A 230,686-nucleotide genomic window follows, 5' to 3' on the forward strand; every position below is an offset into this window, starting at 1 on the left:
AGCACTATCAATCAGCGTCTTTCCTTGCCATATACCGCCATTAGCGAGCATTGCATAAATCGTTGCCAGTGCTTTAGCGGAAGCGACACCATTTGCCGCTGGAATGACAGCCTGTAGCGTCTGACGATTATAATAGTCAAGGGCATGCTTGCCAGTAGGTATCAGCGCCGCCTTATAGTTTTTTAGATTGAGCTGACTAGTATTGAAATATAAGCTATTAATACGCGCCGTATTTAATACAGGTTGTACGCTATCAGTATCAGAGCTATCTAGCTTTCCATCAAGACTGTCATCAAGGCTACTTTGCGTCTCAGCTGCACACTTGTCACTTAGCATTTTCTGCTGCCAGCAATGATAACTAGGTAAGCTTGCATAAGTACGTAAAGTCTCTTGAGAGTCTACTTTTAAGGTTGGTTTTTGACGTCTCGATTTTAATTGAGAGCTTGTATCCTCTGTTTCTTCAAAATCTTTGGCCAATTTTGCCACCTGATCCACTTTACTCTCTGGCACACCAAAATAGCAGCTGTCGGCAATACCCAGAGGCTCCGTTAGATACTGGCGCAGTGCTGCAGCGAATGATAAATTCGTGACCGCCTCTACTACGCCGCCCAATACCCAACCGTAGACCAATGCACTATAAGCGCTGTCATACTTAGTAGCATCTTCGGGAGAATTAATGGGCATCGCTGCAATATGGCGCTGCATCGTATCCCAATCGAGTACTGTCTCGCTATCGACATCAATACTTTGGATCGAAAACAAATCGGCTTGATGTGACATGACTTGTCGCAACGTAATTTGGTCTTTGCCGTTTGCAGCAAACTCTGGCCAGTAATGGGCAATAGGTTTGTCATATTCGATCAGTTTCTGCGAAACCAGCACATGAACCAATGTTGCCAATACCCCTTTACCGGTAGAAAAATTAATCGCCAACGTATCGGGCTGCCACGACATATCAGGACGCGCCATACCTGTACTGGCTTGCGCAATGCAATGACCTGCCTGATACACGGCCACAGCCCCGCCAGCAGGTGCATCATCAAGCTGTAAATCTGTCAGTAATTGCTGTAATTTGTTTTGAAAGTCAGTGTTTATGGGTGTATTAGAATTTTCTGTATTATGATCCATTATTATTACCTTGCTCAAGTGATATGAATTATTCTAGTTTTCAGATGATAGTAAGACGTAAGCTATATAAAATATTTGAACCAGTATAAATGAATTGTGAGCCAATAAAAAAGGCCACCTATTGGTCGCCTTTTTTATTATTTATTTCGATGATATTTTTAGAGTTTGTTAACATCTAAGCCAGCGTTAACATTCGATGCCATAAATATAGTTAACGCGGTACTAGCAAACGATTATGAACTTCTTGTTCAAGCTTGGTCAAACCATGACTGCGACCACGTTCCATCGCCGTATCCATCTTACGTCCACGCAACCATCCTGCCCTCAGCGCAATTGCAGCTCCCACTCTATTGCCCGACCCACAGTGCATAGCGACTTTTTTACCATGGTGCTGGCGTAATACATTATCAAACGCCAATATCTTAAGCTGCTTTAGCTCTTTAGCACCGCTGATAGGTAGCTGTTCATAGTGCATACCTGCTCGCTCAACTGCTGATGCCTCATCAAAGCTTAATTCGTCATCAGGCTGCAAGTTGATGACCAGCTCGACGCCCGCTTTCGCTAAAGCCGCAACTTTTTCGTCATCTAATGCACCGCACACGATAGTGTTTGCATCTGGACGAAAATAAGGCTCAAAGATATCGGCCAAATCAACGCCATTATCGGCACTGATATGAATGTTAGCGCCGCTATCATTAGCGGCAACCGTATTAGTCGCTATCGAGCTATCTGTTTGATCTACGTCTATCGCGTTTTCTTCTGAAGGCATGTTTTGTGAAGTCATAATAATAAATATGTACGTTAAATATGGCTGTTAAAATAGAAGCTTTATGATGTTTATGCTACTTGCTGTCGCTCTTTAGGGTTACAACACCCGCCAAATGCGGTTTATTGTTTTTAGAGCTATACAGTCCAAACTCACAAGTATCATCTACGTTTGTAAGCTGGGCTACTGGCTCAGCAATCAGCTCTACTTCAGCTGGCAAAAAGATAGGCAGCTTAAATGAGACGTCAATCGTATAAGCATCAGGCAAGTCACCCATTAGAGCAAGGCACTTAGCCTTTGACCACATACCGTGTGCGATCGCTTTAGGAAAACCAAACGCGCGTGCTGATAGTGGATGCAAATGAATCAAGTTAAAGTCGCCTGAGACAAAGGCATAACGACGACCGATATCTTCCGGCACTTCAAAAATGCTATGGACACCTTCTTCGTTTACTTCAGGCTTGACCATAACCGGACGCGGCGCGCTCTTCTTATCTTTACTGCTAGGTTTTTTGCTACGTGATAAATAAGTCGACGTACCTTCCCAGATGACTTCCTCTTCTGACTTTACAATAGTCACAAAGTCAAACTGCTGACCTTGGGCATGATCGCGCAAGTTATCAAAAGTGACCGACATTGCTACCGTTTCACGCTCTCCAATCGGGCGATACTGGGTGACGCTATTATCGACATGGACAAGACCTAACATGGCAAATGGGAATGGCTCTTTGACCATCATGTTCATTTGCAGCGTCTGTGACAATACCGAGAAATAAGTCGCTGGCACTTTGCCATCATCAGCAAAACCGCAAATTTTGCGATAGTCATCTAGGTTTTCTTGATCGATATGCAAGTCATCTACATAGTAAGTAGATTGTGGCAACTGGTCTCTACTGACCTTGCCACCATTACCGATAGGCAATAAGCTTTTGACAATATTGGCGTAAGTGGTGTGCGCTTTTGGCAACGCATCATAATGTTTGTCTGACATAAGTACATCCTAAGTGTGGCTTGAACAAGTTCTTTAACGTATATAAAGACAATCTGCAGTCATTGACTAAAGCCTACTATTAAATCATCTAATAAGCATTAAATTTAATCAACCTCATGAGTATCTTTAATAGCAAAAAATAGTTTAGCTATTGGTTCTTGTGTTTTTATCATAAAAAAGCCACCCTTGGGCAGCTTTATTACACTTTATCAGAGATTATTTCGTAAGCATATGTGATACAAACGAGAAATAATAGCTCATATGATACAACTACTGTCTCTATCTGTACCTTATTTCTCACATATACTTATCAATTAATCAACATTATGCACCAAGTAAGCTTTGACCACAGACGCGAACCGTGTTGCCATTTAGACCGCCAGACGCAGGTGACGCAAACCATGCGATAGTCTCAGCCACATCTACTGGCAGGCCGCCTTGGCTCATTGAGTTCATGCGGCGACCAGCTTCACGAATAGCAAATGGAATGGCTTCTGTCATTTGGGTTTCGATGAAGCCAGGAGCGACTGCATTGATCGTCATGCCTTTAGCATTGTCTTCTAATTGCTTGGCAGTTGCGTTAACCAAACCAATTACCCCAGCTTTAGAAGTGGCATAGTTGGTCTGACCCATGTTGCCCGCGATACCTGAAATTGACGACACACATACGATACGTGCGTTTTCTTTCAGTACGTCATTGTCCAACAAGTAGCGGTTCAATCTAGCGATACTGCCCAAGTTGATATCGATGACCATGTTCCACTTTTTCTCATCCATCTTAGCCAACGTCTTATCACGAGTCACGCCAGCATTATGGATAATTGAATCTAGGCCACCTCGTTTCTGGGCAGCGTCAGCGATTTCTGCACCAGCGTCTTCACTAGTGATATCTACTGTCAAAGCAGAGCCGCTGATTTCGCTAGCAACTTTTTGTAGGTCAGCTTGCTGCTGTGGTACATCTAGACAGATAACATGAGCCCCTTCACGAGCCAATACACGAGCAATAGCTTCGCCAATACCGCGACTTGCGCCAGTCACCAGCATAGTCTTACCACCCAAAGGCTGGTTCCAGTCAACATCAACTGAGCTGCCTTTACTGACACGTACTACTTGTCCTGATACATAAGCTGAACGAGCTGAGGTAAAAAAGCGTAAGGTTGAATCTAGGTTTTGCTCTGCGCCTTCTTCAACATAAATCAGCTGCGCTGTGATACCGCGCTTAAACTCTTTACCCACTGATTTCACAAAACCTTCAAGCGAGCGTTGAGCCATTGCAGATTCAATATCAGTGATGTTCTCTGGCGTACGGCCAACCACAACCACACGGCCTGATTTTTCTACGCGGCGTGCAACTGTATGGAAAAACTCGTAAAGCTCTTTTAGCTGTTCAGCATTGCTGATATTACTGGCATCAAAAAGCAGTACTTTGAATTGATCATCGCTACCCGTGTTGGCTTTTGCCTCAACGCCTGCATCAGCAAGTGCGTCTTTGATGTCATCACTGCTGTTTACATATACTTCGGCATGGACGTCTGACAGGATACGGGCAACAGATTCACTGACGCTCTTGTCATCACCAGTAGCACGGCCAACCAATACGCTACCACGCACCAAACGCTCACCGCTTTCAAAACGATCAAGCGTCGTTGGCATCGGCAAACCTAAGTTTTTTGCTACTTTTTTGCCAATAGAAGATTGAACAAAATCACCGTAACGGTCTGACATAATATAATCCTTATAATTAATGATTCGTATAATAATAAAAAATGCAATGAATCTATTATATAGAGACATTGACATCGTAATTATTTAAATTTAGTAAATCGCCTCAAAACTAGCCTAACTATACACTTCCCTTATAAACAAGTCCAAAAACAGATAATGTCTACAACAATCTGTAAACAAGTCAGTATACAAGCCAGTCGTTTTTAGCAGCGTTAAGCGCCACTATAACATGTTAAAATCTGACCTATAGGTTATGGCATACTTAATTATTGATAACAATATATTATCAAACGTACTGTTATGCAATGCTAATATTTCTTACTAGTCAGTCTATTAGAGCGATGCGTCATGGTCATGAATCTACTACCTACCTCATACAAGCGTCACATCGTTTGCTAAAGAGATACATTAAGTGAATAAAAAACGCCTTATGATAAACAGCTGTATTGCGTAATAAATGATAATATTTGCTTGTATAAAATAACTTAACTATTTTTTATTGTTACCTATCACTTTTTACTTCTACCCATACTTTTTAAGGATAATATTATGAGTAATAAAAACAATCATCCAGATAGCCCTGTTGTTGAAAGTACAGTTGTTAAAGCAACGGATACAAAATCAGATACAGCAAAAAAAGAAACCGCTGCAAAAAATACCTCGACTAAAGACAATAGCGCTAAAGATGCTGCTAGCAAAAAAGCGGTCGATGAAAAAGTGGAAACCACTGCTGCTAAAAAACCTGCTCCAGCTAAAAAAGCCAGCGAAACCAAACCAGCTTCGAATCTGAATCGTGTTGCTATTTTAGGTGGTAACCGTATTCCATTCGCACGCTCAAATGGATCATACGCTGATGTTAGCAACACAGACATGTTAACAGCTGCATTGGACGGCTTGGTTGAGCGCTATAACCTACAAGGCGAAACCGTAGGCGAAGTGGTATCTGGTGCAGTCATGAAACTTAGCCGCGACATCAACCTTACTCGTGAAGCGACATTGAATACTGCGCTAAACCCACATACGCCAACTTATGATATTTCACAAGCTTGCGGTACTGGCTTACAAGCGACCTTTGCTTCTGCTAACAAGATTGCACTTGGTCTGATCGATTCGGCAATCACTGGCGGTGTAGACACTACGTCTGACGCTCCTATTGCTGTCGGCGATGGCTTACGTAAAGTACTGATCAAACTTGGTGCAGCAAAAGACAACAAACAACGTCTAAAAGCACTAATGGGTCTAAACCCAAAAGACTTAATCGATTCACCGCAAAATGGTGAGCCGCGCACTGGTTTATCAATGGGCGATCATCAAGCGATTACCACGCTTGAGTGGAATATCAGCCGTGAAGCGCAGGATGAGCTTGCATTTAACAGCCATCAAAACCTAGCACGCGCTTATGACGAAGGTTTCTTTGACGACTTGATCACGCCATACAAAGGCCTAACTCGTGATAACAACTTGCGTCCAGATACTACATTAGAAAAACTGGGCAAATTAAAGCCAGTTTTTGGTAGAAAAAATGCCAATCCAACGATGACAGCTGCCAACTCTACGCCGCTTACTGATGGTGCTTCTTGTGTACTACTAGGTACTGATGAGTGGGCAAAAGAGCACGGTCTAAAACCACTTGCTTATATCGTCCATCAAGAAACCGCAGCGGTAGATTTCATTGGTAAATCTGGTACTACAGAAGGCTTACTAATGGCACCAGCTTATGCGGTACCACGTATGCTTGAGCGCGCTGGTCTGACTCTACAAGACTTTGACTTTTATGAGATTCATGAAGCCTTTGCTTCACAAGTACTATCAACCTTAGCTGCTTGGGAAGATGAGAAATTCTGTGAAGAGCGCTTAGGCTTAGATGCACCACTAGGTTCTATCGATCGTAGCAAATTAAACGTAAACGGTTCATCACTAGCGGCAGGTCATCCATTTGCAGCAACTGGTGGCCGTATTTTAGCTACTGCTGCTAAATTATTGGATCAAAAAGGTTCAGGTCGTGCACTTATTTCTATCTGCGCAGCAGGTGGCCAAGGCGTAACTTGTATCCTAGAAAAATAAGCTTGGTTACTTTTAAGTGGAAAAGATACGCTGACTTATTATTTTAATCAGTACATATCTATCAATAAAAAAATGCCCTTTAATTTATTTAAAGGGCATTTTTTATTGTCTGTACTTTGCTATGATAGAAACGACCTAGATAGTAGCCTCTTAAAAAAGCCGATACGCAAAACAAAGGTAATATTTATGGGTAAGACAAAAATTTTATTAAGAAAAATGAGGCAAGTCATTTTTGGCTCTGAAAAACTGGTGATGACAGAACCGCTTGCAACCGCTGATTTTCAATCTCTAACGACTGAGGAGGATTTAGATCGGTACCATCAGGAACAAGCTATTCTTACTGAACGCATCGAAAAAGACATTCTTGATGATGATTTACGTCGAAAAATGCACCAAGACTTAATCGATACATATGATGAAGAACTAGAAAATGAAATAGATGACTATGCACGTGACTTTCGTTTTAACGGACGTGAGATGAGCGAGCAAGAAAAACTGGATCGACGCACCTACTTTCAAGAGTTGGTACGACTACAGCGAGAACTGATAAAACTACAAGATTGGGTCGTTGATCGCGGTGAACGTATTGTCGTTATCTTTGAAGGGCGGGATTCTGCTGGTAAAGGTGGTGCCATTAAACGCATTACCCAACGATTAAACCCACGCGTGTGCAGGGTAGCTGCCCTGCCGGCTCCTACTGAGCGTGAGCAAACGCAGTGGTACTTCCAACGTTACGTGGCCCACTTGCCTGCAGCAGGCGAAATCGTATTGTTTGACCGTAGTTGGTACAACCGCGGAGGCGTTGAGCGTGTCATGGGGTTTTGTACTGACGCGCAATATGAGGAATTTTTTCAATCAGTACCAGAGTTTGAGCGTATGCTCGTACGCTCAGGCATTCGCTTAGTAAAATACTGGTTTTCTATCACTGATGATGAGCAACATGCACGATTTATGAGCCGAATATATGATCCGCTTAAGCAGTGGAAACTCTCACCAATGGACCTACAGTCGCGCCGACGCTGGGAAGATTACACCAAAGCAAAAGAAACCATGTTTGAGCGCACTCATATTCCTGAAGCACCCTGGTGGGTAGTTGAGGGCAATAATAAAAAACGTGCTAGGCTGAACTGCATTGCCCATTTGCTCGACCAAATCCCTTACAAAGAAGTGCCTCGTGACGAAATTGAGTTACCCAATCGCAAACGCGATGATGAGTACTACCGCGAACCTATTCCCGATGATATGTATGTGCCGCCTCGTTATTAAGCGACTAGCGCCTACTACTATAAAAATTTAAAGAAACTTGATCCAAAAAAGCAGCCTTACTAAATAATAAGGCTGCTTTTTTTATATTCATAAGTTAAAAATCATAGCCAAACTCATCAAAGATACAGGTGTGATTTCTAGATACTGCCTAGTTATCACCTAGTTATTAATAGATACTACATAGTATAAGTCGATTGCAAGCTATCGATTTTTCCCGCTAGTAGGCGCTCAACTTCATTCTTAATTCTTTGACCAGAGACATCACTACCAATTTGCACAGCAAACCCTGCTGGGCGACTGCCTTGACTCTTAGAGTTAATCCAAACCACCTTACCATTCATTGGTAGGCGTTCGCTGGAGTTGGGTAGCGTGATAGCGATAAACACCTCATCACCCAATTGCTGAGGTTTGTCAGACGGTACAAACAAAGCGCCATTACTGACAAATGACAAATAGCTGGCATATAACATTTCGATACTTTCATAATGACAGGTTAAAATCCCGCCACGTCCTGGCATTGCCATAGTCAGCTTCCTTCATCAACTGGGTTTAATATATTTATATAAATAATCGATAGTATATAGTTAAGAACAATTGCAAATTTTCGAACACTAACTAAGCGCTCAAGCATGGCTCTATAAGCTTGCCAACTCTTGCATTAGCTTATCATAGGCAAATTTTTCTTGCACATTTTGTTGCAGCGCAATTTTGGTCTGCTGCACGCTGTTGGCAAACGCCTCTAACCCGCTATCAGTAGGCTGATAAGTAGCCAATACTGTTGATAGATTGACATCCTTTTGCAGTTCAACCAAGCCTAGACAGACACGGCGTATATCAAGGAGCATCAGCTCAGACAGCTGTATAAATTCTTTAATATTGAGCTGACCTTGCCAATAATCACTTGCCGCCACACCACTACGTTTACCACTACATAGCGCCTGCCATGTGGTCAACCATAGGCTACGCTTGCTATACCATGGTGCTTGCGCTAAGGCGATAGCAGCTAACGGCGCACCATTGGCCAGTTGTATCAACTGCTCAATCGCAGCGGTACCGACGGCTTCGCGGTTAATCGTGTGACCTAGCGCCTGCGTCACATAATCGACAGCAACAGTTGGCTCAATTGTCTGTAGTGCCAACTGTTGCACACGACTCTTAATCGTTGGCAATAGCTGAGCAGGCGTATCACTAATCAAAAACAGATGCACCTGCGCTTGTGGTTCTTCCAATGTCTTAAGCAGCGCATTAGCAGCGGCCACCGTCATTTTTTCAGCGTGATCTAATACACAGATGCGCACCCCTTGCCCGCCTTGATAAATAAAAGGCTGCAAAGCACGAATATCATCTACTTTGATCTTAAGTGCGCTATTGCTAGTGGTCTTGGCAATTTTTTTATCTTTCGTGCTGCTGGATTTTTCTTGAAGCGCATCGCTTTCGGCACTGATAGGCATACTAACGAGTGGTAATACTTGCAAGCTCGGATGAGTTCCCGACTTGAGCCACTGACAGCTCTCACATACTTCGCAAGCACCTAGTGGGTGTGTACCACGCTCACGGCATAATAGCCAAGCGACCAATCGCCATACAAAGGCGCGTTTGCCCATACCTTGCATACCAGCAGCGAGCAATGCATGCGGCAAGGACTGCTGCTTAAGTACGCGCTCGGTCAACTGTAACCACAGTACTTTTTGCCATGGCAGTAGTGGCGCAAAGTACATACGGTCTGTGTTATCTAGTGCGTCCATATTTCCTGTCAAATTATTCATGGTTATGGCTCTGTCACATTGATTAGGTACTTTAGGTATAGCCATGATAACAATACTTTAGCGTTGTAGAAAACTTAGAGTCGCACGCAACTTTGCTCAGACTATTACTTAGTAGGGTTGTGAAAGTTATCTAAGCTCATCGCGTTTAGACGGTCTAAATCTTCTTGTGTATCGACACCCGCTGGTAACTGACAGGCAGCTTCTGCGATTGCGATATGCTGACCATTTTCTAAAACACGTAATTGCTCTAGACTTTCAAGTATCTCAAGTGGTGTTTGTGGCCAGTTTACGAACTGCTGTAATAGACTGACACGATAAGCGTATAAACCCAAATGGCGATAAGCATTTTTTGGAGTTTGCATCTGATTATTATCAGCTAATACAACATCACGATCACAAGGAATCGGTGCGCGGCTAAAATAGAGCGCACGCTGTAAGTTATTAGCAGATTGGCTGACCACTTTTACTACCGATGGCCGCTGGAACGTATCATAGTCATCGATAGGCTCACAGAGTGTGGCCATCACGCTATCCTCATCCGCTACCAAAAGCGCCTGTACTTGCTCCAAAAGCAATGGCGGTACAAGGGGCTCATCGCCTTGCATATTCACCACAATATCGTGCTCAGCCCAGCCTTTGATAGCTGCTACCTCTGCCAAGCGATCCGTCCCTGAAGCATGCTCACTACTGGTCATAATCACATCAAAACCTGCATCGGTGCAAACTTTTGCAATTTGCTCATCATCAGTCGCTATACACATGTCATCAGCAAAATTTGCTGTCTGCGCTTTTTCTGCTACCCAAAGTATCATCGGCTTACCATGAATATTTAGCAATGGCTTACCAGGTAGCCGTGTACTCTTAAAACGCGCAGGAATTACGATATGGGTTTTTGCGGGCGTGGTGGCGAACGACATGGCGTATTCCTATAAAAATCATACGGCGATTTAAAATATTAGCTGCTATTTATAATGGGGCTGACGTGTTCATATCATGGTTGATACGAATCCCTAGCGCCTTTAGCTGCGCATCTAGATTATGATAACTATTTTCTGATAATACAGCCGTCACTGGCAACACCCATAGTCTACTGACAAGTTCTACATACTCATCACTTAAGGCTTGTGTCGCTGTATAGTCTGCCAATAATGCGCTGATTTTTACCGCATCTTTACTGGTTACGATGATAGGATAATCACCATATTGTAAAAGCTCAGCCAAACTAAAATCATAATGGTCAGGGTAAGGATGCCCTATGACCTCAAAGCCAATGGACTCTAAGGTATCAAAAAACCGCTGCGGATAACCGATACCACTAACAGCATGAACATGACTATTATTAGTAGGCTTCACACTATTTAGTTGAGCTGCACTCGATGTAGGATTCCATAGGCGCTGTAACTCGGCTGGTTGCAAATGCATGGTCAAACGGTCAGTAGACTGTATCTTATTACCACTTTTAGAAGTCAGAGTTAAATCCGTATTTGGTTTTTCATGATAGATGACATTTGCACCCTTTAATCGTGACATCGGCTCACGCAAAAAACCCGTTGGTAATAGCTGCTTGTTACCAAACCCACGGGAAGCATCTACCACAATCCATTCAATATCACGCTGTAGTGCATAATGCTGCAAACCATCATCTGCAATAATCAATTGCAAATCAGGCTCTGCCTTTAACAGAGTAGCAATCGCTTGTTGGCGATTGGGACAGACTGCCATAGTAGCGCCTGTCATATGAGCAATCAAGCACGGCTCATCCCCTACTACATGGGGTAAACTGGTAGCACTAACCAATGCGGGCATTTGACTCGTATCACCGCCATATCCGCGACTGATTACCCCTACTTTTATGCCTTTTTTCTGTAAGTAGCTGACCAGAGCAATAATCAACGGCGTCTTACCACTACCGCCCACACTGATATTACCAATGACCATCACGGGAATAGGTGCTCGATAGCTTGATAGTAGGCCAGCCTTATAAGCTTGACGACGCAGCAAAGTGATGAAACCGTATAACCAACTGATAGGCAGCAACAACCACAACCAAACAGCTTGACGTTGCCATGCGCGGGTGACTGTCGTCTCAATACTCATTAATCAATGTCGCTTATCTTATTGGCTCATGGCTGCGTGAAAATTGGCTAAAAACTTCTAAATTGACTACTCGAAATCTCGAGCATACATTTGCGCATAGTGGCCTTGCAGTTTCATTAGCTCATTGTGCGTTCCTAACTCAACAATCTGGCCGCCATCCATCACAGCAATACGATCCGCTGATTCAATAGTCGTCAATCGATGGGCAATGACCAACGTGGTGCGGTCTTTCATCACATTATCGAGCGCTTGCTGAATGTAATATTCAGACTCATTATCAAGTGCGCTGGTGGCTTCATCTAAAATTAGAATCGGTGCATCCTTTAATAGTGCACGAGCAATAGATAATCGCTGACGCTGACCGCCTGATAGTTGCAATCCTTCAGCACCAATTTCGCTTTGATAGCCGTTTGGCATTTTCATAATAAAGTCATGAGCGAAGGCATCTTTTGCGGCTTGTTCAACCTCAGCTTGAGTCTTGTCAGCTAGGCCGCCATAAGCAATATTATTAAATACAGTGGTATTAAACAATACTACCTGTTGGTTCACCATTGCAATCTGGGCACGCAGACTCTCTAACTTAATGTCTTCGATTGGCATGCCATCTAGTGTGATTTGCCCTGAGGAAGTTTCTAGAGTACGTGTTAATAAATTGACCAGTGAGGACTTGCCCGCACCACTTCGCCCTACTAATGCAACTGTCTCGCCTGCTTTAATATTCAAGGTAAAGTCACGTAGAGCCACCGTCGAATCTGGATATACCAAGCTGATATTGTCTAACGACATTTGCCCTGATAGCGCTTTACTGATTGTTCCTGTGTCTTCTTCTTCTGGCTCATCAAGTAGTGCAAAAATCGACTCACCAGCAGCCAGACCTTTTTGCAGCTTCTGATTAATATCAGTCAGCGAACGTACTGGCTTACTCAATAAACCTGCAGCTGCAATGTAAGAGATGAACTCACCTGCTGAAATATCATCTATTACTGCAGGTCGCAACGCAAGCCAGACGACAACGGCCATCGCAATCGCCATCAACAGCTGTACGGCTGGCGTATTAATACTATTGGTAACAACTACCTTCATACCTTGGCGTAGGTTTTTCTTCGATGTTTTGTCAAAACGTGCTGACTCGTATGATTGACCACCGTAATTTTTGACCACTTGATAGCCGCCGATAACTTCATTGGTAATATGACTGACATTACCCATCGTCTCTTGGATACCTTTTGAGAGCTTAAGATAGCGCTTTGATGCAATGCGTACCAGCCATAGTATTGGTGGCAAGACCACAAATAAAATAAGCGTTAGACGCCAATTGCTATAGAACAAAAAACCTATCAATGCGACAACGGTCAAACCATCACGCAGCAAAGTCTTCATTGAGTCTGTACTGGCGGCCGTGACCTGTTCAACATCAAATATCAACTTCGATGAAATCGTACCGGCTGGATTGGCCAAATAAAATGAACTAGGCAAGCGCAGTAATTTGTTGAAAACTTCTATACGTAGCTCATAGACTAAGTTGCGTGAGACCAATGCAGAGTAATAGTTACCCAAAAAACTACCAACCCCGCGCACAAAGAATAGCAATATAATCAATAGCGGAAATAAGGTTTGTTTGCTTCGATCATTCTGATTGATAGCATCAGTAATATATTGCAGAAGCTTGGCAGTCCAAATCTCTGTCCCTGCATTAATCGCAAAACCTAACGCCGTCAATAGCAATGCCCACCAGTAAGGCTTCAAATACCTTAATAAGCGTAATAATGTCTTACTCTTAGGCGTAACGGGCGATACTGCCGATGCATTTTTAGCAGAAGATTTTTTAGAGTCAGGTAAATAAGCTTGGCTCATAAAAGCCTCAATTTGGGTATCATGGTATGAATGGGCTGTGTGTCACACAGTTTTATGATGATAAGACTATATATGTTATTGCGGCAGCGTTTGGCCAAGTGGCACCACTGTACTGATGTTTAAATTCAAAAATCCGAGCTTTCCAGCGATATCCATCACTCGTACCACAGACTGATGGGTCGCATTGGCATCCGCTGCAATGACAAATAGCATATCGCGATTGCTGCCCGCCTCTTGCTGCAACATACTGGTCAGTTCAGCCTCATTGCTACTAGCAAGTGTAATACCGTTGACCAAATAGCTACCATCCTCTTGCACAGCTACTTCGATACTGTTGTTTTGTTCTGTCAGTGCAACACCTTCCGCTTCCGGAAGAATAATATTTAAACGACTAAAGTGATTGAATGAGGTAGCAAGCAATAAAAAAACAATCAAAAACAGTAAACAATCAATCATCGGTGTCAGATTAATTTCAAGCGGTTCAACCGTTGGTTTTCTAAAACGCATATCAATCTCTTTAATTCAGCTACCATTTATAGGCCCAAGACTTCTATTCTTTAAAACCGTATTTACTACACTGCTGCTATGCTAGGCTTATCCGAATCCAACCCACCGAATGAACGTTCTTGCACAATACTATCTTCTATTGACGTACGGCTAGAAGATGTAGATGGCTGAGCACTAGCAAGCAAGTGATAATCATACAACTCTTGAATCATAAGCCCTGCTTGAGTCTCGAACTGAGCGTTAATATCAATGATACGGCGCTGAAAATAACGATAAGCAACCAACGCGGGGATAGCAACGATCATACCTGCAGCGGTAGTGATTAGTGCCTGTGATACACCAGCGGCTAGCATCGTCGGATCTTGCATTGCGCCATCGGTAATCGCTAAGAATGAAGAGATGATTCCTAGTACCGTACCTAATAGGCCAAGCAACGGCGCTATCGCACCGATAGTACCTAGCATATTGATGTTTTTTTCTAACTGATGAACTTGGACGCTGGCACGATTTTGCATGTGCATCGTCATCGACTCTAGCCCATACTGCCGATAAAGCAAACCCGTTGCCAAGATATCGCCAAGCGCCGTTTTTTCTTTTACATTCATCAATTGTGTGCGGCCAATATCGCCATTTTCACGTAAACGAGTTATTAGCTGTTCGCGCAACCTGCTAGGGGCGACTTTATTAAACTGTAGCGTATGGCTACGTTCAATGATGATAACCAAAGCCAATATAGAACAGACCACGATAGGTGTCATTAGCCAGCCACCTGCTTTTACCAACTCCCACATACTCACTCTCTTCCATATTTTTGCAAAAATAATTATTACAGAGGCGATTTAGCGTTTGGATAGATACAGCTAACTCGCAAACGTTATTAAGCCTGAGCTTCTATATGTTTAATCAACGCAGCTAATTGATCTTGATTGTGGAAAAATATCTCAACACTACCTTGACCATCTTTTTTATGTTTTAGTTTGACTTCAGCACCAAGCATGTCTGTCAATCTTTGGGTCAAACGCTCTACATCACGAGATTGTACTTGTTCAGCACGATTGATTTTGGGCGCTGGCTGCAAGATTGATTTGACCAACTTTTCAGCTTCTCGCACGGTCATACCGCCATCGATAATCTTTTGCGCGATGATAGGTTGCTGTTCAGAGGACAATGCTAAAAGTGTACGAGCATGACCCATATCTAGCGCGCTGTTGGCTAAATGATCTTTTACTGTATCATGCAGCTGATTTAAACGAAGTAGATTCGATACTGTCGTACGCGCCTTACCAACGACTTCAGCAATCATGGCATGACTCATACCAAACTCCGTATGAAATCGCTGCAATGCTGCCGCCTGCTCAATCACTGACAAGTCTTCGCGCTGAATGTTTTCAATCAATGCTAGGGCAATCGCTAACTCATCCGATAAAGCACGCTCAATCGCAGGGATAACTGCTTTTCCTGCCATTTTTGCTGCGCGCCAACGGCGTTCACCAGCGATAATTTCGTGAGTGACAAATGCTTCACTCTTATCTTCATTTGCCAATAGCGGGCGGATAACGATAGGCTGCATCACGCCATGCTGCTCGATAGAAGACGCTAATTCTGCAAGTGCTGTCTCACTCATATCACGACGAGGCTGGTACTTACCTGCTTGCAAACGTGTGACATCGATCTGGACAAGGCTAATCTGATCTTCGGTTGCACTCGTATCTGCACTATTGCCACGCGATTTGTTGAGCGACGCCTTGCTGGTAGCACGAGATGAACGTGGCGCACGAGCGCTATTCTCGCTAGCAGCATCGTTAGTAGTCTTCGCAGATAATTTTTTACTGGCTTTTGTCGGAGTGATATCAGGCGCTATATCTGTGGACACAGTATTTACAGGCGCATTAGTATCTGGCGCAGCATTTTCACGCGCCACCATGTCGTCTTGCAAGGCAGAGGCGGTAATTTGCTTTTCTTTTTTGATTGACCCTAATAAGGCATCTAAGCCCCGATTAGCAGCCAACCCTCTTTTCTTCGCCATGATTACCTATCCTCTAACGCTAAAATAAAAGCTAATTGATTACTGATGCGGCTTACTAAATACAATGTTAAGTGCTCTATGCTTATGCTATTCATTTACTGTCTTGATCAGTGACACTTTTTATCTAAAAATCCTTTGTGAGAGACTTTAGATAAAAACTAGCTGCTTTGCTTCATCACTTCAGCGGCAAGCTTTTGATATGCGCGTGCGCCTTTCGACCATCTCTCATACGCAATAACTGGTAAGCCGTGCGCAGGAGCTTCTGCTAAGCGAATATTCCTTGGAATATGAGTCTTGTACATGATATCGCCAAAATGCGCTTCTAGCTCAGTAGAGACATCACGAGCAAGCGTATTACGCGCATCAAATAGCGTTCTGACCACACCGCGAATATACAGCTTAGGGTTCAACTCTGTAAGACGTTCAATCGTTTGTGATAAGTCAGCCAATCCTTCTAGTGCATAGTACTCACACTGCATAGGGATAATCACACTATCTGTAGCCACCAACGCATTAATCGTCAGTAGATTCAAACTAGGCGCGCAATCGATAATCACATAATCGTATGGCTGTTTTTGTGTGGATACCTGATCGTTAACCAATTCAGCCATGGCGGTTTTGAACAGCTCATGACTATCTGTCTTACTCATCAACGTAATGTCCATGCCAGCCAAATCGCGATTGGCACCGATGACATCGAACCCTGCAGGACTAGTAACAATTGCTTCAGACAACGCGACACCATCTAGCAAAACGTCCGCTATGGTAAGATCCAACTCGTTTTTGTCAACACCTGTGCCACTGGTCGCATTACCTTGTGGGTCTAAGTCAATCAGCAGTACATGCTTGCGTTTAGCAGCCAAGCTGGCGGTCAAATTTACTGCCGTTGTGGTTTTACCCACACCGCCTTTTTGATTCGCAATTGCTATGATTTCCATACACTCACTCAATTTTATTAGGGTCTATTACTTTTGACTCGGTTGGTACGATTATTTTTGTTCAATCTTGTACAGCGACACTCGATCAATATTTAAAAATAAGCAATTTATGGTCTAAAATGCTCAGTTTGCGGTCGAGCATTTTAAATGCTTTTAAATATTATGTCATTTAGATACAGACGTAAACTATGTTTCACAAAAAACAGTGCCTGTTTCATGACTGCGAAGTGTTTATGCCTTAGCTATCTTTAGCAGACATTTCGATTAAATGACGGCTGTCGTGCAAACGTGGCACTGTCAGTTTAATGGTTTTGATATGCCAATCACTATCAAGTGCTTGCAGCTCTTCCTCACTCGGGACTTTGCCTTTCATAGCACATAAGAAGCCACCATCTGCTAATCTTGGCTGCGCTACTTCTACAAAATCTATCAAACTGGCGAACGCTCGCGATGTCACCACCGCATAACTTTCTTCATGCGCTTCAATACGCGATGCGATCGGCTGCATATTACTCAAACCGAGCTCGCTGCTGATTTGCTTAATAAAGCGGATTTTCTTCTGATTGCTATCAAGCGCCGTACACTGGCGCTCAGGCTGACAAATGGCAATGATAACTGCCGGCAACCCTGCTCCCGTGCCGATATCTAGCAACGATCCGGCGGGTAAATGCGTTATAATAGACAGACAATCTATCACATGCTTGATCAACGCTTCTTCTGGATCAGTAATGGCGGTCAGATTATACGCTTTATTCCATAGTAAAAGCTGGTCTAAGTACAATAATAACGTGCGCTGCTGCGTTTCACTTAACGGCAGACTCAGCTCATTTATCGCTTGCGCCAAGATATTAGCCAGCTTTGGCAATTGTGAACCAAGCTTTACGAAACCAGTCGGATCAATATTGATAGTACCCATACTAGCAGACGATGAAGAGTTTTTAGCGGAAGCTGACATACAACGAGTTATCCAGTTTTGACTTGTGAACCGTTTATTTTATCATGCAGTCTGCTCATTGAATAGTTGCAGATTGCGCCAATGTGGGACATCTTATACTATCTACGCTGATCATGAGGCGTTATTCTGCTTTGATTGCCTCCAATTCGCTGATTAAGTCATTCGTTTTTTATCAGTTTTACTCAATAATTTGTCTAAATATGATACAAAACTGCGCTTAATGACTTCGCTAATAGGTGACTATATCTTGTAAGATGTCATGATTGATTATAAAAAACTCAGAATACGCATGACTAGATAAAACCAATCACTTCTCATATTCCTTTAATACTTTTTAAGATGATTTTTCAAACGCCTATGACAGAACAACCCTATACCCCTATATCGCCAGTATCAAAAGACGCTAACAATATGGTAGTACCTGCTACCGATACAAAAAACATTAAGCAAACAGCACCTGATACCCCAAACCCTATCTTCACAGAAGTTCAGCAAAATTGTCGCATTTCCGCTGAGCAATTAAAACGCTATAGCGACCCTGATGAATTGCCTACAGACACTCGCACTGCGCCCGACTTAGATGTTGGTTTCGGCCAACAACGCGCGCTTAAAGCATTGCATACAGCGCTGGATATCAAAGCCAGTGGTTACCATGTGTTTGCCGCTGGTGAGAACGGTTTGGGCAAGCGTACTGTGATTAGTCGTCTTTTGACGCGTATTGCCGCCGACGCACCGACGCCAGATGATTGGGTATACGTGCATAATTTCACTGATCCACGCACACCATTGGCGCTGCGTCTACCAGCTGGTCAAGCCTCGCTATTACAGCAGCAAGTTAATAACTTATGGCAGCAAGCAAAAAAGCGTTTAAGCCAACGCTTTCGTAGCGATCAATACCAGAGCAAAATCGAAGCCATCAAAAACAGTACTCATCAAAAAGAAAGTCATGCCTATGACGCGCTTAATGCTGAAGGCAAGCAATATGACCTAGCATTGACGTTTCGCTCGTTTGATAATAAAGCCGTATTTGTTCATCCTAGTCAGCTGCCTACAGAAAGCAACAGCGATGATGACAAGCAAATAAAAACACCCAGCAATCGTAAAAATTTAGAAAAGCTCGATGATAGCGAAAAAGTTAACATTTTGGGCAATGAAAACACTGAAAATAAAGATTCTACATATGGCAATAATGAGTATGAAGCTGAGCTAAATAACTTCGTGCAAAAGAACCATATGCAAAAGCGGCTGAGTCAATTGACCATCGCTTTAGAGCAATTAGAAGACGAAGCCAACGATGAGATAGAGGCATTACATCGTAGTATTGCCCAACGTGCTTTACAGCCATTATTTACTCCTATTTATGAGCAGTTTTCGACTCATCCACTTGTCGTGGCATATCTCGAGGCTGTATTTGATGACATGGTCACTCACGTAGAGCGTATCGTCAATGGCGATGATGAAGAGTTTGTGACGGCAGTGTTGGCTACGACGCCCAGTCGTTATGCGGTCAATGTTATTGTCAGTCATACACCTGACAGTGGCGCACCTGTGGTCTTTGAGGATTTGCCAACCCATCTCAATTTATTGGGGCATGTCGAGCAAATCACCCAATTAGGCACAGTAACCACTGACGTGAGTATGATTCGTGCAGGTGCTCTACATCGCGCCAATGGCGGCTATTTACTGTTAGAAGCTAGCCACGTCCTTGAGCATCCTTATGCATGGCAGGGCTTGAAGCGCGCATTACAATCACGAAAAATAAAACTATCAAGTCTAGAGCAAATGCTGACGCTAACAGGTAGCTTGTCTCTGTCACCAGCGCCTATTGATTTAGATATCAAGGTTATCTTGTTAGGTGAAGCAGATTTATATTACGAGCTGCTAGAGCTTGAGCCTGAATTTGATGCGGTATTCAAAGTCCGAGCTGATTTTCATGACGATGTGCCTCGTACCATTGAGCATGAATTGGCATTGGTCGCAAAAATGGCTGATATCATCGACTATGCCGACCTTTATCCGTTTGATAGCAGTGCACAAGCCACGCTCCTTGAACACTTAAGCCTGCAAGCTGAAGAACAAGATCGCTTAAGCCTACACAGTGACTTGTTGATTAAACTACTGCATGAATCAAACCGTCACGCTCGCTTAAATAATGAGAACATGGTGACGGCAGATCACGTCACTCAAGCAATCGATGATATGGATGAGCGTTCAGGATATTTGCGCGATCTGTACTGGGATGAGCTGAAAAACGGCCAGCAGCTGATCCAAACGCAAGGCGATGCTATCGGACAAGTTAATGCATTGACTGTGGTCAGTTATGCCGATAGTGAGTTTGGCATGCCAGCACGGCTTACTGCGGTTATTCAGCCCAATATTGGCACAGGTGAAATTCTTGATATTGAGCGTGATGTAGACTTGGGTGGTAGTTTACACGCCAAGGGCATGCTAATTATGACCAGCTATTTGCGCGCGTTGTTTAGTCAACATCATGCACTGAACTTTAGTGCCTCACTGGCGTTCGAGCAGAGCTACGCGCAAATCGATGGCGATAGTGCCACCGTTAGCGAAGGCTGTGCATTGCTATCCGCGTTAGCAAACGTCCCTATCAATCAGTCTCTCGCGATTACTGGATCTATGAACCAGCTAGGCGAAGTACAGGCAGTTGGTGGCATCAATGCTAAAATCGCAGGTTTTTTCGACGCCTGCCGCGAGCAAGAGCTGACAGGCGATCAAGGCGTTGTCATTCCGATGGCTAATGTCAAACAGCTGATGTTACGTGACGACATTATTGATGCAGTAAATAGAGGCAAATTTCATATCTATGGCGTCTATACGCTAAGTGAGGCCCTGACGTTGATGACTGGCTTGCCCATCGACACCATGAATAAAAAAGGCCGTTATCGTAAAGATACTTTATTTGGCAAAGTATTAAGTCGTCTGATGCTATGGGATGAAAACCAAGAAAGCACGGACGACATCGATGATGAAAAGTCCAAAAAGAAAGCGAAGAAAAAGCGTAAAGAAAAACGTCAAAAGAAAGAAGATAAGAGAATGAAAGAAAAGCGAAAAGGTGAGAGAAGTGATAAGAAAGGTAGCGAGGAAAGTAACAAGCAAAGCGATGCTAAGCCTATTGATGACACCCTAAACGATAGCGAGACAACAGCTATCGATGAGAATAATAATTAAAATTTGAACGGTACTGCCGATACGCACGCACATTGCTGTTCGACTAGATTTATCGTTGTATCTACAGCTAGATCGAGCAGCTATCATCAAATAAACATACGCATGCATGAACGTCGCTAGACGCTACGCTGCTTTTCTGCGATGATTAACGGTTCCTGATCGAGCAATATCGTGCCAGAAACCGACTTGTAACTTCATAAAGGGTATCTCTTAATGACTGTACATCCTACTGATGCTGATAACATCCAAGCTCAGTCCAATCCTAGTGAGCAGGCAGGTGCGCTTGCAGCTGTAGACACTGGCACCTCAAAAGAGGCCAATGCTGCCAATATTAATGACAATCGACATGGTGCGGCAACGACTGCTCGGCAATGGCAGGTACTATCACAGCTGCAGCGCAATCGCTGGGTAGGCACAACACATATTTATGAGCAGCTGATGATGGCAGGCTTTGATATCAGCCTACGTACTGTCCAACGCGATTTGAATGCCCTTGCCAAACGCTTCCCTATCGAAAAAAACAATGCCAATCCTCAAGGATGGCGCTGGAAAGAAGACGCCCCATTACAAAGCTTGCCGCACATGAACTTATCACAAGCGGTTGCTTTTAATATGGTTGAGGCCAATCTGACCCAGTTACTGCCACCTGTTATCTTAGATGAATTATTTCCTTGGTTTGACTTAGCACGGCGACAGCTCAAAAACAGCAAAGTGACCCACTCTTGGATAGACAGAGTGCGTATCGAGCCTGCCACACAGCCGCTTATCGCACCAGATATAGATTTGGATAGTAAAGACAATATTTACCACGCGCTATTTTATCAGCTGCAGATTCATGCTTGTTATACTCGTAGCAACAAATCACAAGCCAGCGAATATACCCTAAATCCAATCGCAATTATCCAGCGCGGCGTGATTATTTATCTGCTGGCAACTCGTACTGACGATCCAGAAGTCACCATTCGCACCTTTGCCTTACATCGTTTTGATAGTGTTGAAATTCTCGAAACCGCTGCAAAAACGCCAGAGAACTTTCAACTTGATACCTATTTGGATGAAGGTAGCATGGGCTTTAGTCACCCACTGTTTGGCGAATTGGATGAGCGTGGCAAAAATACTGCTGTTGAGCTTAGATTTACTAGGCAGGCTGGTAAGAGTCTGACCGAAAGTAAGCTTAATGACGATCAAACCGTGACGCTAAATGAGGACAATACCCTTACTGTCAAAGCCACTGTTAACTTAACCTCACAGCTGGTCTGGTGGCTACGTGGATTTGGTAGTGGGTTATTAGATGCCAAGCCTGAGCTACTTTATCAAGCAGTATTAGATAAGTCTTCAACAGCAATCAGTGAGTGACATCACTGACCTGAGTTAGGCTAACATCCGCACGCCTTATGTAAGCAAGCACCAAATCTAGATAACGGTTAGAAACTAAGAATAAAAAAGGAAAGTTATGTCGACCACTGCCCCATCACCACTGCTGTCAGATAGTTTACGAGGACTGGGACTAGACGCAGGAACGTTGTTCTTTGCGCTCAATTATGAATTTACCAAAATTGAGCCAAAAGGCATGTTTAAGCGCTTCAAAAAAAATCAAAGCGCGATGGATATTGATCTGGCTTGTGTGTTGTACGATGACAATTGCGTCATCAGTGACATCGTTTGGTTTAAACAATTACGAGATAAAGCTGAGTCGGTCAAGCATCAAGGTGACAGCTTAAATGGTAAGGATCGCGGTGAACAAGCCATGTATCTTGCCCCGCTTGATCAAGAGCAGATCAGACTGGAGCTTGAGAAAATACCCACTCATATTACTCATATTGGTTTAATTGCCAACTCATACCATGGCCATTCGTTTTCTAGAGTCAAGAAAGGCGAAATTCATCTGAGTGACGATGAAGGAAACCGTTGTTTTGAAGTCAACCTTAAGCAGCTCCCACGCGACTGCACCACGCTATGGGTAGCGCATTTGCGTCGATCTGTTGACGACTGGCATTTAACATTGCAAAACTTACCACTCACTGCAGAAGATCTAGCAGATGCAGCACAAGAAGTAGCTCATGAGTTAGCACGTGCATTGCCTATTCCTCAGGGAATATAAGAGCAATTAGTAATCGCATATAAAAGAGGTCTTGTGCTATCCAAACACAAGACCTCTTTTTATGGTCAAAATATTAGCTATAATTAATTGCTAAAAACCTATCTGTTATAAATCATTTCACACTTCGCTATAAAACTTCACCGCAATGCGGACAGAAGTTCTTTTGGCGCGTCTCAACTTCTTTTTCACGCCGTTCAAGCTCTTGCTCTCGAAGTACCTGTAAAACAATATTTTGTGCCTGCTCTTTATCTAAGCCTAGCTCTCGACGAATTTTATCAATCATCATCTGATTCTGTACCAAATCAAAGTCGCTATCAATGAGCTGCTCACGAAAGTGCTGTTCCAGCTCTTCACGGCGCTGAGCCAATTCATTTGCTAATCCTGTCGCTAGAATACCAGCCGGCAGTGCGGCGAGACCCACACCCAATATCGTAATGACCGCACCCAATATTTTGCCAGCATTAGTAATTGGCGTGACATCTCCGTATCCTACTGTTGTCAGTGTCACCACAGCCCACCACATCGCTTTAGGTATGGACTCAAACTCATCTGGCTGTGCGTGATTCTCCACCAGATATATACCGCTAGAGGCGGTCACAATCATAATAATAAGAATAAAGATAACGGCTTGAAACGAACCTCGCTCCTTGCTAATCACAACTAGCAAGATACGCATTGAGGCAAAATAACGCGTCAATTTTAGGATTCGAAACAAACGTAAAATACGCAAGAAACGCAAATCAATATTGACAAAGAAATTCAAAAAGGCGGGCACGATGGCTACTAAGTCAATCAATGCGGATGGACTTCTGAGCCAATCCCATCGCTGTTTCCACGTTGTATTATCGGGCTTTGCTTCAGCCACACTCCACAGACGCAGTAAGTACTCAATAGAAAAGACAACGATAGAGAAATTTTCAAATAAGGTGAAGTAATCTTGATAAGGGTAATACCACTGATCGACAGACTCTGCTATCACAGCAGCTACGTTAGTCATAATCAAAAATATAAGAAAATAATCAACGTAACGGCTAAATAACGTGTCATGTTCTTCATTTTGTAAAATATCATAAACAAAATGACGCAAGCGCCGTATAGATTGGAATAACATGCCAGCCCTATGCGGTGAAATACCGATTTGATATTAGTAGAATAAAACAACAGTCAAACAATAAAGAACAAACTTTCATCACAGAACATAGGAGATATTTGCAGCAATCATCCGTGATTTTTATCAACAACGCTTCATTTAGTACTGACCTGCCCCTTATCAGCCATGACTATCGGCTATACAAAATTCAGGTAATAGATATAGACTGATACCAGCAGTATAAACACAATTAGTAGGATAGAGAACCTTAAGAACTGTTCGTCAGCACGAAGCTGCTGGCTAATATCTTGTGCAGGTATCAAAAATAAATGACATTCAGGACAACAAGAGTCTACCTGATTCAATATTTTCATAGTACGCGCATTCGTACAGCGTAGAGGGGAGTTACTGCAATAGCCAAGCATAATATATTGCACCTCTTGTTGAATCATAAATAAGAGATACCGACTCACGTCAATGACACTTACTTAAAAAGCAGCTTTTGTTGTGTTTAATTATAGACTGTAGACAATTGAATTACACGTAAATGTAATTTATTGCAGAAATATTGCTACTTTATGCTCAAAACCTTACCAATAATAATGATTTTCGTATTATAATAGAGATTAAATGTTACAGATTAAACTTTAATCATGACATTATGTATCAGTAGTTAGCTAATGCCATCCCTCATTAGAAAATTACTGATAATTTTTTATTACGTTAAGGAATGAAATGATGAAACTACAATCCCTAGTTTTAGCAACTGCTGCTGCACTGACAATGACAACTGCTTTTGCAGTCCCTGCTGGTACTTGGTCTGTTGCTGCTGGCGCACATTATGTTGATCCTAAAAATGACAACGGTACAGTATCTACTGGCTTAGGCAACTTTGAAGTTGATGTTGATGGTGATGTACGCCCAACTATCAGTGGTGAGTATTTCATCGCTAACAACGTTGGTGTTGAATTACTAGCTGCTATTCCGTTTCATCATGACATTACTCTAAAAGCTGGTGAAACTACTATTGATGCGAAAACACAGCATCTACCACCTACTCTATCTGTACAGTATCACTTCGATGGCTATGATCTGCCTATGAATGTGAAGCCTTTTGTTGGTGTTGGTGTGAACTACACCACTTTCTTTGAAGAAAAGGTTTATATTCCTCTCGCTGGTGACTATGATTTAGAACTTGATGATAGCGTTGGTGTAGCTGGCCATGTTGGTCTTGATATTCCTTTTGCTCCAACTGAATATTTCCGTATTGATGCCCGTTATATGGACATTAAAACAGATGCAAGCCTAAACGGTGATGATATTGGTGAAGTCGATATCAGCCCTTGGGTATATGGCGTAGCATTCGTTAAACAGTTCTAAATTAGTAAAATATAATGCGTAATAAGAGCCAGCTTGATAGCTGGCTTTTTTGTGCTTATTAATTATGGATATTACCGTTTGTCTACTCTAACTACTAGACAATTATTTATAAAAACAACTAATAACCTACAAGAACAAATAATCTTCATAAAAAAAGACCACCCTTAGGCAGTCTTTTTTAATGGCTAGCTAGCTTTAGATCAAGATACGACGTGGGTCTGCTAGTAGCGTTGCGATATAACGAGTAAATACAGCAGCGTCTGCGCCATTAATCACACGGTGGTCATAAGACAAAGACAGTGGCAACATCAAACGTGGCTCAAAGCTTTGTGTCTTAGCATCCCAACGTGGCTGCATACTTGCTTCAGAGACACCTAAGATACCAACTTGTGGCCAGTTAACTAACGGCGTAAAGGCGGTACCACCCAAGTTACCTTGGCTCGATATGGTAAAGCTTGCCCCTTGCAAATCTTTAGTACTGAGCTTCTTATCACGAGCTTTTACAGCAAGCTCGCCAATCTCAATCGCAATTTGCTTCAAACCTTTATCTTGTACATTTTTGATAACAGGTACGATAAGACCATCATCTGTTGCCACAGCAATACCCATATTGACACTTTTACGCAATATAACCTGAGTATTGTCATCGCTTAAATGACTATTAAAGCGTGGATGCTGTGTCAATGCATAAGCAGTTGCTTTAACCACAAAGGCCAAGATAGTAAAGCCAACACCTTCTGCTTTCATGCCACCTTTTAGCTCACCGCGTAGTTTTTCAGTCTCAGTGATATCAGACAGATCGAACTGCGTTACTTGCGGTAGCAAAGTATTGTAGTTGAGCTGTGGTATCGAGACTTTCTGCAAGCGGCTGAGGTCTTGTGTTTCTGTCTCACCCCAGATCTCAGCGTTACTCATGTCAGGCAATTTCGGTAGACCTGAGCTGACAGGATTGCCACTCACAGGTGCCGCTTTCTGCTTGGTTAGACTCTTCTTAACATGTGCAAACAAGTCTTCTTTTAGAATGCGATCGTTTAGAGCAGAACCATTCACTTGTGTGATATCAACACCTAACTGACGCGCTAGTTTGCGAACAGCAGGACCTGCATACACATCAACCAATTTTTCATTGACTTGTGCTTCAGTTAATTTACCCTCTGTTTTGCTAGCAGCTGTATCATTATTGGTCGGTTTGGCCGCTTGTTTTGGCTCACCAGTAGTTTTAGCAGCTGGTTTATCTTCTGTTTTGGCTGGTGCTGACTCTTGTGGCTTAGGAGCTTCAGATTCACTATCACTAGCATCATCTGTACCACTTGCTATGATAACGATAAAGTCCTGACCGTTAGCAACCATATCACCTGCTTCGACCAAGATTTTCTCAATCTTACCGGCAACTGGCGCTGGTACTTCAACCGAAGCTTTATCTGATTCGATTAGCAAAATCGACTGTTCAGCACTGACAGTATCACCAACGCTCACCATGATTTCAGAAACTTGTGCCTCGTCAACACCTAAGTCAGGTAGCGCATGAGTAGTTGCTTTACCAGCATTAGCGGCTGGCTTGGCAGCAGACTCTGATTGCTTTGATTCAGTTGCAGCAGGCTCAGGCTTTGATTCTGGTTTAACATCGTCTGTGCTGTTCGCTTCTTGCTTTTCAGCAGCATTGTCATCGTTACTTTCTGCGCTATCGTCAGCACTTTCAAGCTCAATTAGCACCATACCTTCGCTAACTTGATCGCCAATAGCAACACTAATCTTAGTCACTTTACCAGCAGCAGAGCTTGGTACTTCAACCGATGCTTTGTCAGATTCTAATAATACGATGTTGTCGTCTTTTGCGATGACATCACCAACTTCTACCATAATCTCGCTGACTTCGGCGCTATCCACACCTAAATCGGGGGCTTTAATGTCCATGATTTATTTCCTCGTCTTATGGTTATTATTATTTGACATCTTTATCATCAAGTACATTTGCATCTGCTTGATCTTCAGCACGACCTTCATTACTGATTTCATCATCGTCTTCAGCGATAAACTCAGGTACAGGATTTGGATTTACGTTACCTGGTGCTGGTGCATCTGGAGACTGGTCATAGTAAGACTGCTGCTGCCATGCAGGCGGATGATCCACATCGATACCTAAGCTTGAAATCGCGTCTTTAACCAAACGCATCTCAACTTCGCCTTCGTCCGCTAGGCGTTTAAGCGTTGCCACAACAATATGCGCAGCATCAACGTTGAAGAAACTACGTAGGTTTTCGCGCGTATCAGAACGGCCATAACCATCGGTACCCAGAGTCGTGTAAGGACGATTGTCTGGCAACCAAGCACGGATTTGCTCTGAGTAGTTACGCATATAATCTGTCGCTGCAACCACGATACCTTCGTGCGGTGCTAATTGTTCAGTAACCCAAGGCACTTTCTCTTCATCCATTGGATGTAGACGATTGTAGTCATCACAAACCATACCATCACGAGTCAGCTCGTTAAAGCTAGTTACACTCCAGACGTTAGACGTAATATTGAACTCGTCTCTTAGTATCTGTGATGCTTTTTGTACTTCGCGTAAGATAACACCAGAACCTAATAGCTGTACTTGTGTTGAACCATTGTCTTCAAGCAAGTACATACCACGTTTGATACCTTCCTCGGCACCTTCTGGCATAGCAGGTTGTTCGTAGTTTTCATTCATCAACGTCAAGTAATAATAGACGCGCTCGCCTTCACCATACATACGGCGTAGACCGTCATGCATGACCACAGCTAGCTCATAACCAAAGCAAGGATCGTAGCTGACGCAGTTTGGCACGACATTGAATAGAATCTGCGAATGACCATCTTGATGCTGTAAGCCTTCGCCATTAAGTGTTGTACGACCAGCGGTTGCGCCTAACAAGAAGCCTTGTGCTTGACAATCACCTGCCGCCCAAGCCAAATCACCCACACGTTGGAAACCAAACATTGAGTAATAGATATACATCGGAATCATCGGTAATGCGTTCACAGAATAACTGGTTGCCAATGCAATCCAAGTACTCATTGCGCCTGCTTCGTTGATACCTTCTTCTAACATGTGACCATCGATAGCTTCTTTATAGCCCATCAACGCTTCACTGTCTTCTGGCGTATATTTTTGACCAACAGCCGAGTAGATACCCAATTGACGGAACATACCTTCTAGACCAAACGTACGCGCTTCGTCAGGTACAATTGGTACAACGCGATCTTGGATGTCTTTGTTTTTTAGCATCGCAGATAGTAAGCGTACAAATACCATCGTCGTAGATTGCTCTTTACCATTGCTGCCTTTTAATACCCGATCAAACATTGATAATTCAGGGATATTCAGTGGGATATGACCACTACGACGGTTTGGCAGATGACCACCTAACGACTCACGACGACCTTTTAGATACTTCATCTCCGCCGAACCTTCTTCAGGACGGTAGAATGGTAGAGTCTCTAACTGCTCATCAGTAAATGGCAAATCAAAACGATCACGGAAATACATCAACGCTTCCTGATCAAGCTTCTTCACCTGATGCGATTTGTTGACTGCTTGCGTTTGGGCAGACAAGCCATAACCTTTAACGGTCTTAACCAAAATAACCGTCGGTTGGCCTTTAGTTTTCATAGCTTCGCTAAAGGCAGCATAAACTTTAACTGGATCATGGCCACCGCGGTTCAGACGTGAAATTTCTTCGTCAGTCAACGCATCTGCCATCTCTTCTAGCTCTGGGTATTTACCAAAGAATTCTTTGCGAGTAAATTCAGGCGTACGCGCTTCGTATAACTGATACTCACCATCCACCACTTCTTCCATACGTTGTTTAAGGACACCCGTATGATCTTTACCAAGTAATGAATCCCAATTACCACCCCAAATGACTTTGATGACTCGCCAGCCTGCGCCGCGGAATACTGACTCTAGCTCTTGAATGATTTTACCGTTACCACGGACTGGACCATCAAGACGCTGCAAGTTACAGTTAACTACCCATATTAGGTTGTCCAACTTCTCACGACCAGCAAGAGAAATAGCACCTAAGCTTTCTGGCTCATCCGTTTCACCATCACCTAAGAATGTCCAAATCTTACGACCTTCTTTTTCTAGTAAGCCACGGTTTTCCATATAACGATGTACATGGGCGTGATAGATAGACATGATTGGGCCAAGTCCCATTGATACGGTTGGGAACTGCCAGTAATCAGGCATGAGATATGGATGCGGATAGCTTGATAGACCTTTGCCGCCTACTTCACGACGGAAATTATCGAGCTGATCTTCGGTCAAACGACCTTCTAAATAAGAACGGGCATAGATACCTGGTGCTGAGTGACCTTGATAATAGATCATGTCACCACCGAAATGATCGCTAGCGGCGCGGAAGAAGTGGTTAAAACCCGTTTCATAAAGCGTTGCACTAGAGGCGAATGTCGCTAAGTGACCACCCAAATCGTCATCATTTTTGTTGGCACGCATGACCATGGCAAGTGCGTTGTAGCGAATTAGCGCACGTATCTTACGCTCCATGCCTAGATCGCCTGGGTACATTGGCTCATCTTCAACAGCGATACTATTGACATACGCAGTGTCTAGTCTGTTGAACGGGAGGCCTTCTTGAACTGCCATATTGTATAAGGCTTTTAGGAGAAACTGAGCACGGTCCTTGTCTGCGTGTTTAACCACAGACTCAAAGGCTGCCAGCCATTCCTGAGTTTCGGTGCTATCAGCATCCTTATAATAATTCATTCTTGTTAATCCTTTTATATCAGTCATACCTACCTAATGGCAGGGCTTCATTGAAAAATGCATGATGAGAGATTGGTTTACTTATGACATCCTTGCTACGTCCAAGCATTCCATTGTTTTGTGCGATGATATACAGCTTGATTATAAAAATAGTATTACTCATATCGGCAAATGCATCAAATCAACACACCTGCCAAACCGTCATAATGCTAGGAATATTCTATTCAAACGTTAATTACTATGACATTCCATTATAAGCGTTTACGGGCTAGTTGTTTATGGCTGTAGAGAAATGATGAAATCGCAAGTATTTTTTAAATAAATAATGATTAGTTATTAGGTAAATATTATTAACCATTATTCCATTGATACCAAGATTTTAGTAATAGGTAGATGAAATTTACTGTCCATAGCGGTAGATATCTGCTTTTCTAATTAATAAATACACTAATCGAAAATACACTTCTTGTTACTCATACCCCATAAATAGACATTCGTCTCATTTGTGTATATTAATTGTGATTTAAGTATTATTCTTATTATAAGATTATACGTATATTCTATCCTTGTTCTCGGAGCTATTATGAACCCGTCTATTATACCATCGACTCTAAAGTCAAGAGTAACGCGTTGGATAGCTCTACCATCCTTATTAATACTGCTACCTAATTATTTAGCTTTTGCAGCAGTCACTTGTGATGCTGGTTTTATACCTGATAATTTTGATAGCACGGATTATACTAATTTAGCTCCAGTTGTCTCGCCACCCAATCCTAAAAGCAATCAGGCTATAGTTGGTACAAGTAATGAGAGCTATCTAATTGCTTCCAATGTTTTAACTACTGACGGAACCTTGAGTTCTGGAGGAGTAAACATATACCAATCAACAGCTATTCCAGCCACTACCTCCACTGAAGCAGCTCAGGTATTTAGGTTTTATCAGGATTTTGCTAATAAAACAACAATTAGAACCGTTTCGTATACCTTTAAAAATAAATTTACAGACCAAGCTCAAGCTCTCAATAAGCTAAGCTTAAGCGTGTTTGATATAGATACGAATTATGCTGGGTTTACTACGTCAGGTTCAGTAAATACTGATTACTTTGAGTTTTTTGATCAGGTAACAATAACAGGCTTTACTAGCGCTAATTCAACAACACCTATCACTCCTACTATCCAATCTAAAGGCTCAGGTATATCAAATTCAGCACCTTATCGTCAAACTAACACGACTAGTAGCGTTAGTTGTGGTGGTTTAGATAACAACTGCAAAGTCTCAGTAGCGTTTAGCCAACCTGTTGTCAGAGTAGATATCACCTATGGCAATAATACAAGCTTAAATTATTATGATCAGAGCGATGATAATGGAGATGGAATAAGATTTAACGATCCTGGTGATCAGCTAATTGATATTAAATTTGATGGCTACTGCTATCAACCTCAGCCGCGTCTAACATATGCAAAAGCGCTTTCGACTTCTCGTAAAACAAATACAGATCAATTTACTGTTCAAATCAAAGACAATGCAGATAATTCGGTAATTACGAGTGGCATTGCTTCTGTTACTACAACGGGATCGAATAATACTGTCACGACTGGCACAGGTACTACAGGAACTTTCAAAGTTAATCCTACCAAAACCTATACATTGACAGAAGCAATATCGGGAACGACAAACCTAGCAGATTATACTGCCTTATATGCATGTAAAAAATCAGATGGTACATCTGTTAGCACTTTAGACCCAAAAAACCTCAAGCTGACTTATGGAGATAACTGGACGTGTACAATCACGAATGGTAGATCTAACTATGTATTTTCAGGTACAGTGTTTAACGATAATGGTAAAATCGTAAGCCCAAATAAAGACGATGTATCAGACAAATATCTAAATAATAGCCTTTACTTTAACGGTAAGTATGATTCACCAACTGAATCTGGTATCCCCTTTACTACAGGTCATACTATCACTTTGAATAAATGCGTAGGCGATACAAGCGGTAGCGCATTTACATCTCAAACAGTGAATATTAATACTGATGGCACATATAGTTTTAACTTAACGCCAGCACAGGTTGGTACTAATACAAAACTCTGTACTACTCAGAATGAGCCTAGCAACTACACATACACTGTAGATACCACGAGCAATTCACGACAAATAGATATTACCAATAGTAAATATAACTACCCTAACAATGATTTCGGTGATGTTGTTCAAGAAAATGCTGCATTGGTATTAATCAAAAGTCAATATGTCCATGACTGTAGTCTAAATAACCTTGCCACAATTGGTGTTAATTATGACGGTAGTGCTAGCAGCGCTTACAGTACAAAGCCAATATCTGACATTATCCCAGGACAATGTATCGCCTATAGAATTGAAGCTATAAATCGCGGTAATGTTTCCCTAACAGATATTATTATCAAAGATATACTACAGAGTAAAAATGACTCTAATAATTCGTTGGTTACCTCTACCCTAGTCAATCCAACACCTATTGGTGAAAATAGTGGCGCTCCATCATTTGCAACAAATTCAGTATCTATTGGTAAAAACGGTACAGTTACCACCAATACTTTTTCTTTAGATACTACCACCGCCACTCGTCGTCAAGCCATTCGTTTTAATACTAAATATGGTAATACCATTAGTAACTAAACACCTATTTATCAAATAGTTAAACATTCAATCAAGCCCTGTCTAACCAGACAGGGCTTTTACCGTTTGTATACTCCAAAATGCCAGTTGTCATTTTTGTGATGATTAATTGTATTAATTACGTGAAAATAGAAAAAAGGGAGAGAGGTGCCTTCTAAAAGCCCTACAGGCATTAGATTTCAGGCTACTCAATCGCAACCTACAAGCTTAGCTTTTTGCTAATAGTGATAGTCCAAGAAAGGATTGTATATGAAACGTTTCAAACTTTTACACAGCATTTTATTAGCCACCGTTGCTTCTACTTGTTTGTTAAATGTCGCCCATGCTGATGATGCTTTAAAAATGGAATTGACGGCTGACAAAGTAACCAAAAATGCAGATGGTAAAACTGTTTATTCGGCAGTAAGCACTGCACCAGCAGGCACTGTAATCCAATATAAAGCGAATTATACAAATACCATTAACAAAGACATTAACGACTTAATGGTGACACTACCTATCCCTGCAAACATGACATTCACTGGTGAGGCATACCCTGCAAGTGCACAGGCAAGCACTGATGGTAAGAACTATGCTGATATGCCTTTAATGAAAAAGGTAAATGGCAAAATGGTTAAAGTTCCGTATTCTGAATACCGTACCTTACGCTGGAATATCAAGTTATTACCAGCTAAAAAATCAGCTGCTGTGGCTTTAAACACTACTGTGAACTAATTTGGCAGATATTACATTATTTTTAACGTTTCAATTCTTAAATCGGCTTTTCACTATCAACCTTGGAGTACTACATGAAATCAAATACTTTTAACTATAGCCTGTTAGCTGTCGGTATTGCCGCAGTAATGGGTATCTCTGGTGGTGCTAATGCAGCTACTCCTAATACTACTGGTGGTGTTAGTGCAGGTGCTGCTGCCATCAATAACGTTGCAACCGCAAACTATAGTGTTGCTGGTATCGCTCAGCCAAACGTGTCGTCAAACATCGTGACTGTCAACGTTAGCGAAACGGCTAACTTTGCACTCACGTCGACTATTGATGATGGCAGCATTGGTGACGATATTGCTATTAACCAGACTGCTACGCCAGGTGGTACGACTACCTTTACTCATAACTTAACCAACACGGGTAACGTGACGGATACTTATACCATTAATACCACAGGTAATGACTCAGCACTAGTAACGGCTACTCCAGACTATGCTTTAGGTACTGCGCCTGTTACGTTTACTATTGTACAAGCAGATGGTACTCCTCTAACTTCTGCTCAAATAGCCGCTTTAAATGGTCAAGCACAGACAGGTACCATAGCTAATGGTGGTACTATTAAACTACAGCCAGGTACTAGAGCTAATCTAAGCTACGAAGCAGCTACGCCAGACGCTCGTAATGGTAATGACAAAGGTGTAGGTACATTAACAGCAACCAGTACTTTCTTTACTGCTAATCTTCCAGCAAATGCGACATTGGTGAATGAAAACCAAACAATCGTGAGATTGCCTACCTTCAAAATTGTAAAAACAGCGACGAGTACTGTCGATTTGACAGTAGCTAATCCGCAGATCAACTATAGTATCGTAGTGACTAACGCTACTACTGACTATAGTGCTGCTGCGACTGATATTGTCATCAGGGATGTCCTTCCTGCAGGTTTAAGTTTGCCTAATGGCGCAGCATCAGACGTGACCGTAACTGGTGCTGGTACCGCTACGATTTCCACTATCGGTACTCGACAAGCTATTAATGTTGCCGTAGCAAACTTAGCTGTTGGCGCAAGTCGCACGATTACTTTCACGGTTAACGTCGATAGAGATCAGTATACAGCTGCTAATAGTTCAGTAACTAACAACGCAGAAGTCTACGATAAGTTCGTCGGTCCGGTTAGCCCGTTAATTGCTGCTCCTGTACTTGGTACTGACTATGATATTTTTGATAGTACAGATGGCACTATAGGTGTTACTAGAATACCTGATGATGCGGGTGAAGGTAACGGCGCTGGTATAGATACTGCTGGTGTGACTAACTTTACCAGACGAGCGGTTATAGTGAGCAACCCAACGACTAGAGAAATTGCCCCTGCCTCAGGTACTGATGGTCAAGTCACACAGAAGACTACTATTATTAACAGCGGTCAGGATGCTGAAGGTACTAATACCAATCCATTGACTTTCACTATTGCTGATGGTGGCAATAATGCGGCTGTCAGACCGGTTACTGATCCTATCAGTGTTACTTATACACCGCCTAATGGTGGAGCTCCAGTTACTATAGCGCTACAACCTACCGTTGCTGGTGGTAATACGTACACTCTTAATAGCACTACACTACCAACCGCTCAATTTCCAAATGGTATTGCACCTGGTGGCACATTAGCAATCAACTATAATGTCTCTTCAGGTAATGTCACTACTCCTGCAACTGCTGCTGATGCGGCGGCTGTTGGTAGCACTGAAACGACTATCGTAACTTTGACCCCAGCTGGTGTTGGTGCGCCTGCTGCTACTTCAGTGACTGATACGACTAATGTCAGAGGCTTATCTTTAGTGAAGTCTCAATCACTAGATACTGCTTGTGAAGCTACCGTTGCTGCAAGTACCTTTGTTCAAACTGTGCTCAATGCGAAGCCTGATCAGTGTGTTATCTATCGTATTCAGGCGACTAACACTTCTTCAGCAGCATTAGGTTTTAATCTTACTGGTGTAACGATTTCGGATTTGCTGTCTAACTTTTCAGCTGGTGCGGATTTAGTAGCTAACTCACCTGCTACTTCTGCTACTACGTCATCTACTGCAGGCACAGCTAGTACTACCAGTACTGCGGTTCTTGGTACTAACTATACTATAGTTCCTCAGGGCGTTGGCACCTTGACCTTTAAGATCAAAATCAAAAACGCTCGTTAATTTATATTTAATATTTCAAAGTCTATAAGCTTCACAAGACGCTTATAGACTAATGCTTCAGCTTGACCTAATCGATTTTGATTAGCCAAGCTGGAGAGTTACTACCCTACCCCTTTATATTTTATTGGATAAGCGACATATGACTAAATCTTTAATGACACTGTCTAATCGTGCTACGTTGCATACAGCGAAGATCTCTGCGCTGTCATTTGCAATGTTGCTTATGCAATCAAATACCGCATCTGCTGCAACTGATACATTGGTACAGCTGATCAGCAATACTGCTCAAGCCAGCTACAACGTTGGCAGTGAGACCAGCACGACTATCAGTACTGACTCAAACCAAGTACAAGTAAAAGCCTCAAATTTACCTGAATATGGTATCAGTTTGACTCAGCATGCTTTACGTACAGTCATGCCTAATACACAGGTAAGTTGGGTCAACGTACTGAGTAACACCAGCTATAGTGATCAGACTGTTGAATTGACACTTGCTATATCACCAACTGTTTCTAATTTAAAGGTCTATCAAGATCTTAATAATAACGGAGAAGTCGATTCAGAAGATCGACAAATCATGCTCGATAACCTGAGCGCTCAGATCAAACTTGGTCAGAGTGAGAGTATTCAGCTTATCGTACAGGCTCTATCAGATGCCGAGGGTGAAGATGGCGATACCGCTGATGTAAAGATTGGCGCTATCATACTAGAAGATCCATCAATAGCAGCTGTCGAAGCAATTGACAGACTGGTTATTGTTGAACCTAAAATCAACTTTACCACGCCTCAATTTGACGGTACTAAAACTACCTCACAAATCGGCGACAACGTTTATATTGATGCCAGTTACGCGCAGTGTAATGTACAATCTGATAAGCCTGATCAAGTATGGATTACCGTTAAGTCTCCTGCAACAGGTGATACCTATTCTCTTAAAGGAATCGAAACTGGTAATAATACAGGCAAATATCGTCTAACTGCACCGACACAAAACAACGCCAATGCTATTAATGATAAGTTCATTCAGACATTAGCTAACGATACTTTAACTGCTGAGTTAACAGCGTGTATTGCTCCTTCTGTTGGTACAGATGCTGATCAGCTACCAAGTAATAGCGATTTTACTGTAGTTATCGAGGATCTGAGTTCTCAAGTAAGTATCATTGATAATAGTGCCAGTTTGGTTGTCACGAAAGAAAGTGATGTCAAAACTGCAGAGCTTGGTGATTATGTCAGCTATACCATCGATATTACCAATAACGGCAAATCGACTGCTTACGATGTACAACTAAAAGACGCTTTACCGCGTGGTTTTGACTACGTTGAGAACAGTGTAAGTGTTAGTCCAACGACTGATATTGATATCAACCAAGCGCAGACTACTGAGTTTAAAGCTGATGGTAAATATCAGGTATTGAACTTAGGAAACATGGCAGTTGGCGAAAGTAAAAAAATTACTTATCATGTGCTCATCGGTGCGTCATCGCTAGGCGGCGATGGTATTAACCGTGCTACCGCAGTTGCTAGAAATGACCAAGGTCAAAGCGTAGGCTCAAGAGAAGCGCAGTGGAAGATTGATGTTGAGCGCGGCGTGATGAATACTGATGGTATTATCGTCGGTAAGGTCTATCACGATATCAACCGCGACGGCATTCAGCAAAAAGAAGACGGCGAGCTTGGTGTCGCTGGTGTACGTATCTATATGGAGAACGGCAACTTCATCGTGACTGATCCTGAAGGTAAGTATAACTTCTATGGTATCAGTGCAAAAACACACGTACTAAAGGTCGATCGTACTACTATTCCTAGAGAAACTGAGCTGGTTACCCAAAGCAATCGCAATGCTGGTGATGCTGGTAGTCGTTTTGTTGATTTGAAATACGGCGAATTACATCGTGCGGATTTTGCAATCGTTGGTGGCATGGCAGATAGCACTGAGCGCTTAAACGCTGAATTAATTGCTCGTAGCAAATTAGTAGAAGCTAAAAATGACACGTTAGAGCAAGCGGTAAAAACCGAGCTGACTTTAGATCCTGACTATGATACCGATACTACCGATAATGTAGATGCTAGTGGTTGTAACATCAATGGTGACTTAGACCTTGGTAATAGCTGTGATTCGGCTATCGTTAATGACATGGTCAATCCAGTAGATAGCCGTGTTGATATGACGGTAACCACAGTTGCTCCGCCAGTAGAGAAAGAGCTCGAAGAATACTTGAAAGAAGTGGCGAGTAATGATGTTGCCTTCATTAACCTCAGCGAAGGTCAGCAACTTAGCACGTATAAACAAATGGTACAGGTTCAGGCACCGCTTGGGTCTGTATTTACACTATATGCCAACGGCAAAGCTGTATCAGAACAAAAAATAGGTAAAACTGCTGAGCAAGAAAAACAGAATGTAACGGCTTTTGATTACTATGCTGTTGATTTACAACGCGGCAAGAACACCTTACGCGGTGTTGCGACTGATATAAATGGTCAGGTCATCTCTGAGCAGACGATCAAAGTATTAACTCCTGATAGCCTACAAGCTATCGACTACCGTACTCAGGAAAATCTAGTACCAGCTGACGGTATTAGTGAATATCAGGTAGTCATTAGTCTAAAAGATCGTGATGGTCGTCCATATATTGGTACTACTTCTCTTACGCTTGATACTAATATCGGTCGTATCAATCTAAAGGATGACAGTCAAGATAAAGCAGGCACTCAAATCACTGTTTCTGGTGGTGAGCTACTAATACCAGTAACCGCACCTAGCGTACCAGGTAAGGGCGAGCTAGTAATTGACACGGGTAGCAGCAAACAAATCATTCCGTTACAGTTTACCGCTCAATTACGTCCACTACTCGCTGTTGGTATTGTAGAAGGTGCTATTTCGCTAAAAGACTTTGACGGTAGCAGCATTACCGATGCCCAAGGTGCATTTGAGCAAGAGCTAAATGACTTTACTGGTAATGATGATTACACAGCTTCTGGTCGTGCCGCGATGTTCCTCAAAGGAAAAGTACGCGGCGACTATTTGCTTACGCTTGCATACGATAGTGATAAAAAAGGCGAGCGTTTGTTCCGTGATATCGATCCAGGCGAATACTATCCTGTCTATGGCGATTCATCAGCTAAAGGCTTTGATGCGCAGTCTACTAGCAAGCTTTACGTGCGCCTTGATAAAGGTCGTTCGTTCGCTATGTATGGTGATTTAAAAACTCAGATTGATGATGACGAAGGTATCAAGCTTGGTCAATACAACCGTACATTAACTGGTCTAAAAGCTCAATTTGAAGATAGCAACACTCGTGTTAATGCCTTTTTAGCAGAAACCAGTACTAGCCAACGGGTAAATGAGACTCGCGGTTTGGGCATTTCAGGCCCATATCCATTGGCTGAGAACTTCGATGCGGTATTAGAAAACTCTGAAACGGTTGAAGTTATTACTCGTGACGCCAACAACCCTGGGCTTATTATCAATCGTGAGACGCTTACTCGCTTTGCTGATTATGAGATTGACCCCATCAGCCGTAGTTTATTCTTGACGGCACCGATTGCTAGTCAAGATATCGAAGGCAATCCTATCTATATCCGTGTCACTGTAGAAGTTGATGAAGGTGGTGAAGATTATTTGGTCGGTGGTATTGCAGCGAAGCAGCAACTAACGAATAAAGTCGCCATCGGTGGTAGCTATGTAAATAGCGATGACCCATTGAACAAAGAAGAGTTGGCTAGTGTCAATAGTGTTGTTAAATTCAATGATAAGCTAAAGCTGGTCGCTGAATATGCGATGAACAAAGCTGAGAACCCAAATTTTCAGTCAAGTAATCAGATCAACGCGACAGAACTGACTGATAGTGATGTTGAAGGTAACGCACTACGTATTGAGCTTGATTTTGATAATAAGAAAAATACGCTTGCCAAAGCTTATTATAATGATGCTGATGAAGGTTTTGTCACTGGTGCATCACCGCTTACTGCTGGACGTACTGAATCTGGTGTAGAGGTTACTCATACTCTAAATGATAAGAAAACTGCTCTTAAATTAGAAGGCATACGCACAGAAGAGCATACTACTGACGCTAGCCGCGAAGGCGTGCAAGCAAGCGTTGAGCATCGTTTAAGTGAAAACATCGTTGGTGAAATTGGGGTTCGTTATTACAAACAAGACGCAACTGCTGCCTCACGTAATACTCAAGCCGCGACAGACGTTGTAGATATTACAGACGACACTTTGTTTAATGATGACATCATCAATCAGTCAGCGTTAAGTAGTGTTAGTGACGCTGAAGAAGATATTGAAGGTACGACTGTTCGTGCTCGTATTACCTCTCGTCTACCTAAGTTGAATAATAGCTTGGTATTTGCAGAGTATGAGCAAGATATCGAAAACAGCTCACGTAATGCGACTTCTATCGGTGGTGAGACACCGCTCGGAAATCTAGGTCGACTATACGCACGTCATGATTTGATTAATAGCCTATCTGGTACTTATGGTCTTGATGATACAGATGAGCGTCAACGTACCACTGTTGGTTTTGACGCGACTTACATGAAAGATGGTAAGGTTTATAGCGAATACCGTATGCGTGATGCCATCAGTGCACGCGAAGCAGAAGCAGCTATTGGTCTAAAAAACAAGTGGTATGTTCAAGAAGGTTTAACTTTAAACACGTTATTTGAGCGTGTTGAATCTCTGGAAGGTGAAGAAAGTAACACTGCGACAGCGGCAGGTATCGGTGTTGAATATCTTGCCAAAGAGAATTATAAAGCATCAGGACGTTTTGAAAAACGTTGGGGTGAAACAAGTGATACGCTACTTGGTAGTGCTGGTATCGCCTATCGCTATACTGATGAGGTTACCTTCTTAGCCAAAGACATCTATTCACGCACTGACTATAGTGATGGCGATCGCACTATCAATCGTTTTCAGCTAGGTGCTGCGTATCGTGACTACGATAGCAATCAGTTAGATATGCTTGCAAAATTCGAATATCGTTTGGATGATAATAATACTGGCGATGATGCTTATCAAAAAGACACCATGATTTGGTCATGGAATGGTAATTACCATCCTACGCGTCCGTTGACGTTGTCTGGACGGTATGCTGGTAAGTATACAGAATACGAAGCAGATAGCTTAACCAGCGATAACACGGCTCATGCTGTTTATGGCCGCGGTCTTTATGATATCAGTGAGCGCTGGGATATTGGTTTACAAGCAGGTACTTACTGGAATGATCAGGCAAATGACTTAGCTTACATGCTTGGTGCAGAATTGGGTTATAGCCCAATGACCAACCTTTGGTTATCACTTGGTTATAACTTCATGGGCTTTGAAGATGAAGATATTGCTTATGATGACAGTACTCAGCAAGGTGCTTACTTTAGATTGCGCTTTAAGTTCGATGAAGATTTATTTAAACGTGAAGACCCACGTAAGAACCAACGTCTGAGCAGCAATTCTGCATTTTAATTATTTGATACTGTCGTAAGTACAATCTTATGACAGTATCATGATTGTCTTATGATGAATTATTTTGTCATTCAATAAACAATTAAGTCAGCCCTAGTAATGGTAAATAATACCAACGTTTATTACCTTAACATAAGGTTTACACCATGTTTGATTCAGCCATCAAAGCAGCACCTTTCAAGCGCTCAGTATGCGTTACACTATCAGCTTTATTTTCGTTAACCTTTATGCAGCCAGCTTTAGCTAAGAGTGAGACTGTCCAAGTGGCTAACTCAACTAGCATGGCTAAATACTGCCGTGATGATAGTCAGACTCAAGCACGCTCTTATAGATATCAAAGCGAACAACAGCGCCTATTAAATTGTATGGTCACGCAGTTAAAACCTTATCAACAAAAAGACAAGACAGCAGCTCAACAGTATTTCGCTTACAAAGCGCAAGCGTGGTTGAACTATGCTATTCATCAAGACAGTATGAATAGCCGCTCATCTGCTAGTCAAGTTGCGTTAGAAATGGCAGAGCCTATATTGCAAGCGCTAGATAATGACACGGTACAAGCCTTGAGTCTGCATCAAGATATTCCGTCTACCTCTGCCTTGATGCGTCCTGATCTATGGGCAACGTTAAGTGCGCTTAAAGACGGTGATGGCATAGCGTCAGCACCACGTGAGATGGCATTTAGTGAAGTGGCTTTAATTTGGGCTGCAACCAATCAATGTGCACGAGGCTGGCGCGAATCTGGTATGCATTTTCGCATGGCCGATCGCTGGCTTGAACAAGCCCGCGAAGCTTACGTCAATGCAAATGACTCACAGACCAATGTAGCGCTAGAGAAGTCAATAGTCAGTTATCATAAGCAGTACTCGCCTTTAGACGCGAGCGATGATACTTGCCATGGACAAGATCTGACATCGAACCGTTAGAATAATCGCTGTTTTATTAGAGATATTAATCTTTATTACTTCCAATCTTATGCTAAAAATCAGACGCGAAAAAGCCGACATATTTGTCGGCTTTTTTATGTTTAAAGTAAGCTCAATTAGCGGTTTTTACGTGGCAACTTTTCTGGTAGGTAACAACGTAAATACGCAATAAACGCTGTATTTGCTTCTTGGATATACTCTTCAGTAATACTCTGATGACGGCGATAAGACAACGTAAAGATAGCATTTACGATGCTATAAGCAATCAACAAGGTATCTTGGATATCATGGAAGTTTGGCATCTCATAACGCTCTGACAAGCGCTTATAAACCAGATCAACGATTTGATGATCCATATCTTCACCAAAGCTGTCGCCTTCAAAATCAGGTGTATTGGTGTCATAGATAAGCTTGGCTTTGGTCTCATCGTTATGGAATATCGTAATACAATGATCTATAAGCGCCGTTAAATACCCTTGCCATCTGTCATAGTTGCCAATATCGACCGTCTCTACCATCTCTAATATTTCAATCGCATTCAAAAAACGCAATGCTAAAAATATTGCTTCAATATTAGGGAAAAAATGGTAAGCAGACGCTCTTGGTATGCCCGCTTCTTCACACACAGCTGCTAACGTAATATCGTTAATAGCATGCGTTTCGCTCAATTTTTTGGCACCAGCCAATAGTTTTTGACGACGTGCACGGCCTTGCTGGCTAGTAAACTTAAACTTATTAGGTACAAGCTTTTTTGCCAATTCCGAATCTACCAACACATCTTCAATCTTTTCGTCTTTATTATCACTCATTGTGAATCTCTTAATGTTGCGCCCTATTTTATAAATATAATCTTCATTGAATAGTAATTATCCTCAGATAAAGGATGGTTGACTATTGGCTAAAATATAAAGCCTGTATGGTCACTACTATATTCAATGCAGAGGCATCATAAACGCTTGCACATTATCAAGCAAGGGACATGAATAGGTTAAAAAATAATACTACGATCAGCAATTTAATAGAGCTAACCGTCTAATTTTATAAAGTTAATCATTGAGTTTTATTTTCGCCCTTATAATACCATGATCAGTGACTCTATCGGCATAGTCCCACTTCAAATGATCATTAAAATAATCGACTCGTTCGACATAACCGAGCGAAAACTTACTATCAGGCAAAAACTCTTCTGAGACAAATAACTGGTCGATAACTTCTGGCATGCCTTGATATATATGGGTATAGGCAACATCTTTCATCCAGCCATATCGTGCCTGAATACGAGCAGCATCAAAAAGTGCAATATCACGCATACTTTTATCGTAATTAACCTCCCCAGTTTCTGTCATCAACTGAGTAGTCACACTACCTGTGACATCATTCATATCGCCCAATAGGATCAATGGTTCACGGGTATGTTGCAATCGCTCTATGATAGACATACGGATAGAGGCCGCTTCTGCCGCGCGCATACATAAACTACGAAGCTTGGCGCGAACTCGAATATTTGGATCATCCATGTCTTCTAATAGGTCACCATTTTCGTCGCGTAAGAAGAAAGCACGTTTGCTTTTTAGATGCGCTGTAATAATTGTAATGGGCTGCCCGTACGCGTCAACACGTAACACTAATGGAGGACGGTTGAAGCGTTGATAAGGACCGATATCAGGTACATCAATAATGGCTTTAGGTGCTATATTCTCTAGCAAACTGGTTTCTAACTGCTCAAATCTGCTGATAATACCGACAGCAGGTGTATTCTGTGCACCCATGCCTTTGGTATATACGCTGGCGCTATCATTACTTGCAAGTGGAATGACCGCCTGCTCAGGCTTAAATCCTAATGAAATAGCCAACGCTTCTAATGCGTCACTATCCCAAACCTCTTGTACTGCGATAATGTCAGCATGCGCTTTAGCCAATAAATCTGTAAGACCTCGCAGCTTATGTTCGTAGGCTTTATCGTTATAAGCTGGCGCATTTTCATAATAAGTTCGATTAGGGTTCGCAAAGTTCAGCAAGTTTGCCGTTGCGATATAAAACTGTTTATTGCCTTCAGTATTATTACTCATATATTCCCCATCGCTCTCATTATTATAGTACATAATATTCACGTATGTGTATACGTTGCAAATTTTATGCCTAAAAAAACTCCCAAAGTTAAACCTTGGAAGTTTTAAAATAGCATAAATATTGATAAGCAAGCTTACTAATAGAACTTAGCATACAATCGCTCTAGCTTATGTAAGGATGTAGCAACCCCTGATACTAGCTAATTAACAGGGGCACTGTTTGCCAAAGTATTTAACTGGCAGTTCTATTAGTTGTTTAATCTTTCTTATGATACGCGGTTCCATGCATCACGTGATGCTTGACGCGCTTCGTTCCATTCCATACGAGAGTCACCTTTTACTTCGTGCCATGAACGCTCTAAATCTGCTTCATGATCTTCAAAACGAGCATCTACTGGATAACGAGCACGGTTCGCATAACCAACTGCATATGCTGGATGCAAATCACGGTCGAAATCGTATTCTTCTCTATGGTAATCGGCGTTTGCATACTCTGCACGCCAGTACGCTTCTTCGTGAGTTGGGTCAATGGCTTCTGCTGCTGCATGACCTGCGCCGCCACCAACGATAGCACCAATAGCACCACCAATTAACGTACCCAATGGACCTGCCATAGTACCGATAGCTGCACCTGCTGCTGCACCGCCTACACCGCCGATACCTGTACCTACTGGATGCGAGCCTGGCTCACCAGTAATGATGTCTGCGTTTAAATCTTCTTTTGTCTCTTTTGACATATGTTTTACTTCACTGCGATCGATAGCATCATGGTTACTCATAGTATTGTCCTTAAATTATTTATTATTTATTGAATTATTTATTTGCTAATTATTAGCGGTCTTACTAAATCCAATTGAAGTATAGAAATTTATAGGTAAGGACAGATAGGCCGATTTTGTAAACTGTGTCCGTATTGCGATTATCTTGCGTTACAGCCTGTATCTTTATCACATTTGTGTACGGCAGCCTCATACTTTGAGTAATTATAAATGTAGGATCACAATAAATTTACTAAGTAAATCAATCTTATAACGGCATCAAAGACCTTCTGATAGCCTGTTGCCATTTAGCAAGATGTCGCTCACGAGTATCAGCCGACATACTTGGTTCAAACACGCGATCTACTTGCCATGAAGCTTTCATTGTCGATTCGTCATATAGCCCAGTTTTCAGACCTGCGAGTAGTGCTGCGCCCTTTGCCGTAATCTCTGTATCTCTAGGACGTAATACCGGAACACCTAACAAATCTGCCTGGAACTGCATGAGTAAATCATTATTTGCAGCGCCGCCATCTACCCTCAGCTCAGTCAAAGGATGAGGGCTGTCCTTTTGCATAGCGATAAGCACATCATAGGTTTGATAAGCCACAGCCTCCAATGCAGCGCGGGCAATATGTGCTTTAGTAGTACCGCGGCTCATACCAGTGATGCTAGCGCTAATATCAGAACGCCAGTAAGGCGCACCCAGTCCAGTAAAAGCAGGTAATAGAACGACATCTTCGCTACTGTCTACTTGACGGGCTAAGTCTTCGACGTCACTACTCTGCTGAATCATACCCAAATTATCACGCAGCCATTGTACGACAGCCCCCGCCATAAAGACACTGCCCTCCAGGGCATAAGTGACTTCCTTTTTGGGTGGTTGTAGCATACGTTTGCCTGACTGTACGATTTGGTCAAATGATAAATTGTCTGGACGAATTGGTGACGTTTTACGTTGCCACGCGATGGTGGTTAGTAGCTTATGCTCACTCAATTTTGGCTGCTGGCCAATATTCATTAGCATAAAGCAGCCTGTGCCATAAGTGTTTTTGGCCATGCCTGCATCAAGGCAACCTTGTCCAAAGAGCGCTGCTTGCTGATCACCCAATACTGCTTGAATAGGTATTTGCTTTGCAAACAGGCCTTTTTTGGTTTTGCCAAAATCACCGTCGGACGATAGTACTTTAGGCAATATATGCATAGGTATAGCAAATCGGTCACAGAGTGTCTCCGACCATGCCAGCTTATGGATATCGAATAGCAATGTGCGAGAAGCATTGGTCACATCGATGACATGCTCTCCGCCTGTGAGCTTGTAAATCAGCCAACTATCAATCGTGCCAACCGCTATCTCCCCTCTGCTGGCTCGTACACTCAGCTTCGGGTTGTTTTCGAGTAACCAAGCAATCTTACTGGCACTAAAATATGGGTCTAAACGCAGACCTGTAATACGCTGTACTTCATGTGCCATGTTGACACTATCAATGCTCTGATGCACAGGGTCATTCATACTATTGCTAGCACTTTCAGCAGCAAGCGTCTTACAGTAATTTGCGGTGCGCCTGTCTTGCCAAATGATGGCGGGAGCCAGTGGCTTACCAGTTTGCTTATCCCACATCACAATCGACTCACGCTGATTGGTAATTGCAATACTGGTAACATCGGTGGCAAGCAGTCCTGCCTGATTAATAACATCGTGTGCACAGCTAATCTGAGTTTGCCAAATCTGCTGTGCATCTTGTTCAACGAACCCAGCTCTGGGTGTTTGCAGCGTCGTTGGCTGTTGTACCATTTTGATAGGACGCGCATGATCATCGTACAATATCGCTCGACTCGATGTGGTCCCTTGATCCAACGCTAAAATATACCCTGCCATGACTCACCCTCTACTAATATTATTTATTCTGTTTGATAGCCATTTAGTGACTGTTCATTGACTGCTACTTATTGAGCATTTTCTATTTTGTTAATTACTGCCTAAATGCTTTTTTAATAAGATTAAAAACAAAATCTATTTAAAGATAAATCGCGCGAATTGAAAACGTCTTATTGGCTATGTTGTTACTTATAAACAGATATTTAAAAATTAAATCAATCCTCTATCATACCGCTACTGGTCACACAATAGAAAACGGCAAAATACTGAGCATTGACCCGTCACCATTGTGGCTCTACAGTGTACCTCTTATGACGAATGACTGCTTGTTAGCGCTTTTAATATAGCCGTATTTTTATATTAGAATATGAATGATTTATTTGAGCATCATTTTTTTGCTAGTTGGCAAATAGTCTATAATAGTTCAGCAACTTTATATCCTGAGCAATGAAATCTATCGGTGCTGTTCCTTATTTTATAATACCTTACATTCTAATTAATGGCTTATGTGACTTATGAAATTCATTTTATCAGCGCTACCGACTGCTATGATGACAGTTGCGGTCATGAGCGTGCCTGTCGTGACTTACGCGAGCACTGACGCTGACAGTATAGAAGTGTCAGATGATGTTACACCAGTGGCTGTGACACAAATCATAGATGCTGATAGTCCAACTGATAATGATAAACCAGCTGTAGCACCTTTTCATACAGTACCAAACCCTCAAAACGCTGAGTCGCAGGCACTGTCTACGCTTGTTGACCCTATTACACATAAAACAGTCGATAACAGCTACGCACTAGACGTCTCAAGCTTTTTGAGCTTAGAGCAAGCGCAAAAGCTGCTGGTACAAGTATCACCTAAAATCGCTGCCAACCAAGCAGCAATTGCCGCTAGCGAATACCAAACTGATGCGCTCAGAACTATCGATAATCCGCTCGTATTTGCTCGAGTATCTGCCAGTGCCTATCATTTAGATGAGGATATAGATTTATCTTCTCTCAGAAGTGGTATCGTCAACGAAGTAAACAATGGCGTAGATAACATAGTCCCTCCTACAGCAGACCTACCAGACTTTGGTGAGCTGGTCGGTGAGCGTATCCCCGACTCTTATAACCTCAAGCGATCAGGCTCTACGTCAGGCGCAGGTCTTGGTGTCGTTTGGCCTATTTACACTGCTGGACGTACAGACGCATTGACTGGCGCCTCGGATGCACGTACACAAGAAGCGATGGCTGATAGCGTACTGGATAAAAATGAGCTTTATAATACGTTAATTGAGCGTTATTTTAAGGCACAGCTAGCGATTATCGCCGCTTACTTACGAGAAGACGCTTACGATACATTGCAGCAGACCGACCATATGGCCGAACGTCTGTTTGAAGAAGGTTTTATCTCACGTGTCGATAGACTAGAAGCACAGTCTGCGCTTGCGGATGCCAAGAGTGAATCCGTCAATGCCAATAATGATGCGCGCCTAGCTATGATTGCGCTACAGCGTCTACTACGTACCGACTACCGTATCAAACCAACCACACCGTTGTTTGTCTCTAGTCGCCCTCTACCAGATGTGAGCTACTTTCAGGACTTGGCACTAAACAACCATCCTGGACTGCAAAAAGTTGCAGCCAAGCGGGCACAGGCTCAGCAGTTACATGCGCTATCAGATACGGGCTACAAACCTACGGTATTGCTATACGGTTATGGTCAGGTGGAGAAAGATCCAAGCTGGGTCGCTGGTATATCTGCCAGTTGGAAGCTATGGGGCGGACTCGATAAAGCCGCATCATTAGCATCCAGTAGTGCCAAAATACGTCAGGCCGATCTCTCTGAGATTGAAGTTAGTGACAATTTATTGCTACTGGTAGAAAAAAACTGGCACGATGTCAATAATGCACAATCACGCTATCAGGCACTGCAAAGTAATGTTGATTTGGCAGCAGAAGTATTACGACTACGACGCTTAGGATTACAAGAAGGTGTAAATACCACCGTTGACGTAGTGCAAGCACAAACGCAATCGCTGAAGGCACGTACCGAGCAAGCACAGGCTGCTAATGACTATGTACAGTCACTGGCTGCCCTTATGCAAAGCTGTGGTACGCCACTTGCTTTTAATGCTTATCTCAATGCCGCTGACATTCAATTGCCTACTTTATATACTGAGCAATGATGTGATATGAGAAACCATAAGTCGTGCTGATAAACGCTTTGTATTACCATAAAGCCGATATCGAAAATACTATTACCAACCCTATTACGAACAGCTGCTTTTATGAAAAAATTGACCTCTAAATCGATAAAAAACTGGCTACAGACGCTACTAGAAACGTGGCATATTGCCAATAATTCTAACGTTTGGGCGCATTGCGCAAGCGTAGGTTTCTTTGGTTTCTTATCAATTTTTCCAGTGATGGCTGTGTTTGTACTGCTTTATGGTCTTGCGTTTTCTCCTGCCGAGATGCAAGAGCAAATCTCGCTTCTGAGTCAGTTTATACCTGATACAGTATATGAAGTGCTCAACTCCCGTCTGAGCGAGTTGGTTTCTACAACTACGTCTGCTCTGACTTTCAGCCTGCTTATATCGTCCTTGCTCGCACTTTATGCGGGTTCTAAAGGTATTAAGTCTTTAATTATTCTTATTAATCTTGCGTTTCATATCACTCAAGAGCGTAGTTTTGTACAAAGCACGATCCGCGCAGTTGGTTTGACCTTTGCAGCAGTAGTCGTATTGATTATCGCGGTTTCCTCTATCGCGATTATTCCTTTGGGAGCCGCCTACTTCCCTTTCCCTCAGATAGCAAAGACAATTGCGCTTTGGAGCAGGTGGCCAGTATTGACGGGCATCATATTCTTAAGCTTTTTGGGCCTTTATCGTCTAGCCCCAAATCGTGATGCCGTCGCCCTCAAAAAATTAATGCCAGGCGCTGCGTTAGCAACAGTTTTATGGATTATATTGTCCATCTTATTTTCAATTTATGTGCAAAATTTTAATAACTATAGTGCTGAGTTTGGCGCGCTTTCAGCTGCTGTGGTCATTATGCTATGGCTCTATTATTCAGCATTTATCGTCGCTCTTGGTGCTATTTTTAATTCTGAAACTATAGACAATGCCAAGCCTTATGCGTTTCGAGTGTACTAGTAATAAACCCTTTATTTTCAACTTTGTTGCTTTAGGAATCTCATTGTCATGACAGAATTACGACGCGAATCAGACGACTCAAATAAATCAGCTGATACAACCGAATCAGTGACCTCTCAAGATACACAAAATTCAGTCGATCCTGTAGAAGACGTGTCTGATATTGAACCAGAGCAACCGACACCTGCTTATAATCGTGATGCGTCTAAAACTGACAAATCTGCGCATATAAAAAAAGCATTACTTGCACTATTCATACTGATTGTCCTTGGTACGATTGCGTACGGCTTATACAAAAGTAATGCGCATAGCGAGCCAGAAGTTATTACGCTACAAGGGCAAATGCAAATGCAGCAAACGTCTATCGCTGCAAAAGTACCAGGGCGTATTGCCCAGATTATGGTGACAGAGGGTGATACGGTAACGGCAGGTCAGCAACTGGTTGAGATGGATTCGCCTGAGATTAATGCCAAGATTAATCAAGCACGTGCTGGTAAGCAAATCGCGCAAAGCCAATTAGATAAAGCAGAAAATGGTGCGCGTCCCCAAGAAATCGCCCAAGCAAAAGCCGCTTGGCAAGCCAATAAAGCCGCGTCTGACTTGGCAGAAAACACCTATCAGCGTGTCAATCGCCTTTACGAAGAAGGACTGATGGCGCGACAAAAGCGCGATGAGGCGTATGCTCAATATCTTGCTACTCAAGACCAAACCGAAGCAGCTCGCTTGCAATATGATTTGGCGCTAGAAGGCGCACGTACTGAAGATAAGTCAGCGGCCACTGCACAAGTCGCACAGGTCGATGCAAAACTCGATGAAGCGCTAGTAGCAAAAGAGGAAGCGAACCTAAGAAGTCCTATCGCTGGTATCGTCGATAATGTCATCGTGAGTGCTGGAGAAGTCATCGGTCAAGGGGTTCCGCTTTTGACGTTGGTGGATACCAACGACCAATGGGTGGTACTTAACGTCACTGAGTCTTATTTAAATCAATTTGCTATTGGTCAAACATTTACGGGTACTATCCCAGCGCTGTCATCAGCGGATAAACCTTATACAAAACAGTTTACCGTCTATGCGACATCGACCTTATCAGACTTTGCCACGTGGCGTCCGACCAATAACGATGATGGTTTTGATGTGCGTACTTTTGAGGTAAAGGCACGACCATCTAAGCCCGATGCTCGTATCCGCTCAGGTATGAGTGTGGTTGTACGTATCAACCCTACTCCTGTCAATCAGAACCAAGAGTAAGCCATGCACTTGACTAAGTTAAGTGAGGCTTTTTTACGCAGTGCAGCCTACGAGCGCCGTTTTTTGGCAAAAAACCATTGGGACTTTAGCATGGTGGTATGGATACCACTGGCAACGGTGCTGCTAATATGGTGGATATTTTCACAGACTCAAATTACCGATTTGCCTATCGGAGTCATCGATCAAGACAATAGCGCTGTTGCCAATACTGCCGTCCGTTACTTAGAGGCCAGTCCTACTTTGACGGTCAGACAGCTGTATTACTCCCAAGCGGATGCAGAGGCTGCCATTTTACAGCGTGACATTTACGCTGTTGTCATTATTCCAGAGGACTTTTCTCGTAATATATTATCGAGCCAGCCTGCTCCATTGACTCTACAAGTCAATGCACAGTACGGTACGCACTCTGGTATTATTCAGGCAGGTGTCCAAGCGGTCGCTAGTACATTATCCGCAGGCGTAGAAATCAAGCGATTGGTCAAACAAGGCGTAGCGCCATCACAAGCGATGACGGCTTATGCGCCTATCAGTGTGCAGCGTATTAGCTTATTCAATGCTGCGACCAATTATCAGCAGTTTTTGGCATCAACCGTCATACCTGCCTTATTACATATATTGGCAATGGTCATTGGCGCAACCACGATTGGCCGCGAGTTACGTGATAAGAATATCGGTCGCTGGTATCGTTTTATTGATGCAGGCAAACCTAGTCTAATCTTATCTACACCTTCAAAAACGACATCTTCGCTATCAACCAAACAAGATAGCAGCAATAACAAAGCATCATCGTCAAGCGCAAAAGTGCCCAATTCGGTCAGCCTATCAGTTTTAGTATTTGGTCTATTGGGTAAATATTTTTGGCCAATACTGGCATATAGCTTGTGGTCGGCGTTGATATTGTGGCTGGCAACGTCCAATCAGAATATAAACATCATGTCTCTCGTTGCAGTCTATGCTGGGTTTTTGTGCCTGATGGTCCTGTCGTTTTGGTTAGGTGCTATATTTACTTTGAATTCTTTTTCATTACGTATGGGTCTATCGACTACTGGATTTATTTCAGCACCTTCTTACGCCTTTGCAGGTGTTACTTTTCCATATATTGCGATTAGTAATAGCGCGCAATATTGGTCAAATGCCCTGCCGCTAACGCATTACCTAAAGCTTCATATTGCACAGTTACAAATGCAAGCACCGATCGCCATTTCTCTACCTATTGTCTATGGCTTAATGCTTGCTGCCATACTAGCGCTAGTACTTGCAGCACTATTAACCAAACGCGCATTGGCGCATCCTGAACGTTGGGGAGCACGCTAATGTCTGCACAATCAAATAATACACACTCAAAAACTAAATCAACGGTCACTCCGGCTTCACAAAACTTTTGGACCAGCTTCATTCAAACTTTCAAAGACGTCTTTGGCGACAAAGGCGTACTTTTGATGCTGGTGATCGCCCCTATTATCTATGGATTTTTCTATCCTTGGCCTTACTCGTCTGAAGTAGTCAATCATGTGCCAGTAGGTATCATTGATCATGATAACAGTAACTTATCGCGTACTCTCGTGCGCTATGCGAGCGCTAGTCCATACCTAGATACTGAACGATTTATCAATGAGCAGGCTGCCAAAGAAGCCATATGGTCAGATCAAATTGCAGGCTATATGGTGATTCCAACTGGTCTTGAAGAACAAGTTCAGTCCGGAGAGCAAGCGCACGTCAGCGTACTGGGTAACGGCGGTTATTTTATTTTAAATAAAAACGTCCAATTGGGTTTCTCTCAAGCAGTAGGTACGGTATCCGCAGGCATCAAGGTAAAGAAAAGTATTGCGAAAGGCGCTTATGCATCTACCGCAGCGCAGAACACGCAAGCTGTACCGCTACGGATTATGCCACTATATAACCAAACTGAGGGCTATGGTGCTTATGTCGTACCTGCTGTCTCTGTTATTATTTTACAGCAGACACTTTTGATGGCGACTGCAATGCTGATTGGTACATGGTATGAGCAGCGCCGTCACAGTACGAGTGTACGTGGCTGGTTAGGACGTATTGGGGCTTTGAGCTCACTTAGTTTTATCGTTGGCTGCTTTTATTATGGTTGGGCGTTTGAGCTACATCATTATCCACGTGGACAAAACATGCTTGGTACGCTGCTATTTTTGGCACTATTTTGTCCGACAGTCGCAACGCTCGGCTGCGTGCTCGGATTATGGTTCCGGCAGCGTGAGCGCAGTATGCAGATCTTAATTTTTATCTCCTTACCGATATTCTTCTTAAGCGGCTACCCTTGGCCAGCAGACCAATTGCCTCAAGTATTACAAGTAATACGTTGGCTGGTACCGACTACGCCTGCAATCAATACCTCTGTACAGCTTAACCAAATGGGTGCCAGTGTTTCTCAAGTCGCTATAGGATTTTACGCGTTAGCTGGCTTATGGTTGCTCTATTTTGTTTTATTGCTATTTTTACGCAAGCGTATTCCACAGCGAAAAGCCTACTTATAAATTTTCAAATTAATGAAATCTATGAGCATAAAAAAAGCGCCTGCTAATAGTAGCAGGCGCTCTTTTTATTTATACGATATCAATAGCGGTGGTTTAAAACACTCGGTTCAAACCATTCAATGCTGCCACACGGTATGCTTCTGCCATCGTGGGATAGTTGAAAGTCGTATTTACAAAATACTCAAGTGTATTGTTGCTCTTACACTTCATCACTGCTTGACCGATATGAATAATCTCTGAAGCGTGGTTACCATAGCAATGGATGCCTAGAATCTCTAACGTATCACGATGGAACAATATCTTTAATACGCCCGAACGTTCACCAATGATTTGGGCACGTGCCAGATGCTTAAAGAACGCCTGACCCACTTCATATGGGACTTTTTCATCCGTGAGCTCTTGCTCTGTCTTACCGATACAAGAGATTTCAGGAATAGTATAAATACCAGTCGGTACACTAGATACTGGCTCGGCATCACTATCACCAACCATAAAGGCAGCGGCACAGCGACCTTGGTCGTAGGCAGCAGAGGCTAGTGATGGCCAACCGATTACGTCGCCCGCCGCATAGATATTGTCGACGTCCGTACAGTAAGTATCATCTACTTTTAACTGACCACGACCATTTGCTTTTAGCCCAATGGCTTCTAAGTTCAAGCCTTCGGTGTTACCTGAGCGACCATTTGACCAAAGAATGGCATCAGATTTGATGCGCTTGCCGCTCTTTAGGTGCAAGACTACATAATCATCATGAGTCTCAAGATGATCAATCTCTTCGTTACTACGGATAAGTACACCGAACTGTCTAAAGTCATGCGCGATGGCATCACTGATTTCGCTGTCTAAGTAATTAAGCAATTGATCTTGGTTATTGATTAGATCAACTTTGTAGCCAAGACCAGTAAAGATAGACGCGTACTCACAACCAATTACCCCTGCACCATAAATAATGATTTTTTTGACCACATAATCCATTTGCAAGATTTTGTCAGAGTCAAAAACGCGTGGATGGTTAAAGTCTAAAATCTCAGGACGGTAAGGACGACTACCGACAGTAATGATGGCTTTATTGAAAGTAATAGTTTCATAAACATTTTCATCGACTTCAATACGTAGCGTATGTGCGTCAATGAAACTTGCCCAACCTTGGATGACTTCAATACGGTTGCGCTCATAAAAACGTGTATGTGTACTGACTTGACGGCGAATAACTTGACGCGCTTTGGCGAGTACTTCATTTAGCGGTACTTGCTTATATTCCATCGCCTTGGTAAACATCGGATCGCGGCGGAAGTTAATCAAGTTAAATACAGATTGGCGCAATGCTTTACTTGGAATTGTACCGACGTGAGTAGAGTTACCGCCTACTTGATCACGTGGATCGACAACGACCACTCTTTTACCAGACTTAGTCAGCTTCATGGCAGCGGCTTCACCGGCAGGGCCCGCTCCTAAAACAACGGCATCGTACTCATATTCATGATCGTCACTTTTTAGACGGCGAGAGTCTTTGGTAAAGCCGGACTTAATATCGATTCGTGTGTCATCGAGTGGATTCACAAGGTCCGGATGATGCATGACATCATCAGTCACTTGCTCGTGAGTCTGCTCTATCTTTTCTTTTTTGTTCTTACCTTCGGTATGTTCAGGGCTTGGCACGTGTCCGCTAGATTTATTTGATACTTCGGTATGAATATCTTTGCCAGTATCGTTGGTCTCGTCGCTTGCACTTTTACTTACCATGATGTCCTCTTTATATTTATTTATCGAGTAAATGTTTGAGATATAAATGAATCAATATGTAGCTGAGTTTGTATCATGTAGATAAATGAATACTGCCCTACTGAGGCATGCTCACCATACGTTGTGACAATATGTTTTGCAATGTCCAGTGACCAGTAGCGCTCTGTTGCCCTTCATCAATCTGCGGGCGGGCGCTAATGATGTACTCTGTACCAAGGGTTGGTTTAAAGTCATCGATCCAGTCATAAGGAATTTGGAATACGCTACCGTCTTTAGACTTAGCAAGTAGGCACTGCATTGGCAATTCTGAAGCACAAGCAACACGGTTTGGCATGACGGTCAGTGTCTGTGCTTCTCCCAATACGATACTTGGAATATAGCGCGGCTCAGGTACTGGATCCTTTGCAAATGGTGATGTTTGACAAGCACTCAGTAAAGTCGCTGCACTGATTAAACCTGCCAGCAACAACGATGGCTTTATAGATTGATAGGCTGAAATCATAATATTCTCTATATGATAATTATCTAGGATGAAATGATGTATGTTTATTAGTGTTTTTTGCGCATTTATTAAAGCTGCCTGAACACTTATTGATACCGATTGAACAGATACTGTTTAAGCTGACATTCATTATCCAATACGGCGTTTGAGACCTGTCATCTGCAAAATACGTGTGGCAATCTCTTCAACAGACATCTCTGATACATCTAAGCTTGGGATACCGTGCGTGATATAAATACCCTGAATCGCGCGCTGCTCTTGCTGACATTGCTGATAGCTAGAATAACGGCTGCCTGCACGGCGCTCTTGACGGATTTTTACCAAGCGATCAGTATCGATGAGCAAACCAAACAGCTTGTCTTTGTGCTCACGTAAAGCTTTCGGCAACTGATTGTCGTACAAGTCATCTTCGGTTAAAGGATAGTTAGCCGCTCGAATACCGAATTGTAATGCTAAGTATAAAGAAGTCGGCGTCTTACCAGAGCGCGATACACCCACCAAAATAATATCGGCTGCATTATAGTGACGAGTACGCGCTCCATCGTCATTGTCTAAAGCAAAATGCACTGCATCGATCCGCTCTTTATAGGTTTCAGAGTCAACATCATCATGTGCATGCCCTGAATGACCATCTGGCTCCACACCAGTCTCTTCTGCAACACGGCCAATGAGCCCTTCATACATATCTAAGTTACAGCTATGCGCTGAATTAATTTTTTCGCGAATCTCAGGATTGACGATCGTATCGAAAACCAATGGCAACGACCCATCGCGCTGATACGCCATATTGATTTGTTCAACCGCATCTTCCGCACGCTCTAAGCTATCGACATATGGCAATACTCTTGTCTCAAAAGGAACCGAGGCAAACTGACTCAAAATAGCGCGTCCAAGTGTCTCAGCCGTAATCGCTGTGCCATCTGAGATAAAAAACGCCGTTCTAATGGCTTGTGAGCTGTCCAAGTTTAGCGCATGGCGATTTTGGATAGTGGACTTAACTTGTTCAGATGGATTGCTTGAGTACATATCGTTGACACCTCGGTTGAAAACTCAATAGTGACCTTCGTTTAGTTTTTGGTATAGATCTTAGTAATAATTCAGACTTAGCAAACGTTTAGCAGTTATTGAGTATTAATAGCGTGAATTTTACTCGGCTTTTTATAGTTACCTTTATAACTCGTATAACGAGCCTTTTTCAGCAGCTGTACCGCACATTTATCATGCAATGTGCATCAACTATCTATGCGCTACATTATACGCATATTAGCCTCTTAATAGAAATCAATGTTACAGGCGTACACTTAGCACCAACATTGTTTTTCATCTTGTCGTCATAGCTAATCCACCTCTCATTGAGGTATTTTTTTATGCTTCTTCTATTATGCTTTGTTTATACAGATACATAAGATTGAAACATAAATTATGGAAATACTCTAAATGTGGCTTATTTGAATGCATCTATTTTATGCAGTAATTGGCTTTTATAAGCACATAATATCGTTACTAACGATGATATTTTTCATCCGAGTAAATACTAAACCTGATGGGACTGGCCCTAATTTATGTAGCAAACCCCACAATTTGTATATTTTTAACAAGTTTTTTGGTGAAAACCCTCGAAATTGTCCTAATATGGCGGTATAATTCACCGTTATAATCTTTACTAAATAACCTTATTTTCTGGAGTTATCATGGCAGCGCAATCTACAGCACTTGTAATCAATCTTGATCAGCTAGGAAAAGACGACATCGAAATGGTTGGTGGTAAGAACGCTTCGCTTGGCGAAATGATCAGCCATCTTTCTGATTTAGGCGTTAGTGTTCCAGGCGGCTTTGCCACCACTTCAAATGCATTTAACCGCTTTTTGACTGAAACAGGCTTGCTTGACAAAATCAACAGCGAGCTAAAAACACTAGACGTAAACGATGTTAATAAGCTTGCGGCTACTGGTAAAAAGATTCGTACTTGGATTATTGAACAAGAACTGCCAAAAGATCTTGAGCAAGAAGTACGTCAATCATTTGAAACCATGAGTGGCGGCGAAGACATCGCTGTTGCTGTACGTTCTTCTGCCACTGCTGAAGATTTGCCAGATGCGTCATTTGCCGGTCAACAAGAAACCTTCTTGAACATTCGCGGTATTGATAACGTCCTAATTGCTATTAAAGAAGTATTTGCCTCTCTATATAACGACCGTGCAATCTCTTACCGTGTACACAAAGGTTTTGAGCACGAAGGTGTTGCACTATCTGCTGCCGTACAGCGTATGGTACGTTCAGAGACTGGTGCTGCTGGTGTTATGTTCACGCTAGATACCGAAAGTGGCTTTGATCAAGTGGTATTCATCACCTCAAGCTATGGCCTAGGTGAAATGGTTGTACAGGGTGCAGTTAACCCAGATGAGTTCTACATCTCTAAGAAATTGCTAGCCAATGGCAAACCGTCAGTTATTCGTCGTAACCTAGGTAGCAAGCATAAGAAAATGGTTTATGGTGATGAAGGCAGCACGGCTAAATCAGTTAAAACCGTTGATGTTGAAAAACAAGATCGCATGCAGTTCTCTTTATCTACTGAAGAGCTAACCTCACTTGCCAAGCAAGCGGTAACAATCGAACAGCATTATGGCCAAGCGATGGACATCGAATGGGCAAAAGACGGCGATACTAACGAGATCTTTATCGTTCAAGCACGTCCTGAGACTGTTAAGAGCCGTCAAGACAGCAACGTAATGGAGCGTTATGTCATCGACACGACTGGCGCAAAAGTATTGTGTGAAGGTCGTTCAATCGGTCAACGTATCGGTTCAGGTAAAGTGCGTATCGTTAGCAACCTAAACGAGATGGACAAAGTAGAAGAAGGCGACGTACTCGTATCAGACATGACTGATCCGGATTGGGAACCAGTTATGAAGCGCGCTTCTGCTATCATCACCAACCGTGGTGGTCGTACTTGTCACGCTGCTATTATCGCGCGTGAGCTAGGTGTGCCAGCTATCGTTGGTTGTGGTAACGCAACTGAGCTATTGGTTGATGGTCAAGACGTAACTGCTTCTTGTGCTGAAGGCGATACTGGCTTCATTTATGAAAGCCAGATTGATTTTGAAGTACAGACTAATTCTGTTGAATCTATGCCAGAGCTAGCATTCAAAGTAATGATGAACGTTGGTAACCCAGATCGCGCATTCTCATTTACCCAAATGCCAAACGAAGGTATTGGTCTTGCACGTCTAGAGTTCATCATCAACCGTATGATTGGTGTGCATCCAAAAGCCTTGCTAAACATGAACAGCTTGCCACGTGAAATTGCGCAAGCAATCCAAGAGCGTATCGCAGGCTATGCGTCACCTGTTGACTTCTATGTTGATAAATTGGTCGAAGGTATCTCAACGCTAGCTGTTGCCTTTATGGATCAGCCAGTGATCGTTCGTATGTCAGATTTCAAATCAAACGAATACGCTAACCTGCTTGGTGGTAAGTTATACGAGCCATCAGAAGAGAACCCAATGCTTGGTTTCCGCGGTGCTAGCCGTTATGTGTCTGATAACTTCCGTGACTGTTTTGAGCTTGAGTGTAAAGCACTAAAACGTGTACGTGATGACATGGGCTTGACCAACGTTGAGATCATGATTCCATTCGTACGTACTGTTGGTGAAGCCAAAGAAGTCATCGAATTACTTGAGAAAAATGGTTTAAAACGTGGCGAAAATGGTCTACGCGTCATCATGATGTGTGAGCTACCAACCAACGCCCTATTGGCAGAAGAATTCCTAGAGCATTTCGATGGTTTCTCAATCGGTTCTAACGATTTGACTCAGTTAACGCTTGGTCTTGACCGTGACTCAGGTATCGTCTCGCATCTATTTGATGAGCGTGATCCTGCTGTTAAGAAACTATTGTCTATGGCTATCGAAGCTTGCCGCAAAGCTGGTAAGTATGTCGGTATCTGTGGTCAAGGTCCATCAGACCATCCAGATCTAGCATTCTGGCTAATGGAACAAGGTATCAGCTCAGTGTCATTGAACCCTGACTCAGTACTAGATACTTGGTTCTTCTTAGCTGGTGAAGAAGCGAAGTAAACCGCTACGTTTAATCACGGCGGTCATTCACACAGTCATTAAAGATACCACTACTAGGGTCTATTTGATTTTTTCAAATAGACCCTAATATAATGTCCTAAGACATGACTAACTATGCAGGCAATTATGCAGATTTTCCTTGCTCGAAATAACGTACAAGCTGGCCCATATCAGTTGGAGCAGCTGAATATCATGCTGGCATCTGGTGAAGTATTGCTTGATGATCTGATGTGGCATGAAGGCTTAGCTCAGTGGCAGCGCGTAGGTGATCTTACCAATAACCAAACGGTTTATCGCCCGACCGGTGCTAACACGCCTGAAGTAAACGACTCTATCATCAATAACGTAACCGTCTTCCCTGAAGATACCAACAAAGCGAAAGATGATAAGTCAGTATCGTTAGATAGACTATATGGCAAGCCTGAACGTCCTAAAAACGTGAAAGCCGATATGACGACCAATCGTCATCAAACGCCACACAACAATGTCTCATTAAACAAGTCTACTCTCAAAAAGGCTATTGCAGACAATGATAAAGTCGTCGGCAACGTGGTACTTGCGCCAATCATGTCACGCGTATTGGCGACTGCATTAAATGGCCTACTTTATATATTGGCCATACTGCCGTTAGTAATGGCATTGACTAAGATGGATGTGGACTATACCAAGTTCCAAAACATTCAAGATATGGACGCCGCCTATCAATATTCAATGACGCTAATGGAAAGTCTTCCTAGTAGCACATTGATGATGTCACAGGTGATGGTCTTTGGGCTATTTGCCTTACAATTGGTATTTATTACCATGCGCGGTCAATCACTAGGCAAGCTGATCACTGGTATTCGTGTTGTGGATCAAACCACGCATCGTCTACCTTCATTTATTAAGCTTATCGGTACACGTACGTTATTGTTATTTATTATCTATAACTTACTATTTTCGTTTACCAGTTTTTTAGGCTTTGTGATTATTGCCATCCACTATTACATGGCATCTAAAAGCCCTGAAAACATTGGTTGGCATGACAAACTTGCCAAAACCTTAGTGGTAAAAGCAGACAGTAGCCAATTGGTAAAAAAATCAAAACCTGAATAACAGTATTTTGATTTGGTTATTGGTTTTATAGCTCGTTACACTCAAAAAAGCTGCATACTATCGCGGCTTTTTTATTTAGCAAAGCTTATTTAGCCTCTTTTTATATTTTATTGACAGTAGCTTAGTGATTAACCTTTGTGTTAGTTGCCGAGTACTGTTATAATACGGCGCTTTATAAACTAAGCTTATTCTTGATTGTTTTTTATAAAATATCACTAGAATTGGGCTTACCTTATAAATCTCCTTGCTATTAACATAGGGTTAATAGCTACTAATCCGTAAGGAGTCATAATGCGACATTACGAACTGGTGTTACTTGTACACCCAGACCAAAGCGACCAAGTGGTCGGCATGGTTGAGCGCTACATCAAGTTAGTTCAAGACAACAACGGTGTTATCCATCGTCTAGAAGATTGGGGCCGTCGTCAACTGGCTTATCCAATCAACAAGATTCACAAAGCTCATTACGTTCTTTTCAACATTGAAACTGACGGTGAAACTTTAGCTGAACTTGAAGAATTATTCCGTTATAACGACGCGATCATTCGTAGTCTAGTTATGCGCCGTGACGAAGCTGTCACTGAAGAGTCGCAGTTAGCCAAGAATGCCGATGAAAAACGCGCACGCAAAGCAACTACTCGTCGTCCAGACAATCGTGAAAACGATAATGACGACAACGACAACAGTGAAGACTAATTAAAGGAGAATACTCATGGCACGTTTCTATCGCCGTCGCAAATTCTGCCGTTTCACTGCTGAAGGCATCACTCACATCGACTATAAAGATGTTGAATTGCTAAAACAGTACATTAGTGATAATGGTAAAATCGTACCAAGCCGTATTACTGGTACATCTACTAAATATCAGCGTCAATTAGCGACTGCTATCAAGCAAGCTCGTTACTTATCGCTACTTCCATACACTGATAACCATCAAGGTTAACCGCTAACTAGGAATGACTCATGCAAATTATTTTGTTACAGCGTATCGTCAACCTTGGTAAACTCGGTGAAACTGTCGATGTAAAACCAGGTTACGGACGTAACTTTCTTATCCCTCAGGGCAAAGCGCTACCTGCTACTAAAGCTAACATCGAAAAGTTCGAAGCACGTCGTGCTGAACTTGAAGCTGAAGAAGCAAAAGAGATCGCTGTTGCTCAAGAGCGTGCTGATGCGTTGACTGACGTTAATGTTATCATGCGTGCTAAATCAGGTGACGAAGGCAAGCTATTCGGCTCTATCGGTACTCGCGATATCGCTGAAGCATTGACTAACTCAGGTCTAGAAGTAGACCGTGCTGAAATCAAGCTACCTGAAGGCACTCTACGTCAAGTTGGCGAATACAATGTTGATATTCAGCTACACCATGACGTTACTGCTAGCATCTTAGTTACTATTCTTTCTGAAGATGGTAACAACGAAGATTCAGCTGACGAAGAAGCTGCTGAAGAAGACTATTCTGAAGAGTAATCTTCTATGTAGTTAGACTCAGTCTGCAAAAAGCCAGCAACTTAGGTTGCTGGCTTTTTTACGTGCGTCATTTTTGACATTAGAGTTTATGTATTTAGACCATTTATATCGCTAACTTGCACTCCTTTATCTTGATAAATTAGGATTTTATATATTCCTAAACAGCTTAGGATTCTCAAAAAATCTATTGCTATGATAGCGGTGTTATCTATGCAATGTTGTAGTAACTAAATGCAACAACTACCTTAAAAACGCTATACCAAACAACAAGATACTGCCTATATAATCATCTTTATTACTATTAGCAGAATTGATAATCTACTGCTATTTAATGTACTAATAGGGTATTTAATTTACTAATAGGGCGCAAGAATATGAAAGACAATAATAACATTCATACCAATGACAAGCTTATCTGTACTCAAGGTAATGCATACTACTCCAAAGGTGAAGTATATACAGTTGGCAGAATAGTCAATGACAAATACTTTCAGCTGCTGACCAGTGGCAACGATGATCATTGGTATGCCACGTTGGATGATCAAGGCATTTACGTCAGCTTTGATACTGCAACTGCTACGAATAACAAAGCTTTTTTTGATAAGATTGCCTAATTGTTAATAAGGGCACTTCTTAGAATACCTATCTTAAAAATAATTATTATTCAGGTAGGTAAACATTGCTTAGACAAGAACTGGTCATTATAAATGGCCAGTTTTTTTTGGTTTGAAGTATTATCAATTGCTAGTTATACAAGTATTTCCACAAACGTCTTCGACGTTTTTTTACTAATTTCTCTCATTTCAAAATTAAGTATCTCTCAATTTTTTGTCAACAGCGCCAACTATTTAACGAATCTATTTCCTAGCGGCGTCTATTTGCTATAAAATATGCCCCTTTAAAATTTCGTATCGTTAGTGATGCAGATAGTTGGTTCGATATCGTTTAAATGTAGAAATGGTAAAAGCGTGTGAAAGTACTACACAGAGTAGACTTAGCACGCTATATACCGTGTTTAATCTAGATATAATTGACTATATTAGCATTGGTAATCAATTAAGATATAAACCATATTGAGACAGTGATGATTGTATTTTGGCTTGTGCTGACCATTCTTTTTATTATTTTCGCTACCGCAAAATTAAAGTGGCATCCCTTTTTAGTGTTGATTTTATCCGCTTTTTTGGTCGCGCTATTTTATCAAGTACCACTTAATACGGTCGCCAAGACGATCTCTGATGGTTTCGGTGGTATTTTAGGCTATATCGGTCTTGTGATTGTATTTGGTACGATTATTGGCTTAATCCTTGAAAAAACGGGTGCTGCTATTGTAATGGCAGAGTCCGTTATTAAAGTATTGGGGCCACGCTTCCCTACTTTGACCATGTCTATCGTCGGTGCAGTCGTTTCGATCCCTGTATTTTGTGACTCTGGCTATATTATCTTGAACTCTCTAAAAGAGTCTTTGGCTGAGCGCTTACATGTATCAAGTGTCGCGATGAGCATTGCCTTGGCCACTGGTCTATACGCTACCCACACCTTTGTCCCGCCTACGCCAGGCCCAATCGCAGCGGCAGGTAACTTAGGTCTAGAGTCAAATTTAGGTTTGGTTATTATGGTCGGTGTGGTCGTGACAGCAGTTGCGGTACTGGCTGGGTGGTGGTGGTCTAATCGCTTCCTTAACGCCACTCCTGACAATATCAATGCGGCAGATGCTCCTGCAGCCGCAATGCCTGAAGGAATGAAGACTCGTGATGACTACAGTCACTTGCCTTCAGCGACAATGGCTTTCTTGCCGATTATCGTTCCTATCATATTAATCTGCCTGTCTTCGGTTGCTAATTTCCCAAGCGCACCATTTGGCAGTAGCATGGTAGCGGAGATTTTGATATTCATTGGTAACCCGCTTACTGCACTACTTATCGGTTTGTTCTTATCGTTTTTCTTGATTAAATCAAGCCAAAAAACGCAAGAAATCAGCGACAGTATCTCGCAAGGTTTGGTAGTAGCAGCCCCTATTCTATTGATCACTGGAGCTGGTGGCGCGTTTGGTGCCATGCTAAAAGTGACGCCAATTGGTGACTACCTAGGTTCAACGCTATCTGCTTTGGGTTTAGGTATCTTCATGCCATTTATCGTCTCTGCAGCGCTAAAAACAGCACAAGGCTCAACCACAGTCGCATTGGTTACTACTTCTGCTATGGTTGCCCCACTATTGAGCCAGATTGGCCTAGACAGCGAGCTTGGACGCGTGTTCTGCGTGATGGCAATCGGTGCCGGTGCCATGACCATCTCACATGCCAATGACAGTTTCTTTTGGATTGTTAGCCAGTTTAGTCGCATGAGCGTCGCACAAGCGTACAAGGCTCATTCAATGGCCACTGGTATTCAAGGTGTGACTAGCATCGTATTTATCTGGTTGTTGACCCTAGTGTTTATCTAGTTCATAAAATTGGGTATTTCTACATACGTTTATTTGATGATTGCTAAGTAAACGTTTTAAAACATGACACTATCGCAATGATCGTGTCATTAAGATATTCAAAGAGAGCCGTATGAAAATTTTGATCGCCCCTGACTCGTTTAAAGAAAGTTTAGAAGCACTTGATGTTTGCCACGCCATTCAATCTGGCTTTAGTCAAGTGTTTCCAGATGCTGACTACAAGCTACTGCCAATGGCCGATGGCGGTGAAGGTACCTCAGCGGTATTGTCTTATGTATTGGGCGGGCGCTGGAAAAAAGTCAGAGTACATGACCCGTTGATGAGACCGATTACGGCAAAGTACCTATTATTGCCAGACGCGACCGCTGTTATCGAAGTGGCTCAAGCGTGCGGATTGCACCTACTGACAGCTGATGAGCGTAATCCTGTTATTGCGAGTAGCTATGGTGTTGGGGAGCTGATCGAAGATGCATTAGCAGAAGGTGCTAAGCGTATCGTTATCGGTCTAGGTGGTAGCGCAACCAATGATGCAGGCCTTGGCATGCTAATGGCGCTAGGCATAACATTTCATGATATTAATGATAGCCTACTCACTCATGGTGGTGGCGCACTTGCTAGCTTACATAAGCTCGATAATACTAGCCTGCATGCAAAGATATCAGACACAGTATTTGAAGTTGCTTGCGATGTGACTAATCCATTATGCGGTCTGCTAGGTGCAAGCGCAGTATTTGGCCCACAAAAAGGCGCGTGCCCAGAACAAGTCAATACTTTGGACAAGGCACTCAGTCACTTTGCGACCATATGTGGACAGCATGGCTATGAAGACTGTCAATACGTTGAAGGTGCTGGCGCGGCAGGCGGTCTTGGCTATGCGATGATGACGTTCTTCCAAGCTCAGCTAAAGTCAGGCTTCGATACGGTTGCCGAAGTGGCTCACCTGTCACAGCATATCGCAGAGGCTGATCTTGTCATCACTGGCGAAGGTAAACTTGATGCACAAACAGCCATGGGTAAAGTGGCAGGCGGTATCAGCCAAATCGCTAACGCCAGCCGTACACCTGTTATCGCTATCTGCGGCAGTGTCGATGGACTAAAACCTGCTCAGACCAGTCAGTTCGATGTGGTCATGCCGAGTATCCAAAAAGTAGACACGATTGATAACGTGTTGGGTTCTGCTTATAACAATATTGAGACTACTGCTGCTAATATTGCCGCAAGTATCAAACTTGGGCAGACTTTAAAATAGACGCAATCTTTCATAGTCGCAATCTATCAATGAACCTCCTCCACTAAACGCACAGCTATTGAACCTCTTATTAACCCTTTGTTAGCTGTGCCTTTATCACTTCCAAAATATCTATAGCCATTTTTTCACGTCATCGATGACCGTATGCATTCTATTAGAGAGTACCTGCTGTCGTCTGACTGCCAGATATAGCGTTTCGCTAACGGCAACTGGTAGATAATGACTGTTAATCAGCTCAGGCTTTGGATAGGCAGCCACGGCATGTGCTGGCAGAACAGTAAAGCCGATTCCCCTGCTGACTGGCTCTAAGATTAACCCTATCTGATTCGAAAAGCCTTTTTTCTCAAAATCATTGACGTGCTGAAACTCAGGATAATTAGCACTTAGCAGCAGACTTGCATGGTGCGCACCATCTGGATGATCGATAAATCCAAGCTCGATAAGCTGCTCCCAGCTAGGCTCTACTGTAGTCGCAGGGGTGACTAGTATCAATGCTTCTTGTGCCATAGGTTTGCAGCTAACTGTTTCATCGTCTGATATATCCGTCATAAAGCCGACATCAATCTCGTGATTAGCCAGCGCCCGCTCAATATCAGAGTTTGGAGCAAAACGGTAATCAATGACTAGTTTTGGGTACTGCTGCTGTAAAGACAAAAGCTGCGGATACAGTTTAAGTCCCACACTACCTGGTGACATCAAACGCACCAATCCTTCATAAGGCGGATCTTCACCGATGCGCTGTTCTAAATTTGATAATCGCTGCAATATCTCGCCTGCTTCTTTATAAAGCTGCTCACCTGCATTGGTCAATGAAAACTGCTTGCCTTGTCGAATCAACAAGTCTGTATCTAGTTGCTCCTCTAACTTACTTATGTGTTGGCTCACACCGGACTGCGTCATATATAGACGTTCAGCTGTGCGGGTGAAGTGCCCAACTTCGGCAAGCGTACAGAAAGTTCGTAGCCATGTAATATTTATCATTACGTTTCATACTTATTTATATAATATTTGATAATTTTACATAATGAAGGTGCATTTGTATACTGGCCTCACGTTAAACAAGAATACAGCAAACAGGAGCACAAGCTATGAACAATGTTTATCCAAGAAGCTTTTCGCACATCGGTCTGTCAGTCCCTGACTTAGATGCCGCCGTAAAATTTTATACTGAAGTGATGGGTTGGTACACCATCATGGAACCAACTGAGATTGTCGAAGATGACAGCCCGATTGGTGAGATGTGTACTGAAGTATTCGGTGCAGGTTGGGGCAGCTTCCGTATCGCTCACCTATCTACTGGTGACCGTATCGGTGTTGAGATTTTTGAATTCAAAAATCAAGAGAACCCTGAAAACAACTTTGAATATTGGAAAACAGGTATCTTTCACTTCTGCGTTCAAGATCCAAATGTTGAAGATCTGGCTGAGCGTATGGTTGCCGCAGGTGGTAAAAAGCGTATGGAAAAACCACGCTACTACTACCCTGGCGAAAAACCTTACCGCATGATTTATATGGAAGACCCGTTCGGCAACATCGTTGAGATTTATAGCCACAGCTACGAGCTTATCTATAGCGAAGGCGCATACTAGGTTCAGTATAAATACAGCTTAGTATAAATTTAACCTAGTATAGATTTAGCTTATATCTGACTGAAAAACCAATAGCGTACTCATCATCTGAGTGCGCTATTTTTTTCGTGAGCTTTCTATGTCAGTCACTTATTGTATAGAATATGAGCCATGCTACTATTTACAACGATTTATATAACTTTATAAATAGCAGCCTTTGCCAAATCAAACCACCCATTATCAAGGATGATAAATGACTCAATTAGGCACCACTCTAGACCTAGACGACCTTCTGATTATTAGAGAAGACAATAAAGACAGTGGCGTCGTCACGCTCACCTTAAACCAACCCAAGCAATTTAATGCATTATCCGTTGAAGTGCTGTCTGCTATGCAAGCAGAGCTAGACAGTATCGCTCAAGACAATACAATCAGAGTCGTGGTTATTCAAGCGACAGGCAAGGCGTTCTGTGCTGGTCATAATCTAAAACAAATGCGCGCACACACAGATGCAGCATTTCATCGTGCGCTATTCCAGCAATGTAGCAAAATGATGCTTACTATCAACTGTATGCCACAAGTCGTCATTGCAAAAGTACAAGGGATTGCTACCGCTGCAGGATGTCAGCTGGTCGCCGCTTGTGACTTGGCCGTTGCCGCTGATAATGCAAAATTTGCTACTTCTGGGATAAATGTGGGGCTTTTTTGCTCCACGCCTGCTGTCGCCGTCAGTCGCAATTTGCCCCGCAAGCAGGCATTTGAGATGCTGATTACAGGTGAATTTATCGATGCGCATACCGCTTTGCAATATGGATTGATCAATCGAGTTGCGCCAGCAGAGCAACTCGATCAAACACTACAATCACTGATAACAGCCATTACTGCTAAATCTCCTGTCGCAGTAAGAACTGGCAAAGATATGTTCTATAAGCAGTTGGGTATGAACATCGAAGATGCGTATGATTATGCCAGTGAAGTAATGACGGGCAATATGATGGCGGACGATGTGGGTGAAGGGATTGATGCTTTTATTGAGAAGCGCCAAGCAGTATGGAAAGGGTGTTAGTACCCATGACACTAATCATTGTATTGCTTAGCTGACGTTATACGGAGTGCGCTTGGTTTAGAAAGTTAGCATACCGATTTGCAGTAATTAAATTTGCTTATTACCAAGCACAAAAAAGGCCACGATATCGCTATCATGGCCTTTTTTATTTCTATTTAATACCGATACTACAAGTACTGCGAGCCGTCTATTACTCAGCAGCGATGGCGATCATCTCAACCAATAGCTCAGGACGTGCCAATGCTGACTCACCACAAGCGCGAGCCGGTGGCTGAATACCTTCAAACCACTGGTCATAGACTTCATTCATGGCAGCAAAGTCAGCCATGTCTTTGATCCAAACCGTGACTGATAGTAGCTTTGATTTGTCGCTACCCACTTCTTCTAATAGCGTTTGAATTTTTTCCAGACAAGTCAATGTTTGCGCTTTGATATCGTCTTCTGCGTTACCTACCTGACCACACAAATAGATAGTTTGGTTATGGATTACGGTTTTGCTCATACGTTGATTGCTGTGTAGCTTCTTAATCATGTCTATACCTTTCATTTATTAATTTAAGTCTGTGCTAACTATAGTCAATCCACTATAAAAGCGTTACAGCGTTAACCTCGCTTGAAGTATGACATATACATCTGCACTCGGTTGCCTTGTACCGCTCTTAAATTGGATCAACTATATATCAGATACGCGCTTAGTTAGAAAAACGCTGGGCACTAAATGGTGCAAGATTGACCAATGTAGGCTTATCGTGAATCATCTCTTCAACCAGACGACCTGTCATTGGCCCTAAAGTAAAGCCTTGATGACTGTGACCAAATGCGAACCATAGTTTGTCATGCTTGTCTGCAGGACCGATTACTGGCTTCATATCAGGCATACAAGGACGTGAGCCTGCCCACGCTTCACTCTCAACCGCATCTTCTAATGGCAAGATTTTTTTAGCAAGCTTCAATACAGTTTTTAACTGACCAAAGTTCTTTGGCGCATTCATCGTGGTCATCTCAGCACCAGTGGTGATACGGATACCCTGCTGCATTGGACCCATCACAAAGCCTTTGTCCATATCAAACATACTGTGATTGATGGTGTTCTTTTCTGTCACTTTGAAATGCTGATGATAGCCGCGCATTGGGAACAATGGCAAGTTATAGCCAAGTGGTCTGATCAAGTCGTTCGACCATGGACCCGCTGCAATGACCAACTTGTCACTATAATAAGTGTCATTATCAGTGATGATTTTCCAGCCTTCGCCATCTTTTACGATTTCTTTTACATCGCTCTCTTTGATCGTACCCTGCATATCTTGGAAGTTTTTTGCATAAGCTTTCACGAGCGAGCTTGGGTTCGATACTTGCCAAGAGTTTTTCCAATGAATTGCGCCAACAAAACCTTCAAAATTGGCACTAGGCTCCATGGCTTTTAGTTCTGCAACGTTCAACACATTATGCTCAACGCCTTGGTTGCGAGCATCAATGGCTGCTGCTTGCGCTTCTTTAAACGTCTCTTCTGAGCGATGCAATTGCAACCAACCATCACGAGTAATGAGCTCGTCAGCACCAGAGGCGCTAATCATGGTTTGATGCTCACTGGTACAATGCTCAATCAACGTCTGCCACTCTGATTCGATCTTTTTGACTGAAGCTGGCGTAGAGTATTTCCAGTATTGCAGCAGCGCTTGGTGATAACGCAAAATGGCCGGAATACGATAGCGAATATCGGTACCTTGGTTTGGTAACACTCTGATCATTTCTGTCAGCTGACGAGGAAAAGGATGTGTATGAATGGCTTCGCGCTGAATCAATCCTGCATTGCCATATGAGGTCTCTGACCCTGGCAATTTTTTGTCTAACAATAATACATTTGAGTTATTTTTTTGTAGATGCCACGCGATTGACGTGCCAACCATACCTGCACCGATAACGATAACTTCGTAGCGCATAACCTATCCTTTTCTTAGGGTGTTAATACAGAGTATCAAATATAAGGGTCTAACAGAATTAGGTGGTAATAGTAACGCATTAGGACAAATTTGAAACCCTTATCTGAGAAATATTTTTGCGTCACATACTTTTTGTTATAGGGTTTTTGAGAAGGTATTTTTGATAGGAATAATACCGGCCTTGAGAAACAGGCTAGCAACAACTTTAGTGAAAATAGCGTCAAATTATCCAATGTTTTTGAACATGAAATTTTCAGCTATTTGAAAGCTCACTTATCTATATTACTGAATAGCCTTATTAGCTTATGTTTAATTGATTAGATAATCAACTAAGCATAGCGTATTACCACCAAATTGGGTCGTCATCTTCTATCATGGTCCGCCTTGTCGTTTCAACCGTTACCTCATCCGCAGATAGCTCAGCGATAAAACGTGACGGCTTATCAAAATATCCAGAATAACTAGAAAAGTAGTTTGGTGCTGTCAGATATAACTGCGTCTTTGCACGACTACAGGCAACATAAAACAGCTTACGCTCTTCTTCTAACGCTTCAAAGTCATCCAAAGAACGGTGATGCGGCGTGATGCCATCTACCAATGAGTTAACAAACACTACTGGCCATTCAAGTCCCTTAGCACTATGAATGGTCGAGATAGTGACTTTGTCATTGCTACTGTCTTGTCCATTATCCGAATTGCCCATGACAGCAACAGAATCATTAGGTGGGTCTAAAGCGAGATTTTCTAAAAAGCTATCAAGGCTTGTGTGCTCTGTCGCTAAGTTCTTTAATACCCGAAAATCTTCGGTACGCTCACGCCAATTTTCTTCAATCAGCTTTAATACTGGAATATAAAACTCAAGAATATGCTCAATAGCTGTCTCGACCGTTTCAGCTTGCTGTGCCTTGGTAAGCGCGTAATACAATGGCTCTAACTGATCGCTCTTTTTTGCAAAAGGTGCTGCTAGTAAGGACTCAAATGCATTATTGTCAGCAGTAATAGCTTGGGTTAAGCGCGTCGCCGTTACTGCTCCTACCCCTTTAAACAAAGTTAAAATACGATGCCAAGCAATTGTGTCATTTGGGTTATAGAGTATTTTGACAAAGGCCAATACGTCTTTGATATGACGTCTTTCAATGAACTTGATACCACCCACGACGATAAAGGGAATATTGCGCGCCATAAATTCTAGCTGTACGTAATTGGACTGAAATGACGTACGGCATAATACTGCAAAGTCGTTGTAGTCATACTCTGGCTTTAGCGCGACGATCTTGTCAGTGATATAGCTCGCTTCTTTTGGCTCATCACTGAGTCGTCGAAATACTGGTTTGTGTCCTTCTATCGGCGCATCAGAATACAGCTGCTTTTGATAGCCTAGCGTGATTTGCTCTGACAAAGCATTGATATAATTTAAAACGGACGGCGTACTACGATAATTTTGCTCAAGCTTAATAAGTTTGGCATGAGGATAAGTCTCACCGAACAGAAGAATGTTTTCATAATTGGCACCGCGAAACGCGTAAATACTTTGATTGTCGTCACCAACTACCATCAGCGATACCGAGTCAGGCTCACATATTAAGTCGATTAGCTGCTTTTGCGGAATATTGGTGTCTTGGTATTCATCAACCATAATGTAACGATATTGGCTTTGCAGCAGCTGTCGAAAGGTGTCATTGGTTTTTAAATGACGCACTACTTGGCTAATTATGTCATCAAAATCATATAAGTGATTGGCGCGCTTATATTCATGGAAATCAACTGCCAGCTGCTCGATGATAGGAATATGCACAGCAATATCTGGGTAGTTACTTTCGATTAAGTCGCGAATATGTATACGTCTGTTTCTAGACGTCGAGATGATATTTTGCAGCGTTTTTTTACGCGGAAAGGCTTGTGCCTTGGTTTGAGCAGGATACTTTTTTTCTTTATGCACCAAGTCGATAGCATCCTCACTATCGCCAGTATCCAGAATCGTAAATCGCGGATTGATACCGAGCAGCCCTGAATATTGTCGTAGCAACATATTACAAAAAGAGTGAAAAGTACCACTAGTGATGCTATTTAAAGCTTTATCAGTTGGCAGCTTATCCTCGGCGAGCTCTGCATCTGATAGCTCTTGATTTGAAAGACTGCTTGCCAGTAAAGACTTAGCTCTATCTTTTATTTCATTTGCCGCTTTACGCGTAAAGGTCAGTAGCAGAATCTCTTTAGGCGACACCCCATTTTCCAATAGATAACTGGTCCGATAGGTCAAGGTTTTGGTCTTGCCCGAACCTGCACCAGCAATGACCAATACTTTGCCGTCGATCGTAGTCGCGGCCATTAACTGATCAGGATTTAACTCACTGGCATAATCGACTTTTAACCCCAATCCACTATCTAGCCTCTGCTTTAATAACTTGAGGTTTTTCTTCTCAGCAGTATCGATTAAATTCGCTTCTAGTTTTTTAATAGCCTGCTCAAGCCGAGTCAGTTTAGGCTTCATCTCAAGGAAGTTCTGCGGGTATTTATAGTGGCGTGTGTCAAAAATCGAGGTTGTCATTGTCTAAAATTGCCTTACATTTTATTTTGGCGATATTATCAGCTTACGTCTGATTGTTTATAGCTTTAGAGTAAGTATTATTTGCTAAACCTAGCAGAGTATATGTGCTGAATTTACATGAACTTCAAGCCCTTATCTATACGTGACAGTTTACCATATTAAAAAATAGGCTTTATCAGCTCACATAAACTATGTGTCACTCGTATTGATTAACCTTGTTCATTTTCAAGCCTCTAATATAACCTGCTTTTGTCATAAAGATGCGTATCGTCATCGAGTAAAAACCTGAGCATATACCGTAACAACCTCACCCCTATTCAGGTAAATTTGCTACAATGTGCCCAATTTTGATTTATCATTTAGCCAAACTTTATACCAACTGATTTTATTAATACATTGAGAGAATGTTATGGGTTTTAATTGCGGCATCGTCGGCCTACCAAACGTGGGTAAATCCACCTTGTTTAATGCGTTGACCAAAGCGGGTATCGCCGCTGAAAACTTTCCGTTTTGTACCAAAGATCCCAACACGGGTATCGTGCCAGTACCAGATCCACGCCTAAAACAACTGGCTGATATCGTCAATCCTGAACGCGTATTACCAACGACGATGGAGTTTGTTGATATCGCAGGTCTAGTCGCAGGCGCGTCAAAAGGCGAAGGCATGGGTAACCAGTTCCTAGCCAATATTCGTGAGACCGATGCGATTGCTCATGTGGTACGCTGTTTCGATGATGACAATGTGGTGCACGTTGATGGCCGCGTTAGCCCGATTGATGATATCGAAACCATCAACACTGAGCTCGCATTAGCAGATTTAGAGGCTGTTGAACGCGCGGTATTTAACTTGACCAAAAAAGCAAAAGGCGGCGATAAAGATGCTGGCGCCATGCTTGATGTGTTCAAAAAAATTGAGCCATTACTAGCAGAAGGCAAAGCGGCTCGTGCAGCTAACCTAGACGCTGATGAGAAAAAACTGATCAGAAGTTATGGTTTAATTACGCTAAAGCCAACCATGTATATCGCTAACGTTTCTGAAGATGGTTTTGAAAATAACCCATATCTCGACGCTGTTCGTGACTATGCCACTGGTGAAGACTCTATCGTCATCGCGCTATGCAACCAGATCGAATCTGAAATCGCCCAACTTGATGAAGACGATAAAAAAGACTTCTTAGCTGAAATGGACATGGAAGAAGCCGGTCTTGACCAAGTAATCCGCGGTGGCTATGACTTACTTGATATGCAGACTTACTTTACCGCTGGTGTAAAAGAAGTACGTGCTTGGACTGTCGCTATTGGTGCGACAGCACCGCAAGCAGCTGGCGTGATTCATACTGATTTTGAGCGTGGTTTTATTCGCGCTGAGGTTATTGCGTATGATGACTTTATCGAATACAACGGCGAAAAAGGCGCTGCTGCTGCTGGTAAATCGCGTCTAGAAGGCAAAACTTACATCGTACAAGATGGCGATGTGATGCACTTTAGATTTAACGTATAACTTTAAATAGTACAGCTTATTTAAAGTTAATTAGCCGATGTTGGATATTCTCCATCATCGGCTTTATTTTACCTATAAATTGTTATATTATAACATATCTTTATATTGCTTATTTGAGGATTCATACCGTGACTAATTATTTTTCTAAACTTGCAGGTATTACGATACTAGGTAGTGTGATGGCAGGCTCTCTATTGGGCTGTCAGCCAAACAACGATACCGATGCAGTGGCATCTGAAGAAGCACCAATAGATAATCACGCCGAGCATGAACAAGGTCATGAACAAGGTCATGAAATGCATGACGATAAAGAGCATGAAGAGCATGAAGAGCATGAAGAGCATAGTGATATGGAACACGATCATGAAGGGCCTAATCATGAAGATCATAGTCATGAAAGTCATAGCCACGAAGAACATACGCACGCAGGTCATGATCATGCAACACACGCCAGCAGCAGCACCCCTTTCTCTTGTGAGCCTACTGCTACTATCGGCGTTTCTTATCATAGCGACAGTACACCACAGACAGCGCATTTGCTCATCGATGGTATTGAATACGATTTGACAGCTACTACGAATAGTGAAACTGATGCTGATAAGGGCATCTATACTAGCGATATTGGATTAGATGATACCCACGGCATCATCTGGCAAGTAAATGGAGACAAAGCGACGTTGCTTAATAAGACACTGGACAGCGATGTCGCTATCGACAAGGAAGACGTAATTTTTAACTGTCAAAAGTCTTAATATAGTTGATTCAATATAATTTGGATACAGGCAAGGCAAGTGAAAGCACTACCAATAGTAGGCTAAGCGATACTCACACTGTATCCAATTTATAGGGCATTAACTCTAGTCAAAGAAGTCTAAAATGAGTACAAGGCAGCCGACTACAGATTGTACAAATAGTACCTCTAAGGAAAGTAACGCCGTAGCCGTTTAGTAGTTCTCTGACTATATAGCTGTACCAAGGTTGCTATTTTGCTATGCTAGAGGTTCCCTTGGTTCCGGATGTTTAATATGCTAAGTACACCAACCTCTTTGTCGTCCCCTACCACACAATGGTCACATCTTCTCAATTCACAACGTCTTGGTGCTTCCAAAAAATTTAACGCCAATACCAGTACTCGCTCTCAGTTTCACAAAGACTATGACAGACTGGTATTTTCTCACTCTTTTCGTCAGTTAAATCAGAAAACCCAAGTCCATCCATTGACCAATCAGCTCGGTATTCATACGCGCCTGACTCACTCGCTAGAAGTTTCTTCTATTGGTCGCTCTTTGGGAATGATGGCCGCCGAAAAAATTCATGACGCATTAGGTAGCGGCCTACCAGCAGGAGTCTCACCAGCAGATGTCGGCGTGATTGTACAAGCGGCTTGTCTCGCTCATGACATTGGTAATCCGCCTTTTGGCCATGCTGGAGAGTATGCGATTCGTGATTGGTTTAGACAACCTGAACCGCAAGCAATTTTGCAAAATTTAAGCAGCAACGAGCGATTAGACTTACTGGCATACGAGGGTAATGCTCAAGGGTTTCGCCTATTGGCACGTAATGAGCATCATCCTGACAAGGGTGGCATGCGACTTACCTGTGCCACGCTAGGCGCCTTTATGAAATATCCGTGGTTTGCGACTCACAGCAACGATGTCAATGACAACCATTATAATGTGCAAAAATTTGGCTGCTTTTATAGCGAAGCGTCTCAACTAGAAGAGTTAGCTGCGTGTTTGCATTTGCCACGCTCAGAACAACACGATGGCTTTGCGCGCCATCCATTGGCTTATCTACTAGAAGCGGCAGATGATATCTGTTATGCGCTAATCGATTTAGAAGATGGCATCAATCTGAATATGCTAACCTATAGCGAAGTCGCTACGATATTTTATGAGCTGATTGGTGAACGTCCGAGCAGTGTAAACCTACCAACGCATATATCTGTCAGACAAAGCCTCGCCTCCTTGCGGGCACGAGCCATGATGCGTTTGGTCAATACCGTTACCGATGCTTTTGTAGCCAACAGTGATGCATTGCTAGCTGGCACATTACAAGGTAGCCTATTTGCCCATTGCGATACCAGTGTACAAAATGGTATCAATCAAGCTAAGCAACTGGCACGCGAAAAAATATTTAATCATCCGAGCAAAGTAAGAATGGAGCTGATGGCCAATCAATGCCTGCATAGCCTATTGAATGCCTTTATGCCACTCGCTTGGACAGGGTCTCAATATGCTACTATGCAGCCGCCGATGTCTTTTGAGCAGCAACGTCTGTTAAGATTGCTACAGCCCCATCTTGACGAACATCGCCGCATATTGTCTGACGATATCTACCATAATGTCTTAAATATTTTGGATTTTATTACAGGTATGAATGACCACGAAGCATATCGACTGGCGCAAGAATTGCAAGGCCATTGGGGCACAGTGGTTTAAAAGACCAGTACAGGTTTAGTAAATGAACACGAATGACGTATTTCAGTCGTATTTATGCGTTGAAATGAGTATGATAAACACCTACCGGACAATTTTGAAATATTATGAGCAGTCGCGAACAAAAAAAACTTCAAACTCGGCACGCCTTTTTTAATGCTGTGCTCGATTTATGTATGACTGGGCAATCTTTTAGCTCTATCAGTCTCAGACAAGTAACACGCGAGGTTGGCGTTGTGCCGACGGCGTTTTATCGCCATTTTGATGATATGGAGTCACTCGGGCGCGCTTTGGTCATTGAGGAATTGGGCGGTACGTTAGCCACGTTAAGTGATAGCCTGCAGATTGGCCGCAAACGTAGTTTCGATCGTCAAATCGCAAAAAGCATTCAGCTATTCTTGTATATGGTCAGCGATCAGCCTTATTACTGGCAGTTCTTGGTCAGTGAGCGTTATGGTGGGTCAGAAGCAGTACGAAAAGCCATTAATGAGTTGATTAAGATACATGCTCAAGGTTTGGCCGACGACTTAGCGTTGCAGCCAGCGTTTACCCATATCAATGCTTATGACCGTCGCCTATTGGCTGAGGCTGGCGTAAATATGTTCTTCTCTTGGATTATTGATTGGCTAGAGCTGACCTACACGGAAGATCATGATGATGAGATTGATCTAAACGAAATCGAAGAAAACAAACAGCTGATGCTGCATAACTGTACTCGTCAAGCACAGATGCTTTTTTACGGGGCTTATAATTGGAAGTCTAGCGAAGAAACACGCCTCAAAGACTAAATACGATCTCAATACCCTCTGCTAAAAGCTCGGACGAAATGCCCATAGTCGCTGTGTCACTACTTTGACTTCCTTGGGCATTTTACCGTTTACCTCACTACTATTACTCGCCTGATTATTATTAGCAGCCTGACTACTATTAACTACTTGATTATTATCAACGACAGTTTTACTGATCAAGACTGTGGCAAAACGCTCTCTCGCCTGACCGACAGTTGCATTATCAGTCGCTGTGATAAGCGCCATAAATGCTTGGCTATCAACGGCAAGCATGGGTGTTAAAGCTTTTCGTTGCTCATCATTTAGACTGCCAAATATCGGTAATTGCCATACTGCATCAATAGACGTCAGCGCCTGCTGTGCGCGCATATCTACCAGTGCTTGCATCTGTTGGCTGTTAGCACCATCAACTAGTGCGGCTAACAATACGGGACTGGCAGTATTGATATTAATAGGCACATAATAAGGCACCGCAGTAAGATAGGGCCGTAATACTGATAATGTCTCAGCGCTCACCCCTTTCACTTCTAGTAGCTGATCGATACTAACAAAAGGCTGATTTGGCAGAGCATCTGTTGCTACAGCGTTTGACTGCTGCGCATATACCGTACTTTCGTTACCGCCATCTTGATATACCTCGCCGTCTACATCTTGCCAATCAAGTATAGCAATAGCAATAGCAATATCAGGCTCTAGATTTAGTTGCGTGAGTAGTCGTTGGAATACTGCTAAAGCAGTGGTGTTGGCCGACCCATTTTGATACAAGTTATTAATGTTAAAACGACCAGACTCATCGCGTAGCTCAATGCTGACACTGTGACTAGCCAATGTATAAGGTGGTATAGACTGCGCCCAGATATCTTGCGCACTATCCGTATCATTGAGGTTGCTATCAGCGCGAAGCATCGTCACTGCTAGCTGTTGACCTGCATCGATATCTTGCAGCAACTGATTTTGATCGAACAACAGACCACTACGCCTAATTGCGATTTTTTGGCTAGCAAGCATCGACCCTGCAACCACAGTAATACTGACTACCAATAATAAGATAGTCAGCAGTGCAACACCGCGTTGAGAGTTCGCAGTCATCGACATACATAGCCTTTGTTATTGAGCAATTGATGCATTCTAACTACTACCTTCTCAATTATTCGTTCCTAAATTGCTATTATTGTCACTACTACCACCACCACCACTACCGCTGTTGTCATTATTAGCATTATCATTGTTACTACCATCTGTATTATTGACTGTGCTTTGACTATTGCTATGCGATATCGGTTGCGGGGCGAGTGCCCATTGCCAAGTGATTGGCATATCTTGGTATGTAAAGCTAACCGCGACTCCTTTCGGCAATAGAACAGCTGTGGGCTTGGAATTCGCTGTATTCGCTGATTGTTTCACCGCTGTATTTATACTACCGCCACTGTTAGCGTCATCGCTCGGAAATCTGGTACTTAGCTCTGGTAGATAGGCTTGCCAGCTTCCTGCTGTGACACCTTCGAGTAATACGCTGTCCAAGCTGACGCTGTCACGCCCGCCTTCCATACTGGTATATTGGCGACGTATCAAACGCTCATCCGCAAAAATATATTCGATACGTTGAAGGCTATTGCTACTCTGATATCTTGGATCAGGATCGGCAAAACGTACAAAGCTGACATGCTCGCTATCTAAGCTCATAAAGGGCTTAGGCGCTATTTTGTTTATTTGCTCGCTTGATTGGGGTTTATTGTTTGCTACACTAACACTTTGAGTGGTCGACGCTTGATAAGGGATAATTTGACCCATGTCTTGCTGTAACTGTAAATAAGCGTACTGCAGGACAGCCAGATTGTCAGCATGAAATTGCGCGCGCTCACGAGCACGGTTGACCCCATCAAATACCTGCCAGCCTGCAACGGCTAGCATCGCAAATATTGCCATAGCAACCATTAGCTCAAGCAGTGTGAAACCACGCTGATGTCTCACAGACCGCCCCCTGCCTGCTCGCTATTACGTGTTGTGCTTAGACCACTTAAATCCAAACTGCCCGTATCTTGCTCAGTATTACTTAGCATCACAGTGATATCACTGACCGATGTGCGCGTCTGTCCATCTATAATAGGCGAAACTGCGATATTCACTTCTTTTAGAGCAGGTGTAATGGCATCACCAACTGTCATTGATATTTGCCAATCACGCCCTTGAGCATTAACGGTTTGGGTGCGGTTGGCTGTCAGCCACGTCCCTTGAATACGTAAATCAGCGGCGGCATTTTGGGCGACGAAGTGAGCAAGTGTACGAGTACGCAATATATCAACTGAGCTCAGATACGCGCTACTGGCACGGCTCGCCGCGACGGCTACCACTGCCAAAATAGCCAGAGCAACCATCACTTCGATAAGGGTAAAGCCGCTTTCTCGCCCAGACTTGAGTGGTATAGCTTTTGATGACATAGACTGACTTGTCATAGGAGGTTTATATAATTTAGTCACTAGAACCCCTGTCCGATTCGCATGCTACCATCTGGCATTATGGTAATCACCTCGCCCACTAAAAGCGAATCGTGAAGCACTTCAATGGTGACGGGCGTTGCTTGTCCTGTACCAAACCACAATACCTGCGGTACGTTTTGATCGCTAAACCAAGGCTGTAACGTTTGGGTTTGTCCCGTATTTTGTAGACCGCTAGAATCCAAACTTTGAACTCTAATACTTACGCCAGTAGGCAGTTCAGGTAAGCTAACACCCGACTCAACCTCCCAACTTGGCGTTGGTTTTTGCTCATCAGTAGAGTCTGATAAACCAGCCACCTCTGCCGACAGCTCCATAGCATTCTTAGGCTGACTGTCGGTGCTATCTGACGTCATCTTTGTTGTCTGATACGCAACATATGGATTTGATAAGGTAACGATGACTGGCTCTACTTGACCTTGCTTATCTGCCTGCATACGCAAACCCATCGGCTGCATACGTTCAGCCGATAATAGTCGAACGTAGCTCAACGAATCGGTAAGATGCTCATAAAAAGCGCGGTTTTTGCGGGATTCGCTGCTACCGACAGACAAACTCATTATGCCAGCAAATATAGACAAGATAACCACTACCACCACGATTTCCACCAATGTAAAACCAGCCTGTGTCCGACTGTTTATTGATGAGACTGATAATAAGTGATAAGCATCTCTTGATATGGAGGTGCAGCGGCGACAATGGTCTGTATGTCTTGTATCTAAGCAGCTTGGCCGAGGCGTTTGGTCAATTACAGTAAAAGAGCAAGTAGCCGCTGAACTGGACTGAGTCTTGACAGTGACCGGCATATTGCACCTATAAGCCCAAGTTTAATTGTCGCAGAATGAGAAAGGGTTTTTGAAGAATATTAGAAGATATGTGAATTAATACTGCAAATCGTGCTGCAATAGTAAGCATTGCAACACGATTTATTAAAGCCAAGAAAAGTTCACAACCCAAAAATTACTTGATAGTTTATTAATAGTTCCTTTACTAAGAGCTACTTTACCAATAACTATTTTAGTAATTGGTATTGCGATGCTCTTCTGATTCAGTATCGATTTGCTCTACTAGCTCTTGCATATCCTCATCCATGACCTCTTCATCATCAGCAGGATAATGGCTTGGCAACTCTAGCACTTGCTGAACAAACGCATAACGCAGCGTATCACGGCGACCTAAGTAGCGTTGGTAAAAGCTTGAGTTTAAGAGCCCTGCACCGCCCTGACCAATCGCCCAAATAGACGATAGATAATCACGAGTACTCAAATTACTGTGCTCATCTTTTAAGTATGCGCTAATAATATCAATCAAACGCTTCATGCGCTGGCGACGGATATCATATAACTCACCAAACAAACGATTGAGACCAGTCACTGATGCTGCCAGACGCTCTTCAATTTGGTTCAATAGCATGGCTTTTTGCGGATTGAATAATTGCTGGAAAATCATGCGGGCAACGCCTGCCGACGGGCAGTCATCAATACGGTTAATCTCAAACAATTGCTCTTCGTAACGAATAATAATACGCAGATAAAGCTCATCTTTACTGGAGAAATGCTTGTACAGGGTGCCTTTAGCCAAATCGAGCTGATCTGCCAAACTGTCTAAAGTGATATCACCATCGCCTGACTCAAGTAGCAATTGTTCTGCCATCGCTAAGATGTTCTCTTCTCGTGCCTTGAACTGGTGCTGACGACTCATAATCTCTCCTAAAACATGACAAGATTAAGCATATGACCATCAATTATGTGCGTACATTTGGCAATGAGCGTATAAAACTATACAAGAACTGCTGAAATACCATAAAAGGGATATGCTTATATTTACAAATAGTCATTGATAATCATATAGTTACATTTAGTAAATCGAATACTAAAGGGGATTAAACTATACGACCATCACATAAATGACTGACTGGTCATAGCATAACCATTTTAGCGATACTGTGCCAGTAAATTTTCAAAGTTTTTTGCGGTTAATGCTCCAACCTCGTTATTATCACAACCGTACATATCTGCGATAAAGCTTGCGACGTAAGGTACGTAAGCAGGCTCATTGGGACGACCACGCTTAGGTACAGGCGCCAAATATGGACTGTCTGTCTCAATCAAGATTCTGTCTCTAGGCATGTGCCTTGCAGCATCTTGGATATTTTGGGCACTTTTGAAACTGACAATGCCTGAGAAGGAGATATAAAATCCTAAATCTAAAGCACGTTTCGCAGTCTCCCAGTCTTCAGTGAAGCAATGAATAATACCATGCTCAGCGCCTTCACTTTTTAAGATATCGATCGTATCTTCTTTTGCGTCACGCATATGGATGACAAGCGGTTTTTTTAGTTGCTGACTGGCATGGATATGACGTGCAAGACTAGCTTGCTGCTCTTTTTTATTTTCTGTAGACCAATAGTAATCTAGCCCTGTCTCGCCTATTGCCCATACATGCTCTTTATCAGCAGTTTCTATTAAACACTCAACCGTCGCTGATTTCAGTACATCGATATCTTCACAGGGATGAATCCCTACACTCATCCCTAGATTTAGTGTCTCGTCACCGTAGGTGCTCACAATATTGGCAATCTCGTCATACTCCGCAAAATCACACATGATTGCCATTGCACGGGTAACATTAGCAGTTTTCATGGCGTCAATCGCACCAGATAATTTACCATCGTATTTCGTCAAATCTAAACGGTTGAGGTGACAATGAGTATCTGTAAACATAAATAATCTCGTTGTTGAAACTTTCTCAATTAAAAGTCTGGGAATTAAAAATTTGAATTTTCATTATATTGATTGCTGTGAAGGAAGCTGTTTTCAAGTGACATCATATTTCCTACTTTTAAAAACCTATTCACTAATGCACGTCCTAATACATGAGACTAATTAAGAGGCACGACTCGCATCACCTCTTCTATGGTTGTCACACCTTCACTAATACGTTTTGCCCCTGATAAACGTAATGGCTGTAGACCTTCGCGATAGGCTTGTTGTTTGAGCACATCTAAGTTTGTATCGGCTGCGACCAGTTTTTTTAATTCGTTAGACAATGGCATAATCTCGTATAGGCCGACTCGTCCCTGATAACCAGTATGTCGACAATGCTCGCAGCCTTGAGCCATATAAATTTGTGCTGGGGCAGGCGCACGCCAAGGTTGTACCAACTCCTGCCATTGAATGGCAATCTCACTGTCTGGCACAACGTCTACTGCTTTTTTGCAATGCGGGCATAGCGTACGTAACAAGCGCTGTGCCATTACGCCTAAGATAGTCGCTGATGTCAAAAATGGCTGAATACCCAAATCATGCAAGCGAGTGATTGAACTTGGCGCATCGTTAGTATGTAATGTCGAGAGCACCAAATGCCCTGTCAATGAAGCTTGTACTGCCATATTGGCTGTTTCAGCATCACGAATCTCCCCTACCATAATGATGTCAGGATCTTGACGCATCAAGGAGCGAATGCCGTCAGCAAAGTTTAGATCGACACCTGGGTTTACTTGCATTTGGTTAAATGCAGGTTCAATCATTTCAATAGGATCTTCAATGGTACAGACATTGACTTGTTCAGTCGCTAGCTGCTTGAGAGTGCTATACAAGGTCGTGGTTTTACCCGATCCTGTAGGCCCAGTGACCAAAATAATGCCGTTTGGATAAGCAGTCAATTCATGCCATGTTTCAAGCTGCTTGCCGGATAGACCAAGCTGAGCGAAGGAACGTACCAGTACTTCAGGATCAAACACCCGCATGACCAACTTTTCACCAAAAGCGGTTGGCATAGTCGACAAACGAAGTTCTGTCTCTAGTCCCTTTGGCGTTCGCGTCTTTAAACGACCGTCTTGTGGTTTACGCTTTTCTGCAACGTTTAGTCGCCCTAGAATTTTAATACGTGCGGTCACCGCGACGATGATTGCCAATGGCATCTCATACACCGTATGTAGCACACCATCGATACGGAAGCGAACCTTACCTGTCTCACGACGTGGCTCTAAATGGATATCACTGGCTCGTTGCTCAAAGGCATATTGCAACAGCCAATCAACAACTCTAACAATATGCTGGTCATTGGCATCAGGATTAGTATTGTCACCCAATTGCAATAATGCTTCAACATTGGTCACATCGGCAGCTGCACGCTTATGGACACTATTTGCGCCTGCAATCGCTTGGGTGACTTGATAGAACTCTTGCCGATAGCGTTTAATCTGCTCAGGATTGATATAGACCGTACGATAGCTTTTTGATTTGATCAATTTTTCAATACTTGAGTGCCAGTCAGTATAAAAAGGCTGATCCGTTCCAATAATCACTTCGTCTACAGCGACCTCAATCGGTAAAATATGCTGTGAACGTGCATATTCAAATGACATCAATTGTGTGACTGCAGGGACATCAACTTTTAGAGGGTCAATACGAACGAGAGTCATATCTGCTTTAGCCGCTAGCCATTGGTTGAGCCAAGCCAAAGTTAATTTATTTTCAGCGCTAATGTCCGTCGCATGGCCATTAGGCAAGCCAAATGCACTAATCGTTAGTAGAGGGTGCTGCGCTTTGTCGCGACGGCTAGTAATGACTAGGTTATAGCCGCGTTGGTCAATCACTTTATCTGCCAATAGCTCATCTAGACACCAACGCAAATCAATCACTATCGAGTACTGTTGAGCAGACATATCTCTCTTCTTCTATTGTTTTAAAATGTGTTGTCAAAAATAATATCAATGCAAGCCAGCTACACCGCAACCACAGCGATTATCTGTAGCTGTCCTAATTCCATCAACTGAAAACTCACATCAACCGATTTATAACGCATAACAAATGGCATAGCGATTTCTGTCCGTCGATAAGCTGGACGCGGGTCTTGGGCAATTAATTCTTTGATAATGCTCATATCTGAGGCTACTAATTGATTTTGTATACGATGAAACGTAGACGCAACTGTCGCACTATTCGATCCAGTGTTTGCGTCTTTAATACTTGTATCATTGTTAGCATTACTAGGCTCGCCTGCGCTTACTAGCATCATAAACTGTTCGTTAGCAGCATCGGTCACAGTCACAGTTAATAACTCTGGAGCAGCTGGTGCAAATCCACTCTGTGCTTGGGTCAGCGCATCACTATAGGCCACATATGGCTTTATATCGATGATTGGCGTGCCGTCTATCATATCAGCACCTTTGATAATCAATAATACACGACCTTGAACTATTTTGACTTGCTCGAGCTTAACGACAGATAGGCCTAGTCCTGAAGGACGATACATGCTGCGACTGGCAAATACCCCTATTTTTTGATTACCGCCCAATCTTGGTGGGCGTACTTGAGCGCGAAAACTAGTACTGGTTTCATTGTTATTTTTATATCGATAATTATGATGAAACTGCCAACTCACCCATATATGACTAAACTTGTCCAAACCAACAAATGCAGCTGGCGTATCATATAGCGCTAACATTTCAATAACACTAGTCAAAGCGACTAGGTTTGGCTGGCGCGGCGCACCAAATTTCTGCGAAAGCGGCGCACGATGATAGCCAATAATAGGAGCTTGATGGTAGTCATCTAACAGGGGATTTTCATCAAGCATAGACCAACTCCAGTAATACAAAACTGCCCTGATAAGGCAGTTTTGCCAAATGATACAAAATTACTCACTAACGATATTCCATTTTATCATGCTAGACAAACACTGCTAGACGGATTTTTATTTTAAAGTTTGGTATTATGAGCAAGAAATTTGATGAGAGTCATTTACATTTGGGCGATATGACCGGTAATGCTGTCATCGTTGACGCAAATTTACTATGTCTAATGACGTAATAGCTGGCTATATATAAGCTGATAAATCAGCTGTATTACGCTTACTCATCATTTACTAATTCATAAAAATAGCAGTTTCGACAACGATTAAAAGACTGATACGTTTTTATAATGTTCAATTTAACATTGAAAATTCTGATTTAATACTTATTCAAACTTAACACACAAATAACAACTTATTAACGAGGACTTTATGTCAAAACTTCGCACCGAAACGGTCACAGAGGTTCATCACTGGAATGACTCTCTATTTAGTATCAAAACCACTCGTGACGATGGCTTGCGCTTTCGTAATGGCGAATTTGCGATGATTGGACTTGTTGTTGATGGCAAGCCACTACTACGCGCTTATTCAATCGCCAGCCCTAACTATGAAGATCATTTAGAATTCTTCTCTATTAAAGTTCAAGATGGTCCGTTAACTTCACGCTTACAGCATATCAAAGTAGGTGATGAGCTGTTAGTCAGTAAAAAGCCAACAGGCACACTAGTATTGGACGATCTGCTACCAGGTAAGAACCTTTACATGCTCTCTACTGGTACTGGCCTTGCTCCTTTCTTGTCACTAGCACGTGATCCTGAAGTGTATGAGCGTTTTGACAAAATCATCTTAGTGCATGGCGTACGTCATGTTCATGATTTGGCTTATCGCGAGATGTTTGAAAACGAGCTGCCTAATGATGAAATCTTTGGTGAATGGTTCCGCGAAAAATTCATCTACTATCCAACCGTTACACGTGAAGAATTCAGAAACCAAGGTCGTGTCACTGATTTGATGAAATCAGGAAAATTGTTCGAAGATATTGGTTTACCGCCAATGAATAAAGACGACGACCGTGTCATGCTTTGTGGCAGCATGCCGTTTAATGCTGAGGTTTCTGCTATTTTAGATGACTTCGGCCTGACTGTTTCACCACGTATGGGTGTGCAGGCAGATTACGCAGTTGAGCGTGCCTTTGTCGGCTAGAATGATGCTATTTAGCATCATTAGAACAAATGAAAAATTGTATAAAATAATACTTGACGCATGTAAATAGGCTGCTATAATACGCAGCCTATACAGTCAACACTGTAGCCCAATTAGATAATATTTAGTCAATAACTATTATCACCTAACATGCCAGTGTGATGGAATTGGTAGACATGACGGATTCAAAATCCGTTGCCTTTAAAAGCGTGTCGGTTCGAGTCCGACCACTGGTACCATTATTTAGTACAAACTAGCCTCCTTAATCGGAGGTTTTTTTGTGCTTATTATACTTGTTTTAATAAATTCCTAGCTCGTTTATATCGATACTTCAAATGGCATGACAGCGCTTATCTTAATCGGTACCGCATAACTCCATGGCATGCCAGCACTACAATAAAAATATCCATCATTAAATGACACAATGTAGGCTGTAAAATCATTACCACACAGATCCATCATAGCTTGTTCATCGCTTTCATCACACACCGCGCACCATATATTTTCATCACCCCGCGCTAGCATTGCTCGTGTCAAATCGCTCCCTTTTAATTCATGACTCATCATCAGCTCCTTAATTATCTTGAACTTTCTCATTACTATTTTTTTAGAAAGTTAATTTACCAGTACTCAATTTATAAGTTTGGTATGAGCTATAAACAATGTCTTATCAGGTCAACACAATTCCTATAAAAGACCATTTATTACTTTCATAACTATTGATTATCGTGGTTAATATATTGTAAAACGATAGCATTAGAACTGTAACATATAACTATAATATTCATGATGGAAGGCGATAATATTCAGACAGGCGGTATAGAAAATCTGAAAAACTTAAGGTATACACCATACTGAACATTTCTTAGTGAACATATGTTAATTATATTGAATTTACTAGTGTTTTAACGCCGTATATCTCTGACTATTAACCTTACACTATATTTAATTATTGATATATAAATTATTCATATATTGCCATATTTTTATGGTTCTATATTCGAAAAAACCTTTACCGTTTAATAATCGATACTGAAATAAAAGTATTGAGTGATGTAAAATATTAATAATGAAAACTCCTACAGCATTCAATCCACGTAAAATCATTCATATAGATATGGATGCGTTTTATGCCAGTGTAGAACAACGTGATTTCCCAGAATTACGGGGCAAGCCACTAGTGGTTGGTGGAGATCCAAATGGTCGCGGTGTTGTAGCAGCAGCTAGCTATGAGGTACGTCAGTTTGGAGTGCGCTCAGCTATGTCTTGTTATGAGGCTCGCAAACGCTGTCCAGAAGTCATATTTGTTAGACCACGTTTTGAAGTATATCGAGCTGTTAGCAGCGATATTCGCAATATCATGTACAGCTTAACGCCTCATGTTGAGCCATTATCGCTAGATGAAGCTTATCTTGATGTCACTGGTCTTACTGTACATAAAGGCTCAGCAACATTGATGGCCAACTGGTTAAGAGCACAAATATTGCAACATACAGGATTGACTGCTTCTGCTGGCGTGTCCTTCAACAAGATGTTGGCCAAGATTGCCTCTGATATCAATAAGCCTAACGGCACCGCTATTATCACGCCAGAAGACGCTGATGCTTTTATCAGCACACTACCTATTGAACGATTTCATGGGATAGGTAAAGCAACGGCAAGGCGATTACATGCGATGGGCGTGATTAACGGTGCTGATCTACGCCGTATGTCAGCTGAAGTATTGATTAATGAGTTTGGTAAGCGCGGACAGTTTTATCATGATATCGCTCATGGTCGGGATAAACGCGCTGTCAAATCTGAGCGTCTGCATAAGTCTGTTGGTTCGGAGACTACTTTTAGAGAAAACCTAAACGATGACACGGCATTACGTGTACAAATTTATGAACAAAACGCGGATGCCTTCGCACAGCTGCACAAAAAAAATCTCATCGCTCATACTATAACGCTCAAGGTTAAGTATGCTGATTTCACTCAGATTACCCGTACGCACACCCTAACCACCGCTTTTAGTAGCGCTGAATCTGCACATTACTGGTTAGACAAGTTATTCTTAGATATTCCTCGCCAGCTCCCTATCCGATTAGTCGGGGTCACTTTTTCTTCATTGACACCTGCAGCTCAACTATTGCCTCAATTAAATTTATTTGAGTAAAATAAACGAAAACTAACGTGATAAACATTAGGACAGTTAAATATTTTTGCTTAGGCTATTTAAATAATTCAAATATATTTTGTGCACGGTGACTACTTAGTAAAGCAACCTTTTATAGCAGTATTTCTGCTACAATTATGCCAAAATTTCTATCCATTTAAAGACTGATTATGACCAACGCTCACACTGCACCTTCCGATTCTAATGTCCCGCTTGATACCGATAACAATAGTGACGTCTTAGATTATCTAAGCGTGGAAGATTACGACTATGACCTACCAGATCGTTTGATTGCGCGATATCCATTGGCACAGCGTTCTGCTTCAAAACTTTTGTACTTGCCTGCTCACATTGACACAAATGCTACGCCTGTAGAAGACTGTTTGTTTTCTGAATTGCCTGAATTGTTAGACGCTGGAGACCTGATTGTATTTAATGATACAAAGGTGATGAAGGCACGCCTATTCGGTCAGAAAGACACTGGCGGTAAACTTGAGGTCTTGATTGAGCGATTGGTTACTGTCTCAGACTTAGATATAGCAACACTGCATTTAGAAGATTCAGATAATGAGTCAGTCAACCAAGAACATATTGCCCTTTGCCATGTAAAAGCCAGCAAAGCACTGAAACTTGGTCAACGTTTTCAACTTGCCGATAGTCATATGAGTGGCGCGATGATTGGTCGTCAGGATAACTTGTTTATTTTAGCCTTTGATGCGCCAATTTTGCCTGATTTAGAACTTTATGGTGAGCTACCTATCCCGCCTTACTTTGAACGTCATGCCGATGACACCGATAATACTCGTTATCAAACGGTATTTCATAACCCTGCTAAGCTTGCAAGTGTCGCTGCACCGACAGCAAGTTTGCATTTCGATGAATTGGTGCTCAATAAGTTGGCAGAAAAAGGCATCAATACTGCTTTTGTGACATTGCATGTTGGCGCCGGTACCTTTGCACCAGTTAAAACAGACAATCTACTCAATCATACTATGCACAGTGAGTCTGCACATCTGCCACAAGCAACTGCTGAGCTGATTAATCAAACGCATGCAAATGGCAATAAGGTTATTGCTATTGGCACCACGGTGACTCGCGTCCTTGAAACGGCGTATCAAAAAACGGCTATTAATGGACAAGCACTCTCTAGCTGGTCAGGGGACACAGACATCTTTATTTATCCAGGGTTTAAATTCGGTGTTATCGATCGACTATTAACAAACTTTCATTTACCCAAATCGACGTTGCTAATGTTGGTATCAGCTTTTTCTGGCAAAGCATCGATTGAACAGGCCTATCAACATGCTATTGAAAAAGAATATCGATTCTTTAGTTATGGCGATGCGATGTTACTTGACAAGAAAATAAGCTGAACATTAAATAAACATTTATGCATTGGACGCAACAGTTGTGAAATAAACTGGTAAACTAAACCGTACTTTGTTATAACAGCAAAGATAACTTATTTTGTAAAGGACTGCTCATGTCTTGTCATTTATCTCGTCGCTTGACTCCTGTACATCGCGCGGTATCGATGGCATTACTTTATTCTGTAGGTTTGGTGGCTATTATTCCAAGCGCGCAAGCGGCAACTATCGGTAAGACAGTCGTTAGCTCAGCTCAACATGAACCGTTGAGCGCAAGTATCGTGGTTACCGACATACGAGCGTCTGATTTTTCAGCAAGCTTGGCCAATCCAGTTATGTATCAACAGATGGGATTGACGCCGACTGATTCAATGCAGGTGCGCTTTCAAGCAACTTCAGCGACCAGCGGTCAGGTATTGATCAGCACATCGCAGCCCGTGTCCAAGCCTTTTGCTGATTTGGTGTTATCGATCAATGATAATGGGCAGCAAAATGTCGTACCAAAAACATTATTAATGCCGTTAAGCGATAGTCTACCGATTAATAAGACTCCAGAAAACATTGTCAAAGGTACAAAAAAACCTAATTTACCAAGTGTTTCTGCAAGCACTGCAAAACCGTTAACTGTAAGAAAAGGTGCACCGCCACCACTAATATCGGTATCTAACGCTGCTGCAAATAAACCAGCTCTAGCAAACATAGCAGCAGTTGATTCCTCTATTTCTAGATCAGTGTCTAAGATACAAGCTCCAACAGTGACAGCTACTTCGCAGACTAGCAACTTTACTTACGCACCTAGTCGGCTTGATAATGGGCGTTTAAATAGTGATTCTGATATAAAGAACCCTATCAGTAATGCAAAGAATACTGATAACGGCTTTAGTTCATCGAACCGTTTAGATAGCAGTGCTTTGAGTGCGAATAACAGCACTGAACCTACGAAAGCGATTGACAACGATAGCGATAAGGCAAGTATTAAAAATACTCCAATCTTAGATAAAGTATTAATTGATAAACCACTCGATACTCTAAATATTCAAGTCACACGGCAGATACAGCCGAGTCGTAAACATACAGACGCTGACGCATCACCCGTACTTACTTCAACTACTAGCATCATAGCAAGCAATACTGAGAACAATGATACTAGCGTCATGGCAGCTTCTATTGACAATACAACTTCGAAAACCGCTAATAGCGCTATTAATAATACGTCTTCAAATGACATAGCAATAGATAGTTCGACAACCAATCAATACCAAGTACAACGTAACGATAGCCTATGGATTATTGCTCAGCAGATCGCGCAAGAAAACAATCTAGATACTTCCGTCGTGATGAAGCAAATTCAGTCACAAAACCCTGATGCTTTTATCAATAAAGACGCAGATCAATTAAAAGCAGATGCTAAGCTTATTTTACCTAGTTATGATGTCATACCATCACAGAAAAATTTAGAAGCAGCTATCGATGCACAAAGGCAGTATATTCGTAGAGCAAATACAGCGGCGATGCAAAAAACAGCTCAGAGACCTTTTAAAAAACCTTCTATAAGTACGCAAGCGGCCAAGCGCCCTGAGAAAGCCACGACGACTAAAACACAGACCTTATCAAAAGCACAATTTTCTGTGCTTGCGCCTGGGCGAGATGGCAATGCAGATGGCACTCAAGCAAAAGCGGCATCAAACACAGGGAATGGTTTGAGTACAGATATATTAGCGACACTCAAGGCATCGCGGCAGCAAGCAGCATCACAGGCTCAACGATTATCAAGTACGAGTAGCACTCTTAGTAGCTATACTAAAAAAATTCAATTACAAAACCAAAAATTGGCTGAGCTACAGGCTCGTCTCGAAAAATTACGTAATCAATAACTGCCTAACTGATTCATACATTAGATTGTGATCACAGGCGTAGGAATAACTATGGACAATATGCTATATATCATCGCCGGATTGGCGCTTATTCTGTTAGTGGCTGCTTTATTCTTGCGCAAAAACAAGGCGCAGAAATCGTCAGCAGCATCGCCTATTAATTCAAGAAAAGATATGTCTACTCCATCACCAAAAGTAGATTATGGTACTCCTACCCACACTAATGTCAGCAATAACCATAAATTTGACCATATCACTATTGCTCAGCGTTTTATGGATCAGCAGCGCTATGACAAGGCGATCGAAACCATTAAACGTGGTTTAAGTGAAAAACCTCATAACAGTGCATTGTCTCTTAAACTACTCAGCATATACGCGACGATAAACCAGCCTGAAGATTTCAACAATGTTTATGAGTCTATAAGAGCTCATAACGATAGTCATACTATCGCTCAAGCAGATGAGATAAGAAATCTATCTTTTGATGAATTAGAACCTGTAGCCATGCAGGCTCAAGAACTACCTGTAGAAAATACAACCAACTTTGAAAGTATAGACTTCGATTTGCCTATTAGTCAGAATAATAGTACTAATGCAGTAGACCATCAGCCAATTGAAGAAAATAATAACGATACTGCAATAAGTGAGCCTGTCGACAGCTTAGAGTTATCAGACAAAGTCGGCAATGTTAGTCCTATTACCGAAAATCCGAATGATAGCTTTGATCTGACCCTCAGCGATTTAGAGAATGATTTCAATGCGCCTAATATGACAAGTGAAACGCCTGTCACACCATTGGACAATGTAGATAACAACGTTTTAGAGAGCTCTGCTAACGATAATGTTAGTAATAACGAAGTTAACGATCTTAGTGACTTTGAGTTTGACTTTGATTCATTTGATGATACTTCGAATGAATCATCTATAGACACTAACCTCTTACATGATGACAATGAGAAAGCAGTACCAGAAGAAGATTTTATCTTAGATTTCGATGATTTAGCAGATGATACAGATAAAAATGACGTCATAACTAATGACGTATCTGTCAACACTGAACAACACTCTATTGATACTGTCCAAAGCGGTGAAGATGACTTTACTTTATCTTTGGGCATTCTAGATACATTAGATGAAATCGATACTATCTCCAATGATGACCTGTCTACGACTGAAAACGACAGTGATTTCGATAATTTCATTCTGGAAAATACTGATTTTGGAAACAATACTCCTGAGAGTATGACCCTTGAAGAAGAGAGCTTTGCAGATATTAACCTTGAGGAACCATTACTCAATAATGATATCGAGGTTAATGATGTTGAAGAATCCAATATCACACCTGCTGCATCGTTAAGATTTGATGACAATACGCTGATAGACGATGATTCTCTATTTGACACTCCGTCGACCACTACCTCAGTCTCTACAGCTGCGCCAGTTGAGAGTGACACTTCTATCACACCTCAAGAGACTGAATCAGCAGAAGATTTCTCATCACGGTTCGCAGCAGATTTTGATTTCGTAAAATCATTAGACAGTAATCAAGTGACGTTAGACTTGGCAGATCAATATCTACAATTGGGTGAATACGACAGTGCAAAGCGTTTACTCAATGAGGTGATAGCTCAAGGTACTAATGAGCAGAAACAACAAGCACAGCTATTACTTGAGCGTACTGCGTAGTTAATAGTCTAGTCTCTCATCAGCAAGTACTTCCTAATCACGGGATGCTTGCTGATTTTTTTTGCATTTAACTCTAATAGTATCTATTATTGAACCCTTTAGCCATCGTTGCTCAATTCTCCAGCACCTCTTTTCTTCCATACTTGTTTACTGTGTTGATACTATGCCATCTTCTGTTATGCTCAAAAATCTATCCGACCCTATTCAATTGATTTATGCTGGCGGTACTTTTGGTAGCTATGGCAGACCTTTAGCGCCATTATCAGCAGAAGTGTTTTTGCCTACTCTACAAAAACTTTTATCTGCCCAAGACAGTACGTACAACTTACCAACAGTTTCATGGTTAGAAAACGCCCTGATCAAAGACAGCAGCCAGCTTACCCCTAGCGACTTTGCGCATTTCTATCAACTACTACTGAATGCTTATACCAAAGGTGATAGACGCTTTGTACTCATCACTGGCACGGATACGTTGAGTTACTTAGGCGCATTTTTAGCAGAAGCTTTTGCAGGTAGTGATATTTGTATTGTTCTGACCGCAAGTATGCGTCCATTATTAGACAGTGAGATATTGCATTCCTATAACATCGACGAACATAGCGATGCTTGGGGCAATCTAAACGACTCGTTAAAACTAGCCGCTGCTGGTGAATCAGGCGTGAAGGTCAGTTTTGGCGGGGAAGCATGGCCTGCTCAAACGGTACAAAAAATTCACAGCCATGATCTAATGGCATTTACTGGTCATTCTCGCGCCGCTTACCCAGCCAATAGCTATATAAAAAATCTACCTGACACTCGTAGGCAACATTGGCTTGATGATCAACAAGACTTGCTATCCAGTATTCAAACACGCGCTGAAAACGCGAGTGTTCATGCGCTATATTGCCTACCTAACGATGTTTCGATGATAAACAACCAGCTACAAGCTTTATTGTCGCAGCCACCATGTGGCATCATTCTATTAGGGTTTGGCGCCGGTAACATCCCTTATTCAGCTGCACTAGCAGAAACACTGTCCCTTGCTCATGAACGTGGACATATGGTGATATCAGCCAGTCAATGTCCGTTTGGCGGCGTCAGCGATAGCTATGCGGCAGGCAGTTGGCAGTACGAGCATCATGTCATTACTGGTGGACGTTTGACCATACCTGCTATTTATGCCCGATTACTATGGTTGCTACTTCGCTATGACAGTCCTGCCAGACGCAGACAGCGTTGGTTGAATAATGTCAATCAAACTGGCACTAGCATCAAAAAGCGCTAAGCGACTTTTAATTAATTCCCATTTTATAAGTTTAGAAACCCTAATGTCTGAGACTGAAATTATTGAAACTGAACCAACCTACACTTTAGCGATTGCTATTGAGTTCTTAGGAACTCATTATCATGGCTGGCAACGGCAACGAGAGGTTTTGGGTGTACAAGAAGCCTTAGAGACAGCTATCGGCAAAGTTGCCAATGAGTCTGTAGAAGTCATCGCAGCTGGGCGTACTGACGCCAGCGTCCATGCGAGCAATATGATTGCCCATTTTACAACTCATGCGTATCGCCCAACTCATAACTGGTTGCGCGGTGTGAACAGCCTACTTCCCGATGATATTGCTCTCCGCTGGATACAACCCATGCCAGCTGATTTTCACGCGCGTTTTGGTGCTATTGCTCGTCGCTATCGTTATATTACGCTCAACCAAGCACAGCGCCCTGCCATACTAAATCATCAAGTGACTCATATCTATGAACCGCTTGATTTAGAAGCCATGCAGCAAGCAGCAGCTGATATCGTCGGTACACACGATTTTAGCAGTTACCGTGCTGCTGCCTGTCAATCCAATCAACCAGTGCGTACGATTAGCCATGCAAACCTTTTTGCTCATGGTCAATTTATCGTTTTCGATATACAAGCAGATGGGTTTTTACATCATATGGTTCGCAATTTAATGGGCACATTATATGCCATTGGTAGACACGAGCTAGAACCAGCAGATTTTTTGAATATTTTGCATAAAAAGGATCGAACGATTGCACCACCTACTGCTTCAGGTGATGGACTATATTTTATCAATGCCTATTATCCTGAACGTTTTCAGAGCTTATTGCCAGATGCGCCGCTAACACCTGTCTGGTTAAATCTACCTAACTAAATCAATATCATTTGGCATACATATCACTTACATGCTGTCAAGTCAAAAGCAGGTTCGTATTGCTTTAATCCGCTAACTTACGTATAATATGGGCTTATTTTTTAATTGATTGATACAAACTATGGCAAAAGACGATATTATTGAATTTGAAGGCGAAGTCATTGATACCCTTCCTAATACTTTGTTCAAAGTTCGTTTAGAAAACGGGCACGAAATCATTGCGCATATTTCTGGTAAGATGCGTAAGCATTATATTCGTATCTTGACAGGTGATAAGGTTAAAGTTGAAATGACACCTTATGACCTATCTAAAGGCCGTATCACCTACCGTGGTAAAAACTAAATACTGACTGACCAATATGGTTATGAAAGTATTAGCATTGGTAAGATACAGCCAATAGCCGAATAGCTACGTTATCGCTGATAGCTGATATGACGCTTGGGTAGTGAAACTGATAATAATAATGAAAATGCTAATCTGCTCATTATTGCCTATCAATATTTTAGTTATTTAGTATTGACTGTTTCTACTTACCACAAAAAATACCGCTAGATTTTAGCGGTATTTTTTTGTCCATTTTTTATGATTTAGTACTGCCGTGTCTAACTAAACTCGACAGTTGCGCCGTTTTTTATTACTCCAAGCAGACTAAGCGCATCCCAGTTGGTCAAACGCACACAACCTGCTGATGCTTGACGACTGATACGAGCAGGATCTGGTGATCCATGAATGCCATAAGTCGGTTTGCTAAGCCCAATCCATACCGAACCAACTGGATTGTTAGGACCTGGCGGAATGATCAACTTGCTACCGTCATTGGCCGTATAAGTATAGTTGGGCTCGTGCACCTTTACTTTGACAGTATGCGTACCTGTTGGTGATGGTGTCGCTGTACTGCCCACTGTCGTCGGATAGCTAGCGATCAAGTTATTGTTCTCATCATATGCGTAGAGTGTTTCAGTGGCTTTATCAGCAACGACGCGATGCACAGGCTTGGTATTAGGATTACCAGGGTTGTATACCGTAATGATTTCACCAGCAGTAAAACTGGCATCAGGATTAAGCGATTTTAAGTACTTTTCACTAATATGAAACTTCTCTGCCAACGCCTCAGTAATGCTTTCGTAGTACATCCCCTCAAGCTTTGATTTGGCAACAGAATCAGCAGGTATGGTTGTGGTTTTGACATTCACATCTGCTTCAGTGAGCTGATAGCTGACTAGCACTGGTTGAGTTGTGAGCTTCTCATTCTTGGTCAGCGCTTGCCACGTCTCGTTGTTCAACGTATCGGTTGTATCTAAACCATTTGCTTTTTGAAATGCCTGCATGGCTTTGCGAGTATTTTTGCCCCAGTAGCCATCGACAGGCCCTACTCCGTTATGATGCCAGTTTAATAGAGCCTGCAGCTTTGTTCCTATATTACGATCAATATCTGCATCTGCCATCCAAGTGACATTGTTTACTTTTTTTGCATTGTCAGATAGGTTCTCAGTTGTATATTTAATCGTAGGCAATAGCTTATTCAATGAAGTCGCAGCTTTACTATCTCCTGTTAACTTTTGACTTACGCCATTAGTCACTGGACTGACTTCTGCCGGAGACTTGACGCTATTACTTACGCTCACACTGTCCGTTGGTTCTGCTGCAACGCTTTGCCCCATGAGTAGTAAGCTAGAGAGACTAACCACTGTTAATGCTTTACTGATTCTTGTTAATTGATACATGTAACGCTCCTCATTTAAAAAATTCTATTATTATTTTCAGTTTTCAAATACTACAGTCTTTAAATTCTATATAACTTGATTTCGTTAATCTTACGTTTACTCTTATACTTCTGCTAAAAGCGAAATATTTTAGCTCCTTTATAAGCTATTAATATTGTCATATTACCTTGTGAGCATATAACAGCTTTGTGTTAAAAGGAGCTTTGTTGTACAGCGTCTCTGTTAAGACAATGCTTGTAGATAAGCTTTGCTAACAGATAAACGATAAAAAACCCATAAGCCACTTAGTAGCTTATGGGTATATAACACGTAAACTGAGACTGTGGAAAATGCTATATAGGAATAGCCTTTAAACGCAAGTTAACTTATATCAGTTTGGCCAAGACCGCTTGACCCATTTCTTTACAGCCTACCTGCTTAAGTCCAGCTTCGCTACTATCTAAAATATCCAGCGTACGTAGACCATCATCAAGTACATCACTAACTGCCTGCTCAATTGCTTGTGCCGCATCTTCCTGTTTGAAGGTATAACGCAGCATCATAGCAACAGATAAGATAGTCGCTAATGGATTGGCTTTATCTTGTCCTGCGATGTCAGGCGCTGAACCATGACACGGCTCGTACATGCCCTTACCTGACTCATCTAAGCTCGCTGATGGCAACATACCGATAGAGCCTGTCAACATCGCAGCTTCATCAGATAGGATATCGCCAAACATGTTACCTGTCACCATGACATCGAACTGCTTAGGATCTTTAATCAACTGCATGCAAGCATTGTCAGCATACATATGTGATAACGCCACATCACTATAGTCAGCTTGCTGCATCTCGATCATCGTCTGTTTCCACAGCTCGGTAACTTCTAATACATTGGCTTTATCAACTGAACATACCTTAGCTGCTGTGCCTGCTGCTTGTGCACGCGTTTTTGCCAATTCAAAAGCAACTTTACCAATACGCTGAATCTCACTTGTGCTATACACCATCGTGTTATAGCCCTGCTGCTCACCGTTTTCTAGGGTGCGGATACCACGAGGCTCACCGAAATAGATACCGCCTGTCAGCTCACGAACGATCAATAGATCTAGACCTGAGATAATTTCAGGTTTGATACTTGAGGCATTAGCTAACTGTGGATAGAGCTTGGCTACGCGTAGGTTGGCAAATAAACCAAGCTCACCGCGGATTTTCAATAGACCACGCTCAGGACGTTTACTACGCTCGATTGCATCCCATTTAGGACCACCGACCGCACCTAGCAATACGGCATCTGCGGCGCGAGCACGGGCCAATGTCTCATCTGGTAAAGGCTTATCAGTTGCATCAATAGCCACACCGCCAATCAATCCAGACTCAAGCGTTAAATTAAGTGAAAACTTATCATTGACAGCCTTAAGCACGTCAACGGCTTGGGTCATAATTTCAGGGCCAATACCATCACCCGCTAATGTTAAAATCGTTGCCATACTGATCCTTTTGGAATGTTTTTATTGGTTGGTTATATTTTTGAGCTTTTCAGTCTCATACTTTATGCTGTCATTTTTTTGGCTTTGGGTGCTGATGTTACTGCTTTGGCCATACCCGTCTCTACAAACTCGCCTTGATGCTCAGCGTCTAGTTGCTTGCAGAATCGGCGCTGTACTTTCGTGCCTTGCAATAGCTCAATGCATAAAGGCTCAGGTGATGCTGTGTCTAATAGACTGCCTGATTTTTCGCTGTTCTTCTTCTGATAAGCGCGCAGCTGATAGGTACCCGCTTCAGTAAAGTCATGAATCATCGCAAAACGCTCAACATAGCCCATGTTATTTTCTGGATAAAAATTAACATGTACCTCGTGTTTGGCAGGCATGACCCGTGCATAGTAGTTGGTCAATCCTGGCATACTCGAAGGCGCTAACGGCACAACTTTTATGGCATTTTTATTGACGAGTGGTGTCATATCCATATTTATCGATGTTTTTACCATTCCTTCTTGACGTGGTAAGGCTGTCATAATCTGAGGATTGATTGGCTCGTGACTGTTGGGCGCAATAATAAGTGTTTTATCTATCTGCACAATTTCGCAATGATATGTACCCACACACGCAATATTTACTTCACCAGCGATAGGTTTAATTTTACCTACCCATGCCTCGGCACTCTCTGCTTCATCTATTTTTTGATAGCCCGTCAATAGCTGACAGCCTGACAATAATAAGCTTACAGCAACAATTGTACTTGTCCATAGAGCATAACGTTTTGTATTCATAATGGCGGCTACTATTCAAGAGAGATAATAAAATGTAGTGAAAAACTATCCTTCATTTTAGACAGTTCACCGCCATAACTCAACGCTGCGTTGCGACTACTCATAGTTTTATGAGCAGTAGATTATAGAATGACCCTCTATGCTCTTACGTCGTTAAATATCCACGGTGTTTTTTGCATCATTTGTTGCTCATAATCTTTGATAGCATCACTTTGTTGCAAGGTTAGACCAATATCATCCAGTCCGTTTAACAAGCAATGTTTGCGAAAAGCATCTACTTCAAAAGCATACTCTTCACCAGTTGGTGTGATGACGACTTGACGCTCAAGATCAGCGGTCAATTCATAGCCTTCGTTATCAAAAGTCGCCTTCATTAACGTATCTACAATCGCTTCATCCAACACAATCGGCAACATGCCATTTTTAAAGCAGTTATTGTAGAAAATATCTGCAAAACTCGGCGCAATTACTGTACGGAAACCATACTCTGATAACGCCCAAGGTGCATGCTCACGACTAGAGCCACAACCAAAGTTTCTGCGTGCTAGTAAGATAGTAGCGCCTTGATAACGTGGTTTATTCAGCACGAAGTCTGGATTGATGACTCGTGTACTGTTGTCTTGACCAGGATAACCTTCGTCAAGATAGCGCCAATCATCAAATAGATTCACGCCAAAACCTGTACGTTTAATAGACTTTAAAAACTGTTTTGCGATAATTTGGTCGGTATCGACGTTTGCGCGATCTAACGGGCAAACGATACCTGTTTGGGTGTTATAAGCTTGCATAAAATTTCCTATCAATTATATTTTTGCTGGCTGATGATCTTAATAAGCGTATTAAACAGTAAATAAGTTTTTACCATCTTTGAAACCATGCCCATATATTTATCGTTAATACAAGCATAATGTCAGCTACTTATTATCAGTCTTAAAACGTACGAACGTCTACAAAATGACCTGCCAACGCGGCGGCAGCTGCCATTGCTGGGCTTACCAAATGCGTACGACCACCGTTACCCTGACGACCTTCAAAATTACGATTAGACGTTGAGGCGCAATGCTCTTGCGGCTCAAGTTTATCCGCATTCATTGCCAGACACATTGAGCAGCCCGGCTCACGCCATTCAAAACCAGCTTCGGTAAACAACGTATCCAAGCCTTCAGCCTCTGCTTGCAACTTCACCTGTCCAGAACCTGAAACAACGATCGCTTCTTTTACGTTATCAGCAACTTTGCGACCTTTGATTACCGCTGCCGCATCACGTAAATCTTCGATACGTGAATTGGTACATGAACCGATAAATATACGGTCAAGTTGGATATCCGTAATTTTCTGACCAGCTTCTAGCCCCATATAAGTATAAGCGCGTAACCAGCCTTCTTCTTGAGCTTCATCAATGGCTTGATCTGGTGTCGGTACAGATTGCGTGATATCTACCACCATCTCAGGCGATGTACCCCAAGATACCTGTGGTGCGATCTGACTACCGTCGATTTCTACCACAGTATCAAATACCGCGTCATCATCTGAATATAGTGTACGCCAGTAGGCTTCCGCTTGTTCCCATTGTGCTTCGCTTGGCGCATATGGACGACCTTTGACATAATCAATCGTCGTGTCATCGACCGCAACCATACCGACGCGCGCGCCTGCTTCAATCGCCATGTTACAGACGGTCATGCGACCTTCCATACTCATGTCTTCGAACACTTGACCTGCAAATTCAATCGCGTGTCCTGTACCACCTGCAGTACCAATCTTCGCAATGATAGCTAACACCACATCTTTTGAAGTGACGCCAGCACCAAGTTGACCAGTGACGCGAATCTGCATATTTTTTGATTTCTTTTGAATCAAACACTGCGTTGCCAATACATGCTCAACTTCAGAGGTTCCGATACCATGAGCCAAGCAACCAAGTGCTCCGTGGGTCGCTGTATGCGAGTCACCGCAAACAACTGTCATACCTGGCAAGACCAAACCTTGCTCAGGACCGACCACGTGCAAAATTCCTTGACGGGCATCATTGATAGTAAATTCAGCAATATCAAACTTGGTACAGTTATCGTCCAAAGTGACAACCTGCAAGCGTGATACCTTGTCTTTAATCCCAGGCACCCCTTCTAGGCGCTCTTTAGTAACGGTCGGCACATTATGATCTGGACTGGCAATGTTAGCCGATAAACGCCATGGCGCTCTATTTGCCAACTCCAACCCTTCAAATGCTTGTGGACTCGTCACTTCGTGCAATAGGTGGCGGTCGATATAAATCAGGCTCGAACCATCGTCGCGCTTAGTGACTTCGTGAGCGTTCCAAAGTTTGTCATATAACGTTTGACCAGCCATGTTGCTATCCTTTATAGGTTACTAATTACTTAATTTTTACTTACTTGAACATTGCCAAGCTAAGATTCTATGTAAATACTATGTCTATCTATAATGTTTAATAATTGCTGTCGTATCTATGATTTAAATATTATTTCTTTATGAGACCCAACATATGACTAAAACTAACGCTTAAAATACCTTTTAAATGGCAAATAGCCAATTTTTTAGAATAAATATGTCACAATACGCCTCGATGTCTTGTGATTATAGCAGGCAAATCCTATAATAATAATTGATGATTTTTAACCAGACACAAACTTTTATTTCTAATACGTTGTGATTGGGTCAGCCAACTTTTATTTATAGCTCGTAAAGTAGCTAAGGACATTCGTTTGAACACCACAAACTTGACGACATTCGTTACCGTTATGCACACTGGCAGTATCTCAGGCGCCGCAGAAAAGCTGTTTATCACGCAGCCTGCTGTCAGTAAACGTATCAAAAACTTAGAAGACGAGTTTAACATTACCTTGTTTGATACGGTAGGACGCGGGATTGTACCTACTCAAGCGGCTAGTGAAATGCTACCTCATGCCAAACGTTGGCTAGAAGATTATGAGAACTTTAAAATCAACTTACAGCATTCTCAGCATATCGTCTCTGGCAAGTTAGTTATTGGTACTAGCCATCATATTGGCCTACATCATTTAGCACCTGTCCTGAAACACTTCATTCAAGCTTATCCAGCTGTTCAGTTAGAAGTACACTTCGTAGATTCTGAAAAAGCGCACAAAGCCGTATTGGATGGTGATTTATCTCTAGCCTTTGTTACGCTTCCACCTGTCTACGATAAGCGGCTAACCTACCATACGTTATGGTCAGACCCTCTTTACTTTATGACTGGTACGCTATCAGCGTTGGCAACCAAATCGAATGTCACGTTAGAACAGCTAGCACGATATCCTGCTATTCTACCGTCTGCCAATACCTTTACCAGTCAGATTACTTTGGCTGAATTTGCCAAGCACAATCTAAAGCCTTATGCCACGATGAGTACTAACCCGCTTGAGTCAATTCGTATGCTGGTATCTGTCGGTCTTGGCTGGTCAGTACTGCCTCAAACGATGGTCAGCCAAGATTTGGAACGTATTGATATGGCAGATAATATTGAGCTACAGCGTTATCTAGGTGTGGTCATTAATCCGAAGCTTACACAGTCTAGCAGTGTCACTGCGCTCTTAGATTTACTGGCGCCTATCGAATAAAACTAGCTGACTATAATAATATATAAATTCAACCTATTCGCATTTGAATCTATCATGCGTTATAATACGCTTGACGTTGTTTGTATAACAAAAATTTACCACAAGGACACTGATAGTCATATATTGAATACTTCTAGTAAGATATGATGGTTAACAGTAGGTTTAATGGTTTTGGTTGATTGTGTAGGTTGCTAATACTCATATATAAATAGCAGATGCGAGCAATAACAATAGATAAGTGGAATGCAAAATTCCCATTGTTCTCTATCTCTATATGAGTGCTAGCCATAGAACGACATCAATCATATATAACTACAGAAGATACTGAAAAAAGCCATTATGTCTCAATTAATGGCTTTTTTTGTCTTTAAATATTGTTTTGGACATCGCCTTGTAGGACAGAACTTTTATAGTTAAAAATAATTACAGCCAACCATGTTGGTTAAGGACAATTTATATGAACGGAGTTTCTAGTGGCGTGCTGATATCACTCGGCGCCTATTTCTTAGTGATGATTGGGATTGGTGTTTACGCTTATTTTAAGCAAGCCAATGATACTGAAGGCTATATGTTAGGGGGTCGTAACTTAGGCCCAGCAGTAACCGCACTTTCTGCAGGTGCATCAGATATGTCAGGTTGGTTACTACTTGGCTTACCTGGTTATATGTTTGCCGATGGTGTGGTCAGTATTTGGATCGCGCTTGGTTTGACATTAGGTGCATTACTAAATTATCTCATCGTAGCACCTCGCCTTCGTGTTTATACCGAAGTGGCTGACAACGCTATCACCCTACCCGATTATTTCGCCAACCGCTTTGAAGACAAGTCGCACATGCTACGCGTCATTTCAGCCGTGGTCATCATTCTATTCTTTACCGTCTATACCGCTGCAAGTCTTGTCGGTGGTGGTAAACTCTTCGAAAGCTCACTTAACCTCTCATATAGCACTGGCCTGTGGGTTACTGCTGGTGTGGTTGTGGCTTATACGCTATTCGGTGGTTTCTTAGCTGTTTCAATGACCGATTTCGTACAGGGTGTCATCATGCTGTTTGCCATGGTAATCGTACCTGTCGTTGCCTTTACTGATCTTGGTGGTATTTCAGCCACTACAGAAGCCGTCAGAAATATCGACCCTACCCTTTTAGACGTTACTAGCGGCATGAGTGTCATCGGTATTATTTCGTTAATGGCATGGGGCTTAGGTTACTTTGGCCAGCCGCATATTATCGTACGTTTTATGGCGATTCGTTCAGTGAGAGATGTACCGACCGCACGTAACATCGGTATGAGCTGGATGGTTGTGAGCCTTGTTGGTTCACTGATGACTGGTTTTGCTGGTCGTGCTTACGTACAAAAAACTGCCATGACACTGGACGATCCTGAGACTATCTTCTTAGTATTTACTCAGTTCTTGTTCCATCCATTGGTGTCAGGTTTCCTATTAGCAGCTATTTTAGCGGCAATTATGAGTACCATCTCATCGCAGCTATTGGTTGTATCAAGCTCTCTAACTAAAGATGTATACAAACTATTCTTTGATAAAGACGCACCAGAAGCTCGTCAGGTATTGGTTGGTCGCGTTTCTGTCGTAGTGGTTGCGCTAGTATCTATCATGCTTGCTTCTAATCCAGATAGCTCAGTATTGAACCTAGTTTCTAACGCATGGGCAGGATTTGGTGCTGCGTTTGGTCCATTGGTTATCTTCAGTCTAACATGGCGTGGTATGAACCGTAATGGTGCTGTTGCTGGTATGGTTGTTGGTGCTTTGACTGTTATCCTATGGATTTATGGTCCTTTCCAAGTAGATGGTATGGCACTAAATAGCTGGTTATACGCTATCGTTCCAGGCTTTATCTTAAGTACTATCGCTATCTTTGCTGTTAGTATCATGACTGGTGGCCCAAGACCTTCAGTTTCTGCTAAGTACAAAGAGATGGAGCTAAATTTAAACAAATAAGTTTACATAATGTCTTAAGATTATTGTTACAAAAAAACCTCGTCACTATTGGCGAGGTTTTTTTCATGAGTGACGATTTAATATATGTGATCTACTACAGTATCAACCCAAGAGAAATTATGGCAAGTGAGACAGGAGTATGGATAGCAACAGTAGTATCTAATAGCTCTGTGATGTATATACTAAGCCAGATTGTCCTAGCCTATTTGACAATCTAATGCTACCCACCCTTGAATGGTGGACCTTTATTACGACAACTACTTCTGTTTAGCACCGTATTTGGCTACCTGTTCATACATATCCATTGTTGTACACCTTGAGTATATTATGCTGTTATTAACAGCTTACTTACTAAATACTCGATAAGATATAAGTACGTATCTGCTCTTGATCCGAAGGATATGCGTTATACATGGATACGAAGCTGAATCAAACAAGTGGGATGCAGTGATATGGTATGAATTAGTTCTATACAAATAATCTTTGCTGTTCTAACTGTATTTAAATATAAATAATAAGATACTTAATAGAAAACCCACAAAAAAGCGACCTATGATAGGTCGCTTTTTTATTACTCAGCAGTTATATAAAGAGGCTATTTACCTTGGTAAGAAAGTTTTACACCAGCGATATAACCATCATTATCTTGGAAATCACCAACGATTTTATCACTAGGTAACTGACCTTTTGCATCACCGAACCATAAGTACTTACCACCAGCCGATACTGCCCAGTTTTCCGTGACGTTGTATTTAGCACCAAGACCGACACTATAGTAGCCTTCAACTGGGCCCAACGATGTAGTTGGATCACCAGCGCCACTATCCCAACCAACGGTACCGCTAATAGCAAGTGCTGGTGCTACGCGTTTCGCTAAGCCAAGCTCTACCATCCACTGGTCGTCTTTATATTCCACTAAGTTAAGTCCATCAGGGCCATAACTGATTTTACTAGTGTCGTTATAAAGTGGCGGTGTAATGACAAAGTCGCTCCAAGGTACCCAGCGTACTTTTGCTGTTGCTAGTGTCGTAGGATTAATACCTGTTTGGAAATCAAAGTTGACTGATTTAGGAGTAGTAATTTCGTATTTGCTGTTTCTATTTGCTGCTGCAGCCGCTTGTTCTGGAGTAGCTCCTGCTGCTGTAGCTCTAATAGCTACTAACGGATACGACTCAGATATTTGTATATCATGATCGATTTCAGAACGGTAAGTTAAAGCAGCCTTCAATGCGATTTCAGGCTTACTATAAGCAATACCTGCTATATAACCATAGTCCATATCAGGATTACTGTTTGAAGTGTAACCGCTAGCAGGTCCATAAGCTAAACCGCGTAATTTTGTTTCAGACTGAGTACGCTGTGCAACTGGACCACCATAAATCTGGAAGTTTTTGTTGGCACCAAACTTCATACCCAAAATCCCTGTGAGGCTTTGGCTACGAACTTCTACATTAGTATTCTCACCTGCGGTACTTGCTTCAGCCTGTGCTACTGCTACTGCTCCACGCAAACTATCTAACTGAGCTTGCTGCTCTGCAGGTAAAGAACCATCGAATGGGGCAAGACTATCAATTGCACCCTCTGCAGCTGCAAGGCTTGGCACTAATCCATTGGTAATAGAAGCAATAGAGGCGTCAACATCCCCTTGCGACACGAAATTACTTTGAGTATATTCAGCAGCTGCACCAAAAGGCTCATCGTATAGTAGGCCGATACTAAAAGTATCATTAATGTCAGCTTTTACGCCATAGCGGAAAAAGTCATAAGACTCAGCGATATCACCTGTCTTGTCACCACGTACGTAATCATTTTGAGAAGGGTTAGTGTTAGCACTATCATAACCACTTACATCAGCATCAATATAAGTATAGACGGCTTCTGCATAGGTACCATCTTGAAAGAAAGCAGTGACATCTTGGCCTGAACGATCAAGACCAGCAGCATTAGTCATGCTAGCGACAGAGAGAGTAGCGATTGCTACTGCAAGGGTTTTTAAGTGAAAGGTAGTGCGCATTGTGTATCTCCAACGGTCCTTGTTGTATTACTACTTTGATAATCAATATATAGCATTGCTGCGCTTAACATTTAAAGTATCAAAGTCGTGTCCTAAGTTGAATACTAATAGCTTTTTGACACTAAAACAACAATTAAAGTGCTTTATTTCTCAATTATGACTGAACAGTACAAATAAGATATATATAGAAAATTGACGTTTACTTCTACTTTTGAATGTGGATTTTCTAAAAATATATATGTCCACAGAAGAGTTTTTCCTCAGGATAAACGGGTTCACTATAACTATAATACTGCCTATAAAAAAGCGACCCTTAAAGGATCGCTTTTTATCAATAACATTTAAAATATTTGCTATATAACTAAGTTGTGAATTACTGAGCTTGGTAAGAAACTTTTACACCAAGTACAAATCCGTCGTTGCTTTCGAAGTCTGCTACTGTTTTTTGCGTTGGTAGTTGACCTGTCGCATCACCTAACCATAAGTACTTACCACCTGCTGAGATAGCCCAGTTTTCAGTAACATTATATTTAGCACCTAAGCCTGCGCTATAGTAGCCTTCAGTAGGTCCAAGCGAGGTAACAGGATTACCAGCACCACTATCCCAACCAACCGTACCACTTACTGCTAATGCTGGTGCTAAGCGTTTAGCAAGGCCGAGCTCTACAAGCCACTGATCTTCATCGTAGCTCACTAGTGGTAAGCCTTTTGGAAAATCAGGATTAAGCTTGCTTGTTTCAGTATACAATGGTGGTACAATCGAGAAATCACCCCATGGTACATAACGTACGCGTGCTGTCGCCAATGTAGTTGGGTTGATACCTGTTTGGAAATCAAAGTTAATTGACTCAGGCGTCGTGATATCAATCACGCCACCTTGACTTGGATTGTCACCGAATGCAGCAACTAAAGGGTAAGTCTCAGCAATATTCATGCTGTGCTCGATTTCTGATCGATAAGTCAAAGCTGCCTTTAGAGCGATTTCAGGCTTACTGTAAGCGATACCTGCAAGATAACCATAATCTTGGTCTGGACTAATATGAGCGGTGTATCCAGTCGCAGGTCCATAAGCAATACCGCGAAGCTTCACATCAGCTGTAACACGCTGAAGGACAGGACCACCATATACTTGGAAGTTTTTATTTTTACCAAACTTCATACCTAGTATACCTGTAACGCTTTCGCTACGTACTTCCACCTGTGTACCTTCACCAGTATTCGCTTCTTCTGCATTAGCAGCAGCAACTGCAGCACCAAGAGATCTTGCTTGCCCTACTAAGTTTTGGGCTTGAGCTTGAGCAGCTTCTGCTTGAGCAGCAAAGTTGGCAGCATCTTGTGCATTTGTTGCTGACTGAGCCTGTGCTGCAAAATTTTGTGCTGCTATACCAGCAGCTGTTGCGCCCTGAGTTAGAAGGCTAATTTTATTAGAGGCATCTGTTGGACTGCTAGCATTACCTTCTGAGATAGCATTGACCGATGCATCAAGATCACCTCTAGCCACAAAATTATTATCACCAACATAATCAGCAGCAGCACCGAAAGGCTCATCATATAAAATACCAACACTAAATGTATCGTTGATATCTGTTTTCACACCATAACGAAAGAAGTCATAAGACTCAGCGATATCATCAATCTTCTTACCCTGAGTGTAAGCTTTGTCGTCTGAACCGACATAAGCGTTGTCGTGACCAGTAACGTCAGCATCGATATAAGTGTAGACAGCTTCTGCATAAGTGCCGTCTTGTAGGAATGCGGTGATATCTTGGCCTGAGCGATCAAGGCCAGCAGCACTAGCGACGCTAGCAACAGAAAGAGTAGCAACAGCTACTGCAAGAGTTTTTAAATGAAAGGTGTGGCGCATTTTATATCTCCAAACATCCGCATTGTTTTACTGTTTTACCTAATTTTCATAGATAAGCAGTATCCGAGGTGGAAGATAGTAAAGATTTTTTAACACTAAAACAACTACAAAAATACATTATTTCTATGTTATGACCACATAGTCATCAGACAGTATCTATATATAAAAATACGTATATATTTTCCGTTATTGAAAGCTTTTCTCTTCAAATTCTACTTATTAATAATGTGGCGGTCTGTCTGCCATTACATCAAATGGTGCAATACCACTTTCCGTATCCTGACCCTCAATCTGTTTATAAATCAGCTGTAGTTGACGTTGCAGTGTATGAATATCTCTGTCTTGTCGCGTAATTACATCATCCAGTCGTTCGACGGTTACTTCAAGGTGCGCGAGGCTCATTTGCAAATCGACTACTTGGGCGTGCAAATCATTTTGAACATCAGAAGTGTTATCTGTAGTTTTAGGTTGGTTCATATTTTTCTCTAGATTATAGTAAGTATTAAAGTGAAAGAATGGATTATTAAGGGGTTTAAGGGGTTTAAGGGGTACTGTAGATTAGTGATAAATCTACAAACATAGTCATGGAATAGGAGCAGTTAGCAAAAGCAATAAATAGTACTGATAAAACTATTTACTCGCACTACAGTGACGCGGTTGCATGTTATACTGCAGGCAATTTTGCAACAACCCCTACCTCACTATTATATAAGCTTAAGATACTCTATGGCACTGATTCATTTAAAAGACATTCACTTAGCCTTTGGCGTCGCGCCTGTTCTTGATGGTATTGATTTTTCTATCAATACAGGCGAGCGTGTGTGCTTGATTGGGCGCAACGGCGAAGGTAAATCTACTTTGTTTAAACTGATCAATGGCTCATTGCAGCCTGACAGTGGTGAGATTATTACCAACAGTAGCATGCGTGTAGCAATGCTAGAGCAAGACGTTCCTGAGACTAGCGGTCGCATATTAGACATCGTTATGGGCGGCAGTCGTCGCACGGCTGATTTGCTCATTAACTATAATAAGCAAGTCGATATGTGCGCGAATGGCGATATGGATGCCTGTGAGCATATGGCGACCCTACAGCATGATATCGATGCGGTACATGGCTGGGACTTAGAACGCGATGCCATGCGTCTGATTACGACCATGGGCCTTAATCCAGAAGATGACTTATCATCACTATCTGGTGGTCGTAAACGCCGCGTGTTACTTGCTCGTGCGCTAGTTACCAAGCCTGATGTACTACTACTAGATGAGCCAACCAACCATTTGGATGTTGAAAGTATCGAATGGTTAGAGCGCTTTTTGCTGGATTGGCAAGGCCTGACGTTGTTGTTCGTGACTCATGATAGAGCATTCGTAAATAAGCTATCGACTCGCATTATTGAGCTTGACCGTGGCCAATTGACCAGCTATGACGTAACACAAGGTGAAGGTGGCTACGCACGCTACCAAGAGCTAAAAGAGCTACAGTTGCAGGCTGAAGAAAAGAACAATGCCAACTTTGATAAAAAACTGGCACAAGAAGAAGTTTGGATTCGCCAAGGTATCAAAGCCCGTCGTACCCGTAACGAAGGCCGTGTACGTGAACTAAAGGCCTTACGTGAAGAGCGTAGCGATCGCCGTGAGCAAGTGGGCAATGTAAACATTACAATGGGTCAAGGCGAGAAAAGCGGCAAGCTTGTCTGTAAAGTTAAAAACTTACATCTTGAATATGACGGCAACGTCTTGGTAGATGATTTTACGACCACTATTATGCGTGGCGATAAGATTGGTATTGTCGGCCCTAACGGTGCTGGTAAAACTACGCTTATTAAAGCCCTACTCGACATGTCTGATGACGAAGTCACTAAGTCGGGTAGTGTCGAATTAGGAACTAATTTAAAAATCGCCTTTTTTGATCAGCTGCGTGATCAGTTAGATCTTGAGGCGAGCGTTGCGCAAAACGTTTCGGAAGGTTCTGACTTTGTCGAAGTTGGCGGTCGCAAGACGCACATCATGAGCTACTTGCAAGATTTCTTATTTGCACCAGAGCGTGCACGTACACCTGTCAAAGCCTTGTCTGGTGGTGAGCGTAACCGAGTACTACTTGCCAAACAACTATTAAAACCTGCCAATATTTTGGTACTTGATGAGCCAACCAACGATTTGGATATGGCAACACTTGAGCTATTAGAAGAGTCAGTCGCCAGCTTTAGTGGTACGATTTTGCTAATCAGTCATGATCGTTCATTCATGGACAACGTCGTTACCTCTACGTGGGTGTTTGGCGAAGATGAAGATGGCAAAGGAGTGGTCAGTGAGTATGTAGGTGGTTATCAAGAGTACCTCGTACAAAAGAACCGCGAAGAAGCATCCCGTGCTGCCAAAGCACCTGCCAACAATGCAGCTAGTAATAAAGCGACAAACAAGTCTGGCGCAGCAGCGAAACCAAATAAGCCAGCCAAAAAGCTAAATTATAATGATCAACGCGAACTGGATAACTTGCCAAAAGAAATCGCTGCGCTCGAAGCCGAACAAGTTCAATTGCAAGAAAAGCTGGCCGATGGCTCTTGGTTCAATACTGACTTTGATGCGGCGACAGCTGCTAGTGAGCGTCTCTTAACCATCGAAGATGAGATGATGCATAAGCTTGAACGTTGGAGTGAGCTTGAAGGCTAGTATTGGCAACTCTCTAGCTGAGTTTATTGGAATATCGCATATGTACTTTGCATTGCGTATTTCGATAAATAAGTTCCTGATAGTTTGACAAAACATTATTAATCATTATGAAGACATCATCACTTTATTATATAGAGTGGTGATATTTGTTTTACAGCAACTTACAAAGTAGTTAGATGGTGAAAGTTAGTGAACATTACCTTAATTTCAAGTATCATTCGCTATTGCTGAAAATCCTTATTATTTATAAGGTCATCACATCATAATCCTTGTTAAAGCAAAGTTAGCGTTAAACGTTGATAATCCAACTGTTTTAGTTTGATTGTCATATTCAACCTTCTAATATGTCCTATTGAGGTTGCTTTATTTTTAACGCAATAATTTATTTTATCACCGAAATAGCTTAGAATAGCAACAATTAGCAAAATTAGGCACAGCTAAAGTGGCTTGATATTGTATATTTTCTAAGCCACAAACCCAGTGTGGGATAATCCCATTTCATTCACCTGGAGGAAGTATTAATGAGCCAAGCCGAAGGCGTTAATGTACAACGCCGTAGAGTTCTTATTGCCTCAACTGCCGCGATTGGTGCAGCTGGGGTAGCTGCCGTGGCGACACCTTTTGTCCGTTCTTGGTACCCAAGCGCTAAAGCTGAGGCTGCAGGGGCTGCAGTGACCCAAGATATTGGTTCTATCGAAGATGGACAAATGATCGTCGTCAAATACCGTGGTAAACCTATTTATGTGGTTAAGCGCACCGAAGACATGGTTGCAGGACTAGAGTCAGTTAAACCTCTATTATCTGATCCTGAATCTGATGCGTCTCTACAACCTGAATATTGCAAAAATCCTACTCGCTCTTTAGATCCAACCGTATTGGTTGTCGAAGGCGTTTGCACACATTTGGGCTGTGCACCAAACTACCGTCCTGATGTGGGCGCGGTGGATTTAGGTGGTAATGATTGGTACGGCGGATTTTTCTGTCCGTGTCACGGGTCAAAATATGACTTAGCAGGTCGCGTATATAGCGGCGTCCCTGCACCACTTAATTTACCCGTTCCAGAATATGGTATGGATGGTACCATCTTGACGGTTGGGGAGGCTTAATATGAGTATGGGTAAAAAGTTAATGCATTGGGTGGACGCGCGTTTTCCAGCGACCGAAACCTATGAATACCATATGTCAAAGTACTACGCACCAAAGAACTTTAACTTCTGGTACTTCTTTGGCGTGCTATCAATGATTGTATTGGTCAACCAATTGGTGACTGGTATATGGCTTACGATGATGTACAACCCGAGTGCCGAAGGGGCATTTGCGTCTGTTGAATACATCATGCGTGACGTAAAAGGTGGTTGGCTCATTCGCTATATGCACTCAACCGGCGCATCTGCGTTTTTTGTCGTTGTATACCTGCATATGTTTAGAGCCTTGCTATACGGTTCATACCAAAAACCTCGTGAGCTTATCTGGCTCATCGGTATGGGTATCTACCTAGCACTTATGGCAGAAGGTTTCTTTGGATATCTACTACCGTGGGGCAACATGTCATTCTGGGGTGCTCAGGTTATCTTGAACTTACCTGCAGCGTTACCTGTTATTGGTGATGGCCTTGCTGAATGGGTACGTGGTGACTATATCATCTCTGGTATTACCCTAAACCGTTTCTTTGCTCTACACGTTGTTGCTATTCCATTAGTACTCGTGGGCCTAGTATTTATGCATATTGTGGCGTTGCACCATGTGGGTTCGAACAACCCTGATGGTATCGACATCAAAAAGCTAAAAGACAAAAATGGTGTGCCATTAGACGGTATCGAATTCCATCCGTACTACACCGTGCATGACATGGTTGGTATCGTAGTATTCTTTATCTGTTTCTTTGCAGTGGTATTCTTCTTCCCAGAAGGTGGCGGTTTCTTCCTTGAGCCACCAAACTTTGAGACAGCGAACTCACTGAAAACACCAGCGCATATTGCACCAGTATGGTACTACACGCCTTTCTACGCTATCTTGCGTGCTGTTCCTGATAAGCTTGGTGGTGTTATCGCAATGGGTGCTGCAATTGCTGTATTGTTCTTGATTCCATGGCTTGATAGATCGCCTGTACGCTCTATGCGTTACAAAGGTATCTTGTCTAAAATCGCGCTTACTGTATTTGCTATTAGCTTTGTTGTATTGGGCTACTTGGGTGCGACACCTGCTACCCCAACGGCAACTATCATGGCTCGTGTATTCACGATTCTATATTTCTTGTTCTTCTTACTGATGCCGTTCTACACTGCCATTGAGAAGTGTAAACAGCCACCAGAACGCGTTACCGGAGGTCACTAATGAGCACGCTAATTAAATCCCTAGCTGGTCTAGGCTTAGGCGCGGCATTGACGTTGACTGCTGGTACGACAATGGCAGCTGGTGGTGGTGGATGTGGTACGTTTACCAACGCTGAAGGTGTTGACGAGCATTTGGCTTGTAGTACTGCCCCTATTGATTTTACCAATAAGGGCTCGCTACAAAACGGTGCAAAAATCTTTATGAACTACTGTGCTGGATGTCACTCAGCTAAGTATGTTCGTCACTCACGCATTGCGAAAGATTTAGAGATACCGCCTGAGTTGGTTGAAAAGTATTTGATGGTTACTACCGATCAAATCGGTGACCACATTACTGCTGAGATAGATCCTGAGATTCAAGCATCTTGGTTTGGCGCAGCGCCGCCTGATCTATCACTTGAGACACGTCTACGTGGCGATGATTGGGTATATACTTACCTACTATCGTTCTATGAAGATCCAAGCCGTCCTTGGGGTGCAAACAACTTAGTACTGGCCAATGCAGCGATGCCTCACGTATTGCATAATATGCAAGAAGAGTTGAGCCAAGAAGAGTTTGAATCTGAAGTTGGTGACTTGGTTAACTTTATGGCGTGGATGGGTGAACCTGCTCGTCATGACCGTCAAGTAATTGGTTTCTTTGTAATTCTATTCTTATTAGTACTGCTCATCCCAGTTTACTTATTGAATAAAGAATTCTGGAAAGATGTTAAATAAGTCATAGTCAGCAGACAGTTTTTAGAATTAAAAAAGGCACTACTCAGGTAGTGCTTTTTTGTGCCTTGATATAGAGCATAAATACTAGATATGCCGTAAAATAACCCACTCAGCGCTAATGTTTACGTACACTACCTTGATAAACGTTGCGAGTTTGTTTACGATGACAACCTTCACTATTAACATTAGGCTTTCATGATTGATGCGAATGACATTCCAAGTAGTCAGCTAATTTTGTATGCTGATGACGGCTACGACAGTCATGTGGTACGCCTATTACTTGAAGAAAAAAAGCTCGCTTACTATTTGTCTCGCTTACATTCTGAGCGCCCTGAAGATTTGACTGAGCTAAACCCCTATCATACCTTGCCTGTTTTGCAGCAGCGTGAGATTGCGCTTTATGAGATTAACGTCATTTTTGAATATCTTGAGGAACGCTATCATACGAACAAACTGCTCCCTGAGACACCGCAAGAGCGTGCACAGTTTCGCCAACTGGCTTGGCGCATTCAGCGTGATTGGTTAGTACTTGGTAAGCGCTTGTTGACGCATCCAGACAGCTTTAATAAAGCACAAGCTGCCATTGCCAAAAAACAGCTCAGTGATTCATTAATTACTCTGTCACCGCTGTTCGCTCATAAGCCTTACTTTATGGCTGATGAGTTTGGCTGGTGTGACGTGTTATTAGCGCCACTATTATGGCGATTAGATGAGATGGGGATTGAGCTGCCACGTGCAATCAGCCGTCCATTGTTTGAGTACCAAACGAGAGTGTTTGAGCGCAGTAGCTTCCAAAAAAGCGTGCGTTGATTAGACAAGTATCAAAAGCTGTCCTAAAATAAAGTATAAATAAGATAAACGTTAATTAGCATTTGTCATTTGATAAATTGCTGAACGAGATATTTTTCATTATTAAAAATTATTAGTATAGGAAATCATTAGATGAGCGAAACCACCTCTATTACACCTACCCGTCCTTATATGGTACGCGCACTATATCAATGGATAGAAGACAACGCTCTGACGCCATACTTGATGGTCGATGCTACCGCTGACAATGTGCAAATACCAACCGAGCATGTGCAAGACGGTCGTATCGTATTAAATATCGCCAGCCGTGCTACGGGCAATATGAATATGGAAAATGACTATATTCATTTTAGTGCGCGCTTCGGCGGCGTCTCACAAGAAATCTGGGTACCGCTTACTGCGGTGATGGGTATTTATGCTAAAGAAAACTCGCAAGGGATGTTCTTTGATCCAAAAGAGTATGACAACTATCAGCCAGAAGACGATTCAGCACCAATGTCTAACAACAGTCCTACTAAAGCGCCTAAACCAAAGCGCGATAATAAAGCGGGTTTAAAGGTCTTAAAATAAAAATTCTGGAAGTAAATAGAACCGTAGACCAGCTCTATTTAACACAATAAAAAAGCTAGCCATATTTAATATGACTAGCTTTTTCATTAACTATTTAAAGGCTTATTAACTTTCTATAACTGATAAACTTTTAAACGGACGCTTACTGATTAGGTTCTTGGCAGTGTCACACCGCGCTGACCTTGGTATTTACCACCGCGATCTTTATAACTGGTCTCGCAGACATCATCAGCATCGCTTTGGAAAAACAACATTTGCGCGACGCCTTCACCAGCATAGATACGGGCTGGTAGATTGGTGGTATTACTAAACTCTAAAGTGACGTGCCCTTCCCACTCTGGCTCAAGTGGCGTCACGTTGACGATGATACCACAGCGCGCGTAAGTCGACTTACCTAGGCAAATAGTCAATACATCACGCGGAATACGGAAATACTCCATAGTACGAGCTAAAGCAAACGAATTAGGTGGAATGATACACTCGTCACCAACGATATCGATAAAGCTTTTATCATCGAAGTTTTTAGGATCAACGACCACTGAATGTACGTTGGTAAAAACTTTAAATTCAGGAGCACAGCGCACATCATAACCGTAGCTTGAGGTGCCGTAGCTAACTAAACGCTCGCCTGCATCATTAAAGCGTACTTGACCTGGCTCGTACGGTTCAATCATGCCGTGCTCTTCAGCCATTTTACGAATCCAGCGGTCAGACTTGATAGACATTGTTGTTCCTTAGCAAATATTTAATAGCGACGATTATACGGAATTGACGGCTAGATTTATAGAGGGGCGGCTACTTAAAACTGAATACAGCCAATAACCTCATTTATCCCCATCTTATATTTTAGAAGCTACCACTTGGCAAAATGATCTTCTGCGAGCCCCATGACATTATCAAGACTAATAACTTCATCTCTTATTCGAATTTCACCACTATAAAAACCTATCCATTGCTCAAAGATACTGGCTATCACCCCAAAATTATCAGTCTTTTTATAGACGGTAATCGGTGTAAAGCTTAAATCAATATCGACATTGCTCCACCCAAGATTTTGATGATAAATACGCCACGGCTTTGTGGCGCTAGCATCACTTTCTACACTTTCTACACTTTCTACACTTTCAACACTTGGCTTAAGACTGTCTGGCTGACTTGATCGAATATTTGAACCCTCACGAGCAAACATAACGGGTGGTAAATAGAATATCTGTCCATCAAGCCAGCAAGCATTTTCACTGGCTCCTGTCTCATTGACACCCATAGACAGATTGAGCAAAAAGTGTCGACCATCTGACAAATAGCTAGTGATACAGCTCCAAAACCAATTGGTCTCATGACGCATATAGCCGAGCGTCCAATCTAGATTGGCAATAGTAGCATCGGTGAAGGTTATTTTTTGAGGTCGAGCGTCAGGAGTATTAACTGCTGAGTTGGATTTAATGAGTAAATACCCAGATAGTGCGGTCAACGGTTCTTTTTGCGTAAACGTCCAGCCACGCCTACCAGTCGGCGTACATATGGCTAACGGTTGTACGCTTCGTGCTAACGCTGCCGTGATTGCAACATACTGACTGTCGAGCGCAATAGTCATCTGAGCAGGACTAAAATCTAAGGTGACGCTAAGCTTTGTATGTGTAAATGCCATCTGCCCTTGATAACCATCACCGTCTAAGTGCGTATGATGCGTCAAAGGCTGTAGCGCCTCACAGACTTCCAGCTGCTGAGTATCCTCATTATAAATGTAAACGAAAGCACTAGTCGCAAGCTTAATTGTTGCGAGCGCGAGGCACACTCGATACGGGGGCTGGAGTATCTGAATGAAGCAGAATTGGTTGGCTTTTAATTCTTTACGCCAGTTAGGTAGGGATTTTTGTGAAATGAGATGACTATGATAGTCTAAGTAATTGATACTTTTGACTTGGGAGAAAATACCAAAGGTAGGCTGACCATTTTGGATAAGATATTCAAGATTTGCCAGTTTTAAGTTGGCAGCAGTATACGGTTTGTCGTGGCTTTTATTCATGATATCGGCATCCTAGCCAAATTTTTCTAAAGGTACTATCTGTCCTTGATAGCTCACGGTGCTATGTAAAATTCTTCTTTTTGCCTGTACAGAACCCACAAAAAACGCTTCAGTTATCACCTTAACTTCAATATTGGTTAATCCATCTGCTAGTGTTTCTGTAACATTGATTGATGCAAGCGCACTCATCCATAAAAAGTGTCTTGGAAACTTTTTTAACAGCTCAGCGAGAGCCTTTGCGAATTTGTTAAAATCGGCAATTACCATTCGGCGATTGCTAAAGTCAGCATTAATCTGATAGCGTTTGCTACTGCCATCTTTATAGTAGCAAACGGCAATCAACTGATTGTTTGAGAGTTCAATGATGTATATCGGCGGACGAAATAATCGTACGACTCTATACTGCTTAGGAGTATTGTCTAAATGGCTTTGATAAATAGATAAGTTCAAGATATCCTCTTTTTAGACAATACATTCACTTTAAAAGTTGCCAGCTTAGGCTACTTCTCCAACATCAAAAAATCCGCTTATCATCGACAGGCTTTGCAAATTTATTGATATTGGTTTCGATGTTTTTGGCAATATCTAGATAATACTGTGCAAACTCATCATCAGCCAATACGCTTGGCTCACCTTTATCCACTTGTGCACGAATGCCACTGGCAAGCGGTAGCTGACCCAATAGCGGTACCTGATACTGCTCAGCGATAAACTCACCGCCACCCGTACCGAAGATCGCTTCAGTGTGGTTACAGTTGCTACAAGTGTGTAGCGCCATATTTTCAACCACCCCAAGCACAGGAATGTTGGTTTTGTTAAACATCTCAACGCCTTTTTGTGCATCAAGCAGTGCAACATGCTGCGGTGTCGTGACAATGACAGCACCTGTGACTGGAATACGCTGCGCCAATGTCAGCTGTATATCACCCGTACCGGGTGGCATATCAATCACTAGGTAGTCTAGCTGGGGCCAGTTGGTTTGATTGTATAGCTGCATCAATGCACCCGTGGCTTTTGGTCCACGCCATGCAACCGGCGTATTATCTCCATCGAGCAAACTACCGATAGAGAGCATTGCCATACCATGCGCATCAACTGGCACGAACTGCTCGTTTTCTAGTTGCGGCTTCACATCAGCAACGCCCAACATCGTTGGCATACTAGGACCATAGATATCTGCATCTAGCACACCAACACGATTGCCAAGCTTCTGTAGTGCTAGTGCGATGTTGACCGTGGTGGTTGATTTACCAACACCACCCTTACCTGATGCCACGACAATAATATGACGGATACGAGGATGCGCGGCCAACGATGCTTGTGTAGGTGCAGCTTTTGTAATCGGTGGCTCAGCGTTAGTGCTACTAGTATTGTTATTAGCGCCAGATGAAGGCTGGGATTCCATCGCATTGGTTGTCTTTGGCATCTGCTTTGGTAAGCTTGAACCTGAACCCTTTTCTGGCGCAGGCAGACGCACATTCATATGAATCGTAGTGATGCCATGTGGATGTAGCAACTGCCCAAGCTCCTGCTGGATAACTTCAGGGTTACTATCTTTTGGCAAACGCAGGTCTAAAGTAAGTGCTTCACCATCACGCTCAAGTCCTGTGACCATTGTGGCAATACTGACAGCACCTATCTCATATCCAAGTAGGACTTTGTCGACGGCACTATCACGCTCTGCCTGCTGCTGAGGCGTTTCGGTTTTTGTGGTTTTTTTCTTCATAAAGTTAAACATAGCTACTATTATGGCCTATACAAGTGGGTAGATCTGGCAAATCGCTCAAGTTGTCTCATTGTGTATCTTACAGCTGATAGCGTTAATGAGTATATTAGCCAAACCTTCTATCGTGACAGTGTAGCTGAATTGGAGGCATAAAAAAACCACAACGCCAGTAGGTCTGACGTTGTGGTATATGCAATTTGTACATATATTAATTCATAAACCAACCATGACTGGCCACGATAGATTGTCCAGTGAATACATTGGTTGGGAAGGCCGCTAAAAATAGCGCCAATTGGGCAATATCTTCTACTGTCGTAAATTCTTTATCTACGGTATTGACCAACATGATATCGTTAATAACCGACTCTTCACTGATGCCTTTTTCAGCTGCTTGCTCTGGGATTTGTTTTTCTACCAATGGCGTTTTGACAAACCCTGGGCAAATCACATGCGAGCGTACCTTATGCGCTGCACCTTCTTTGGCCAACACACGGCACAGCCCTAGTAGTCCGTGCTTCGCGGTTACATAAGGGGCTTTATATAATGATGCCTCATGCGAGTGCGCAGAGCCCATATAAATAACTGTGCCGCCCTTATCACCTTTATACATGTGCTTAATCGCTGCTTTCGTGGTCAAAAAAGCGCCATCTAAGTGGATATTAAGCATTTTCTTCCAATCACTAAACGCCATTTTATCAATAGGGTCAATAATCTGAATGCCGGCATTAGAAACCAAAATATCAATACTGCCAAAAGTATCAACCAGCTGCTGTACACCATCGTTTACTGCCTCTTCTGAGGTAACATCCATGGCAATCGCCAGAGCACGTCCACCAGCAGATTCAATAGCATCAACGGTTTTTTGTGCTGCTTCGAGATTAATATCGGCAATACCAACCGCTGCGCCTGCTTTTGCATAAGTTTCAGCGATGTCACGTCCGATACCACTTGCAGAGCCAGTGACTAATGCTACTTTGCCTGTCAAATCTTGTTCTAATTGGGTCGCCATACATATTCCTTATCATGGTCTAAAATATTATTAGTTTTTATAAAATTGAACTGAACAAATACGCCACTATAGTCATAGTGGCGTATTTATTTGCGGGATAAAACATATTAATCTTACGACAGTCGCTTTACTGTACAAAGTTTACTGAATAATACTTACTGGTGTTTTTTCTTGTAGCTCGTCAAAGCTAACACCGTCTGCTAACTCAACCAGTTTCAGACCCTTATCAGTAACATCTAATACAGCAAGCTCAGTGATGATACGATCAACCACGCCTTTACCCGTCAATGGTAGCTCACAGTTTGCCAAGATTTTTGGATCGCCGTGTTTATTAACTTGCTCCATCAATACAATCACACGCTGCACACCTGCGACCAAATCCATCGCGCCGCCCATGCCTTTGACCATCTTTTTTGGAATCATCCAATTGGCCAAATCGCCTGTTTCGGAGACTTCCATTGCGCCCAATATTGCCAAATTGACATGACCGCCACGAATCATCGCAAAAGACTCTGAGCTACTAAAATAGCTAGCACCAGCTTCTGCAGTCACCGTTTGCTTGCCCGCATTAATCAAGTCAGCATCAACGTTTTCTGCTGTAGGGAACTCACCAATACCTAGCAAGCCATTCTCTGATTGTAGCCATACGTCCACGCCTTCAGGGATGTAGTTGGCGACCAACGTTGGGAGACCGATGCCTAGGTTCACATAGTAGCCATCTTGTAGCTCTTTTGCAGCGCGTTGCGCCATTTGCTCTCTTGTCCATGCCATGCTGATTTCCTTATTTTTTTACGATATTCTATTTTTATTCATTTAGACAGCCAGTTATCGAATCAATTGGCTGTCTAAACTATTATCCATCTAAAATTAACTATTGATTTCACGTACGATTAAGTGTCGACCACGTGTTTATTTACGCGCCTTCTATAGCTTTAGTCGTGGTTTTTTCGATACGTTTTTCAGGGCTAGCATTCAATACAATACGTTGAACAAAGATACCTGGTAGATGCACTTCGTCTGGATCAAATGTACCTGTTTCGACGATTTCTTCGACTTCGACAATTGTGATTTTACCCGCCATTGCGCAGTCTGGGTTAAAGTTACGAGCGGTTTTATTAAAGATTAGATTGCCCGCTTTGTCAGCCTTTTGCGCTTTGATTAAGGCGACATCAGCGCGTAATGAGTGCTCTAACACATAAGTACGACCATCAAAATCACGCGTTTCTTTGCCTTCAGCGACTAATGTACCTACGCCCGTTGCGGTATAAAACGCAGGAATACCAGCACCGCCTGAGCGCAATTTTTCAGCCAAAGTTCCTTGCGGCGTCAATTCAACTTCTAACTCGCCTGCCAAGTACTGGCGCTCAAACTCTTTGTTTTCGCCCACATAAGATGAAATCATTTTTTTGATTTGGCGTGTCTGTAGCAATAGCCCTAGACCGAAGTCATCGACACCAGCGTTATTACTGATACAGGTCAGTTCCTTAACTTTGCTATCACGCAGCGCTTCGATTAATGCTTCTGGAATACCGCATAGACCGAAGCCACCGATCGCGAGCGTTTGCCCGTCAGTTACGACACCTTTTAGCGCTTCTTCGGCACTGTTATATACTTTTGATTGACTCATGCTTGTCTCCTATGACTGTTATTTATATTTTTAATCCGTGCATATATTAGGACATGCCCTAATGCTGAATTAAATATCTCAATTATCCGTTTGATTGTTGCTTTTAATAAAACCTAACAGTGAAAATTCATCATGCTTATTCTTCTTTTAAGCGTTATAACACCATATAGTCGATTCAACTTAAAAATAGTACAAGGCAACCGAGTGTAGATGTATATTAAATACTTCAAGCGAGGTTAACGCAGTAATATTTTTATAGTGGAATGACTATACCAATAGCCAAAACACGCTCATGATAATAGCACCCGATACTGCCAGTACGATCAAGCAGTAGCCCATGATAGCGCGTGCATCCAAACCTGCGATACCCAATAATGGCAAGGCCCAAAACGGCTGAATCATGTTGGTCCATGCATCACCCCATGCTATCGCCATCGCAGTAATAGCTGGACTAACACCTAGCTCAATACCAGCAGGAATCATAACAGGGCCCTGTACCGCAAACTGTCCACCGCCCGACGGTACAAAGACATTGACCAAGCCAGCACTTAAAAATGCAAAAATCGGAAAGCTGTCTGCAGAAGCTGAATTGACAAAAAACTCCGTAACCTGCGTACTGATAGAGATGCCATCAGCGTTTGCTCCCGTCATAATGCCCATGATGCCGCCATAGAACGGGAACAATAGCACAATACCCGTGATGCCACCTATCCCTGAGTGTACGGCACGATAATAACGCTCTAGCGTGCCATGCGATAGCAAACCTATGAATAGGAATAGCCCAATGACGATGTTTAGCCCTAGGTTAAAACCGTTACTGCCAAACTCGCTGATATAGTACATCAGTGCTATGGCTAATAAGATGACAGCGATAATACGGCTATCATCTAGCTTTTGTGCAGGCGTGTCTCTTTGGGGCGCGACGTAGATCTCTTCTTTGATCAGCTTAGGATCAATAACCGTAGGGTTTTTAGGATGCATAAAGCGATTTAGCAGAGGCAAAATAATGATAAGTAAACCTACTAGCAGCATGTTGTAGCCTGCAAATACCGTCTGTGACAGAGGCACCGCTTCCGTCATGGTATTGCCTGATAACGTCAGCAGTGTCTCACCGCCCGAGCTGAGCGTCAGTGGTATCGAACCTGAAAAACCACCATGCCAAATTACAAAACCTGAGTAGGCAGCCGCGACCAATAGCGGATAGTCGACGTTGGCCACTTTTTTTGCCAATGCTTTGGCAAAGATAGCCCCGATGATCAGACCGAAACCCCAGTTTATCCATGAACCAACCAATCCCACCAAGGTCGATACGATAATGGCGGTCGTAGGAGAGTGAACACGACTAGCCAGATTGTCCAATAAGCGTTGAATGAATGGCGCACTGGCAAAGGCATAGCCTGTCACTAGGACCAACGCCATTTGCATGGCAAAGCTATGCAGTGACCACAGTCCATTGCCCCAATGCCCTGCCATCGCAATCATATCTTGGCCAGTAATTGCCAGTCCTACAGCAAATGCAATGAGGGTCAATACGATTGAAAACACGAATGGGGATGGTAGATAGCGGTTGACTAACTGTACGCTCGCATTAGTGATGGCACTAAACATATTCACAGTCCTTGTAAATTTGATGTTTGGTTTTAAGAGTTATTATTAGAGCTTTATCAGACTTGAGAGCGACTACTGCGTACTCTACCTGATAAATGGCAAGCATTATATTTTACATTATTATCCATAACAATACATTCTATCTCGCTATATCATGCGTGAAACACTTGTGCTAACTTAACATATTATTTTCGTAGCGACTAGAAAATAACCATCAGCGCATGTGAGTCAACGCTGTGCAGGAGTTAAATTGTCGAGATTTTAATGGTTAGCAGTCTATAAATCTAGATTTATGTTTGATAAAACAGACGAAATAGGCTTATTCTGATTAATTTTATTGACCTATATCGACAAGCACGGCATACTCGCTGCCTTATTTTTTGCCAAGGAGGGCCGTCATGTTTAGTACACTTGCTATTGTCATTACCCTATTATTACTCATGTTCTTTGCTTATCGCGGTTATTCTGTGCTGATCCTAGCACCGATTATGGCGACATTAGCAGTCTTACTGTCAGGTGACTTCTTAAGCACCATTCCCGCTTATACCGATGTCTTTATGGGCGCGTTGAGTGGATTCTTACTCAAATTCTTCCCGATATTCTTGCTAGGCGCACTATTTGGACGCTTAATGGCAGACTCTGGTGCAGCAACCGCCATTGCCAATACGGTCGTCGAAAAGCTCGGTGCCAGCAAAGCTATTCTTGCGGTGATTTTGGTCTGTGCTATTTTGACCTATGGCGGCGTATCGTTGTTCGTTGTGGCTTTTGCTATCTATCCAATCGCTAAGGACTTGTTTAAAGCGGCAGATATTCCAAAACGTTTGATTCCAGCAGCGATTGCCTTAGGGTCATTTACGTTTACGATGACCGCATTACCAGGCACGCCAGCTATCCAAAACGCTATTCCAATTCCTTACTACAACACCAACGTATTTGCCGCGCCTATCTTGGGTATCATCGGTGGTACGATCATGTTTGTTTGTGGTTGGATGTGGCTCCAGTCGCGCGCCAGAAAAGCCAATGCAGCAGGCGAAGGTTATGGTCAGCATGACGAAGAAGATGTAGGCGGCGTTGGCGCAACAGCAAAAGAAGCTGAGGTGTTAAACACTCATCATACTTCTTTTACCATTGCGATGATTCCACTCGTATTGGTCATTGGTTTAAACGCTCTATTGACCTATGTGGTTTTCCCATCGATAGATTTCAGTAGTCTACAAACTCAGTTCCCAGACTTAAATATCGCAGGCTCACTTGGGTTATGGTCAATTATTATCTCGTTGGTCGTGGCTTGTGTGGTGTTAATTTTGCTGCGTATCGGACATTGGAATAACCTACAAAAAACCATTAACCGTGGTACTTATGATTCTATGTTGCCGATTTTTAATACTGCATCAGAAGTGGGTTACGGTGCAGTTATCGCGTCGCTCGCAGGCTTTCTTATCATTCGTGATAGCATCCTAAACCTAAACCCTGACAACCCTCTGATCTCAGAAGCAGTCGCTATGACCACGCTCGCTGGTATCACAGGTTCATCGTCTGGCGGTTTGAGTATTGCGCTGTCGACATTGGGTGAAGACTATCTAAGAATGGCGGTCAATGCCGGTATCGACCCTGAGCTAATGCACCGCGTAGCCGTTATGGCGGCAGGTGGTCTAGATACACTTCCGCACAGTGGCGCTGTCATCACCTTGCTAGCCATTTGTGGTCTGACCCATAAGCAGTCTTATTTGAACTTGGCGATGGTTACGATGGTCATTCCATTGGTCGCTGTGGTCGCTGTGATTATCTTAGGTACGATGTTCGGTTCATTCTAAGCTAGCTTAGTCACTTAGCCATTTATTATGACTAACCACTGGTATCTAAGCGAATAATAGATAAATAAAAAACCCACTTGGCATACTGCTCGGTGGGTTTTTTCATGGTTGATTGATAACTATTCTATAACTATTAAATACGATGCAAGCCTATTGTTTATGGTTACTAAATGCCTGCCAAATGAGAAGTAATTACTAAGGAATATCACAAATTTATTTGATTTACGGTATCATAGGCACACTTTTTGAATTTTTATTATTTTTAGAAGTTTTTAGCATTAACGATGTCGCATCGATGAGCGATGAACCGCTTGCGATGTTCGATAACTAACCCGTTTATATAAAAATATAGGTGATTTTGTGCGTGAGATTCTAGTAACCAGTGCGCTGCCCTACGCCAATGGTGACATCCATTTGGGGCATCTTTTAGAGCATATTCAAACTGACATTTGGGTACGTGCGATGAAAGCACAAAGCCATAAAGTCACTTATGTCTGTGCAGACGATGCTCATGGCACTGGTATTATGCTCAAAGCAGAGGCCAATGGCGTAACGCCAGAGGAACAAATTGCGGCAGTCAAAGCCTCACACGAAGCAGACTTTTCAAAATTCCTCATTAATTATGATAACTATCACACCACCCATTCAGAAGAAAACAAACAGTTCTCTGAGCTAATTTATCGTCGTCTTAATAGTGCTGGTCATATCAGCACAAAGGATGTTGAGCAGCTGTTTGATCCTGAAAAGCAATTATTTCTAGCTGATCGCTTTGTTAAAGGCACTTGTCCAGAATGTGGTTCACCGGATCAATATGGCGACAACTGTGAGGTTTGTAGCACAACTTATAATGCCGTAGAGTTGAAAGATCCACGCTCAACTATTTCGGGTGCAACACCCATACTTAAAACCTCCAAGCACTATTTCTTTGATCTGCCAGAGTTTGAGCAGTTCTTAAAAGATTGGACGCGCAGTGACAACCGTTTGCAAACGTCAGTGGCTAATAAACTGCAAGAATGGTTTGATTCTGGACTAGCCAGCTGGGATATCTCGCGCGATGCACCCTACTTTGGCTTCCAAATCCCAGATACCCCAAGCGATGAGCCAGACAAATACTTTTATGTGTGGTTAGATGCGCCAGTTGGCTACATGGCAAGCTTTAAAAACCTATGTGATAAGCGTGCAGGGACAGAGCAAGCACTTGATTTTGACCGCTACTGGGCACAAGAAAACGAGCACAAAACCGAGGTTTATCACTTCATTGGTAAAGACATTGTTTACTTCCATGCCTTGTTTTGGCCAGCCATGCTAGCTGGTAGTGAGTTACGCACGCCAACTGGTGTCTTTGCCCATGGTTTCTTGATGGTCAATGGCGAGAAGATGAGTAAGTCACGCGGCACCTTTATTAATGCCAAAACTTACGCAGAGCATTTACATCCAGAATACCTGCGTTATTATTTCGCCAGTAAACTGTCTGATAAAGTTGAAGATATTAATTTCGATCTAAATGACTTTATGCAAAAGGTTAACTCTGACTTGGTTGGTAAAGTCGTCAATATCGCCAGTCGTAGTGCAGGATTCTTGGTGAAGAAGTACGACGGCATGCTGTCAGAAGTTTGCGTCGAGTCAGAGCTATTAGAAGACATCACCAAAACGGGCGATGAGATTGCTGCTGCTTATGAGAATCGTGAATTCTCGCGTGCTATGCGCCTAATCATGCAATGTGCGGATAAAGCCAACGAATATATCGATGCCAAAAAACCATGGTCACTAGCGAAATTGGAGGGTACTGAGCAAGAAGTTCAAGACGTCTGCTCGGTCGCTATCAATATTTTCCGTCAATTGATGGTCTATCTTGCGCCAGTATTACCTGAGCTGACTAATAATGCTAAAGAGTTTTTGAACCTTGATGATTTAAGTTTTGCCAGTCGTAACGAGTGGTTGCTAGGTCATAAAATCAATAAGTTCAAACCACTGATGCAACGTATCGAAGAAAAAGATATTGAAGCAATGGTAGAAGATTCTAAAGCATCCTTAACTCAAGCAGACGCTCCTGCCGCGACTGAAAGTAGTAAGACTACCGCAAAAGACAAAACATCTGCAACAGATGTGGATGCCGAGCAAACGGACTATATTGGTATCGAAGACTTTGCCAAAGTTGAGATGAAAGTCGCACACGTTTTAGAGTGTAACCATGTCGAAGGGGCGGATAAGTTACTACAGTTCACGCTAGACGTTGGCGAAGACAAGCCACGTAACGTGTTTAGCGGTATTCGTAAGTTCTATGAGCCTGAGCAATTGATTAATAAAAAGGTTATTTGCGTGACCAACCTTGCCCCGCGCAAGATGAAATTTGGTATATCAGAAGGCATGGTATTGTCAACTGGCGAGCCAAAGACCGGCTTAACTGTCGTTACCCTACCGGATGCTTGTGTTGTTGGTGACGTGTTGGCTTAACGGTTATTTTTAGGATTAAAAAATAAAAAAAAGATGCCCTAAGCGGCATCTTTTTTTATGGTCGATATAGTAAATGACTAAAAACCAAGCCTTATATTTATCTGCTCAAAATACTTATCTACTCAAAATATCGATGATCTGCAACGTGTCATTAATCACCGTCACAATGTTATTCTCTGGCGTGCGAATACGAACGTAACGGTCATCATAACGATCTAAAACGACAGAGCGATCATAATCCCTTCTATCAATCTTGCCGACTACTCTATAACCGTATCTATCAAGATCACGCTTAAACGAAGCATTCGGGCTGGCATTGCGATAAGCGTTAATACTTGGGTGGGCGTTGCCACTATGCTTATAGTTTTTACTGACATGGGCAGAGTTGCCTTTGCTGTTACCATGTCCATTACCGTGCCCGTTTCCATGAACATCTTTTGCCATAGCAGGCAATCCAATCAAAGAAGTAGCAGTGATACCCGCGATGGTTAATAATTTAAGATTAGCAGTGTTCATAATATTATCCTTAAAATGGTCATTCGAAAAAGTTAGATAAATAAAAAAATTAGATAAATAATAGCGTCTATTTCACATCCACTATGGCAGCACAATGTCACCAAAATGACTGGATTATCTTTAGAATTATCATGTTTCTCGTATGAAAATTAGCTTACGTTAATTATGAAGTGAGTACGTAATAGATGCGTTGCTAGGATGTAAGCGTTTTGCATATGGTTTGAGCAAACAAAAGTACCCTAGTGACATCTGTTATATTTAGATCTACATAAGAGCTTCAATGCATCACGCGTCTTAATAAGATAAAAAGAAGTGATGATTTTTTTATTATCCATCACCATGACCGCTACACATTAATTTTTTATTGCGATAACTTACATTACTGTCATAATATGAACATAATAATCGATGGAACGATTACTTTATTTAATTGTTAGCCTGCTATCTCAGCATCAACATAGCATTGACTTGGCTAATCTGCATTCTTCAATATCATGGCAAAAAACCAAAGTACACCAAACAGATGAGCAAAATTACTACTATATAAATTAGTAGGCTCAGTCAGTCTGGCAGTATCCATTTGGTTTTTGCGATTGATATAACCTATGAGTTAACCTAATAATGACTATCGCTTCTACTCTACGCTTAAGCCTATATGGCGTTGCTCTTAGTGCCATTAGCACACTTGGACTAATCGGCTGCTCAAACTCCTCTACCGAGGCCGCAGCGACTGCTGAAAATAGCACGGCTACAGACAAACCTGCCAAATCAATTGCCATTACTCAAATCGTTGAGCATCCATCATTAGATGATATGCGCCGCGGTATTATTGATGAATTGGCTGATAACGGCTATGTCGAAGGTCAAAACCTAACTGTTAATTTTCAAAGTGCACAAGGGAATACAGCGACCGCAGGACAGATTGCCAAGCAATTTGCAGGAGACAATCCAGATGCGATCGTAGCAATCTCAACGCCTTCTGCGCAGTCAGTGGTAGCCGCGACCACCACTATCCCTATTATCTACACCGCTGTATCAGATCCGCTAGGTGCCAAGCTTATCACAGCAGATGGCAAGCCCTTTCAAAGCAATTTGACTGGACTATCAAGCCAGCTGCCATTAGAGCCGCAATTGGATTTGTTACAGCAAATAAAACCCGACTTGAAGACCATTGGTTATGTCTATAGCCCAGGCGAAGCAAACTCAGTATCATTGCGTGAGAACCTAAAACAAGCTCTGCCAGCACGAGGTCTGTCACTATTAGACATTCCTGCCAATCGTCCAACGGATATCGGTATGGCGACGCGCAGCTTGCAAGGACGTGCAGATATTATTTATACCTCATTTGACAACAATGTTGCCTCTGCCTTTGAAGCCATGACTCAAGCAGCAAATGAGCTCAAGTTACCGATTATCGCGTCTGATGAATTCAGTGTAAAACGCGGCGCGACTGCTGCGCTTGGTGTTAATGACTATGACTTTGGTCGTACCACTGGCAAGATGGTATATCGCGTGTTAAATGGCGAAGCGGTTAACACCATCAAACCTGAAGTCATGAATGATCTGACCCTATATGTCAGTCCTAAGCACGCCAAAACACAAGGTGTCAGCTTGCCAGCAGAGTTACTAAAAAACGCCATCAATGTTGATATTGATGCCGAAACCAAATAAAAAGTAGTAAGCTATCTATTAGCTCGTCAATTATTTATATAGTGTATGGACACACTATTATTTTAGGAGTAAGACCCATGTTGTCTCAAAATCGTTTTGGTCGTTTTAATTTCGGTAAGGCTTTATTATTAGGCGGTGTATGTACGGCTATCTTGACTGGTTGTAACCAATCAGCGCAAGATGATGGCTCCACTGATGCTGCCGCTGGTGGTGATGCAGCGACGGCTATGAAGACCGTTGCTATTACCGCTATCGTCGAACATCCAGCACTTGATGATGTACGTAAAGGTGTCATCGACGAGCTAAACGAAGCAGGATTTAAAGACGGTGAAAACCTAAAGGTTAACTTCCAAAGCGCGCAAGGAAACACTGCTACTGCTGGTCAGATTGCCAAGCAATTTGTCGCTGATGCACCAGACGTTATCGTCGCTATCGCAACACCGTCTGCGCAGTCTGTTGCCGCTTCTACTAGCAGCATTCCATTGGTATTCTCAGCAGTTACTGACCCAGTAGCCGCAAAACTGGTACCTAAGCTAGATGGCTCTGGCACCAACGTCACAGGCGCATCAGATGCCCTACCATATGAGCCACAGATTGATTTGATGCGTCAAATCATTCCATCATTAAAGAACGTCGGTTACGTCTATAGCCCAGGTGAAGTCAACTCAACGATTATCTTAAAAAATCTAAAAGAGAAGCTAACGCCGCTCGGTATCAATGTACTTGAAGCACCTGCACAGCGTAGTAACGACATCGCAATGGCAGCCCGTAGTCTCGAAGGTAAGGTCGATATGATCTACACTTCAACTGACAACAACGTAGTATCAGCGTACGAGTCACTTTATCAAATCGCTAAACAAAGTAAGATTCCTCTTATTGCCTCAGACACTAGCTCAGTTGAGCGCGGTGCTGTTGCTGCCTTAGGCGTGAACTACTATGAGCTTGGCCGCGAAACTGGTAAAATTGTCGTACGTATCTTAAACGGTGAAAAAGCAGGTGCTATCCCTGTTTACACTCCACAAGCGCTTGATCTATATGTCAGTCCAAAACACGCTAAAGAAGAAGGCATTACGTTGCCACAAGCGGTTATCGATAAAGCTAAAGAAGTGGTAGAATAACGCACCTTTGTATTTGGCTCAAAATAGCAGGTATAAATAGGAAAGCGACACTACTTAATACTGTGTTGTATACCTTAAATATACAGCTAATGATTAAATAAGAAACCCAGCTATGAGTCATTAGGCTGGGCTTCTTGTCTAAACAGAGTCTTTTTTGCAGGCGTGTTTAATAGTGCTGTATTTGTCTGAGAATTTATCTGATACTTGTTAAGTAGATGATATGTTGATTGATTACATTGCAGTGCCCTGAACCATTGCTTCAAACCAAGGTAGCTTATGATCGTTGTTAATCGTGATATGTTTTGGTTTACCCTAACCGCAGATTGCTTAATCTGTTAAATTCACCGCTTAGCTGTTTAGCAGGTAGATGATTTTGGCAGTTGCCATTTACTTATCTTGGTACCATACGCTAGACACTTGGTTATGACTTACTGATCTCTTATGTCTTTAATTGCTTTTTTTGGTGCGCTTGAAAGTGGTCTGATTTATGGCCTAGTAGCACTCGGTGTGCTTATCTCATTTCGTACGCTCGACTTTCCTGATTTGACCGCTGACGGTAGTTTTCCGTTAGGTGGCGCAGTTGCTGGTATTTCTATCATCGCTGGTATCAACCCATGGTTGGCCTGTGCTTTTGGGATGTTAGCAGGTTCAGTCGCTGGTATCGTCACTGCATGGTTGCATGTCAAACTTGGCATCTTGCAACTGCTTGCCAGTATCTTGGTCATGGTTGCCTTATATTCTGTCAACCTACGCATCATGGGCGCGCCAAACCTACCCTTGCTTGGCGAAACCACAGTGTTTAGCACCTTGGTGACCGATGGTAATGGTTATTGGATGCGCTGCCTGATTATTGGTGTCGTTGTCGCAGCTGCCATGTTATTTTTGAACTGGTTCTATAGCACTGAGACAGGTCTGTCGATGCGCGCTACTGGCTCAAATCTAAGAATGGCACAGGCTCAAGGTATCAATACTTCTTGGATGACCATCATCGGTATGGCGATTTCTAACGGTTTGATTGCCCTAGCAGGTGCGCTGTTTGTGCAGACTCAGGGCGGCGCAGATATCTCGATTGGTATCGGTACGATTGTTATCGGTCTAGCAGCGGTCATCATCGGTGAGACGATCATTCCTGCCAAGCGTATTTGGCTGATTACCTTTGCCGTTGTTGTCGGCGCGGTATTGTACAAACTGTTTATCCAGGTTGCACTATCAAGCGATACGCTACGTAGTATCGGCTTTGGTCCACAGGATTTGAACTTGATTACCGCATTGCTCGTGGTACTAGCCTTGGTATTGCCAAAAGCGAAAACCAAGTTTTTATCACGCAAGGTTCGCGCCTAATGACAGTCAAAGCAGGTATTTTTAACACTTGCTTCGCTTGAAGAGACAATAAGGAATAACGATTATGATGCAAGCCACCGATTTACGGTTGACCTTTAACCCAGGCACGCCTATCGAAAACCCTGCCCTACGTGGTATCAGCTTAAACATTGCTGACGGTGAATTTGTTACTGTCATTGGTACCAATGGCGCAGGTAAATCTACTTTTTTGAATGCAGTAAGCGGTACGACGCGCGTCGATAGTGGCTCAATCTTGCTAAATGGCATTGATGTGACCAAAAAGTCTGCCCATCAACGCGCGCATTGGGTTGCTCGCGTCTTTCAGGATCCGATGGCCGGTACTTGTGAAGCGCTAACGATCGAAGAAAATATGGCTTTGGCCTACAAACGTGGCGGTAATCGCGGTCTGAAATTTGCATTGAACCAGAACAACCGTGATTTGTTCCGAGAAAAACTATCCGTTTTAAAATTAGGTTTAGAAAATCGTCTAACCGATCGTATGGGTCTACTCTCTGGTGGTCAACGTCAGGCAGTAAGTCTGCTAATGGCATCATTGCAGCCCTCTAAGATTTTGTTGCTTGATGAGCATACTGCAGCTCTCGATCCTAAGACTGCGGCGTTTGTCTTAGAATTGACTGATAAGATTGTCACGGACAATAAGTTAACCACGATGATGGTCACCCATTCAATGCAACAAGCATTGGCACATGGCACACGCACCGTTATGCTGCATCAGGGTCAAGTCGTATTAGATGTAGCTGGTGATATTCGTAAAGGCATGACCGTACATGATCTACTCGATATGTTTGAGCAAACACGTGGCGAAACAGTTGAAGACGACAGTTTGATTTTAAGCTAAGTTTTGAGCTAATACTGCCAATAACTTACGACTTATAAATTTGTACCTGTCGGATATAACCATTTTCGACAACTTCAAAGACCTTCAAGAGAATTGATTTTTCTTGGAGGTTTTTTGTTATCTATAGTTAATGATCATATGAACTTTTCACTGACCATTATATAGTTGTCGTCTATCAAAGCTTCGCTGTTGTCACTTACTATATGAGGTCTGTCATGCGCAAAATCCCTATTTACTCCCACCCTGCTGCTGGTTGGCCTGCGCTGATCTCATCTACCCAAAAGCTAATGGACTATAAGACATTTTTGCGCGGCGGTATAAGTGTGTTTAAAAGCAATCAGCCCCAAGGCGGATTTGACTGCCCAGGCTGTGCTTGGCCTGACCATAAGTCACACAAAGCTATTGATGTTTGTGAGAACGGCATTAAAGTCATTGCCAGTGAGACTATGACCCACAAAGCAGATGCTGACTTTTTTACAAGGCATACCGTCACTGAGCTACAGAGCTGGACTGGTTACGAGCTTGAACATAGTGGTCGTTTATCAGAGCCGATGTATTACGATGCGGCGCAAGATCGCTATGTTCCTATTCCTTGGGAAGCCGCTTACAGCTTAATCGCTGAACAGTTAGGACAATTAAATTCACCTGATGAGGCGCTATTTTATACATCAGGCCGTGTGACTAACGAGCCCGCCTTCTTATTTCAGTTATTTGTACGCTGCTTTGGTACCAATAATTTACCTGATTGCTCAAATATGTGTCACGAGCCAACCTCAGTAATGCTAAGCAGACAACTAGGTATTGGTAAAGCAACGGTTAAGTTAGAAGATTTTGAACAAGCCAAACTTATCTTGATGTTTGGGCAAAATCCAGCGACCAATCACCCACGAATGCTAGAAATGCTCGCCCATGCGCATGAGCAAGGCTGTCGAATCCTCTCGATTAATCCCATGCGCGAACAAGGTTTAAATAAGTTTAGAAATCCACAAAAACCAACGCACATGGCAGCCGGTCAAAGCGCTGACATGGTCGATGACGTTATTCAAATTCAAATCGGCGGTGATGCAGCGTTATTGACGGGCATTGCCAAGTGGTTAATCGAAAACGATAAAATCAATCATGACTTTATTACCACTCATACTTCAGGCTTTGAACCTCTTAAACAGTGGCTGACAGAGCAATCATGGTCAGATATCACACTTGGCTGCGGTATTTCTCAGACAGATATTATTAATCTCGCTGAGTTAGTAGCTGATAGTCCAGCAACGATTTGCACGTGGGGCATGGGCATTACTCAGCACGTACAGGGTGATGATAATGTCGCGATGATTACCAACTTGCTCCTCATGATGGGCATGATTGGTATCGATGGCGCTGGTGCATCTCCAGTACGGGGACACTCCAACGTACAGGGCGATCGCACTATGGGTATCCATGAACGCCCTAGCAAAAGCTTATTAGACAGTTTAGAGCGTGTATTTGAGCACCCTATGCCGCAAGAGCATGGCTACGATGTCGTCACAGGTGCCAAAGCCCTTATCGCAGGTAAACTAAAAGTCTTTATGGGCATGGGTGGTAACTACGCAGTGGCGGCACCTGATACCAGCGCTATTGAGCAAGCCTTAACCACTACTCAGCTTAATATATTTGTCGGTACTAAGCTCAATGAGACTATGCTATACCCTGGTGCTAATAATTTGATCCTACCTTGCTTAGGCCGTACCGAGCGTATTGTCACAACAAAGGGTGAGCAATTTGCCACTATCGAAGACTCTATGTGTCAGATCGTACCTACTCAAGGCAAGCTTAAACCTGTTAGCGATACTTTAAAATCTGAAGTGCAAATCGTAGCGGATATCGCGACCCATGTACTCAGCGCCGACACGTCTATTCCTTGGCTTGCGATGAGTGAAGATTTCGATATTATTCGAGACTATATCGCTCAAGCTATTAACGGATTTGAAGACTTTAATCAGCGTATTCGCACCTCTGAGCGTGGCTTTCATTTGTATCATGCGGCGCGTCATCGTGTATGGAATACCAAAAGCGGCAAAGCCCAGTTTGAAGTACCACAATATCCGATTACTTTTGTCGCTGCACAAATGGCAGCCGCAAATGATATCGATGACCATGCAGATACAGCACAAAAGGTTTGGCAATTGACCAGTGTCCGCAGCCATGACCAATTCAACACTATGATTTTTGGGTTTAAAGACCGCTATCGTCAAACGGATCGCCGTGACGTGCTATTCATGCATCCCGATGAAATAAGTCGTTTAGGTTGGCAAAAAGGTGACCGTGTTATGGTTACTCGCCAGCGTGCTAAAGATAGCCTAGAGCAACCACGCATATTGGGCCCATTGGTATTGAGCGAGATGGATATTGCCTCCAACGCTGTTGCCGCTTACTATCCTGAATGCAATGACCTCTTTGATTTAGAGACACATGCGCCAGACTCTCATATCCCAGCATACAAATCGACCACCGTCGTTTTAGAGCGCGTAGAGGCAAATACGTCGACCGCTACGCCTGCGTAAATCATACTGTGGAGAGTCAATAAAAATGACATTTTCATTGGATCTCCCTTTAAGTGACCGTAAGCACACTCATAATTTTAGGCCATAATAAATCGTGATAACCATTGAAAATAATGCTGCACAAAGTGAGGCTCTTATTGACCCTACTATAATAGATAATTCAACTAGCTCTAAGATAGTTGCACCTGAATTGCCTAGCGGTGATAGGTTGTCAGAGACACCACTTGCTCGTAATCATTTAGCACAAAAGCATCATTACCCTTCAGTTATTAGTGACCCTAATAATGACTCTCATCTTCAAATCGAATCTCAGAGCACCAGCTTAGCCGTAGAAGCTGCGGTCTCTATCATTATTAATGGGATTCATTATGCTGTGCTGATGGCTAGTCCTCATCAGTTAGAGTACTTGGCTGTTGGGTTCTTATTTAGCGAAGGATTAATTCAATACAGTCACGAGTTACTCGACTGGGAAGTGACTCACCTTGCAGATCTAGCTAGCTATCAGCAGTTTGCTCAAGATTCGAATGACGAAGATCTTGATTCAGTATCGATTGAACAAAGCTTAGAACAATTTCAAGATTACGATATCTATGTCGTGGAGTTGGTATTGAGCCAACGCTGCCATCAACGTATCCAAGCACAAAAACGACAGCTCGCAGGGCGCACAGGCTGCGGTATGTGCGGTATTACTGGATTAACACAAGCTTTGCCTGATTTAAGTGCTTACTCTCAAAGCAGTCTACAGTCCGACCATAATCAATCGACAAGCAACGATAGTGCTAAGACGACTGTTCCAAGTCTTGACTACCTACTGGCACTGCGTCAACAAGTGGATACCGCGCAGCATACACATCAGCTGACAGGTGCGGTACATGCCGCAGCAACGATACATAATCAGCAGCTGTATTTATTTGAGGATGTAGGCCGCCACAATGCACTCGATAAACTTATCGGCTGGCAATTACGCCAAAAAGCAAACGTTAGCTGTGTGCTTATGACTTCGCGTCTCTCTATTGAACTGGTTCAAAAATCTATTCGAAGTCAAATCCCGTGGCTAGTTGGCATGTCAGCACCTACCAGTACAGCAGTGCGCGTGGCTGAGCGTTATGGCCTTGGATTGGCTGGTTTTTTACGTGATAACCGAGTCACTTACTATACCAAACAAGATAATATATAAAAATTCACTTCTACTTGTTCGTTAAGAACAACCATCTATCGCTCATTATCTATTTTTTCTAATGAAAGTTTCAGTTACTTACTCATAGTTATCATTTAGCTCATAGCGATATATTACTCAATGCTACTCATAATAAAACCCTATCTTTCAATACTTTATTAAACATCTTATTAAATCTCTTTAAATAAATACTTATATGTTATCTTCAGTCATTGTCTGGTAAATATCGGATAATGTTTGAGGTTGGTGACATAATAGGTTACTCTTACCGCGCAAATATGTTACAGGTACTTAACAAATATGTAGTTTTATTTATTAATGCCGCTTAGTAATACATCAATCGCAATAGATAAGTAGAGACTTCCTACCTATTGCTTGTTACAGCTGACAAGGCTGTCTAAATCGAGTTCGGGTCATGCCATCATGGCTTAGTGCTTATTCGTAATTCCGCTATAGACACTCATCACATGAGTTTTCTTTAGCATGTAGCTACCTTTGTGTATGCCTATTAATAGCGTGATGGTTTACCCATTAACTGACGCCTATCGAAAGTAGTCCTTGTCTTTTTGATTTGACACTATTTGTCTTATCAAGATTTGGGCGCGACACTTAGCATTTGCTTACCACTACAGTTGGTATTTTCGCTATTTATATTAGCCACATACGTTCGGTATGAGGGCTGTGTAGGCTATGCTGTATTCCTAATGGTTTGGTATCTTTCGTTTTTACTGAACTTTATTCATCAACTAACAATTGCGAGGTCTGAGTTTGAAAACTGAGTCATTGTTCCAATTTTCATCATTAACGATTATTTTATTATTATTAGCATTTTATGGCGGCACCTATTTACTGTCTCTATTAATCAAAAAAGATAAAGAGACAACTTCTGGGTTTATGGTCGCAGGTCACGGTGTTGGCTTTGGTATGGGTGCAGCCAGTATGACCGCCACTTGGATTTGGGCCGCCTCATTTTATGCTGCGGCTACTTCTGGTTATAAATATGGCGTCTCAGGGCCGATACATTATGGCTTTTGGGGTGCATTGATGATTTTATTCATCTATCCTTTCGGTATGCGCTTTCGTGAATTGGCACCAGACGGTCATACACTAGGTGAACTTATTCATGCCCGCCACGGTTCATCAAGCCAATTAATCTTAGCCATATCCAATATTATGGGCAGTTTAATTAGCTTGATGGTCAACTTTACCGCTGCTGGAGCATTGGTGTCGGTTCTGTCGCCATTATCGTTCCAAACAGGGGTAATGATCGCAGGTATCGGTGTACTAAGTTATACATTGACATCAGGGTTTAGAGCATCTGTCTTTACGGATTTCGCCCAGTTGGTCGCTCTAATGGCCATTGGTATTGTTATTATTCCCGCCGTGTTATTTGCCATGGGTGGCCCTGAAGTCATGGTCAGCGGCTTATCAAACCTGACATTAGAGCAGCAGAACTTCTTCTCCTCTGAGGCATTCTTTCAACAAGGTGCGCCTTACTTCGTCGCTGTATTAGCATATGCTATCGGTAATCAAACCATCACTCAGCGCCTATTTGCGATCGATAAAACCAAGATTAAAGCGACGTTTATCACTGCTACAGTCGGCTATGCTGGTATCGTTATTGGTCTTGGGATGATTGGACTAATGGCTGTGACGATTGGCGTCGAACCACTCGATGGCAATATGAATAACCTTATCCCTCAAATGGTCAGTACTTATTTGCACCCTGTCTTTATCGCCTTATTCTTCATCTTAGTGATCGGCTCATTGTCGTCAACCGCTGACTCAGATTTATCAGCGCTATCAACCATTATGATGGCGGATGTCTACGGTAAAAACATCGCCAAAAAAGGCCATGTTAAACCTAAAACCATGATGCTAATTGGTCGAGGCACGATGATTGTTGCGACAGCAGCTGGACTAATTTTTGCGAGCTTTAAGCTTGATATTCTCGTCATGCTAGTGTTTGTGGGTGCACTATGGGGTGCTATTGTCTTCCCTGTAATTGCCAGTGTGTTTTGGAATCGCGTCACCAATACTGCTTTTACCTCAGCAGTGATCGTCGGACTACTCTTATTTTGCGTTGCCCGTTTCGAACTACTTCCAATCACTGGTGTCACTGCCCTATTCTTTGAAATACTGGCTAGTGTCGGTGCAGCCGTCGTTATTGGTCTAATGGTCTTTGGGTTCTTAGGTCGTAAGATTGGCATGGTCGCCGCAGCTATCACGCTTGTGCTGATGCTTATCTTCGCTACTGGCTTCTTACGTCAATATATGGTCCTGCTAGCCTCTCTAACGGCTTACGGTGCTAGTACCGTCGTCTGTGTGATTATCAGCCTGATGGGAGACGAACATTTCGACTTCGACTTAATTAAGCAGCGCGTGGGCAATTACGATAAAAAATCGGAAATACCATCGTCACTTAAATCTTAAACCAAAGTCGCTTTATCCGAGTACCGATTAGCCAGTAGTATTTGGCTAGTCGCTACTTACTTAGCAATATTATAAGGAGATATCATGGACAACGTTTTTATCTACGGCTTATATATCTTAATTTGGCCCGCCATTACTCTTGGCGTACTCGTATTAATTTGCACGGCCACTTATCGCGATGTTAAGAGTGCCAAACGTGACAATAGAGATATTGTTTAACGCATTATATTTTAAACCATTATCATTAAACGCTGGTTTACTGACGGCTTAAAAAAGCCTATTAATAGCATAAATGTCCTGAAATTGGGGCTAAATATAGACAAGATAATAAATAAGCTGTTTTTAACGAAAAAAGGACTTGTAATTTACTATATTTTTGCTAATATAGGCGACCTTGATTGGCTGGATGGCAGAGTGGTCATGCAGCGGACTGCAACTCCGTTAACGCCGGTTCGATTCCGACTCCAGCCTCCAATTATTTATTAACTTTACGTTAATTTTGGCTTGCATTATTATCACAACCGATTATAATAGCGACCACTTATCTAGTAACTAGATGGTCTATCAGCTAGTTTACATTTTAGATAAAACAAGTTTTGCCCGGGTGGTGAAATTGGTAGACACAAGGGATTTAAAATCCCTCGCTAGCAATAGCGTGCCGGTTCAAGTCCGGCTCCGGGTACCATTACATAGTCCTATACTATCTTATAGAACAGCTAAAGCCCCTGATATCAGGGGCTTTGTTGTATCTGGCGTTCTATACTGTCCTATGAATCTATCCTAATCCATGCACTTTGAGTATACTGTCAAGTATACCGAGTTTTGAGTCTACTCATGGAGACCTAGGATATGGAAAGAAAAGCGATTAGTTCAGACCGAAGCATTAGCAGTCATAAACCTGAAGATAAGAAGTACTTCGTTGCTGTCAAAAATCATCCCAAACTCTTCTTAATGGTGCGTCCTACTGAAACCAAATCATGGATGTATCGCTACTACCCACCTTCAAACCCCAAACAAAGTATTATCTCCATCGGTATATATCCGAGTATCTCGTATGCTCGTGCCTGTGAAGTTTGGCGTGAGTATGAAGATCTGTTAAGCAAAGGTATTGACCCAAAACTCCATCGTGAAGAAATAAAGAAAAGCATTATTAGTAAAACTAAAAACTCTTTTAATCATTTTGCATGGGAGTACTTTGACGGTCTAGATCAAACTCAGAAGAGCAATACCCTCATTCGTAAGAAAGGTCGTCTTGATCTTATATGCAAATATATTGGTGACGAGCCAATCAGCGAGATCACCTCTCCTAAAATGCTTGAAGTCCTGTTAGACATTCAAGCTAACTCATTAAATAAAGCTGGCAAACCCACAGATAAGGCTGAACGCTGTGCAGGTATCGCCAGCGACGTATTTGTCTATGCTGGTGCTCGCGGCTTCTGTAGTAGCAATCCAGCTGCCTTGATCAAAAGCCAATTGGCTAAATCGAGCTATGGTCATCGTCCTGCGATCACTAAGCCTAAAGAATTAGCTAAGCTGCTACGTGATATCGAGACTATAGAAGGTGATCCAAACACTATCAATTCCCTTAGGCTATTAGCATTACTCTTTGTGCGTAATGGTGATCTACGCCGTATGCGCTGGGCTGACTTAGATCTGGAAGCTGGTAGGTGGCGGTTAAAGCCTTTAAAAGGCCAAGGCAAGGTAAATATGGTCAAGGACATGGTCGTGCCCCTACCTCGTCAAGCAGTAGCTATTTTGCGTGAGCAGCAGCAAATCAATGGTCATACTAAATTTGTCTTCTACAGTGAGACAGCAAAAAAGCATCAGATCATCTCTGATGCGACAGCGAATAAGCGTTTAAAAGATTTGGGCTACAAAGACATTCATTGTGCTCACGGCTTTAGAGCTACAGCGAAAACCATCTTACAAGAGCAATTAAAGTATCCTCTCGTGCTTGTTGAGATGGCTTTGGGTCATACAACCAAAGATCCTAATGGCACGGCATATGGTCGATTCGAATACATTGACGATCGTAGTGATATGATGCAGAAGTGGGCTGATTATTTAGATGCTTTGCGAGAAGGTAGAGATACGGCAAAGTTTAGAGCGGATGCGCAAACCAAAGCTGACTCTACCGCGCAGCTACAAGCATTAATTGATCAGCTTGGTGAGGACAAAGTGCTTGGATTACTTAGCCGTAAAGTCTCCGGCTAAAATTTAAAAAAATATTGAGCAATATAATATTTACTAAAAACTGATTGTAAGCTAATAGCCTTACATTAAGAAAGGTGTGAGTCCTATCTCATTTTATCAGACGTTTGATCGACATAGTAAATCGCTTGCGCTAGTCTATCAATCGCTTTGGCCTCTTCATTACTATAATGATCTTTATTGATCATACTCGACAAACCCCTTCGCATTCTTGTTATATATCCTTTCGGATACATAAGCTTGCAAGTATCTTCATAAGATTCTTCTATGTATCTATAAAGGTTCTTAATGTGGGCTATTTCAGACTCTATGCATCGATTACTGTTTCTAAGCTGCACATCATCATAGTTTAATTTTTTTGTTTCTGACTTGAACTTCTGAATATTCTTCTCACGGCCGTTAACAGAGGAATAAAGCAAGGCTGCAACTGGAATAAAAAATACAACGCCTAATGCAACTATACCGCCATTAATACCATCCCCACCTGATACTAAAGAGCCACCGCCAAACCATGCCAAAGTAGCATTAGTTTCTGCAGCACCTGACAAAGATTGGATAGAGGTTCCAGTGGAAGCATTTCCAAACATTGATACCAAGCCTAATAATGCCATAACTAAAATAGCGCCAATCAATGCACCAAACATCACTGCTACAATTGGCTTTATATAAAACTTTGATATACGTTTTAAAGGGTATAACTCCTCTGGTACAAAGCTATACAGGTTAAGCTTTTGCTCTAGTTCATATTTATCGTAAGGCTGTTTACACAAGCTTTTACTTTTTTCTATCAGTTTAAAGTTATGGATAGTAGTATTTTCTAGCTTCTTTAATAAAGCATTAGTTTGGTTACGAACGTCAATATGTTGGTTAAACGCATCGCTATATTTTGCAAAGCTACTTTCGTATTCCTGGTTACTTATACTCATAGATGCTTGATCATCAATAGTATTATCAATTGGTAATACTTTGATTTTACTACGAACTTTTAGTTTTGTAAGTTTGAAACGCCTGTCGCTTTTTATTTTTCTTATAACAGCAAATAATATTACTCCTAGTACCACGACCAATACCACCCAACCGAGCGTAGTTACTTCAGATGTCATTGCTATATCAGTCGTGTCCACTGCGGTATAACTCCTCTTACAGATACTCTATGCATCAAAACAGTTTAAAAATCAAAATCACTAGTAAATGAACGTCTTACTGTATATTTAAGCGATTTGTATTCTTTATAATGAGAAGTTCCGCCTACTTTTTCTTCTAGCTTTAAAACAACCTCTTGACCGTTAAGCTCATCGATTCTACGCGTGAAAATCAAGTTTACCTGCTGCTCACGCGCGCGCGGGTTTTCTGAGCGTAAATCGAATGTCATCTCATAGCTATCTGAGATCAACTCACCTGATTCAGTGTAGACACCTACTCTCAGTACGCGAGGCTGATTTTTTTCAGTGACAGGGGTACTTTGGTATAAGCTAACAGTAAGCTCCTCTGTAGTAATTAAAGAGTTCGATCCGCGTAAAATATCCACTTCAACTGCTGTAGTATCACTTTGCCTTTTTTTATTGATGCTAACGACGGGCACGACAACTTCCTGCAATGATGCTCCGCCATGTACAAAGCGGCTTCCCGAGCCACTAAGTCTTAAGCGATTAATCGACTTAGGTATCTGTACTTCAACATCACCAATTAAACCGAGCGCTTCAGAGCTAAACTTATGCAAGCCTGGTGAATCAACCAATCCCTTACCCAGTATAAATCGACGATCTTTGTATAATACTTCTTTGCCTCTTACTTCAGCACCTGAAAAATCGCTCTGATCTATCTCACGGTTTTGGTAAATAAAACCGTGATCAGCCGTGATTAAAATATTATTAGCATTAGCTGCTGCTAGCTTCTTAATGATTTTCATTAAATCGCTAAGCGTCTTTTCTGCCGCTTCAAACGCTTGCCCTTCAGAGAGCATTTTATCGCCAGTATGATCAATCCGATTATGATAAATATAAATGATGTCATTAGCTTTTAATAGCTCTCGACTACCATCTCTATTAAGTTGCATAAAATCATCGGCAGTGATCGCATCTCCTCGATCTTGCAACGCAGCTTTAAGTATCTTACTTCTATTGGACGTTCCTTGAGAGCTTTGTCCATTCACAAGCACTGTGCCTGACGTGTTGTCTGCTATAGATAATGTCTCGTTCGGTAGGAGCGCTGCCATACCAAGCTGAGTATAGCTAGGCAACATAGACAGCATAGGCGCTATATCAGCACTGTAGCGATCTTCTTGACGTATTAAGCTGACCAGTTCATCCGCTATCTCATAGCGCATGGCATCGGAGATAATAACGTATATTTTGTTGTTGTTATCTAGAAACGGTTTCACCCAATGCTTAAAGAACCTATCCTGCCTAAGAATTGGCGCAGCATTCCATTGGCTTTCAGATTCTACGAACTCCTGAAAGCGATTACCTAATCTGAGTAAATAGTTATTAGAGTATATATTCTCTATTTTATCGTTGAGATGGTTGAGGAGTGATACTTCTCCAGACTCAAGTTTATGGTAGATAAACTTACGATAAAGCTGATCAAGCTTGTACCAAGACTGGGTATAACGCTCTACCCCTTGTACAAAGCTATCCATATCGATTTTGACTTGGTTAAAATTAGCTATAAACTGCGCTGCATTATCAAGGGCTTGATAGGTATGCTCAAACTCAGCGTACCAGTGACTCTGACGACGCTGGCGAATCCAAATAGCCATTTGTTCAGCGGTAAAGTCACTTTGTAAGACTGCATTAGCTAGCGCGCTAATTATCTTGTTATCAATTAAGCGAAAGTAGTCTATATCGATGAGCTGTTTAAAATCTCTACTACTGAGATCGTCTCTAATATCAAGATCATCAGAAAATTTATCGGATAACATCTCAAAGCTGTCTTGATATTGTCTACTGTCTTTCCAACGTTTGAGAAATACCAAAGCATCATTGGACAGCTTTACCTGACCATCCGTTGCCATTGCATAGCTAGATTTAAAGAGCTCAATGGCAAAATCATGAATACTAGGCTCATCAGATTTGTAGCCATAGTAGCGATTCATTTGCTCCCAGAAAAAGCCATCAAGAGCAGATCGACTAATCAGACTCATCTTTTCATCTTTATCATTGGCCAAGTCCTGCAACAGACTCTCAACGACTGTGTCCATTTTAGGCTCGCTCTTAGCACAAACAGCCAGCATCTTTAGCTGAACCATACCTGAGCTATCACTGGGCTCTATAAGCTTATTTAGAGCCTCTTTACGGCTTTTAGCGCGAAAGAACTCTGCATGATCTTTTAAGACCTCTGCAAACTCAATACCTAATGATAGCTCCGAGAGCCAGATAGCAACTTGGTCAGTACGGAATTCCCCGTGAGCCAGCTGTACATCCAATAGCCAATTATCTAATAGCGCAGGCTGAGCACCTGCACGATAAAGCAGAAATTTTTGATTAGGCTGCTCACGTATTATTTTATATTTAACACTGAACTCATTGTTATCTAGGACGATTTTTTCAATATCTTCTAGTACTAGACTGTCAAAGTCATCACGCAGCTCATGCTTGGCATCGTACCAAAAAACAATACGATGTTTTTTAAAGAGCTGCTGTAATGCGTTGATGATGCGATCATTCATTAGCTAAGCCCCGTCACTTTCTTTAATGCCTTACCAAATTTAGGATAGTTTACTTTTACACCATCATCTAGGTCTATCTCTATTTGTTTAGTGGCTAATGGATACAGTACCTCACGCTCATAATCTTCCATCTCTGTGATCATTTTGTTAGTGATATCTAGCTTCTTTTGTGCTTTTGTTTTTTCACTTTGGCTTTGACTGGCACTAATATTGATCGCATTAAGCTGATCTTTATAAGCATTAAGCTTAGTACGGAACTCACGTAGATAGTCATTGAGCACGATACTTACCGTATCTGGCTGATAGCGATGCATGTAAATCAGAGCACTGAAGTTACCACTGGTGAATAGCCAATAGATAGGACGTTTCTTATAACGTTTTACGTGATCGTCATAGAAGTCTTTTAAGAAGTAATCACGAATATCACGTGGCTTGTCATTCTTGCCAAGCGCTTGCTCAATGAATTGCATGTTGCTCTCATACTGCTCTTCGCCAAAAGCCACTTTTATGAATTTACGGAAGCGCTCAACAATATCGTCGCTGAACCAACCATCGTCTAAGATAGGAATCACATTGTTTTTATCAGGCATGAAGCTTGGATTAGGTATCTGTTCAAAATACTGCTCTATTTTGTCACCTTGGTTGGCAAGTATCAGTCCAGGCTTATCTAAGCTATAGCGACCAAACATACAGCCAACGGCATACGAGATCAGCTCACGCATAGTATCGGCTAGCAAAAGCGTCTCAAGCTCCTCTGCTGTCTTCTCACCACCATAACGGTAATAAGGGTTACAGGTTAGGGTTATTTCTTTTAATGGAACCTCAGGGGTAAGTTCGTCTTGTAAGCCATAAGCATCAATAAAAATACGGTTATTTTCTTCTTCTAAGCGCTGCATGTCATAGGTCATTTGTTGCCAATGAGCGCGTAGCTCGATATAAGTATCTTTAAGTGCTGACTTACGGTGTTCATCTTTAAGCAATGGTGAGGTTTTAAATTCCCATGAAGTTTCATAAGAATCCCAGTCACCTTTAGATATGTCTACAAGTGCAAGCTCATCTGTTTGTAAGGATGTAACACCCTTTTTAATGGGCGTATTACCAATCACTCCATTGCTATAATGCATACCTTGCAGACTAACATTCACAAGTTCCTGAAATACTTTTGAGTTTGAGAAAGCAAATATATTCTTAGCATTTACACCTTGCATTTGAATAGCCGTTGGTCCTGCAGTATCAAAAACAAAACCTTCGGGAATGTGCCGTGAGTTGAAATAACTTGAAGTTAAATCAGACCACGAAAAACCACCTTTTAGATAATCAACTTCATTTCTAATTACTGATTTATCGAAAGCTTTCAATTCTGAACCAGAGTTCTCCCAATTAACTAACCATTCGTTATTACCGTACCACCTCCTAAACGTTCCACCTTTACTATGAGGAAACCATTTATCAATTCCTGAGTATGTAGCTAATGGGGTTTTTCTCATTTCAACTTCATGCCATCTTCTTAAAAACCTATCATTATCTGCAGTCGCTAAACCCTGCCGAGGTTTCATAAACTTACTAAATGGCACTCCGTTCTTGAAAATCTTTTTAATATTATCTGAAATCCAAAATGCTATAGGTTTGCTAGGTAATCCTAGAAAATCGGTAGTACTAGCCTTATAGCTCCAATCAACATCAGTCTGATCAATAGCCTCTAGTACTTTTGGCGCTTGTATGTTCTCACCCTTAAAGTCAGTCAATTTAATAAAACGACCTTCGTAAGTCATTGAAGGTTTTTTGTGAACTGTGAAAGTACAGACAGGTACGCACGCTGGACCAAAAGAATTATATTCTAATTGTACTAACGAAGTTATGTGACAGTTAGATAACAAGTCTTCTCTAAAAGCTTCAAACGAACCTATAAACATCCATAAAAATGGTGTTATAAAGCCAAGCTCACCTTTATCTAAAACAATACCTAAACACCTTTCAACAAACATAGAGAATAAGTCAGACTTGCTATTTGGATATTCCTTCTTAGACCAAGCTTTCAGTCTACCATTCATACCTTTTCCACCCATGTAAGGTGGGTTAGCAACAACTATATGATAATGAGGGCTTAAATAATCAGCCTGTTTTAATAGCTTGAGTACTTTTTGATGAGTCTGACTTAAGAATAACTGCCCTGATACATCAGCAGCATGTAACTGCTCTAAAACCTCAGCAACGTCTTTCAGCTCTGGTCTGATCAACGAGCCAAAGTTATCGGCTTCATCAAATTGACGCAAGGTTATTTCTAGATCAGCCGTAAATAAATCACGACCGATGAAGTCCATATACTCATCTAGCTCATCGTCATCAAAACTGATAGGCTCAAGCACACAGATATTTGGACGCACATCTGTATTGAAGAATCGACGATGACGATCACGTGCTTTCATAGTCAATGCAAACGCAGCCAACTCACCAGCTCGTTCGTCAATCTCAATACCATACAAGTTATGCGTTAAGATTAGCGAAGGTATGTCTGCTGCACCGTAGCCTTGCTCTTCATAGATTGCATATAGCAGATCAAACGCATAAGTCAGCATGTGACCTGAGCCACATGCTGGATCACATATTTTTAGATCTTTTGGACTCTCTACTTTTAGATAATCTGTATCATCATTGTCCTCAGCAGGCTTTATGTAGTACTCCATACGGTCAGCCAGCTTAGACTCAGGATGATTCAATAACCATAATCGGCCAAGCGAGTTTTCTACCAAATAGCGTACGATCCAGTGTGGCGTGAATAGCTGAGTAGCCGCTGGAATATTTTCTGGTGTCACTTTCTCATTTTTCTTTAATCTTGCAAATACATCGTCTTTTTTATCTGATATATAAAACTGATATAACCAACCGATGACTTCAACGTCTTTACAAGCACTTGCTGGCATGGCTTCACGCATATCAGCGAGTACTGAGCTACTGGAAAGCAAGTCATCAGGCATTAGCAACTCTGTATAGTCGTCGATACGCTGGAATAAGAATGGCATGGACTCATGCCATTGATTACAGTACGCAACTAGTAGCAGACGATAAACTTCTGCTTCAGGATTTTGACTGGGCGCTCTGCCATTTAACAGATTGAGGATTTGCTCACGGACTGCTTCTGATACCACTCGCTCATCAATGTCTCCAGCCTTTGCCAGCGCTAGTACTTCAGGCTGAGTATCTTCAGCAGCAGCAGAGACTACAAGGCTGCGGTTATAGCGATTCATATCCATGAAGCGAAGCGCACAGAAGCGGTTAAACCAAATATAAGCAATACGCTCGACGACTTCCTGTTCAGACTGCTGCTTGATTAGCTCCTCTAGCTTTTTAACAGCGATAGGATTCTCACGTCTGGCTAAACTTTCTTCTGCGCGTACAAATTTGAGCTTAGTAGCGACTTGTTCAATCAAAGTGACACGTGCCTGTTGAGCAAATTTTTTGAGTTTGGTCGTTTCCATTAGATATAGATCCTTTTACCTTTACGTATTTCGCTGAGCAGTGCCTCACTCATCGCCTTTAGATAACGCTCTACATCGGTCTCGTTCTCTATCCAAGCTCGATCGTAATCCACCCTGATTTTGTTTGAGTTGATATACTCATTTTTAGGCTCACTCACCTGTTTAGGCTCAGATAGCGCAGACACTTGTGATTGGTCTTTATCACTCTTATCACCGTTGTTAGTACTTACCTTTGCAGGCGTTGGTGGTGGCTTGGGCGTTGCCATTACTACCATTTTCTGCAATAAAGTTGCATAGCCCTTGTCTTCAAAGTATCGCAATCTATCATTAATAACGGCAATCAACTTCTCTTCATTCACCTTATCAATCAGTTGTGTATAAGGAGCGTCAAGTTCTGCCTGTCTGATATCTGGAAGTTTTTTATACTCATCCATCTCTTGCATACGCGACTGCATTTGTTTAAGCGCTTCAATCGATTGGCTACGAGCTTCCTGTAGGGCATCATTGACCTTGTCTTTCAAGCTGGCTAATAGCACTTTGACCTGTTGGATCTTACTGCCTTTATATATAGAGGTATCGTTTAGACTGGCCTCAAGCACCCTCACCTGTTCTCTTTCGATATAATCAAAGTTCGCTGATTGATCTTTCAAGAAATTTTGAGTGTTATCATATATTTCTCTTTGAGAACCATTCATAAAATTGTAAATAGGATCTATCAGCTGCTCTTTGATCTTCAGAAGCTCATCTTCAATATCTTCGTTAAGGTCAGTTAAAAACCATGCGTAGGATGATTTTGAAAGCTTTTTGATTTGCTGAATAGCGGGATCTAATGCACTCAAGAAAGGATATCGTGCGGCCTGTGCATACCAACCCTCCAAATCTTGTAACATCTCTTTAAAAGCATCAATGGTCTCATTGCCTAGTGCTTTTGCCTCATTGTTACTAGCAGGCTTAGCAAAAAAGTCTTCATAAAACTCTTTGAGATGACGAACTTGTGACGAAGAAAATTCAACTTGGGGCTCTAATACCAAATTGCTTTGACGTTGACTATTTACTAAAGCGCGCGCAAGCTCACTGTCCTCTAATATGTTGCCATCCATTCGAACTTCGACTTTGCCATTTACACATAGCTTTGCAAGGGTGCTGAGCACAGCTGCGTATGACCATCCGTATGGTTTTTTTTCAAACTGTTCTAACAACCCTTTTACTGTCGTCCGTATAGCCGCACTAGCATTTCTTTGGATAAAAGATAATACATCACGCTCTGGCTCGGCTAATGTAGCTATATCGGCACCCAACATGTCTTGTTGGGTAGAGTCGAGAATCTTGGCAACATCAGCCTCTGTGTAAGATGCATCGCGTAGCATACGTAGATGAGGGTATGATCTAGAAACAAGCTCATTGAAGCCTTTCTCAATACGTAATTGAGCGTCTTCTGAGCTAACATTTAGCTCCGTACCTGCTACGAGTAGTTTTGCCTGACTCATGAGACTTTTTATTCGCTGTAGCAACTCGGCCTGACGCTTAGTATTTTGTTGTCCTTTCTCGCCTAAGATACGTTTTACTGTCTCTTGCTGAGCAATAGAATAATTTTGCCTGACATATTTCTCTGTACGTTTGTACATCGTTATATCACTCATCAAGCGAGAATCGGCTGGCAAGATTACAAATAATTCATCGCTAGAAAAGTTAGATTTATTAGACATCATCTCTTCATTTTCAGCATGCTCATAAAACGGGCTGATGACATTGATACCTATCTCGTATTCACGACCATATAACTTATCATCAAGCTTTCGTGAAAAAGAATAGTCTTGTCCTTGGCTACCTGATGCGCCGCTACTGTAACGAATCTTGCGACTTTTAATCACTTGATCAAAGATTATGCTTTCAAGCTCACTAGCCACATCAGCTGCTTCTACTTCCGTATTTTTTATCTCTTCTTCAATATCTTTTTCTTCGTCCGTCAAATACTCGTACATATCTCCTGTACGTTGTACATAGGTCTCATCCTCTAGTAGATTAAGCGCCTCTTCAACACGCTGACGGAGTACAGCTACATCCTCACCAAAGCTACTTAGCATTAAAACACAGATATTACGAATTGTGGATTTGAATCCATCAACATATTTCACTAAAAACAAGGCTTTTAATACTTGTACTGCAAATTTGTTATCTAAATGGGTTTCTGCATTGATGACAGCTCGTTGGATGTTTGACTTCAATGCGGTACGAATACCTTCAAACATTAAATCAAAAGTTGCTAGCTGACCTATGTCATGATCACCTACTTTTATTGCTACTTGTTGAAACACACCCAGCATCGAACGCTCACCAACTGAGCTATGCTTACCCTCAAAAGCATTATGTAATGATAGATCAGCAATCGCAGACTGAAACAAGCTGAACTGGTAAGGGATGAATGGATAGCTGTTTATAAAGTGTTCTTTGTCTTTAAAATTTCTATATGTCTGTGATCCATCAGCGAAATCAAACAGCGTTTTAAAATTGTTTGACTGATTATCATATATGCCAGATAGCAACTTAGCACCTTCATCTGTCTTAACGAGGAGACGCTTTTGGATAACTTCTGCTACGTTGGCACTGGTTAGCTTCATACGGTTAGCAAAGCGAGCTTGAATTTTTGAAAAGTCATTACTTTGTTGCTTGCCCATCTCACCAACAACAGTCCCCATATCTTCTTGGGCGGTTACAATAATCCAAGAACGCCCACGAGACTTGGTCGCTAAGCTCTCAGCGATAGTCTGAAGGTTGGTCATAAGCTTAACGTTTTCAGCTATATATTGCCCCACCTCATCAACAAAGAAGTTTAGACGAAACTCAGTGTAGCCATTTTCTTTAATCTGACGCTCAATATAATCATCAACTTGAGAAGCGAAATCTTCAATCGATACATGATACTGACTACGGTATTTATCTAAAATACCCATAGCTAGCGCCTGATCTTCTCCAGTAACCTGACTATAAGCTTGAGCAATATTCTTTGCTTCAAGTATTGCCTGCTCACGTCCTTTTTCCCAAGGCTTATTAGCGATAGATTCATATGCCTCTTTGAAGCTACCATAAAGTTTTCGACTATCGAGGTCACGTTCAAACTGAGCAATATGTCCCTGCTTACCGTAGTAGCCACACATTTCATCGAAAACTTTAACAAATACTGCCAATAAAGCATCAACCTGTGTCTTACTAATAACATCTGCTTTTTGATCAATGTTAAACAAAATGCTTTTAGAGGGAATCGCAACCGCGTTTTTAATACCAGAGCTCAATGCATCATTATCACCACACTTAGGCAAGAATAACTCCAGTGCCGATGTGTTATCTATTTGGCGATTCTCAAGTAATAGCGCCAACATTTTCAATAAGTGTGATTTTCCCGAACCAAAAAACCCAGAAAGCCAGACACCATTAGCAACCTGATAGTCGTTGTAAGCATCGAAAAATGATATTAGACGACTCTCTACCTCATCGGTTAATACATACTCTTCTAACTCTAGGCGTAGGCTTGCTTCATCGTCAGCTTTAATTACACCTTCAATTGGACGGTTTACTGGTTTTTGAAATATTGTTTTAAGGGCTGTCATATCTGTCTCATTATGCTTCACAGTGATAAATGTTGAATGCTCGATAGTATTTGTCATCATGCAGTCTGCCAAATAAATCAAGCGATGCGCCAGACTCTAAAGAATGAGTATAGGCTCCTGGAAAAAAGATAACGGTTGGTTTTTCTTTGGCTGTACTTTGTAAGTTATTCAAAATGTTATGTGAACGTATATATGGGAAAACTTCACCAACACCTGATAGAAAAAGAACATCGTATTCTGTATTACTTAGCTTCTTAGCAATCGCTGGTGCCAAATGAGACTCAGGATCTAAAACTCCTTGAAGCAACTCTTTCAGCTGTTCTTTGTCAATCTGCTGTTCCATTTCTAGTATCTGATCAAAAATCTCGCGCTCTTTAAGTAGATCTATAGACAGATCGTACAAATTTATAGCCAAGATATTGATACCATTCTTCTGTAACTGCTTAGTTAATTGGTCTTCAAGGCGCAGCATCTCGTTTGATTCTTCAGGCCTAAAAGGACAAATGAAGAATGGAACCTCATTACCTAGACCCTGCATCTTAAGGAAGTTCTCACTTGAAATGACAGAAAAAAGATGGTCATAACTTTTTTTATCACATGCTTGTACGTTGCTCATAGTCATGACAGCACTCCCTTATATTGCATTTTCAGAAATCGTGAAGTATTTGATATCTCTACTATCATTACGCTTTATCATCTCTATTAGCCTTGTGCTCAACATAGTAGCTTGAATATTATTTTTGCTATCTAAGAAATTGGCATCACGAAGCATTTTAAATAATACCTGTCTAAGCTTTTTCCTCGTACTTATACTTAAACTATCAAGCTCACTATGCCAGTCACACTTTCTATTAAGAAACGTATCAAAATCTGAGTGCTGAAGGTCTGGTTTGAAAGTGATAAAGCGCTCTCGTAACACTTCAGTAGCAAAATCAGCAATAAAGCGATAGTACCGGCAAACTGCAATCCACAGCATATAGGCTTGATCTTGGTACTCAGACTCTGTAAGTAACGTAAGCTCTTCAGTATTAAGTGTACTCAAGCGAGCTATAATTTCATGGCTCAACCGTTTAAGTGTACTTAGTGCTCTAGATTGAAGTAAATTCTCAGAGATCACTTTTTCTTTCACTAAATCCCAGTCTCCTACTTCAAGATATAACTTGGCTATCGTGACTGACTCTGTTTGAAGTAGCGCACCAGCTGTAAATGACATGTTGTATTTTTGGCTATTCATCTATTTTTAACCTGCTTAAAGAACGCTTGACCTATATCTAGAGGTTGAACGCTTTTGATAATGCTTATTGTTTATTTCTATAAAGTAACGCAGGCCAGTATTGTACATGGTTCTATATGTTGCTTAAACATTATGTATCTAATTGAGCTATGCTGAAGAAACTGCAAAGGTAAATTAGGTAAACTAACAACTCGGCAAAGAGTTTACATGACAAATAAAATTAGAACTTATAGCACAGAAATTTGAAGCAGAAGCCTTTAAGAAGATAGTAGACAATAACGGTAATATTTCAGCGACTTCAAAACAGCTAAGCATAGCCATGTAAACGTTATCCAACTGGCATAACTAAGACAATCTTGTCAGTACAGAACAATATGATCCGCTTATGGCGGCTCTTCTGTTATCTGTTTAATAAGCGTACTGATCACAACTAGGTTGATCGCCATTATTACAAGCTTTACTATACCAATCTCTTGACTGCTTTTTATCTTGAAGAACACCTCTGCCCTCAAAGTACATTATTGCAGAAGTTAAAGCAGGAAATGCAAGACTCAACCAGCGACAGAAGATTATTAAGCAAGTAATCGAAAATGGACAGGTAAGCTTTAAGGAGCTTAGTATAAAATACTGTGAAAATACGGAAGATATGCACGTTCAAATAAGCGTATAAATCAGTCTAATTATACATTTTGACTCTCATGTAATTTGCTAGTATTTTTCAATGTAGACAGTAATAAGTAGGACTTGTTACTAGAAAAGACTTTTTAGTCTTTTCTCTAAAGAGAGGTTAAAGTATATATAAATCAACAACTTATATTTCAAATAGTCTTTTAAACACCCCCGAAATAGTCTTTTTATTGAAAAGACTATTTTTACGATTCTATTGGATCCAAATATTATACTGCTTAAAATTAATCTGATAACAGGCATATCCTTAGTTTCAAAATATGGTTTTATCTGTTTGCTCTCATACTCTTCTATAGACCAACGTTATCCTCTAACCTTAGATATTTCAGACAACTTTTATTTTTTATTTGCTACGCTAGGTTAAACCATTTTAGCCTTAGCAATCTGCCAAGCTTATCTCTCTTTTTTTTCAAAATAGCTTATTTTTTATTATTACACATTTATTTCTCTTTGGTAATTTATCATAGAGTAAAACTTTGTTGTTTAATATATAATGCTCTTTTAATAAACATCAGTTGGTAGGACAAACAATGAAGTTACTCTCGTATGTTGTATGTTTCGCTGTATGTTCAGTAGTAACTCAAGCTCAAGCCGGACCAACGATCAGAGAATTTATGGACTCTAGTGAGAGTAATGCTTATTTTAATTGCGCTTACAAAGGTAAAACAGCTACTAAAAAATGCTTAGTGACCCATAGCTACATTAAATCGAGTGCTCATCCTAACCTTAAAGAGTTCTATGGGCCTAATGAAGCTATAAAAGTTATAAGCATTAAGTGGCCAGATAGTGATTTAAGCCGTTATGCATATGTAGACAGTATGGAGATGGTAAATTTAAACAATAAAGAGGGCTGGGGATATAGGCTTAGAGACAAAGATGATAAAAACGGCTGGGGTGTTGATTTATCACGCGGACTTTTTATTGATAAAGCTTCTAGCAATAAGGATCATATCCGTCTGTGGTAAGAATATAAATAACGCTTTAAAAGCGTTACTACTTTTATAATGATGCTGATGAGTAAGTAATTTTTATCAGGAAAATAAGGATGTCACTTTGAAAAATAAACTTTTAAAAATCGCTATGGGTATTAGCTGTGCCGCTATGTTTTCAGTAAGCCATGCCGATGTTGCTACGATGAATAAGTATTATAACAATCCAAAACTTGCTCCTAAGATCAAGCGCTGTAACAGCAACCAAGATTGCAATGCTTTTTATGCTTTATCTAAACAATGGAAGTCTGTTCCTAACTGTTTTAAAACTGCTTACGGTCCAGACTGCGAGACGAAAAAACAAGCAAAAGACGGTGATGGTTATGGCTTATGGAAAGGTGCTAGTTTTAATAATGATCGCTCATCAACCTTAGCTTCATCTGCTGAGGAAGTTTTTTACAAGGGTGGTTCCGCGAGTAAGACTGACGAGCGAATTTTCGCTGAAGGTTTAGCTGTACTCTATTATTTAGATTCTAAGAAATAGCTTTAAAAAGTATATTAAGTAATATGACCTACTTATTTGATATCTATAAATACGAGTAAACTAATCTTACCATCATAAATCACTCTCAATTTTATCAGAGACTAGTTATATTTCACTATCAAAACTGACCTTAATTCTGGTATTTGAACAACAAATCGAACAAGGATTGTAATAATGAAAAGTGTTTTGTTGGGATGTACTGTTGCTCTTGTGCTTTTAGCTGGCTGTGAATCTAATGCCGGTAATAATTCAAGTGACATAGTACTATCTGAGGAGGCAGTAGGCTCGGCATTCTCTCAGGAAGGACCAGAAACAGAGATAGTAAGCAAACTCCAGTATGATTCGAATGGCATCATTGTCTGCGAAGAAAACAACGATGGAGTTTGTACCGATGATGTACTCCAAGATCTACGTACTACACAACTACGTGAGCAGCGTGATGCTAGTACTACACCCTTATCAGAAGTAAGTAATATTACTATTGATAAGAGTGATGACGACTCCCATGATAATGCTACAAGAGTTAACTACAAAGAAATAACGGGGCCACTAACACCTGCTCAAGCGGCACACATAGATTATCTAGTTGACAATGATCTTGAAACCTCACAAGAAATGATAGACTTACTCAATGATTTTACACTCGATGGTAGTGAAGAGAGTTCTTTACGTAAATTCATTATAGAACGTTCACGTTATAAAGATGGGTATGATGCATCGGAAGACTGTCGTAACCCAGACTTAACAGAAGCTGAGTACGCTAACGCTTGTACTTAATGAGTGATAGATGGATGACAATCCTAAACAAAAAAATAAGCCACTAGCAGTGGCTTATTTTAAATTACTGCCTATCAGCAAAACCTATCAGCTATCTTATTATTAATCCACTCTGCAACCTCACTCGCTACCCATACTACCCTAACCTGTGTCAGCTGTACCTTCTTAGGAAATGTTGGATCGTAACGATCAGATTTCTCATTAACCATCTCATAAATCGTAGAACGACTAAGACCAGTATAATGGCCAACATCTTTGACACTCAATAATTGCGGTATATGATTGCATTGCTCGATCACTGGCTGTGCTGCGTATAAATTTTCCATGATTATCTCCTAATTATTGTATGGGAACATCTGTTCTCATACAGTCAGGGAGTCCTGTATTTTTTTATGAGACTTATATCGTCCGATAGATCTTATCCATAGAATAATAAAAAAAGAGCTGAGTCATCAGCTCTTTTTTGTGTCATATATATGGCTTAATGGTTTTAGCTCACTACTATTGTGCTTTAAATTAGCGTTTTTACGTTAGTAGGAATGTGCTTCCTAGTAACTCTAGCAAAATCTTTAATCTTCTTGTTTATCAGTTAGGGCAAGCCATTTTAAGGCTGGCATGTTTTTCAGAACCTTTATCTGAAGCACCTTGTTATCAGTAAAAGTATTACTGACCTTTAACTATTTTCAACTTCAATAAAATTAGCAATAGCTCTCCTAAGCCCTTTGTTTGTGTAATTTTTAGCACGTTTATAAATATATTCTTCAGTTATATACCTAACCACTTCATCCGTAAAAAAACGTATTCCGATAGAACTGTGTTTGTCTACTCCCGCTGCCATGCTACTATTTTTACTAAATAAGTCCATATGCGAGCTTTCAGCTTGAAGATAAATAGCATTAAATTCATAATCTTCTAAATCTTCAACTAGCGAGCTAACATGTTCTCTGATCATGATTTCGTAAACCATGCCGCAAGATCCTTCTTTTTGAAACTTATAGCAAACATCATCCCATATATTTTTAAGATGTTTTATTGTTACCATATCGTCACAAAAGCTCTGTAAATGACGTTCAGTCTGATTGGTAATTCTTTTAGAAACTTTCTCAGATAATTTCACTGAGATATTTAGAGCTATTAATTTTTCTAAATCCACTTTAGTTACCCCTACGGTAAATAGTAATAATCTATTTATTAGTATGTTGTTATAAAGAAAGAGTATATTGTAAGGCTTAATCTAAGAATTATGCCACTTAAAAATAAATCGATAAGAACTAAAACAAGCGATCTAAAATCGCTTGTTTTAGAATAAATGATTTATGCTCTATATCTGACTTGACTATTCTAACTTACCGCAGTCACACTTTGCCTTAACCCTTGCTCGATGCTCGTCACGCTCTGAATGGCTAACCCATTCTTATAGCTTTCCTTATTACCGCTACTGAAGTCATCGGTCTCAACTGGATAAAATTCTTCGACCACATCAAGCAGGCCATCGCTATCAATTTCAAAGGATGAATTGACGTAACCCTGTTTTGCAGCCTGTTCTAGCGCTGCTTGATCAAATCCGTGTTCGCTAAGCTCCGCATCAATTGCCTGTGCATCCTGCACTGCTTGCTTTAGTGTCACACTATTACGTAGCGTTAAATCCACAAAATAGATCGGCGTGCGATAGCTTTGCGTCGTGCTTTTACCTCTGAGCGTGAGTTGTAGTGGTAAACATGACAGCTTATTGCCTGATACCGCAGCAAAGTAGCTCAGCCGTGCGGCAAGCGTGCGAATACTATTAAAGCCTGTGGTGCGAAAGATAAACGTGCCTAGCTCATCATCTTCACTGAGATTAACGTACAAGCGACCATATGGCTTACACCCACCACCTTGTGCTAATGGGCAACGATCAGGTGATAGGCAAGGCAGTGTTTCCACGCCATTGTTTGTACGACGTTGACATTGCTCACCGTCACCCACGCATAGTGGGCGTCCAGTTTGACGATCAAACAAGGTGTATTCAGCTCTCAGGTTTAGCGTCGGATCATTAAACAACATGCGTACCGGTATATGTCTTAGCTTACCGTCATTATTTGCGCGTAGCTTTTCATCAAGCGGATGATTGATCCAGCCATCCTTGTTTTGAACTTGGCTGGTGATAGTGAATTGATCGTCCTTAGCAGGCAGACGCTTGCCGTCCTTTTGAATAACACGTCCAATACTGATACGACCTAAAACTGGTGGGGTTATCGTGAGACCTTTAATCATGGTGATATTCCTTATAGGTTTAATAAAATGTGTTTAGCCATAAAAAAGCCCACCGATTAGGGTGGGCGGTTATGCGCTTATTTTGGTTAAGTTTAGTAGGTTTCGGCTTAGTCGTTTAAGATGACGAAGCGGCGACTACCTTGCTTAGTTTTACTGAATTTAGCTAATAGCTCAGGATGTGCTTTGATAACGGCTTTGCTATCCAGTCCAATACTGTCTTTCGAGCGCTTCCAAGAGATTGCACCTTCCTCGAACACAGCGACTTCATTATCGGCAATCAGCGTTTGCAGCTGATGCTTCACTTGGTCATGACGCTCTTCTAGCTCTTGCATATAGTCACGATAACTCAGTAGTTGCTCAAATAACTTATTGGCACCATCATCATCTCGCAAATCAACCTTGCTTGAAGGTTTAGGCGTTGGATAAAGCTGCTTTAATGCTCTCGCTGCTGATTCAGAATGATCAGGCGTTGGTGGCGTGTCAGTTTCGACATACTGCCAGAACAGACGCTCATGCTCGATGATGGATGCAATCAAGCGCTCATCGCGTTCAACCTTATAAATTTTGGCTTCATGTCCGCAGAGTAAGACACAGATATGCGCTGCCTGTTTGCCAGTGACCGCTAGTTGATGTTGCACTTGGCAAGTGACATACAAGGGCACGCCATGCTTCCAGAGCTTGGCTCCATGTTCTCCAGCAGTCTTGCACTCAAGTACTTGCACTTCCTCGCTACCTGTTACCGCATAATCAAGATTGGCAAGCATAAAGGCTTTATCAGGATCAGGATGCTGCAAGATGGCATTGATGCGGCGTACCTTATTGCCTGTATGCACTTGGTAGTACTTAGCCACCATCGGTTCCAAGGTATTGCCCCAGTACAAAGGCGAGTAGCCTTCTAAGCTCTCATCGATATTCGATGTCATGCGTCCTGTCTTGATCATCCATAGCTCAAGCATGGATAGGTACGGGTGGATACCACAAGCGGCTGCGGCATCAGAGCTGCCAATGCCTTGCTTACGAAACTGTAGCCAGTCCTCACGGCTTAATTCTTTGGTGTTAACCAAGCGCTTAGCAGTGGTTGATGTGTTCAGTCGGGTAGGTTTGTCAGCAGTATCGCTTTGCTTGGTTTTCACTACTTCTGGTTTAAACTTCACGGTGGCACGTTTGGCTTGTCTTGGCTGAGTAGTGCTGTTTAATGCGATCATGTTCATAGCGAACTCCTTCGATAATTTGATTATTGGTATTCAATGAAATAAGCGGCATAAAAAACCACGCTCGAAGGCGTGGTTAATTGTTTGTCAAATTAAAACAGCACTGGTTAAGCAAGCATCAGTAGCGATTGCTCTAATCCTTTCTGTTTCAGCTTAGCACCAGCACCGAACCATGCTGAATTGAGACGATTGTCCGTATTCATCGCACGTCGTTCATGATCCACGTACTCAGTGATGCTACACAGCAAGCCATAAGCCGTATCACTGGCTGCATCGAGTGTGGCGCCGCGACCTTGACCGTTAAACATCTTCATGACCTGATTCATCGCTTTGGCATTGGGCACAGCATCTTTCTCTTTCTTAGCATTGTTAAACAGAATGATGTCATTGTCTTGATCATTGAACACACGGCTCAAATAATTGGCTGCTTCTGCTTGGGTCACACGGCGCTCAGATAGCTGTTTCATCTCATAGCTGTGCTCCTCCCACTGCTTCACTGACACGCCCAATTGCTGTTTGACCTTGTCAGCATCAAAGGATGTGGAATGCGGCACTTTCACCACACCGCCATTGCCGTTGGCAAGGCTGATCGCTAGTGTGTTGTTACACACCACACGGATGGAGGTGAACTGAGCAGTAGTCGCTAACGTGCCGTCACAAGCGGTTGCCAATAACAAGTAGCCATTACTGACATCTTTACCCTTAAGCGTTGCTGACTGGCCTGTACGAGCCAACGCCCATAGCTTACGACCACCCTTTAATACCCCAGCAGTCTCAAGCTCAAAGTCAGACTGCTCGGTAAGATCACGATAGAATTCTAAAATCTCACGAGGCTGTACTTCTTGATAGCGTTGACTGACCACCGATAGCGGCTCGAAGTTATCACTACGGTATAAAACCTTCTGTTCAGCAAAGGGCAAAATCAGGTTGTGGCCTTTGTCATTATTAGCCATGTAGCTGACGTCTGATGACTCAATACGCCAGTCCATACCCGCTTGCTTTGCCCAGATCTCGATAGGCTGCTTGGGAGCCAGCTCATTACCTAAGCCATGCCAAGGGGTTTCGCCAACGTATGCCATTGATTCGATTAAATGTGCCATGATCATTGTCCTTTTAGATTTGATTAGAATTATGGGTTATATGGATAGGTTAAATGCTGAAAGTTCTTGAGCAGGTATTGCAGGTATAACTAGGCCTTGCTGCCAAAACGAGTAAGGGTGGCTGTTGTATCTTGTCTTTAGCCAAGCTTATCGCTGAGGCAAGGGCTGTGCCTACGACCACACCGATTGCTGAGTTGATTTTGTAATACCTACAGATACTTACACCAAGACCTGATAAGGCAGACTGTGAGCACAGTTTCTCGAAGAGATTAAAAGGACTGTCAGTATCGGCAGTGCTTCTGACGTTCGCTGAATGACAGTGTGGGCAGATGGATCTCATGCATAGCTCCTTTTTCGATTGCGCATAAAAAAGGCCTGCGATTAAGCAGACCTTTAATTAGGATAGATTGGGGTTAAACAGTCAGGAGAGCGATGCTTCCTGACTGATCTCATAGAAATACTATATATCTGAGATTATTTTGATATAGGCGGTAGGCCTCTACGCTTTTTTGTACGATAAATACCATGACCAAAAGTACGCATGTTCGGTAACGCTAGTTTGAGTTGCTGCTCATTTTTGCTTGGCTCAGTTAAGTACAAAGCTGCGCATAGTGCGTTTTCTACTTCTTGTGGATTATTTTGATGGATCATGCCAATACCTAGTTTGCCATGTTGCTTATACTGCTGCTTACGTTCTTTATCGTGGTAGCTATAGTACTCGCCTAAGCCTCCAGTAATCATTTTCCATTTCTCACCGACATCTTTAGCAATATACCAATCATTGTCCCTTTTCGAGCCATCGTACATAAGCAGTAAATGACAGTGTAATCCACCGTTCATTCCTCCTTGTTCAATTGCCCAAGCATTGCCTTGTAAATGCTTAAAACAAGTTTTTTTATTACCGATAAGCTCCCGTAGTTTACTCATGTGTTCATCAAAGTCTTCGATAGATACATGATGGCTCGTCTGCTGTGCATATTTTAAATCGATACGTACAAAGAGCAGCCTTGAATAGTGATTGGTCAGGCTGTTTACATAGTGCTCTAATCGTCTCTTGTTTTGAGATTCCTGATAGCTGAACGTAATACGTTCACGCTCAATATCATTTTTATAGCAAGACAATGTAGCGATAAATCGCTGGGTTTTCTCATGATTCCAAATAACGTTTTCTGGATAGTCATCTCCAACAATAGCATTGGTGCTATAAATAAATGCGACTACCGGCTGTGAGTAAAATAGCTCAGTATTTAAGTGTGTCATGAACGGGTAATACAACCCGTTCAGTTTGTTTATGGTGTCGTTAAAATTAATGGTGTTCGCTAGTATGTCTGCAACTAAACTGTGAACGTTTGCAGCAATTAGCGGTTGATTTAGGTGCGAGTAAGACATGATTGTGATCCTATGGAATTTAGTTTCATAGGGTCAGGTCAGTCCATATTTTTATAATTTTACTCGCTGAGAGTTGAGCTCTCAGCTCTCGAATCGGTAGCTGCTGTATTTAAATAATAATATATATAACCCACTAAACACGAGCTGCCGTAGTGCAGCTATTTTCCAACTAACATTAGAGAATGACGTAATAAGCATTTGAAAGTCACCATGTGCTACAGGCAAATAGTTAGAATGGAGTTAGCTAAACGATAATATTAAATCAGCTGAACAATATTCTGCTGTAATAGCGCAGAAACAGATAGGGATCACGAATTTGTAAAACTATCTATTCTGACTTAAAATTAGGGTTGATAAGCATATTTTCGCTATTCAACTAGCACTTTCGATTAAGACTACTCGTTATTATATCTAGCAAATTCTAACTCTATAGCTGCTTAGCTTCATCTACGCTAATTTAGTATAGACTGGCAATATCCATCGTTGTAGCTAACTACCGCATCGTTTAATACGCAACAAAGATATAGATTTTAATTATAAGCTGGTATATATTACTAATAGACGATGTATACTGCCTAATTATAAGGCCCGTATAGATTTATTGCCAGAAATAAACTAGAAAAAATATAGTATAAAACGTAATATAAACTAGGTTTTATACTATATTTTTCTATCATCTTTTATGAGGAAATGACACGGTGGACGGACAATTAACTAGGCTGCCTGACAATCAGAACTATCCATTTGATCAAGCGTCAATGCTGTACAGTCAATCCCAATTCTTGAAATTAATGACAGATGAACACATCAAAGATATAAAGTCTGGAAGGAGGCGTATTGAGGATTTTTATAAGGCTTTGCAAAAACTGAGTATTGCGGATGCAAGATCCCTACTGTATATAGACAATATATTATCAGGCAAAAGTTTAGAAAATATAATTTATGATGATGATGATTATAAAAACTTACTCATCAATCAGCTAAAAAACTGTCATGCGCCTATAGAGAGATATAATTTTCTAATTGACTACAAAGCTAAAACTATCTTGCCAGAGAGTTATCTTGGGTGGTTTAAAAACGACTTACGGTGCTCAATTTTTTTAATGAGCTTGATTCAAAACTTGGTAAACAACGAAGCTTATAAAGGGAGAAAAGAGCTAACTACTGGAACAACTAATTTCTTAAGATACCATATTTCAGTTTTTAATCATCATGCATCTGACTTTGGTTATAAAGAAAAGATATTTGAAGATGGTGACTGGAAAGTTACAGTTTTGCGCTCGATCAAAGCAACATACTTAAGGGGTCGTACTGAGAACAAAGAACTAAAATGGCTTGATGTTTCTAACCATGAACAGATCGAGTGGGCGTATGATTATCTTGAAAAGAATAAACATACTATTCTCAAAGGTGTGTTTTTTCCTGAGACCATTGAGGAAAAATACGAGCTTATATTAGCCAGTTTAGATAGGCTTTCTAATATTGAAAGTGACGATATTGGAACTGAAAAGAATAAGGGTTACTCTCCCCGAAGCTATGTTTTATTTAGTATTAAGAAGGCATGGGATGGGCAAAAGCAATATGATTCTAAGAGCAAAAAAAACGATGGTATTATAAAAATATATAAGAAAAATCAGGCTAAGTTAGACAAACTTATAGCCTTTAGTGGCTTTACAGCTCAGAAAATGATAAACAATGCTATCGAACAAATATATGACCAGCTTATTAAAGATGATACTGAAGCAGTGGATCAGGACGATGCTTCAGATTAACCTCATCCTTATTGCAAGTCTATCAATAGCTTCTGCCTTATCATATTACGTTCATAGCTTGTGTTATACTAAAACCTGCTTAAGCGATAATATTTAGTTACTATTGAATTACAAAATTGAAAACCAAACCTCAAGTATACTCATGAGTGTACTCAATTATATTAGTAAATATTTAACCATATATATCAAATACTTACAACCCTAATACCGTTCCGGCTCCGGGTACCATTACATAGTCCTATACTATCTTATAGAACAGCTAAAGCCCCTGATATCAGGGGCTTTGTTGTATCTGAAATATAGATAAATAAGAGTGACTAGTCTAGACTCAAAATATAGCATTAAGCTTTCTTTAGCTAGCTAGCTAATACGAATAGTATCATCCACATTTACCAAATATCATAATACGACTAGTTAAATTCAGCCGATATCATATATAGAACAATTAAACCTTATAAAAAAGATAGCCGTATTACTTTTAAGTAATACGGCTATCTTTTTTGCTCAGCTTAGCTTATCTCGATCTAAATACTAAACCTATCTTCTAATTCACTCCACACTACCCTCACCTTCGTAAACTGTACTTTCTTAAGGAAAACTGGCTCGCTACGATCTGAATTTCCATTAATTATTTTATAAATTGCCCAGCGACTAAGATGAGTATGAGAGTTATTACCCTTAATATTTAACATCTACAAAATATGATTGAGATACAGACAGACTATGTTCTATTGACTCAAGTTTTTCACAATTATCTATTTTGTAAGTTAATAAAGTGTTCCATCTTCTACAGTTACTACATCCCATGTTCTTATCGCTCCCCATACACTCTAACTATTGGCCCTAGTAGCAGTTATAAAAAGTGCTAAATAAATAGTTATTTTTCTAGGTCAGCTATATACCTTAACTTCTTTGATAAAACATTGTTATCTTTTCCTGAAGATTTGTTCTAAACCAATCGCACTATGCATTGTGTAAAACTCTTTATTGACTGCTATTAATATTTATCGTTTTCAACTGTTAAGAATATCTAGCCAACTAGCACTCATTTAGATACAACTAAAATCTATATGCAGGTACTAGGATGTAATATAGAAATTTTGTTTGTAATTACGATAATTCTAAAGGATGAGTTTAGATAAAATTAAGTAAGGTCAGTACGAAGGTGAAATTAGTTGCATATTGGTAAAATCCGATAAATTATAATGTTAATCAAACATTTAACGTGCATTATTATGACAATTGTATTACAATGCGATTACAAAAAATGACAGGTGGTATATATTTAGAGATAAACGGTTTATATTTTTATTGGCTATTGTTGAGTAAGTTCCTATAAAAACCTAACTTTAGTAAATTGTGAAGGCTTATAACTTCCAATAATTTATGAAATATAAGCTATATATCTATTTGGTATCACCCCTAACTTATCGAAATACTAAAAGCGCTTATATTTTCTGGAGAATTACCATGACATTTAACAAACAACTACTTACCGCTGCGTTTCTCACTGTTGGTGGCTTCGCAGCTATCTCTAGTGCAAATGCTGCAGGCAGCAAAACTGGTTCATTTCAAGTGGGCATGACCGTTATATCAGCTTGTACATTAGAAACTAGTGAAAATCAGAATATTAATTTTGGAGAAGTAGCAGGCAATGCTGCAGCCACTGATAACCAGACTTCTACGACTGCGCTATCTGTCATGTGTTCTGAAGGTGCGCCTTATGTGATCAACTTGACACCAACGAGTACAAACAGTACTGATGGTACTGGCACTATGGCTGGTCCAGGATCAGACACAATTGCTTATAGTCTGTATTCAGACGAAAGCTCTACTCCTTGGGGCAATACGAGTACCCTAGAACTTGCTGGAAATGGAGTAAGCAGCACCGGAGCAGGTGCAACTGTAGTGAAATCACATCCTGTCTATGCCTCTGTAGACGGCCCCACTGATGTCCAAGTAGGCACTTACTCTGATACAGTTAACGTGTCAGTACTTTATTAAACGCTATGAAAAATTTTCCATTACGTTTTGTAATGAATTTGACAAAACATGTTTTGATATTAGGCTCACTGCTACTCGGTTCACTAGGAGTGATGGCGAGTGGCCTTCAGGTCTCTCCCATCTCGTTGAGCCTACAAGCTCGCGAGACTGCTAATGGTCTGACCCTTAGTAATTCCGGTAACAATATAGTACATGCGCAAGTACGCGTGTATCAATGGTTACAGGATGAACAAGGCGATCAGCTTACTCCCTCTCGAGGACTATTGGCCAGTCCACCGATGCTTGAGCTGAAACCGGGTGAAAAACAACTTATTCGAATCATTCGTGCGAAAGCACCACCGCAAGGTACAAATGCTGTGGAGGCCGCTTATCGTATTTTGGTTAATGAACTGCCAATCAAGTCTGCCAACCAAACGACAGGCTTGCAATTTGCGCTAAGCTATTCACTCCCCGTCTTTGTCCAGCCGATAGGGGTTACTCAAACCAGTCCACAGTTGCAGTGGAGTACACATCTGCAACCAGATGGCAAAGCGATAAAACTCCGCGTCAGCAACAGTGGCAATGGTCATGCCCAACTGGCTGGACTCAGCTTTGTGGATACAGCCGGTAATAGTACGGTGATCAATCCAGGGCTGCTAGGGTATGTCTTACCTGATGCAACTATGAACTGGACACTGAAAATACCGCCCTCTGCCCTGGCGGCAGGCGGTAAATTCAAGGTTATGATGAATGGCACTCAGACGACACCAAACGTCACGATGGACACATCTATTCGCTAAAGCAGTTTTTCTACAGTGCGTGGCAGTATCAGCCAGTCACGCCGTAGACCTAAATGATGTTGCTATAAGCATTGACGAAAACGAACTTACCCAACTCAACTTAGACAGCTACAACTCTGGCGACGATGAATTTGGGTTAGATCTATATCTAGACGTTACTCTAAATGGTGCTAGTGCAGGCTTAACTCATTTCTATTATCGTGATGATCAACTCTGGGCTAGTAAGACCATTCTACAACAGCTTGGCTTTATAGTACCTGCCGATACGACTGACGCCATACTCCTAAATAGCTTACTTGATCTCAATATTGATTATGATGCTCGGCAGCAATCCTTGCGACTTATCGCGCCTCTAAGTATGCTCAATTTAGACACCACTGTCCGTAACACGCGTGCCAACAAGCGCCCTCAGCCCACATCATCTTCTGGCATGTTGCTAAACTATAATATTTACGGTACCCAAACTCAAAATAGCGCGAGAAATTTAAGCGTTTATACTGAACTGCGCGCGTTTAATACGCTTGGTGTACTCAGCTCTACTGCTTTGACTAACGCGAATAGTTATACTCATAGCAATGACTGGGATAGTCGTAGCGTACGTCTGGATACTAGCTGGAGTCAGTCATTTCCAGATAAGCTAATTACGGTTCGTGCAGGCGATATTCTCACGGGTGCGTTGTCATGGACACGACCTACGCGCTTGGGTGGTCTACAAATTGGTACCAACTTCTCCCTTCAACCTTATAGATCAACTACACCATTGCCTTCATTTTTTGGCACAGCCACCCTACCCTCAGCGGTAGAGCTTTATGTCAATGGTCTCAAACAATACAGTGGTGATGTACCTGCTGGACCATTCGAGCTTGATACAGCTCCAAGCTTTAGTGGGGCAGGCACTGCCCAACTGGTCATAACCGATGTATTAGGGCAAAGCACGACGCTTAATTTTTCTTTATATGATGCGCATCGGTTACTACAGCCCGGCCTGTCTGACTGGTCCATAGAACTTGGCGCAGTGCGAGAAAACTATGGCATTGACTCTTTTGATTATGGTAGCAATATTGCTGCTAGTGGAACGTGGCGTTATGGCATGAATGACCGCTTTACCGCAGAAGCTCATGCTGAAGTCACCAATGGCCTGAGTAATGCGGGTTTTGGTGGCACGTTGCTGCTTGGTAGATCAGGCGGTATATTATTCGCCTCATTAGCAGGTAGCGAGAGCCAAGGTCAAGATGGCATACAATACAGTACAAACTACTCATGGAATAACAGTCGCTTCAATATTGGTATCAATGCCATGGGTACTATTGACGATTACCGCGATGTAGGCACACAATACGGCTCTGCCACTGCTCGTCGAAGTGAGCAAGTCTCAACTGGTTATAGTACAAAGTCTTTAGGCCGTTTTGGTGTGAGTTATAATCAGGTAGCGCAGGCTGAGCATGAGACCACACAATTTGCTAGCGCCTACTGGTCTAAATCCTTTGGTCGCAGATTAAGCTTAAGCGCCAACTACAATCATGATATTAATGACTCCGCTAATAACAGCGCCTCTCTTAGCGCATCCTTATCACTGAATCGCAATATTTCGCTGAGCAACAGTGTACAGCACACCGATAATAGCACCGTTTTCTCATCTGATGTTTCGCGACCTGCTTCGAATGCAGGTGGTATTGGGTGGCGGGCGCAAGCACGTCATAGCCTAGAAGGTAGTACGGATAGAGAGGATGACACTAGCGGTCTTGCCGAGCTGAATTACCTTGGGCGCTACGGTCAAGCACGAGCGGGTATCAGTAGCAACAATGGTGACTACGCAAGCTATGCAAGTGCTACAGGCGCCGTAGTTGCGATGGGCGGTGGCTTGTTTGCTGCTCGACAGATAAACAGTGGCTTTGCCGTAGTTTCTACAAATGGTATCGCCGATATACCTGTCTCTTTACAGAACAGTCCCATCGGCACGACCAATAGTAAAGGTCTATTGTTGGTAACACCATTGAATGCCTATCAAGAAAATAAGATTGGCATTGACCCTATGCAACTGCCAGCAGACCTGCGTATTGACAAAGTAGACACAAATGCCACACCGACCGAGCTTGCCGGTATTCTTGTCGGTTTTGATATCACGCCAGTACGTTCGGCGTCAGTTATCCTAACAGATAGTAATAAACAACCGCTACCGCTTGGCAGTCAAGTACATCAGCTTAGTAATAAGGAAGTGCCATCGACCATCATTGGCTTTGATGGTGAGGTATATCTCGACACGCTTGATGAACACAATACGCTTGAGGTAACTACCCCCTCGGGTGATGTTTGCACGGTTAGCTTTGATTATTCCAAGCAGGGTGATGAGACTCCACTCATCGGCCCCCTCATTTGTCAAAAGGTACAACCATGATGAAATTACTTGAATGGCGTTACGGTTTGTTATTGCTGCCAATTGCGTTGTGGCTCCCATCAAATGCGCAAGCACTTACTTGCCAAGTAGACAGCTTTGTCTCACCCAATCTTGGTACGATTACTCTTGGCAATGCCAACAATGCAAGCGTCGAGCAAACACTGACTTACAGTTGCACTAATACGTCTAATGTCACCCAGTGGGCATCCGTCTGTATTGGTGTTGATGGTGGTACTAATAATGCTTCCCAAATCAGTCCACGTCATATGACTGGGGGTGATGGTTCAAATTTAAATTTTGACATGACACTTAATGATATGAGTAATGCTACTTGGGGCAATCGCATCGTGGGTGGTACGGAGTTTATTGATTTCTTCAGCGTAGCGCCAGGTACTACTACACCAACCATTAAAACAACCGTTGTTAGGGTATCTCTGCTATATAACAATAATGCTGCCAAAGCAGATGACTACGCTGCCGCTTTTACGGGTAGTAATGCAGCATTGACATACGTAACCGTTGATTCTAGTAGTGACACAAGCCGATGCTTATCAGAAACTGAAGGAACCAGTCCCTTCTCATTTACCGTTGAAGCCAATGTTGTTAATGAGTGTAAAATCACTACCCCTCCCGCCAATGTCAACTTGGGAAATGTCCCAGCAAACAAGCTTAATATCGAGGGTAGTAGTAGTATCGGTGTGACCTGTACAAATGCTGCTCCCTATACAATCGGCTTGACTCTTTTCAACGCTGCCGGAAATAATGATAGGATGAGCTTCATGAGTGGCACCGGTAACAATCCCGACCAAGTACCCTATCAACTGCAGCGGGATAGTGAAAGTGGACGCATACCTTGGGGCGATGGAAAAGGAAATTGGGCGGTAGATGTTGGTACTGGCGAAGTTAAAACAAAAAACATATACGTTATTGTGCCTAGCGCCGACTTCACCCCAGATAGCTACTCTGATACGGTAACGGTTCATGTAAACTATTAATATTTGTGTTTTCAATGTTTAGCAGTCAATTAAACTAGTTATTCTATAGTATGCTGCATGGGTAATTTTGAGGCATACTTCAAGCGAAGAATAAAGGCAACCTAGTTACACTTGTGAAGCAATTAAATCCTGACAGAAAAACAAGCTGCCTTACTCTGTACAGTCCAAACTGTTAGATAGCTTCAGTCTATACAAGCAGCTATCTGACTGTCGATCCATTATTCGATCCTGCTAATTTTTTATATCACTCTTATTTTTGTCACTCATATCCACTTAAAGTAACATTACATAATATTATGCTACTTTGTAAAAAAGCACAGCCCCTAATATTAGAGGCTGTGCAAAATTTAAGACCATATGCTAACTTTAAGAAATTTATTTAACTTATATGCCAAGCTCTTCAAATGGTATTATCAGTCTTCACTTTTAACAGCCAAATCAGCTATCCAACAATACGCTGCCATAGTCATCACGCAAATCTTTTTTGACCATTTTCCCAGCGCCATTTAGGACGATATTATCTACAAATATGACTTTGTCCGGTATTTGCCAGCTGGCGATTTTACCTTCGTAAAAGCTCAGTACTTGCGACTCCTCGATTTCTGAATCTGGTTCTTTTACCACAATCAATACTGGACGCTCGCTCCATTTTTTATGCTTTGCAGCAATAGCGGCTGCCATTCTTATCTGCGGATGGGCGACTGCGATGTTTTCTAGCTCTACTGACGATATCCACTCCCCACCAGATTTAATCAAATCTTTTGAGCGATCCCGAATATTCATATAGCCATCAGCATCAATGGTTGCAATATCGCCTGTGTCGAACCAACCGTCTTCAGTTATTGCATCAGGATTTTCTGTGTAATAATCGTTGATGATCCAGTGTCCTTTGATCTGTAAACGACCTTGAGACATACCATCTTCTTCAACTCGCTGTAGCGGCTCATCAGTATCTATGAGACGTAGCTGAACGCCGTAGGGCGGACGACCTTGAGAGTTACGCAACTCATTAATCTCATCTTTACTCAGCGATTTATGCTTTGCTTTTATTTGATTCATCGTCCCAAGCGGACTGGTTTCCGTCATACCCCAACCATGTATCGCATCGCAATTGAAATCTTCTCTAAAGGTTTTAATCACCGATGGTGGGCATGCGGCTCCTCCGACGATAGTACGCGTCATGCTATCAAGCTTACTACCTCTGGCTTTGGCAGCGGTCAATAGACTTTGCCAAATCGTTGGGACGCCCAAAGCAACCGTGACATGACAATCATCAATGAGAGATACCAGACTATCACCATCGAGATTTGGACCAGGAAGTATGAGAGAGCAACCAGTCAAGGCAGCTGCATAAGGTGTGCCCCACGCATTGACATGGAACATCGGTACCACGGGTAACAAAACATCTTGTGCAGAGAGCGCGGAGACATCAGGCATGCACAATGCCATCGCATGCAGCACAGAAGAGCGATGCGTATATAAAATCCCTTTAGGATTACCGGTAGTTCCTGAGGTGTAGCATAAAGAGCTGGCGGTCGCTTCATCGAATTGAGGCCAGTCAAAGGCAGTCGAGTTTTCTGCTAATAGCTCATCAAAGAATAGTACATTAGGCAGTTTTTCGACAATACTATCATCTCGATCACTTAGACAAATGAAGTGTTCGACACCTTTGATATGCTCTTTGATTGCCATAATTAGCGGTAGGAAAGTAGTATCAAAAAACAGTACTCGATCATCAGCGTCATTGATAATGTAGCTAAGCTGCTCGGGGAACAAACGTGGATTGATAGTATGGCAAACCATGCCACTACCTGAAATCGCATACCAAGCTTCTAAATGACGACGATTATTCCAAGCCAAAGTTGCTATGCGTTCTGATGATTTAAGTCCCAGTGTAGCCAATGCATTGGCCAATCGTTTTGAGTTATCTGAGACAGTACGCCAATTGGTATGAGTCATCTGTCCATCGACTTCTTTGGACAAAACCGCCGTATCACCATGATAACGGGCAGCGTGTTCGATTAGACCACTGATCAGCAATGGCTGATACATCATTTTTCCTAACATAATACATTCCCTGTAGTTATTTGAAAGTCCGCTTATTCTTGCTACTGCATCGCCTGATACGAAGAATAAGCCTCAATTAAGAATAATCAGAATTATTCTTTAAGACAAGCTAATATTATGTCCTCCATAGACAACAAAAAATTGCGATTCAACTTTAAAAACCTAATGATTAATCCATATAGATAGTTTTTATTTACCCATCTAAAGTATATCGGCATCATTCTTTTTAATTAACCATAAAACTTATATATTTCTCCGACATTTTCTCTGTATCTGCTCACAGCAATTAGTCATTGCCGCGCAATACATCATGTTTACATGCTTGCTACATTTGCTAGCAAGCCCTAAATTACTATATCTACTATAATTGCTTCATAATTCTTAGCTGTAGTTATCAATGTTGATTCTAATAGTGACAGCAAACGATTAAATGACATTTAATTAAGTGGAGTAAGCTATGGAGTCAAATTTGACTGCGCTTGAAGAGATAAAAAATTTGGATGTAAATCATGGTGAACATATTATCCTACGTTTAACTTATATTAGCCGTTATAACACCAAAAATGCAAATATCGAAGTAGCACGTATTCTAGAGCAAGCGCGACGAAACAATGAACGTAGTGGCGTTACTGGGGTGTTAGTGATGAATGAAAACTACTTCCTCCAAGTTATCGAAGGTGCACGACCTGTAATTAACAATCTATTGAGAAAATTGGTTAACGATGAAAGACATTTTGATTTAGAAGTTATCGATTGTCGTACAGTTGAAGAACGATATTGGAATAAGTGGTCAATGAAATATTTAACCACCAGCGATCAGAATACAGAATATTTCAAGTACTCAGCTAGCAAAGAATTCAAACCTTACTTAATGAGTGCCTCTCAAATTACAATGCTCATTGAAAAATTATCAGCTCTTCAAGAGCAACAAGAGAAACGTGTAGCTGATATGAAATACCTTAGTTCTTAACTAAACGGTTCTATTAGACTTAAATTAGCTCTTGTATCGACAGCTCATTACTCTGCTATAAGCTTCATTGCCTTGTAGCTGCTAGTACCTATTTAACCCATGTCTAATGGCTTCAGGTATAGCCCATATTCTATAGGGCATTAATAAATGCGCTTTGACTGTATGGCTTACAGGTTGAGGCATTAAAGAAAACGTACTGATCGGAAAAACCTAACTCTTTGATCTGCTTCAGTATCGCCATTGCTTGCGGTGCTAACGGTACAATGTGCAAACGTTTGGCTTTCATCTTATCGGCTGTTATGTACCCGTAATTGCAGCCCATTACCGTCATCACTATGCTTGTCAGGTCGCTTTGTATCAATTGAGGTGTACTAAGTGATAGCTTATTGATGACGGTATGAGTTAAGGGGATTGGGCTATCCTTTGTTAGTATTGAGAGCGTGTATAAACTCTAATACCAACAATAATACCAACATTCTATATGGTTCGCCATACCCCTATGAGGTAATGAAAACCCAAAAAACGCCCAAAATAAAGGGCTAACAGTCTATGACGGTCAGCCCTTTATCAGTGTTTGGTGGAGATGGCGGGAGTTGAACCCGCGTCCGCCAGCATTACGCTCATGAATCTACATGTTTAGTTTCTGTCTTTAGTTTTAATCCGCACCGATCCGACAGTCAGGATGGATTGGACGATTCTCTACTTTTGAACCCAAGCAATTGAGACAATCACTTGTGGCGAGCCTACATGCGGACGCTTCAACTTAGTTAACCAACTGTAGGTGATCAGCAACTAAGTAAGCAGGGTTTAAGCTGCTAGAGCGTAAGTTTCGTCGTTTGCGACTATAACAATATATGTTTGATTAACGAGAGGACATACACTCTCGACATGCATCATTGAGTTTCATCACCAGCGTCGAAGCCAGAACATCCCCAATAAGACTGGCTATTATATAGGAGATATCGGTTATGTTTCAACCTATAAGTAGCCTGCATTACATTACGTTACAGCTTAATAATTTATGCCAAAATAGTGTTTAACCATTTGCCGATGTTTTGAATCTGCGGCATACAAACCTGATGCGCCATCGGATACGTATTATAAGACACATTATAGTCCTTTGCCGACAATAACTGCTGGGCTTGCTCACCTAGGATGACAGGCACGACTGGATCATGCGAGCCATGCTCAATCAAAATCGGCATATCTTTATTGGCAGTACTATACTCAATATTGTCATTGGTTGCTAAGTAGGTAGAGAGCGTCATCAAGCCAGCCAAACGTTCTGGATAACCAAGTGCCACATGATACGCAACTGCCCCGCCCTGCGAAAACCCTGCGATAACAATATGCTCTGGTAACACGCCGCGCTCTATCTCACGACTGATCAAATCTTGTATCTGCTGAGCAGACTCTTCAATTTGAGCAACATCTACTTTACGCTCTAGACTCATCTCTATGATGTCGTACCATGCTGGCATCACCATGCCGCCATTTACCGTGACTGGGCGTTTAGGTGCATGTGGGAAGATAAAACGTACTGCCATATCATCAGCCAAGCCAAGCTGCGGTACCACTGGCTCAAAATCATGACCGCTAGCACCTAAGCCATGTAGCCAAATCACTGCGCGATCTATCTTTTTTTGAGAGGGATTGTGCTCAACGACGACTGCGTCTAAATAGTTACTCATAGTTATCCTTAATAATGTAGTGAGATATGCCTTAAGCATTTCTATATTTTTTGCCAAAATAATGTGTGTGTCATTATATGGTCAATATCATCTGTTAGTTTGAGAGTATGGTCAATAGTGAGGTGCTAAACGGACAATAGCGAAAATGTGAACAGTATAAGGAGACACGTATGATTTTACGACCGATAAGCTCAGTACTATCAAGCTTAAAACTATCAAGCTCAAATACTGTCAGCTGTCTATTCTTTAGTACATGTGCCTACAATTGTATCCGCATTAATGCTAATTTCTTACAAGACTAAGTTCTTACAAGGCTAAGCTTTTACAAGAATGCATGACCCTTAGCTTCTTTTGGCAAGTAGCAACCAATAGTCAAACGTTAATTTTTCAATTCCTATCAATCTGACCGATGGGATTTTTTATAATTTTGCAGGAACATTTTACATGACAATTTCTAATAAATCAGCGCTTGAGCTGAGTAAACAGACGCCGGCTAAGGTTAATAAGATTAATCTCGCCTTACCTTTAACGCTGATCAGCTCATTATTGATAGTAGGCTGCACTACCGATAGCCGCTCAGTGCTCACATCAAAAGCCCCTTTATCGACAGCGCAACCGCAATCACAGCTACAATCGTCCTCACCTGTCGCATATACCTATGGAGTGCGTCCGTTTTATCTGATAAACGATATGGATGAGGGACCACTAAAAGAAGAGCTACAGGCTTGCAAAGGGCAATTGCCAAGTAAGACAGACTTCTCTATTGCGCATCGAGGTGCGCCATTACAGCTGCCTGAACATACTTATGATAGCTACGTGGCGTCAGCACAAATGGGTGCTGGCATCTTGGAATGTGATGTCGCTTTTACCAATGACGGTGAGCTTGTCTGTCGTCATGCCCAAAATGATTTGCACACCACTACTAATCTTCTAACCACGCCGCTCGCCAAGCAATGCACTGTACCGCCCACCTTAGATGCTAAAGGCAAACTTACCAATGCTGATAGTATCGAATGCCGTACCTCAGATATCAGTGCCGCTCAGTTTAAAGCCTTGACGGGTAAGATGGATGCTGCCAATAAAAAAGCAACCAGCATTAGCGAGTATATGAATGCAACCGCGCCTTGGCGAACGGACTTGTACTCGCAAAACGGCAAAGTGTTAACTCTAAAAGAGCATATCGCGTTGGCTCGCAAGCTGGGTATGAAGCACACGCCTGAGCTAAAGGCACCTGCAGTGACTATGCCGTTTAACGGCTATCGTTTGAACGATTACCGCCAACAGCTGATAGATACTTATAAGGCAGCGGATGTACCTGCAAGCGATGTATTTGCCCAGTCATTCAATATAGAAGATCTGGATTACTGGATCAAAAACGAGCCAGCTTATGGGGCCAATGCCGTTTATCTTATTGATGACAGCAATGAGACCGCTAAGGATAAAACATTTAATAAAGATGACGCAACCACATGGAAGCACTCATTGGCTGATATCAAAGCACGTGGCATCAACACCATTGCACCAGCACTTTGGTTGTTAGTCACTACTGATGGTAAGGGAAATATGCAACCATCAGAATACGCAAAACAAGCCAAGGCCAATGGTCTAAAAATCATTACCTGGTCGATAGAGCGTTCAGGGCCATTAGCAGATGGTGGCGATTGGTACTATAGCGGTCTTGGCGATGCTATCAACAATGATGGTGATATGATGAATTATATTGATGTACTAGCGCAAGACGTCGGTGTCCAAGGCATTTTTTCAGATTGGCCCGCTACAGTGAGCTACTATGCCAACTGCAAAGGTCTTAAATAGGTTTTCGCTTAGTCTATTAATAGACAGTCATGCTTAATCTTCGTTACCAAGGCCAGCTTATTTATTGAGCTGGCCTTTTTGTCGAATGTATTAAAATAATTACATCACAAACTGTCCACTTAATACCCTACTTTTCCATTAACTTTTCACACCATTTGACTCGTGGCAACAAGAGCAGCCTGCTGTTTTGTGCTACGATAATTTACTAATCTTATAAGACGATGTAGAGACTATGACTCATATTTTACTGGTAGAAGATGATCCTGCGATCGCGATGTCACTCAAGGTCACCTGCAAGCGCGAAGGTTGGCAGATAACTTGGTTGGATAACGCCAGTAGCGTGTTACCCATGCTGCATAGTCATGAGGCACAAGATCTATCAGCTATCATTATGGATGTCGGTCTGCCAGACGGTGACGGTTTGAGTCTATGTCAACAAATACGTCATACACCTGATATCGACGCCTTAAAAGATTTGCCTATCGTGTTTTTGACCGCGCGTAGCGATGAGGTCGATCGTATTTTGGGGTTGGAGATGGGCGGTGATGATTATTGCGCAAAACCCTTTAGTCCACGTGAGTTGGTCGCGCGTTTAAAAGCCATTTGGCGCCGTGAACAGCTAATTCAACAGTCAGGCTCTCATACCATAAACTCAGATAACAGTACTGATAATACTTCCTCGAATAATCTATCAGGACAAGCATTAACGTTTGAGAACCAATCTGGTGTTTGGCATTATCAACCGCTCAACTATTCATTAACGTGGCAAGAGCAAAAGCTTGAGCTTAGCAATACAGAACGCAAAATTTTGCTGACACTATTACGAGCACCGCAGCAAGTCTTTAGCCGTGAGCAGTTACTTAGTTCAGTAAGCGACTATCCTGATCACCGCTTGGCACGCACTATAGACAGTCATATCAAATCAATTCGTAAACAGCTTGCTATAGTAGATGCTAATGTCGATGTCATCCATACGCATCGCGGACTGGGTTACGCCTTATGTCCCGCTTAACAGTGGCTGCTAGTTTATGAATCATAATGCCAATCCTGCTGAAAATGATATTCATAATGACCAAAGCAATTGGTATGCCAAACTGCATCCTATTGGTACTGCTCAGCAAGCCCCTAAACGCAAACGACTGCTCAATTTAAGTATATTTTTTAGAATTTGGCTAGCCGTTGCACTAGTGCTCGTCATATGCGGCGTGGTCGTGTTTACTCAGTTGTTTGGCTACGTCAAGCCAACCGCGCAGCAGGTTATTGAAGACACGCTTCTAGACACCAGTAAATTGCTCGCGGCCAGTCTACAGGTGCCGTTATCTACAGGACAGTTATATGACGAGGACTATCAAGCGCAACTTGATGCTGCATTTGTCGGCATGCCAACGATGGGCGAAACGCTCAGTCCTGTCGATCAAACCAAAAGCTACAGTAGCTTTCGTGTATATGTGACAGACAGTAGCGGCATAGTCATTTATGACTCATTACCCAAACCTGATAATAATGAAGGGCAAAACTACGGGCGCTGGAACGATGTCTATCTCACGTTAAAAGGACAATACGGCGCAAGAAGCACACTGCGAGATTATCAGCGGCGCGATGGTTCGGTCATGTATGTGGCTCAGCCCATCAAAAATCCGTCTGGAGATATCATCGGTGTGGTCAGTGTCGGTAAGCCTGTCGCTAGCGTATTGCCTTATTTAGATGACACGCGTAACCGCATGCTCATCACTGCACTACTTATCAGTATCGCCGCCCTTATACTGGCAGGTCTAGTAGCATGGTGGCTTAAGCAGAGCATTACCTTGGTGACTCAATATACCAGTGCATTGGCAGAAGACACCAAAAAGCCCTATTTCTATCTAGGGCATGAGCTAAATAGCTTGACAGATACTATCGAGACTATGAAGCATCGACTCGAAAACCGTGCTTACGTCACTGATTATGTTCATACGCTCACTCACGAGCTAAAAAGCCCTTTGACTGCAATACGTGCCAGTAGTGAGCTGTTAGAGGACGATGGATTGGATGGCAATAAACTGGATAATGAAGATCGGCAGATGCTCATTGAGACGGTAGGTGAGCAAAGCGTAAAGATGCAACAGCTCATCGACCGACTTCTGTTGCTGGCTAAAGTGGAACAACCTACCTTTAAGCTCAATCGGCAATTGACCCCCCTATTGCCCATATTGCAGAGCCTTATCAAAGATAATTCTGCTAAGCAGCAACAGCAGAACCTCAACCCCATTGATATATACATCGACGATAAACGTGTGACCACCACCGCAAACTTGCCAGCAGAAATACTGGCATCAACCAGTGTGTATGCTGACCAGTTTTGGTTAATACAGGTACTGCAAAATGTGCTTGATAATGCGATACACTTTGCAAATCGTACCGTTGAGATTTCATTGCATAGCACTGCTCGGACCGTCACTATCGATATATGCAATGATGGTAAACTACTACCCGAATATGCTGTCGCAAAAGCATTTGAGCGTTACTTTAGCTTGTCTCATCAAAGCCTACCATCATCTCAAACAACGAATCAAACAGACAGCAATGACCTAAATACAGACTCGGTATATCCAACGACTGAGCCGAGGCAGACTGACCATAGTAGTAATACGCTTAAAAAGGGCACGGGCCTTGGTCTAACACTAGTGAAGCAAGTAATTGAACATCATGGTGGTCAGGTAGCCATCAATAATGTCCATGCCAATGCTGATAAAGCTACACCTGATAACACTGATACTAGTAAAAACCAGCGTTCTGGTGTGATGGTTAGTATCACCCTGCCATTGGCCTGAAAATAATAACTTATAGTCGATTCAATTTAAGAGTAGTACAAGGCAACCGAGTGCAGATGTATATGTGATACTTCAAGCGAGGTTAACGCTGTAATACTTTTATAGTGGAATGACTATATATGGATTCATCAACTTTCCATCATGACTACACAGGATTTCTACTTCTTTGTTTTACGATAGTACTAGGATCTGTTGAACCGTCAAATTCGTAAAGTAAATTAGGAGTAAAAAATCTATGTCACATCAATTAAAGGATAACCATCTTATCAATAACCTAATCGGCTTTAGCCGTCATCACTGTGCACAGACATTAACGAGCCAAGGCGTCGATAGTATTGAGTTTGGTCATTGGCTAGCGATTCCTAGTCAGCGGTTGTTATTGGTCTTTCGCCATCAACAGTGTGTCGCTATTGATGAATATCAACTGGCAGCCTAATATCTTGCTCGCTCAATGCATTGATTGTATTTAGGTAACACCTGTATTTTACTTGGATATAAGAAAGCCCTTTATCATTTCTAGTATTAAACTACTGGAAACAACAAAGGGCTGATTACTCTACGACAAAAATACTAAGTAATCGATTGTACTGGCGGCTTCACATCCGCGTTTTGACCACGGTGACGCAGATAATGATCAAGCACTACAATCGCTAGCATTGCTTCGGCAATAGGCGTAGCACGCACACCAACGCAAGGATCATGACGACCCTTAGTCAGCATATCGACTGCTTCACCTTGAGTGTTAATGCTCTTGCCAGCAGTAGTAATACTAGACGTTGGTTTTAGAGCAATACTTACACGGATATCTTGGCCTGATGAGATACCGCCCAAGACACCGCCGGCATGATTGGCTGCAAACCCATCTGGGGTCAGCTCATCACGAGCGCTATGTCCAAATTGACCTGCTACCGCCATCCCATCACCAATCTCGACGCCTTTGACCGCATTGATACTCATCATCGCATGAGCAATATCTGCATCTAAACGATCAAATACTGGCTCACCTAAGCCTACTGGTACACCGCTCGCAATGATATCAAGGCGCGCGCCACAGCTAGTGCCTTCACGACGCAAGTTATCAATCAAAGTTTCAAAACGGCCAATCGCTTCTTTGTCTGCACAAAAGAACGGATTGCTATTTACGAATTCCCAGTCAATTTGGCTTGGGTCTAAGACATTACTATGCTCATTGCCAATCTGAGTCACGTGACCACGAATTTGTACGCCTAGACGTTCTTGCAAGTATTTCTTGGCGATAGCACCAGCTGCTACACGCATAGCCGTCTCACGCGCTGACGAACGACCGCCACCACGATAGTCACGGAAGCCATATTTCATACTATAAGTATAGTCAGCGTGTCCAGGACGGAAAGTATCTTTGATATCGCTATAGTCTTTAGATTTTTGATTGGTATTGCGAATCAATAGACCGATAGACGTACCTGTGGTTTTGCCTTCAAATACGCCAGAGATAATCTCAACTTCATCAGACTCACGGCGCTGGGTTGAATACTTAGACGTACCCGGTTTGCGACGATCCAAATCTACTTGTAGGTCGTCTGCAGATAATGCTAAACCTGGTGGTACGCCATCAACGATGGCCATAAGGCCTGCGCCATGTGACTCACCGCAAGTGGTGACCGTAAAAACCTGCCCAATACTATTGCCTGCCATAACTGTCCTTAAACAAGTAAACGCTACTGATGACTATGTGACCAATCACTCATGGTTATTGCTTGTGTTGCTTGTCATGAGTGATTGTAGTTGTTGCTTATAGTTTCGGCTCGTGCAGCCGACGTCTATTTAACCTAATATTTGTCTATTGAAGGCTATCTAATAGCTGAACATAAGAGGCAAACAATTGACGGTTTGAGACTAGCTCATCATAGGTAATCGCAAAGACACCATGCCCGCCATGTGCAAACTTCAACCAATCAAATTGGATTTCAGGATAGGCTTGTTTTAGCGCCCATTCGCTGTCACCCACTTCACAGATCAGCAACCCATCTGGGCTAAGGTAATCTGGCGCTTCAAATAAAATACGATGTACCAAATCTAAGCCATCTTGACCCGCTGCTAGTGCATGCTCAGGCTCATATAAGAACTCAGGCGGCAAATCTGCCATGATAGCAGCGTCTACATACGGCGGATTGGTGACGATAAGCTCATACTGATTTTCAGCAGGTATCTTGGCAAACAAATCAGACTCGATTACGTTTACTTGATGGCCAAGGTCATGATGATCGACGTTGACCATTGCTACTTCTAATGCGCCTTTATCGATATCAACGGCATCAACCAACGCATCAACGAAACGAGTAGCAAGCGCGATTGCGATACAGCCAGAGCCGGTACATAAGTCCAAGATACGCTCAGGCTGCGATAACTGCTTCACATCCAAGCCATGGTCATAAAATACCGCTGACTTTTCGTTCGGACTGACACCCAGTGGTTTGGCCAATTCGGTAACTTCAAAGTACGGATGGAACTGCTGACGAATCAACTCTGCAATCGGTGAGCGCGGGATAAGAACACGCTCATCAACATAAAAAGGCAAATCGCAAAAGTACGACAAGTTAATCAAATAACTGAGTGGTTTACGTTCAGCGATACGCTCTTCTAACAGCCCTAGTACCAACTGCTTCTCAGACGTGGTCAGACGACAGTCTAAAATCTGCTCATTGGCAGACCAATCGAGAGACAAAGAGTGCAAGACAATGGCTGACGCTTCTGCAAACTCATCGGTCGTGCCTTGTGCAACAACGACGTCATAGTTACGCAGCTGCGTGACTGAAAAACGAATAAAGTCGCGAATACTGACAAGCTGCTCACGTGCTTCGTTTAGCTCTGCATGTAAGTTAGCAAATTCATCGTGCTCACCAAGAAGTCCAGTCTCTAAATCATACTCCATCTCACCGTCTAAGCCCTCAGACTCATCATTGAAGTATTGGTTTTGAAACTCTTCTGCACTCATTGTTTGGTCTTCTGACATATCGCACCTTGTGGATTAACTGCTAGCGGGTTAAATTGCTTTTTGCTAAAAATCGTTATATTAAATAAAATTCAGTCATACATTATAGACGTAAACCTCTAGTAGCGCCAATAACTGTCATTTTTACTTGCATAAAAAATAGTGCGAATAATGAACAGTTTGCGTAAGAATCGAGCACGACGCCATATACACCTTGGTTAAATTATTACCCAACTGTAGCGAATACGTCAGCAGTTGACGTTTGGCAAGTCTTAAATGCAAAAAGATGTGTCAAAAGTTTGCGATGCAATCAAATTATGCGCATAATAGCCGCATTAGTAGCAATCACAAGTGACTCAATATGATGAAAATAAAGCCAATTATTACTGCCATATCTATCGCAGCTGTAAGTGCTAGTGTAGCCGCACTTGCTGCACCTGCCGATAGTACTCGCACATTGCCAGTACGCACGGCTGACGCTATGCCAGGTCTTGCCAAAAAGGTTAGCCTGAATGTGCAAGAGAACCGTAGTCGCTCAGATGGCGCTGCTACTGTACAGTTGAATACAGAGAAAGCGAAACCAGTCGACAGCATGAACCAGCTTATCAATAATAAGCAAGAAGCCAATCAAAATGTGCCAGCCCCAGCTGCTGACAATATGAGTGCAGCAGAACTGACGCGTAAAGATGAGCAAGCTGACCGTAACGATGACATTAGTGAAGGTCAAGCCGTCGCTGCGCCTAGCGACCTATCATCTATCGACTCCTCTGATCCACTCGCTTTTGAGTTGCCAGAGAGTGAGAAGCGTCAAGACTTTAGCGATGATCCGACCATCAAAAACATCGAAGACAAAGATGGTAAGAAGCATACAACACTGAACTTGTCGAACTATGCTAAGCAAGTAAACGGTGCTGTCTGGTCACCTAATATGAAAGTCAACTCAGCGATGACGATCAAAATGCAGGCGCTGCTCGATTGGAACCATGCTTCTCCTGGCCCTATCGATGGTGGTTGGGGCATGAACAGCAAAAAAGCCCTTGTTAACTTCCAAACGATGAAAGGCTTGCCAGCGACTGGTAAAATGGATCAAAAAACTTGGAATGCCTTGATTAAAAATATCCCTGCGAACAAACCTGTCCTTGTTACTTACACGTTGACCGCAGACGATATCAATACCAATTTTGCGACCACACCTTCTGGTTCAGAAGCGAAGTCAAAAATGAAAGGTCTTTATTATCAAGATATCAAAGAGATGCTAGGTGAACGTTTCCATATGGATGTACGTTACTTAGACAAACTCAACAAGAATAAAAAGTACGCTGTTGGCGAGACTATCACAGTACTAAATACTCGTGACAAGCTGAACCAACGTATCAATCGCGTGGTTGCCAACAAAGCCGACAAAACATTGTATGCCTACAATGGTGACAAATTGGTTGCTACTTATCCGACGACCGTTGGTAGTGATGCCACACCATCTCCAAAAGGCACGTTCAAAATCATCAATAAAGTGAAAATGCCTTGGTATAAATCAACCGTTGGTGAAGGCGCTCAAAAGAAAGTTCATATGATAGCACCAGGACCAAACAACCCAGTCGGTGTCGTTTGGATGGGATTATCTAAGCCTTCTTACGGTTTACATGGCTCACCAGTACCTGAAGGTATCAGCCGTCAAGGCTCAGCAGGTTGTGTTCGTTTGACCAACTGGGATGTGTTAGAAGTATATGCCAATATCGAAAATGGCGCGGTTGTCGAACTTCAATAAATGGAACTGTATTAAATCTAGCTTCGATGCTAGTTAGCAGACAGTTTTAATGATAAAAAAGACCTCAATATTGAGGTCTTTTTTTGTTTGTTGATGGGCGGTTCCACTTCACATCGATAACACTGCTTGTCTTTATGTTTTACTGTTGCCTTTATGTCTTATAACCTTCCTCATTCCCAGTAATACTACCAATTTTTTTGGTAAAGAATAACCCTGCAGGTATCGAAGCTAGAACGCCCAATCCAACCGCTATCTGAATATGCAATATCTCATCGAACCCTGTAATGAGAGCACCAATCATAAAAAGTCCGATAGTCACGGTGGCTGTCATTGAGTAGATGACAGAAAATAATGGCCAGTTCATAAGTTATTCCTTATCTTTATTGTGGATATAATATATTTAACCTTAATTCCACAAAAAAAGTAAGTATTTATCGTGAACCCTTGTAGCATCTATATTGAATGACTTTAGAATAAAAACCATGCTACTATTAAGGTTTTAGACTTAAGCATAGGAAACATCAGTTCTTACTTCCATCTTCTTTCTACTCTTTTTTACAATTTTCAAGAATCCCCTATATCTTTATCTATTTATCATTACAATAATGACTTTCTTTATCTACTAAGAACGCTATCTGCTATGTCCTCATCTGAAAAAAATACTGCGCCTAACTCAGTGGATCAAAACGATCCATCAGCCACTACTGACGCTTCTCACAATCAAGATGCGACAATTGACCCAGTAGTTGATGATGCCGCTGTAGACAATGATGAAAGCAAAGACAATCAACACAAGCAATCGACTGATACAGATGGCGAAATAGACACTGAATGTGCGCAGCCACCTGACGCTGAGATAACCATGGAAACTATCAGTGACGATGTGGTCGTAGCAACCTTAGAATCGACAGAACCTGAGTCACAATCAAATACTGAAGCGTCTAAGGTTGCAGAATCAGAGTCTATAGAAGCGAAAGAGAAGTCCGATTTCTTCCAGTCGGATATGGCAAATACAACAGAAAAAAGTACTCAAGATGATAGTGATGCTGAAGTAACGTTAGAAGCAGAAGACAACTATGTTGATGCCCCTGCTGATGACACAGACATCGCAGCACAGTCATCAGATAACAAAACAGCCACTCAACAAAAGACAAAAAATGCATCTAGTCGCAATAATGACCATCAAAATAATGACTCAGAAGATAAAAGCCAAAATAAAGACACCGATGTAGAAGACAGCGACGCTCAAAAGTCTCAAGGTGAAAGTGACGAAGATGAGGTTCAAGAGGAAAAAGAAGCCAAACTTGAGTCTTACAAGCAATTTGTCGCCGAACAATTTAGTAATCAAAAAGTAGATTACCCAGAAGTACGGGTTAGGATTGAGGCAAACGCCCTGCCTAGCAAGATGTACTTCATCATGAACATTTTGTCTGCCATCATTGCCAGTTATGGTCTAGTGACCAATTCAGCAGCCGTGGTCATCGGAGCGATGTTGGTTGCGATGATGCTAGGCCCTATCACGGGTATAGCGCTAGCGATTATCGATCACCGTATGCCACTGCTACGTAAGTCGCTCTTTACCGTCATCATCGGTGTCTCATTAGTGGTGCTGGTCGGCTTTATTGTTGGTTGGCTACATAAGGATCAACCGCTAACGGCAGAAATCCTATCACGTACCCAGCCTACTTCCATGGATTTAATGATTGCCTTAGCTGGCGGTACGGCTGGCGCGTACGCGATGGTATCCCCGCATCTCTCGGTTGCTGTTGTTGGCGTTGCGGTTGCCACAGCTTTGGTACCACCACTGGCAGCTAGTGGTATCTTGCTCGCTAATGGCGAGATGCAGCTTGGGCTTGGTGCGCTGTTATTGGCAGCGACCAACATTCTTGCTATTCAGTTTACCAATGCGCTGGTATTGTGGGTCTTAGGGTTTCGTCGTTTGGTCGATGACGACTATAAATCCAATACTTATCTGACTTTTTTGCAGCGCAATGCCGTGACTTTATTATTGTTAGGTGGCTTGGGTACTTATTTGACCATCAACCTACAGACCAACGCCAAGCAGCAAGTATTTGAAAGTAGTGTAAAAGAAGCCATCAACAACTACTTTATCGATCAAGGCAATGTATTGACCAATACGCAGTTTGATACCTCAGAAGAGAACCAAGTGGTGCGGGCAATCGTACGTGGAGAGACTTTACCGAGCTCATACGATGTTCGCCAGATTGAAACGTTCATTACTAATGATATGGCAGAGAATTTCCCTGAATACTTGCCCATCAAGCTCCAACTGCGCTATCTACCCGTACAAGTGATTGAGTCCAATCCAACCACACAAGACAAACTGGATGAAACCGATGCGGCGATTTTGACCAATTAATGCTTAGGGCGTGTCCTCAATTAGCACATTGACACATTTAGTGGCCTTAAAATGGCCAGCTCATCACTGAATCCTTACTATCCATATGATTGTTTACACCTCACAAATTAAATATACAGAAACAGCAAGCTTTTTAACTAAATGTATAGGCTGTACTTGATGGCTGACTTCTATCGAATACCGTGTTAGTATCTAGGCTTTTTTTTAAAGCCTTACTGCCATGATTTTGTTATCTGACACTCAATCACTTGGCAATAAAACATCGGATCTTATATTTCGCGCTACAACAATTAAGGCAAGTTAGCCTAACAAATCTAAACTTCAGGGATAGGAGTACATAATAGTGAACAAACAATCTTGGCAAATAGCCGCAGCCTATATGTCAGTAGTCGTTGGCGGCGGTTTTGCTTCTGGTCAGGAAGTCCTTCAGTTTTTTACCGGCTATGGTATGGCAAGTGTTATTGGCACGCTGGTTAGTGCCGCGCTTTTTGCTTTTTTAGGAATGCAAATTGCGCGCATGAGTTCGAATATGCAGGCCAACTCACACAAAAAAGTACTGTATACCTTATTTGGTACGCGTGCTGGATTGGTTATGGATGTGGTGTTATCGTTCTTTTTATTTGGTGTTGGCGTGGTCATGCTGGCTGGTAGTGGTTCCATTTTTACTCAGCAATACGGTTGGCCACCGCTGGTGGGCAGTATTTTCATGACGGTACTGGTAATCGCCACACTCTGTTTAAAAGTAAAGGGCATTATAAGGCTAATCAGTATCATCATGCCTGTACTACTGCTATTGATATTGGCTATTACCACGTACTCAATTTTTAACAGCAGCGCCTCAAGTGACACGCTAAATAAGGTAGCGCAAGAAATACCCACTATCAGCTCAAACTGGCCAATCTCAAATTGGTTTTTTGGTGCGGTACTTTATGCCTCATTTAACATTGCGGTTGGCTTTCCTATGCTGGCAGTCATTGGGGGTATGACCCGCTCAGAAAAAACGGCAGCCAGCGGTGGCGCGATGGGTGGGCTTGGCTTGGGCTTATTAGTATTTTTACTCAACATTGGCCTTTTTGCTAACATCGATAAACTCATAGGCGTTGAAATGCCTACTTTAGGATTGGCCTCAAATATTTCGCCCGTGTTAGCGATAATTATGTCAGTGACGCTCATTTGTATGATATACAGTACCGCAGTGGGTATGTTTTTTGCCTTTAGTACACGCTTTGCGACGCCAGGAACAAATCGCTTCAAATCGCTTAGCGCATTTTTCGCTATCGTTGGTCTGGGCTTAAGCCAGCTTGGTTTCAGCAAACTCATTGGCACCGTGTATCCCATGCTAGGCATTATTGGTCTAATAATGATTGTGGCTATTATTTGGGCGTGGGTTCGCAGCCGTAATCAGCCAGCACAAGCACAAAGTTAACATTGAGCATGCTGAGATTGATATCACCAGTGACTTTTTGGCGACTCATGCTGTCATTCGCGGTGAAACCCATTAACGCTGATTAGTTGCAAATTAAAGCACCATTCGCCTTCGCAGAATAACCCTGCAGTTATAACTCTTGTACCAAGAGCTTAGGCGTTTGTGCTAAAATCGCTTGCAAAATTACTCATCTTATTCTATTCAATACTACCCATTAGTAAGGAGCCGCTGTGAGCCAGCCATTTCGCTCAGCCGATATTCGCCAAGCCTTTCTCGATTTTTTCATAAGCAAGCAGCACACCCAAGTTTCATCGTCTAGCTTGATTCCACACAATGACCCGACATTGCTATTTACCAATGCTGGTATGAATCAGTTCAAAGAGACATTTTTGGGAATGGAGCCACGTGACTATACACGTGCGGTAACCTCTCAAAAGTGCGTACGTGCTGGCGGTAAACACAATGACTTAGATAATGTCGGCTATACCGCACGTCATCACACGTTCTTTGAAATGCTTGGCAATTTCTCGTTTGGTGATTATTTCAAGCAGGCAGGTATCGAATACATCTGGGAGTTTTTGACCTCAGATGAATGGCTAGCGATTGATAAAAATCGTCTCTATGTCACTATTTATGAGACTGATGATGAAGCCTTTGAAATTTGGAATAAAAACATAGGCATTCCAAGTGAACGCATCATTCGTATTGGCGATAATAAAGGGGCGCCTTACGCTTCCGATAACTTTTGGACGATGGGTGACACTGGTCCTTGTGGCCCTTGTACTGAAGTCTTTTATGATCATGGCGCCGATATCGAAGGCGGCTTGCCAGGTACCCCAGAAGAAGACGGCGATCGCTATATTGAGATTTGGAACTGCGTATTTATGCAGTTCAATCGTCAAAAAGACGGTACGCTATTGCCGCTACCTGCTCCAAGTGTCGATACAGGCATGGGGCTTGAGCGTATTAGTGCCATCATGCAAGGCGTTCATGGCAACTACGAGATCGATTTATTTGTCCATTTGATGGACGCAGCGGCTGACATCTTAGAGATCAGCAATGAGCAACAATCATCACTAAAAGTGATCGCTGATCACATCCGCGCCGTGGCGTTTTTGATTGCTGATGGTGTCACGCCAAGTAATGAAGGTCGTGGCTATGTGTTGCGCCGTGTCATTCGTCGCGCAGTACGTCATGGGAATAAGCTTGGCGCTGATAGTGAGTTCTTCTATAAAATGGTTGCGCCGCTTGTAGCTGAAATGGGCAGTGCCTATCCTGAGCTAAAAGACAAGCAGAGCGTCATCGAAAGTGCTATTCAAAAAGAAGAAGCACAGTTTGCTAAAACATTGGCCCAAGGCTTACGTTTACTTGCCAGCGAACTTGAAGGCTTACAAGATGGCGATACGCTATCTGGTGAAGCGGCATTTAAGCTCTATGATACCTATGGTTTCCCACTTGACTTGACCGCCGATATCACTCGTGAGCGTGGTATTGCTATTGATGAGCCCGAATTTGATGAGCATATGCAAGCACAACGCGAGCGTGCGCGTGATGCTGGCAAGTTTGATGTCGATTACAGCAGCGTTATCCAAGTAGAAACACCAACGACATTTATTGGCTATGAGCAGCTTGAAGAAGACGGCGTGACTATTGACGCACTTTATCAAGACGGCAACCCAGCAGACAGCTTAACAGAAGGCATGGAAGGCGTTGTGGTATTAGATCGCACCCCATTTTATGCTGAAGGTGGTGGGCAAGTTGGTGAGCTTGGTGAAATCCGTACGGCATCTGGCGTCTTTGAAGTGCAAGATACCAAAAAATCTGGTCAGGCGATTATCCATTATGGTGTCGTGACCATGGGTGATATCAGCACTAAGCAAACCGCTGAAGCGCAAGTACTGTCTAGCATTCGTGCAGCCAGTGCCAAAAACCACTCGGCCACTCACCTATTGCACGCAGCGCTAAGAGAAGTGCTGGGCGATGCGGTCACGCAAAAGGGCTCATTGGTCTCAAGCGAAGTACTACGTTTTGACTTTGCTTATGACAAACCTGTCAGCGCCGCTGAAATCATGCGTGTCGAACGTCTCGTTAATGAGCAAATTCAAGCCAACACCCCTGCCCGTATCGAGCATATGTCGATTGACGAAGCGATGAATCAAGGCGCTATGGCACTGTTTGGTGAAAAGTACGGTAGTGACGTTCGAGTCCTAACCATGGGTACAGACCGTATCGTTGATGGTCAGCGCAAGCCTTTCTCTATCGAGCTATGTGGTGGCTTGCATGTACAGCGTACGGGCGATATCGGTGTGCTAAAAATCACCAGTGAATCTGGTATTGCGGCTGGTATCCGCCGAGTTGAAGCCGTCACGGGTATGAATGCGGTCAAAAACATTCAGCAAAGCGAGCAACAACTGAGCGAGCTCGCAAGCCAGCTGAAAGTAAAACGTCCTGAAGTGGCGCAGCGTGTCCGTACGATGGCTGATAAGCAACGCGACCTAGAAAAACAACTAGAGCGTTTGCAACAAAAAATCGCCAGCGCTCAAGCAGCCAACTTGCTTGATGATGTACAAACGATCGCAGGCACACCAGTTCTTATCAGCACCTTAAGTGGTATCGATGGCAAATCCATCCGTACGCTGATGGACGATATCAAATCAAAACTGCCTGATAGTGTGATTGTATTGATTGGTGATAAAGATGACCAGTTAGCACTCGCAGCGAGCGTCGCAAAATCTGTCACTGCTAAAGTGAAAGCTGGTGACATTATTCGTCATTTGGCAGGTGAGCTTGGTGGTAAAGGTGGCGGTAAGCCTGACTACGCACAAGGCGGTGCACCGAAGACTGGTAATAGTGCAGCGGTTATCAGCGCTCTACCTGCTTGGATTGAAACCCAGCTTAGCTAAGCTAGCGAATATTAAACTCGTGAATATACTGGTTTAGCGCGTCACAATGTACCTTATATTTATCGCATAGCTTTACTCTACTACGCATAGAATATGTGATTGGTTATAACTACTATAACCAATCGCCATACATCTAAGCGCTCCTGAGGCTTAAAGTTATGCGGTAGATATGGTATAAAGGTCAACGTTTGGGCATATTGTTCATTCCATAAGGTTGATAGATACCATTAGAAGAATGAAAAACCTAAAGGCATAACTCTTATCATCTGGCTTTATCTATACAAGCATTGACGAGCATCACATTGACTCTCCTCAATGACAATAAAAAGTCATTATTGAATAAATAGGTAGATTTTTATGGCGTTAATAGTACAGAAATACGGCGGCACTTCGATGGGCAGTATCGACCGCATCAAAAACGTCGCCAAACGAGTCAAACGCTGGCATGACAATGGTCACCAAGTGGTCGTCGTGGTCTCAGCCATGAGCGGCGAAACCAACCGTTTGATTGATCTAGCTCGCCAAATTAGCACGCAGCCTGATCCTCGCGAATACGATCAGATGGTCTCAACAGGTGAGCAGGTGTCTATCTCACTACTCGCTATGGCCATTAAAGAGCTTGGTATTGGTGCCCGTTCAATGACTGGTCGCCAAGTCGCGATTAAAACCGACAATGCTCATAACAAAGCCCGTATCGAAAGCATCGATGACAAAAACATACGCGAGCAATTAGATGCTGGCAATATCGTTATTGTGGCAGGTTTCCAAGGTATCGACGAAGAAGGCAACGCGACCACATTAGGACGCGGCGGTTCTGATACCACAGGTGTGGCGATTGCTGCAGCCTTAGGCGCTGACGAGTGTCAAATTTATACCGATGTCGATGGCGTTTATACCACTGACCCTCGTGTGACCTCAAAAGCCAAAAAACTTGAAAAAATTACGTTTGAAGAAATGCTTGAAATGGCAAGTCTTGGCTCCAAGATTCTACAAATTCGCTCAGTAGAATTCGCTGGTAAATATGGCGTGCCGCTACGTGTACTCTCTAGCTTTGATGAAAACACAGACGGTAGCTTTGACCAAGAATTTCAAGACAACGTGGGTACCCTAATTACGATAGACGAAGGAGACAATATGGAACAGGCAATCATCTCAGGTATCGCGTTCAATAGAGACGAAGCAAAAATCTTAGTACGCGGCGTGCCTGACCATCCTGGTATCGCCTCTGCTATCTTAAGCCCAATTGGTCGTGCCAATATCGAAATCGATATGATTGTACAAAACCTTTCGGATAACGGTACTACTGACTTTACTTTCACAGTTAACCGCACTGATTTAGATAAGACGCTAAAAGTGCTTAACGAAGAAGTAAAAGATGAAATTGGCGCCAAAGAAATATTGGGCAACAGTGAAGTTGTTAAAGTTTCATTGGTTGGTGTTGGCATGCGCTCACACGCAGGTGTTGCTAGTCTTATGTTCCAAACACTCGCTGAAAACAATATCAATATCCAAATGATTTCAACCAGCGAAATCAAAGTGTCTGTTTTGATTCAAGATCAACACCTAGAAAAAGCCGTTAAGTCATTGCACACGGCATTTGGCCTAGATCGTGAAGACGGCGAAAGTAAAATCGCTGGGCTATAAGACATAAAAACTGTTAAAATATAGCATTAGCATTGATGGTTATCTATTAACCGCTATTAATAACTTTATATAGTATGTAGATAAACAGCATATAGATTAATAGCTTTTGAATTAATAATATCTAAATAAATACAGTACTTAAATAAAATAGGATCTTTTTAGGTCCTATTTTTATTTTTTAGCATAGTTGAAATGAGCATTTACCTAATAGTTTTGTGAAAAACCGTGACAGTATCTGTTATGCCGCCTATAATGGGGCTTTCATTTGGGCTAAATGAATCTACCTATCATTACCGCTATTGGCACGATATCTGGCATCGTGATAATGGTTATATTGCATGTTTGGTGCTGCGGTGATGTTCTGCAATTGAGAAGTAATCTGATGAGTAATAATTTGTTGATGCGACATAAGGAGTGTGACGCATGTTAATTTTGACACGCCGCGTGGGCGAAACGCTAATGATTGGCGACGAAGTAAGTGTGACGGTTCTAGGCGTCAAAGGCAATCAAGTACGTATCGGTGTAAACGCACCTAAAGATATTGCAGTACACCGCGAAGAGATTTATCAACGTATTCAGCATGAGCGTTCTGTACAGTCGCAAATGCAGCATCTTGAACAAGGCAACTTTTCGCCTTCGTTTGATGACGAAGATTACTTTAATCGCTAAGCTAGCTAAATTATAATGCTGAACGCTCAACGGCTACTATCATCGTTGAGCACACATAAATATTATATTGTTTTTTTAATCTGCTCTGAGGTCATTTATTTATGAGTATCCGCCAATCAGATGTATCGGCATTACTTAATGGTTTGAACAAAAAAGCCATTGGATTCAATGATGTCATCAGCTTTATCGACGATTTTTATCGCTATGCGCCTGCCCCTTTTGTAAATGGGATGGTACATAATGCAGCCGGTGAGAACGAAGGTAGCGCAAAGATTTTTGGTTTTGCTAAGCACCATGGCCTGAACCAATTGGACACGCTTAAACTATTTGGCGAACATTATGCCAAGGTTCAAGCAACGCCTAACGGTACCGATCATGCCAATATCCGCAATTTTTTACATTGGGGTTGGCAAGGATTTTTGATGCAAAAGAACCCGCTAACGGTTCGTCCTAGTGTCGATACGACTGCTATTTAATCATTTATGATGATTAAGCTATTTCTGATAATTTAATTATTGGTAAAGTAAAAAAAGCCACGCTATATAGCGTGGCTTTTTTATGATGAGTGTTTTTATAACAACTATTACAACTTATTTATAAATCTATTTATCACGAAACTTAACAGGCTGTACCGCGCCTTTAGGATTCGGCATATTAGGATAGTGATGCTCGTGCTCGACGTCACATTCAGCACCGATGACAGAGCCATCATCTTTTACCGGTTTATGAATATAACCTGTACGCTCGGCTGGCGGTAGGTGCTCATGCTCCCATACCATCACAGCTTGCATACAAGTCTCACGCTGCTCAGCGGTAATCTTACGACCGTCAGGCCATTTACCTAGCTCAATCGCCATACGAAACTTATCAACCACTTCGGGCGTTAGACTTGCTAGTATTGTTTGTTTATCCATCTTGCCTACTCTCCACTACCATTTTTTGCATCATATTTGGGTCTAATAGATACGCTTATTCATCGTCTATAATATCATCATCGACATCAAGACTGAATTCTTCGGCATGTACGTTCCAGTGCAACTTTGTACGGCAGGCCTCATAAAAGTCAAACCCAGGTGGGTGCAACAAAGTAAGCTTATCAGGATGCTTACGAATATGGAGACGTTGCTCTTGCTCAAGTGGCACGCTTGGCTTACCGTCCGCACTCACCATCGGCTGAGTACGATTGTCTTCGTGGATACGAATACAGACCTCACTATTACCACTGACCACAATCGGTCTGCTAGATAACGTATGGGGATGCATCGGCACCAGACAAATAGCGTCCATACTCGGATGAATAATTGGACCGCCACCTGATAAGGCGTAAGCGGTAGAGCCAGTCGGTGTTGCTGCTATCAAGCCATCACTATGCTGTCTATAAACGTCATGTCCATCGATTTTCATCTGAAAATCAATCATATGTACGGATTTACCGGCGTGCAGTACGATGTCGTTCAGTGCCATGTCTTCATGGATAATTTTGCGTCCTTCTCGTATCTCCATCGTCAATAAAAACCGATGGTCCAGTTGATAGTCTCCCATCAATACTTGGCGTAACTTAAACGCAGCTTCATCAGGTTTTACATCTGCTAAGAACCCTAAACGGCCACGGTTTACCCCTAGTACAGGTACACGGTAGCGTGCTAGCGCCTCAGCGGCATGTAGTATCGAACCATCACCGCCAACCACAATAACCAAATCACAAATCTCACCAATCAAACCGCGTTTGACGATTTTGACTCTTTCTATGTCTGTGAGGTCAAGCGTTGGTAAATTGGCCGTTTGTACGTCCATTATTAACGTCAAATTCATATCATTGACGGTTTGGGCAATCTGTACCAAGCTTTGAGTGACACTACGTTTACCAGCACGGCCCATTAGACCAATGCGCCTAAAGGCGGGGTTTTTAATAGCGTGGAATAGCTCTGATTCATGTAAGTGTGGCAATCTTGCTGACTGCGCTGAGTTTTCCATAAAACGACTCGGTATAACGGTGAAGTACAAGGTAATGATAGCGATAAATGCGCGCTTAGACTAGCATGTTTATGAATTATCGTTGTTAACTGTCGTAACTGACCCCATATAAAAGCTATCGAATGTTTTACTTAGCCGAATCTGTCTGTTCAGTTGTTAAATTAGCATATTGAGCGATACTGTAGCTCGATGCGCTAGACAACGGACAGCCTAAGGTCGAGCCATAGCAGTTGTCACGCAAACACAGTTGACAATAATGGCGGTTTTGCTAAAGTAACTAACATCACTATTTTTATATTTTATTATTAAGGACTTATGTATGGCCAATCCTATTGTCAGTCGCGCAGAACTTGCGATCGGCGGTAATCCAATGACGGTCAAGGGCGTAATTCAAAAGACCAGCTTGTTACTTGGTTTATCAGCCATTACTGGTGTGGGCTTTTTCTTTTATGCGCTTATGGCAGGTTTATCGCAAGGTTTTATTACGATGGCAGCCTTTGGTAGCATGATTGCTGCGTTTGTTCTGGCTCTTTTTATTACCTTCAAGCCGCAAAAAGCCAAGACTTTGGCAGTTCCTTACGCCTTGCTAGAAGGTATCTTTTTGGGCGGTATCTCATTATTTTTCATGAGAATGTATCCAACAGTACCAGTCACAGCAATGTGCGCAACTTTTGTCACAGCTGCGGTTATGCTTGGTTTATATCGTTCAGGTCTAGTTAAGGTTACTGAAAAGTTCCGCTCTATCGTGACCTCGGCAGTTATTGCTATCATGCTTGTCTATGTAGCACAGTGGGTACTTTCTCTAGCGTTTGGCTCATCATTGCCATTCCTATTTGAAGGTGGCGCTATTGCTATTGGCTTTAGCTTATTTGTCATCGTTATTGCTTCTTTCACCTTGCTATTAGATTTCGATAATATTGATCGCGGTGTTGCGATGGGTGTTTCTGAAGATTACGAATGGTTATTCAGTATTGGTATTCTTGCGACCCTAGTGTGGATGTACATCGAATTTATGCGTCTATTAAGCTATCTACAAGACTAATTGTAAGAGTTACCTAACAGTATCTCTGTATAGAAAAAACCGCCTTCCATTTGATGCAAGGCGGTTTTTTTATGAGCAAATTTCACAGGCTTGTTTAAATTAAATACTTCTAAAAAGGCTAAGCACGTTTTAAGCGCAATGCATTCAATACGACAAATAGCGAACTGAGCGACATACCAATTGCAGCGAGCCATGGTGGCACATAGCCTAAAGCCGCTGGTATCAAGACGATACTGTTGTAAGCGAGCGCCCAACGGAAGTTTTGCTTGATAATACGTTCCGTCTTATCAGAGATGCGTTTGGCCGCAGTGATGGCCTCGATTTGTCCGTTTAAGATAATGCTATCACTAGATACTTGTGCTAAGTCTGCCGCACCTGCAATCGAGGTCGACACATCTGCCGCTGCTAGCACTGGCGCATCGTTAATACCATCACCCACCATCAATACCACAGCACCGTTAGCCTGCAACTGCTGAATATGATTGACTTTATCAGTCGGTGATAGGCCGTTGTATGCTGCTTGTATTCCTAAACTTTCAGCCATGACTAGCGCTTGCGGGCTTGGGTCACCTGTCAACATAACAGACTCGATACCTAATCCTTTGAGCGTATCGAGCATCGACTGCGCACTATCACGTACCTTGTCATTGAAATAAAAACATGCCAGCGCCTGCCATCCATTATCATCAGTATTCTGACAAGACAATACTACTGCAGAGCTGGCTCGCTGAGCTACTAGATCGATGGTTATATCATCATTTGCATCTATATCATTGGCGCTACTATCTGTTCTGTCTAACGCAAAATCTTTATGACCGATTCGATATATAGTGCCATCAATCATCGCTTCTACACCGCCCGCTGGATAATGCTGTACGGCTTGCGTTGATGGCAGGTGTAACTGATAGGCCGCCGTCAGTAACGCATGGGCAATTGGATGACGACTCCCTACTTCTAACGCAGCTGCAATTGCTAAGAGCGTATCTTTTTGCGCTGTTAATGATAAATCGTCAATTTCGGTCTGGCTTTTTGGTGTGATTAACTCAATATTTAATAAATTTGGTTTGCCATAAGTCAGCGTGCCAGTTTTATCAAAAGCAACATGCGTGATTTCAGCTAATGTCTGTAGTGTATGGCCACGCGTCGTCAAAAAACCATAGCTTGCCAGACGGTTGGTTGAGACGGTTAAGGCAATCGGCGTCGCCAATGATAATGCACAAGGACAAGTAGCCACTAAGACTGCCACCGTCGCCCAAATGGCTTGGCTTGGATCAACGATATACCAGCCGACAAATACTAAGACGGATAAAACCAAAATACGTGCCACAAACCAACGCGCCAACTTATCTGCTTGCTGCGCCAATTTGGGTTTTTCGCTCATGGCACGATTCATCAATCGATCAATTAAGCCTATCTGGCTGTCTTTTGGCAAAGCGGTGACTAGCATTTCGAACGGCTGGCTATCGTTTTGTGCACCGCCAACAATATAATCACCTTGAGATTTGATGATTAAATCACCTTCACCGGTCAGTAGACTTTGTGACACCGTTGCAGTAGAACTTAACAAGATACCATCACTGATAATCTCTGAACCTGCCTCAACCAAAATGATGTCGCCCACTTGTAAGCTATGAGCGGTGACCATTTGCTTTGACTCTATATCGTCTTCTGCTTGTGATAGCGCATTCTGTTGGTTGCGTGACTGCTGCCAGTCTTGAGCGATACGTGATGTGAGCTGATAAACATTGGCGTCCATACGCTGCATAAAATCAGGCATGACTTCAGCCGCGTCTGATGCCTTCTGAGCCTCGTCTTCGATAGCTTCATTTTGTTGATATTCATTTTCTTTCAGCAGTTGTAAAATATGCTCGGCAGCTGATTTGTTTTCAGCGACTTTTTGTACCAATACCGGCTCAACCACGACCAAATCATTAGCCATCGTCGCGGCTTTTAGACGTGCATTGTGCTCGATATAACGCCCTGCCAACAAAAAGAAGATAAACATACTGACCGAGTCATAATACGTCTCCCCTTGCCCAGTGATGGTAGCGTAGAGACTGGCAAAGAAAGTAATAATCAGCGCAAGACTGACGGGCACATCCATATTGACTTGGCGCGCACGAATTGCTGACCATGCAGAGGTAAAAAAAGGAATACCAGCATAGAAAAATACAGGCGTACTCACAAATAAAGACACCCAACGCAAAAAGTCACGTTGGAATATTAACATGTCGCTATACTCACCAAAATACAGCGCAACGGCATACATCATCGCTTGCATCGAACCTAGTGCAGCGATGCCGAGACGCAATAGCATTTGATTATTATGACGTGCCAGCATGGCTTCATGAGTATCTTGCCGATAAGGCTTGGCTTCATAGCCGATTTCATTGATGACCGCTAAAATGCGACTGATGGGTAATTTGTTCTCATCCCAAATGACCCGCATACGTTGGTTGGTCAAATTTACCTGACACTTACCAATACCCTCTAGCTCATCGAGACGCGACTCAATCAGCCAAGTACAGGCAGCACAGCGTAAGTTATTAACAGACAGCTCTGCTACTGACATGCCATCTTGCGCGTAAACGAACTGTGATTTTATCTCGTCATGATCGTAGACCTCGAGACGCGTCAGCTGAGTTGGCAAACTTGCCGTACGGTTAATTTCCGATCGGTCAAGATAGTACTGCTCAAGACCAGCCTCTACAATGCTTTGGGCAGCTAACTGACAGCCCATACAACACATCTCTCGTGACTGACCTAATATCTCAGCATGAAACGGCGGCTGAGGTACGGGGTCACCACAGTGGAAACAGTGATCAGCCAGCGGGAGCACTAAGCCTTCGATGATAGATGTGTCTTCATAAGAATGATTGGTAGCAGATGATACTGATGATGGGATACTAGACATAGTCGCGCTTACTTCCTTTGACAGGCTTGCTTAAAATGCATTCATTTAAAGCAAACTTGCTCGTATTGACTGTACTGTACGTCATGCCATAGAGCCGTTTTTAATCACATGAATATTACTACTGTTAGTAGCATAGTATTAATAACAAACGGCTAATAGCAAACAATTAGCAACAGCGAATTCATACAAAATACATCGTGAGGACAATCGTAAATTGTTATCTTATATGGCGTTTATCTACCAGATTGAAAGTGACTGACGCTTTATTACAAGTATCGGTATTTTAATAGGGATTATACTATAAGCCATCGCTATGAGCAGTATCATCGCTCATGGTCTACGACCAATAAATGCCTGCGTTGACGATGATAGATTGAAAAATTTGTCAATTTGCGTCATTATGAGGCAGTTTTTTATCCAAAAATGGTGCGACATCCGTGCAAAAACCTAATTACAAGTTACCAAATACCAAGTTATCAGCGTCATCTAAGTCTGCTATGCACACGCTACCTTCGCAGCAGCGCGGCTTGGTCTTTAGTAGTCTGCTGTTAATTATCATCATCGCAGGCATGGTGCTGTTGGCACTGTATTTGATCAAACTTGATCGCACCATTACTCATAAATTTGAGGGCAAGCGCTGGGACATTCCAGCCAAAGTGTATTCGCAGCCGCTTGAGCTGTATCAAGGTGCCAATGTCGATAGAGATACGATGAAGACATGGCTAGAGTTGCTCAATTATCAAAGCAACAAAGCTTATGACCGTACAGGTACCTATCATCGAACAGGTAATACTTACTTTATTCACACGCGCGGCTTTACGTATAGTGCTAATGATAAAGATGCCGAGCAAGTCATCAAAATGACGATTTCTGGTAATAAAGTAGAATCTATCCAGAGTACTCTGCCGGCTAAGAGCGGCATCATTCGTCTAGAGCCTGTCAATATCGGTGGTATCTATCCCGACAGTAATGAAGATCGGATGGTTGTGTCTTTGGACGAAGTGCCTCAGCCGTTGATTGATGCTCTCATCGCTACCGAAGATCGCGCGTTTTATGAGCATAAAGGGGTATCGGTACGTGGTATCGCCCGTGCCGTAATCAATAACTTTACTGGTGGTGCCAGACAAGGTGGTTCGACAATCACCCAGCAGCTGATCAAGAACTTTTATCTCAACTCAGATCGCACTATCAAACGCAAAGCCAATGAAGCATTGATGGCCGTGCTACTTGAGCTGCATTACAGCAAAGATGAAATTTTACAGACCTATTTGAATGAGATTTATCTGGGTCAAAATGGCAATCGCTCTATCAATGGTTTTGGTCTGGCATCACAGTTTTATTTTGACAAACCTCTTAATGAGCTGCGCTTAGATCAACAAGCGATGCTGGTTGGTATGGCAAAAGGCCCAAGTATCTATAACCCACGTCGTAATCCAAACGACTCAAAAGCACGCCGTGATGTGGTGCTTAACAATATGCTGACAATGGGTACACTGAGCCAAGAAGACTATGACAAAGCATTAGAACAACCGCTTGGTATCGTGGATAAGCCTGCTGAGGGCAAAAGCCAGTTCCCTGACTTCTTAGATATTGTTAAGCGTGAGCTAAATACCGTCTATTATTCTGACGACCTCAAGAACGAAGGTCTGATTATTATCAGTACCCTAGACCCTATCGCTCAATTGGCCGCAGACAAAGCCGTTGATAGAAAACTTGGTGAGCTACGTCGCAATAGTAGCAAGACTAAGGATTTACAAGGTGCGTTAGTCAGTGCCAATCCTGAGACTGGCGAGCTAGTATCTGTCGTGGGTAGTGGTAGTGAATTTACAGGGTTTAACCGCGCGGTCGATGCCAAACGCCAAGTCGGCTCGTTGCTGAAGCCTATCATTTATATGACTGCGCTTGAGAGCGGTCGTTATAACTTGGCCAGTTCAGTAGATGACTCCCCTATTACGGTCAATCTAAACGACGGTAATGACTGGAACCCTAAAAACTACGACAATCGTGATCATGGTTATGTACCATTTACCACGGCATTGTCACAATCCTATAACCAAGCGACGGTACGCTTAGGTATGGAGTTCGGTGTTAATACCTTTGCTAAGCAATTACAGCGCATGGGTATCAAAGAAAAAATTCCGCCTTACCCATCAGCATTGTTAGGCTCAGTTAATTTGAGTCCGATGGATATGCTTGGTATTTATCAAGTCTTTGCCACTGGTGGTTTCCGCACTCCTATTCATAGTATTCGTACGGTCATTGATGATCGCGGCCGTATTTTACAGCGTACTGGGCTTAACACTCAGCGTAGCATTCCACCTGAGACCAACTTTTTGACCAACTATGCATTACAGCAAGTCGTCTCAAATGGTACGGCTAGACGTGCGCAATCACTCGGCAGCAATTTAAGCCTAGCAGGAAAAACAGGTACAACAAACGACTACCGCGATGCTTGGTTTGCAGGCTATAGTGGCAACTATGTAAGTGTTGTTTGGGTTGGTCGTGATGATAATAAACCGATTGGCTTGAGTGGTGGTACTGGCGCCTTACCAGTTTGGGTAGATTATATGAAACGCCTAAAACTGACTCCGGTTGCTCTACCAGAGCCAGAAGGTATCGAATGGTTATGGCTAGAGAACAATTCAGGCAAACTGTCTAATGAGCGCTGTGCGAACGCTCGCTACCTACCAGTAATGTCAGCTCACTTACCAGAAGAAGCCAGCAGTTGTGCGCTGAGCCTGTATCAGCAAGATCGCGCTCGTGAACAAACACAATTCCAGAATCAGCAAGGTGATATCAATCAACAACGTCGCCGCGAAGGTTTAGAGATTCCAAATGGAGAAGCTGTGGAGTCTGATGAGGCAGAAGGTAGCAGTGAGCAAAATGAAGGCGATGAAAACCGTGCTGATACTTGGTATGACCGCGCTGTTGAATGGTTCTAGCTGTTGAATGGCACTAGCTATTGAATGGTTCTAATAGTGTTTTTGGTATTTAGCTTTTAATATTTAAAAAAGGTTTTAACATGATGGTGTCATCTTTACGGACAACTACTTCAGTAAAACAAACTATAATGCTATGGCGTAATAAAATTACGTCAAGCAATACCTTACTTGCAGGCAGCGCGATCATTGGCATGCTAAGCCTAAGTGCTTGTCAAACAGCACCTAGCACATCGACCACAGTGCAAACCACGCCTGTTCAAACATTACCAACGTCACAACCGACCGTGCCATCAACGACAACTACTCAAGCGCCTGTCACGGAAGCAAATGATCAAAGCAACTATCCAACCGAGCCTTACAATGAGGTTGAACAGTCCGAAAAACCAAATCCATTAACGCAAGAGACACCTGTATTTACGCCTCCTGCTCCAGACGTGATTCAGCCTGACCCTGTTATCATTGCGCCTTCTCGTAATGACTATATAATCTCTGAGCCATCGGTACCGTCGCATAATGAGTTACTTGAGCACGCCAGAAGAAACTCGCAGCAACGTACTCAACAAGCTGCCAGCAACAATAGCAATCTGCCTGCATTTCGCAATTTGATGCAAGTAGGTATCAGTCAATTGAAAGCTGGCAATCTAACCAATGCCGAGAGTAGCTTTACCCGTGCACAGCGTTTAGCGCCCAAATCGTCGGCGGTATACTTCTATTTGGCACAAGTAGCATTAAAAAAGAACCAGCCTCGTAAGGCAGAAGCGATGGCACGTCGTGGTCTTAGTGTCTCTCAAGATAGCAATCGTAGACGAGCCCTATGGCAAGTTATATTGCAATCAGGTCAAGCTCAGGGCAACTCACGCGTGGTCAATGAAGCGAAAAAAGCATTGCGCTAATAACTGATATTTATACATTTTAGACTCATTAGTTAAAACCTCTATATACATCCTGCATTTCGTTGTATGTAGACTTATCTAGGGCAGCCCCTAACACCTAACACCTACATTTATTTTTATTTCCGCTTAAGGTTATCTTTATGGCATGGCAACAACTGCATTTACAATGCGAAAAATCAAACGTCGACTTGGCTGAAGCGCTTTTATTAGAAGCAGGTGCATTATCAATAGCTTTAGACGATGCTGGCGATCAACCTTTGTTTGAGCCACTTCCAGGTGAATCACCGCTTTGGGATGAGGTGATACTAACAGGGCTATTTGATGCGACTACTGATGCGGGTAGTCGTCAAGCGGTTGAGCAATTAAGTCATGAAATTGCTGCACAAGTACAGGCTACTCGTATTTGGCTAACGGCTGTTGATGATAAGGATTGGGAGCGCGAGTGGATGAGCAATTATCATCCTATCGAATGTGCTAATGACTTATGGATTGTACCTGACTGGCTAACACCGCCTAACCCTAAAGCCACTAATATCATTATGGATCCTGGCCTGGCATTTGGTACTGGCTATCATGCTACGACTCGCCTATGCCTAGACTGGCTAACAGAACAAGACCTAACAGACAAAGTGGTTATCGATTATGGTTGTGGCTCAGGTATTCTAGGGATCGCTGCTTTATTATTGGGTGCACGTCAGGTATATGCAGTCGATATTGACCCGCAGGCAGTACTTGCTACCAATCAGAATGCGGTACGCAATAATGTAGGCGATCGTTTGCAGGCATTTTTGCCAGAAGAATTTACAGAGTACTGCTCGCAACATGATGTGTTGCCTGTAGAAGTGATCGTTGCCAATATTTTAGCGAAGCCGCTTATTAGTTTAGCACCTTACTTTGCAACACTAATTGCGCCAAAGGGCCGTATCGTATTGGCAGGTTTAATTGAGTCACAAACCGAGCAAGTCACTGAAGCTTATCAGCCATATTTTGCACTGGACCCTAAGCATGCTTTTACTGCGCAAGAAGACCAACATTGGCAGCGTTTATCAGGTACATTTACCAGCTAGCAACATTTAATTACATCTGTTACGATAGAGGGCAGTCAAATGTTATGTGTTTGACGCCACTCTGTCTTTGCCCATAATTCATCGAAATTAAATAAGTAAATGAGTATTGTGGGCAACTATTGGTGAGTGGCTAAGCGGTATTGATAACCATACTTTTTTGGATTCGCCTCTATGACCACGCCAATAAAAACCCAATGCCCCCATTGCCAAGCTTGCTATAGCGTTAAACAAACTCAACTAAATCAAGTCAATGCTACCATCAGCTGTGATCGGTGCCAGCAAAGTTTTTTGGTCAATAAGCATCTTGTGGTAAATTCTGAGGTTATTCAAAAACCAACACCACAAAAAAACATTCCTGCTCAACAAAAAGCTCAAACTCAACCAATATCAAACGAGCAAAAAGCGACTACTAGTAGCAATCAGCATAACCCTCAAAATGTGCCAGATCGCCCTACACCTTCAATCAGTAAGAAAAAATCATCTGGTACTTTGATTCATGACGACTTAATCTATGATGATATGGATATAGACGATCCAGAAGAAGACGTTCAAGAGTATGACTCATTAGATAGCATGGATGCATGGTTAACCCAAGCCAGTAATACCAGTCCTAGCGTAGCAACCACAGAAAAACCAAAAGCGCCTCCTTCTAAAGAAACTATCAAAAGCTCTAATTCATCAACCAAGAAACCATCTACTAGTACAATATCAGCATCCTCATCAACACAGGACATGCTTAGCTCGGCAGCGGCCAATGATATTCATGCCAATGTTGAGAGTACTGATAACCATTCGTGGCTGCAAAAACTATTAGAAGAACAAAATCAAGATGAAGAAACACCGCAAGATGATACAGACTTATCACAGCTTCTCTCTGATATGGGAGTACCCGTTAAAGATGAAGACCCTGCTGCCGACGATCGTTTAAGAAAAACTCAGCTACCGTTTGCACCAACCCAAACGACACGTTCAATTGCATCATTGTTATGGATATTAGGTTGTTTGGTCCTAGCACTGCTACTCGCGGCACAATATGTTATTTTTAACTTAGAAAATTTAGTCAAAAACCCATCCTATGCTCAGCGTCTCCAGTCAATATGCTCTGTCGCTGCCTGCAGCTTGCCTAGTGCTGACTTATCAACGCTTACCATCAGCAATACCTTTCATAGAAGCAGTCAGATTAAAACTACTGGTACATTTAGCGATATAGGCGCTACTCTAAGTAATGGGAGCCCGCAATCACAACTATATCCCAATGTAAAAATAAGCGTTTATGGTAAAGATGAGATTATTGGAGAGTTCATTGCAGATCCAAACGATTATTTATTAGGAAAGCAAAGTCAGTTAGCTGCCAATACAGATAGACAGCTATTATTTACTATTCCTGTGGCTAATGCGCAAATTCGCGATATTACTATGACCGCTCTTTATTAAATTAAGATGTCATATATAGGTAAGCGTGAGTAGAAAATACACCGTAAATTCACTTTCAATTAAACCGTGATAGCCAAGATAACGATGAATCTATCAGCGCTAGGCGATATTAATTTGATATACTATGGTTCTGACCCCTTACAATCAGAATTTTTCTTCATCTCAAGGATATTATTTTATGGCACCTCATGCACAGCATAATGCCAATCATTTTGCTAAAAGCTCTGAGCACCCTGCCGATTATAATAAAGACGAATACCAACCACCTACGCACGGCTTTGATTTTGCTAGTCAAAACTATACAAGTACAAGTACAAGTAGCGCCCAGCAACCTCTACGAGTTCATGTAGAGCGTGTGGTACGTCAATACTTTGCGATGCTAGGAGATGAGATGCCCACTGATTTATATGAACTGATTTTAAAGCAAATCGAAGAGCCTCTCTTATCTGTGGTTCTAGAAAAGACTAGAGGCAACCAAACCAAATGTGCTCAGATATTAGGTCTAAATCGAGGCACTTTGCGCAAAAAGATGAAAACCTATGATTTAATGTAGCATTGTTATATGAGCTTACCCATCATCATTGACTATCATTATGTATGGCAATTAAATGTTCCCCGCTTTATCTATCATGATACGGCATACCGTTGTCATCATCACCTTGCCAGACGTTTACGTCAGGCTTTTTTTATGGAAAATTTCTTATGAGTACAACCCCACTTGCCCTACTATCGGTCTCCGATAAGTCTAATATCGTCGAGTTTGCTCAAGGCCTTCTCAAAGCAGGTTTTGGTTTATTATCTACTGGCGGTACTTATCGTCTGCTCACAGAAAACAACGTCGACGTGACTGAAGTATCAGATTACACAGGCTTTCCTGAAATGATGGATGGCCGTGTTAAAACGCTGCATCCTAAGATTCATGGTGGCATCCTAGGACGCCGCGGTACAGATGATGCAGTTATGAGTGATCATTCGATCGAACGTATCGACTTGGTCGTCGTGAACTTATATCCGTTTGCTGAAACGATCGCACGTGCTGACGTAACTATGAACGACGCTATCGAAAACATCGATATTGGTGGCCCTACCATGGTACGTTCAGCGGCGAAAAACCACGCTCATGTGGGTATCGTCACTGATCCAGCTGATTATGACCGTGTACTTAACGCCTTAGACGGTGGCACTGAGCTGACAACTGCTTTACGTTACGATTTGGCAGTGAAGGCGTTTGAGCATACTGCGCAGTACGATGGTATGATTGCCAACTTCTTAGGTAGCCGTGTCAACGAAACTCAAGAACCAGAAAACTTCCCACGTACATTCAATGTGCAGCTTGAAAAAGCACAAGACCTACGCTATGGCGAAAACCCGCATCAAAACGCGGCTTTCTATACTGAAAACCAGCCTTTAAAAAGCAAACAAGCCTCAATCGCAACGGCTAAGCAATTACAAGGCAAAGCATTGTCTTATAACAACATCGCTGATACCGATGCTGCGCTTGAGTGCGTTAAAGCTTTCAGCGCGCCTGCTTGCGTTATCGTTAAGCATGCCAACCCTTGCGGTGTCGCGGTTGATAATGACCAAATAGCGGCTTATCGTACTGCTTTTAGCACTGATCCTGAATCATCTTTTGGCGGTATCATCGCATTCAACCGTCCGTTGACGCTTGCTGCTGCAAAAGCCATTATCGACAATCAGTTCGTAGAAGTAATCATTGCACCTAGTATCGAAGACGGTGTACTTGAAGCGACAGCTACTAAGAAAAACGTACGTGTCTTGGTATGCGGCGAGCTACCAGCACCCGATCAGCGCGATATCCAACTTGACTATAAGCGCGTCAATGGTGGCCTACTCGTACAAGAGCAAGACCTTGGTTTAATCACGGCTAACGACCTAAAAATCGTCACTGATGTACAACCAACTGAAGCGCAAGTGGCAGATCTACTATTCAGCTGGAACGTGGCAAAATATGTTAAATCTAATGCCATTGTCTACGCAAAAGGCCAACGTACTATCGGTGTTGGCGCAGGCCAAATGAGCCGCGTTAACTCAGCACGTATTGCTGCTATCAAAGCAGAACATGCTGGACTAGCAACTGAAGGTGCTGTTATGGCATCAGATGCGTTCTTCCCTTTCCGTGATGGCATCGACAATGCTGCTGAAGTAGGTATTTCTGCTATCATTCAGCCAGGTGGTTCTATGCGTGATGACGAGACTATTGCTGCTGCTAATGAGCATGGTATCGCGATGGTATTCACGGGCATGCGCCATTTCCGTCATTAAACAATAACCTATTAGTTTAAGACTGGAATTAGTCGCAGCAATTGTATTTATTACTGCGACTAATTTTCAGTCTATATAATATTCGTGATAATTATCGTTAAAGCATCACCTAAAAAAAAGCCACTGCATCAATCGATACAGTGGCTTTTTTAATATCTAAGCATAACGAACTAGCACATACTTAGCGTCCTTGTGCATTTGCCATGTTGCTTTCATTAATCTCAACCGTATACACCATACGTAGATAGTCCAAATAGTCTTGTAACTGGTCTTGGCCTAAATTGTCACGAATGATACTGGCTGTTTGCGCTCTTTGCATATCAGACAATGGTGACTGCTGCTCAGTCTTAATACGGTCTCCAACCAGTAGCGTTGCACCCATCTCAGTCTCACTAGCAATCGCGACGACGCCATTATCAGCGGCTTGCTGGCTAAATGCCAACCCACGCTCTTTGTCCGTTAGCTGCGTCGTTTGACGGTTAATCTCACCCAGTGCTTGGAAACTAACCGACTGCTTACTGATATCAGCTGGCGTCTTGATACCAGCAGCCAATGCTTTAGCGTCTTTTAAAGCTAATGCGGTCGCTTTCTGCTGACGTAGTATTTGAGTGATTCTTGGAGTTGCATTTGCTAGAGCAAGCGTCTTAGTAGGACGATAATTGCTTGGCTGTAACCATACGGTACCGTTGCCAACTTCTACGCCCGCCGTTACCGCTTGATCTTGAATAGTAAACTCATCAAAGGCCTGTTTAACCACAGCTGGTTGCGGCAGTGCTGATTTGTTATTCACTTTACGATAATCTTTGATACGCTTTAGGCTGACGTTTTCTTGCTGCGCAATATCTTCGATACTGAAACCATCTGCCGCCAAGTCATTGATTGACGTCACTTTATCAGCATAGATTTCCTGACGTTTATATTCTTTTGCTTTCGCAGTCAGCTCTTCACGCATACTGTCTAGACTTGGAGTCTTTTTGCCGTTGTCTTCAGTAACCGTAAATATCTGATAACCAAAGCTGGTTTTGATAGGTGCAGTCACATCACCAACACTCAATCCTTCTAGTGCCTCTTGCACCGTATCTGCATCACTGCCAAACACTGAAGGATTGAAACGTCCGATATCACCACCTGTTTCACCTGATGGATCATCTGACTCTGCTTTAGCAAGCGCAGCAAACGCTTCACCTTTATTCAAACGGGCTTTGACTTTATCGGCTCGTGTCTTAGCATCTTTACCAGTAAACAGTATCTGACTGACTTTACGCTCATCAGTAGCCGAAATGCTCTGTTTATATGCTTCATACTGCTGCTGCAACTCCTCTGCGGTTACTTCATCAACCTTGATAGTTTGCGGGCTGAGCTGAATATAAGCCAAGTCAACCATCGCTGCACTTTTCAATGTGTCTTTGTTAGCATCATAGTAAGACTGAATGTCTGTTTTGCTAAGCTTAACTTTGTCAGCATAGTCTTGCCAATTAAAGCGATGTACCCAAACGTTGCGCGACTCAAGTTGCAAGTCAATCAATTGACTGACCGCTTGCATAGGATAAACGGCCGTACCAACGATACTAGCATTTAGTTGATCCAAGCTTAACTGATTGCGAAATTCTGCAAATAGCTGGTTTTTGGTCATGCCGCGCTGACGCAAGAAGTTTGAGAACTGATCGTTTGAAAAGTTACCCTCTGCATCTTGGAATATTTCTTCTTGACGCAGCAGACGATTGATCGTGTCATCAGACACTGTCATACCAAGCTTACCTGCTTGCTGCTCTAACAACGTACGGTCGATTAGACCCTTTAATACTTGCTCATGAAGCACATCTTCATTCAACAAGCTGGCATCTTCGACTTGCTCTAGCACTTCAGAACGACGGCTATTGACAGCAGTTTGATACTCGGACAGTCCTACGCTTGCCTCACCTACCTGCGCAATCTGGTTGGGATCGACGTTGCCGCCAAAATAGCTTTCGACACCCAAGAGAGCGAGCGGCGATAGGCATAAAATCAATAAAATGCGACCTGGCCAGCTTTTTAAGAAATCGCGCAATTTATCCATAGTTATCTCTGCTTTATTAACCTATATTGATGAAAAACCATTGTAATACTGTTAGGAGCTGTTAAGTGCAACCTGCCAATATCAGTGCTATCTAAGCTCGCAATGGTAAGAGTAAGAGCGTATGCATTTTATAGTAAAAAACAAAATTTACTAAAGAAATCTGACTGAAATGACACACCTATCGCGCGCCCTATGATACGTGATTTTTCATGCAGACTCAAAATATTCACGACGCATGATACAAACTATAGCGATAAAAAAAGCACCTAAATATTAGGTGCTCTCTTCGATGGCTAGCTCATTACCTCAGCTATAGACCACCGACTATCGTTTTACGCTTAAAAAATCGGCTTAGTTCAAGCGCTCTTTTAAGTTTTTACCAGCTTTGAAGCTTGGTACTTTGCTTGCTGGAATGCTTAGCTCTTCGCCAGTCTTAGGGTTACGACCAGTGCGTGCTTTGCGATCTTTTACACTGAAAGTACCAAAACCAACTAATGAGATGCTATCGCCAGCTTCTAGCGCTTCGCCAACACTTTCCATAACAGCGTTTAGTGCATCACCAGCTTGGGTTTTATTTAGACCACTTTTGTCTGCGATGCTATCAATTAATTCTGACTTATTCATAAAATTTCCTTCAAGTTTAAGGGGGTAATAAATGCTCACGCCAAGTATTGTAACGCTCTCATGGTGCTTACGCAATAAAAACTACCTAACTGGCGCATTAACAGGTTCTTCTTTGTTATCGTCTTTATATCAAGGCAGCATAAGGAGCGCAAGCGATTTTACATATTTTTGTGCTCTACACTACGTATTTGACACCTAATGTTACGCAAAGCGTTAGGAATTTATATATAAGTGGCTCTGCATAACTGAGACGATTGGCTTTCCTATTTTCTACGCTTTGACAGATTTGTCAATTGCCGTCTGTGCATTGCTATGCATTAAGTTTGTATATTACTGGTCATAAATAAGAGTGTCTTTATTGACTGCTAAATTGTAATGTAATAGTTTAGCCACTACAGAAACTAGCGTTACTTTTTATTATAAAGACGTTACTATAAGCAAAATATCACTGCAAGTCTTGGGCAAATACAGACTTCTGTTTGCTCAATATCTAAAACTTGCTAAATAAAAAACGGATTACTTACATGAAGCGTTCTACGTTGTCTCACTCTTTTCTTAATATCATTTTAGTATTTATCGAGTCGGCGCTGACATTACTGTTACGTTTGGATCCTGAATTGCGTAAAGCCGCTTATCCGCTTGCTAAGCAAGGCACCGTGGTGGCGCTTCGCCTGTATTTACCGCATGTAGAAGTATTTGCCACCTTTAGTACCAAAGGCGTGTTACTAGATGCCCAGCTGCCGATTGGTCGTAGTGAGCCTGACGTGGTTATCAATGCCTATAGCATTCAAGTTATCAACGCCATCACCACTCATGATAGCGAAACCACTGAAAAGCTACAGATGCGCGGTGAGTCGATTCAAGTACAACTGATCAAACAGTTTATTATGCAACTTGGGCTTGGCAGCTTGATTCAGGGGCTGATTAAAAAGATAAAGGGTGGTAAAGCCAAAACCAAACCTACAGAAGCTGATTTGGAAGAAAAAAAGAATAACTATAAACTTCGTATTAAAGAACAGCAAACACAGATTAATACCCTGACCATTAAAAACCGTGAACTTGAAACAACCGTAAAAGAATTACAGAGCAAACAAAAGACGTTGATGATTGTCACTGTTGTTGCCCTCGTCATTATGATCGGCTCAGTCATCGCACTATTAATGAATTAGTTTTGGTTCGCTGAATTACCTATAAATAAGCGTTCAATGTCTTCTATAGATATTGAACGCTTATTTTTTACTTCGTTAAATGTATCTGAGCAGACAAATAAAGCTGCTTATGTCTCACTCATATATCTCTTCTAAACATCATTGTTTTTATCAATTACAGCAATAAGCTTGATTAACCATTGAACCACACTTTAATCTTGACTAAATTACTCGGGATTAAGTATAATTACCTCAATCGTTGCACACATCGGGTTAATCATCTGTTGTTCAATAACGATAAGACAAAACTTAGCTGACGTATTATTGGTTGCTCTTTTTATCTTATGAGCGCTGATTTAAACCTTTGGCTAAGATCGTTGTTAAACATAAATGACATTAAGTTTGGAGATAACACATGCGTTTGACTACTCGGGGCAGATACGCTGTTACCGCATTATTAGATTTGGCATTACAGACCAGCCAACAAGACAGTGCTGTATCATTATCCGATATCGCCAAACGGCAATCGATTTCAATCTCGTATCTTGAACAGTTATTTTCTAAGCTCCGCAAACGCGGCCTTGTCACGAGTATTCGCGGTGCTGCAGGTGGTTATCACCTAGCTAAACCATTGAATGAGATAGATGTGATGAGCATCATATCTGCGGTTGATGAGTCAGTGAACGCGATGCAATGTGAAGGACGTGGTGACTGTCAAGGTGGTACAATGTGCCTAACTCACGATCTGTGGTGTGCACTATCAAACCATATCGAACAGTACTTGAAAAATATAACATTAGCGCAATTATTAGATATGGAAAACGTGCAGTCAGTCTCAGAGCGTCAGCACACCTCTACAAAAGATATTTCCATAAAAGACATTAATACTATTACTCTATCGAACAGCGAGGCAAACCCAGCATGAGCCAACATAACAACCTTATATACTTAGATTATGCCGCCACTACCCCAGTTGCTAAATCAGTAGCTGCTAAAATGAGCGAGTATTTGACTGTAGATGGTGTCTTTGGTAACCCAGCTTCACGCTCACATGGTTACGGCTGGCAAGCGGAAGAAGCAGTAGAAACTGCTCGTGGTCAAGTTGCTGAAGTTATCAACGCTGATCCACGCGAAATCGTCTTTACTTCTGGTGCAACTGAGTCTGACAACCTAGCCATTAAAGGTGCAGCACATTTTTATCAGTCTCGTGGCAAACATATCATTACCAGTAAAATTGAGCACAAAGCTGTATTAGATACCTGCCGCGAGCTTGAGCAAGAAGGTTTTGAAATTACGTATCTTGAGCCACAGCCAAGCACAGGTCTTATCCTGCCAGAGCAAGTAAAAGAAGCACTACGTGATGATACGATTTTAGTATCACTTATGATGGTGAACAATGAGCTTGGTACTATTACTGATGTTGCAGCGATTGGTGAAATCACTCGCGAAGCTGGTGTGGTTTTCCATGTTGATGGCGCACAGTCTGTTGGTAAAGTAAAAATCAATCTTGAAGAAATGAAAATTGATTTGATGAGCTTCTCAGGTCATAAAGCATACGGCCCTAAAGGTATCGGCGCATTGTTTGTTCGTCGTAAGCCACGTATCCGCTTGAAAGCTGAGCAACATGGCGGTGGTCATGAGCGCGGTATGCGTTCAGGTACTTTACCAACGCATCAGATCGTTGGTCTAGGCGCAGCATTTGCTTTAGCTAATGAAAGCTATGAAGCCGACCATGCACATGCAGCCAAACTACGTCAAAAGCTTTGGGATGGCCTACAAGATATCGAAGAGATTTACTTAAACGGTGATCTTGAGAATAGCGTACCAAATATTGTAAACATCAGCTTTAACTTCGTTGAAGGCGAGTCATTGATGATGTCACTTAAAGACTTAGCTGTATCATCAGGTTCAGCCTGTACGTCAGCGACGCTTGAGCCATCGTATGTACTACGTGCTATTGGTCGCCCAGATGAATTGGCACATAGCTCAATCCGCTTTAGCTTCGGCCGTTATACTACTGATGAAGACATCGATACTGTTATCAAACAGATGCATGAAGCCGTTGATAAACTACGTGCTCTATCACCACTTTGGGATATGTACCAAGAAGGTGTTGATTTAAACTCAGTCGAGTGGGCTGAGCATTAATTTCTAATATAGCTTTTTAGTATAGCTAGCAATATATATTTATTAAACAATTGATCAGACAATTAAATTAAGCGTTTGACCCCAATTATCGATGAGTAGTTAGACACTTAAAGTTGATAAACGACTACTCATCATCTAACTAGGAGAAAACCCCATGGCCTATAGTGACCAAGTTATTGATCATTACGAAAACCCACGCAACGTTGGTAATCTTGATAAAAACGCCAAAAACGTTGGTACCGGCATGGTCGGTGCCCCAGCATGTGGCGATGTGATGCGTCTACAAATCCAAGTCGACGATAATGGTATTATTGAAGATGCACGTTTCAAGACTTATGGCTGCGGTTCAGCGATTGCTTCAAGCTCACTTGTTACTGAGTGGCTAAAAGGCAAAAGCTTGGATCAAGCTGGCGAAATCAAAAACAATGATATCGCTCAAGAGCTAGCATTACCACCAGTAAAAGTGCATTGCTCTGTACTTGCAGAAGACGCTATTAAAGCCGCTATTAGCGACTATAAAGGTAAGCATGGCGTAGCAGCTCCAGCAGAAGAAGCTGCGATTTAATCTAGGCTAAGCCTGCTAGCGTATGCGCTACGTTGTACTAGCAACGCTAAAGTAGCAATGTATAATCGCTACTGACGCTAAAGAGGTGACAATGACACTTATGTAATTGTCACCTTTTGTTTTCTAATAGTCGCAAGCCTATTGTTTTGGCAATCTTGTAATTCTGATTGTCAGTTTATCTAGATTTTTTTATTGATATTTATGATTAATAGTCAATGGGAGTTGGCATGATTGAAATGACAGAACGCGCCGCTCAGCATGTTCGAGACTTTTTGGACAATCGCGGCAAAGGCGAAGGCATTCGAGTTGGTATCCGTACGGCGGGTTGCTCAGGCTTAGCTTACGTTTTAGAGTTTGTAGATACCCCTGATGAAAACGACACGCGTTATGAAAGTCGCGGTGTTAGCATTTTCATTGATCCTAAAAGCCTCGTATATTTAGACGGCCTGTTGATGGATTACGAAAAAGAAGGTTTAAACGAAGGCTTTAAATTCACCAACCCTAACCAAAAAGGTGAATGTGGTTGCGGTGAGTCGTTTACAGTTTAATTTTTCAATGGCTGAAAACTAATAGATTTGTGCTTCAGCAAGCTTTCATAAGAACAGTGCAGTATCTCTGCTATCGCTATGAAAAATGGCTAATTTAGTTAGGTAGCCAAGCGATTCAGTATTCTTAGCTAGGTCATGACTTCAAAATAAATAAAAAAGCAAGGCATCAGATTATGACAGATATTATTTCAGAACCACAGTTTGATAACTTCTTTGCCCTATTTGAGCAGCCTGTACAATTTGAAATCAATCAAAGCAGTCTAGAGCAACGTTTGCGATTGCTGCAGAAACGCTTTCATCCTGATAATGTTGCTAAAAATCAGGCTGATATGGTTCAAGCACAGTTGCAGTCTGAAAAAGCGTCGGCTTTAATCAATCAAGCGTATCAAACACTAAGCGCTCCTGATAGCCGTGCTGGTTATTTATTAGACATGGCGGATCAAGCACAAAATATAGAGCACTCAATCGCAGACTTGGACTTTTTAGAAGATGCGATGCAGATGCGTATGGATCTAGATGATGCTATCGAAGACAAAGATCTGTCAGCCTTGCAGCAATTACACCCTCAAATTACAGAGCGTCTAGCAAATCAATCTGAGCGCTTTAATAATGCTTATCAAAATCAAGATTGGCAAACAGCGATTGATGCGACACAGAAGCTAAAATTTTTAGTTAAGCTAGATGCTGATGTGACGACGGGGCTTGATGATGTTGCAAATTCATCGCATTCAGATGACGATGACTTATACGTCTAAACATCTGTGGTTATGGCTCTCACTAACAAGCTAAATTCTATATATTTGGTTAAAATAGTGACCGTGATACCGTATAATCTTTGAGTCTAAGCGCATTAAACTGTCAGAATCTATCTTCTTTATGGAATGAGATTACCGACGTTAAGCTCTCGTACTGCATATGCTATATTTGCTCCATTTCACTTATTCATTTTATCTCTGAGTTATCCTTATGTCTTTAATGCAAATTGCTGAACCCAATCAAAGCGCTCAACCTCATCAACATAAATTTGGCTTGGGCATTGACCTTGGTACTACACGCTCGTTGGTTGCTGTGGTGCGTTCAGGTAAGGCACAAGTCTTAGAGGCAGGCGCAGCGACAGATACATTATTACCGTCGGTAGTTTATTATCCAGCGACTGGTACGCCATTGGTCGGCTATGATGCCCTAGCTCATTTAGCGGATGATCCAAAAAATACGATCGTCTCGGCTAAGCGTTTTATGGGTCGTAGTCAAGCTGATATCAAATTTTCTCATCCTTATGAGCTGTCTGGTAACAAAGACGATATGCCCGCCTTCGTAACTGCTCAAGGCGAGGTTTCTCCTGTTGCAGTATCGGCGCGTATCTTAGCCGCTCTTGAGCAACGTGCAGCGAGTGCCCTACCTGCAGATAGCATTGAAGGTGCCGTGATTACGGTTCCCGCTTATTTTGATGAAGCACAGCGTCAAGCAACCAAAGATGCCGCTCAAGCAGCGGGTATCAATGTACTTCGCTTGTTGAATGAACCAACGGCGGCAGCGGTTGCTTATGGTCTTGACCAATCATCAGAAGACAGTAAAAAAGAGAGCTATTACTTAATCTATGATTTGGGCGGTGGTACTTTTGATGTCTCTATCTTAAAGCTTACAGATGGTGTCTTTGAAGTATTGGCAACTGGTGGTAATAGCGCACTAGGTGGTGATGATATCGATCGCCTTATTACCAATTGGATGATTAAACAATTAAATATCGACCCAAAAGACGTAAGCTTGCACGACAAATCAATACTAGCTCAACAAGCCAAGGCTTATAAACAAGCATTGACTGACGCTGAGCAAGTGGACATCAATGTCACTGTCAATGATCAATCTTATCAAGGCGTATTAAGCCGTACAGATGTACTAACTATCGTAGAGCCTGTTAGTCGCCGTACGCTAAGTGTGTGCGAACAAGTCCTACGCGATGCCAAGCTGTCGACTACAGATCTAGATGAAGTTATCTTAGTGGGCGGCTCGACTCGTATGCCTGCCGTACAGCAAGTCGTGACTGAGTTTTTTGCTAAGCAGCCACTTTGCCGTCTGAATCCAGATGAGGTTGTTGCCTTAGGCGCTGCCCAGACTGCTCATCAATTGGTTAACGGGGATAGTGATAATAATTTGTTATTATTGGATGTGACGCCATTATCATTAGGTCTTGAAACCATGGGCGGTTTGGTCGAAGTGCTCATCCCACGCAATACACCTATTCCTGTGAAGAAACGTCAAGTGTTTACCACGTATCAAGATGGTCAAACAGGCATGGTGATTCATGTGGTGCAAGGTGAGCGCGAGACGGTAGAAAACTGTCGCTCACTTGGACGTTTTGAGCTGTATGGCATCCCGCCAATGAAAGCTGGGTTTGCTCGTATCGAAGTTACCTTTAGCATCGACGCTAACGGTCAGCTTACTGTCAGTGCACAAGAAACTACGACCAAAACAGAAAGCAAAATCGAAATCGTGCCTTCTTATGGTCTATCAGATGAGCAGAAAGAACAGTTGCTGATTGCAGGGTTTAAACACGCAGAAGAAGATAAAAATGCACGTTCTTTGATTGAGACAAAAGTAGAAGCGGAACGTGAAGTACTTGCCCTAGAGTCGGCACTTAACGAATTTGCGTCATTACTCTCTGTCGAAGAACAACAGTCACTAGCAGAGCATATACAAGCGCTACGTAATTCTCTTAGCACTGATGACCTAGCGCTTATTGAAACGCAACAAGCACAGCTCAAGCCACATAGTGATGCATTTGCTACACGTATTATGAATCAAAGCGTCAAGACCAGTATGGCAGGTACTAGTGCCAAAGACTGGTAATAAATACATCGACATATATAGCTTAACTGACACGTTAAGCTAACTTCTAATATTTTTTAAATTGATTAGCATCGGACAGATAATTTATGCCAAAAGTTACCGTACTACCCCATCACGAAATTTGCCCTGAAGGCGCAGAAGTTGAGCTACAAGCTGGTGAAAACTTATGCAAAGCACTATTAGAAAAAGGCATTAAAATTGAGCATGCCTGTGAGATGTCAAAAGCTTGTACCACATGCCATGTTGTAGTACGCAAGGGTTTCAACAGTTTGGATGAGATGGATGATATCGAAGCGGATCTGCTTGATCGTGCTTGGGGACTAGAGCCTGATTCACGTTTATCTTGTCAGGTCATGCTTGATGATGAAGACTTGACCATCGAAGTTCCTAAATATACCCTCAATCATGCTAAAGAAAACCATTAAACACTGATAATACTTCCTAGTTAAGATTAAAAAAGGCCAGCTATGTGATAGCTGGCCTTTTTCTATATATGACTTTAATATATTAAGCTTGAAACGCTTATTTACGATTGGCATCTTCACGCTTACTTTCTGCAGCTATGCCCTTTACTACTTTTTCTTCCTCTTGCTCGATGCGTTCTAGCGCAAAATTTAAACGAGCTCTAATATCTTGATAATCATTGTCTTTCATATCTTTAAAATTCAAATGCAAATTGAAACCAGGCAATGTGTGATCGACCCATTTAGACAGATGACCTGTACTGGCACTAGGGTCAAGTACTTGCCATGCATCGACCTTTTCATCAATACCCTTCAAACAAAATGCGGCAACGTGCTCGCATTCATAGTTATGGCATATATAATCGTAAGTGCTTTCACTGACCAATATCTGATCTTTGCCCGCACAGGACTCAAGCCTAGAGGCTAGGTTGGCTTCTTTGCCAATGATGGTATAGCTTAGTCGACTATTACTACCAAAATTACCAACGTGACAGTAGCCAGTGGTGATACCAACACGTATATATAAGCCTTCAAACCCCATTAGCCGCCATTTCTGGCGTAAGGTACGCATTTCTCGGCGCATATCAATTGCCATTGCCGCACAATCTAGTGCATCTTGACGCGAGCCACGGCTATTCGGTTCACCAAAGAAACACACCATACCATCGCCGATGAACTTATCAAGCACTGCACCATGTTTATCAGCGATTGACGTCATACAATGCATATAAGTATTGAGGATGTCTGCCAAGTTGTCAGAGCTTAGACTATCAGACAGCTCGGTAAAGCCGACAATATCTGAAAACATGATAGTTATTTTTGCGCGTTTATTAGAAACCCTAACAGGGCTATCCGATTTGACAATAGGTTCCCAAATTTGTGGTGGTACAAAACGGGTAAGCTTATTGATCACTGATACCATCGTGCTTAGGCGTCCACTAGCCTGATGGGCACGTGCTTTAAAAATAATATGTTGCTGATAGATACGCCAGAACTGGTACAAAATAACGCCTAAACTTGCCACCATTACTATCAATGGTAATAGACCTTCATCAAAGTCCATACTATTCGCATTTAAGACTGTGCTGACATAATAAAATACAATGATCGTCACGGCAGATACGGATAACAGTCTGAGGTGATTCTCAGGTCGGCTAAGAATGATACGTACACCAATCAAAGCAGCCAAACTGATTGATATGACCGTACAGCATTGTAGTGAGCCAATGACAACCGATAATAGAATAATAACGATGTTAGACGTCCAAAAGCTGGTCTGACGTCGGTAGTTGTATATCAGGATCATGAGGCTTGGCAATGTGATAATAACCAATAGTGCCATTGAGATAGAGCGGAAGTCGTAGTATATAGCCCGCAAAACAACCGTCAGTATTAACACGAACACTTCTGGATAGTCAAAATGACATGTCCCAGTGTCCTTTAACGGTGTCATTGGTTTAAATGTCTCTGAGAAGGTCATATGAGATTCACTTGAATAAGGTGAGCTATCTGAGAGACAAAGGCATACTACACTAACATATGTACGTTATTTGTCCTTATGACGATTTATCATAAGATATATCTAATAATATATTATACTTTCGAAATAAGTTTAAGCAAGGTTACTGATGACTACGAGGCGACCTTTTGTCTAGTTTATTCCCTCCTTTACAGTTTTTATTCAAATTTAAATAAAAAGAGAGGCCAGATACATTTACGTATCTAGCCTCTCTTTTTACATATTGAATTTAAATTTAATCTATTCTTATTAAAGACAGATTGGAATAATAATTACATTTGCCAATCAAACGGCATTTGGTGATGACCACGTAGCGCCATCATCAATGTTTGCTGCATTTGCGCCAATACTTCTTTAGTATAAGGTATCGCAGGAACCCCCCATACTGGATTGGGCCATTGCATATCATTCTGATAGCGGACAATATGATGAAAATGAAGCTGTGGTACTTGATTACCAAGGGCTGCCACATTCATTTTATCAGCTTGAAAGGTTTTGGCTAGCTGACTCGACAACCAGCTAGACTCTCGTAAAAACTGTGTTTGGTCTGCTTCAGACAGCTCATACAGCTCTTTAATACCCGATACGCGTGGCACTAATATCAGCCAAGGAAATTGGCAGTCATTGATTAAACGACAAGTGGATAATGGAAAATCCCCCACTAAAAAACTATCAGCAGCAAGTTTATGATGAAGTTGGAACATAATGACGGTTCTCTTGTTGTTTAATGCAAATAAAATACAGAAAGTTAAAAAGTTAGTTTGGCTATTTTATCAGTTATCTGGTTGATAAAATAGCACCATGATTTATTGCCTTGGAATGACTACCTAACCTACTTGATATCCAGCTATATACTAAGCAGGCTCTGTCACCATATGCTCGCTAAAATAGCGCAGCAGTTCTTGTATGACCGTCACGCGCTGTTGTGGTGTGGCCAGTTTATCGCTATTTTGATAACGGATACCAGATGCGCCATTCATACGATAATGCTGACCATTTGATTGGATCAACTTGATAATCGCTAACGCATCAACTGGAGTATCAGGCGCAAATTCCAGCGTCATACTACTACTATTGGCATCGATTTTGTTGATCTTGAGCGGCTCTGCTTGTAAGCGTAATCCATGAATGGCGAATAGCTGCTTGGTTTGATCTGGCAATGTCCCAAAGCGATCTATCATTTCCGTACGAATATCCGTCAATGCCTCTTTATCATCGGTATTGCTAATACGCTTATAGAACAATAAGCGCTGATGCACGTCATGTAGATACCCCTCTGGAATGAGGGCTGAGCTATGTAGATTAATCTCACTGGTCAACGACAACGGCGTATTTAAATCAGGCTCCTTGCCAGCTTTAATGGCTTTAGTCGCACGCTCAAGCATATCCATGTATAAACTAAAACCTATCGCCTGCATATTGCCACTTTGCTGCTTACCCAATATCTCCCCTGCACCGCGAATCTCTAAATCCTCACTTGCCAACATAAAGCCTGCACCTAACGTATTGGCACGCTCAATCGCATGCAAACGGCGCTTGGCATCGCCTTTGAGTCCTTTAAGGGAAGGCACTAGTAAGTAACAATACGCTTGATGATGACTACGTCCTACTCGACCACGCAGCTGATGTAATTGCGCAAGACCAAACTTATCTGCACGCTCAATGATGATCGTATTGGCATTGGGCACATCAATACCCGTCTCGATAATGGTAGAGCAAACCAACACGTTGAACTTTTTATGATAAAACTGCTGCATGATCTGCTCAAGTTGGCGCTCTTGCATTTGCCCATGAGCTACTCCTACTCTTGCTTCTGGCACTAGGTCACGAATGGTCTCTGCCATACGCTCGATACTAGCAACATCATTATGTAGCAAATATACCTGCCCACCACGCAGAAGCTCACGCAATATGGCTTCTTTCATCAAGGCTTCTGTCTTTTGCATCACAAAAGTTTTGATGGCAAGACGACGGGCAGGCGGTGTGGCGATAATCGACATATCACGCATGCCTGAGAGCGCCATATTAAGCGTTCTAGGGATAGGGGTCGCGGTCATAGACATACTATCTACATCTGTCTGAATCGCCTTGATACGCTCCTTATGACGCACTCCAAAGCGATGCTCTTCATCAACAATCATCAGGCCAAGGTTGGCAAATTTCACATCTGGTTGTAGCAGTTTATGAGTACCAATGACGATATCCACTTTGCCAGCAGCCAAATCAGCCAATACCATTTCTTGATGTTTTTTGCCGCCAAAGCGCGATAAGCTTTCAATGCGAACTGGCCAATCGGCAAAACGATCGCGGAAATTGTCTTCATGCTGACCAGCAAGCAATGTGGTAGGCACAAGTACGGCAACCTGATAGCCAGCACTAACGGCAATAAACGCTGCTCGCATCGCGACTTCTGTTTTACCAAAACCAACGTCACCGCAAATAAGACGATCCATCGGTTGGTTTTGTCTCATATCTTCCATAACCGCATGAATGGCATTAGCTTGGTCAGCGGTTTCTTCAAAGGCAAACTGACTGGCAAATAGCTCATACTGCGATGGGTCTATCTTGAAATGAATTCCAACTTTGGCCTCACGTCTTGCCTGCATATTGAGTAATTCAGCAGCGACGTCATGAATCTGCTCTAATGCTTTTTGCTTGGCTCGATCCCATTTACCACTACCAATCTTATGGAGTGGTGCTAAGGCCGGATCGCCGCCACTATAGCGACTAATCATTTGCAGATTAGCAACTGGCACATAGATACTAGCGTCATCAGAATATTTTAAGTGGATAAACTCTTGCTCGCCATCGCCCACATCTAAGGTAATCAAACCATTATAACGACCAATACCGTGCTCGATGTGAACCACTGGGCTGCCGTCTGTTATCTCAGTGACGCTCTTGACCAAGAATTCTTCTGATACACCGCTTTGACGACGACGGCGCGTCTGTAAAACTTGACGACCAAACAGCTGCGTCTCACTAATCAACACCAAGCGCTCAGGCACATAGACACCACGTTCGAGTGGTGCGACAGTCAAACCAACATGCGGCAAATGACTGTTATTAATAGCATTGGTTTTATCAGCCGCTAAAAATGCCTCAAAGCTATCGTACGCCTTGATATCAATCTTGCCTTTGAACAGTTCAATGAGAATCTCGCGACGGCCTGCAGTCTCTGCAACGATTAGTACGGGTGTTGAAGTCTTTGATTGCGTATCCAAGAAGTCGAGCAATTCAGATAATGGTTCAGACTTTTGATGATTGACTGCTAACTGTGGCGGTTCTTGAGCACTTAATGTCACTAGTCCTTGTTGTTTAGTGACACTCGATGGCAATGGTATTTGTGATGCGTCTGTAGCTTCCAACGCTGACACATCATTCATCATAGCCAGTTCATCACGAGCACTTAATATTACTCTTGGATACTGGTTTAGTTGCTCGTTAAGCGCGTTAGATAATAGATACAGCATTGCTGGCTCTACGATAGGCTTATCAATATCATGTCTACGCTCTTCATAGCGACGCTGGATTTGTGACCAGTAATCAGCTTGTTTTTCATTGATTAACTCATCGGTGATAAACAATGCATCGCTTGGTAAATAGGAGAATAAGCTACTCTCTGCTTCCCAGTCTTTTAAGTCAAAAAATAGCGGCTGATAGTACTCTAATCCACTACTTGCAATCCCTGCCATCACGTCTTTATGTAGCTCAGACTTGCGGCTACTGGTATTGGGGAACATCGCAGCAAAGTTCGTGCGGAAGGTCTCACGCCCTTCATCAAGCGGAAACTCTTTTGCAGGCAAGATTTGAAATTGGTCGATAGGCTTAGAGATATCTGGCATTTTGTGCAGTAGTGACAATGACTCTTTCGCCATACTGGTATCGTTGCCCGTTAACATCGCCTTAAGGTCGTCAGGGGTCAATGTACGCTGCGTTTGAGGATGAAAAAAGCGAATGGTTTCGATTTCATCATCGAACAAGTCTAAACGTAGCGGAAAAGGCTGACCCATGGCAAAAATATCAATAATACTGCCACGTACTGCAAACTCACCTGGTTCAAAGACATTTTCAACCGCGCGATAACCTGCTTTTGCCAATAGCCCTCGCTGGGTATTGATATCAAAACGATCGCCGACACTCAAATCAAAATGCTGTCCAATTAACCAACTTGGCGGTGCGACGCGATGCATGAGGGCTTGTATCGAAATAAGTAGCACGCCCGTTTTTGGCATATCCGTCAACAGATTTATGCGTTCGCTAACGATGTCTTGATGCGGTGATAGCTCATCATAGGTTAGCGTTTCCCAGTCAGGGAATACATAAGCATCGACTCCGCAAAATGCCAGCTCAGTCTCTATTTGATTGAGTTGGTTTTGGTCACGTGCCACCACAACTTTTAGGCGCTCGGCAACATTCCACATAGGTGTTTGCACCAAGCTTGCCAACCATAAACTGCTGACCGCACCATGGACAGGCGCTAGCCAACGCCGCTCGGCATTTTGGATAGGAAACAACTGCTGGTTAATAGGGTCAAACGCGTCAGTCAAAGCAGTAATAGGCATAAAGAGTAGGATCAAAGTTAAGGAGTCAGAAAGCTATTATACGAATATTTGAGCAATTACCAAAACTTATGCCGTAACGGTTTGTCACTTAAGAGTTTACTCATTAATGATTGAGGGTTAACAACGATTATTGCGCTTTAACTGTCGTTACATAACAAAAAACCCCAACTTATCAGCTGAGGTTTTCGTTTTTACTAATCAAGCCAAGCCTAAAACTTCAGCTGATAAGTGGTTTATCGCTAGCGATGATGCCATTGTTATCCGCATAAACAAACATACCCGAATTCAACGTCAAATCACCAAAACTAATTTCGATATCCGTTTGACCTTCATCACGGCGGGTTGATTTGCGCGGGATACAACCAAGCGCCATCACACCAATATCCATCGCTGCCATGTCATCAACATCGCGGACACAACCATATACAACAACCCCAGCCCAGCCATTATCGATAGCCGATTGTGCAATCATATCACCCAGCAATGCACAGCGCATAGAGCCGCCACCATCCACAACCAACACTTTGCCATGGCCGTCTTTATCTTTGCCATCGCTATTCAGCAATGATTTGACACAGCTATTGTCTTCAAAGCACTTAACCGTCACGATTTCACCGCAGAATCTGTCTTTTGCGCCAAAACGACGGAATGACTTACCTTCAATATTTGGTAGACATACTTGTGACTCAGGATTGGCATCCAACAGATCACAAGTCACAAAATTCTCTCTATCCATTTGTATCGATGCTGACATTGCTCCTGCTCCTTATTTTAGTGTTTCAACTGACTGGTTTTTCAATACTTATCGATGCTTTGATAATAGTTATTGTATTTTTTACTCTTGTATTCTTGTTCTAATGCAATCTTGTCCTAACACAATTAAAAATCGATATCTGTAACTTTCCAGTTGTAAGACTGAATCTATCACTAGAAAAACTGTCCTTTTATTTTTTAACACGGGTCATCGCTAGCATCTGCTTATTTTCGATAATGTCGATATGCTTGATTTGAGGTTCAGTACGGTACTTACTACGATGATATATATCATGAGCACTCATGGCCATAGCACTAGCAACGCGTTTAGCCGAGATAGGATGTAACGATAGTGACTCTGACACGAGCGGCGAAATGAGTTTAAAGGCTTTTTGGCCAATGCTTTCAAGTGGACGACCTTTATGCTTACCAAGCAATAATGACGGACGAAAGACGACCAGCTGGCCAAAATCTAACGCCATAACAGCCTGCTCTGTCTCAGCCTTGACTCGATTGTATAAAAAACGACTGTCAATATCCGCATTCATTGAGGAGAGTAAAAAGAAATTTTCTACCCCCTTATCACGACATAAGTTGGCAAAATTTACATTATAGTCTCGATCTACCTTGCGAAAAGCCTCATCACTACCAGCTTGTTTTTTTGTTGTACCCAAACAACTAAAAGCGTCCGTGGTTCGATCGGCACCAACACTTGCAAACACTTCAGAGAGATTATCAAAATCATTGATTTGATAAAAACGCATGCTGGCATTAATGTAGCGTGGCGGGCGGCGGGCAATCACAATCAATGTGTCATAAAGCTCACTCAGTTGCTTTACCAAATGCTGCCCTACTAACCCCGTTGCGCCAATCACAATTGCTTTTCGCTGCATACCCTATCCACTTATATAACATTAGATGAACTATATTGATGAGAAAATACCTATATCAAGGCCTATCGTTAGAATATCATACCTAAATTCCTCAATAACTGACGCTATTATATAGGATATATTGTAAGAGATTTTATCAACCCTCTACGTCTATCAACGCTTACTATTGATTTAGTTACTAGAATGACCCGAATTCGATGATATTACGTAACTTCTTTGAGCATTAATCATCAAATATATTGTCCTTAGTTCAATAATTTGCTAAGATAATCGGCTTTACACGTCAACGCTGTTTAATTATTCCAAACAGCTCTGACGCTTACGATGATCTATTCATATTAGATACTTTAATATCAGACATCGACATCATATTTGACGAGACGGCTGCTCGTCACCGATGATTGTTAAACCCATTATTGCAATCAACATTCATATTTTTATCTATCTTTATCAAGGAGATACGCGTGGCTAATACTGCACAAGCTCGTAAACGCGCCCGTCAAAACACCAAACGTCGTCAGAACTCTGCGTCACAACGCTCTATGGTTCGTACTTACTTAAAACGTGTTGATGCGGCTATCGCAGCTAAAGATTATGACGCGGCTACCGAAGCTTACAAAAAAGCGGTACCAGTTCTTGATCGTATGGCTGACAAAGGTATTATTCATAAGAATAAAGCTGCTCGTCGTAAGAGCCGCCTAAACAAAACAATCAAAGGCCTACAAGCTTAAGATTTGTATTGATTAGACCGCATTTCGCTTTTATAGCGTAATGACTAAAACCTTGTCACTGGTTCTAATACCGTGGCAAGGTTTTTTTATGCCTATTCAAAACGTATTCAACGAATAGTTGCTATATCAACTCATTCAATGTTTGAACAAAGCATCAATCCCACTGCACTTCTGGCGGCAATAGCAACTTGCTAGGATGGTAACCAGCTGCACGATAACCGTCTAACAATGAACTAATCGGCCGAGTATATACCTGACCTCGCCAAATAAAATGCGCGCTCGCTTGATTAAATGGCTTATCATCAAACCATAAAAACACACCTTCCATCATCTTCGGCCAATCATTCCAATCAATCTCTACCACATCGAACATAACTGCTAAGAACGCAGATAACAACGTGTCATGACTCACAGCAAGCATCAGATGGCCGTGCTGCGGCTGATTCTGATAAAAAAGCGACAGAATATCCAAACCGCCTTGATAGGTGTTTTTGGTCCCTTCCAAATTGCCTTGCAAAAAGCGATTGATAAAGTTTAGGACGCCAATTTCTTTGAACACAGGATTGGCTATTTCAGGCTCAGTGACGAGACTGCCAGGCTCAACTAACAATGATTGATGCGTAATGTCACGCCGTAGTCCTGCCCCTTCTTGCATCAGCTGCGCGGTATCGATACAACGCCCAATAGGACTAGAGATACTATCGACGTCGAGCGAATATGGTAAATGACCTGATAACCACCGACCCCAAGACTTTGCCAGTATGCGACCTTTGGGAGTCAACGGCAACTGATAGCTAGCAAAACCATTACCGTCAGAACGCTCGCGTAAAGAGTGCCTAGTAAATAAAATCAACCGCTTATTTTCAGGCAATAGGCTGACAGAGGAAATCATACTATCTGGTAGGTGCGAAGGTGCAGGCGCGCTTGGGGTGTGACTCGCAAGCTTGTCAGCAGATATTTTGGACAGGGTGTTATTTAGATATTTACTCATGATAGCAAGCCTAGCAGATTTCTTATCAGGAATGAACCACAGACAAATCTAGTTGCAATATATCTTATAAATACTCTGCACTCTTTAAAAAAAACGCTTTATTCAAAAGAGTCTATACCTAGAATAAATGAATATTTGCCAGATATTTGCACACGGTCCTAGCCAATATCAATGACTTTGTCCCACGCGAACTCTAGTGCAGTACTACTGACCTCATTAGGATAGGCTCGTGGATTGACGATCACTCGCGTATTACCAAGTTTATAATCAAATGCTTCATGAGTATGTCCATGTACCCAAAGCATCGGTGCCCAATCCTCATTCATCCATCCTGACAAGTCACTGACAAAAGCCGCATTACTCGGTAGATTGGCATACTTTTCAGACACCGATAATGCACTGACACTATGATGACTCATGACTACTGTTTTTTTACCAAGTTTATGAGATTCCATCAAAGCTTGCTGTAACCAATGACGATGTTCAGCATGAATCTGCATAGATATTTCAGGCGAAAACAGCTCATTGCCTGCGTAAATCTGCTTGTAGTCACGCATAAAATGCCTAGCAGCAGCCATGGTGTCTTCATTAGCATGATACTGATAGTCGGTCCAAAGCGTACAACCTAAAAGGCGTATATCACCGATAT

179 protein-coding genes, 3 tRNA genes, 1 other RNA gene and 1 pseudogene (2 of these 184 running past the window's edge) are annotated in these 230,686 nt (G+C 42.3%); 97 read left to right on the forward strand and 87 right to left on the reverse strand.

The window, feature by feature from the left end; all coding sequences use genetic code 11:
• From JMX96_RS01150 to JMX96_RS01165, 4 genes are all read right to left on the reverse strand, one after another.
• A protein-coding gene (locus tag JMX96_RS01150; RefSeq protein ID WP_201566770.1) for a serine hydrolase domain-containing protein crosses the window boundary here: on the reverse strand, nucleotides 1-1,128 show its 5' portion. 309 nt of this gene lie to the left of the window's left edge; 1,128 of the gene's 1,437 nt are visible here — the first part of the coding sequence; the start codon lies at nucleotides 1,126-1,128; the stop codon falls past the left edge of the window.
• A gap of 211 nt (nucleotides 1,129-1,339) precedes the next feature.
• On the reverse strand, nucleotides 1,340-1,912 hold the full coding sequence (locus tag JMX96_RS01155) for a beta-lactamase hydrolase domain-containing protein (RefSeq protein WP_320157897.1): 573 nt from the start codon (nucleotides 1,910-1,912) through the stop codon (nucleotides 1,340-1,342).
• A 58-nt stretch (nucleotides 1,913-1,970) separates the two neighbouring features.
• Nucleotides 1,971-2,885 carry a MaoC family dehydratase gene (locus tag JMX96_RS01160; protein WP_160020875.1) on the reverse strand — a complete coding sequence of 305 codons (915 nt, stop codon included), beginning with the start codon at nucleotides 2,883-2,885 and terminating at the stop codon, nucleotides 1,971-1,973.
• 324 nt (nucleotides 2,886-3,209) lie between these two features.
• Nucleotides 3,210-4,610, reverse strand: a complete 1,401-nt coding sequence (locus tag JMX96_RS01165) for a 3-oxoacyl-ACP reductase (RefSeq protein WP_201566771.1) — start codon at nucleotides 4,608-4,610, stop codon at nucleotides 3,210-3,212.
• A gap of 549 nt (nucleotides 4,611-5,159) precedes the next feature.
• Here JMX96_RS01165 and JMX96_RS01170 point away from each other — a divergent pair.
• Nucleotides 5,160-6,674, forward strand: coding sequence for an acetyl-CoA C-acetyltransferase (locus JMX96_RS01170; protein ID WP_201566772.1), 1,515 nt, complete (start codon nucleotides 5,160-5,162; stop codon nucleotides 6,672-6,674).
• A gap of 186 nt (nucleotides 6,675-6,860) precedes the next feature.
• A complete protein-coding gene (ppk2, locus tag JMX96_RS01175; RefSeq protein WP_228724812.1) occupies nucleotides 6,861-7,940 on the forward strand; it encodes a polyphosphate kinase 2 in 1,080 nt (359 codons plus the stop codon).
• A gap of 176 nt (nucleotides 7,941-8,116) precedes the next feature.
• Here the strand turns inward: ppk2 and JMX96_RS01180 are convergent, their stop codons facing one another.
• The 10 genes from JMX96_RS01180 to rsmG all read right to left on the reverse strand — a co-directional run bounded on the left by JMX96_RS01180 (nucleotide 8,117) and on the right by rsmG (nucleotide 18,083).
• A complete protein-coding gene (locus JMX96_RS01180) occupies nucleotides 8,117-8,464 on the reverse strand; it encodes a PilZ domain-containing protein (RefSeq protein WP_101205408.1) in 348 nt (115 codons plus the stop codon).
• 111 nt (nucleotides 8,465-8,575) lie between these two features.
• Nucleotides 8,576-9,706, reverse strand: coding sequence for a DNA polymerase III subunit delta' (locus JMX96_RS01185; protein WP_201566774.1), 1,131 nt, complete (start codon nucleotides 9,704-9,706; stop codon nucleotides 8,576-8,578).
• A 104-nt stretch (nucleotides 9,707-9,810) separates the two neighbouring features.
• The gene (gene kdsB, locus JMX96_RS01190) at nucleotides 9,811-10,623 is read right to left on the reverse strand and encodes a 3-deoxy-manno-octulosonate cytidylyltransferase (protein ID WP_201566776.1); all 813 of its coding nucleotides are present in this window, start codon (nucleotides 10,621-10,623) and stop codon (nucleotides 9,811-9,813) included.
• A 49-nt stretch (nucleotides 10,624-10,672) separates the two neighbouring features.
• Nucleotides 10,673-11,803, reverse strand: coding sequence for a tetraacyldisaccharide 4'-kinase (gene lpxK / locus JMX96_RS01195; RefSeq protein ID WP_201566778.1), 1,131 nt, complete (start codon nucleotides 11,801-11,803; stop codon nucleotides 10,673-10,675).
• Nucleotides 11,804-11,869: 66 nt separating this feature from the next.
• Nucleotides 11,870-13,657 (reverse strand): lipid A export permease/ATP-binding protein MsbA, encoded by a 1,788-nt coding sequence (gene msbA / locus JMX96_RS01200; protein ID WP_201566780.1) that lies wholly within the window; start codon nucleotides 13,655-13,657, stop codon nucleotides 11,870-11,872.
• Between the two features lie 75 nt (nucleotides 13,658-13,732).
• Nucleotides 13,733-14,164, reverse strand: coding sequence for an ExbD/TolR family protein (locus JMX96_RS01205; protein ID WP_057759437.1), 432 nt, complete (start codon nucleotides 14,162-14,164; stop codon nucleotides 13,733-13,735).
• A 65-nt stretch (nucleotides 14,165-14,229) separates the two neighbouring features.
• On the reverse strand, nucleotides 14,230-14,955 hold the full coding sequence (locus tag JMX96_RS01210) for a MotA/TolQ/ExbB proton channel family protein (RefSeq protein ID WP_201566782.1): 726 nt from the start codon (nucleotides 14,953-14,955) through the stop codon (nucleotides 14,230-14,232).
• Between the two features lie 86 nt (nucleotides 14,956-15,041).
• Nucleotides 15,042-16,190, reverse strand: a complete 1,149-nt coding sequence (locus tag JMX96_RS01215) for a ParB/RepB/Spo0J family partition protein (protein WP_201566784.1) — start codon at nucleotides 16,188-16,190, stop codon at nucleotides 15,042-15,044.
• Nucleotides 16,191-16,348: 158 nt separating this feature from the next.
• Nucleotides 16,349-17,128 carry a ParA family protein gene (locus JMX96_RS01220; protein ID WP_102078567.1) on the reverse strand — a complete coding sequence of 260 codons (780 nt, stop codon included), beginning with the start codon at nucleotides 17,126-17,128 and terminating at the stop codon, nucleotides 16,349-16,351.
• Nucleotides 17,129-17,366: 238 nt separating this feature from the next.
• Nucleotides 17,367-18,083: a 16S rRNA (guanine(527)-N(7))-methyltransferase RsmG gene (gene rsmG / locus JMX96_RS01225; protein ID WP_201566786.1), complete on the reverse strand. Its 717-nt coding sequence runs from the start codon at nucleotides 18,081-18,083 to the stop codon at nucleotides 17,367-17,369.
• A 357-nt stretch (nucleotides 18,084-18,440) separates the two neighbouring features.
• On the opposite strand from rsmG, the gene JMX96_RS01230 reads away from it, so the two are divergent.
• The 3 genes from JMX96_RS01230 to JMX96_RS01240 all read left to right on the forward strand — a co-directional run bounded on the left by JMX96_RS01230 (nucleotide 18,441) and on the right by JMX96_RS01240 (nucleotide 23,373).
• Entirely contained in the window at nucleotides 18,441-21,272 is a 2,832-nt protein-coding gene (locus tag JMX96_RS01230; RefSeq protein WP_201566788.1) for an ATP-binding protein, read from the forward strand.
• 213 nt (nucleotides 21,273-21,485) lie between these two features.
• The gene (locus JMX96_RS01235; RefSeq protein ID WP_201566790.1) at nucleotides 21,486-22,628 is read left to right on the forward strand and encodes a helix-turn-helix transcriptional regulator; all 1,143 of its coding nucleotides are present in this window, start codon (nucleotides 21,486-21,488) and stop codon (nucleotides 22,626-22,628) included.
• A 97-nt stretch (nucleotides 22,629-22,725) separates the two neighbouring features.
• Nucleotides 22,726-23,373 (forward strand): TerD family protein, encoded by a 648-nt coding sequence (locus JMX96_RS01240; RefSeq protein ID WP_201566792.1) that lies wholly within the window; start codon nucleotides 22,726-22,728, stop codon nucleotides 23,371-23,373.
• A 127-nt stretch (nucleotides 23,374-23,500) separates the two neighbouring features.
• Here the strand turns inward: JMX96_RS01240 and JMX96_RS01245 are convergent, their stop codons facing one another.
• Nucleotides 23,501-24,484, reverse strand: coding sequence for an ion transporter (locus tag JMX96_RS01245; protein WP_057759421.1), 984 nt, complete (start codon nucleotides 24,482-24,484; stop codon nucleotides 23,501-23,503).
• A gap of 717 nt (nucleotides 24,485-25,201) precedes the next feature.
• Here JMX96_RS01245 and JMX96_RS01250 point away from each other — a divergent pair.
• Nucleotides 25,202-25,843, forward strand: coding sequence for an OmpW/AlkL family protein (locus JMX96_RS01250; protein ID WP_201567229.1), 642 nt, complete (start codon nucleotides 25,202-25,204; stop codon nucleotides 25,841-25,843).
• Nucleotides 25,844-26,038: 195 nt separating this feature from the next.
• Here JMX96_RS01250 and JMX96_RS01255 read toward each other — a convergent pair whose 3' ends face one another.
• Both JMX96_RS01255 and aceE read right to left on the reverse strand, forming a co-directional pair.
• A complete protein-coding gene (locus JMX96_RS01255) occupies nucleotides 26,039-27,757 on the reverse strand; it encodes a 2-oxo acid dehydrogenase subunit E2 (protein ID WP_201566794.1) in 1,719 nt (572 codons plus the stop codon).
• Nucleotides 27,758-27,785: 28 nt separating this feature from the next.
• Complete coding sequence (gene aceE / locus JMX96_RS01260; protein WP_201566796.1) at nucleotides 27,786-30,596, reverse strand: pyruvate dehydrogenase (acetyl-transferring), homodimeric type; 2,811 nt, start codon at nucleotides 30,594-30,596, stop codon at nucleotides 27,786-27,788.
• 583 nt (nucleotides 30,597-31,179) lie between these two features.
• On the opposite strand from aceE, the gene JMX96_RS01265 reads away from it, so the two are divergent.
• From JMX96_RS01265 to JMX96_RS01285, 5 genes are all read left to right on the forward strand, one after another.
• Nucleotides 31,180-33,258 carry a hypothetical protein gene (locus tag JMX96_RS01265; RefSeq protein WP_201566798.1) on the forward strand — a complete coding sequence of 693 codons (2,079 nt, stop codon included), beginning with the start codon at nucleotides 31,180-31,182 and terminating at the stop codon, nucleotides 33,256-33,258.
• Nucleotides 33,259-33,507: 249 nt separating this feature from the next.
• A complete protein-coding gene (locus JMX96_RS01270; RefSeq protein ID WP_201566800.1) occupies nucleotides 33,508-33,972 on the forward strand; it encodes a hypothetical protein in 465 nt (154 codons plus the stop codon).
• A 74-nt stretch (nucleotides 33,973-34,046) separates the two neighbouring features.
• Nucleotides 34,047-36,155: a beta strand repeat-containing protein gene (locus tag JMX96_RS01275; protein ID WP_201566802.1), complete on the forward strand. Its 2,109-nt coding sequence runs from the start codon at nucleotides 34,047-34,049 to the stop codon at nucleotides 36,153-36,155.
• Between the two features lie 139 nt (nucleotides 36,156-36,294).
• Nucleotides 36,295-41,622 carry a DUF11 domain-containing protein gene (locus JMX96_RS01280; protein ID WP_201566804.1) on the forward strand — a complete coding sequence of 1,776 codons (5,328 nt, stop codon included), beginning with the start codon at nucleotides 36,295-36,297 and terminating at the stop codon, nucleotides 41,620-41,622.
• Between the two features lie 146 nt (nucleotides 41,623-41,768).
• Nucleotides 41,769-42,545: a hypothetical protein gene (locus tag JMX96_RS01285; RefSeq protein WP_201566806.1), complete on the forward strand. Its 777-nt coding sequence runs from the start codon at nucleotides 41,769-41,771 to the stop codon at nucleotides 42,543-42,545.
• A 116-nt stretch (nucleotides 42,546-42,661) separates the two neighbouring features.
• Here the strand turns inward: JMX96_RS01285 and JMX96_RS01290 are convergent, their stop codons facing one another.
• The 4 genes from JMX96_RS01290 to glpK form a co-directional block, all read right to left on the reverse strand.
• Nucleotides 42,662-43,354, reverse strand: coding sequence for a TetR/AcrR family transcriptional regulator (locus JMX96_RS01290; protein WP_101205430.1), 693 nt, complete (start codon nucleotides 43,352-43,354; stop codon nucleotides 42,662-42,664).
• Nucleotides 43,355-43,591: 237 nt separating this feature from the next.
• Nucleotides 43,592-44,614, reverse strand: coding sequence for an endonuclease/exonuclease/phosphatase family protein (locus JMX96_RS01295; protein WP_201566808.1), 1,023 nt, complete (start codon nucleotides 44,612-44,614; stop codon nucleotides 43,592-43,594).
• Nucleotides 44,615-44,880: 266 nt separating this feature from the next.
• Nucleotides 44,881-45,393, reverse strand: coding sequence for a hypothetical protein (locus tag JMX96_RS01300; RefSeq protein WP_201566811.1), 513 nt, complete (start codon nucleotides 45,391-45,393; stop codon nucleotides 44,881-44,883).
• Nucleotides 45,394-45,640: 247 nt separating this feature from the next.
• The gene (gene glpK, locus JMX96_RS01305) at nucleotides 45,641-47,251 is read right to left on the reverse strand and encodes a glycerol kinase GlpK (RefSeq protein WP_201566813.1); all 1,611 of its coding nucleotides are present in this window, start codon (nucleotides 47,249-47,251) and stop codon (nucleotides 45,641-45,643) included.
• 515 nt (nucleotides 47,252-47,766) lie between these two features.
• On the opposite strand from glpK, the gene JMX96_RS01310 reads away from it, so the two are divergent.
• The 5 genes from JMX96_RS01310 to JMX96_RS01330 all read left to right on the forward strand — a co-directional run bounded on the left by JMX96_RS01310 (nucleotide 47,767) and on the right by JMX96_RS01330 (nucleotide 54,146).
• Entirely contained in the window at nucleotides 47,767-49,425 is a 1,659-nt protein-coding gene (locus JMX96_RS01310) for a TolC family protein (RefSeq protein ID WP_201566815.1), read from the forward strand.
• A 102-nt stretch (nucleotides 49,426-49,527) separates the two neighbouring features.
• Entirely contained in the window at nucleotides 49,528-50,394 is an 867-nt protein-coding gene (locus JMX96_RS01315) for a YihY/virulence factor BrkB family protein (RefSeq protein ID WP_201566817.1), read from the forward strand.
• A 48-nt stretch (nucleotides 50,395-50,442) separates the two neighbouring features.
• Complete coding sequence (locus tag JMX96_RS01320; protein WP_201566819.1) at nucleotides 50,443-51,642, forward strand: HlyD family secretion protein; 1,200 nt, start codon at nucleotides 50,443-50,445, stop codon at nucleotides 51,640-51,642.
• A gap of 3 nt (nucleotides 51,643-51,645) precedes the next feature.
• The gene (locus tag JMX96_RS01325) at nucleotides 51,646-52,956 is read left to right on the forward strand and encodes an ABC transporter permease (protein ID WP_201566821.1); all 1,311 of its coding nucleotides are present in this window, start codon (nucleotides 51,646-51,648) and stop codon (nucleotides 52,954-52,956) included.
• Nucleotides 52,956-54,146, forward strand: a complete 1,191-nt coding sequence (locus JMX96_RS01330; RefSeq protein WP_201566823.1) for an ABC transporter permease — start codon at nucleotides 52,956-52,958, stop codon at nucleotides 54,144-54,146. Before JMX96_RS01325 ends, JMX96_RS01330 begins: the two co-directional genes overlap by 1 nt.
• Before the next feature lie 93 nt (nucleotides 54,147-54,239).
• Here the strand turns inward: JMX96_RS01330 and sthA are convergent, their stop codons facing one another.
• The 3 genes from sthA to JMX96_RS01345 form a co-directional block, all read right to left on the reverse strand.
• The gene (sthA, locus tag JMX96_RS01335; RefSeq protein ID WP_057759390.1) at nucleotides 54,240-55,889 is read right to left on the reverse strand and encodes a Si-specific NAD(P)(+) transhydrogenase; all 1,650 of its coding nucleotides are present in this window, start codon (nucleotides 55,887-55,889) and stop codon (nucleotides 54,240-54,242) included.
• Nucleotides 55,890-55,986: 97 nt separating this feature from the next.
• Nucleotides 55,987-56,391 carry a DUF4377 domain-containing protein gene (locus JMX96_RS01340; protein WP_201566825.1) on the reverse strand — a complete coding sequence of 135 codons (405 nt, stop codon included), beginning with the start codon at nucleotides 56,389-56,391 and terminating at the stop codon, nucleotides 55,987-55,989.
• A gap of 129 nt (nucleotides 56,392-56,520) precedes the next feature.
• Nucleotides 56,521-57,417: a pyruvate, water dikinase regulatory protein gene (locus tag JMX96_RS01345; RefSeq protein WP_101205440.1), complete on the reverse strand. Its 897-nt coding sequence runs from the start codon at nucleotides 57,415-57,417 to the stop codon at nucleotides 56,521-56,523.
• Between the two features lie 665 nt (nucleotides 57,418-58,082).
• Here JMX96_RS01345 and ppsA point away from each other — a divergent pair.
• From ppsA to JMX96_RS01385, 8 genes are all read left to right on the forward strand, one after another.
• Complete coding sequence (gene ppsA, locus JMX96_RS01350) at nucleotides 58,083-60,467, forward strand: phosphoenolpyruvate synthase (RefSeq protein ID WP_191115062.1); 2,385 nt, start codon at nucleotides 58,083-58,085, stop codon at nucleotides 60,465-60,467.
• Nucleotides 60,468-60,581: 114 nt separating this feature from the next.
• On the forward strand, nucleotides 60,582-61,562 hold the full coding sequence (locus tag JMX96_RS01355; RefSeq protein ID WP_201566826.1) for an RDD family protein: 981 nt from the start codon (nucleotides 60,582-60,584) through the stop codon (nucleotides 61,560-61,562).
• Between the two features lie 291 nt (nucleotides 61,563-61,853).
• Nucleotides 61,854-62,258 carry a 30S ribosomal protein S6 gene (rpsF, locus tag JMX96_RS01360; RefSeq protein WP_101205443.1) on the forward strand — a complete coding sequence of 135 codons (405 nt, stop codon included), beginning with the start codon at nucleotides 61,854-61,856 and terminating at the stop codon, nucleotides 62,256-62,258.
• Nucleotides 62,259-62,274: 16 nt separating this feature from the next.
• Nucleotides 62,275-62,505 (forward strand): 30S ribosomal protein S18, encoded by a 231-nt coding sequence (gene rpsR, locus JMX96_RS01365; protein WP_010198808.1) that lies wholly within the window; start codon nucleotides 62,275-62,277, stop codon nucleotides 62,503-62,505.
• A 20-nt stretch (nucleotides 62,506-62,525) separates the two neighbouring features.
• The gene (rplI, locus tag JMX96_RS01370; protein ID WP_057759378.1) at nucleotides 62,526-63,032 is read left to right on the forward strand and encodes a 50S ribosomal protein L9; all 507 of its coding nucleotides are present in this window, start codon (nucleotides 62,526-62,528) and stop codon (nucleotides 63,030-63,032) included.
• A 374-nt stretch (nucleotides 63,033-63,406) separates the two neighbouring features.
• Nucleotides 63,407-63,646, forward strand: coding sequence for a hypothetical protein (locus tag JMX96_RS01375; RefSeq protein WP_201566827.1), 240 nt, complete (start codon nucleotides 63,407-63,409; stop codon nucleotides 63,644-63,646).
• 470 nt (nucleotides 63,647-64,116) lie between these two features.
• Nucleotides 64,117-65,475, forward strand: a complete 1,359-nt coding sequence (locus tag JMX96_RS01380) for a GntP family permease (protein ID WP_201566828.1) — start codon at nucleotides 64,117-64,119, stop codon at nucleotides 65,473-65,475.
• A gap of 112 nt (nucleotides 65,476-65,587) precedes the next feature.
• Nucleotides 65,588-66,724: a glycerate kinase gene (locus tag JMX96_RS01385; protein ID WP_201566829.1), complete on the forward strand. Its 1,137-nt coding sequence runs from the start codon at nucleotides 65,588-65,590 to the stop codon at nucleotides 66,722-66,724.
• 111 nt (nucleotides 66,725-66,835) lie between these two features.
• Here the strand turns inward: JMX96_RS01385 and JMX96_RS01390 are convergent, their stop codons facing one another.
• A complete protein-coding gene (locus tag JMX96_RS01390) occupies nucleotides 66,836-67,705 on the reverse strand; it encodes a LysR family transcriptional regulator (RefSeq protein ID WP_201566830.1) in 870 nt (289 codons plus the stop codon).
• A gap of 107 nt (nucleotides 67,706-67,812) precedes the next feature.
• Here JMX96_RS01390 and JMX96_RS01395 point away from each other — a divergent pair, with 107 nt between their 5' ends.
• Nucleotides 67,813-68,313: a lactoylglutathione lyase family protein gene (locus JMX96_RS01395; protein ID WP_201566832.1), complete on the forward strand. Its 501-nt coding sequence runs from the start codon at nucleotides 67,813-67,815 to the stop codon at nucleotides 68,311-68,313.
• 232 nt (nucleotides 68,314-68,545) lie between these two features.
• Complete coding sequence (locus JMX96_RS01400; RefSeq protein ID WP_201566834.1) at nucleotides 68,546-69,358, forward strand: enoyl-CoA hydratase; 813 nt, start codon at nucleotides 68,546-68,548, stop codon at nucleotides 69,356-69,358.
• 190 nt (nucleotides 69,359-69,548) lie between these two features.
• Here JMX96_RS01400 and JMX96_RS01405 read toward each other — a convergent pair whose 3' ends face one another.
• From JMX96_RS01405 to JMX96_RS01415, 3 genes are all read right to left on the reverse strand, one after another.
• The gene (locus JMX96_RS01405; protein ID WP_055124581.1) at nucleotides 69,549-69,887 is read right to left on the reverse strand and encodes a RidA family protein; all 339 of its coding nucleotides are present in this window, start codon (nucleotides 69,885-69,887) and stop codon (nucleotides 69,549-69,551) included.
• 163 nt (nucleotides 69,888-70,050) lie between these two features.
• Entirely contained in the window at nucleotides 70,051-71,298 is a 1,248-nt protein-coding gene (locus tag JMX96_RS01410; RefSeq protein ID WP_201566836.1) for an NAD(P)/FAD-dependent oxidoreductase, read from the reverse strand.
• Nucleotides 71,299-71,641: 343 nt separating this feature from the next.
• Complete coding sequence (locus JMX96_RS01415; RefSeq protein WP_201566838.1) at nucleotides 71,642-73,846, reverse strand: ATP-dependent helicase; 2,205 nt, start codon at nucleotides 73,844-73,846, stop codon at nucleotides 71,642-71,644.
• Nucleotides 73,847-74,255: 409 nt separating this feature from the next.
• Here JMX96_RS01415 and ychF point away from each other — a divergent pair, with 409 nt between their 5' ends.
• The 4 genes from ychF to JMX96_RS01435 all read left to right on the forward strand — a co-directional run bounded on the left by ychF (nucleotide 74,256) and on the right by JMX96_RS01435 (nucleotide 78,573).
• Entirely contained in the window at nucleotides 74,256-75,347 is a 1,092-nt protein-coding gene (gene ychF / locus JMX96_RS01420; RefSeq protein ID WP_102094907.1) for a redox-regulated ATPase YchF, read from the forward strand.
• A gap of 128 nt (nucleotides 75,348-75,475) precedes the next feature.
• Nucleotides 75,476-76,099, forward strand: a complete 624-nt coding sequence (locus JMX96_RS01425) for a hypothetical protein (RefSeq protein ID WP_201566840.1) — start codon at nucleotides 75,476-75,478, stop codon at nucleotides 76,097-76,099.
• Nucleotides 76,100-76,372: 273 nt separating this feature from the next.
• Nucleotides 76,373-77,788 (forward strand): deoxyguanosinetriphosphate triphosphohydrolase, encoded by a 1,416-nt coding sequence (locus JMX96_RS01430; protein WP_201566841.1) that lies wholly within the window; start codon nucleotides 76,373-76,375, stop codon nucleotides 77,786-77,788.
• Nucleotides 77,789-77,892: 104 nt separating this feature from the next.
• Complete coding sequence (locus JMX96_RS01435) at nucleotides 77,893-78,573, forward strand: TetR family transcriptional regulator (protein WP_057759356.1); 681 nt, start codon at nucleotides 77,893-77,895, stop codon at nucleotides 78,571-78,573.
• Nucleotides 78,574-78,594: 21 nt separating this feature from the next.
• Here the strand turns inward: JMX96_RS01435 and gspK are convergent, their stop codons facing one another.
• From gspK to tsaA, 8 genes are all read right to left on the reverse strand, one after another.
• Nucleotides 78,595-79,668, reverse strand: coding sequence for a type II secretion system minor pseudopilin GspK (gspK, locus tag JMX96_RS01440; RefSeq protein WP_227676843.1), 1,074 nt, complete (start codon nucleotides 79,666-79,668; stop codon nucleotides 78,595-78,597).
• Between the two features lie 48 nt (nucleotides 79,669-79,716).
• Nucleotides 79,717-80,544, reverse strand: coding sequence for a type II secretion system minor pseudopilin GspJ (gspJ, locus tag JMX96_RS01445; protein WP_201566842.1), 828 nt, complete (start codon nucleotides 80,542-80,544; stop codon nucleotides 79,717-79,719).
• Nucleotides 80,541-81,011, reverse strand: a complete 471-nt coding sequence (gspI, locus tag JMX96_RS01450; RefSeq protein WP_227676844.1) for a type II secretion system minor pseudopilin GspI — start codon at nucleotides 81,009-81,011, stop codon at nucleotides 80,541-80,543. Before gspI ends, gspJ begins: the two co-directional genes overlap by 4 nt.
• 38 nt (nucleotides 81,012-81,049) lie before the next feature.
• A complete protein-coding gene (locus JMX96_RS01455; RefSeq protein WP_413786720.1) occupies nucleotides 81,050-81,676 on the reverse strand; it encodes a prepilin-type cleavage/methylation domain-containing protein in 627 nt (208 codons plus the stop codon).
• Nucleotides 81,677-82,085: 409 nt separating this feature from the next.
• Nucleotides 82,086-82,769, reverse strand: a complete 684-nt coding sequence (locus tag JMX96_RS01460) for a TetR/AcrR family transcriptional regulator (RefSeq protein WP_057759351.1) — start codon at nucleotides 82,767-82,769, stop codon at nucleotides 82,086-82,088.
• A 233-nt stretch (nucleotides 82,770-83,002) separates the two neighbouring features.
• The gene (locus JMX96_RS01465) at nucleotides 83,003-83,791 is read right to left on the reverse strand and encodes a TatD family hydrolase (protein WP_201566844.1); all 789 of its coding nucleotides are present in this window, start codon (nucleotides 83,789-83,791) and stop codon (nucleotides 83,003-83,005) included.
• A gap of 158 nt (nucleotides 83,792-83,949) precedes the next feature.
• Nucleotides 83,950-85,737: a GspE/PulE family protein gene (locus JMX96_RS01470; RefSeq protein ID WP_201566845.1), complete on the reverse strand. Its 1,788-nt coding sequence runs from the start codon at nucleotides 85,735-85,737 to the stop codon at nucleotides 83,950-83,952.
• Between the two features lie 59 nt (nucleotides 85,738-85,796).
• Nucleotides 85,797-86,651, reverse strand: coding sequence for a tRNA (N6-threonylcarbamoyladenosine(37)-N6)-methyltransferase TrmO (tsaA, locus tag JMX96_RS01475; protein WP_201566847.1), 855 nt, complete (start codon nucleotides 86,649-86,651; stop codon nucleotides 85,797-85,799).
• A gap of 426 nt (nucleotides 86,652-87,077) precedes the next feature.
• On the opposite strand from tsaA, the gene JMX96_RS01480 reads away from it, so the two are divergent.
• Entirely contained in the window at nucleotides 87,078-87,851 is a 774-nt protein-coding gene (locus JMX96_RS01480; protein ID WP_201566849.1) for a ferredoxin--NADP reductase, read from the forward strand.
• A gap of 152 nt (nucleotides 87,852-88,003) precedes the next feature.
• Nucleotides 88,004-88,090: transfer RNA gene (locus tag JMX96_RS01485), tRNA-Leu, on the forward strand.
• 79 nt (nucleotides 88,091-88,169) lie between these two features.
• Here the strand turns inward: JMX96_RS01485 and JMX96_RS01490 are convergent.
• Entirely contained in the window at nucleotides 88,170-88,415 is a 246-nt protein-coding gene (locus JMX96_RS01490; protein WP_201566851.1) for a hypothetical protein, read from the reverse strand.
• A gap of 505 nt (nucleotides 88,416-88,920) precedes the next feature.
• Here JMX96_RS01490 and dinB point away from each other — a divergent pair.
• The 7 genes from dinB to infA all read left to right on the forward strand — a co-directional run bounded on the left by dinB (nucleotide 88,921) and on the right by infA (nucleotide 97,417).
• Nucleotides 88,921-90,006: a DNA polymerase IV gene (dinB, locus tag JMX96_RS01495; protein WP_201566853.1), complete on the forward strand. Its 1,086-nt coding sequence runs from the start codon at nucleotides 88,921-88,923 to the stop codon at nucleotides 90,004-90,006.
• Between the two features lie 170 nt (nucleotides 90,007-90,176).
• Nucleotides 90,177-91,379 carry a tRNA preQ1(34) S-adenosylmethionine ribosyltransferase-isomerase QueA gene (queA, locus tag JMX96_RS01500; protein WP_201566855.1) on the forward strand — a complete coding sequence of 401 codons (1,203 nt, stop codon included), beginning with the start codon at nucleotides 90,177-90,179 and terminating at the stop codon, nucleotides 91,377-91,379.
• Between the two features lie 110 nt (nucleotides 91,380-91,489).
• Nucleotides 91,490-93,247, forward strand: coding sequence for a FimV family protein (locus JMX96_RS01505; RefSeq protein ID WP_201566857.1), 1,758 nt, complete (start codon nucleotides 91,490-91,492; stop codon nucleotides 93,245-93,247).
• Nucleotides 93,248-93,298: 51 nt separating this feature from the next.
• Entirely contained in the window at nucleotides 93,299-94,933 is a 1,635-nt protein-coding gene (locus JMX96_RS01510) for a FimV/HubP family polar landmark protein (RefSeq protein ID WP_201566859.1), read from the forward strand.
• A 163-nt stretch (nucleotides 94,934-95,096) separates the two neighbouring features.
• Nucleotides 95,097-96,197, forward strand: coding sequence for an asparaginase (locus JMX96_RS01515; RefSeq protein ID WP_201566861.1), 1,101 nt, complete (start codon nucleotides 95,097-95,099; stop codon nucleotides 96,195-96,197).
• Between the two features lie 43 nt (nucleotides 96,198-96,240).
• The gene (gene truA / locus JMX96_RS01520; protein ID WP_201566863.1) at nucleotides 96,241-97,074 is read left to right on the forward strand and encodes a tRNA pseudouridine(38-40) synthase TruA; all 834 of its coding nucleotides are present in this window, start codon (nucleotides 96,241-96,243) and stop codon (nucleotides 97,072-97,074) included.
• Nucleotides 97,075-97,195: 121 nt separating this feature from the next.
• Nucleotides 97,196-97,417 (forward strand): translation initiation factor IF-1, encoded by a 222-nt coding sequence (gene infA, locus JMX96_RS01525; protein ID WP_021814850.1) that lies wholly within the window; start codon nucleotides 97,196-97,198, stop codon nucleotides 97,415-97,417.
• Nucleotides 97,418-97,677: 260 nt separating this feature from the next.
• On the opposite strand, the gene JMX96_RS01530 is transcribed toward infA, so the two are convergent.
• The 5 genes from JMX96_RS01530 to leuC all read right to left on the reverse strand — a co-directional run bounded on the left by JMX96_RS01530 (nucleotide 97,678) and on the right by leuC (nucleotide 103,399).
• Nucleotides 97,678-98,799, reverse strand: coding sequence for a L,D-transpeptidase family protein (locus tag JMX96_RS01530; protein ID WP_201566865.1), 1,122 nt, complete (start codon nucleotides 98,797-98,799; stop codon nucleotides 97,678-97,680).
• Nucleotides 98,800-99,164: 365 nt separating this feature from the next.
• Entirely contained in the window at nucleotides 99,165-100,268 is a 1,104-nt protein-coding gene (gene leuB / locus JMX96_RS01535; RefSeq protein WP_201566867.1) for a 3-isopropylmalate dehydrogenase, read from the reverse strand.
• Nucleotides 100,269-100,330: 62 nt separating this feature from the next.
• Entirely contained in the window at nucleotides 100,331-101,050 is a 720-nt protein-coding gene (locus JMX96_RS01540) for a hypothetical protein (protein ID WP_201566869.1), read from the reverse strand.
• A gap of 137 nt (nucleotides 101,051-101,187) precedes the next feature.
• Nucleotides 101,188-101,838 (reverse strand): 3-isopropylmalate dehydratase small subunit, encoded by a 651-nt coding sequence (gene leuD / locus JMX96_RS01545; RefSeq protein ID WP_057759322.1) that lies wholly within the window; start codon nucleotides 101,836-101,838, stop codon nucleotides 101,188-101,190.
• 142 nt (nucleotides 101,839-101,980) lie between these two features.
• Nucleotides 101,981-103,399 (reverse strand): 3-isopropylmalate dehydratase large subunit, encoded by a 1,419-nt coding sequence (gene leuC / locus JMX96_RS01550; protein WP_201566871.1) that lies wholly within the window; start codon nucleotides 103,397-103,399, stop codon nucleotides 101,981-101,983.
• A 374-nt stretch (nucleotides 103,400-103,773) separates the two neighbouring features.
• Between leuC and JMX96_RS01555 the strand changes: the two genes are divergently transcribed.
• Both JMX96_RS01555 and putP read left to right on the forward strand, forming a co-directional pair.
• Complete coding sequence (locus JMX96_RS01555) at nucleotides 103,774-104,646, forward strand: LysR family transcriptional regulator (protein WP_057759318.1); 873 nt, start codon at nucleotides 103,774-103,776, stop codon at nucleotides 104,644-104,646.
• A 457-nt stretch (nucleotides 104,647-105,103) separates the two neighbouring features.
• Nucleotides 105,104-106,603 (forward strand): sodium/proline symporter PutP, encoded by a 1,500-nt coding sequence (putP, locus tag JMX96_RS01560; protein WP_201566873.1) that lies wholly within the window; start codon nucleotides 105,104-105,106, stop codon nucleotides 106,601-106,603.
• A 595-nt stretch (nucleotides 106,604-107,198) separates the two neighbouring features.
• Here putP and JMX96_RS01565 read toward each other — a convergent pair.
• The 3 genes from JMX96_RS01565 to JMX96_RS01575 all read right to left on the reverse strand — a co-directional run bounded on the left by JMX96_RS01565 (nucleotide 107,199) and on the right by JMX96_RS01575 (nucleotide 110,958).
• On the reverse strand, nucleotides 107,199-108,617 hold the full coding sequence (locus JMX96_RS01565; protein ID WP_201566874.1) for an outer membrane protein transport protein: 1,419 nt from the start codon (nucleotides 108,615-108,617) through the stop codon (nucleotides 107,199-107,201).
• A 373-nt stretch (nucleotides 108,618-108,990) separates the two neighbouring features.
• A complete protein-coding gene (locus tag JMX96_RS01570) occupies nucleotides 108,991-110,481 on the reverse strand; it encodes a hypothetical protein (RefSeq protein ID WP_201566876.1) in 1,491 nt (496 codons plus the stop codon).
• A gap of 219 nt (nucleotides 110,482-110,700) precedes the next feature.
• Nucleotides 110,701-110,958, reverse strand: coding sequence for a SlyX family protein (locus JMX96_RS01575; protein ID WP_201566878.1), 258 nt, complete (start codon nucleotides 110,956-110,958; stop codon nucleotides 110,701-110,703).
• A 249-nt stretch (nucleotides 110,959-111,207) separates the two neighbouring features.
• Here JMX96_RS01575 and JMX96_RS01580 point away from each other — a divergent pair, with 249 nt between their 5' ends.
• The 6 genes from JMX96_RS01580 (at nucleotide 111,208) to JMX96_RS01605 (ending at nucleotide 117,581) form a co-directional block, all read left to right on the forward strand.
• On the forward strand, nucleotides 111,208-113,151 hold the full coding sequence (locus tag JMX96_RS01580; RefSeq protein WP_201566880.1) for an ATP-binding cassette domain-containing protein: 1,944 nt from the start codon (nucleotides 111,208-111,210) through the stop codon (nucleotides 113,149-113,151).
• 521 nt (nucleotides 113,152-113,672) lie between these two features.
• Nucleotides 113,673-114,257 carry a ubiquinol-cytochrome c reductase iron-sulfur subunit gene (gene petA / locus JMX96_RS01585; RefSeq protein ID WP_057759305.1) on the forward strand — a complete coding sequence of 195 codons (585 nt, stop codon included), beginning with the start codon at nucleotides 113,673-113,675 and terminating at the stop codon, nucleotides 114,255-114,257.
• Between the two features lie 7 nt (nucleotides 114,258-114,264).
• Nucleotides 114,265-115,485, forward strand: a complete 1,221-nt coding sequence (locus tag JMX96_RS01590; protein WP_371531454.1) for a cytochrome b — start codon at nucleotides 114,265-114,267, stop codon at nucleotides 115,483-115,485.
• Nucleotides 115,485-116,201: a cytochrome c1 gene (locus tag JMX96_RS01595; protein ID WP_201566882.1), complete on the forward strand. Its 717-nt coding sequence runs from the start codon at nucleotides 115,485-115,487 to the stop codon at nucleotides 116,199-116,201. Before JMX96_RS01590 ends, JMX96_RS01595 begins: the two co-directional genes overlap by 1 nt.
• Nucleotides 116,202-116,396: 195 nt before the next feature.
• Nucleotides 116,397-117,011, forward strand: coding sequence for a glutathione S-transferase N-terminal domain-containing protein (locus JMX96_RS01600; RefSeq protein WP_057759299.1), 615 nt, complete (start codon nucleotides 116,397-116,399; stop codon nucleotides 117,009-117,011).
• A gap of 132 nt (nucleotides 117,012-117,143) precedes the next feature.
• On the forward strand, nucleotides 117,144-117,581 hold the full coding sequence (locus JMX96_RS01605) for a ClpXP protease specificity-enhancing factor (protein WP_201566884.1): 438 nt from the start codon (nucleotides 117,144-117,146) through the stop codon (nucleotides 117,579-117,581).
• Nucleotides 117,582-117,730: 149 nt separating this feature from the next.
• Here JMX96_RS01605 and dcd read toward each other — a convergent pair whose 3' ends face one another.
• The 8 genes from dcd to JMX96_RS01645 form a co-directional block, all read right to left on the reverse strand.
• The gene (gene dcd / locus JMX96_RS01610) at nucleotides 117,731-118,306 is read right to left on the reverse strand and encodes a dCTP deaminase (RefSeq protein WP_058024138.1); all 576 of its coding nucleotides are present in this window, start codon (nucleotides 118,304-118,306) and stop codon (nucleotides 117,731-117,733) included.
• A 128-nt stretch (nucleotides 118,307-118,434) separates the two neighbouring features.
• The gene (locus JMX96_RS01615) at nucleotides 118,435-119,607 is read right to left on the reverse strand and encodes a DUF2804 domain-containing protein (protein ID WP_201566886.1); all 1,173 of its coding nucleotides are present in this window, start codon (nucleotides 119,605-119,607) and stop codon (nucleotides 118,435-118,437) included.
• A gap of 12 nt (nucleotides 119,608-119,619) precedes the next feature.
• On the reverse strand, nucleotides 119,620-120,057 hold the full coding sequence (locus tag JMX96_RS01620; RefSeq protein ID WP_201566888.1) for a hypothetical protein: 438 nt from the start codon (nucleotides 120,055-120,057) through the stop codon (nucleotides 119,620-119,622).
• Between the two features lie 64 nt (nucleotides 120,058-120,121).
• Entirely contained in the window at nucleotides 120,122-121,345 is a 1,224-nt protein-coding gene (gene apbC, locus JMX96_RS01625; protein WP_201566890.1) for an iron-sulfur cluster carrier protein ApbC, read from the reverse strand.
• Between the two features lie 196 nt (nucleotides 121,346-121,541).
• Nucleotides 121,542-122,342 (reverse strand): 3-hydroxybutyrate dehydrogenase, encoded by an 801-nt coding sequence (locus tag JMX96_RS01630; protein WP_057759291.1) that lies wholly within the window; start codon nucleotides 122,340-122,342, stop codon nucleotides 121,542-121,544.
• A gap of 141 nt (nucleotides 122,343-122,483) precedes the next feature.
• Nucleotides 122,484-123,113 carry a CoA transferase subunit B gene (locus JMX96_RS01635; RefSeq protein ID WP_201566892.1) on the reverse strand — a complete coding sequence of 210 codons (630 nt, stop codon included), beginning with the start codon at nucleotides 123,111-123,113 and terminating at the stop codon, nucleotides 122,484-122,486.
• 142 nt (nucleotides 123,114-123,255) lie between these two features.
• Nucleotides 123,256-123,969: a CoA transferase subunit A gene (locus JMX96_RS01640; protein ID WP_201566893.1), complete on the reverse strand. Its 714-nt coding sequence runs from the start codon at nucleotides 123,967-123,969 to the stop codon at nucleotides 123,256-123,258.
• Nucleotides 123,970-124,236: 267 nt separating this feature from the next.
• Nucleotides 124,237-125,577: a short-chain fatty acid transporter gene (locus JMX96_RS01645; RefSeq protein ID WP_201566895.1), complete on the reverse strand. Its 1,341-nt coding sequence runs from the start codon at nucleotides 125,575-125,577 to the stop codon at nucleotides 124,237-124,239.
• Nucleotides 125,578-125,975: 398 nt separating this feature from the next.
• Here JMX96_RS01645 and JMX96_RS01650 point away from each other — a divergent pair, with 398 nt between their 5' ends.
• Together JMX96_RS01650 and metG are read left to right on the forward strand one after the other, a co-directional pair.
• Nucleotides 125,976-127,391: a GntP family permease gene (locus JMX96_RS01650; protein ID WP_201566897.1), complete on the forward strand. Its 1,416-nt coding sequence runs from the start codon at nucleotides 125,976-125,978 to the stop codon at nucleotides 127,389-127,391.
• A gap of 360 nt (nucleotides 127,392-127,751) precedes the next feature.
• Entirely contained in the window at nucleotides 127,752-129,845 is a 2,094-nt protein-coding gene (gene metG / locus JMX96_RS01655; RefSeq protein WP_201566898.1) for a methionine--tRNA ligase, read from the forward strand.
• A 114-nt stretch (nucleotides 129,846-129,959) separates the two neighbouring features.
• Here the strand turns inward: metG and JMX96_RS01660 are convergent, their stop codons facing one another.
• Nucleotides 129,960-130,361 carry a hypothetical protein gene (locus JMX96_RS01660; RefSeq protein WP_201566899.1) on the reverse strand — a complete coding sequence of 134 codons (402 nt, stop codon included), beginning with the start codon at nucleotides 130,359-130,361 and terminating at the stop codon, nucleotides 129,960-129,962.
• A 621-nt stretch (nucleotides 130,362-130,982) separates the two neighbouring features.
• On the opposite strand from JMX96_RS01660, the gene JMX96_RS01665 reads away from it, so the two are divergent.
• From JMX96_RS01665 to JMX96_RS01710, 11 genes are all read left to right on the forward strand, one after another.
• A complete protein-coding gene (locus tag JMX96_RS01665; RefSeq protein WP_201566900.1) occupies nucleotides 130,983-132,032 on the forward strand; it encodes an ABC transporter substrate-binding protein in 1,050 nt (349 codons plus the stop codon).
• 77 nt (nucleotides 132,033-132,109) lie between these two features.
• A complete protein-coding gene (locus JMX96_RS01670; protein WP_201566901.1) occupies nucleotides 132,110-133,150 on the forward strand; it encodes an ABC transporter substrate-binding protein in 1,041 nt (346 codons plus the stop codon).
• Nucleotides 133,151-133,591: 441 nt separating this feature from the next.
• Nucleotides 133,592-134,491, forward strand: coding sequence for an ABC transporter permease (locus JMX96_RS01675; RefSeq protein WP_101204314.1), 900 nt, complete (start codon nucleotides 133,592-133,594; stop codon nucleotides 134,489-134,491).
• Nucleotides 134,492-134,555: 64 nt separating this feature from the next.
• Nucleotides 134,556-135,350, forward strand: a complete 795-nt coding sequence (locus tag JMX96_RS01680; RefSeq protein WP_201566902.1) for an ABC transporter ATP-binding protein — start codon at nucleotides 134,556-134,558, stop codon at nucleotides 135,348-135,350.
• 215 nt (nucleotides 135,351-135,565) lie between these two features.
• Nucleotides 135,566-137,887, forward strand: coding sequence for an FdhF/YdeP family oxidoreductase (locus JMX96_RS01685; RefSeq protein ID WP_201566903.1), 2,322 nt, complete (start codon nucleotides 135,566-135,568; stop codon nucleotides 137,885-137,887).
• A 94-nt stretch (nucleotides 137,888-137,981) separates the two neighbouring features.
• Entirely contained in the window at nucleotides 137,982-139,064 is a 1,083-nt protein-coding gene (gene fdhD, locus JMX96_RS01690; RefSeq protein WP_227676845.1) for a formate dehydrogenase accessory sulfurtransferase FdhD, read from the forward strand.
• 783 nt (nucleotides 139,065-139,847) lie between these two features.
• Entirely contained in the window at nucleotides 139,848-141,497 is a 1,650-nt protein-coding gene (locus JMX96_RS01695) for a sodium:solute symporter family protein (protein WP_224737969.1), read from the forward strand.
• 84 nt (nucleotides 141,498-141,581) lie between these two features.
• Nucleotides 141,582-141,716 carry a putative transporter small subunit gene (locus JMX96_RS13600; RefSeq protein ID WP_211181310.1) on the forward strand — a complete coding sequence of 45 codons (135 nt, stop codon included), beginning with the start codon at nucleotides 141,582-141,584 and terminating at the stop codon, nucleotides 141,714-141,716.
• Nucleotides 141,717-141,897: 181 nt separating this feature from the next.
• Nucleotides 141,898-141,971, forward strand: a tRNA-Cys gene (locus JMX96_RS01700).
• A gap of 124 nt (nucleotides 141,972-142,095) precedes the next feature.
• Nucleotides 142,096-142,182, forward strand: a tRNA-Leu gene (locus JMX96_RS01705).
• A 164-nt stretch (nucleotides 142,183-142,346) separates the two neighbouring features.
• Complete coding sequence (locus JMX96_RS01710; RefSeq protein ID WP_201566905.1) at nucleotides 142,347-143,711, forward strand: tyrosine-type recombinase/integrase; 1,365 nt, start codon at nucleotides 142,347-142,349, stop codon at nucleotides 143,709-143,711.
• Nucleotides 143,712-143,794: 83 nt separating this feature from the next.
• On the opposite strand, the gene JMX96_RS01715 is transcribed toward JMX96_RS01710, so the two are convergent.
• The 7 genes from JMX96_RS01715 to JMX96_RS13725 all read right to left on the reverse strand — a co-directional run bounded on the left by JMX96_RS01715 (nucleotide 143,795) and on the right by JMX96_RS13725 (nucleotide 156,209).
• Complete coding sequence (locus JMX96_RS01715) at nucleotides 143,795-144,832, reverse strand: hypothetical protein (protein WP_201566906.1); 1,038 nt, start codon at nucleotides 144,830-144,832, stop codon at nucleotides 143,795-143,797.
• A 44-nt stretch (nucleotides 144,833-144,876) separates the two neighbouring features.
• Nucleotides 144,877-147,375 carry a BREX-1 system phosphatase PglZ type A gene (gene pglZ, locus JMX96_RS01720; protein WP_201566908.1) on the reverse strand — a complete coding sequence of 833 codons (2,499 nt, stop codon included), beginning with the start codon at nucleotides 147,373-147,375 and terminating at the stop codon, nucleotides 144,877-144,879.
• Nucleotides 147,375-150,851: a BREX-1 system adenine-specific DNA-methyltransferase PglX gene (gene pglX, locus JMX96_RS01725; RefSeq protein ID WP_201566910.1), complete on the reverse strand. Its 3,477-nt coding sequence runs from the start codon at nucleotides 150,849-150,851 to the stop codon at nucleotides 147,375-147,377. The genes pglZ and pglX overlap by 1 nt, the downstream gene beginning before the upstream one ends.
• A complete protein-coding gene (brxC, locus tag JMX96_RS01730; RefSeq protein ID WP_265088975.1) occupies nucleotides 150,851-154,516 on the reverse strand; it encodes a BREX system P-loop protein BrxC in 3,666 nt (1,221 codons plus the stop codon). Before brxC ends, pglX begins: the two co-directional genes overlap by 1 nt.
• Nucleotides 154,467-155,078, reverse strand: coding sequence for a DUF1788 domain-containing protein (locus tag JMX96_RS01735; RefSeq protein WP_201566912.1), 612 nt, complete (start codon nucleotides 155,076-155,078; stop codon nucleotides 154,467-154,469). Before JMX96_RS01735 ends, brxC begins: the two co-directional genes overlap by 50 nt.
• A gap of 12 nt (nucleotides 155,079-155,090) precedes the next feature.
• A complete protein-coding gene (locus JMX96_RS01740) occupies nucleotides 155,091-155,690 on the reverse strand; it encodes a DUF1819 family protein (protein ID WP_201566915.1) in 600 nt (199 codons plus the stop codon).
• A gap of 408 nt (nucleotides 155,691-156,098) precedes the next feature.
• Complete coding sequence (locus tag JMX96_RS13725) at nucleotides 156,099-156,209, reverse strand: hypothetical protein (protein ID WP_370587219.1); 111 nt, start codon at nucleotides 156,207-156,209, stop codon at nucleotides 156,099-156,101.
• Between the two features lies 1 nt (nucleotide 156,210).
• Between JMX96_RS13725 and JMX96_RS01750 the strand changes: the two genes are divergently transcribed.
• From JMX96_RS01750 to JMX96_RS01765, 4 genes are all read left to right on the forward strand, one after another.
• Nucleotides 156,211-156,360 (forward strand): Holliday junction resolvase-like protein, encoded by a 150-nt coding sequence (locus tag JMX96_RS01750; protein WP_227676877.1) that lies wholly within the window; start codon nucleotides 156,211-156,213, stop codon nucleotides 156,358-156,360.
• 547 nt (nucleotides 156,361-156,907) lie between these two features.
• Complete coding sequence (locus JMX96_RS01755; RefSeq protein WP_201566917.1) at nucleotides 156,908-157,342, forward strand: hypothetical protein; 435 nt, start codon at nucleotides 156,908-156,910, stop codon at nucleotides 157,340-157,342.
• A gap of 88 nt (nucleotides 157,343-157,430) precedes the next feature.
• Nucleotides 157,431-157,850, forward strand: a complete 420-nt coding sequence (locus tag JMX96_RS01760) for a hypothetical protein (RefSeq protein WP_227676846.1) — start codon at nucleotides 157,431-157,433, stop codon at nucleotides 157,848-157,850.
• Between the two features lie 186 nt (nucleotides 157,851-158,036).
• Nucleotides 158,037-158,627: a hypothetical protein gene (locus JMX96_RS01765; protein WP_201566919.1), complete on the forward strand. Its 591-nt coding sequence runs from the start codon at nucleotides 158,037-158,039 to the stop codon at nucleotides 158,625-158,627.
• Nucleotides 158,628-158,701: 74 nt separating this feature from the next.
• Here JMX96_RS01765 and JMX96_RS01770 read toward each other — a convergent pair whose 3' ends face one another.
• The 7 genes from JMX96_RS01770 to JMX96_RS01800 form a co-directional block, all read right to left on the reverse strand.
• Entirely contained in the window at nucleotides 158,702-158,953 is a 252-nt protein-coding gene (locus JMX96_RS01770; protein WP_227676847.1) for a helix-turn-helix transcriptional regulator, read from the reverse strand.
• Nucleotides 158,954-159,300: 347 nt separating this feature from the next.
• Nucleotides 159,301-159,780: a hypothetical protein gene (locus JMX96_RS01775; protein ID WP_201566921.1), complete on the reverse strand. Its 480-nt coding sequence runs from the start codon at nucleotides 159,778-159,780 to the stop codon at nucleotides 159,301-159,303.
• Between the two features lie 188 nt (nucleotides 159,781-159,968).
• Entirely contained in the window at nucleotides 159,969-160,880 is a 912-nt protein-coding gene (locus tag JMX96_RS01780; protein ID WP_201566923.1) for a hydrolase or metal-binding protein, read from the reverse strand.
• A gap of 107 nt (nucleotides 160,881-160,987) precedes the next feature.
• A complete protein-coding gene (locus tag JMX96_RS01785) occupies nucleotides 160,988-162,091 on the reverse strand; it encodes a YqaJ viral recombinase family protein (protein ID WP_201566925.1) in 1,104 nt (367 codons plus the stop codon).
• Between the two features lie 107 nt (nucleotides 162,092-162,198).
• Nucleotides 162,199-163,191, reverse strand: coding sequence for a DUF932 domain-containing protein (locus tag JMX96_RS01790; RefSeq protein WP_201566927.1), 993 nt, complete (start codon nucleotides 163,189-163,191; stop codon nucleotides 162,199-162,201).
• 49 nt (nucleotides 163,192-163,240) lie between these two features.
• Complete coding sequence (locus JMX96_RS01795; protein ID WP_201566929.1) at nucleotides 163,241-163,531, reverse strand: hypothetical protein; 291 nt, start codon at nucleotides 163,529-163,531, stop codon at nucleotides 163,241-163,243.
• Between the two features lie 134 nt (nucleotides 163,532-163,665).
• The gene (locus JMX96_RS01800; RefSeq protein ID WP_201566931.1) at nucleotides 163,666-164,580 is read right to left on the reverse strand and encodes an inovirus-type Gp2 protein; all 915 of its coding nucleotides are present in this window, start codon (nucleotides 164,578-164,580) and stop codon (nucleotides 163,666-163,668) included.
• A gap of 698 nt (nucleotides 164,581-165,278) precedes the next feature.
• On the opposite strand from JMX96_RS01800, the gene JMX96_RS01805 reads away from it, so the two are divergent.
• The 5 genes from JMX96_RS01805 (at nucleotide 165,279) to JMX96_RS01825 (ending at nucleotide 172,525) form a co-directional block, all read left to right on the forward strand.
• On the forward strand, nucleotides 165,279-166,352 hold the full coding sequence (locus JMX96_RS01805; RefSeq protein WP_201566934.1) for a hypothetical protein: 1,074 nt from the start codon (nucleotides 165,279-165,281) through the stop codon (nucleotides 166,350-166,352).
• Nucleotides 166,353-167,822: 1,470 nt separating this feature from the next.
• Nucleotides 167,823-168,356: a spore coat U domain-containing protein gene (locus JMX96_RS01810; RefSeq protein WP_201566936.1), complete on the forward strand. Its 534-nt coding sequence runs from the start codon at nucleotides 167,823-167,825 to the stop codon at nucleotides 168,354-168,356.
• 32 nt (nucleotides 168,357-168,388) lie between these two features.
• Nucleotides 168,389-169,135, forward strand: a complete 747-nt coding sequence (locus tag JMX96_RS01815; RefSeq protein ID WP_227676848.1) for a molecular chaperone — start codon at nucleotides 168,389-168,391, stop codon at nucleotides 169,133-169,135.
• Nucleotides 169,086-171,530 (forward strand): fimbria/pilus outer membrane usher protein, encoded by a 2,445-nt coding sequence (locus tag JMX96_RS01820; RefSeq protein WP_201566940.1) that lies wholly within the window; start codon nucleotides 169,086-169,088, stop codon nucleotides 171,528-171,530. Before JMX96_RS01815 ends, JMX96_RS01820 begins: the two co-directional genes overlap by 50 nt.
• Nucleotides 171,527-172,525 (forward strand): spore coat protein U domain-containing protein, encoded by a 999-nt coding sequence (locus JMX96_RS01825; RefSeq protein WP_201566942.1) that lies wholly within the window; start codon nucleotides 171,527-171,529, stop codon nucleotides 172,523-172,525. The genes JMX96_RS01820 and JMX96_RS01825 overlap by 4 nt, the downstream gene beginning before the upstream one ends.
• 438 nt (nucleotides 172,526-172,963) lie before the next feature.
• Here the strand turns inward: JMX96_RS01825 and JMX96_RS01830 are convergent, their stop codons facing one another.
• Nucleotides 172,964-174,592, reverse strand: a complete 1,629-nt coding sequence (locus tag JMX96_RS01830; protein WP_201566944.1) for a long-chain-fatty-acid--CoA ligase — start codon at nucleotides 174,590-174,592, stop codon at nucleotides 172,964-172,966.
• 469 nt (nucleotides 174,593-175,061) lie between these two features.
• Between JMX96_RS01830 and JMX96_RS01835 the strand changes: the two genes are divergently transcribed.
• The gene (locus JMX96_RS01835; RefSeq protein WP_227676849.1) at nucleotides 175,062-175,562 is read left to right on the forward strand and encodes a BLUF domain-containing protein; all 501 of its coding nucleotides are present in this window, start codon (nucleotides 175,062-175,064) and stop codon (nucleotides 175,560-175,562) included.
• A 130-nt stretch (nucleotides 175,563-175,692) separates the two neighbouring features.
• On the opposite strand, the gene JMX96_RS01840 is transcribed toward JMX96_RS01835, so the two are convergent.
• The 3 genes from JMX96_RS01840 to JMX96_RS01850 all read right to left on the reverse strand — a co-directional run bounded on the left by JMX96_RS01840 (nucleotide 175,693) and on the right by JMX96_RS01850 (nucleotide 177,253).
• Nucleotides 175,693-175,848: a hypothetical protein gene (locus JMX96_RS01840; RefSeq protein WP_201566946.1), complete on the reverse strand. Its 156-nt coding sequence runs from the start codon at nucleotides 175,846-175,848 to the stop codon at nucleotides 175,693-175,695.
• 289 nt (nucleotides 175,849-176,137) lie between these two features.
• Nucleotides 176,138-176,496, reverse strand: a transfer-messenger RNA (tmRNA) gene (ssrA, locus tag JMX96_RS01845).
• Nucleotides 176,497-176,581: 85 nt separating this feature from the next.
• Nucleotides 176,582-177,253, reverse strand: a complete 672-nt coding sequence (locus JMX96_RS01850; RefSeq protein ID WP_201566947.1) for an alpha/beta hydrolase — start codon at nucleotides 177,251-177,253, stop codon at nucleotides 176,582-176,584.
• A 444-nt stretch (nucleotides 177,254-177,697) separates the two neighbouring features.
• Here JMX96_RS01850 and JMX96_RS01855 point away from each other — a divergent pair, with 444 nt between their 5' ends.
• The 4 genes from JMX96_RS01855 (at nucleotide 177,698) to JMX96_RS01870 (ending at nucleotide 182,314) form a co-directional block, all read left to right on the forward strand.
• Nucleotides 177,698-179,068: a glycerophosphodiester phosphodiesterase family protein gene (locus tag JMX96_RS01855; RefSeq protein ID WP_201566948.1), complete on the forward strand. Its 1,371-nt coding sequence runs from the start codon at nucleotides 177,698-177,700 to the stop codon at nucleotides 179,066-179,068.
• 232 nt (nucleotides 179,069-179,300) lie between these two features.
• Nucleotides 179,301-180,080 carry a response regulator gene (locus tag JMX96_RS01860; RefSeq protein ID WP_201566949.1) on the forward strand — a complete coding sequence of 260 codons (780 nt, stop codon included), beginning with the start codon at nucleotides 179,301-179,303 and terminating at the stop codon, nucleotides 180,078-180,080.
• A gap of 16 nt (nucleotides 180,081-180,096) precedes the next feature.
• Complete coding sequence (gene creC, locus JMX96_RS01865) at nucleotides 180,097-181,878, forward strand: two-component system sensor histidine kinase CreC (RefSeq protein WP_201566950.1); 1,782 nt, start codon at nucleotides 180,097-180,099, stop codon at nucleotides 181,876-181,878.
• A 235-nt stretch (nucleotides 181,879-182,113) separates the two neighbouring features.
• Nucleotides 182,114-182,314, forward strand: a complete 201-nt coding sequence (locus JMX96_RS01870) for a hypothetical protein (RefSeq protein WP_201566951.1) — start codon at nucleotides 182,114-182,116, stop codon at nucleotides 182,312-182,314.
• 134 nt (nucleotides 182,315-182,448) lie between these two features.
• On the opposite strand, the gene aroC is transcribed toward JMX96_RS01870, so the two are convergent.
• Nucleotides 182,449-183,552, reverse strand: a complete 1,104-nt coding sequence (gene aroC, locus JMX96_RS01875) for a chorismate synthase (RefSeq protein ID WP_093068921.1) — start codon at nucleotides 183,550-183,552, stop codon at nucleotides 182,449-182,451.
• 145 nt (nucleotides 183,553-183,697) lie between these two features.
• Nucleotides 183,698-184,870: a 50S ribosomal protein L3 N(5)-glutamine methyltransferase gene (prmB, locus tag JMX96_RS01880; RefSeq protein ID WP_101206117.1), complete on the reverse strand. Its 1,173-nt coding sequence runs from the start codon at nucleotides 184,868-184,870 to the stop codon at nucleotides 183,698-183,700.
• Nucleotides 184,871-185,210: 340 nt separating this feature from the next.
• Here prmB and JMX96_RS01885 point away from each other — a divergent pair, with 340 nt between their 5' ends.
• Complete coding sequence (locus tag JMX96_RS01885) at nucleotides 185,211-186,614, forward strand: L,D-transpeptidase family protein (protein ID WP_201566953.1); 1,404 nt, start codon at nucleotides 185,211-185,213, stop codon at nucleotides 186,612-186,614.
• 151 nt (nucleotides 186,615-186,765) lie between these two features.
• On the opposite strand, the gene JMX96_RS01890 is transcribed toward JMX96_RS01885, so the two are convergent.
• Complete coding sequence (locus JMX96_RS01890) at nucleotides 186,766-186,978, reverse strand: hypothetical protein (protein ID WP_201566955.1); 213 nt, start codon at nucleotides 186,976-186,978, stop codon at nucleotides 186,766-186,768.
• 276 nt (nucleotides 186,979-187,254) lie between these two features.
• On the opposite strand from JMX96_RS01890, the gene JMX96_RS01895 reads away from it, so the two are divergent.
• From JMX96_RS01895 to JMX96_RS01920, 6 genes and pseudogenes are all read left to right on the forward strand, one after another.
• Entirely contained in the window at nucleotides 187,255-188,994 is a 1,740-nt protein-coding gene (locus JMX96_RS01895) for a DUF389 domain-containing protein (RefSeq protein WP_201566957.1), read from the forward strand.
• A gap of 343 nt (nucleotides 188,995-189,337) precedes the next feature.
• A complete protein-coding gene (locus tag JMX96_RS01900) occupies nucleotides 189,338-190,420 on the forward strand; it encodes a hypothetical protein (RefSeq protein WP_201566959.1) in 1,083 nt (360 codons plus the stop codon).
• A 230-nt stretch (nucleotides 190,421-190,650) separates the two neighbouring features.
• Nucleotides 190,651-193,323: an alanine--tRNA ligase gene (gene alaS / locus JMX96_RS01905; RefSeq protein WP_201566961.1), complete on the forward strand. Its 2,673-nt coding sequence runs from the start codon at nucleotides 190,651-190,653 to the stop codon at nucleotides 193,321-193,323.
• Between the two features lie 357 nt (nucleotides 193,324-193,680).
• Nucleotides 193,681-194,967, forward strand: coding sequence for an aspartate kinase (locus JMX96_RS01910; protein ID WP_057759246.1), 1,287 nt, complete (start codon nucleotides 193,681-193,683; stop codon nucleotides 194,965-194,967).
• 423 nt (nucleotides 194,968-195,390) lie between these two features.
• Nucleotides 195,391-195,558: pseudogene (gene csrA, locus JMX96_RS01915) on the forward strand (carbon storage regulator CsrA); the annotation flags it as partial.
• A 179-nt stretch (nucleotides 195,559-195,737) separates the two neighbouring features.
• Nucleotides 195,738-196,112 (forward strand): HopJ type III effector protein, encoded by a 375-nt coding sequence (locus JMX96_RS01920; protein ID WP_057759243.1) that lies wholly within the window; start codon nucleotides 195,738-195,740, stop codon nucleotides 196,110-196,112.
• Nucleotides 196,113-196,238: 126 nt separating this feature from the next.
• Here JMX96_RS01920 and JMX96_RS01925 read toward each other — a convergent pair whose 3' ends face one another.
• A complete protein-coding gene (locus JMX96_RS01925; protein WP_201566963.1) occupies nucleotides 196,239-196,550 on the reverse strand; it encodes a YeaC family protein in 312 nt (103 codons plus the stop codon).
• A 55-nt stretch (nucleotides 196,551-196,605) separates the two neighbouring features.
• A complete protein-coding gene (locus JMX96_RS01930) occupies nucleotides 196,606-197,610 on the reverse strand; it encodes an NAD(+) kinase (protein WP_179798759.1) in 1,005 nt (334 codons plus the stop codon).
• A gap of 319 nt (nucleotides 197,611-197,929) precedes the next feature.
• Between JMX96_RS01930 and JMX96_RS01935 the strand changes: the two genes are divergently transcribed.
• Entirely contained in the window at nucleotides 197,930-198,652 is a 723-nt protein-coding gene (locus tag JMX96_RS01935) for a Bax inhibitor-1/YccA family membrane protein (RefSeq protein ID WP_057759239.1), read from the forward strand.
• A 118-nt stretch (nucleotides 198,653-198,770) separates the two neighbouring features.
• Here the strand turns inward: JMX96_RS01935 and JMX96_RS01940 are convergent, their stop codons facing one another.
• On the reverse strand, nucleotides 198,771-201,566 hold the full coding sequence (locus JMX96_RS01940; protein WP_201566965.1) for a heavy metal translocating P-type ATPase: 2,796 nt from the start codon (nucleotides 201,564-201,566) through the stop codon (nucleotides 198,771-198,773).
• Nucleotides 201,567-202,003: 437 nt separating this feature from the next.
• Between JMX96_RS01940 and mrcB the strand changes: the two genes are divergently transcribed.
• The 6 genes from mrcB to purH all read left to right on the forward strand — a co-directional run bounded on the left by mrcB (nucleotide 202,004) and on the right by purH (nucleotide 210,185).
• Nucleotides 202,004-204,508: a penicillin-binding protein 1B gene (gene mrcB / locus JMX96_RS01945; protein ID WP_413786722.1), complete on the forward strand. Its 2,505-nt coding sequence runs from the start codon at nucleotides 202,004-202,006 to the stop codon at nucleotides 204,506-204,508.
• Between the two features lie 80 nt (nucleotides 204,509-204,588).
• On the forward strand, nucleotides 204,589-205,401 hold the full coding sequence (locus JMX96_RS01950) for a tetratricopeptide repeat protein (protein ID WP_227676850.1): 813 nt from the start codon (nucleotides 204,589-204,591) through the stop codon (nucleotides 205,399-205,401).
• 140 nt (nucleotides 205,402-205,541) lie between these two features.
• The gene (gene prmA / locus JMX96_RS01955; RefSeq protein ID WP_201566967.1) at nucleotides 205,542-206,468 is read left to right on the forward strand and encodes a 50S ribosomal protein L11 methyltransferase; all 927 of its coding nucleotides are present in this window, start codon (nucleotides 205,542-205,544) and stop codon (nucleotides 206,466-206,468) included.
• 171 nt (nucleotides 206,469-206,639) lie between these two features.
• The gene (locus JMX96_RS01960) at nucleotides 206,640-207,902 is read left to right on the forward strand and encodes a DUF3426 domain-containing protein (protein ID WP_201566969.1); all 1,263 of its coding nucleotides are present in this window, start codon (nucleotides 206,640-206,642) and stop codon (nucleotides 207,900-207,902) included.
• Between the two features lie 178 nt (nucleotides 207,903-208,080).
• Complete coding sequence (fis, locus tag JMX96_RS01965) at nucleotides 208,081-208,455, forward strand: DNA-binding transcriptional regulator Fis (RefSeq protein ID WP_201566970.1); 375 nt, start codon at nucleotides 208,081-208,083, stop codon at nucleotides 208,453-208,455.
• 149 nt (nucleotides 208,456-208,604) lie between these two features.
• Nucleotides 208,605-210,185, forward strand: coding sequence for a bifunctional phosphoribosylaminoimidazolecarboxamide formyltransferase/IMP cyclohydrolase (gene purH, locus JMX96_RS01970; protein ID WP_201566972.1), 1,581 nt, complete (start codon nucleotides 208,605-208,607; stop codon nucleotides 210,183-210,185).
• Between the two features lie 181 nt (nucleotides 210,186-210,366).
• Here purH and JMX96_RS01975 read toward each other — a convergent pair whose 3' ends face one another.
• A complete protein-coding gene (locus JMX96_RS01975) occupies nucleotides 210,367-212,241 on the reverse strand; it encodes a SurA N-terminal domain-containing protein (RefSeq protein WP_201566974.1) in 1,875 nt (624 codons plus the stop codon).
• Nucleotides 212,242-212,592: 351 nt separating this feature from the next.
• The gene (locus JMX96_RS01980) at nucleotides 212,593-212,865 is read right to left on the reverse strand and encodes an HU family DNA-binding protein (protein WP_045445077.1); all 273 of its coding nucleotides are present in this window, start codon (nucleotides 212,863-212,865) and stop codon (nucleotides 212,593-212,595) included.
• A 524-nt stretch (nucleotides 212,866-213,389) separates the two neighbouring features.
• On the opposite strand from JMX96_RS01980, the gene JMX96_RS01985 reads away from it, so the two are divergent.
• The 8 genes from JMX96_RS01985 (at nucleotide 213,390) to fdx (ending at nucleotide 220,546) form a co-directional block, all read left to right on the forward strand.
• A complete protein-coding gene (locus JMX96_RS01985) occupies nucleotides 213,390-214,034 on the forward strand; it encodes a hypothetical protein (protein WP_201566976.1) in 645 nt (214 codons plus the stop codon).
• Nucleotides 214,035-214,428: 394 nt separating this feature from the next.
• Nucleotides 214,429-214,938 (forward strand): Rrf2 family transcriptional regulator, encoded by a 510-nt coding sequence (locus JMX96_RS01990; RefSeq protein WP_057759222.1) that lies wholly within the window; start codon nucleotides 214,429-214,431, stop codon nucleotides 214,936-214,938.
• On the forward strand, nucleotides 214,935-216,161 hold the full coding sequence (locus JMX96_RS01995; protein WP_057759220.1) for an IscS subfamily cysteine desulfurase: 1,227 nt from the start codon (nucleotides 214,935-214,937) through the stop codon (nucleotides 216,159-216,161). The genes JMX96_RS01990 and JMX96_RS01995 overlap by 4 nt, the downstream gene beginning before the upstream one ends.
• A 154-nt stretch (nucleotides 216,162-216,315) precedes the next feature.
• Entirely contained in the window at nucleotides 216,316-216,726 is a 411-nt protein-coding gene (gene iscU, locus JMX96_RS02000) for a Fe-S cluster assembly scaffold IscU (RefSeq protein WP_057759218.1), read from the forward strand.
• A gap of 227 nt (nucleotides 216,727-216,953) precedes the next feature.
• Nucleotides 216,954-217,274 carry an iron-sulfur cluster assembly protein IscA gene (iscA, locus tag JMX96_RS02005; protein WP_021814983.1) on the forward strand — a complete coding sequence of 107 codons (321 nt, stop codon included), beginning with the start codon at nucleotides 216,954-216,956 and terminating at the stop codon, nucleotides 217,272-217,274.
• A gap of 173 nt (nucleotides 217,275-217,447) precedes the next feature.
• Nucleotides 217,448-218,029 carry a Fe-S protein assembly co-chaperone HscB gene (gene hscB / locus JMX96_RS02010; RefSeq protein WP_201566978.1) on the forward strand — a complete coding sequence of 194 codons (582 nt, stop codon included), beginning with the start codon at nucleotides 217,448-217,450 and terminating at the stop codon, nucleotides 218,027-218,029.
• Nucleotides 218,030-218,240: 211 nt separating this feature from the next.
• Nucleotides 218,241-220,121: a Fe-S protein assembly chaperone HscA gene (gene hscA / locus JMX96_RS02015; protein WP_201566979.1), complete on the forward strand. Its 1,881-nt coding sequence runs from the start codon at nucleotides 218,241-218,243 to the stop codon at nucleotides 220,119-220,121.
• A gap of 86 nt (nucleotides 220,122-220,207) precedes the next feature.
• Entirely contained in the window at nucleotides 220,208-220,546 is a 339-nt protein-coding gene (fdx, locus tag JMX96_RS02020) for an ISC system 2Fe-2S type ferredoxin (protein WP_101206134.1), read from the forward strand.
• Between the two features lie 97 nt (nucleotides 220,547-220,643).
• Here fdx and JMX96_RS02025 read toward each other — a convergent pair whose 3' ends face one another.
• The 5 genes from JMX96_RS02025 to JMX96_RS02045 all read right to left on the reverse strand — a co-directional run bounded on the left by JMX96_RS02025 (nucleotide 220,644) and on the right by JMX96_RS02045 (nucleotide 228,315).
• Nucleotides 220,644-222,065: an adenylate/guanylate cyclase domain-containing protein gene (locus tag JMX96_RS02025; protein ID WP_201566980.1), complete on the reverse strand. Its 1,422-nt coding sequence runs from the start codon at nucleotides 222,063-222,065 to the stop codon at nucleotides 220,644-220,646.
• A gap of 311 nt (nucleotides 222,066-222,376) precedes the next feature.
• Nucleotides 222,377-222,808, reverse strand: coding sequence for an HIT domain-containing protein (locus JMX96_RS02030; protein ID WP_045445060.1), 432 nt, complete (start codon nucleotides 222,806-222,808; stop codon nucleotides 222,377-222,379).
• A gap of 150 nt (nucleotides 222,809-222,958) precedes the next feature.
• On the reverse strand, nucleotides 222,959-226,669 hold the full coding sequence (gene mfd / locus JMX96_RS02035; protein WP_201566981.1) for a transcription-repair coupling factor: 3,711 nt from the start codon (nucleotides 226,667-226,669) through the stop codon (nucleotides 222,959-222,961).
• 217 nt (nucleotides 226,670-226,886) lie between these two features.
• Entirely contained in the window at nucleotides 226,887-227,405 is a 519-nt protein-coding gene (gene rraA / locus JMX96_RS02040) for a ribonuclease E activity regulator RraA (protein ID WP_201567241.1), read from the reverse strand.
• 208 nt (nucleotides 227,406-227,613) lie between these two features.
• Complete coding sequence (locus JMX96_RS02045) at nucleotides 227,614-228,315, reverse strand: NAD-dependent epimerase/dehydratase family protein (RefSeq protein WP_201566982.1); 702 nt, start codon at nucleotides 228,313-228,315, stop codon at nucleotides 227,614-227,616.
• Nucleotides 228,316-228,779: 464 nt separating this feature from the next.
• On the opposite strand from JMX96_RS02045, the gene rpsT reads away from it, so the two are divergent.
• Nucleotides 228,780-229,046 carry a 30S ribosomal protein S20 gene (gene rpsT, locus JMX96_RS02050; protein ID WP_010200097.1) on the forward strand — a complete coding sequence of 89 codons (267 nt, stop codon included), beginning with the start codon at nucleotides 228,780-228,782 and terminating at the stop codon, nucleotides 229,044-229,046.
• Nucleotides 229,047-229,200: 154 nt separating this feature from the next.
• On the opposite strand, the gene JMX96_RS02055 is transcribed toward rpsT, so the two are convergent.
• Together JMX96_RS02055 and JMX96_RS02060 are read right to left on the reverse strand one after the other, a co-directional pair.
• The gene (locus JMX96_RS02055) at nucleotides 229,201-230,037 is read right to left on the reverse strand and encodes a histidine phosphatase family protein (protein ID WP_201566983.1); all 837 of its coding nucleotides are present in this window, start codon (nucleotides 230,035-230,037) and stop codon (nucleotides 229,201-229,203) included.
• A gap of 158 nt (nucleotides 230,038-230,195) precedes the next feature.
• Nucleotides 230,196-230,686, reverse strand: partial view of a metallophosphoesterase gene (locus JMX96_RS02060; RefSeq protein WP_227676852.1) — the 3' portion only. It continues 307 nt past the right edge of the window; the window shows 491 of its 798 coding nt (coding positions 308-798); its start codon lies beyond the right edge, outside the window — the gene reads right to left on this strand; its stop codon occupies nucleotides 230,196-230,198.

This window comes from Psychrobacter sp. JCM 18900, assembly GCF_904846625.1.
GTDB lineage: Bacteria > Pseudomonadota > Gammaproteobacteria > Pseudomonadales > Moraxellaceae > Psychrobacter.

What these genes read in the sequence shown, in the direction of transcription:
- JMX96_RS01155 (WP_320157897.1), bottom strand. Translation starts at nt 1,912, where the DNA reads ATGACTTCACAAAACATGCCTTCAGAAGAAAACGCGATAGACGTAGAT.
- JMX96_RS01160 (WP_160020875.1), bottom strand. Translation starts at nt 2,885, where the DNA reads ATGTCAGACAAACATTATGATGCGTTGCCAAAAGCGCACACCACTTAC.
- JMX96_RS01165 (WP_201566771.1), bottom strand. Translation starts at nt 4,610, where the DNA reads ATGTCAGACCGTTACGGTGATTTTGTTCAATCTTCTATTGGCAAAAAA.
- JMX96_RS01170 (WP_201566772.1), top strand. Translation starts at nt 5,160, where the DNA reads ATGAGTAATAAAAACAATCATCCAGATAGCCCTGTTGTTGAAAGTACA.
- ppk2 (WP_228724812.1), top strand. Translation starts at nt 6,861, where the DNA reads ATGGGTAAGACAAAAATTTTATTAAGAAAAATGAGGCAAGTCATTTTT.
- JMX96_RS01180 (WP_101205408.1), bottom strand. Translation starts at nt 8,464, where the DNA reads ATGGCAATGCCAGGACGTGGCGGGATTTTAACCTGTCATTATGAAAGT.
- JMX96_RS01185 (WP_201566774.1), bottom strand. Translation starts at nt 9,706, where the DNA reads ATGAATAATTTGACAGGAAATATGGACGCACTAGATAACACAGACCGT.
- kdsB (WP_201566776.1), bottom strand. Translation starts at nt 10,623, where the DNA reads ATGTCGTTCGCCACCACGCCCGCAAAAACCCATATCGTAATTCCTGCG.
- lpxK (WP_201566778.1), bottom strand. Translation starts at nt 11,803, where the DNA reads ATGAGTATTGAGACGACAGTCACCCGCGCATGGCAACGTCAAGCTGTT.
- msbA (WP_201566780.1), bottom strand. Translation starts at nt 13,657, where the DNA reads ATGAGCCAAGCTTATTTACCTGACTCTAAAAAATCTTCTGCTAAAAAT.
- JMX96_RS01205 (WP_057759437.1), bottom strand. Translation starts at nt 14,164, where the DNA reads ATGCGTTTTAGAAAACCAACGGTTGAACCGCTTGAAATTAATCTGACA.
- JMX96_RS01210 (WP_201566782.1), bottom strand. Translation starts at nt 14,955, where the DNA reads ATGTGGGAGTTGGTAAAAGCAGGTGGCTGGCTAATGACACCTATCGTG.
- JMX96_RS01215 (WP_201566784.1), bottom strand. Translation starts at nt 16,190, where the DNA reads ATGGCGAAGAAAAGAGGGTTGGCTGCTAATCGGGGCTTAGATGCCTTA.
- JMX96_RS01220 (WP_102078567.1), bottom strand. Translation starts at nt 17,128, where the DNA reads ATGGAAATCATAGCAATTGCGAATCAAAAAGGCGGTGTGGGTAAAACC.
- rsmG (WP_201566786.1), bottom strand. Translation starts at nt 18,083, where the DNA reads ATGTCAGCTTCCGCTAAAAACTCTTCATCGTCTGCTAGTATGGGTACT.
- JMX96_RS01230 (WP_201566788.1), top strand. Translation starts at nt 18,441, where the DNA reads ATGACAGAACAACCCTATACCCCTATATCGCCAGTATCAAAAGACGCT.
- JMX96_RS01235 (WP_201566790.1), top strand. Translation starts at nt 21,486, where the DNA reads ATGACTGTACATCCTACTGATGCTGATAACATCCAAGCTCAGTCCAAT.
- JMX96_RS01240 (WP_201566792.1), top strand. Translation starts at nt 22,726, where the DNA reads ATGTCGACCACTGCCCCATCACCACTGCTGTCAGATAGTTTACGAGGA.
- JMX96_RS01245 (WP_057759421.1), bottom strand. Translation starts at nt 24,484, where the DNA reads ATGTTATTCCAATCTATACGGCGCTTGCGTCATTTTGTTTATGATATT.
- JMX96_RS01250 (WP_201567229.1), top strand. Translation starts at nt 25,202, where the DNA reads ATGAAACTACAATCCCTAGTTTTAGCAACTGCTGCTGCACTGACAATG.
- JMX96_RS01255 (WP_201566794.1), bottom strand. Translation starts at nt 27,757, where the DNA reads ATGGACATTAAAGCCCCCGATTTAGGTGTGGATAGCGCCGAAGTCAGC.
- aceE (WP_201566796.1), bottom strand. Translation starts at nt 30,596, where the DNA reads ATGAATTATTATAAGGATGCTGATAGCACCGAAACTCAGGAATGGCTG.
- JMX96_RS01265 (WP_201566798.1), top strand. Translation starts at nt 31,180, where the DNA reads ATGAACCCGTCTATTATACCATCGACTCTAAAGTCAAGAGTAACGCGT.
- JMX96_RS01270 (WP_201566800.1), top strand. Translation starts at nt 33,508, where the DNA reads ATGAAACGTTTCAAACTTTTACACAGCATTTTATTAGCCACCGTTGCT.
- JMX96_RS01275 (WP_201566802.1), top strand. Translation starts at nt 34,047, where the DNA reads ATGAAATCAAATACTTTTAACTATAGCCTGTTAGCTGTCGGTATTGCC.
- JMX96_RS01280 (WP_201566804.1), top strand. Translation starts at nt 36,295, where the DNA reads ATGACTAAATCTTTAATGACACTGTCTAATCGTGCTACGTTGCATACA.
- JMX96_RS01285 (WP_201566806.1), top strand. Translation starts at nt 41,769, where the DNA reads ATGTTTGATTCAGCCATCAAAGCAGCACCTTTCAAGCGCTCAGTATGC.
- JMX96_RS01290 (WP_101205430.1), bottom strand. Translation starts at nt 43,354, where the DNA reads ATGAGTGATAATAAAGACGAAAAGATTGAAGATGTGTTGGTAGATTCG.
- JMX96_RS01295 (WP_201566808.1), bottom strand. Translation starts at nt 44,614, where the DNA reads ATGAGTAATAATACTGAAGGCAATAAACAGTTTTATATCGCAACGGCA.
- JMX96_RS01300 (WP_201566811.1), bottom strand. Translation starts at nt 45,393, where the DNA reads ATGAGTAACCATGATGCTATCGATCGCAGTGAAGTAAAACATATGTCA.
- glpK (WP_201566813.1), bottom strand. Translation starts at nt 47,251, where the DNA reads ATGGCAGGGTATATTTTAGCGTTGGATCAAGGGACCACATCGAGTCGA.
- JMX96_RS01310 (WP_201566815.1), top strand. Translation starts at nt 47,767, where the DNA reads ATGAAATTCATTTTATCAGCGCTACCGACTGCTATGATGACAGTTGCG.
- JMX96_RS01315 (WP_201566817.1), top strand. Translation starts at nt 49,528, where the DNA reads ATGAAAAAATTGACCTCTAAATCGATAAAAAACTGGCTACAGACGCTA.
- JMX96_RS01320 (WP_201566819.1), top strand. Translation starts at nt 50,443, where the DNA reads ATGACAGAATTACGACGCGAATCAGACGACTCAAATAAATCAGCTGAT.
- JMX96_RS01325 (WP_201566821.1), top strand. Translation starts at nt 51,646, where the DNA reads ATGCACTTGACTAAGTTAAGTGAGGCTTTTTTACGCAGTGCAGCCTAC.
- JMX96_RS01330 (WP_201566823.1), top strand. Translation starts at nt 52,956, where the DNA reads ATGTCTGCACAATCAAATAATACACACTCAAAAACTAAATCAACGGTC.
- sthA (WP_057759390.1), bottom strand. Translation starts at nt 55,889, where the DNA reads ATGGTAAGTAAAAGTGCAAGCGACGAGACCAACGATACTGGCAAAGAT.
- JMX96_RS01340 (WP_201566825.1), bottom strand. Translation starts at nt 56,391, where the DNA reads ATGATTTCAGCCTATCAATCTATAAAGCCATCGTTGTTGCTGGCAGGT.
- JMX96_RS01345 (WP_101205440.1), bottom strand. Translation starts at nt 57,417, where the DNA reads ATGTACTCAAGCAATCCATCTGAACAAGTTAAGTCCACTATCCAAAAT.
- ppsA (WP_191115062.1), top strand. Translation starts at nt 58,083, where the DNA reads ATGGCAGCGCAATCTACAGCACTTGTAATCAATCTTGATCAGCTAGGA.
- JMX96_RS01355 (WP_201566826.1), top strand. Translation starts at nt 60,582, where the DNA reads ATGCAGGCAATTATGCAGATTTTCCTTGCTCGAAATAACGTACAAGCT.
- rpsF (WP_101205443.1), top strand. Translation starts at nt 61,854, where the DNA reads ATGCGACATTACGAACTGGTGTTACTTGTACACCCAGACCAAAGCGAC.
- rpsR (WP_010198808.1), top strand. Translation starts at nt 62,275, where the DNA reads ATGGCACGTTTCTATCGCCGTCGCAAATTCTGCCGTTTCACTGCTGAA.
- rplI (WP_057759378.1), top strand. Translation starts at nt 62,526, where the DNA reads ATGCAAATTATTTTGTTACAGCGTATCGTCAACCTTGGTAAACTCGGT.
- JMX96_RS01375 (WP_201566827.1), top strand. Translation starts at nt 63,407, where the DNA reads ATGAAAGACAATAATAACATTCATACCAATGACAAGCTTATCTGTACT.
- JMX96_RS01380 (WP_201566828.1), top strand. Translation starts at nt 64,117, where the DNA reads ATGATTGTATTTTGGCTTGTGCTGACCATTCTTTTTATTATTTTCGCT.
- JMX96_RS01385 (WP_201566829.1), top strand. Translation starts at nt 65,588, where the DNA reads ATGAAAATTTTGATCGCCCCTGACTCGTTTAAAGAAAGTTTAGAAGCA.
- JMX96_RS01390 (WP_201566830.1), bottom strand. Translation starts at nt 67,705, where the DNA reads ATGATAAATATTACATGGCTACGAACTTTCTGTACGCTTGCCGAAGTT.
- JMX96_RS01395 (WP_201566832.1), top strand. Translation starts at nt 67,813, where the DNA reads ATGAACAATGTTTATCCAAGAAGCTTTTCGCACATCGGTCTGTCAGTC.
- JMX96_RS01400 (WP_201566834.1), top strand. Translation starts at nt 68,546, where the DNA reads ATGACTCAATTAGGCACCACTCTAGACCTAGACGACCTTCTGATTATT.
- JMX96_RS01410 (WP_201566836.1), bottom strand. Translation starts at nt 71,298, where the DNA reads ATGCGCTACGAAGTTATCGTTATCGGTGCAGGTATGGTTGGCACGTCA.
- JMX96_RS01415 (WP_201566838.1), bottom strand. Translation starts at nt 73,846, where the DNA reads ATGACAACCTCGATTTTTGACACACGCCACTATAAATACCCGCAGAAC.
- ychF (WP_102094907.1), top strand. Translation starts at nt 74,256, where the DNA reads ATGGGTTTTAATTGCGGCATCGTCGGCCTACCAAACGTGGGTAAATCC.
- JMX96_RS01430 (WP_201566841.1), top strand. Translation starts at nt 76,373, where the DNA reads ATGCTAAGTACACCAACCTCTTTGTCGTCCCCTACCACACAATGGTCA.
- JMX96_RS01435 (WP_057759356.1), top strand. Translation starts at nt 77,893, where the DNA reads ATGAGCAGTCGCGAACAAAAAAAACTTCAAACTCGGCACGCCTTTTTT.
- gspK (WP_227676843.1), bottom strand. Translation starts at nt 79,668, where the DNA reads ATGTCGATGACTGCGAACTCTCAACGCGGTGTTGCACTGCTGACTATC.
- gspI (WP_227676844.1), bottom strand. Translation starts at nt 81,011, where the DNA reads ATGTCATCAAAAGCTATACCACTCAAGTCTGGGCGAGAAAGCGGCTTT.
- JMX96_RS01460 (WP_057759351.1), bottom strand. Translation starts at nt 82,769, where the DNA reads ATGAGTCGTCAGCACCAGTTCAAGGCACGAGAAGAGAACATCTTAGCG.
- JMX96_RS01465 (WP_201566844.1), bottom strand. Translation starts at nt 83,791, where the DNA reads ATGTTTACAGATACTCATTGTCACCTCAACCGTTTAGATTTGACGAAA.
- JMX96_RS01470 (WP_201566845.1), bottom strand. Translation starts at nt 85,737, where the DNA reads ATGTCTGCTCAACAGTACTCGATAGTGATTGATTTGCGTTGGTGTCTA.
- tsaA (WP_201566847.1), bottom strand. Translation starts at nt 86,651, where the DNA reads ATGCTTGATGAAAATCCCCTGTTAGATGACTACCATCAAGCTCCTATT.
- JMX96_RS01480 (WP_201566849.1), top strand. Translation starts at nt 87,078, where the DNA reads ATGTCAAAACTTCGCACCGAAACGGTCACAGAGGTTCATCACTGGAAT.
- JMX96_RS01490 (WP_201566851.1), bottom strand. Translation starts at nt 88,415, where the DNA reads ATGAGTCATGAATTAAAAGGGAGCGATTTGACACGAGCAATGCTAGCG.
- dinB (WP_201566853.1), top strand. Translation starts at nt 88,921, where the DNA reads ATGAAAACTCCTACAGCATTCAATCCACGTAAAATCATTCATATAGAT.
- queA (WP_201566855.1), top strand. Translation starts at nt 90,177, where the DNA reads ATGACCAACGCTCACACTGCACCTTCCGATTCTAATGTCCCGCTTGAT.
- JMX96_RS01505 (WP_201566857.1), top strand. Translation starts at nt 91,490, where the DNA reads ATGTCTTGTCATTTATCTCGTCGCTTGACTCCTGTACATCGCGCGGTA.
- JMX96_RS01510 (WP_201566859.1), top strand. Translation starts at nt 93,299, where the DNA reads ATGGACAATATGCTATATATCATCGCCGGATTGGCGCTTATTCTGTTA.
- JMX96_RS01515 (WP_201566861.1), top strand. Translation starts at nt 95,097, where the DNA reads ATGCCATCTTCTGTTATGCTCAAAAATCTATCCGACCCTATTCAATTG.
- truA (WP_201566863.1), top strand. Translation starts at nt 96,241, where the DNA reads ATGTCTGAGACTGAAATTATTGAAACTGAACCAACCTACACTTTAGCG.
- infA (WP_021814850.1), top strand. Translation starts at nt 97,196, where the DNA reads ATGGCAAAAGACGATATTATTGAATTTGAAGGCGAAGTCATTGATACC.
- JMX96_RS01530 (WP_201566865.1), bottom strand. Translation starts at nt 98,799, where the DNA reads ATGTATCAATTAACAAGAATCAGTAAAGCATTAACAGTGGTTAGTCTC.
- leuB (WP_201566867.1), bottom strand. Translation starts at nt 100,268, where the DNA reads ATGGCAACGATTTTAACATTAGCGGGTGATGGTATTGGCCCTGAAATT.
- JMX96_RS01540 (WP_201566869.1), bottom strand. Translation starts at nt 101,050, where the DNA reads ATGAATACAAAACGTTATGCTCTATGGACAAGTACAATTGTTGCTGTA.
- leuD (WP_057759322.1), bottom strand. Translation starts at nt 101,838, where the DNA reads ATGCAAGCTTATAACACCCAAACAGGTATCGTTTGCCCGTTAGATCGC.
- leuC (WP_201566871.1), bottom strand. Translation starts at nt 103,399, where the DNA reads ATGGCTGGTCAAACGTTATATGACAAACTTTGGAACGCTCACGAAGTC.
- putP (WP_201566873.1), top strand. Translation starts at nt 105,104, where the DNA reads ATGAACGGAGTTTCTAGTGGCGTGCTGATATCACTCGGCGCCTATTTC.
- JMX96_RS01565 (WP_201566874.1), bottom strand. Translation starts at nt 108,617, where the DNA reads ATGCGCACTACCTTTCACTTAAAAACCCTTGCAGTAGCAATCGCTACT.
- JMX96_RS01570 (WP_201566876.1), bottom strand. Translation starts at nt 110,481, where the DNA reads ATGCGCCACACCTTTCATTTAAAAACTCTTGCAGTAGCTGTTGCTACT.
- JMX96_RS01575 (WP_201566878.1), bottom strand. Translation starts at nt 110,958, where the DNA reads ATGAACCAACCTAAAACTACAGATAACACTTCTGATGTTCAAAATGAT.
- JMX96_RS01580 (WP_201566880.1), top strand. Translation starts at nt 111,208, where the DNA reads ATGGCACTGATTCATTTAAAAGACATTCACTTAGCCTTTGGCGTCGCG.
- petA (WP_057759305.1), top strand. Translation starts at nt 113,673, where the DNA reads ATGAGCCAAGCCGAAGGCGTTAATGTACAACGCCGTAGAGTTCTTATT.
- JMX96_RS01590 (WP_371531454.1), top strand. Translation starts at nt 114,265, where the DNA reads ATGGGTAAAAAGTTAATGCATTGGGTGGACGCGCGTTTTCCAGCGACC.
- JMX96_RS01595 (WP_201566882.1), top strand. Translation starts at nt 115,485, where the DNA reads ATGAGCACGCTAATTAAATCCCTAGCTGGTCTAGGCTTAGGCGCGGCA.
- JMX96_RS01600 (WP_057759299.1), top strand. Translation starts at nt 116,397, where the DNA reads ATGATTGATGCGAATGACATTCCAAGTAGTCAGCTAATTTTGTATGCT.
- JMX96_RS01605 (WP_201566884.1), top strand. Translation starts at nt 117,144, where the DNA reads ATGAGCGAAACCACCTCTATTACACCTACCCGTCCTTATATGGTACGC.
- dcd (WP_058024138.1), bottom strand. Translation starts at nt 118,306, where the DNA reads ATGTCTATCAAGTCTGACCGCTGGATTCGTAAAATGGCTGAAGAGCAC.
- JMX96_RS01615 (WP_201566886.1), bottom strand. Translation starts at nt 119,607, where the DNA reads ATGAATAAAAGCCACGACAAACCGTATACTGCTGCCAACTTAAAACTG.
- apbC (WP_201566890.1), bottom strand. Translation starts at nt 121,345, where the DNA reads ATGTTTAACTTTATGAAGAAAAAAACCACAAAAACCGAAACGCCTCAG.
- JMX96_RS01630 (WP_057759291.1), bottom strand. Translation starts at nt 122,342, where the DNA reads ATGGCGACCCAATTAGAACAAGATTTGACAGGCAAAGTAGCATTAGTC.
- JMX96_RS01635 (WP_201566892.1), bottom strand. Translation starts at nt 123,113, where the DNA reads ATGGCATGGACAAGAGAGCAAATGGCGCAACGCGCTGCAAAAGAGCTA.
- JMX96_RS01640 (WP_201566893.1), bottom strand. Translation starts at nt 123,969, where the DNA reads ATGAGTCAATCAAAAGTATATAACAGTGCCGAAGAAGCGCTAAAAGGT.
- JMX96_RS01645 (WP_201566895.1), bottom strand. Translation starts at nt 125,577, where the DNA reads ATGTTTAGTGCCATCACTAATGCGAGCGTACAGTTAGTCAACCGCTAT.
- JMX96_RS01650 (WP_201566897.1), top strand. Translation starts at nt 125,976, where the DNA reads ATGTTTAGTACACTTGCTATTGTCATTACCCTATTATTACTCATGTTC.
- JMX96_RS01660 (WP_201566899.1), bottom strand. Translation starts at nt 130,361, where the DNA reads ATGAACACTGCTAATCTTAAATTATTAACCATCGCGGGTATCACTGCT.
- JMX96_RS01665 (WP_201566900.1), top strand. Translation starts at nt 130,983, where the DNA reads ATGACTATCGCTTCTACTCTACGCTTAAGCCTATATGGCGTTGCTCTT.
- JMX96_RS01670 (WP_201566901.1), top strand. Translation starts at nt 132,110, where the DNA reads ATGTTGTCTCAAAATCGTTTTGGTCGTTTTAATTTCGGTAAGGCTTTA.
- JMX96_RS01675 (WP_101204314.1), top strand. Translation starts at nt 133,592, where the DNA reads ATGTCTTTAATTGCTTTTTTTGGTGCGCTTGAAAGTGGTCTGATTTAT.
- JMX96_RS01680 (WP_201566902.1), top strand. Translation starts at nt 134,556, where the DNA reads ATGATGCAAGCCACCGATTTACGGTTGACCTTTAACCCAGGCACGCCT.
- JMX96_RS01685 (WP_201566903.1), top strand. Translation starts at nt 135,566, where the DNA reads ATGCGCAAAATCCCTATTTACTCCCACCCTGCTGCTGGTTGGCCTGCG.
- JMX96_RS13600 (WP_211181310.1), top strand. Translation starts at nt 141,582, where the DNA reads ATGGACAACGTTTTTATCTACGGCTTATATATCTTAATTTGGCCCGCC.
- JMX96_RS01710 (WP_201566905.1), top strand. Translation starts at nt 142,347, where the DNA reads ATGGAAAGAAAAGCGATTAGTTCAGACCGAAGCATTAGCAGTCATAAA.
- pglZ (WP_201566908.1), bottom strand. Translation starts at nt 147,375, where the DNA reads ATGAATGATCGCATCATCAACGCATTACAGCAGCTCTTTAAAAAACAT.
- pglX (WP_201566910.1), bottom strand. Translation starts at nt 150,851, where the DNA reads ATGGAAACGACCAAACTCAAAAAATTTGCTCAACAGGCACGTGTCACT.
- brxC (WP_265088975.1), bottom strand. Translation starts at nt 154,516, where the DNA reads ATGATGACAAATACTATCGAGCATTCAACATTTATCACTGTGAAGCAT.
- JMX96_RS01735 (WP_201566912.1), bottom strand. Translation starts at nt 155,078, where the DNA reads ATGACTATGAGCAACGTACAAGCATGTGATAAAAAAAGTTATGACCAT.
- JMX96_RS01740 (WP_201566915.1), bottom strand. Translation starts at nt 155,690, where the DNA reads ATGAATAGCCAAAAATACAACATGTCATTTACAGCTGGTGCGCTACTT.
- JMX96_RS13725 (WP_370587219.1), bottom strand. Translation starts at nt 156,209, where the DNA reads ATGTACTTTGAGGGCAGAGGTGTTCTTCAAGATAAAAAGCAGTCAAGA.
- JMX96_RS01755 (WP_201566917.1), top strand. Translation starts at nt 156,908, where the DNA reads ATGAAGTTACTCTCGTATGTTGTATGTTTCGCTGTATGTTCAGTAGTA.
- JMX96_RS01770 (WP_227676847.1), bottom strand. Translation starts at nt 158,953, where the DNA reads ATGGAAAATTTATACGCAGCACAGCCAGTGATCGAGCAATGCAATCAT.
- JMX96_RS01780 (WP_201566923.1), bottom strand. Translation starts at nt 160,880, where the DNA reads ATGATTAAAGGTCTCACGATAACCCCACCAGTTTTAGGTCGTATCAGT.
- JMX96_RS01785 (WP_201566925.1), bottom strand. Translation starts at nt 162,091, where the DNA reads ATGAACATGATCGCATTAAACAGCACTACTCAGCCAAGACAAGCCAAA.
- JMX96_RS01790 (WP_201566927.1), bottom strand. Translation starts at nt 163,191, where the DNA reads ATGGCACATTTAATCGAATCAATGGCATACGTTGGCGAAACCCCTTGG.
- JMX96_RS01795 (WP_201566929.1), bottom strand. Translation starts at nt 163,531, where the DNA reads ATGAGATCCATCTGCCCACACTGTCATTCAGCGAACGTCAGAAGCACT.
- JMX96_RS01800 (WP_201566931.1), bottom strand. Translation starts at nt 164,580, where the DNA reads ATGTCTTACTCGCACCTAAATCAACCGCTAATTGCTGCAAACGTTCAC.
- JMX96_RS01810 (WP_201566936.1), top strand. Translation starts at nt 167,823, where the DNA reads ATGACATTTAACAAACAACTACTTACCGCTGCGTTTCTCACTGTTGGT.
- JMX96_RS01815 (WP_227676848.1), top strand. Translation starts at nt 168,389, where the DNA reads ATGAATTTGACAAAACATGTTTTGATATTAGGCTCACTGCTACTCGGT.
- JMX96_RS01820 (WP_201566940.1), top strand. Translation starts at nt 169,086, where the DNA reads ATGGCACTCAGACGACACCAAACGTCACGATGGACACATCTATTCGCT.
- JMX96_RS01825 (WP_201566942.1), top strand. Translation starts at nt 171,527, where the DNA reads ATGATGAAATTACTTGAATGGCGTTACGGTTTGTTATTGCTGCCAATT.
- JMX96_RS01830 (WP_201566944.1), bottom strand. Translation starts at nt 174,592, where the DNA reads ATGTTAGGAAAAATGATGTATCAGCCATTGCTGATCAGTGGTCTAATC.
- JMX96_RS01840 (WP_201566946.1), bottom strand. Translation starts at nt 175,848, where the DNA reads ATGAAAGCCAAACGTTTGCACATTGTACCGTTAGCACCGCAAGCAATG.
- JMX96_RS01850 (WP_201566947.1), bottom strand. Translation starts at nt 177,253, where the DNA reads ATGAGTAACTATTTAGACGCAGTCGTCGTTGAGCACAATCCCTCTCAA.
- JMX96_RS01855 (WP_201566948.1), top strand. Translation starts at nt 177,698, where the DNA reads ATGACAATTTCTAATAAATCAGCGCTTGAGCTGAGTAAACAGACGCCG.
- JMX96_RS01860 (WP_201566949.1), top strand. Translation starts at nt 179,301, where the DNA reads ATGACTCATATTTTACTGGTAGAAGATGATCCTGCGATCGCGATGTCA.
- creC (WP_201566950.1), top strand. Translation starts at nt 180,097, where the DNA reads ATGAATCATAATGCCAATCCTGCTGAAAATGATATTCATAATGACCAA.
- JMX96_RS01870 (WP_201566951.1), top strand. Translation starts at nt 182,114, where the DNA reads ATGTCACATCAATTAAAGGATAACCATCTTATCAATAACCTAATCGGC.
- aroC (WP_093068921.1), bottom strand. Translation starts at nt 183,552, where the DNA reads ATGGCAGGCAATAGTATTGGGCAGGTTTTTACGGTCACCACTTGCGGT.
- prmB (WP_101206117.1), bottom strand. Translation starts at nt 184,870, where the DNA reads ATGTCAGAAGACCAAACAATGAGTGCAGAAGAGTTTCAAAACCAATAC.
- JMX96_RS01885 (WP_201566953.1), top strand. Translation starts at nt 185,211, where the DNA reads ATGATGAAAATAAAGCCAATTATTACTGCCATATCTATCGCAGCTGTA.
- JMX96_RS01890 (WP_201566955.1), bottom strand. Translation starts at nt 186,978, where the DNA reads ATGAACTGGCCATTATTTTCTGTCATCTACTCAATGACAGCCACCGTG.
- JMX96_RS01895 (WP_201566957.1), top strand. Translation starts at nt 187,255, where the DNA reads ATGTCCTCATCTGAAAAAAATACTGCGCCTAACTCAGTGGATCAAAAC.
- JMX96_RS01910 (WP_057759246.1), top strand. Translation starts at nt 193,681, where the DNA reads ATGGCGTTAATAGTACAGAAATACGGCGGCACTTCGATGGGCAGTATC.
- JMX96_RS01920 (WP_057759243.1), top strand. Translation starts at nt 195,738, where the DNA reads ATGAGTATCCGCCAATCAGATGTATCGGCATTACTTAATGGTTTGAAC.
- JMX96_RS01925 (WP_201566963.1), bottom strand. Translation starts at nt 196,550, where the DNA reads ATGGATAAACAAACAATACTAGCAAGTCTAACGCCCGAAGTGGTTGAT.
- JMX96_RS01930 (WP_179798759.1), bottom strand. Translation starts at nt 197,610, where the DNA reads ATGGAAAACTCAGCGCAGTCAGCAAGATTGCCACACTTACATGAATCA.
- JMX96_RS01935 (WP_057759239.1), top strand. Translation starts at nt 197,930, where the DNA reads ATGGCCAATCCTATTGTCAGTCGCGCAGAACTTGCGATCGGCGGTAAT.
- JMX96_RS01940 (WP_201566965.1), bottom strand. Translation starts at nt 201,566, where the DNA reads ATGTCTAGTATCCCATCATCAGTATCATCTGCTACCAATCATTCTTAT.
- JMX96_RS01950 (WP_227676850.1), top strand. Translation starts at nt 204,589, where the DNA reads ATGATGGTGTCATCTTTACGGACAACTACTTCAGTAAAACAAACTATA.
- prmA (WP_201566967.1), top strand. Translation starts at nt 205,542, where the DNA reads ATGGCATGGCAACAACTGCATTTACAATGCGAAAAATCAAACGTCGAC.
- JMX96_RS01960 (WP_201566969.1), top strand. Translation starts at nt 206,640, where the DNA reads ATGACCACGCCAATAAAAACCCAATGCCCCCATTGCCAAGCTTGCTAT.
- fis (WP_201566970.1), top strand. Translation starts at nt 208,081, where the DNA reads ATGGCACCTCATGCACAGCATAATGCCAATCATTTTGCTAAAAGCTCT.
- purH (WP_201566972.1), top strand. Translation starts at nt 208,605, where the DNA reads ATGAGTACAACCCCACTTGCCCTACTATCGGTCTCCGATAAGTCTAAT.
- JMX96_RS01975 (WP_201566974.1), bottom strand. Translation starts at nt 212,241, where the DNA reads ATGGATAAATTGCGCGATTTCTTAAAAAGCTGGCCAGGTCGCATTTTA.
- JMX96_RS01980 (WP_045445077.1), bottom strand. Translation starts at nt 212,865, where the DNA reads ATGAATAAGTCAGAATTAATTGATAGCATCGCAGACAAAAGTGGTCTA.
- JMX96_RS01985 (WP_201566976.1), top strand. Translation starts at nt 213,390, where the DNA reads ATGAAGCGTTCTACGTTGTCTCACTCTTTTCTTAATATCATTTTAGTA.
- JMX96_RS01990 (WP_057759222.1), top strand. Translation starts at nt 214,429, where the DNA reads ATGCGTTTGACTACTCGGGGCAGATACGCTGTTACCGCATTATTAGAT.
- JMX96_RS01995 (WP_057759220.1), top strand. Translation starts at nt 214,935, where the DNA reads ATGAGCCAACATAACAACCTTATATACTTAGATTATGCCGCCACTACC.
- iscU (WP_057759218.1), top strand. Translation starts at nt 216,316, where the DNA reads ATGGCCTATAGTGACCAAGTTATTGATCATTACGAAAACCCACGCAAC.
- iscA (WP_021814983.1), top strand. Translation starts at nt 216,954, where the DNA reads ATGATTGAAATGACAGAACGCGCCGCTCAGCATGTTCGAGACTTTTTG.
- hscB (WP_201566978.1), top strand. Translation starts at nt 217,448, where the DNA reads ATGACAGATATTATTTCAGAACCACAGTTTGATAACTTCTTTGCCCTA.
- hscA (WP_201566979.1), top strand. Translation starts at nt 218,241, where the DNA reads ATGTCTTTAATGCAAATTGCTGAACCCAATCAAAGCGCTCAACCTCAT.
- fdx (WP_101206134.1), top strand. Translation starts at nt 220,208, where the DNA reads ATGCCAAAAGTTACCGTACTACCCCATCACGAAATTTGCCCTGAAGGC.
- JMX96_RS02025 (WP_201566980.1), bottom strand. Translation starts at nt 222,065, where the DNA reads ATGACCTTCTCAGAGACATTTAAACCAATGACACCGTTAAAGGACACT.
- JMX96_RS02030 (WP_045445060.1), bottom strand. Translation starts at nt 222,808, where the DNA reads ATGTTCCAACTTCATCATAAACTTGCTGCTGATAGTTTTTTAGTGGGG.
- mfd (WP_201566981.1), bottom strand. Translation starts at nt 226,669, where the DNA reads ATGCCTATTACTGCTTTGACTGACGCGTTTGACCCTATTAACCAGCAG.
- rraA (WP_201567241.1), bottom strand. Translation starts at nt 227,405, where the DNA reads ATGGATAGAGAGAATTTTGTGACTTGTGATCTGTTGGATGCCAATCCT.
- JMX96_RS02045 (WP_201566982.1), bottom strand. Translation starts at nt 228,315, where the DNA reads ATGCAGCGAAAAGCAATTGTGATTGGCGCAACGGGGTTAGTAGGGCAG.
- JMX96_RS02055 (WP_201566983.1), bottom strand. Translation starts at nt 230,037, where the DNA reads ATGAGTAAATATCTAAATAACACCCTGTCCAAAATATCTGCTGACAAG.